Raw genomic sequence first — 228713 nt, 5'->3', positions numbered from 1 at the left:
GGGTGTAAGCAACATAACGTATCGGTAATTTTTCTCTTGGTATAATAGTATCGGCGACCATATTTACTAAAGATACTTCTGCGGTTGGAATTAGTCTGTAGCCATTGGTTGTTGCAAAAGACTCTTCGGCAAATTTAGGTAGTTGTCCTGCATTATACATAGCATTATCTCGAACTAATACCGGAGGTGATATCTCAAAGAAATCCCACTCTTTAGTATGAACATCAATCATAAAATTAATTAAAGCACGTTCTAGCTTTGCTAAATCACCTTTTAACGTTACAAATCTAGTTCCAGAAATTTTAGCAGTTTGTTCAAAATCCATTAAATTTAATTTTATACCTAGTTCAAAATGCTGTTTATTCAAAGCATTTGGATTTGTCTCTCCGTAAGTACGAACTAATTTATTCATACTTTTATCCATTCCGTAAGGTACTTCTTCGTCCGGAATATTAGGAAACATATTTAATAGTTCATTTAATTCGTTATTATTATTTAGATCATGTTCAAGTGCTTCCAACTTCTCATTTATATGTTTGACATCTCTTTGTAACCCTTCAAATTCTTCGCCGCTTTTAGAGGCCATATTACCTAAAATCTTTGATTTTACCTTACGTGCATGCTGCAATTCTTGAATTAAACTCGTAATTTTTCTTTTCTCTCCGTCGAGCATAGCAATTTTACTAGACATAGGTTCAATAAATCTTTGGCTAAGCTTTTCATCGAACAATTCTTTATTTTCTCTAATCCATTTGATATTTAACATTTAGTGTCCTCAGTTTTTCTATAAAATTACATATAATTATTGAAGTTTCATATAATAAAAGTAGCGGTATTGCAAGAGCAAACTGGCTTAAAATGTCAGGAGGCGTTAATATTCCTGCAATAATAAAGTTAATTACCACGGCAATGCATCTTTTTTGCTTAAGTGTTTGTACCTTAACTATTTTTAGTATATTTAATATCATTATCACAACTGGCAGTTGAAAGGCGACTCCAAAAGCAATAATTAAATGAATAACTAAATTTAGATACTCGCTAATTCTTGCTTCCAAAACTATCGGTAGGATCATATCACGTTTTTCAAAACTAAGAAAAAAATTCCAAGCTTTCGGCATTACAAAGTAAAAAACAAAAATACTACCGCACCAAAATAAAATAGGCGACATAAAAAGAATAAAAGCGATAATTTTTTTTTCATGGCGGTGTAACCCGGGACTGATAAATAAATAACACTCCAAAGCAATTATAGGTATAATAATAGTAAAAGCAGTAAAAGCTGCAAGTTTAATATAGGTAAAAAATGCTTCTGTAAGCCCTGTATAAATTATATTTCGTACCGTATCACCGCTTAGCTTAGCAAGCGGTTTTAATAAAACACTATAAATATTGTCGCTAAAATAATAGCAAATAGCAAATATAATTATAAAAGCAGTAAATATTCTAAGAAGCCTTATTTTTAATTCTAATAAATGTTCTTGAAAACTATATAGTTTCATAAAAATTCTGACTCTTCATTTCGCAGAAATATATATATCAATATTATAAACTTTTTTTAATAATTGTCATATGTTTTTAGAAATATTCACAAAGCCTAGTTTCTTTCTATATATTTTATAAAATATCGGGATAAATAACATGCTAAACAGAGTATTACCTAAAAAGAATACAGGCCAAGTAAGATATTTTGCACAAATACCGCCAAGGCTAGCTAGAATAATACGGCTAAGCGAGCTAAAAGATGCAATAATAGAATATTGTGTGGCAACAAATTCACTATTGCAAAGGCTAGCAAAATAGATAGAGATAATAGTTCCTGCAAAGCCTGCACAAAAATTTTGTACTGTAACAGTTATTATAAATGTCTGTATATCATAGCCGATAGTAGCAAGAATCATAAACATAAGAGGTGACAATAATTGAATCACTCCACCAATTAAGACACTATGAAATATACCCATTTTTGCAGCTAAAACGCCGCTTAAAGCTCCTCCGACGATCATGATTAGTAACCCGTACGCTTTGTAAATAACGGCAATTTCATGAGTAGTAAAACTTAAATCGAGCAATAAAGGCGAACTCATAGCCATAGGTATAGAATCCGCAGCCTTATATAAAAAGATAAACAATATAATTAGCAGTAAATATTGCTGTTCATTTTTTAAGGAGATAATACTTTTTTTAATAACTTCAAAATATTGTTGTAATCCTATTAAATGAGTAGTTGTATGGTGTATTGCTTGTGATTGTGGTTCTTTGATACATAAAATTACTATAGGTCCAATTAGAGTAATGAATAGAGCCGATTTATATACTGTATTCCAGCCGAAAATAATTGATGAATATAAAGTACCGACGCTGCCAAGTAACATACCTAAACGAAACCCTATGCTACTAAAGGTAAAAGCCATTGAAAGCTCTTCTTTAGATGTAGGTCTCTCAATTCTATATGCATCAAGTACAATATCTTGTGTAGAACTGCAGGATGAAATAATAAATAAGATAATTGCAGTAATATATAAGTTATTACAAGGGCTTATGTTTAAGAACCCCGTCATCGCTAGGATTAAAAATATTTGTGATACCAATGCCCAGCCACGCCTGTGACCGAATTTAGAACATAAAAAAGGTATAGAGTATTTATCTATAAAAGGTGACCATATGACCTTTAAGCAATACGGAAAGGCAGCTAGTGATATCGAACCTATTATATCAGTGGTGTATTTTGCTTCGGATAATTGATATGGAACTGTAAAAAAAATTAAATTGAACGTAAGACCGGAAATTAAGCCTAAAAGTAAAATACCGATTAAATATGTATGGTTATTTATGTCATTCTTGCATGAATTGATCTTCAACGTCATTGTGAGGAAAAACTGTAAGTTGCGACGAAGCAATCCAGTAAAAAATTCTGATTTACAGAATATTCTATTATTATTTCTGGATTGCCACCACGCTCCTTGCAGTTGTGGCTTTGTTGCATGGCTTGCTTCCACTTCTGTCATCCCGCAAGTTTGTAGCAGGCCCCAGTTAAAAATACTAATATTGTTAGTATTTTTAGTTGTTTTCTGGATACCGTGGTCAAGCCATGGTATGACACCGAACACGTTTTTTGAGCCATGCAACAACGCTTTCAGTCGCTCGCAATGACGATTAGGTACACACGCAATAATGCCTCGCAGGAATGACATAAAGGAATGATTAAAAATTTTGTACATGAAATCTAATAGCTTTAAATAGTTACTTAATATTTCATTTTTAGGTAGTAAGGAGCGACTTTGGAAAAGATTTTACCGACTACCGGTATTTTAGTTACAATAGTGCTGATTAAGAAAAAGGAAGGAATAACATTTCCTTTAACCATAATTAATTGCTGCTTGGTATCAATATTACCTGTCATAGTAAAATCAAAGAACGGTCCATGTGCTTCCGTATCAAAAATTGTAATTATATTTCCTCTATAATTAAATTTACCGATCATATCTTCAAATAAAATATTTTTATTATTAGTTATTGAACTAAGAAAACCCGGCAACGAAACAAAGGAAACAAGCCGTGTTAAAAAAGGAGTATCGACTACTGTAAAATGTTTTATAGAAAATTTGCCGTCTAATATTGGCACTATTTCACCTTTTTTTACTTCATATCTTTTTGTATTTAAGTTGATGTTAATTTGACCGTTTTGCATAGTGGTATACATTCCAAGTCCCTTAAGTAATGCTCCGGCATTATCGGATTCAATGAACCATTGTTCAAAAGTTTCCTTAGCAGTAAGCGACATCTTAACTTTTTTATTATCAATATTAGCATTTAGAAAGCCGGAGAAACACCGCACTTTATCACATTTAATTGCTAAATCAAGATTACCTAGAATTATATTATTCTTTAAAAGTATTTTTGATATATTAGTTTTTAAATTAATATTACGTGTAGAATCTCCCGCTTTTTCTAAAAACTGCATCATATTAGCATTTGATAAATCTAATCTGTTGCCATAAAGTGTCGTATTAAGATTATGGTTATCTATAATTATGTTTCCTTTTAAATCCGTATGATTATGTTTAACAGAGGCTAGATTAATATTATAAATATTTTTCTTAATTAAGGCATTACCGTTAATTTTTAGATTATCCTGCCCTGAAAGGTTAAATACAATATTTCTATCGAAATTTTTATCATTTAATTTAGTATATAAATATAAATTGGCTTTTTTATATAATTTTTTATGAATAGATACTTTATCTATATAAAATTCTAAATTATTAAGATTAGAATTCACGGTAATAAAACTCTCCTTATTATGCTGTTTTTTATACTCAAAATTTAAAACGGTGCTGCCTGAAATTAATTTAAATACTCCAAATCTTTGATTATTTGCCGCAATATTGCTTTTTATTTTAAGTAAACACTCATTATTTTTATCCGATATATCATGATCATAAGTAAAGCTGCTTGCATAATTATTAATGTTACCTTTACCGCTAATATTTAGTTTATTATCTTTAAAAATACCTTTGGCTTCACCGTTTTGTAATAGGATATTATTGTCTAAGGTGTTAAAAGAGATATTTGTTAATGTTGACAAAACATTATAGCTATTAGGGATATTGGGGCTAATAGGAATTATTAGCTCTATTATTGAATTTGCCGTTCCTTTGATTTTTTTAAGATCAATATTTTGAGCTTTAATATTTTGATATGCATCATTTGGAACAAAGGCAATTAAGTCATTAATTTCACCTTTAGCAGTAGCATTAAAAACAAATTGTGATTTATCCAGTCCTTCCCATTTGAAAGTCATAATACCGTCTGAAACGACACTTTGACCGCTATATGCTTCATTAATTAGAAATTTTATTTCCGGTCCTGAAATGATTATATTAGTATCAACTTTAGTCAAAGGTGGTAAATCTGTATGATATTTATATTCAAAATTCGAGATATGTAAATTTGCTTTTAAATTATCTTCTACTAAAATATTTTTTTTTAAAAATTTTTTATCTAATTTAATATTTAATTCTCCGTTTTGGATGTAACCTTGTTTTATATGTTCTCGTAAATATGAGATTATAGGATTATTAGGAATGATTTTTTCGACTGTTTGATAAATTATTAAAGGCATATTTGCGGCAGCTGCACTTGCATCGATATTTTTATTGGTTATTATACCGCTTAGTGATAAAAAAGCTTTGTTCCCAAAGGTGAGTTTGCAATTAACAGTCTTTGGATTATCTTTAGAATAGGTGGTTTTATATGAGCATAAAGCATTTCCTAGAGGTAAGTCTGCTCCTTGCTCATCAGTTAGGATATCACTTTTTATTGAAGTTAGTCGTATGTCGGTTAGGGAATTTTTTTTAATTATATTTAACGAATAATCACCGGTCGTTGAAGTATTTATAATCTCTTCATCGTTATTTGAAATTACGGAAATTTTATCGATATTAAAATTAGCCTCTATTAACGAATTAGAGAAGAAATTTTTGAAATTAAAGAAAAGATTAAAATCGTTAATTTCTCCTCTAGCATTATCTATAAGACTTAAGGAAATTTTATCTATGGATAATCGGTTTTCTTTAAATTCTAAATTATGTAGTACAGCTTTTATATCATTTTTACTTAAATAAAATTCAATTATTTTTTTCAAAGGTTTATTTAAGTGTCCTTTATTTGCACTATAAACAGTTAGAGTTATAGCCAAAGATAATGAAATCAGAATTATAAAAATACTAATAAAGGTTTTTTTAATAAAATTCATTTGAGCTTGTAAATCTATTGAAATATGATAAAAGCTTTATATACTCGGGTAGAACTGCAAAAATTGGCTACATCATCCTACAAGTACTCCGGTCTCACGTATTAAGTATACGCTCTGTTCCTCGTCTTGTGGACTCCTTGTACTTTTTGAAATTGAGCTTCGTCTATACTACTCTTCATTTATTTGAGGTATACACTTGGAATATAACGTATAATTTTAAAATTTAATATAAAAATCACAAAAAATTATGAATATTACATTTATCGGTAGCGGATATGTGGGATTAGTCTCAGGTATTATTATGGGCTATTTAGGTCATAATGTTACTTGTCTTGATAATGATGAGGTTAAAATATCCAAATTAAATAAGCAAATATTACCGATTTATGAAGCTAAACTTGATGAGTATCTTAAGCAAGCTTTAGAATCTGATAGGTTAAAATTTACAAATATTTATAATAATGAACTTCAAAATGCTGATGCAATATTTATTACGGTCGGTACACCTTCAAAAGGGTTGGGAGGAGCGGATTTACAATATGTTTATGATGCTATTGATAAAGTTTTCGAGCATATAAATAAAGATTGTTTAATAGTCATAAAATCTACTGTTCCGCCGGGTAGTTGCAGTAATATTATAGCTTATTTAAAATCAAGAGGCTTTTCATTTAATGTTGCTTCTAATCCTGAGTTTTTAAGAGAGGGTAGTGCGGTAGAAGATTTTTTATATCCTGATCGTATAGTTATCGGTGTAAATAATAAAGAATCAGAGGAAATATTGCGAAAAATTTATGCACCTTTACAAGGTGCAAAGTTTGTGGTTACCGATTTAGTGACGAGCGAACTTATTAAATATGCTTCAAATAGTTTCTTAGCTACCAAAATTGCTTTTATTAATGAGATGGCTGATTTATGTGAAAAAATCGGCGGTAATATTAAAGATTTATCTAAAGGTGTAGGACTTGACCAAAGAATCGGTCAAAATTTTTTAAATGCAGGACCTGGTTTTGGCGGTTCGTGCTTTCCAAAAGATATTCTAGCATTAAATAATCTTGTAGAAAATCATCATATAGATTGTAGGATTCTTAAGGCAGTAATTAAAAGTAATAAGCAGCGTCCAAGTAATATGGTAGATAAAATAGCTACTTTGTTAGATGGAGATTTAAAAGGTAAAAATATAGCAATTTTAGGCTTAACATATAAAGCAGGAACAGATGATGTAAGAGCAAGCCCTGCCATCGCAATTGTAAAGATCTTATTAAATAAAGATGTATATGTTAAAGCATTTGATCCTATCGGTCTTGAAAATGCTAAAAAGAATTTGGAACATAAAAATTTGCTATATTTAGATTCAGCAGTTGACGCTTGTAAATCAGTAGATATTATAGTTATTGCAACTGAATGGTCAGAATTTAAAGAACTTAATTGGCAAGAAATTTATGATTTAGTAAAATCGCCGATAATCATTGATCTTAGAAATATACTAGATAATGAAGCAATGAAAAAAATCGGTTTTAGATATTATGCAGTCGGAAGTAAAATTTAGTCTTGTCGTTAAGGTTTTCGATGTTATTCCCGCGTAGGCGGGAATATTTATCTCGCTTTACCCTGGATTCCCGCCTACGCGGGAATGACATAAGGAGTCATACAGTAAGACAATAAACTTTAACATTAATTTAAAATGCGACCTGAATTTATTCATTTAAGAACTCAAAGCTCTTATTCTTTTCTAGAAAGTGCATTAACTATTGAGAAGGTAGTAGAACTTGCTTCATCGAATAAAATGCCTGCTATTTGTTTGGCAGATAAGGGAAATTTATTCGGCTCATTAGAGTTTGCATTATGTGCAGTAAAAAAAGGACTGCAGCCGATACACGGAGTTATTCTAAATATAAAATACGATATAGATATTTTTGCTCAAATTTTGCTTATAGCTAAAGATGAAACTGGTTATAAAAATTTACTCAAACTATCAAGCCTTACTTTTACTAAAAATGATCGTAAGATATGCGATCATATTGATTTTGAAGATTTAATCGAATATCAAGAAGGATTAATAGGATTATGCTGTTATACCGACGGTATTGTCGGAAAATGCTTGCTAGCTCGCAACGAGGAGCAAGCGATGCTGTTTGCACGTAAATTACAGGAAATTTTAGGAGATCGTTTTTACTTTGAGATTATGAGACATGAGCTACCGGAAGAACAGTTTATTGAGGATAGTTATATTAGAATTGCTGCCGAGCTTGCTATTCCGCTTGTTGCTACTAATAAAGTTTTGTTTAGTGAGAAAAGCATGCATGATGCACATGATGTATTGTTATGTATATCAGCCGGTGTTACTAAAGAATATCTGGATCGAAAAACAGTTAGCGAAAATTGTTATTTTAGATCACCGCATGAGATGATAGAGCTTTTTTCCGATTTACCTAGTGCCATCCAAAATACCGTGAATTTAAGAGAGCGTTGTTATTTTGCCGCACATGCAAACCCGCCGATGCTGCCTAATTTTGCCACCAAAGATATTAGTGAAACGGATTTAATTAAAAAAGATGCAAAAGAAGGGTTGCTTGCAAGGCTTGCTGCAAAGTTTAAATCTGAAAATATTGCGTTAGAGAATCAAGAAGCATTGAAAACCGAATATTTTGCTCGTCTTAATTATGAGCTGGATATTATCTGTAATATGAATTTTGCCGGTTATTTTTTGATTGTATCGGATTTTATTAAATGGAGTAAAAAAGAGGGTATTTTAGTCGGACCGGGTAGAGGATCGGGAGCAGGCTCGGTTGTTGCTTGGAGCTTGCTTATTACTGATCTCGATCCGATTAAATTTGGCTTATTATTTGAAAGATTTTTAAATCCTGAACGTATTTCAATGCCTGATTTTGATATTGATTTTTGTCAGGAAAGGCGTGAGGAAGTAATTAATTATGTACGTTCCAAATACGGTAATAATAGAGTAGGACAGATTATAACTTTCGGTAAGATGCAGGCAAAGGCTGTAATTAAGGATGTCGCTCGTGTGCTTAGCTTACCTTATAAATTCGCTGATTATCTAACGGAGCTTGTCCCTTTTAGTGCAGTTAATCCAGTTAGCTTAGAACAGGCAATGCGTGAAGTTCCGGAGCTTGCAAATGCCGCTAAAGGTAATGGGCTGTATAATTTAGACGGTGAAGCGGAGTTAATTAAGTTAGTGATTGATACTTCGTTAATTCTTGAGGGGCTGCATAGGCATTCCTCAACTCATGCTGCAGGAATCGTAATAGCAGGTACTGATTTAGTCGATATAGTACCGGTATATAAAGATTCTAACTCCGATATGCTGGTAGTCGGTTATTCTATGAAATATTCCGAGATTGCCGGTTTAATTAAATTTGATTTTTTAGGGCTACAAACCCTAACGGTTATTACCGATTGTAAGAAACTGCTTAAAGAGCAAGGGATAGAAGTAGATTTTAACAATATGACGTTTGATGATAATAAGACTTATCAAATGTTGTGTAAAGGTAAAGGAGTCGGCGTTTTCCAATTTGAAAGTATCGGGATGAAAGATGCACTTAGACGCCTTAAACCTGATTCTATACATGATTTGATAGCTCTTGGTGCGTTATACCGTCCTGGTCCTATGGAAAATATTCCTACCTATATAGCTTGTAAGCATAAATTACAACAGCCTGATTATTTACATGAGCTATTGAAACCAATCTTAGAAGAAACTTACGGAGTGGTGATATATCAGGAGCAGGTACAAAGAATTGCTCAGGTTCTTGCAGGTTATACGCTAGGAGCTGCCGATTTACTTCGGAGAGCAATGGGTAAGAAGATAAAAAAAGAAATGGAGGAGCAGGAAGAAATTTTTGTTAAAGGAGCAATTGCTAATAATATTTCGGAATCTCAAGCTAAATCCATTTTTGCGACCGTGGCTAAATTTGCCGGATACGGTTTTAATAAGGCACATGCTGCGTCTTACGGTGTTATTTCATACCAAACTGCATATCTTAAAGCTAATTATCCTGCTGAATTTTTAGTAGCATGCTTAAATCTTGAATTGAATAATCACGATAAAATTAATTTATTTTTACAAGAAGCAAAAGATAACGGCATAAAAATTATTGCACCTAATATTAATATTTCTGAAGGGTATTTTAGTGTACAGTTTTCGGACACTGTCATCCCGCATAGCGTAAAGCCTGTCATACCGCCACTTGATCGTGGTATCCAGGAAATTTCAAAAGATACCGTGGTCAAGCCACGGTATGACATCACGGGTGCAATAATCTTCGCCTTAGGTGCTATTAAGGGAGTTACGCCGAATTTCGGTAAGTTAGTAACGGATGAGCGAAAAGCAAGAGGGGCGTTTAAATCAATTACTGATTTTATTGAAAGATTACCCCCAAAATCTATTAACAGTAAATTATTGGAAAATTTAATCAAGTCAGGCTGTTTTGATGAGCTGCATGATAATCGATTGCAATTATTGTCAAGCATTCCAAAATTGCTTTCTTATTCAACTGCATATCACGAAGAGCAGAAATCTAATCAATTTAGCTTAATTAAAGTTTCTAGTTTAAGTCCAACTATTTTAGTATCAAGCGATTATGCCGATAAAAATACTTTAGCCTTTTATGAATTTGAGGCTATGGGTTTATTTATCTCTAATCATCCTCTTACGGAATATCAAGAAATATTTAGTCGTTTAAATATTTTAAATACTGCGGATTTGCATAATAACTTACCTGATGGTACTAACCGAGTAAATCTTGCCGGTGTAATACAAAAAAAGGATTCTCGTATGTCGGCAAGAGGTAGGTTTGTGACGCTCGTGCTTTCCGATCCTGAGAATATCTTTGAACTTAGTATTTTTAGTGAGGAAGTTTTAAAAGATTATGTACATTTACTTGATGTTAAAAGTTTGGTAGTTGTTAATTGTGACATAGTTAAAGATGAGGGAGGAATAAAACTAACGGCAAAAAGCTTTTCATCAATTGAGGATGCAATTAATAATAAACAATTTGAACTACAGTTTTATCCACAAAATCATGAAGAATTACGGCAGATAGTAACCTTGCTTGCAGCTCGTATAAATAATGAAGATCAGAGTAATGCTAAAGCTACAATCTATTTACAAAGCGCAGATGTAAAGAATTTTGTAGCAAAAATTACATTACCTGAAAAATTCTTGCTCCAAGGGCAAGATTTTGAGATTTTAAAAGGATATAGTAAATAGCGTATTTGTTGAGTGGTTCGGTTTTCCACTGTCATTCCCGCAAGGCATTGTTGTGTGGATATCGGGTCATCATTGTGAGCAGCCATAGGCTGCGTGGCAATCTCATGAAATAATAACAAACTTGAGATTGCGGACGTACAATTACTTCGTAATTTTCCTCGCAATGACGAAAAAACCGAGCCATGCAACAAAGCCAATGTCTCGCAGGAATGACATCGAAACCTTGAGTCAACTTTTTATAGGCAATACCTGAATTGACAGTAAAATGAATCTATAATTGAGTAATATTCTTTGATGTTTTTTTACCGCTAAATACTGCATTATTATTTTTATTATCGCTAAGTTCCATATATTTTGTTAGTCGATGTTTGTCTGGTATTAACTTTGCTTCTTTTTCTAAATGGATATTTTGCTCAAGATTTGGGTCTTTAATTAATTCTTTAAAATAATTACTTATGGATTTTAATCCCAATTTTCTCGTTAATTTACTTAAATACTTATAAAATTTATTTTTGATAGTGTGTTTTTTAGGTTCTGAATTTTTATTGAATGTATTATCGGTTTTAACTTCTTATTTTTTATCTTCTAATACTCCTGTATTAATTGATCTTTTGGTGTTTGATTTAGTTTTGAATTATCTGCTCTTACCCCAGCACCGGCATTATATATATACGATAATTTTTTCCGTTGTCTTTAGAGAATATTTTATAACATTTGTATGTAATCCTGTATTAGTAGGAGCATTAGAATATGATAAATATGCTTCTCCAGTTTTTTGCAGTTTATCATATATTTCATCTGTAGTTTTTTCTAAAAATTTTTTTAACTGTTCTGCTGGTGGTAATTCAGTTGAGCTAGTTAATTTACGTAAAAAGGATTGCTTATAAATCTCATCTAAGCCATCCATAAAATGGTCTAATTTTTTACCTGTATTTTCGTCAGGATTTAAAGCTTTATACGCTTAGCCGTTATAAAATGAACTGAGCCTAAATTATAATCTTTTGTGGATTTATCATAGGTACGGGCATCGTCAAGCATTTCGCAGTACTGAGTTGCTTTTGCTTCATACTCTATTTAAGGCTTGAGTGATATTGTCATAATGTTCTTTCAGCTTATTTTGGTTATTCTTGTTTAGAGCAGTATTTGTAAGTTGATTATCATAATTTTCTAAGTTACCGAACTTTCTATCATTATTTACATTCTCAACCATATTTTCAACTAATGTCAATAATTACTCACCTCAATATATCTACTTTATCTAATTGTTCCCATGTAAAATTTGCGTCTTCTCGGCCGAAATGACCGTAAGAAGCCGTTTTTTGATAACATGGAGTGCGAAGCTTAAGATGTTTAATAATTCTTCCTGGACGCATATCAAAATGCTGTGTTATGAGCTTAGTAATTTGTTCGTTGCTTAATGTGCTAGTACCGCAAGTTTCAGCATAAACAGATACGGGAGCAGCTACGCCTATTGTAGGATATTTGTATTTCACAGCGATCGGTAAGTCCTGCTCCTACTATATTCTTAGCAATATAGCGTGCCATGTAAGCAGCCGATCTATCTATTTTTGTTGGATCTTTTCCAGAAAAGCAACCGCCGCCGTGTCTTGCCATTCCTCCACAGCTGTCCACGATAAATTCCCTACAGGTTAAACCGCAATCTGCAACGGGACCGCCTATAAAAACCGACCCGTCGGATTAATTAGGTATTTAGTGTCTTTATGCAGTAAATTTCTTGGTAATGCCTGTTTAATAATTTCTTCCATTACTGCTTCAATAAGGTCTTTTTGTTGTATTTCCGGATGATGCTGAGTTGATAAAACTACTGTATCAATGGCAATTGGTTTGTTATTTTCATATCGTAACGTGACTTGAGATTGTGCATCGGGTCTAAGCCAAGACAAGATATTTTGTTTACGTAAATATACTTGCCTTGTCATTAATAAATGAGCGTAGTAAATCGGTGCGGGCATGAAACTATCCCTTTCATTACAGGCATAACCGAAAACCATACCTTGGTCTCCTGCACCTATGTCATCGTCATGTGCATTGTCAACACCCATAGCTATATCGGGTGATTGTTAATGATAGCTGAAATTACGACACAACAGCTACCGTCAAATCCATAATTTGGATTATTATAGCCGATTTCTTGTATCTTGCTACGTACTATTTGCTCAATATCCACATAGGTACTAGGCCGCTCACTAGAACTAGACCGGTGGTTACAAATGTTTCACAGGCCACACGACCGTCAGGGTCTTGTTTTAGAATCTCATCAAGTACCGTATCTGAAATTTGATCGGCAATTTTGTCCGGATGCCCTTCAGAAACTGACTCAGACGTAAATATAAAATTTTTCATACATTACGCTCCTTTTAAAATTCTTCAACTGTTATATTAATATATTTTTATATGCTTATTTTATCAAATATGTATTCTGTATTATATGTTGAAGTTATTTTTCTGGATTCCTGCTTTTGCAGGAATGACAGCAAGTCATGCAATAACGCCGCCTTTAGCTAGGAATGATACACCTTCAATGAATTTCCATCCAGTTATTACCTGCTCTAATTTCGGTTATAATCGGTACATCCATATTAGTAGAATTTTCCATGATTTTTTTAATAATAGGTGTTATAATTTCTACTTCATCAATCGGTGCTTCAAATAGTAATTCATCATGAATTTGCAGTACTAATCTTGTGTTAAGTTTACGTTTTTCTATTTCTTGATCTAAATTGATCATAGCAATTTTAATTATATCGGCATTAGTTCCTTGAATCGGAGCATTAATAGCCGCACGTTCTGCGAATTGTTTAAGCTTTTTATCATGAATTAGAGGTACAAAACATTTTCTGCCAAAGCAATTTGTGACATAGCCGTTGCTACTTGCAAAAGCTTTTGTTTGCTCCATATATTCTTGTACTCCTTTATATTCAGCAAAATATTTCTTGATATATGCGGATGCTTCGCCGTTAGTAACGTTTAATTGCTTAGCAAGCCCAAAAGCACTTATACCGTAAATGATACCAAAATTTATAGCTTTTGCTTTACGCCTATGTTCGCTAGTTAGTTCGTGTTTTTGTAAGTTAAAGATCTGACAAGCAGTTTGAGTATGGATATCGTCTTTATTGATAAATGCTTGTTTTAGTGCATCTATATTTGCGATATGGCTTAATATTCTAAGCTCAATTTGAGAATAATCGGCAGATATTAATTTATAACCTTCTTCAGCAATAAAAGCTTGTCTGATTTGATTCCCCTCACTAGAGCGAATAGGTACATTTTGTAGATTAGGTTCCTGTGAGCTAAGTCTTCCTGTAGTGGTAGAAGTTTGTAAAAATGTCGTATGTACTCTATGTGTTATATTATCTATCTGTTTCGGCAAACTATCGGTGTAGGTATTCTTTAATTTTGTTAGTTGCCTCCATCTTAATAACAAATCTGCAATATTATATCCATGCTCACTAAGTTTTTCTAGTATTTCCGCTCCCGTTGAGTAAGAGCTTGCTTTAGCTGAAGCTTTACCGAAAGGTAATTGCATTTTTTCGAATAAGATTTCGCCTAATTGTTTTGGCGAACCAATATTAAATTTAGTTCCGCTAAGAGCAAAAATTTCTTCTTCAAGTTTTAGAATTTCTGTTCCAAATTCAGCGGATAATTGTTTGAGGTAATTAGCATCTACTGTAATACCCACTTTCTCCATTTTATCTAAAATAAAACAAATAGGTAAATCAATGTTGCTATAAAGTCTAAAGGTTTTGTTGTCTTTAAGTTCCCATATAGTTTGCTTATAAAGTGTGATAAAGTTTATTACTATTTTTGCTGATTCGATAATTATATTTTCTATACAAGTTTCTTTCAAAACTTCTTTAAATAAATTTTTCTGTGATAAACCGGCAGATAACGCATACTGCATTAATTCTAAATCTTCTATAGCCGTAATGTCATGAGATTGGTTTGCATAAAATTTAAGTAGAGGTTTAAGAGAGTAAGTAATTTTTTTTATGGATTTATCGGTTAGTAAATTGAAGATTATATCCGAAAACCAGTTGTTATTAGTTTTAGTATTATAAGAAAATAGATCATGAGAAGTGTTTGAAATTTTAATAATATAGCTTTGGTTTTGCAGTGATAAAATAAAAGCAAGATTAGCTCCTTTATGCTGTAATAAATATATCCCGAATATTCCTATTTTCGTGGCTTCTTTAGCAAAGTCTGCTAACTCATTAGCATTATTAATTTCTTTTATTTCCGTTACTTTATTATCTGCTATCTCTTTGTAGTCGTTAATTTTAATATCCAATAAATTTTCTACTCTTTTATATAAAGATCTAAAACCGTATTCCTGTAAAAATCCTGTTAATTTATCGCTATTTGGAGGTGACCATTCTAAATTATTTAGCTGAAAATCTAAATCAACATTAGAATTAAGCCCTATTAACTGCCATGAAATTAACGCCGTTTCTCTTGAATTTTGTAAAGTTTCACGTTGTTTTACGCTTGAGACTTGGTCTAAAGAGTTAAATATATTTTCTACAGAACCAAATTGTGTTATAAGACTACTTGCAGTTTTTGGTCCAATAGATGGTACACCCGGAATATTATCCGATCTATCGCCGATTAAAGCCATTACTTCACGTAATTTATCAGAAGTAGTGCCAAATTTTTTAACCACATCATCCTCCGTAATATATTTCCCTTTTAACGGATCATATATCTTGATGTTTTCAGTCATTAGCTGTAATAAATCTTTATCGGAAGAGATAATGACTACATGTTCGCCAAGTGCAGCAGTTTTAGTAGCAAAGGTTGCGATAATGTCATCGGCTTCATAACCGTTCTTCTCTAGAATAGGCAAATTTAAGTTACTTGCAACATCACGAACTAAAGGTAATTGTACAATTAAATCTTCAGGGGGTGGAGGGCGGTTAGCTTTATAGTCGGGATAAATCTGATGGCGAAAATTTTGCCCGCCGCTGTCAAATACTACAGCGACATGTTTAGGCTTAAAGTCGCTCAGTAATTTTAGCAGCATTGAAGTAAAACCGTAAAGAGCACCGACAGGTTCGCCTTTTGGTGAAGTTAAAGGCTGTTGTGCATAATAGGCTCTAAAAACAAATCCGTATCCGTCTATGAGCAATAAGGTATTTTTTTGAGTCATTTTATGATTTTATTTTTAATTAGATCGTAATTGCAAGGAAATTACGTAAGTAATTGACGAAGCAATCTCAGGAGTTTATTATTACTTCATGAGATTACCGTGCAGCCTACGGCGACTCGCAATGACGACTCAATATTCGTGCGGGCAATGACGTAGCAAAACCTCACAACCCCACTATACTTCTAGCAAAATCATGTTGGTTGAATATTTTTAAGTCCTCTATCTTCTCACCTATACCGATAAAGTATAAGGGTAAATTAAATTTTTGTACTACTCCGACAATTACGCCCGCTTTAGCACTGCCGTCTAGTTTAGTCACGATAAGCCCCGTCAAATTAGTAGCATCATTAAAATGCTCTACTTGGTTATAGGTATTTTGTCCGGTAATAGCATCAATGACTAAAACGCTATGAGTGGGGGCATTCTCGTCTAGTTTTTTTATAACTTTTACAATCTTAGACAGTTCATCCATCAAATTTTTCTTATTATGAAGCCTACCTGCTGTATCGATAAAAAGTATATCGATATTTTGTTTTATCGATTCTTCCATCCCGCGATAAGCAACACTTGCGGGGTCAGCCGATTCTGCACCGGTAATAAGTAGTGCATTTGCTCTATCTGCCCAAGTACTTAGCTGATTTACGGCAGCTGCTCTAAAAGTATCGCAGGCTGCAACTGCTACTTTTTTACCTTGTGCCGAGTACATTGCAGCAAGCTTACCTATAGTCGTGGTTTTACCTGCTCCGTTAACACCGCAAACTAAAATTACGTTTAATTTATTTTCGCTTAAAGTAAAAGGAATTTCTGATTTTGATAGCTGCTGCTCTATTAATTTAGCAAGGGCTTCTTTTACTGTATCACTATCTATTTCTTTGTCAAATTTTACCTTTTTAAATTCTTCAATAATATTAGTTACTACCAAAACACTCATATCACTTGAGATAAGTAGCTCTTCTAGCGCTTCTAGAGTTTCTGCATCTAATTTTTTCTTGTAAAATATTTTGTCGATACCTTCCGATATTTTATTAGAAGTTTTAGATAAACTTTGTTTTAATTTACTAAATATCGAAATCATATTAGATAGTTTTTTGTTTTATGGATGTTGGTGTTACGCCTGCATGAGTATCAAATCGTCATTGCGAGGAAATTACGTAAGTAATTGACGAAGCAATCTCAGGAGTTTGTTGTTATTTCATGAGATTGCCACGCAGCCTATGGCTCGCAATGACGATTAGGTATCTACACAGATAAGCCATCTTGCAATGATGATTAAGGTACTTATCTCTTTTTCTTATTTTTGCTTTTGTTTTTATTTCCGTCAATGGTTTTATTGAATCTACCTAAATTTTTAACAAATTTTTGTAGTCCGTTAAGTTCTGTTCCATATGTCCTAGTATATTCATGGACTATTTCTATATCTTGTCTATGAGAATCATCTATTACTACTACTTCCTGCATAAAATTATTAGCATCAAACGTAATTTTTACTATCTTCTGCTTTGCAATTTTTGGATTGAGCCAAGCTCTTTGAGACATAACTCTTTCAACATAATACCAGGTATTTTGGGAATATTCCGGTACTATAGTAGGCGTACCTATTAACTCTACGACTTCTGTTTTATTTAGTTTTTTAGACTCTAATTTTACAAGTGCCGAATCATCTATAGATTGCCCTCTATTTTCGATAGTTTTGCAGCCGCTTAAGGAAAAAAAGGCTAATATACTAAAAATGTATGTTATAAAAATTTTCATAAGTTTAATTTTATCTAGATTTTATTACAAGATTATAATATACTGCTTCACTAATTTGACAAATACTTTTTAATTTATATTTAGAGAGGCTAATAATGGCAGTTCCAAAGAAAAAAACATCAAAATCAAGACGTAATATGAGACGTTCGCACTTAGCACTTGGCAAAGTTAACGTAATAGTTGATTCGCAAACCGGTGAATATAAGCTTCCGCATCACGTTTCTTTAGTCGACGGTACTTATAATAATCGTCTAGTAGTAACAAAGAAAATTAAAACTGAAGAAGAAGTAGCCTAAAAGATTTATGACCTGTAAAATTATTGGTTGCGGCGGGTATCTTCCTTCAAAAATAGTTAGTAATGATGAGCTTGCAAAATTCGTAGATACTAACGATGAATGGATTAGAACAAGAACAGGTATTACGCAGCGTCATATAGCAGGTGATACAGAATATACTTCCCATCTTGCTTTAAAATCAGCTGAAAAAGCTATAGCAGATGCAGGGATATCGGTAAATGATATTGATTTAATTATTACATGTACTACTACTCCCGATAATAGCTTCCCTTCGGTTGCCTCTAAGCTTCAAGGTTATCTTGGTTTAACTAATATACCGTCTTTTGATTTACAAGCAGTATGTGCCGGCTTTGTTTATGGTTTACAAGTAGCAAATTCTCTTATCTCATCAGATAAATATAAAACTATTTTGCTTATAGGAGCCGAGAAAATGACGTCGTTATTAGATTGGAATGATAGGACTACTTGCGTTTTATTCGGTGATGGGGCCGGTAGCGTAATATTACAGCGTAGTAGTGATGATTCCGGTTTAATAGATAGTAATATCTTCTCAAGCGGTGCTGATTATGATGAAATATTATACACAAACGGTGGTGTAAGTATGAACGGTATTAGTGGCAAAATAGTTATGCAGGGGCAAAAATTATTTCGTCATGCAATAGAAAAAATGCAACAATCTATAAAAGATTTACTGCATGCTAATCAATTCAGTGTAAGCGATATTGATTATTTTATACCTCATCAAGCAAATATCCGTATTATAAATAAACTCGCTGAACTATTAAATATAGAAGAGCATAAAGTAGTGAAAACCGTAGACAAACATGCTAACTGCTCTGCTGCTTCTATTCCGCTTGCTTTGAGTACTCTCAAAGCATCAGGCAAAATAAAAAAAGGTGATATTCTACTATTTTCAGCTATCGGTGCAGGTCTTACTTGGGGCAGTGCATTCATTAGATGGTGAATATACTCGTTTTATTAGACATCTTCGGAAACTCTCCTACTAGAGGTAATTTGTACGTTGATCCTGTACTCGAATCCTCACGTACCTCTATGTACGCTGCAGTTCTGCGTGCCGTGTCTCCTTCAAATTCCTCTCTATAAGCGAGTTTCTGAAGATGTCTATTTGAAAAATTGGCAACACTACTTATTTGCTTATAATTCTCACATATTATATATACGCTGCGGTTATAAGCTTCAAAATCGATTCCTCTTTTCCTCATTAAACTGCATCTATCTATTTATCCAAAGTATATACTTGTATTAAATGATATTTTTACCACATTTATACATGAGTAATTGCATTTTATAATATTTTAGCCTTTAAACTAATAAAATAATGATATATACTAACTCACATAGCTTTTGGTTAGTTTAGTTTTATGACTAGCTAAAATGAATTCAATATTAATAAATTATAATCTCAAGGAGTTTAATTATGAAAACAAAAATTACATTAGCTTTTCTTGCATTATGTGTGCTTGCAGGGTGTAATACAACAAAAAGAGCACCGCAATTTGACGGTAATATGAACCAAAGTGAAGAAACTTCATTAATGAAAGATTTCGAGAAGCATGCAGGAAATGCAGTATGGTTTGCTTTTGATAGCTCTGATTTATCACCAAAGGCTAAAGAAGAACTAGAGAGACAAGCTTGCTGGTTATCAAAGCATCCTGAAGTAAAAGTTACTGTTGAAGGACATTGCGATGAAAGAGGTACCAAAGAATATAACTTAGGTTTAGGTGAAAGAAGAGCAGCAGCAGCGAAAAAATTCTTAGCTCATAAAGGAATCGATCATAACAGATTAAATACAATCTCTTATGGTAAAGATAGACCTGCTATGATGGGTAATACTGAAGAAGCTTTTGCCTATAATCGTAGAGCTGTAACAGTTGTACACCACTAAAATTATGTACTAATTATAGTATCCTAAAAGGTCGAGTTTACTACTCGCCCTTTTTTTTATTTATAACTTGATGTTATTATTGCGAAAGCGTTGATGCGTGGATACCAAACCGTCATTGCAAGCCATAGGCTGTGTGGCAATCTCATGAAATAAAAACAAACTCCTGAGATTGCTTTGTCAATTACTTTGTAATTCCTTACAATGATGAAAACACTGAATCATATTGCCTTGTTTTTTAGGCGATACCTCAAAAATATAAAAATTTTACTAGACTTAACTGCATAATAATTATATAAATTTCAAATGAAAAGGGGCTGTAGCTCAGTTGGTTAGAGCACGCCGCTCATAACGGTGTGGTCGTAGGTTCAAGTCCTACCAGCCCCACCACACAAATTCTTATTTAAATTCGCATTAGCACTGAATTTATAATGATCAATCTAAAAACACTTTCTTGGTATCTTACTAAATTATATTCTAAGTGTTTCTTTATTATATTATTTCTTTTAATCGGGCTATTAATTATCTCAAATGTTTTTGATCTTTTACAAAAATTCAAAAATATTTATGTTCCTTTTAGTTTTTTTTGGAGACTTATCTTATATAAGATTCCTTATTTACTAGGTCAAGTATCTTCATTAATTAGTTTTACCGCTATGTTATTTTTTCTTAGAAATCTAACAAAAAATAATGAATTAACGGCTATGTTATCTAGCGGTATTCATATTTGGCAAGTGCTTGTTATTCCATGTATTGTAACTTTAATGTTAGGTATAGTTTTTACGACTATATTGAATCCTATCAGTACTATAGGCTTACAAAAATATGAGTTATTAGAAGCAAAACTAACTAAAAAAGCCTTGAGTGAGGGTATAATATCTAAATCAGGCTTATTATTTTTTGAATCTTTAAATGATGAAACTCAAATTATCCAAACACAATTTATTAATGTTGCCGAGAAAAAATTAAATAATATTACAATTTTATTTGTTGATCATAATAATTCTTTTTTAAAGAGAATTGATGCATTATACGGTATTATTGAAAATAAAATGTTACATTTAAATAGAGTTAAGGTTTTCACAAAAGAAGAAACTAAGGCTTACAATAATTTCACTATGCAGACAAATTTATCAATTAATAGTTTAGTAAATAAATTTATTCGTCCTGAAATGGTTTCTATTTGGGCTTTACCTAAATTAATTAATGAATTATTAAATTCAGGTTTACCGGCTATTAATTATCAAATTTATTATTACAAGCAATTATTTAAGCCTATAATGATGATGGCAACCGTAATTTTAGCAAGTTGTTTTATTAGTCTTAAACAGCGTGATAATTCCCAAGAAAAAATATTGCTATTAGGTTTATTTTCAGGTTTTATAGCATATTCGTTATCAGAAATATTATTAAAAATACTTACTTATAATAATTTGTCTTTAATTGCTGCTATTTTATTACCTAGTATGCTAATATTTTTTATTAGTAACTTTATTATGTTACATTATAAAGAAATTTAATATAGACGAAGTTTAATTTGAAAAATTGGCATTGTCGCTTCTCATTGTTGATCCTCACTTAGTATTCTACGCTGCGGTCAAAAATTCCGAGGCTTCTTGCTCTTTTCCAAATTAAACTTCGTCTATATTAAATTTTTATTTACTTACTATGGGACTGTTTATTTTGTTAGTTCTATAGAAGTGTTTTTAGAATTTAGAGAGAAAAAATAAAATGATAATGAAATTTTTGGAAGGGTTTTCTTCCGGTATGGCTATAGATCTTGGTACGGCAAATACTATTGTCTATCAAAAAAATTGTGGAATTGTTCTAAGGGAACCTTCTGTTATTGCGTTAATAAAAAAAGACGGTGCTTTTGTGCCTTATGCTTATGGTCATGAAGCAAAAATGATGCTTGGGCGTACTCCTACGGATATTGAAGCAAAAAGACCTTTAAAAGATGGTGTTATTGCCGATTTTAAGGGTGCAGAGGAAATGATAAAGTATTTTATTAGAATGGTACATAATCGTCGCTCTTTTTTTGGGCCGACAATTGTTATTTGTGTGCCTTCCGGTTCTACGCCGGTTGAGCGTCGTGCTATCCAAGAAGCAGCAGAAAGTGCAGGGGGTAGGGATGTCTATTTAATTGAAGAACCTATGGCGGCAGCGATCGGGGCAGGGCTACCCGTAACGGAAGCAACCGGTTCGATGATTGTTGATATTGGAGGAGGCACTACCGAAGTTGCAGTTTTGTCACTAGGGGGTATAGTATATGCAAGGTCGGTAAGAGTCGGCGGTGATAAGATGGATGAAGCTATTATCTCATATATAAGAAGGCACTATAACCTATTGATAGGTGAGGCTACTGCCGAAAAGATAAAGCAAGCAATAGGTACGGCTTATGTAGATGAAAACGCTGAGCCGAGAAAGATGGAAATTAAAGGACGTGATTTAATTTACGGTATTCCTAAAGAAATGATATTGAACGAAAGACAAATTGCTGATAGTCTAATTGAACCGGTAAGTCAAATTGTTGAAGCGGTAAAAGTAGCACTAGAAGCAACACCTCCTGAATTATCTTCAGATATAGTTGATAAGGGAATTGTTTTAACAGGCGGCGGCTCATTATTACGAAATCTTGATTTTGTTCTTAGTGAAGCCACTAAATTGCCAGTAATAGTTGCAGATGATGCCCTCTCTTGTGTGGCACTTGGAACAGGAAAAGTACTTGAAGATTTTACAAAGCTAAAACATGTACTATTTAAACAGGATTAAAAATGGCAATACTTGCAAATAGAGTAAAAAATTCTTCAAATTCATTAGAATTAATAAGAATAATATCAAATACTCTTAAGCGTTTTTTTGTTATATTTGGGCTTGGAGTGTCTGTATATTTATTTTTTGCTACACCTAAAAAAATATCTAGTATATCACTTGAAGTAACCGGTAGTATAGTATCAATCGGTTTAGCAGTGTATGAAGATATATTTGAATATATAAATTCAATAACACAAAAATTTGTTTATTTTCAAGATTTAGAACGAAAAAATATAGAACTTAAACTTGAGATAGCAAGATTACAACATTTACAAAGTGAAGTAGAATTGGTAAGAGCCGAAAACATTGCATTAAAAGATTTGTTAACGATTGCTGAGGAAGAAGAATTTGAATATATTACTACGAAATTACTGAGTGTTTCCTTTAATCCCTTTTCTAGAACTGCTTTGATTTCTGCAGGTAAAAAGCAAGGCATTGAACCTGATCAAATCGTTGTTAATGCAGGAAAATTAGTAGGAAAAGTAATAGAAGTGAGTAATAATTATGCGAAAGTAATGTTAATTAGCGATGTTAATTCTAGAATACCTATTAAAGCTAATTCTTCAAGAGAACAAGGTATTTTAGCAGGTAATAATAATAATAGTAAAATTTTATACTTGCCTAACAATCATTTAGTACAGCAAGATGAGGAGATAGTAACCTCTGGACACGGTAATATTTATCCTGCAGGTATTTTAGTGGGCTATGTGTCTAAAGTGACAGAACATGATGTTATGGTAAACGTAGCAGCTGATCTATCTAAAACGGAATTTGTACAAGTATTATTGCCTAAGGAGTAATTTCTGTTTTTTTTGTATTCTATGTCATTACCGCGTAGGCATTGTTGCATGGATCGGTACAATCCCCTATGTGTCACCCCGTGGCTTGACCACGGGGGGCCAAACAACAATAAAAAATACTAGCAACAAAGCTTTCCCGTGTAGGTGGGGATTCAGCAAAATAACTTCAATATTGCTACGAAGTTATATATTTGATAAAATAACCATATAAAAACTTGTTTTTATATGGTTTTACTAGATTTTTGCCTCCGTGGGCATGACATTGAGTAGGCTTTTCGATCCATGTAACAAGGCTGGTAATACTCGACACACTTTGTATATATCTATCCTTTATTTATTCAGAGGTTATTAATATGGCACTTGCTACTAAAGTAAAAGAATTTTTAGAAGAAAAATTAAAACAAGAAAAGATAGATCGTAAATATCTTGCCGAAGTCACTAATATCCCTTATACTACTGTTAGCAGAATTATGAGAGCGGAAGCTAGTCGTGAATTCAACCCTGAAATAGATACTATTTTAAAAATAGCAAAATATTTTAATTGTACTATGGATGAGGTAATAAAAAGAAAAGTACAGAATAATTCATAAAGCTTGATACAAGCGAATTTTGCATGACTCGCCTGTACTCACGCACGTAGTTTACCTACTGCTTTCGCAGGCTTGCATTTAAATTCATCTTGTCTAAATCTTTCTGAAATATGCTGTACCTACGAAATAAAACATAAAATATGACAACAAAAAATAAAAGAGTTCTTCAGAAATGCGCTTATAGAGAGGGATTTAAAGGAGACATGGAACGTAGCACCGCAGCGATGTCTAAATTACCTCTAGAAGTAGAACTTTCGAGGAACTCTAAAGGACTGATTATAATTTTATCTTCCCCTTCAGGTACAGGTAAGTCGAGTTTAGCTAAAGCATTATTGAAAATAGATAATAATTTGCGTTTATCTATTTCGGCAACTACAAGAAAACCACGTTTAGGAGAAGTAGAGGGCATAAACTATTACTTTAAGACCGGTCTAGAGTTTGAAGAATTAGTTAAGCAGAATAAATTCCTTGAATATGCTAAAATATACGATAATTATTACGGTACGCCTAAAGAATATGTCGAAATGTTATTAAATCAAGGCTTGGATGTTTTGTTTGATATTGATTGGCAAGGAGCACGGAGTATTAAGAAAAATGCTACTAATGTTGTTGCTATATTTGTATTGCCTCCTAATATTGAAGTATTGGAACAACGCTTAAGAAATAGAGCGACCGATAATGAAGAAGCAATAAAATTACGTATGCAGTCGGCACAAAACGAAATATCACATGCTAATGAGTATGATTATGTAGTTACTAACGATGACTTTGACCGGACGCTTAAAAAAATACATGCGATTATAGTTGCAGCACGAGACAAAGCGTTTTGACTTTGTCGTTTTTTCTTTCTATACTGAGCATTAGACGTTATGTTTCTAATTTTCATAGTACTAATTTAAATGCTTAGAAAACAATTCCTTTCATCAATAGTAAAACATTTTAAAACTCATAAAGTTTGTGCCTTGTTAGGACCAAGGCAGTGCGGAAAAACTACACTTTCTAAACAATTCGTAGAAGCTTATAATATTCCTAAAATCAATATTTTTGATCTTGAAAATCCTTTAGATTTAGCAAGATTAAATGAACCGATGCTTGCTTTGTCTGATCTAAAAGGATTTGTTATTATTGATGAAATTCAGTATAAACCGAATCTATTCCCTATTTTAAGAGTTCTTGTTGATACAACTGATATTAAATTTTTAGTACTAGGCAGTGCATCAAGAGACTTAATTAAACAAGGTTCTGAAACACTAGCAGGTAGAATAGGTTATATTGAAATGACACCGTTTAGCTTATCTGAAGTGTCAGGTACTCAGCAATTATGGATACGCGGCGGATTTCCTTTATCATATCTTGCAGATGATGAAGAGTTAAGTGCTTTATGGCGTCAGAATTACATTAAAACATTTTTAGAAAGAGATATACCAAATTTAGGTTTTACAATTCCGTCTATGCAGGTACGTAGGTTTTGGTTAATGCTTTGCCATTATCACGCTAATATATTGAATGCTTCAGAACTTGGAAATTCTTTATCTATCTCATATCATACCGCAAAGCATTATTTAGATATTTTAGAGGGCACTTTTATGATCCGTATTTTGCAGCCTTGGTATGAAAACCTTAAAAAAAGACAAGTTAAGACTCCAAAAATCTTTTTTAGAGATAGTGGAATATATCACGCTTTATTAGGCTTAAATAATTATGAAGCTTTAAGCACTCATCCTAAAATAGGTGCATCATGGGAAGGATTTGCCTTAGAACAAATTGTTAGATATTATAAAGCCGAACCCGAAGAATGTTATTTTTGGTCATCTCATAATGGAGCGGAAATAGATCTTTTAATTTTTAAAAATGGAAAACGTTTGGGGTTTGAAATTAAATATACAAATACACCGAGCATTACAAAATCAATGCAAATATCTTTAGAAGATTTAAAACTTGATCAAATTAATGTAATATTTCCAGGTGAGATTAGCTTTAAATTGTCAGAAAAAATACAGGCAATAGGTCTTTCGAGCTTAATTCAAAATGATACAAAAGCTGCAACTATATAGTTACAGCTTTTAGAATGTTATATTATTTCACATACGCCTTTAGAAGCTTTACCGGCAAGTTTGATATCTTTGGAAGCATTATCCACACAATTACCTAAATCTTGATTATATTGATGGACTTGACTACTCGCTTGCATAGCTTCTTTAAATATTGCGTTATGTTTTTGCTGTTGTTCTTCAAATTGTACTTTTGCAGCTTCTAAAGCTGCTTTTCTTTGTTCAGGAGTTAAATTTTTAAATTTAGACATAATAATTACTAATTTAGTTAAATTCCTCTCGTTTTATTATTTGTAACTTTAATATTAGGAGTACGAGTAGGAGATAAACTCCCAGTATTAGTATCTTTTACTTGTGTTTGTTCTCTGATTTTATTAGCTAAAGATTTAGTTTTATCCACGTTAATTTTATTTAGTACTTTATTATGATACTCTATATCTTTTACAACGCCGTCTGTCTTAATTGCTTTATGCTGATGTTTTAGAACTAAATATTTTTCATATGCATCTAAATATTTTTCTGGTTCTTTTTTATAACGCTCTTTAATATCACTTCCTAATTTCTTTATTTTATCTTTATTTATGTTGTGTTCTTTTTCATGTTTAATAATTTCTTGATCTAATATTTTTTTACTATTTTCAATCTTCTCTACATATGCCTTATGTATTTTTAACATTTCTTGGTGAAATTCTAATTCTCCTTTTAATTCGTTAACTTTTTTTGGTGCTAAGCCTTTTTCTTGTAATTGTTGTGATAAATTCGTTATTGTTTTATTTAATTCATTTAATTCTGTATGTGCTTGTTTGTGTTCTGCAGTTATTTTTTTATGGTTTTTATGTAATACTTTATACGCTTGATTTAGTTTAAAAATATTTCTTCATGAGTTAATATTTCACGATTTAACTCTTCATGATCAATAATGTTTTCCTTTTCTAGTTTATTTATTATCTTATCTAAACGCTTATTACTTTCTTCAATTCTTTTAGTATCTTTAGTAATATTTTTTATAAATTCATTATGCAAATTATTAAGTGCAGCAACTCTTTGTGCGATGTCTTTTTCTTCTTCGGCAAGTTTTATTGCTCTTTGTGATTTTAGAAATTCTTCTTCTTGAACCCTAGCTTTCTCAATAGATTGTTCTACTTCATAGTGCTTGAGCTTAGTTTCAGCAGTCTCTTTTAGATTGGATATGTCAAAATTCAAGCCATATGAAGCTGCTTCGCTTTGTAAACTACTCAATTCTCCTAGAATTATTTCTATTTGAGAGCGAGAATAAGAATTGTTAAGATGCTCTTTTAAATTATCGAATTTATATTTTAATGTAGCTGTTATATCAGACATGCTCATCATCTTTAATATTAACGCTAAGAAACGTTAACAAAAGTTAATAATTAAGTCAAGAAAATTTTAATAAAAATTAATCTTGTATTTCTAGCCATTGATTTAATAACTCGTCTAGTTTGTTTTGATCATTAATTAATTGGCTAGTAATGCGGTTATATTTTTGAGGATTATCTAAATATAGATTAACGTCTTCAAGTTCTTTTTCTAAGTGTTTGATGGATATTTCTAGCTTTGCAATATAGTTGGGCAATGTTTCAAGCAAACGCTGATATTTATAAGATAGCTTTTTATTTAGAGGTTCTTTTTGAGCAGTTAGTGGTAGTGGTTTTAAAGCTTTTTTGGCTATAGGAGAGGTAGTAAAATACTGCTTATAATCTTCATAACCTCCTGTTAAATCATGAATTTTACCTTGAGCGAAAACTAAAGTTCTAGTAACTAACCTATCTAAAAAGTCACGATCATGGCTCACGACTATTAAAGTACCTGAATAATCTGTAAGTATATCTAGTAAAATTTCCAGACTATCCATATCGAGGTCATTAGTCGGTTCATCTAAAATTAACAGATTGCCAGGGTTAATTAGAATTTTTGCAAGTAATAATCTATTAGCTTCACCGCCTGATAAAATAGCGGTTTTTGCATTAAGTAGTTTAGGATTAAACATGAATTGTTTTAAATAACCGGCAACATGCATGGTTTTACCGTGTGGCAAAAATACTTGATCACCGCCTGTAGGACATAAAGTTTGTTGTAATGTATGATTAGGCTCTAGTTTTTCTCTATGTTGATCAAAATATGAAATATCTAAATTACCGCCATATATAATTTTGCCGCTTTCAGGGGTAAGCTGTTTTGTTAGTAGTTTGATAAAGGTAGATTTGCCTGAGCCATTTGCACCGATTATACCAATTTTCTCGCCGTTTTTTACACGAAAGCTAAAATTATCAATAATTTTAGTATTTTTATAACTAAAAGTAATATTATCTGCTTCAATAATGAATTTACTTTTAGCTATATTTTCGGCAAGCTCTGCCCTAACTCTTTGTGTTGAACTAGCTAGTTTTGCAGTCTGTTCTTGTGTTATTGCTCTTAAAGCTTTCAAATCCGCAAGTCTCTTTTGATTTCGTTTACGTCTAGCAGTAACACCGGCATTTAACCATTCATTTTCTTGAGATAATTTTTTATTTAATTTCCGAAGAGCGGCTTCTTCTTGGTCTATGATAATTGTTTGCCATTCATCAAAAAATTTAAATCCTTTATCGGATTTACGTAAAATTCCTCTATCAAGCCACCAAATTTTATTAGTAACATTTGAGAGGAATGTTCTATCATGACTAACGCAAATAATAGCACCGTTATAAGATTTAACAAATGCTTCTAACCATTCGATTGTTGCAATATCTAGATGGTTAGTTGGTTCATCAAGTAGTAATATTTCCGGCTCTAATATTAAAGCTTTAGCAAGGCTTGCTCTTCTCAGTTGACCGCCTGAATAGGTGGATAAATTATCTGTTCCGTTGATTTGTAATTTTTCTAGAATTATATCGATTTGGTATTTATCTATTTCTTTTGTACTATCTGTTTGTTGTAAGACAAAATCATAAACAGTTAGATGAGTTTTTATAGAAATATCTTGTCTTAAATAACCGGTTGTAACTAAAGGATCTTGAAATAATGCACCGTTATCTAACTCATAATCACCTGATATGACTTTCATTAAGCTTGATTTCCCGCAGCCGTTACGTCCTATAAGACAAATCTTATCGCCTGTGTACAAATAAAGCTCTAAATCAGATAAAATTACTTTATCCGCAAAACTTAAGTTACCGTCTTTAATGTAATAAATTGGGGTCATAGTTGATTATTGGCTAGTTTTTATGTCATTCCTGCAAAAGCAGGAATCTAGAAAAATAACCTTAATATTGGTACAAAATTACATATTTGATAGAATAAACATATAAAAATAAGTTTTTATATGTTTTACTGGATTCCTGCTTTCGCAGGAATGACATTAAGTTAAAGGTTGGTAAACAAAGTTTAATTTGGAAAAGCACAAGGAGTCCATAAGACGAGGAGCGGAACGTATACTTAATACGTGAGTACAGTGCTTATAGGACTTTGTGCCAAATTAAACGAGTATACTCTTAATCACTAAACTAGCATTAGTACCACCGAATCCGAACGAGTTGGAAAGCACGTAATCTATCTTAGTTTTCTTAGCTTTCAGTGCAACTAAATCTATATTCACCTCATCCATAGGGGTATCTAAGTTTAAGGTTGGCGGTGCAATCTGGTCTCTAATTGCAAGAGCTGAAAAGATAAACTCAACACTTCCTGCCGCACCAAGCAAATGTCCTATTGATGATTTAGTAGAAGACATTAAAACTTTGGGATTCGCTTCTAAAAATAATTTTTGTACGGCTGCTAATTCTATTCCATCACCAAGTGTAGTAGAAGTACCGTGTGCATTAATATAATCAATCATATCGGGCGTGATAGTTGCATCTAGCATTGCGTCTCTCATCGCTCTATAAGCTCCTCTACCTTCAGGATGTGGAGCTGTCATATGATAGGCGTCACCTGTAGAGCCGTATCCTATAACTTCACCGTAAACTTTAGCCCCTCGATTTAAGGCATGCTCATATTCTTCTAAGACTACAACGCCTGCTCCTTCACCCATAACAAAGCCGCTGCGGTCTTTATCCCAAGGTCTTGAGGCTTTTTTAGGATTATCGTTATATTTAGTACATAATGCTCTAGCAGCAACGAAACCTGCAACTCCGACAGGTGTAACTGGAGCTTCCGCACCGCCTGCGATCATAACATCGGCATAGCCGTGCTTTATCATACGCATAGCATCGCCTATAGCATGTGCCCCTGTAGCGCAAGCTGTTACTGCCGTTTGGGTTGGACCGCTAAAACCGTATTTTATAGAAACAAGACCGGATAAAAGATTAATTAATGAAGCGGGGATAAAGAAAGGACTAACTTTGCCGTTATTTTCTTGATAGAGTTTGATAGAGGTATCTTCGATCATTTTAAGCCCGCCGATTCCTGAACCTAATATCAAGCCGGTTCTATCACGAGATTTTTCATCGTCGGGTAACCAGCCGCTATCTTCAACTGCTTCGGTTGCGGCTGCTACTCCGTAATGGATAAATTTATCCATTTTACTTAGTCTATTAATGTCATCTGCTTGTGTGAAATTTTCAAGTTTAAATCCATCTTTCTCAGAGTTATCTATAAGTCCGGCAATTTTACACGCAAGTTTAGAAGTGTCAAATTCTGTAATAGTTTTTATACCGCTTACTCCATCTACAATATTTTTCCAAGATGAGTTAACATTAAGCCCAACAGGAGTAACAAGTCCAAGTCCGGTAATAACTACTCTTTTATTTACTCTTTGATTCGACATTTTTAATTATCTATTAGGGATTTTTATGCGGATTAAGATTGGCGTTCTTTGATATATTGTATAACATCGGATACGGTTTTAATTTTAGTGGCTTCATCATCAGGGATATCAATACCGTATTCAACTTCTATTGCCATCATTAACTCTACGGTATCAAGGCTATCAGCTTTCAAATCTTCTACAAATCTTGAATCCGTAGTTATTATCGATTTATCTTTATTTAGCTTTTCAGCAACCATTTCAATAACTTTCTGTTCGATCTTATCCGTTGTACTCATAATTTTGAACTCCATAAATCATTTAATTTTATATGCTGTATAATAGGGGTTATTCAGCTATTAGACTTTATTTTAACTGTATGAATATTTATTTAAAATATTCATCGCATTTTATCTTTAAAAGAACTTCTAGCACAAAAAATTATTTTATGCTAGCACAAAATAATCTTATTAATTTTTATACCATTAACATACCGCCGTTTACATGTATAGTTTGACCGGTAATATATGATGCCTGATCGCTTGCTAAAAATGCAACTGCGTTTGCCACGTCTTCCGGCATACCGTAAGTGCCTAGCGGAATTTTTTGTACTATAGCTTCTCTTTGTTTTTCACTTAGTTTATCGGTCATATCTGATTTAATAAATCCTGGAGCTACTGTGTTAACCGTAATGCCTCTGGTTGCAACTTCGTAAGAGAGTGATTTGGTCATACCTATTAAACCTGCTTTAGAAGCACAATAATTAGCCTGCCCGGGGTTACCTGAAATTCCTACTATTGAAGAGATGTTAATAATACGTCCATACCTGTTTTGTATCATTTTTTTTATTGCTTCACGATTTAAAATAAAATTTGCTTTTAAATTAATATCAATAACTTTGTCAAAATCTTCATCTTTCATTCTAATTGCTAGCGTATCGCTAGTAATACCGGCATTACATACTAAAATATCTAACTTTGATGCTTTAGATATTAAATTGCTACATTCTTCCTTATCGGCAAGATTACATACTTCTATCGTATAATTATCTTTTACAACCTTTCCAAGGGATTTTAATTTGTCCTCATTACTACCGCTAATAATTACATGGCTTCCGAGTTTGTGCAGTAACCTCGCTATAGCTCCGCCTATGCCTCCTGAAGCTCCCGTAATTAAGGAAGTTTTACCTGTTAAATCAATCATTTTCTTCCTCCGTTTGATCAAGATTTATATTAGTAATTTTTGACGATTTTTCACGTATTATTTTCTCAATTTCGTTGGCAATTTGTGGATGTTCTTTTAAATATTGTTTGACGTTTTCACGCCCTTGACCTATGCGTACGTTCTTGTAGGAAAACCAAGAGCCGGATTTCTCAACAATATCAAGCTTAACTCCAAGGTCGATTATCTCGCCTTCTTTTGAAATACCTGAACCGTACATTATATCAAAATCTGCAGTTTTAAATGGAGGAGATACTTTGTTTTTGACTACTTTTACTTTGGTTTGGCTGCCTATTACTTCTTCTTTGTCTTTAATGGAGCCGATTCTTCTTATATCGATCCTAACAGAAGCATAGAATTTTAAGGCATTACCGCCTGTCGTAGTTTCAGGACTACCGAACATCACACCTATTTTCATTCTGATTTGATTGATGAAAACAGTAATACAATTGGTGCGATTAATTGATGCAGTAAGTTTACGCAAAGCCTGGCTCATTAACCTTGCTTGAGAAGCCATTTGAGCATCACCCATTTCGCCCTCAATCTCTGATTTCGGTACTAAAGCCGCAACACTATCTATTATTATCATATCAATACCGCTGGAGCGAATTAACGTATCGGCAATTTCTAGGGCTTGTTCACCTGTATCGGGCTGTGAAATAATAAGCTCATCAATATTTACGCCTAATTTTTTAGCATAAGCAGGGTCTAATGCATGCTCGGCATCAATAAAAGCACATGTACCACCCTTTTTTTGAGCTTCTGCAATTAAATGCAATGTTAGAGTGGTTTTACCTGAGCTTTCAGGACCAAAAATTTCGATGATTCTACCTTTGGGAACACCGCCGATTCCAAGAGCTATATCTAGCCCAAGTGAGCCGGTCGATACGGCCTCTATATCAACATGCGGACGCTGACCTAGTTTCATTACCGAACCTTTACCGTAGCTTTTTTCAATTTGTGCGAGTGCTGCGGCAATGGCTCTTTCCTTATCTGTATTTGACATAAATTTCCATATTATAAACTTACCAATTAAAATATAAGCTTGAGAAAGAAAAATCAAATTTTATTTATGTTATTGTGCTTGTAAGATTAAATCTTGACTTCCATACTAGGTGATGCTTAGATGTTAAATTTACTTGTGTTATGGTTAATTGATTTGGACTTGCTTACTATGTTACCAACTGAATTAACCTAGGACTATTAACAAAAGAAATTTTAAAGCTAATTAAATTACTTGTTAACAGTCCCATAGTTCTCGAAAAAGATAGATTTAGTAAAACCCTTATTAAATAACTTATCACATATGGTACCACAATTTCTGCAAACTGAATATATCGCTAAAGATAATTCATCATCTATATCTTATAAATTTAGATGGCATATTTTAATTATTTTAAGCATTTGCTTACTTTTGGTATCGATGGATTCTACAGTCTTGTATGCTGTTATGCCTACTATAATCCTTGATTTAAAACCATCAATTATGGATAATCAATGCATATGCATTAGTATTATCAGGTCTTCTCATTACCGCAGGTGCATTAGGAGATAGATTTGGTCTAAAAGATTATTACTTTGGGGGCTTTTAGTTTTTTCCATCGCTTCAATGTTAGTTTATGTATTTGATAGCTCATGGGGATTAGTATTATGTCGTGCTTTACTTGGGTTAGGAGGATCAGTGATGATGCCTTCCACTTTATAATACACATGAACGTATGATCGCAATATCCGTGTGGGGAATAATGGCAACCGTAGGAGCAGCTATAGGACCAGTACTAGGAAGGAGTATTGGTTGAGCTTTTAAGTTGGCAATTTGCATTTTTTAATAAAAATGCACCTATTGCATTAGTAATTATTGCTTTTGGTATAGTTTGGATTCCTAAATCATCTAATCCTAGTAATGAACCCATGGGATTGGATAGGAGTATTTCAATCGTTTTTTGGGATGGCAGCTTTAGTTCAAGGCATTAAGATGTTGGCTAAATACGGTATTATGAATCTAGCATCCGGCTGAATGCTATTAATTGGCATTGTGTTACTAATAATATTTACCTTACGTTATGCCAACTTAAAAGTGATGATCCGTTAGTGGATATGCATTTATTCTTAATTAGCAATTTTAGTATAGGAGTAATAGTTTATTTGCTGATTACGTGTGTCTTAGGATCCATAATGTATCTTATGTCCTTATGGTTACAGTTTATCAAAGGGTTAAGTCCTTTGTATGCAGGTCTTTATATGTTGCCTGCAGCAGTTTTTGCTTTAATTGCATCTTTAGTTATGCTATATTTATTTACACAATTTATCGCACGTGTAATAATGTTTAGTAGGCTTATCTTTACTACTATATCATTGATTTTACCTAGTATATTAGACTATAGAGATTTATTATAGAATACTATATTATATATCTTGGATTGCTTGGTATAGGAAGTAGTCTATGCCTCTCTACACCGTAACAGTTATGATGAATGCAGTACAGGCAGAGAGATCTGGAGGTGCAGCAGCATTACAAGAAACAGCATATGAATTAGGTCTAGCTGTTATTGTGAGTATTACGTCTTTATATATATAGTAACAATCTAGTAATGCCTCACGGTGTTTCTGTATCAATTGCAGAAATAGCTCATGACTCAATCGGTGAAGGAATAATTATTGCTCAACAACTACCACCTTCATTTGCTCACGAATTAATTAAGGAGGTTAATATTACTTTTATAAATGCATTTAATATAGTAGGTATTATTCTAGGAATAATCATACTAATATTGGCGGGTGTGATTATGTATGTTCTTCCTCCTTTTAAAGCATCTACCTCTCTACATTAATATGATGAAACTGGTATAGAAACCTTACCGTCTTTTGCTATTTTTGCACTATTTACCATAATGGTTAATAATGATCTTAGTGCTTATTTTTATAGTAGGTAGTTAATAAAATGAGATGATGATATTTTCAAGGTTATAAATCATTACTAAATATTTTTCTCATTCTGTTAAGCGTTGTTCTATTCTTTCGATATCACTTTTTGTTATAGGTCTTTCTAGTAAATCTGCTATCTCGGCTCTTAGATTTTTTTATTTTCATTTAAAATAAATTCTATGATGAGTCTTGAGATGGTTTTAATATTGTGGTCAGACATATTTGTTCCCAATTAATTAAACTTAAACTGCTTAAGTTTCAACCACCGAAGAGCAATAAACTCTTGGTGGTCGGGGGAGTAAGAAAACCATCAACGATAGCCATAATAACCTTTAGGTTCTAAGCTTAAGCTTTAAACCTTGGACATAACTATTATAACCCCGACCGTGAAGTCGAGGAGTGCATCAGTTTTGTAAGAAATGTTCTCACTTTTGGCAGAGGGTTCGACACCCCGAAATAGCACTTTGCTACTCTCAGCATCATTTTATATATAACTTTCAAAAAGTCAATGATGGTTTGTTATGGTACTAACAACGTTCTATGCTTCTATACCTAAGGAGTTATATGGTGATGATACATCGGCTAATAACGGCATTTCGCACTTTTGATCGTCAATCTCTGCGTAACAAGGATTAAATATCTCAAATATTTCTATAATGCTTTCTTTATATTCTTCAGACTTGGGATTTGCTGTTCGTATAATTGTTATTAAGCGTGCAAAGTTGCTGATAGTCTGAAAACTATCATCACCGCCAAGACTCTTACATATTTCATGCAATATTCCGCTTGAAAAATCTAAGTTTATTGCTATAGCGGATGGGGAATTTAATTTTACAATTTCATTATTTAAATTAGTTAGTGGTAGTATTGAGAATTCATATTCCTTAATAGATTTTGCTATTTTTATAATATCATGTAAATTATTTATTTTTATAACTTCATCGAATATAACTGCATTCTTCTTAAAATTTTCATATAGTAGTTCTACAAATGCTAATTCTTTATTCTTCATTACTAAATCTAAATTTTCATTTTTTATATTTCTTCCCTTATACCAATCCCATCCATATTTAATGCAATACCCTAAGATCGTACCTACAGCTAATGTTCCTAATGCTATTCCAGCTATATAAGCACCGCTGCTATATCCACCGTCATTTGTATCATTGTTAGGTCTTTCTGTAGTAGTAGGGTCAGTGTAAGCTTTACCGAGTTGATCTAAAATATTTTTACCTATTTCTGTAGGAGAGACATTATCTAAAGAGAGACCTAAGTGATTTAGAGTATTTTCAAGAGTATTTATAAACGATTCACGAGGGATTAAAGTTTCTTTATAAGCGTTATAGTTTTGTAAAGCACTCATAGCTTCTTCTTTAGTGCATTCATTTAAACCTAAGAAATCAGCTCCGCTAGTTTCGGTAATATTGCCTTGAGAGAATATATAATCATTTATTACTTTATAAAGTTGACTAAGAATACTAGCCGTACCGTTTTGATGAGGTGTTACGGCTTGTTGTAAAAGTATATGAGGATTATTTTCAGCATCGATAAAAATATTATTTATTGGAATATTTAAACCATTGTTGCACTCTTGGTGTAGTATTGAAAAATCATTTGGGGACTCATTGAAAGATTGTGCAATGTTTTTCCAATTACACTGTGTATTATCCACTATATAACCTTTTTTAAAAGCTCCTTCAATAGTACTATATACTGATGAAAATATAGTACTGCTTAATTTATGAATTATGTGGTTTACATTACCCGGTAAACGGCTTACTATTTCATTGCTAAATATAGGCATAACGCATTTAAAATTTATATTTAATATAGATGCCATAATGTTACTCCTTTAATTAATGAAACGTGGTTTCTAAAGTATGTTAATGTTTTTGTCAAGATAAAGTTAAAATAAATTAATATATGGAAAGATTTGAGAAAGATGATTGTTATGCTGTAATGTTTCGTTTTTTCGTCATTTCGAGGAGAGACAAAGCCTCGACGTGGCAATCATTTTGTACTAGACTTCTTGCATAACCTATCTTATAAAGAGGAATTTACAGGAAACGGATGTGTGAGTACCGGATTGAAGTACACATTATCTTTAGAAGGAGGTTATGCAAGAAATCTACTGTTTCATAAGGTTGCCACGCTCCTTACAGTCGCTCGCAATGATGATTTGGTGTCCATGCAATAATACCTTGCGGGGATGACATAGAACGAGCTATACAATATTACTTACCTATGCAGAAATTTTTAAAGATCTCGCCTAGTATTTCTTCTACGTTGATAACACCCGTAATTGCACCGATGCAGCGTGCTGTCATTCTAATATCTTCAGTTGCTAGAACTAAATCATTATCTAAGCTAAAAGCCGTTAAATGTGAGAGAGCTTGTTGTAAATAGTTACGATGACGCTGATTTGTTATATAAGGAGTTTCGGTAAATCCTGCAATATTTTCGGCAATATTTTCAATATTTTTTAATATACTTGAAAGAGCAATATTATTTTTTACTGAAACTCTTAAGCATTTATATTTATTTTCAATAGAAAAGATTTTACTAGCTTCGATTAAATCGATTTTATTAATTATTGTGATAGTATTTTCATCAATTAAATTAATAATATCTTCATTTATAGAGGAGTCTAATTTTTCGGCATCAAACATTATAATTTTAATATCTGCTGTTTTAGCTGAATTTATAGCTCGTTTTATACCTTCCTGCTCGATAATGTCACTACTTTCTTCTCTTATACCTGCTGTATCCTGTAAAATAATAGGATAGCCGCCAATGTCTAAATGTCCCTCAATTATATCTCTAGTAGTTCCTGCAATATTTGAGACAATCGCTATATCTCTCTGCATTAAGAAGTTGAGTAAGCTAGACTTACCAACGTTTGGCGGACCGATAATTGCAAGCTTAAGACCACTTCGTAGTAATTCTCCTTTTCTGTTATCATTAAGATATTCCGATATTGTATTTACAAGAATTGTATGAGTATTAGTAACTTCATTAAGGACGGTATCAGGTATATCTTCATCCGGGAAATCTATATAAGCTTCAAGTAGAGAGAGAATTTGTAAAAGCTGACTACGCCAATTATTATATAATGCTTCAAGTTTGCCGCTTGCTTGTCTAATTGCTTGCTTATGCTGCATTATAGTTTCGGCATTAATTAAATCGGCTATCCCCTCTGCTGCTGTTAAATCAAGTTTGTTATTTAAAAAAGCTCTTTTGGTAAACTCTCCTGCTTCTGCCAAACGAATACCAGCTATATTTAATAATGCATTTGTCAGCATTATAGATATAGCTTTACTGCCATGCGTGTGAATTTCGACTACGTCTTCCCCGGTAAAGCTACCAGGTGACTTAAAATAAACAACCATAACATTATCGATTAGCTCCTTAGTTTCAGGGACTGTAATTTGTTGATAATACATTAATCTCGATTTAAAGTCCTTTCTACCGGTAAGTAGCTGTAAAACTTCTAAACTTTTAGGACCAGAAATCCTAAAAACTGCTACGCCTGCTTTACCGAATGCAGAGCTTTGTGCAAATATCGTTTCCACTTATTTTCTATGCCTCTTGCTTAAGTTATTTTATATAATATAATAACAACAGAAATAATCATATTATTATTTAAGAAAATCATGACCCCAAAAACAACCTCTTTAAACTTTAGCCGTTTAAATTGTCAAATCCCGAATTATAAAACTAAAATTCTAGAACTTAGCAAGGAACGTGAGTCAAGTTCCATATATATAGATTTTGTTCAAAAGTTTTTAAATTATATTCCGATAGATTATGATTTTGAGAATAGAGCAAAATTATTCCAAAATTTTGCAGATGAAGCTTTTAAGTTTTTTAAGCAAAGGATAGCAAGAGCAAGAAAAATAGCAATAACAAAGGCAGTTATCGAAAATGATCCGGCAATAAATGTCTTGATATTACTTGATAATAAGCCGCATATTGTTGATTTTATCATATGTCTGCTTAAAAACATGAATTTACAAACTAAGTTTTTACTCCATCCGGTAATAAACTGTGTCCGAAATAGTAAAGGAGAATTAGAAACAATATTAGAAAATTCTGTGTCGGATGAAAAATCAGAATCAATACTACATTTAACCATTTTAGGAAATTTTGACGATAAAACTACTACATTTTTAACCGAGGCTATAAATGAAAGATTAGAAAAGTTAGAGCAAAGCTATAGCCATTTACCGCAATTACGCACAAAATTACAAGATTTATCTAAAAATATAATTGATAATTATAAATTAAATTTTAAAGAGGCTAAAGAATTCTTAAATTGGTTACAAAACGATAATTTGGTTTTATTAGGGACTCTTGATTTTGAAGTAAAATCTTTAAAATTAAGCAATGAAATAGGAGCAGCAAAAATATGGCAAGAAGTAAAAGACGAGATTGATGATATTATAAAATGTTCTGCTAATCCTTTATATCAAAATCAATTAATAATACTCGGTAAAATAAATAGTGCATCGCTTATCCATTCAGATAATTTAATCGACTATATCTTAGTGAAAAATTTTGACTCTTCGGGTGAATATATTTCGGGAAGTATAATTTTCGGTATATATAATTCAAATATGTATTACCATTCAATAAGTAATATTCCAATCCTACGACAAAAATTTAATTTTGTAATTGAGAAAGCCGGTTTTGCATTATCTGGTTATAATGCCGATAAGTTAAGAATTTTAATGGAGTCGTTACCGAGAGAAGCTTTAATACAAATTGATCAAGGCGATTTATATTGTATGTGTTTACATATGCTCTCAAGTATGATGAGTAAGAAGCTTAAATTATTTATTCAATATGATTGGTCTAGTTCTTTTCTTAATATCATAATTTTTCTGCCACGAGAACGTTTAACGGCTGAAATCCATAATATGATAGATTGTTATTTAGCAGAAAAATTCGGTAGTAAAATTTTATCCAACTATATCACCGAAGTAGCCGGTAATTTTTCTTATCTTTTTGTAACGCTTGAAGCACAAGGGGAACATAAAATAAATTTTGAAGCAGAAATAATACAGCAAGATTTAGATCGTATCTCTACATGTTGGAGTGAAGATTTTTATTTTAAGTTTTCTAAAAAATTCGGCGAGTATCAAGCAGGTATTAATTTAAAGCTTTTTGATAATGTTTTTTCGGCAGATTATCGGCAAAAATTTTCTCCGGAAATAGCTTTAGTAGATATTGAATATCTAACGGAAGCAAGTAAGTCACAAAAATGTATGTTTAATCTAGTTTCTGTAAATGAAACGGAATTTTACTTAAAAATATATAGTCCAAAAGTAAAACTTGCACTTTCTAACATATTGCCGCCAATAGAAAATTTAGGTTTTAAAGCAATTGATGAACAAACTTTTGCAATTAAGGAGGCTCTCGAAATCAAAGAAAGCTGGATATATAATTTTATCTTAACTTCTATTGTACCTGTAAAGGATAATATTACCGAATTAAAAATAAATGTTGAAGAAGCTTTAGACAAAATGGCACTTGGGATACTTGCTAATGATTCTTTAAGTAAATTAATAGTGCTTGCCGGTTTTAATTGGAAGCAAGTTAAACTCGTCAAAGCTTTAACAAGATATTTACATCAAACGGGATTTAGTTACGGTAAAGGCTATGTACAGTTAACGTTACTTAAACATCCCGAATATACAAAAATGTTGGTAAATCTATTTGATATAAAATTTAATCCTAAACATTCGGATAATAATTGTGACGTAATTAAAGATAAACTAAATAATTACTTAGTAACCGTTGAGATGAGTAGTGAAGATAAAGTACTACGTAATATGCTTGGTATAGTTAATGCTATTACTAGAACAAATTACTATCAACCACATAAACATATTTTTTCATTTAAGTTTGATTCTGCAAAAGTACCGGATTTACCTAAACCTGTTCCGTTTGCCGAAGTATTTGTTTATTCTAGAAATTTTGAAGCTGTTCATTTAAGAGGCGGTCCCGTATCACGCGGAGGGCTTAGATGGTCGGATAGAGCAGAAGATTATAGGCTTGAGGTCCTTGGGCTTATGAAAGCACAAATGACTAAGAATTCTGTTATTGTCCCTGTCGGTTCTAAAGGCGGATTTTATGTTAATTTTACTGAGGAAGGGCTTACTCGTGATGAATATATGGAAAAAGTAGTAGAATGCTATAAGAATTTCCTTAGAGGTTTATTAGACATAACTGATAATATCATTGACGGTAAAGTAGTACATCCAAAAGATGTTATTATTTATGATAAAGAAGATCCTTATTTAGTGGTTGCTGCCGATAAAGGTACAGCCTCATTTTCGGATTATGCTAATAGTGTGGCAAGAGAATATAATTACTGGCTTGATGATGCTTTTGCTTCCGGTGGTTCTGCAGGTTACGATCATAAAAAAATTGCTATTACTTCCAAAGGAGCTTGGATTTCCGTAACTAACCACTTTAAAACTTTAGGGTTAGATGTCCAAAAAGACCCTATTACCGTCGTAGGTATAGGAGATATGTCGGGAGATGTGTTCGGTAACGGTATGCTCAGATCAGAGACTATTAAGTTAGTTGCTGCCTTTAATCATAAACATATATTTATTGATCCTACTCCTGATCCTGTATCAAGTTTTAATGAGCGTTTGCGTTTATTTAATTTAAAGGGGTCTAATTGGTCTGATTATGATTCTCAGCTTATTTCTAAAGGAGGCAAAGTATTTGAACGCAGTAGTAAATTAATAAAATTATCGCCGGAAATTAAAAAATTACTTGATATAAATGATAATGAATTATCACCGGAAGAATTAATTAAAGCTATTTTAAAAGCAGATGTTGATTTATTGTGGAATGGTGGAATAGGCACTTATATCAAAGCTAAAACAGAAAATAATTTAGAAATCGGTGATAAAGCAAATGATAACCTTAGATGTAACGGTGAAGAAATTAGAGCAAAAGTTATAGCAGAAGGCGGTAATGTTGGGGTATCACAGAGAGGTAGAGTTGAATATGCTAAAAAAGGTGGGCGCATAAATGCTGACTTTATTGATAATTCAGCAGGTGTTGATTGCTCCGATCATGAGGTAAATATCAAGATTGCTTTAAGTAGTGCGATAACCTCAGGAAAAATTACTTTAGAAGAACGTAATAAACTTCTAAACGATATGACAAAGCAAGTTGAAGAGTTAGTATTACTTGATAATTATAAGCAAACCGAAGCAATAACAATTATGCAACTATCTCCTACTTTAACTGTTAATATACTTAGTCAATTTATAGATATTTTAGAAGAAGAAAAAGTATTAGAGCGGGAAAATGAATTCTTGCCTAGTGCAGAAGAATTGAATAGCAGAGCTATTAGCGGTGAAGTATTAACTCGTCCTGAGCTTTGCATATTGCTATCATATAGTAAGAGATCTGCTTATCATGAGTTAATTAATTCTACTTTTTCCCATGATAAATATTTTGATGCATATCTTATAGATTATTTTCCTGAAATGATGCAAAAAAAGTTTCGTAATGAAATTTTATCTCATCCACTTAAACATGAGATTATTAAAACTGTTACTATAAATAAAATAATGAATCAGCTTGGAGGACCGCTTATTAGTATTGTAAAGCGTGAGATTGGGGCTCCTCTTTGTGATATAATAAGGTCATATACCATTATTTGTGAAATTTTTGATCTTGATGATATATGGGAAACGATAAGTAAGCTACCTACTAATATTGATTACAATGTAAAAATCGACATGTTTACCGAAATAACGAAATTAATGCGTCGAGGTATTTCGTGGTTTATTAAAAATTTAAAACATCCTATTAATATTAGTGAAACTATAGAAGAGTTTAGAGTTCCTGCACAAAACTTAAGAAAAACGGTAGATACTTTATTAGTCGGAGAAACTAAAATAAGATTTGAAGAAAAATTAAATTATTATACCACTAGCGGGGTAGAGGAATCATTGGCTGCTACTATCGCTACATTTGACAATTTAATTTCAGTATTTGACATTATATATGTAACAAAACAGACTTCAGGGAATAATAAAGAGATAGCAAAAGCTTATTTTGTTATAAGTGATATGTTTAGTCTTGATTGGTTACGTAAAGCTTGTGATAGGCAATTGAACGATTCATTTTGGCGTCGCTTAGGTATTCAATCGCTAAAAGATGATTTATATGACAAACAACGTAGATTATTAATAAAAATAATTAATAAATCTAAAACAACTATTGATTTAGATTTATGGATTGATAATTATAATAATAACTTAGTTAGAAATTTGCTTGATTTTATTAAAGAAATTAAAGCTCAAGAAACTATAGACTTAAATATAATTATTTTAGCAAACAAGAAATTTGAAATATTCTTACAAAAACTTGAGTAAATTATGTCGTCAATGCTTAAGCAAATTAGGTTAGATTCAGGTAAAACTTTAAATCAGGTATCTAGTGATTTAAAAATTAGAAAAAAATATTTAGTAGCTTTAGAAGAGGGTGATTTTGATGTTTTACCGGGAGAAGTATACGTAAGAGGTTACTTAAAATTATACTTGGATTATCTTAATGTAAAAGATAGAAATGCAGAGCAGATAGAAGCTACTAAACAGAACGAAACCGAAAAATTATTAAATAATAAAAGAGCTACGGTGATAAATTATAAACGTAAAAAACAATTAGTACTTATATCTATTATAATGTTATCAATTATTATTGTAAGTCATCCATTCATAATTAACGCTTAAACGAAAATGGATAATGAAATATTAGACTGCTTACAGAATGAAGCTAATAAAGAGGCATTTGAAGGAGACACGGAACGCGGCACCGCAGCGTACATAGACGTACGTGAGGATGCAAGTACAGGATCGACGTACAAATTACCTTTAGAAGCAAGTTATGTAAGCAGTCTAAAGAAATTAATGGAAGAAGTAGAACATAAACTCGATGATTTGTTGAGTATGCTTGTAAATAATCAAAATGAAGTTCAAAAATTACAAAACGAAAATAAAGCATTAAAAGATAATTATATAATAATGCTAGATCAAATTAACATTTATATTAATGAACTTGAAGAAATAAAAAAACAGCAAAAATAACTATGTCAATTGTTACGGTAACATTAAATAACAAGAGTTTTCAATTATATTGTAATAATGGAGATGAGGAAGAATTACTATCTTTAGCGAATAAATTGAATGATAAAATAGCGGAAATTAAACTTGGTAGTCCCACAGCCTCTTTTGAGCTATTATTAGTTATGGCATCACTTAATGCACAAGCTGAAATAGCTAGTCTAACAGAAAAACTTAATAAAAATGGTCTTCAAAACAATCATCCCGACGAAGAAAAATTCGCAGAAACCTTAACTACTATAGCAGGTTACCTAGAAAACCTTGCACGTAAAATGGGAAAGTGATATATTAGCTCTTAGCTGCTTGGTTCGTGAGCTTAATATTAACCTAGGACTACCACTAACTTTTAGGACATCGTCCCTGTCTAATACTAATTCAGTTTAGATATATGAAGTCCACCTTTACATAAAGGTCTTTGAAGGATTTTAAGTAACGGCCAAAGCGGTCATGTATACTCGTTTAATTTGAAAAATTGGCTACGTTGTCTTTTGCTGATAATCCTCACGTACTAGTTGTACACTGCGGTTATCAGCTTCAAGACGCCTTGTTCTTTTCCAAATTAAACTTCGTCGTCTACCTACTTTTCGTTTACTCACAGTATACCTTTAAAATGAAACAAACAAAATCACGCAATAAAGTTCTCGGTGCTTTTTTAGGCACTATTATTGAATATTACGACTATAGTTTATATGGTTTTTCAGCGGCAATTATCGCTGATAAATTCTTTTCAGCCAGTACTGATCTATTAACAAAGCTTGTAAATGTTTTTGCCGTTTATGCAGCAGCATATTTATCAAAGCCTATGGGTGCTTATATTTTTGGACGTATAGGGGATATATACGGTCGAAAAAAAGCCTTAAGTTTTACGATTATCGGTATTGTACTCCCTACCTTAATAATAGGTTTATTGCCCGATTATTCCTCGATAGGAGTTTGGAGTACAATAATTTTAATTTTATGTCGCTTCATGCAAGGTATTTTTATTGGAGGGGAATATGACGGTGCAGCGATTTATGTTATTGAACATTTAGGAGCAAAATACCGATTCACTGCCTCGGCAATCACTAGATGTACAGGAGTAATGGGTTTATTATGCGGAATCGGTGCAACTAATTTCTTTAATTCTCATATTTTTCCGGAGTGGAGTTGGCGTATTCCGTTTTTACTAAGTTTACCACTTGCATTAATAACTCTTTATTATCGCCGGAAATTTGATGAAACACCGGAGTTTAAAAAAGCACACTATAGCCAAGATTCTATTGAAAAACTTAGCTCTATAATTAAAAAGCAATGGAAAAATATTGCACGGTTAATATTTTTAGCCGGAGGTTTTGGAGCAACATATCAAATTGCGATCATCTTTATGAAGCAATATTTACCGATCGTATTACCTTCAGTCGGTATTATTATGAGTGCTTTTTCAGTCTTAATAGTAATATGTTTTGCTGTTTGCATGCCGATTGCCGGTTTTATTGCCGATCGCTTAGGAGCTAATTCAGTATTAAAAATCGCATTTATATGTACTATTACAGCAAGTGTATTTTTTGTGATAGCAGTAAAATATCAAATGACTAATTTAGGGCTTGCAGCTAGTTTAATGTTAGCTGCATCAGTTGCACCTTTTAATTCTCTTGCTCATAGTATAGTTATTAAGTCTTTTGTAGTTAAAGAACGCTATCGTGTTATAAGTTTAGGACATAATATCGGCTCAATGTTAATGTCCGGTACTGCTAATTATATTTGTGCAAAGGTAATAAAATCATTTGATTTTAACCTATTCCCGATTTTATATCTTTGCATGTTTGCCGTACTTGCTTATTCTATGACCATATTATTTAACCGTAATAGGTAAAAAATAAATCTTGACGATAACTTTAAATGTTATGCATAAAATTTTTCATAAATCTATAATTTTTATTATCTTATGTATACAAGGAAATATTAGTTTTACCGATGCAAACGGAAGTATATACGTTAGATATTGGTCATTGCAAAGAACGTAAATATAACTATGAAGATCATTTGGAAGAATTGTTGAAGCAAGAAATTTCTTTAGCAATGCAGAAGAATAGTTTAAGAGTTAAGCTATTGTACAACAAAGATATTAGAACACAAAAGCTTGATATGATTTAGTATCTCGTTTCCGTAGCTCCTATAATAATACTTATACGCCTTTATTATGGCCTGAAGGAAAAGCTTTCTCAATGACTCAAAATATAGGTGAACCTGTTATAATGTTAGGAGAAAAAACAGGAGCTGATATATTTGTATTACTTCATTATGTGCAAATGATAAAGACTAATGGAGCTCGTACATGTGATTTTTTAATGAGTGCTTTAGGTTGTTCAGTAAGTAATGTAGATAATATATTTATGTCTATAGGAATAGTAGAAGCAAAAAGTGGTAGAATATTATGGACTAATGCAATGCCCCAAGCACAACCATTTAGTAAGCTCTATTTTCTCTTCTCGTGATAAATCAGAAATTGGCAATTTTTATTCAGTAATAAATATGCTTTTATCTCCATTATAAACTGAATTTTGTGTCGTTCAGGGGTGGTTGGTGTGGCTTATTATTCCTCTCTGTCATTCCGTGATTTATTCACGGGATCCAGTAAAACATATAGTATGGGTAGACAAAACACATCTAATTTAAGTGCATAAACTATAAATCATTTTTATCAAATAGGAAAAATTCACCTATTTCAGGGGTAATCAACTTATTTTCATCAATATTATGTTTTTTCATAGTTTGTCGGAGTTCCAAAGGAGCGACATTAAATGCTTCATCAGCTAATTATAGAAAATATTTAGCGCCTAAGTCCAAATGAGTAAATACGGCTTCTGCAGGATGCATATGCACCGGTTTCATAAACCATCTTGGTTCATAAGCCCCTATCGGAATAAGGCTTATTAAAATATTATGTTTTGTCCCGATCTCTTTAAAAAGATTATCGTTATAACCCGCATCACCTATAAAACAAATATTTCCTATCTTAGTTTTAATGATCAAAGTTCCCTATAATGCTTTATTTTTATCAAATATTCCTCTAGCCGACAATGCTGTGTCGGTTCTAAATAAAATTCTACATCGCCTTTAATTTCATCTTCTTAGAAACTTTTTGAATTTAGCTGTATTTCTTGTTCTTTATATGACTCTCCCCACCCTAAGATAACAATTTCTGCATCGGTAATATGTTTTGTGATTATTACGTCATTCATTAGCGGTGTAATAATCTTAGGCTTATCTTGTACCCATAAATCTTTAATTGTTCTGATGTCTAAATGGTCAGAGTGATTATGGCTTATTAATATAACATCTATTTTAGGTAAATCGGTAAAATTAATACCGGGTTTTACCACTCTCGTTGGTACTGTAAAAGTAAAAGGACTAACCCGCTCTGACCATACCGGATCGGTTAAGATATTGAAACCGTCTATTTGAATTCAAAAGGTTACATGTCCTACGTAGGCTACTCGTACAGCGTCATCTCGATCGCTTGATACTAATGAATTTCGTGGAACTCGTCTGTAGTCACGTACTAATGTACACTGTGCAGACTCTCCTTAAATTCATCTTGTCTGAAGTGATCGAGATTTAGCTGTGTATTTTTACTGCTAGTTATTTTTGTGGTGGGATATCAGTGGAAGTAAACGGCAGTGTTGTCGGCCATTTTGGTCGTTTTGAAGTTATTTTCCATTTTAGAATATCAAGTAAGGTTTTAAGTTTTATATTAGGCTCAATATTGAAAAACATATTTTTATTTAGATAGACCTTCCTTTCGGTTTATTAGAGCTTTTAACTTGTGCAGCAAAAGATTTTGTCTTTTTATTTGTTGGTTTATGAATAACCTCTCTAGTTTTTTCTCCTATCAACATGGCTTCTTGCAGTATATCTTTTGGTAGTTTAGCTATAGATGCCGATATTTCCGGAGTTTGTTTTATTTCTACCGTTATCTTTTTTTCTTTATTTATATCTCTGCCTATTACTTCATCTAGTGGAACATTTTTATAATCTGCAAGAGCAACAATTGCTCCCATATCAGGCATTTTTGTACGACCATCTAGAAAATTTTTCCACGCTGTTTCATGAGTACCTGTTTTTTCACTTAACTTATACGGGGTTATATTGTCTGTGTCTAATATATTCAGTACAAATTTTTTAAAATTATTTCTAATTTCTTCTGGATCATCTTTATTTGTTTCTGATATATCGTTAATCCGATTAAATCGTTCTTTTGACCTTATATCTTCGCTCATTATTTTTTCCTGTAAAATTTACTCCTAAAAATTGAGAGTTCAAATAACTTCATAGATAGTCTTTTGGACTTATTTATTAATATATAACTAATAAATAGTAAATAGAAGATAATTATAATGAAAATAATAAATTTAAGCTATTGAATTAAGTATTTAGGTCTTATATATGAAATTTAAATTAATCTATTTTAACTTTTTTTGTCACAAATTATAAAATTTTTCTGTAGTATGAGCCATGTCTGTTCCACTTCTTTTTCTATAAATTAAATTTCAGATGCAGAATCTAAGATATTTTAAAAAGATTATATAAATTAAAAATTGTTTTTTCTGCATCTTGATCATTTATGAATAAGGTAATTTTAACTGCTGATAATTGTATCATGTGAACATTTATATTATCGTTCGTTAACTTTGATAATATCGTTTCAAGTAATTTACAATCATTTTTAATCCCATAACCAATAAGAGAGATTGTAGCAATGTCGGTATCAAAAGTAAAATCTTGTATCTGCTTATCATCTTTTAAATTAGTCAGTAAAGCTTGTAAATTATTTTTATCGGTTAAATTTGTAATAAAACTATATTCTTCATTATTTTTTATCTCTTGCATAAACTCAATATGATTATTATTTTGTGTAATCATATTTGCAACTTGCAAAAAACTTAAAGACATGCTCTTTACAGATATTTTTAATAAATTTTTATTAGAAGTAATGCTGTTAATAATCCCATTCTCCATATTTTTATCCTTTGAAGTGATTAACGTACCTTCTGTATCCTGTGAAAATGTTGACAGAACACGCATATCTATTTTATACCGCATTACTAACTCTCCGGCTCTAGGGTGTAGTACTTTTGCTCCACTTGATGCTAGTTCTAACATTTCTAAAAAATCTATTTCTTTTATCTTCTTGGCATTTGGAATAATTCTTGGATCAGCAGTAAATATTCCCTCTACATCGGTATAAATATCACATCTATCGGCTTTCATAGCTGCAGCGATTAAGGCGGCCGTAGTATCAGATCCTCCTCTGCCCAAAGTAGTTAACCTATTGGATTTGTTAATTCCTTGAAAACCAGCTATTATAGGGATGGTATTTAACTGTAAATATTTTTCTAGTAAATCTGTAGTAATTGATTCTACTAAAGCTTTACTATGATTATTATCGGTGAGCATCGGTAATTGCCAAGCTAGAAATGATCGCGCCTTTATGTCTTCTTCTTGAAGAGCGAGCGCTAGTAATGAAGCAGTGACTATTTCACCGCTAGAAAGTGCTACATCATATTCTGCAAATTGAGAAATGTTATTAAGGCTTGATACTTCATTACACAATGTGACAAGTTGATTAGTAACACCTGCCATAGCCGAAACTACTACAATTACTTGGTTATTTTTAGCTATTTCGGTTTTTATGATAGGAACAATTTTTTTTATTCTATCAATATTTGCAACGGAAGTGCCACCGAACTTTTGAATTATTAAGGCCATAAGTAAAGAAAGCCTAATAGAATATTATGTTATATAATTAATTTCCACCTGTCGTCATCTAGCGCACTTACAGACATTATTGTGTGGAACGGTTTTCAATTGTCATCTCGCGACTTGATCGCGGGATCCAGCTTAAAATACTAATAATATTAGTACTTTAAATTATGTTTATGGACCCTTTAGTCAAGCCACAGGGTGACACAGTGGATTTTACCAATCAACGTAACAATGCCATAAAAAGCATTTTTCGTTCCACGTAACACTAGTAGATCAAACCGCAATACTTAAGTACTGGCAATTTCTTTAACATTCACGATTTTATGATTTCGCTTAGTTAAAAATTCTACTCTACCTTCTATCAAAGCAAATATTGTATGATCTTTGCCAAGCCCTACATTCATTCCAGGATGAATTTTTGTACCGCGTTGTCTAACTATAATATTACCGGGTATTACATATTGTCCATCGGCTTTTTTAACTCCCAGCCTTCGACCGGCCGAGTCTCTTCCGTTTCTAGAACTACCACCGGCTTTTTTGGTTGCCATTTTATAATTCCTTTTAAGTTATTATTATTGTTTGGTAATATCTAATATTTTTAATTCCGTCAATTCTTGACGATGACCGGCTTTACGACGATAATTTTTTCTACGCTTTTTCTTAAAGACTATAATTTTATTATCTTTAAGTTGGTTAGTAATTTCAGCCGTAACGACAGCCCCTTTAACTATTGGAGTCCCAATAAAAGAAGGCTTTGAGTATTCGCCAATCATTAAAATTTGATCAAACTGAATTTTAGAGCCAAGTTCTCCATCAATTTTTTCGACTTTAATAATACTATTTCTGTCTACTTTATATTGTTTTCCACCTGCTTTTATAACTGCGAACATGAAAACTATCTCTTTAAAAATTTATAAATATTTATCGTATCATATTATTATATTAGAAATTAGTCAATGATCTTTTTTTATAGCAAATCTATTGTCGAATATCTATTAACACAAATATAATTGCGTATTGAGTTACCGCAGCAAATATTGCGGCTAGCAAATCATCCAGCATAACGCCGATACTGCCCTTAATATTTTTGTCCAACCAATTAATAGGCCAGGGCTTTACTATATCAAAAAATCGGAATAGACAAAAAGGTAATACGAAAAGTAATATAATATTTATTGTTAGCGGACTAAAATATTTAATTAAATACGATTCATTAGCAAATAAAGCAGAAAAAAATACTAAAACAATAGTTAGTATTTGCCCTACTACTTCATCAATGACCACTTCTTTAGGGTCTTCTGAATTTGTATAATTTAAATATATTTTAGTAAAATAAGTGCCGAGTATTAAGAGTATCAAACATAGGCTAAAGCTTATAATAAATATACTGACAAGTTGAGCTTCACCGAGAGTAAGACTTAAGAAAGGAATGATTATTTTGTTATTAACAATAAAATATATTAAGAAATAAGTTAGAGGGAAAGCGGCAATCGATCCAAAAGTGCCTGGGCAGTATTTTATTTTCCCGATATAAAAAAAAGTAGCAAAAAATTCTGAAAATTGTTTTTTAGTAAACATTTCTTTAATTATTTTATCCTAGATTAGAGCTATAATATCTTATATAATTAAATTTTAACTTATACAGCAAAAAAAATATCATGGGAATGAGCTTTAGCCATTTATTAATAGTTTTATTAATTATTTTTGTATTATTCGGTGCCGGCAAATTACCGCAAGTCATGTCCGATCTTGCTAAAGGTCTTAAAGCGTTTAAAGACGGCATGAAAGACGACGGTAGTGATAATGATAAAAATAAATAATTAATCTTTAGTGTCCCTTTGTCATCCTGTGGCTTGACCCGCCTTGTTGCATGGCTTGAAAAACCTACTCAATGTTCATTCCCGCTTCCACGGGAATGATATCCTGAACATGCGTACAACACATAGTCAGGTCACTGAGTGACCAAGATACAACAACGCCCTAATTTTCTGAAACAGTAGAATATATCCCATTCTTTTTCCTAATAATATCATATCGTCTCTGAGCTACTCCATCGATGAAATAAATATTACCGGATAAACCTATATAAGGTTGTCTACTGTTCATTCTATTTAAAAACCTTTCAGATGCAAATTCATTGCCTATATAGTTTGCAGTCATACGGCCTAAATCATAAGATAGAAGATGCATGAAGCCTATATGGTTAATACCTAAGTCTTTTGCCCTATCCGGAACGTTGCTATTGAGTAAATTTAAAGAGCCGGTAAAGCTAATATCGATATTTTCAGGGTAATCGATATCAATACGATGATCACCGATTAAAATAGCCTTTTTATCTAAATTATATTTACGAATACTATCAGCGAGTAGGTTTAAATTTTTTGGATCGTCTGATAGATAAATAACCGGTTTTGTCGTGTCGCTACGTTCATTTATAATATCGGTATTGTCTGAAATATTTCTTGCGGCTTTTGCTATAGATTCAGGATTATCCTCATAAAATTCAGTGCTTGATAATGATGCATTGTTCTGAATCAATATATTTTGTATTACTTGACTAATAGTTTGCGAATGCTTCCCTTTAGGTAATAATGCCATAAAATCTTTATGGTTGTTACTTGCGTAATAATTAATGATACGTATCAGTTGTTTTAAAGGTGCATGACCGAATACAAATAATTTATCTTCTGCAAGAGCCGGATTATTTGACATAGTTATTATAATAATATCATTTGCCTTTGCTTTTTCGGCTATTAGAGAGGTAAAGTTAGAATATAGAGGACCTAAAATAATTTTAGTTTTACGTGCTACTATTTTATCCATAGCGGCTAAAACGTTTTTTTCGTCTGAACCATCGTAAGAAGTAACATGTATGTAAGATTTGATTCCGTCGTTAAGTCCCATTTTAATTAAATCTTTATATTGTTTCCCGACAATACTATCAGGACCCTGATTTGGCATTAAAATTGCAATCTCAATTTCTGTTTGTTCTTTTTTAGGAAAACTTATAGGTTCTTCTTTAGGAGTTTGACAGGACGTTAAATATATCAAGCAAAAAAATGATAGAACGATTCGTAGTTTATGTTTTATACTAGCCATAATGTTACTTAAAATTAAAAAACTATGATTAGATATCTTTCCAAACCAGGATTATATATTGTTTCAACACCGATCGGTAATTTTGAAGATATAACGCTTCGTGCTATATCGACTTTAAAAAATTCGGATGTTATCTTATGCGAGGATACTAGAATATCACAAAAATTGCTAGCAAAACATAATATTCATACAAAATTACAAATTTATAATGATCATAGTGACGAGAAAGATAGAGAAAATATCATAAGTTTAATAAAATCAGGCAATATAATAAGCTTAATTTCTGATGCAGGGACTCCTTTAATTTCCGATCCCGGCTATAAGTTAGTTAGAGGTATACGCAATCTTAATTGTCATATAGACGTAGTACCGGGAGTATCTGCACCGGTTACTGCTCTAACTTTATCGGCTCTTCCTACTGATCGATTTTTATTTCACGGGTTTTTACCTAAAACTATAGAAAGTAAGAAAAAGATTTTTTCTGAACTAGTAAATCTTAAGGCTACTTTGATTTTTTTTGAAACGGCTCCTCGTTTGATAAATACTTTATCGGTAGCTAAGGAAATACTAGGAAACCGAGAAATATGTGTAGCTCGTGAGTTAACTAAACTGTATCAAGAAATAAAAACAGGGGATATAGATGAAATAATAGAGTTCTATCAAAATAATATTTTAAAAGGTGAGATAGTATTGTTGATTTCAGGCAATATACAGGAACAAAACCAACACAAAAATTTAGAAAAATTTATAGAACTTTGCTTAAGTAAAAACTTAAGTAGCAAAACTACTACCGAACTTGTTTATGACAAATTCAAAGATGTTTATAGTAAAAAAGAGATATATAGATTGGTGAATAAGCACAAGATTTAATATAAATTTATAGTAGAATATTTACCTCAGAATATGCTAAAATAAAGAGAAAATCACATTCAGTAACATTAATATGTCAAAAGTTAATCCGAGAGTAGATTTAGCATTTAAAAAAATCTTCGGAGTAGAAGAGAATAAAGATTTATTGATATCCCTTATTTATTCGATAGTAAGTGAGAAAGATCAGATTGTAGAAGTAACATTACTTAATCCGTATAATCCAAAGAATTGTAAAGCCGATAAACTATCTATACTTGATATAAAAGCCAAAAGTAAAAGCAGTAAAAGGTATAAATCGCAATCCAAGTAACCGATGAAGTGGATTACGATAAAAGAGCTTTGTATTACTGGGCGAAAATGTATACGGAGCAACTGAAAGAGGGATCAGATTATGTGGCATTAAATAAAACAATAGGGATACACATACTTAACTTTACCAGTATTACAGATACAGATAAATATCATAATTCCTTTCAGTTAAAGGAAATAAAAAGTGGTTTAGTATATTTTAAAGATATAGAGTTACATACTATAGAGATTAATAAATTTGCTAAGCATCCTAAGGAAGAGTTATCTGATGTCGTCAAGAAAGTTAAAAAGTTAAAAATGCTTTAGATATATGGCTAGCATTTTAACACGTAATGATTTATTAAATAAAGATAATTTACCGAAAGAATTGGATAATGATGTATTGAAAAAAGCATTAACCGTGTTTGAGGTAATAAATTTAAATGATGCAGAAAGAGAGGAATATGAAAATCGTTTAGAGTTGCTTAGAATTGAAACTAGTGCTTTTAAAAAGATGAAAGAAGAAGGAAGAGCTGAAGGCGAAGCTAGAAGAAATATTGAAATAGCAAAAGAAATGCTAATTGATAAAGAGTCTCTAGAAATAATAGTTAAATATACTAAACTTTCAAAAGAAGAAATAGAAAAGCTCAAAGCAGGAATCGATAAGGCAGAAAAATAAAAAGTCGTCTGCGATATATACTCCGAGTAAATGAAGAATCGGCAGGCGACCCATTATAAAAAACAGTATATCTAGTTAGCTGAGCTGTGAGGACAGCCGCAACCTTTTTGAGGCTTATTGCTTTCTGCCGAATCTTTAAGTTTTTTACCGGCTGCCTGCATATCTTGACCTGCACCTTGCATTGTATTACAAGCACTTGTTAAGAAAGCTACAGCTACTAATATAGAAGTTATAAGTGCTGAACGCATAAATGTTACCTTTATCAAATTGAGCCTAGATATTATGAAGTAAGCAAAAAATTGTCAACTTGAAAATATATTAAAATTTAAAGTATTTGTACACATCACTTAGCCGTATCTTTATAATCACATAAGATATTTTGTTGATAAAATATTAATTTTTAGTATTGCTTTAAGAATTAATATTTAAAAGATTTATAAAATGAAAGAAAAATCAATGATAAATTGAAAGAAGCACTATCTTTTATGAAAGACGGTGTCTTAGATTGTACAAATTTAGAGAGAATAAGCTTACAAGAGATTTTTAATTTTCTTCAAAATTCTTATATAGTAAAGGGTAAAATTATCGCTCTTGATATATCAACTGATGAACATTGGAAAGAAGTAAATGATTTTATTTTGCAATTAAATGATAATTCATCTGTTAAGCCCCAAACTATAGAAATTTATACCTTCTATAGATATATGGAAGATATTTTGAATTTAAGATTAAAAACAGGCATAAATATTACTAATCATATTGATGTTAATATGACAGATCGTAGAAAAGAGGATTTATTAAAAAAATTCTTAGAGAGATTTAAAAAAATAATTTTACTAAAGATGAAAAACAGTTAAGTCAATTTATAAAAGCTGTATGTAAAGAAGATAAAACCCCGGATGGAATCGAAATGCAATATGGGTGAGCTTTACGGCTTGGTTCTAAGTATAATTTCAGTAAAATAGATAAAATATTCTGATTTACAGGGTATTTTTAAAAAGTTACAAGAGACACAAATACAAAAAGTAAATTCAGAAATTCATCATTATAAACAGGAAGATGATTTACATTTTTATATGGTAAAAGTCAACGGAGCGAATATGTCTGCTTGGCAAGATTTTTTGGGTAAGCAGAGTAGCTTGCAAAGTTCTTATCAAGGTAATGATCTGGTGATAAAAAGTTTTAAGGGGCAGTATGCCTTTTCCGCTAGCTTAGATTATCATGATCAAGGCTTAACCTATGTATTATGTAGCCTTTGTTTCCAATAAAATATGATTCGCGTGATATTTCATCTATAGAGATGTTTATAACCATGCTGACTTCTCAAAATGCAAGCTTTATTTCGCATTCTGGTATAGCAAGACTTCCAATATATCAAGAAAAACCTTTTATTATAAAACATAAAAATCTTGTAGTTAAACTTCATAGTTTTATTGTCGCCTGTGCCAAAGATATTTATTCTAATAAAAAAGAATATATGATTACTGTACCGGTAAAAGAAATGACACAAATAATTCTTAAAGAATATGAGAAAAAAGGAGTTTTAGATAAAATATATATAGGACATCAGCAAGAAAATTTAGATAATAAACAAACCCCTATAAAACTTATTGAGGATAATGACTAAACTTTATTTAGTCTTTATGATAAAAACGGTAATATATTACATGAATTAACTAGTGCACAAATGGAAGGAGAATGCGCTTGGTTTTGCAAACATCCGTATCTATGCAGGGGGCAAGGTAAAAGGTGCACCGTTCGTTACTTGTCATTTAGAAACATTAGCAACACTTGATCCTAAACCTAATTCTATAGAACATAAATATTATTCAGAAATAATTGGTAATTTATAAGATTTACTATAACTCATTATTTAAGGTTAAAATAATAATCGCAATACTCTTTAATAGGGCAGATGTCGCAATCGGGTTTGCTAGCTTTGCATATATATCTGCCGTGCAGAATTAGCCAGTGATGGGCATGCTTTAGCCATTTTTTATCGATAATCTGCAGTAGCTCTTTTTCTACTATTTCAGGAGTACCGCCTTTAGCAAGCCCGATTCTGTTGGCTACTCTAAAGACATGCGTATCAACTGCCATGGTAGGCATGCCGAATAAGCAATTTAGTACAACATTAGCAGTTTTTCTGCCAACGCCCGGTAGTTTAATTAATGCCTTAAAATCATTCGGTACTGCAGCTTGATAATTGCTTATCAATATTTTACATAATGCGATAATATTTTTTGCTTTGCTGTTAAATAGTCCTATAGATTTTATATATTTTTTAAGTCCTTCTTCGCCGAGTGCTAAAATTTTTTCTGGTGTATCATAAGTTTTAAATAAAGATTTAGTTGCTAAATTTACTGATATATCGGTGGCTTGAGCAGATAATATTACCGCTACTAATAAGGTAAAATCATTCTTATATATTAATTCGGTTTTCGGATTTGGATTATTCTTGCTAAAAATCTCAAAAATTTTATTCACTATTTGTGCTTGCATATATTGCTATAGAAAGTGTATTTTAGAAGATAAATTATTGAGTCTTAAAATGCTAGAAAATAAAAATTTTAAATTTATAGAAAATGAGATAAAAAATAATAAAGTAGTATTGTTCATGAAAGGTATTAAAAAGTCGCCTGCATGCGGGTTTTCAGGAACCGTAGTAGCTATTTTGAATAAATTAGGTGTAGAATTTCGTGATATTAATGTACTTTTTGATGCTGAATTACGTGAAGATTTAAAAAAATTTAGCGACTGGCCGACATTCCCACAATTATACATTAACGGAGAATTAGTCGGCGGGTGTGATATTGCTAGAGAGTTATATCAAAGTGGAGAACTTGAGAAGATGTTGAAAGCATATACTCGGTGAATTTCAAAAATTGGCGTATTCGTCTAGTAAGTGCTGCGGTGTTCACGTATTCAGTATACGTTCCGCTCCTCGCCTTGCAGACTCCTTGCTCTTTTTGAAATTGACCTTCACTACTACTCAACCTTAATATTTTAAGTACATAAACATATAAAAACATGAGCAAATATTTAGAATACCCCGAAGTAGAAAGTAAAGAGCAGCCGCCGAAGAAGCTAGTAGTATTACTGCACGGTGTCGGCTCGGACGGACATGATTTAATAGGACTTGTGCCTTATATCAAAAATTATTTACCCAATTGTCATTTTATTTCCCCGCATGGTATTGAGGCTTATGATATGATGCCTTATGGTAGACAATGGTTTAGTTTGCAAGACCGCAGCCCGCATATTATGGCAAAGCTAATTGCAAATAATATTTCTAAGGTTGAAGATATAATAAAGCAAAAGCAGGACGAGTTAAATCTAACCAATAAAGATACTATCATTATTGGCTTTTCTCAAGGTACGATGATAGGATTATATTTAACGCTAGTTCAAAAAGAGCCGTTTTGCTGTACTATAGGTTTTTCGGGTGCATTAATTCCACCTATGGAAGTTAATAATAAGCTTACTCCTATATGCTTGATTCATGGGGAATTAGATGAGGTGGTCGGTGTTAGCGAGATGTATAATGCTTCAAACTATTTATCTAAGCTGCATATAGAGCATAGCGGACATAAATTAACGTCTCTTGCTCATTCAATAGATGGACGGGGGCTTGAGATTGCGATTAATTTTATAAATAACCGTCATTGCGAGCAGCCGTAGGCTGCGTGGCAATCTCAGGATTTTGGTATGAGATTGCTTCGTCAAAATTTTCAATTTTTCCTTGCAATGATGATTAGATATCCACACAACAAAACCAAAAAAATATGAGGATGAATGAATATTTTTAATAATAATTTACACGAAACGGATAAAGAGATTAATGAAATAATAAAGCATGAAAAGCTACGTCAAAGTAGAGTAATCGAGCTTATTGCATCAGAAAATTTCGTAAGTCCTGCTGTGCTTGAAGCTCAAGGGGCGCTTCTGACTAACAAATATGCCGAAGGATACCCAAGTAAGCGATTCTATAACGGTTGCGAGGAAGTAGATAAAGCTGAAAATTTAGCTATAGAACGAGTAAAAAAACTCTTTAACTGCAAATATGCAAATGTCCAACCTCATTCAGGATCACAAGCAAATCAGGCTGTATATCTTGCTTTATTACAGCCGGGTGATACGGTTCTTGGTATGTCCTTAGATAGCGGCGGGCATCTAACTCACGGTGCAGCTCCTAATATGTCTGGTAAATGGTTTAACGCCGTTTCTTATAGCGTAAATAAAGAGACTTATTTAATCGATTATGATGAGATTGAACGCTTAGCGGATTTGCATAAACCAAAATTACTTATAGCCGGTTTTTCTGCTTATCCTCGTAATATTGATTTTGCAAAATTTAGAGAAATCGTGGATAAAGTAGGAGCTTACTTTATGGCAGATATTGCTCATATTGCAGGACTTGTTGCCACAGGTGAGCATCAAAGCCCTATTCCTTATGCTCACGCTGTTACCTCTACTACTCATAAAACACTTAGAGGTCCAAGAGGCGGTTTAATTTTATCTAACGATGAAGAGATAGGTCACAAAATAAATTCTGCATTATTTCCAGGACTACAAGGTGGTCCGTTAATGCATATAATAGCTGCAAAAGCCGTAGCTTTTTTAGAAAATTTGCAGCCTGAATATAAAAGTTATATTCAGCAGGTAATAAGTAACGCTAAAGCTTTAGCAAGTAGCTTGCAAGAAAGAGGATATGATATATTAACAGGTGGTACCGATAATCATATTGTTTTAGTGGATTTGCGTAAAGACGGAATCACTGGTAAGCTTGCCGCAAATTCTTTGGATAGAGCAGGGATTACGTGTAATAAGAATGCTATCCCGTTTGATGAAACTTCGCCTTTTATCACTTCAGGTATTCGCCTTGGTACTCCCGCATGTACTACTAGAGGCTTTAAAGAAAAGGATTTTGTATTAGTCGGTCATATGGTAGCAGATATTTTAGACGGCTTAAAAAATAATGAAGATAATAGCGCTCTTGAGCAGAAAGTATTAAATGAAGTGACAAAATTAATTGAGTTATTTCCGTTTTATGGCTAATTTAAATAAACGACCTGATTGGATAAAAGTAAAAGCTCCTAATTCTACAGAGTACTATAATACAAAAGATTTAATCAAGAATCTGAGATTAAATACTGTGTGCGAGGAAGCTGCTTGTCCTAATATTGGTGAGTGCTGGTCAAAAAAACATACAACTGTGATGATTTTAGGTTCGGTTTGTACTAGAGCTTGTAGGTTTTGTAACGTTAAAACGGGTAGACCGGATTTACTTGATCCGTATGAACCGCAAAGGTTAGCGGAGGCTGTACAAAAGCTAAATCTTAAGCATGTAGTAATTACTTCCGTCGATCGTGATGATCTTGAGGATGGCGGAGCATCACATTTTGCGGAGTGTATTAGCGAAATCCGAAAATCATCGCCAAATACTACTATTGAGATTCTAACACCCGATTTTTTAAGAAAAGAAGGAGCAGCTGAAATAATAGCAAACGCAAAACCTGACGTTTTTAACCATAATGTCGAAACAGTACCGTCTTTATACAAAACGATTAGACCGGGGGCTAGATATTATAATTCTTTAAGCTTACTTCATAATATTAAAAAATTATCTCCTGAAATTTTTACAAAATCCGGTATGATGGTAGGACTTGGGGAAGAAATAAATGAAGTAGTACAGGTTATAGATGATTTAAGAGAAGCAAAGGTTGATTTCCTAACTATCGGGCAGTATCTGCAGCCTACCAAAAATCATGCTGAGGTCGCAAAATATGTTACGCCGGAAGAGTTTAAATATCTAGAGCGCCTAGCAAAAACAAAAGGATTCTTGATGGTTTCGGCAAGCCCGCTAACCCGTTCTTCATACCATGCCGATGAGGATTTTCAAAAATTAAAAGAGAATTACCAACAAAAACTGGTGTCTTAAAATATCATGCTTATTGCCTGTGTGGTCAGTTTTCATAGCTATTATCTTTGTTTACTAAAGTAAATAATCCTTATGTTGATTAATTTATATATATGATATCATACGTGTAACACACGTGTATACGAGTATTTTATGCAGAAGAAATTGACAATTACTATAGATGAAGCGGTTTATTATAGGCTTTATTCTGTAATAGGTGAAAATTAGCAAATTTATTGAGCAACTTGTGTAAAACCTTATGTAATTAATGGGAAGCTTGGAGCCGCTTACAAAGCCATGGCTCAAGATACAAAAGCTGAGGAGAAGGCCAATGAGTGGGTAGAAGGGTTAATAGAACGCGATTTTTATGAAAAGAGCTGAGGTATGGTGGTCGACTTTAATCCTTTGTTAGGTGGGAAGTCGCTAAGGTAAGACTGGCAATAATGACTCAAATGCTTCATTAAATCGTGTGCAAGTAATACCTTTAACTAATAACATCGATCAATGCTATCCTTGTGAAGCCTACGTAATGATAGGTAGCAAAAAAAGGTAAAGCCATGACTGATCGAATAATGACAGTAAGCAAATTAAGATTAAAATCTAAAATTAACGTTATCTCTAATGAAGATATACAGCTTTTAAAATATGCTCTTAAGTTACAGCTAAGTCTATAACGACTATTTATTCAATATTTGGTACAATGATAAACGTAGAAATTGTAAGACACTACAACAAATGGCGTGAGCATAAGCAGATAAATAAGAGTTTAATCAAAAAAATAACTCAAAATATTTTATTGCGGTTTGATAATTTTAGTAAAATAAAACAATTTGAATTATCAATTTTACTAACAAATGCTGCAGAAATATTGATCTTAAACAAACAATTTCGTAATATAGAAAAAGCTACTAACGTTCTTTCTTTTCCAAGCAACGAATTAAATTGGCAGGATTTATATTCTAAACTTGAATTTTTAGGTGACTCTGATTATATGCATTTAGGTGATATAGCATTTTGTTATGAGGTAATATATAATGAATCGTGCGAGCAGCACAAAACTTTTGAGAATCATTTTATTCATCTTTTAATACATAGTATTTTACACTTAATTGGTTTTGATCATCAAAATGACACAGAAGCAAATATTATGGAAAATCTAGAAATTGAAATATTATCATATTTCGGTATTTTCCCCCCTTATTAACTAAATAAAAAAATTTATGTTAAAATCTTCAAAAAAAGAAGATTCTAGTAAAAAAAATCAAAATAATAAGTTAATTTTTACTGTACGAAAATTATTCTCTCCGATAAAAAATTTTTTTAGAAAAACAAAAACGCCCGATAATTTTTTTGGTGTCATAAAACGCCTTAAAATTAATAGCCAAAAAATGACTTTAGACGAGCGTAATATTTTAGCTAATTTATTGGAGCTAGAAGATAAAACTATTGAAGATATAATGGTACCGCGTTCCGATATTGCGGCAATAAAATTAACTACGAATCTAGAAGAATTAAGTGAGTCTATTAAGTTAGAAGTCCCACATACACGAACTCTTATATATGACGGTACTTTGGATAATGTAGTAGGGTTCATGCATATCAAGGATTTATTTAAAGCATTGGCTACAAAGCAAAACGGTCGTTTAAAAAAGCTTATACGTAAGCATATAATTGCAGCTCCTTCTATGAAATTATTAGATTTGCTAGCAAAAATGCGTCGTGAGAGAACACATATTGCAATAGTTGTTGATGAGTATGGCGGTACTGACGGTTTAGTTACTATTGAAGATCTTATAGAAGAAATAGTAGGACGAATAGATGATGAGCATGATCAGCAATTAGATAGCGATAATTTCAAGGTTATTAATAACTCAACAATTATTTCAAATGCACGTGTTGAAGTAGAAGTGCTAGAAGACATAATAGGAGAAAAGCTACACAATGATTATGATGAGTTTGATACGATAGGTGGATTAGTATTGACTAGAGTCAGTAGTGTTCCGGCTATCGGTACTAGAATAGATATTTCAGAAAATATTGAAATTGAAGTTACGGACGCAACTCCTCGTTCTTTAAAACAAGTCAAAATTAGACTAAAAAACGGTTTGAATGGTCAATGAATACGAATTTAGAGTCGGTGTGTCCTCTAAATTCGTTAAAAATATTTTATTATTATATTGCAGCTTGTGCTTCATTTCCTATCATCGGACTTTCTTGCGAAGTTGCGTCTGTATAATGCTCATATGCTAGCATTGCTCCCATTGTTGCTACTATATCGGCACCACATTTGAGAAGAAAAGCCGGAGATTTAAGTAAATCACCTGCTATCACATAAATTCCAACAGCACATGCTCTTACTACTGCAAGCTTACCATACCAAGGGGGTGGTATCATCACTTCTAAATAATTCGACTATTTTGTTAAGCATAAAAATAAACCTAATGAGTTAATATTAAATTTTAGTTATGCGATATATAACTAAACATTAACTAATTGTCAATGATAATTACCATGAAACATGGACAATATAATTTCATTTGACTTAGCAGAGAAATTGGAGTTAAATATCAAAGCCCTATACATAAAAAATTATCATTATGAATGAATTACATATTAAACTACAAAATTACAGTAGTACATATCCTGAAGAAATTGTTACAAAAACAAAAATGCTTGAATTTTTAAATGAATATGAAAACCCTTTTAGCTGAGATTTACAAATAGGACATTTCACTGCTGCGGCTTTTTTACTTAATAATGATAAAACTAAATTTTTATTGATGCACCATACAAAGCTTGATAAGTGGCTTCAACCAGGCGTTCATTGTGATGGAGATAGTAATATATTAAATGTAGCGGTTAAAGAAGCTATAGAAGAATCCGGAATTAATGAAATCAAAACGATCAATAAGGAGATTTTTGATATAGACACCCATTATATTCCGCGAACTCATAAGGAGCCTGCTCATTATCACTATGATGTACGATTTTTACTAAAAACAGTAAATAATGATAATTTTATAAAACATAACGAATCAAATGAACTTAAATGGTTTAACTTTTCTGATGATTCAAAATTAGATATTGAGCTAGAACGTTCCGTTACTAGAATGATAGAAAAGTTTATGACAATTAACCATCCTGCTTGTTAAATATAAATTATTGCCCTATAAATAAATATCCAGATTCAATTAATAAGAACAGATATCCGAACTCTCTAGCAGGTGAAGTTGTTACTATTAAACTTAAGGATTAACCTCAGCCTCATAATTTTATAAAGAGTGAAAAAATTACCCTAACTTCATTTAAACCGCCTTCTTCTCAAAGTAAAGACGATATCTTAAAGGATTTTGAGATTTTCTTAGATAATATAGAGACTAAAGCTTTAGGAGAGATTGATTCATAGTAACATCGATAGTTTTATGCTGTAAGGTTCCTAGCTAAAAAGGGCATTACCCGCGTGGATCACAAAACGCTTTCGGTGTCATACCGTGGCTTGACGACGGTATCTTGGTCACAGACTTGTATTCTTAGATCCCTTGGTCAAGTCGTGGGATGACAATAATTTATTTTATGCTATTTTTTGATATTCAAAATATATTTTTCTTACTGCATAAATCCACGCTAAGCATACGAAAGTAAATACCACCATTAGAATTGGTGAGATTAAGGTAAAAGTAGCGGTTGGAACTAAAGTAAAAATAATAGATTGCACAAGACCGCTAGAGGATTTGCCGACTTTTGCACTTATCACGTCAACCGCAGCTTTGCCTTTAGTTTTAAGCTCCTCATCAAGAGGGATATATAACATTTCTCTTGAAGTATCCCATATAGAATATTTAGTACCTTTAGCTAAAATATTTTGAATACCACCGATTGAAACGGCAAGAGCAAGAGGTGACATTAAAATTGCTCCATCAAATAATGATAAAATTTGTTGGTCAAATACGATAAGTACAAAGAACAAAATGCCGGTCACCATTATTATAACCGGTGAAATAACTGCTGCTACAAACCAGTTGTGCATACGCATAATGTTATTACCGATGATGGTCATAACCATTATTGCCACGCCTGTCCAAAGTATATACAGACTGTTAAATTCAGCATAGGTATTTACAGTCGGATATAATTCCTTAATTTTTGCTTTCCATACGGCTTCGACTAAGTTAATAGCAAATCCGAAAGCTGCCGAACAAATTAAAAGTAGCCATAAATATTTTGATTTCGCAATATATTTAAAGCTTTTAATTAGCCCCATACGTTCTGAAGTTGAGCGACCGCTTTTTGCTTTAGCATAAAATAACGGATTAGTAAAAACGTTCTTGCTAATAAATCTAACTAACCAACAACAAATAATAGCAACAATTGCCACAATTGTCGTGGATACTTGAACTAAAGTGATTTTACTATCCGAAATACTCATAAACTTCTTAATAATAGTATCTTCCGATGATAGATTCATCATTAAAAAGCCGACTAATATTAAAGAAGAGTTGCCGAATAGCGAAAAGAGCGTATAAAATCTTTTTGCTTCTTCGGTAGTAGTAAGTTCATTAGCAAACTGCCAAAATAATAATACGTAAAAAATATTAGGCCAAAGCTCGGCAAGACTATAATATACTATATAACCCCAATTACCTACTAATGAGATGTACCACTTAAAATGAGGATAACGTTCCATCCAGTCAGCTAGATTATCGGGATGTACATGAAAAATATGAATATTAGGATAGATTACAAAAGTGAATAGAACAAAAAAGCTGATAAAAAATGCACTTAAATAATAAAAGATCTTTTCAAAAGTAAGATAATTAATCATTTTAGCATAAATAATCACGAATAAAGCAGCGGCAGGCGTAACGCAATAAACTTTAGCAAAACCTGCTATTTCTGCACTAATCTCGGATATTAAAATACTATCTTTTAAGATGCGTAAAACATTTTGATTAAATAAAATACAAAACATTAAGGTACTCATCGGAATAAACTTTCCGAGTTCGTAATTATGCACAGGCCAAAATGCCGCTCTGAATTTGTTTTTAAACGATCGTGATGAGGTACTTAGCATTATAAAGCCCTAAGGACAAAAAAAAAACTTAAGCACTTCAAGATTTTATGAAAAGATATTTCCCCTAAAACTTTAGAGCCTATATACTTGTTATTACCTTCTGAAGGTGCTGAACTTATACAATATATTTAGCCTTTTGTCAAGAATTACTAGATACTCTCAATGCTAGATAGTAATAAACTACAGGAATATTGTGACCTTTATAATAATTATACAAAGACACATAATTTAGGTAATTAATATTTAAAATCAGGTAAAATAGTAATGCAAACAGAGCATTATAGGGTGTTGTATTACTCGGCGTTATCCCGTGGTTTGTCCAGAGGTTTCAGTAAAAATAAATTAAAAATGGATGCCTGCTTTCGTGAGAATGACAAAGGGGAAGTCAGGATGACATCAAAACTTTCCTAATCATCCTCTCTATCTTCAACTCACTGGAAATATTTTTTTTAGCTCGTGACAAAAGTTTTATTGAAAATTTGAGAAGCTACGGTGAAGTTTATTTAATAGATTGGCTAGAGATTGAGGAACCTAAATATTGACTAGACGACTATGTGCATAAAATAATCGAAGTAATAGAGAATTTGAAAATTAAAGACATTAATTTAATAGGTCATTGTATCGGCGGTAACCTTGCGACAAACGTACTTATGCCTAAATTTATCAAAACTCTGACTTTACTTACCTGCTCGTGGGATTTTTCTCATTTTTTCTATATAAGAATGTTGCATCGATATTTAAAACTAGATAGTGGCATAGACAATTTACCGATAATTCCTAAAATTCATATTCAAATTTTATTTTTTCTTTTATTCCCTGATTATTTCAATGCTAAATTAAAAAAATTTTTCTCTATAACTTCCGATAAGGAGCAAGAATTAGCATTGAGAATAGAGAATTGGCTTATGTCAGGTAATAGTATATCTCAGGAGGTTTATAATCAAATTATACAAAATATATTAGATGAAAATATGTTTATAAATCTTAAATGGAAAATCGAATAATTTTATTATTGATCCGAGTTTAATTCATTGTCCTGTATATATATAGTAGCAGCAGAAGATGATCAAATAGTACCTAAATTTTCCATTTTACCTTTGCAAAAATTATTAAACAACTCTAAGCTTATAGATGTAGCAGGCGGACATATTAGTTATTTAATAAATGATAAACTAGATAAATTGTTTAAGGAGTACACATTATGACAAAACCGGTTTATATAACTTATGCGAAAAGGACTGCTTTCGGCTCGTTTATAGGTAGCCTTAGTACAACGGCTGCACCTTATGCTTGCTGCTCATTTAATAAAGGATATACTGCAAAACAGCAAAATCGATCCAGCTTTAGTAGGTGAGGTAATCCTTGGACAGGTAATAACCGGCGGTAGCGGGCAGAATCCGGTGAGGCAAACTCTGATTTATGCGGGAATACCGAAAGAAGTGCCGGGCTATACGATTAATAAAGTATGCGGCTCAGGTCTTAAAAGCGTAGTACTTGCAGCAAATTCAATTATGACGGGTGATAATGAAATAGTGATAGCAGGTGGGCAGGAGAATATGTCGCTCGGTATGCACGGTAGCTATATCAGAGCAGGAGCTAAATTCAGCGATATTAAAATGGTTGATCTAATGCAGTATGACGGATTAACCGATGTATTTTCAGGAGTATTTATGGGTATTACAGCCGAAAATATCTCAAAACAGTTTAATATTAGCAGACAACAGCAGGACGAGTTTGCCTTAAGCTCTAACAAGAAAGCAGCTAAAGCACAGCTAGCAAGAGTTTTTAAAGATGAAATCTTACCTATCGAAGTAACGATTAAAAAAACTACTAGTTTGTTTGATCATGATGAAACAGTAAGACCTGATATCAGCCTTGAAATTCTGAGTAAATTACGTCCTGCTTTTGATAAAAACGGTGTAGTTACAGCGGGTAATGCTTCCTCTATTAATGACGGTGCAGCATGTCTTATGGTAGTTTCCGAAGAAGCTTTGAAAAAGCATAATTTAACGCCGCTAGCTCGTATTGTTTCTTATGCTTCAGCCGGTGTTGATCGCAGTATTATGGGTACTGCCCCTGTTCCTGCATCCAAAAAAGCTTTAAGTAAAGCAGGTTGGAGCGTTAATGATTTGGAAGTTATCGAGGTTAATGAGGCGTTTGCCGCTCAAAGTATTTATGTAAACCGTGAAATGAAATGGGATATGGAGAAGGTTAATGTTAACGGTGGAGCCATAGCCATCGGTAATCCGATCGGGGCAAGCGGCGGACGTGTACTTATTACTCTGATACACAGCTTACGCAGAGCTAAAGCTAAAAAAGGCTTAGTTACTTTATGTATCGGTGGCGGTATGGGTATGGCTATGTGCGTTGAAGCGGTTTAAATGTGCATTTGACTATATAGGCATTCATTGCTTTATTTGCTAAAGAAGAAAGTTGTATTTATCTGCATTAATTATAGTTCATTGTAATATATATCTGATCTAATATCTCTACAACCTAATAATGCATCATTACAATGTGTTATTGTATTTATAAACTCATGAAAGGTAGAAAAATTAGAGAATGCCTCCGGTTCATAACTCTCCCAATCATTTTCTGCTTCTTCTATATTATTACAAACACGCTTTAGCTTGTGACCAAAATATTTAGGAATATTCCCTAAATTTTTTGCCTAACTCCATACCATAAAATAGTTAGGATTAAAATCAGTAGAATCTATAAGAGGAGTTAGTTTAAAATGCTTCAATAAATTAGAAAAGTTATTTATGAGCTTATGAGAGGCTAACGCTTGGGTATATAATTCTCATCATCAAATTGATGAAATATTTTTAATCTTTTTAGGCATATAGGTATCTCTTTTGCAAGTTCCATATAACGGAGAAGATAGAAATTGGGTATTATAAAAGGTATAAGTTTGATTGCTTTTAAGCCATTCCTGGTCATTATTTATTATTTGTGCATCTTCATGGATATGCATCATTCCCATCAATTAAACAAGACAATATATAACTTAAGGTAGCTAATTGTATGCTTGGTGACCAGTTTATAGGATTCCAATAAGACCAAATGCTAGACACTATATATTTAATAATTTCCTTATTATTTTTTATTATATCCTATTTGGGTTAAGGAAATATATTAAATGAATTTATAAAATACTAAATTTTATTAAATCATTAATAAGTTGGTGATAATTGTGTTAATTATACACATCTTTATATGCTATAAATAGTAACATTAAAAAGTTGTTTACTTCTTCTAGTTTCATACTTAGGATATTTCTATTTTAAGTGTACACTTCTGTTGATGTACAATCAATCTGATGAACAAATCAAATCTATCCTCGGTGTATGGAAGATTATTGAAGTACTAACTCCTAATAAAAACGAAAATTTAAATAGATATTTTGACATTATTAGAGAACATACCGATAAAAAAGGCAGTTTTAGTTGCAAACTGGATAAGAAAGAAACACTTTGTTCTTAAAAGATGCTTAGTTTATGGATAAAACAAAAATCGGTATTGATCTTGAGAAAAACGAAGTAGCAGTTCATTGGCATATTTATCTCGGTTATTTAAAATGGTCGGAAGCTGCACTTGATCTTTTAAAGAAAAGCCAAACTATAACTAAATTAGATCAAGAGTTCTTAAATGATTATAATAACCATCAAGATAAGCAAGAGCAACCGACAACACCTATTGCTGGTTTAACTATAGATGAAAACGGTAAATATATTGAAGGATTGATGGTTATCTCTACTGCTGCTTATGCTCTCGGTAGAATCATGAGAGATGAGTTCCAAGAAAAAGAATTAAAAGATTTACCAAATTTTGTAGATAATAATAACAGCCTAATAGAGGAAGTATTTTCAGAAAGTGAGAGATATATTTTAAGGATAAAAAGCCAGATTCTTGAGTTAAAACTCTAGATTTAAAAATGATTAATCTTATGATTGATCTTGTAGTGCAGAAGTTAGAAATTGACAAAAAATATTTATTTAGCCGCTCTGAAATATGCTTAAGAAGAGTTACCTCGCATAAAAAGAAAAAAGATAAACCGGTAATTTATAATTTTGCCGCTCCTTCCTTAGAAATGTTTAATAGTTTTTTTCTAAGACCATTAGATTTTGTACGAAGTAATATAGAAAAATTTGACTTGGAATCAGCAATTGCCAAATGTCTCGGTAAAGAAGATAAGCCGGATTCCATAGATGTTTTAAAGCATAAAGAAAGTCTACAAGAACTGTTATCTCGATTTATGATGCAACCGACGCGTTGGTGTTCATCGCCGAGTCACTCTCTTGCGGTACTGCAAGCTGTTGCGATTAATTTGGTATTACCCTCTTTTCAGGAAAGCTTTTTGCTGTTAATGGTCCACCTGGTACAGGAAAACCACTATACTTTTTGATCTTATAGCAAATATCTATGTAGATCGTGCTTCATATTTAACAACTTTAGAAGATCCTAAGGAGGGGTTTCAAAATAAAAAATCTTCCTTACATATACCAAATTTTGATTATCATGTTAATTCTTTAAAATCGGAATTACAAACTTACGGTATGGTTGTTGCATCATCTAATAACAATGCCGTTGAAAATATATCTAAAGAAATATCGTTATATAGTAAAATAGATAAGCTATATCATAAAGATTTAAGTTATTTTAAATAACTTTTATTGAAAGAGGACAAAGAGAAAGATAGGGGTATATTTGCTGCGGTGCTCGTTAATCATGGAAATAAAAAGAGATTTTCAAATAAGTTTTGGAAATATAAAGATGAAGAAGAAAACGATGATAAGAATGATGAAAAACATACAATGCTGTAATATCTTAATCTGCTAGTTAATAATATAAATGTACAGATAAAGCCCCTGCACATTTTAAACCTGAATATTGTAATTCTATAGATGAAATTAATAATGAATGGAAAGAAGCGTGTGCTGGTTTTAACAATTTATACAGTGAAATTCATGAAATTTATGAAAATATTGCATCAGTTATTGAATTTAATAAAAAGAAAAGAGAGTTAATTAAGGAAGAGGATTTAGGAGTGATATATGTAGCAAAAAAGAAGAGTAAAATGAGTTAGAATTAGAGCTTGATTATAAAAGCTCTAAAATACTTGAAATTGATTGTGAAATAAAATTATTAAATTTGGTTTTTTTTGAAAAAATTCATGCATTGTTTAAAACCGCAAAATACAATTCTTGCTATGAGCAAAAACGGGATTTAATTAAGCTAAAAAATAAATCTTCAGAAGAAATTGACCGGATAAAAACTGATATTAAGAATATTAAAGCTGCAATTAAGCAAATTGAAGCTTCTGTAGAAGAAATAAAACAGCTTAACGACGATATAAGCTTGGCTATCGTAAGTTTCAAAGATAAATATTGCAATATTAAGGATTTTGAAGAAGATTTATTTTGGAAAAATTGGCAAGAAAATTTTTAACTTACAAAATTACTTGGCAAAATTTCTGTATGGTCATACCTGTTGTGTCTACAACTTTTTACTCATTCGATAAAATGTTGGCAACATCCGAACATAATGAAATTCCTTGGTTATTTATTGATGAAGCAGGGCAGATACCGCCACAATACGCAGCTAGTGCTATTTACAAAATCGAAAAAAGTCGTAGTAGTCGGTGATCCGCTGCAAACAGATCCTATTTCTATATTAAAGCAAGATTTAATGAACAAATTATGTGAACATTTTAAGGTTTCATATCCTGAGTGGTCACCTTCGGAAGTTTCATTGCAAAACCTAGCTGACCATAATTCTTTATATCAAACAAAAATAGATGATGTTACGGTTAGTTTCCTTTTATGAGTGCATAGAAGATGCCAAAATCTGATGTTTAAAATATGTAACAAAATAGCTTACGGTGACAAAATGATTTTTGCTACCTCTGACTGTAACTCTGATATTAGAACGATTTTAGGTACTTCAAAATGGATAGATATAAAAGATAATAAGGTTCAACGTTATAAATATGAATCGGAAGCCGAATTTCAAAAATGACTAGAGTTATTAAAACCAAGTATTAAAAGAGAAAAATGGGGATGATGTGCTCAAACAAATTTACATTATTACAATGTATAAAGATTACAGCGAATCTATTCGTAGAAAAGTGAATGAAATATATGACGATTCAAGGATATGAGAAAACAATTCAAGCATTTGGATATAAAAATATCGCCACTATTCATGCATTTCAAGGCACAGAAAACGATACGGTAATAATACTACTAGAAGCTCAGCATCCTCTTGATAAAGGTGCACTAATATAATGACGCAAAAGCCAAACGTTTTAAACGTCGATATTAGCAGAGCTAAAAATAACCTTTATATTATCGGTAGCCTTAAGATTTGGCTGAAACATAAATATATGCCGGAAATCTTATACTTAGATAGCACTACAAGAATTAAGTAAAAAATGAAAGAACAAAAATTATTTATAAATGATATGAATTATATAAATCAACACTTGGAAATACAGAAGGAGTACAAGGTTGGTGTTGGGGTTTGTGTCACAAATACGATAGTAGTTTACCTTATGTTTCTTGGCGTACTAATGAAGATATAAATGATATAAGAAGGATAGTTTCGTAAGGCGTAAATAATATATTTAATGAAGTAATAGATGGTAAGTGATATAAAATTGGCTACCTTAGAGGAAGTAACACAATTAAAAGATTTAGTAGCAAATGATAAAGTAAAATTAGGATGTACCATGTGTAATAATGGTAGCACAGACTGTAGTCATAAAGAAGAAACGTTGAAATTTTTAAATCTTTATATTTCCGACCCAACCCTTGAGCTTTATTTAAGTCCTCACTCAATTCTGGTAATAGGTGCAATTTTTATACACAAAAACTGAAAAATTTTGGTATAAACAATTAATTCTATTAAAAAAAATTTTTACAAAAAGTCCTCCAATCCCTTATTTTACGAGGAATAGCCCCTAGTTTGTATAGTGTACATATTTTTAGAAAAAAAATGACTAAAATTGGTGAAATTTGTAGAAAATAACGTATAAGTAACAGAAAATATTAGAGAAAAGTCTAGCATAAACTAACATATGAATAGCATAGAACATATGAGTAGGTTTGTATTAAGAGCTAAAATCTTTGTTAAATCAAGGCAATAAGGCGATAATGTGTACTTACGAACCTAAATTTGAAATGCGAAAATCTTGATTACTCCTTGGCTTTTCCATTCGATCAACTACAAGAATTGGCTAACTGTCCAGACTGGCGGAGAGAGAGGGATTCGAACCCTCGATACGGTATGACCCATATAACGGTTTAGCAAACCGCCGCCTTCGGCCACTCGGCCATCTCTCCGGTTATGGCTTTACTTTATATCATCTAATAAGCAAAATTTCTAGAATTATTTTATAATTTTGCTAACTAAATATATTTTCCGGCTTTACGGAATTGCCCATAATCAAAGCTTCCTTATCACATCCGGATAGCCCTTTAAAGTCCATATACCAATAACTAGGTAAATCATCCCAACTACGGAAATATTCAATATATTTGTAAAACTGTTTAGCCTTGGCTTCAAGAGTTTTAATCTCCGTGTTATCATCACAAATATCAAAAAGTTGTTGGGTTATGTAATAAATAGCTTTAGTATCATTGTTATATTTATCTATTAAGTACTCTATAATTTCGATTCGCTTGTTTAAGCTAAGATTATAAGAGTCTGAAATTAACAATGTTACAAAATTCTCACTATCACTACAGATGCTAAATAATATGTTCTGAATGTTCTCAAATAATTTCTGATATTTAACTAAAAATCTATTCCAAGTTATTGCTTTAAGATTGACAAAACTCTTATAGTCTTTTGGTTGGTATTCGGGAATATATTTTTGTAACGGAAAAATTGAGGTTATCTAAATTTTGATGCAAATTGTTTAATTCTTCAAAATATGCAGCCATAAAAATGATTGTACACTGAGTAATAAGAAAATCTACAAAATAAAATTGATGATATTGGAATATCTGCTACTAACTTGCTGTCTAGTTTTCTAATATCATTTACCATATCACCTATATATTTTAACTCTTCATCCGTGTGATCTACATATTTAATATTTAAATCTGCAAAGGTAATAACTTTACCTTCGGCTATTTTATCTATTATTGTATAGTTTTTAATTATAGGTTCTTCATAATTAGCAATAATATAAATTTTCGGATTATATATATCTTTGAAGTTATTTCGCAGCATATTTTTTACTGCTTTTACCGTATTTTGATTAAGCTCTAATATATGAGAATATTGGTAAGTAATAAACTTGCATGATCTATTTTATTAAAAGGAGCAACATACCATGTATATTCACCTTCTTTAATGTCTTTTTGGATAAGAGCAATATAACATTCTTCTTTTAAAAATGTATCATTAGTATCTGTTAAGGCTAAATTTTAAAATCCTCTATTACCTTGTCTAAATAGCTCTGCCAATCACTAGTGAATAATTCTAGCAATTGCTTAAAAAAACTAAAACTAATTTGTATATAATTAATATTAAGTTAATTTAAAAACTTTATGAATCAGAAGTTATTAGAGACAGTTATTGACTAATGTTATCTAAACAATGCTGTAGTTCTTCTAAATTACTTATATTACTTAACTTATATGGATAATTAATTTTCCGGAGCATATTTGTTAGTACGCTTCCTGCCCCTATTTCTACTATATGAGCGATTTCTAATTTGTGAAATAGTTCTAAAGTTTCACGCCATCTAACTCGTCCGCATATCTGAAGCATTAAATTTTGTTTGATTTCTGTAGGATCTAGAGTAGGTTTTGCGGTATAATTTTGGATTATCGGTATCAGAGGTTTATTAATTACAGCTTTATCAAGAGCTACTCGCATTTTTTCTTCTGCCGGCTTCATTAAGCTACAATGAAATGGAGCACTGACTTTCAGCTTTATCGCTTTATAACCTAAATCTTTAATTATACTAATAGCATGATCTATAGCTGTGGTCTTGCCGCTAATAACTATTTGTCCTTCGATGTTATCGTTGGCAATTTGGCATAAATTTATTTTGTTGATCTCGTCTAATATTTCTTCAAGTTTTTGAAGCGGAATATTGATACAGGCCGCCATGCTTCCCTCACCTTCAGGACATGCTTCCTGCATAGATGTACTACGTATATGAAGTAGTTTTGCTGCTGTCTCAAGGTTAATACTTTCGGTGCTACATAAAGCACTATATTCACCTAGGGAATGACCGGCAGCATAATCGCAAAGACTATCCAAACTTTTACCGGTTTCAGCTTTGATAATATTTATTATTGCCATAGATACTGCCATTAATGCCGGTTGTGCGTTAGTGGTTAAGGTAAGTTCTTCAGAAGGTCCATTAAAAATTATATCAGTGAGTTTTCGGTTTAGTACTTCATCAACGATTTGAAAAGTTTCTTTGGCGGGTTTAAAATTATCATAAAAATCTTTTCCCATGCCGATCAATTGCAACCCTTGACCGGGGAAGATAAAAGCTGTTTTCATATTTTGTATTATAGTTTGAGTTTATTAATAGATTTTATTAAAATTTTCTAAAATAGTCAAATTATTTTAAGTATTTTAACACTGTTTTTCAATTTTTACGCTATATATAATTTTTACAAAAGTATTAATTTTTCTTAGCTCTATAACTTGATTACTTCCAACTAGTACTATCAATTAAACTAAGAAAATATAAACAAGGAAATTAGTTGTGAAGTTAAAAGAATATTTTAAAAAGTTAGAAAGTACAGCTGTTGGTCCGTGGCTTGCTGCATTTAAAAAATTATTTAGTAAAGAAGCATTAGAAGAGGCAATACTGAATATAAAACTAAAGGCATCTGAAAAGCAAGAGGTTAGTAAAAAAGCTTTAGTTATTTTATCTAATAATGTTATTGAAATTGGACAAAAAGATACAATAGCGCATGAAGTTTCAAGAGTTAACCAAGATAAAGAAAATATAGGTTTGGTATTTACTCTAATTACCAATATTCAATTAGAAAAATTTGCAGAATTTATCTCTAATTTACCGAAAAAACATAGTGAATTTAAGGATTACTTTCGTAGTGAAGAACAAAAAGATGGGTTTTTTAAAGAAGATGCTTATAAAAAAGTTGTTAATAAAGGTAAATTAGTTGAAAAATTCCAAAACTCATATAAATATAATTATGAAAAAATAGAACAAAATGTTCATGAATTACAAGCTTATTTAGATTCATATGAATATAATTGTGGTATTCTTAAATCTGATTTATTAAGGCATGATTATTATCATAATGCATAAATTATTATGCTATCTATTTTAGAAGTAGCGGTTTCAATAAAAATCTTATTAATTTTCTTATGACAATATCTATAAATGATTTAAATTTAAGATATAGGAGTTAAATTGAAATAAAAAATATTAAGTTGAAATTCAAATAAATGTTACTACTATTATGTAGTATCTAACTAAATTCTGTGAACTTAATGATGTTTGATCAGTTAAATATCTTATATCCTCTGTTAATAAGTATTTTTATTTTTCTTGTTGTAGTTGTTATTTCTAAAATAACAAAGTATAAACAAGCCTTAAAAGAAAAAAATTTAAGTATTATTCCTTATGACCTTTTTCATAAGCATAATGCAGGGATGGTAATTGTTTAACCTTTCTATTTTAATTCTTGCTTTATTTTTAAAGAAACTTTCTAAAATTTTTAACATAAGACGCTATTTAAATATATGTGCGTCTTAATAGTCTATTATATTTAATATAGCAGCTACTAATTGAGAGATTGATCGCAAGTTTGTTTGGCTATTTCATACCAGCAATTTTCAGGAGTGGTAGATTTATTACTAAAACCGCATATAATCAGCTTGTCTTTAGCTCTTGTCATTGCAACGTAGAGTAGTCTTATATATTCTTGCAAATCTTTTAATTTTTCAGCTTCTTTCAGCTCTTGCAAAAACTCAGGAGTATCGGCAGCATTAACAGAGAAAAACATTTCTCCTTTATCATCCCAAATAAATTTATTGCTGCTTATCGGTAAAGTAGTAGAATCGCATAATATAACAATAGGAGTTTCAAGCCCTTTAGAGCCGTGGACGGTCATTACTCTTATTTTGTCTGAATGCTCTATATCACGTTTAATATAGATATCGTTATTCTCAAACCAAGCAACGAATCCTTGCAGTGAATTATCTATATCATTTGCATAGTTTTTGCTTAATGTTAATAGTTCATTTATCATATCATCACTATCATCATCGTAAAGCTCTCGTAAATTTAGATTATGTACCACTAAATCAAAGAAGTTCTCAACAATCGATATTTTATAAATTTCAATTAGAGAATCTAACTTATTATATATCTCCTCATGTGAAGAGAGTATATCCCATAAGCTATTCTCACTTTTATTTACAAGAAGTTCGTATAATTGCTGCTCGCTTATTCCAATAATCGGTGATTTTAGTAAACCGGCAAGATTTAAATCATCATCAGGTAGTAACACAAATTTAGCTAATGAAATTAAATCCATTATAGTTAGATTTTCCTTAAGGTTCATTCTATCGCTTACCTCCACTTTAAGCTTAGCTTTGCTAAGTTCTTTGATCAGATTATTACTAAATTCATCTCGCTTTCTGACTAATATCATGAAATCCTTTTCAGATATTCTGTTTGCAGTAGACGGTAAAATTTCTTCGCTTTCTATTTGTTCTTTTATAAAATTTACGATTTTTTCTATGAGTAAATCGGCAGCAGATTTAGAATTTTCATAATCTTCAGGTAGTGCCCAAAAAAGCTCTTCTTGTTTTTCACTCGTCACTAATGGCCAAACCGTTACAGAGCCTTGATGTGTACGAAATGAGGATATTAAAGGATTATTCGCAAGGAATAAACTCGGGTAATTGGATTTTATATTTTTTAAAACATTATAAGTAAATTGTAAAATCTCTGTACATGATCTATAAGAATATTCAAGGGTGATATTTTTGAATTTCTTATTAGCATTTGTAAGATTTGCTTTTAGTCGCTCATTTACTAAGTTGAAATTACGAAGATCAGCCCCTTGAAAACTGAAGATCGATTGTTTATCATCGCCGACTATGAAAACACTATTATTTGGCCTCTCTACAGCATTAAACTCTGTTATTAAAGTAGTAATAATATTCCACTGCGAGAGGCTTGTGTCTTGTGCTTCATCGACAAGAATATGATTTATCTCGCTTTCAAGCTTATGCAGCAACCACTTATGAGTAGTTTTATTATTTAGTAATTTCTCGGTGTAGTAAATTAAATCGTCGTAATCGAGTAAATTATTTTCTTCCTTATATGAATCGTATTTTTTTAAAATAATATGCGCAAGTTTAGTAAGTAAGTTCGTATGATATTCTAGCTCTTCTATGCGACGCAGCTCATCTAATCGGTAAATTTCAGAGGTAATTTTTTCTAGCTCTAGTAATAATTTAGGATATTTCCTTATTAATTCTTTCGATAAAAGGCTTTTTCGTTTTTTCCCATCTTTAGTAAAAAAAATTTCTTTCGGTGCTATCTCCACATCATACTCGGCAAATAAGTTTTTTACCTTATCGTAAATATTATTTAATTCCCCTAACGCTAATCTTTTATTAGATATTTCTTTGGGAATTTGCTTATTTATAAATAACTTTCTGAATTTAATTTGCTGCTCGATTATCTCGGTAAAAATATCTTGCAGAGTTATTTCATGAAATCGGTTAAGTAAAATTTTCATTAAGTCATTATGTTCATCGCTTAAGTAAATTTCGTTTCTGATATTTAGGAAGATATCTTGTAATTTAGTTTCTTCAAGGATTGTAAATTCTGGTGTTATGCCGGCTTCTAAGGGAAAAGTGTTAAGGATTTTTTGACAAAAAGCATGTATTGTATAGATATTTAAAAGCTTATTGCTATTTAGTATTTTATCATATAAAGTTTTTGCGTTTTCTGTGTCTTGCGGCGATGGCTTATTGCCGCTCATTAAGAAAAGTGCTTCTTCTAGTTTCTCGGTGTTGCAAAGAGAAAGATATTTAAGTCTGCTATTAATCCTTACTTGCATCTCTATAGCTGCAGCATTAGTAAAAGTAAGGCATAAAATATTGGAAGGCTCTACGCCCGTTATTAACAGACGTAAAAATCGATCGGTTAGGATTTTGGTTTTACCGGTACCGGCAGATGCCGATACCCAAACGGAGTAATTAGGATCGGATGCTTCTCTTTGTAAGTCACTCATTTATGTATCGATTTTCTACTGTTACCCCGTGGCTTGACCACGGGGTCCAGTCTTTTTAATTATTTTTCTGGATCCCGCTACAAGCTCGCGGGATGACATCCACAGCCATATAACGACGCCGATAAATTACATATATTACGATTAAAGAAATAGCAAGTCCAAACCAAGTTAGGGCGTATTCTAAATGGTCATTTCTGATTGCTGCTAAATGATTTATTGCAAGAGGTAATAAAATATCTAGATTGCTAATATCTTTTCCTTCCGCAATAATATAAAAATTCTCAAGATCTAAGCCTAACACTTTGGATATTTCTTTTAAATTTAGCGTTAGCCACACATTATTTTTTATATCATTAGCAGGTAAGTAGATACGAGTTTTTTCTGATGGCATGGTAACACCGATAATCTCGTGCTTCCGGTCGTTTGTAGCTTGCGTGATAATATTTTTATTGCGATTACTGAACCAACCTCGTGCTACTAAAATAACTTTATCTTCTATGGTTTTAAAAGGAGTAACTAAATAATATCCGTCTTTTTCACTCGACATTGACCTTCTACCGTATAAATATATGTCTTTATTAGGCAAAAATTGACCGGTAATTTTTACTTTGTGATAAGGTAAACCGTCTTGAATTTCTGCTAAATTAATTGCAGGTGAGGTTAGGTTAGCTTGCATTGAAGCTAAAAATAATTTCTTTTCTTTTAAACGACTAAGCTGCCAAAAGCCTAAAGAGATAAGTATTGTAAAGGTTATAAATACAAGAAAATTTGTTTTCATAGATAAGGGGATTATTGATAATCGTTATTGCGAGCGACTAAAAGGAGCGTGGCAATCTCATGAAATAATATAAAATTCCTGAGATTGCCACGTCGAGGCTTTGCCTCTCCTCGCAATGACGTTTTACTAAGCAGTTTTTAAAATCCTACTAAGAAACTCTTTATGTTTTTGCAGCTCTTCTTTTGTAGGTTTAATAACAATAGTAGTTTGCTCTGTTTTGTTATTTACTTGATTAGTTGCTAAATTATTTATTACGGCAGATTTATCAACCATTTTAAAAGCGGATTGTCTACCGCCCATTAACTCTACATATACTTCTGCAAGTAATGCGGCATCTTTCAAAGCTCCGTGAAACTGCCTACCTGCATTATCAACTTTAAATCTTTTACATAATGCATCAAGATTATATTTTGAGCCTGGAAATATGCTTCTAGCCATTACTAAAGTATCAATAGTATTTGCTAGTTCCAAGAGTTTAATGTCGGTTCTTTTTAATAATGATAATTCATGATTTAGAAATTTAATATCGAAAGGAGCATTATGAATAATCAGTTTGCTATCTGAAATAAACTCTAAAAAATCATCGGCTATTGTATGAAATAGAGGCTTGTCTTTTAAAAATTCGCCGGATATGCCATGAATTCTATAAGCCTCAAACGGCATATCTCGCTCAGGATTAATATAAAAATGAAAATTCCTGCCTGTTAATACCTTATTTACCATCTCAATAGCACCGATCTCAACGATTCGATGACCTTGTCGTGGTTCAAGTCCCGTAGTCTCGGTATCTAAAATTATTTCTCTTAAACTCGACATTCCAAATCCTTTATTAGTTTCGCTATTTGTTTTTCCAAGTCTAACATATCAACGCCGCTATTTATAGCAAAATCTGCTTTTGCTATTTTGCTCTCTTGTGATAGTTGAATTTCTTTGATTTTATTATAAATTTCTATATCAAACGAAGATCTCGTTATTGCTCTTTGCATTCTTATTTCTTCAGAGCAGTATATTGTTACGACAAAATCAAAATATTTCTCAAATTTAGCTTCATAAAGCAGCGGTATTTCGGCAAAGCCAAATTTGGAATTAGCATTTTCTTTTTTAAATAAAATGAGTTTATCTATTAGTAAAGGGTAAATAAAATTTTGTAGTTTTTCTCTAGCTAGGTCGTTATTGTAAATTAAATTACTGATTTTTCTAATATTGAACGACTCAAGTTCAGGTAGTAATTTTAAAATCTGAGTTTGCAAAACTACATCTTGATATAATTCTTTTATGCATCTATCGGCACAAAAAGTTTTATATCCTTTTTCTGCTAAATAATCCAACATAAAAGTTTTACCCGATGCATAGCTACCGGTAATACCTATTGCTAACATTTTGTTATAAAAATTTTATGTTCATTAGCAAGTTTTATAGTTAATTCCTCTTCGACTATAATTACGTTATTTTTTTGAATCGCTACCCCTTTGTAATTATATTTAGCAAGATTCTTTATAGTATTAGGGCCGATCGTCGGCATATCTAGTCTATTATCTTGACCTAATTTCGCTATTTTTACTAATACTCCTCCATGAGGATTTTTACGTAAATCTGCACATCTCGTTATTAAATTATCCGTTCCTTCGGCAGCCTCTATACCAAGTATATAGCCACTTTCAACTATAACCGATTGTGCGATATCGAATGCACTTAGATGATTCAATAATTTTATTCCAAGCTCAATATCATTTTTATCTGAACTTATAGGGTTAGTATCGGTGATAATATTGGAGTTACCTTGTTGATTTTTATATATTTCATTACTTGAAATTACCTTGAAACCGTAACTTTCAAAAAAATCCGCTACTATTTTTAGCAAACTATCATCTCCTCGAATTTTTTGCCCAACTATTTTGAAAAGCAATAAACCGCCTATTTTATCTACAGCTAAATTTTTAAAATTTGGTCTATTAACTCCACCGATAAAAATAATATTTTTTACCTTATGCTCCTTAAAATATTTTATAGCTTCCCCGACCATACCGATTTTTAAAATCTTATATTCAAAATCTTTAATTTGCTCTATATCAGCTTCGTCTTTAATTGCTGCGATATAGCAATTACCGCCTTGCTTTGTATAATTACCTGCTATTAAGTAAGGTAATGAACCTCTGCCGGCGATAATTCCAAGATTTGGTAGCATAATTAAGTTTTTAATTTAGAATTCTAACCATTTATTATAAGTCCATTTTTAATATAAATCTAGAATTCTTATTTGACCTTTACATTTTAATCAAATTAAGGCATAATATTTGGTGCTAATATAGCTATAGTAATAAACGTAATTTAGAATAGAGGTTGCGGACTCGGGGGCAGTACCCGACGCCTCCACCAAAACGTTCTAAATAACTTGCTCCTAAAGGTAATTTGTACGTCGACCCGGTATTTGAATCCTCAGGTTACTTGCGTGTACCCTGCGGTTCTGCGTTCCGTGTCGCCTTCAAATTTCTCTTTATTCGCTAGGTCATTTAGAAAAGTTTAAATATGTAATAACTCTTAAAGAGTAGACAATACGAAGTTCATCGAGTATTTTTTGGGGGCGAAATAGGATCGACGTGCCTAATAAAAAGATTGCTTTTACTCGGGATGATTCCGCCGATGGCTTGTGCCATATGGGTCAAAACAAAGAAACGCAAACGATAATAATCGTTCTGTAGGTCGTTTAGCTTTAGCAGCTTAATCCTACGCGGCTGGAGGGTGTGCCGGGCAACAGAAAAACCCTCACTTATACTTGTTTAATTTGAAAAATTGGCATTGCCTAAAAACGGTTGATCTTGTCATTGCAGGCGAACGTAGAGAATGTGGCAATTTCATAAAGTAGGACTTCTGAGATTGTTTCGTCAAAACTTACAGTTTTTCCTTGCAATGACTTAAACTGTTCAAATTAAACTTCGTCGACCTATTTTTATTTATTTTTCTCGTATGAATATTGAATATAAAAAATTTGTGCATGAATATATGCTAGAATTTGTGAAAAAAATTCTAACAAAAATTCAGCATGAAAATTTATATTGGGATCAGTTAATATACATATCGTACAGAACCGATAATCCTGAGGTAATTTTACCTTCAAAAGTTAAACAGGCATATCCGAAACAGATAACAATAGTACTGCAATATCAGTTTGAAAATTTAATAGTAAATGATACGGGCTTTTCTTTAACGGTAAGTTTTGACGGTGTTAAAGAAATAATTTACGTACCTTTTAATGCACTTATTAGCTTTGTTGATTCCAATAATAATTACAGTCTCACTTTTAGTCAGTCGTTAAATATACATGAAAATCCTCAACATGAAGAGGCAATAAGTAATAATAAAAGTTATCAGACTTCATCATCTTCAAGTCCAAATGTTATAATGTTAGATAAGTTTCGTAATTCTTCTAAACCTAGTTAATGCATATTATGGATTCAAAAGTAGTGATATATACTGATGGTGCATGTGCGGGTAATCCAGGTCCCGGAGGGTGGGGAGCTTTGCTTCAATTTAATGATACTAGCAAAGAAGTATTTGGGTATGAGTTAGATACGACTAATAATCGTATGGAAATTATGGCAGCACTTGAAGCCTTGAGGATTTTAAAAAAATCTTGTAATGTTGAGATTTATACCGATAGTAAATATTTGCAACAAGGAATTACCGCTTGGATTCATAATTGGATAAAAAATAATTGGTGTAAAAGCAACAATGAACCTGTTAAAAATGCCGATTTATGGCAAAAATTATACGCAGAATTGAGTAAACATACTATTATTTGGAAATGGGTAAAAGGTCATGCAAATAATAGCGGTAATATTGCTGCCGATAAACTTGCAGTGCAAGGAAGAGAAACTGCTATAGAAATTTTAAAATGTCGTGGATAGATAAGTGTTTTATTACTTTTTTTCACAAAAAAGTAGGAGAAGATGAGTTTTTGAATCAATATTATGAAAGCTGTAATATTGATTATTTAGGGCGTCCAAGGAGGTTTGTTATTTATAAAAATGTAAATGAACCTACAAAAATTCCGCCAAGTTGGCACGCTTGGTTACATCATTTAGTAAATGAGATACCAAAAAATATTCAGCTTTTTCCATGGCAAAAGAATAATAAAATAGTTAAAAAGCTGCCTAAAACATCAAATCTTAAATATAATAGATGGCAACCGTAATTAATTAATAAAATATAAAAAACAATGCAACAGAACATTATTGAAACAATTATAGGCTTTGTAGTATTAATTATTGCTTTACTATTTTTGATTTTTGCTTACAAAACAGGTAGTTCTATAACTAGCTCAAAAGGATATCAGGTAACTGCTCATTTCCAAAGTGCGGAAGGGATAGCAGTTGGAAGCGACGTAATGATTTCAGGTATAAAAATCGGTAGTGTAAAGCAAATTACTTTAGATCCAAATAGTTTTGATGCAAGTGTATATCTAAATATTAATGATGATGTTAAAATACCTAAAGATTCTAAAGCCCAAGTAGTCACCAGCGGGTTACTTGGAGGTAAATATATTTCAATTGTACCAGGTAATGACGATGAAAATTTAGCGGCTAATGAAGAGATAAAATATACTCAATCAGCAATTAATATTGAATCATTAATTAACAAAATTGTTTTTTCATTCGGTAGTAAGTAGAAGTAATACAAAATAAAAAATCATTAAATTTAGCCGAATCTAGTTTAGATTCGGTTTTTTTATTGTTTAAGCTATTGTAAAGTTCTTATAAGAGGAGCATTGTATAAGGTTTGTAGGCAAAATAATTTGCTTAACAAAATGTAAACTAATAAAGGAGTAAATTATGAAAGAATCAAATTCAAACTCTGCTAAAGCAGATGTCGAAGGTATCAAAAAAGATATTGAAAGCTTAGTGTCAAGATTACGTAATTTAAAAGGTAATCCGGAGATATTCTAGATGAGCAGTTAGGTAATTTATCATCCCGTTATGGAACATTATAAAGATAAAGGAATGGATAAAGGTAAAGCTAATGTAGCGGATTTATGTGAGTCGACACGTGACCACCCTTTGCGGAATCTCGCTTACGCTTTTGGTGTAGGTGTATTGCTCGCTATTCTTATGAAATAGGTAATTCCATGTTAAAATCTCTAATATATGAATTATTAAAAAGTAGCATTAAGCAAGAAGAGAAAGCTTATGGCAAACCATTCGTCTATTTTTTTAATATTCTAGGTTTAGTTTTAATAGTTATTGCTAATTATTGTTATTGTTCGGATAGTCTGGAATTTTATTTTCTTATGCAAAGCGGAATAAATTATATCTTCTATGGTTATTGAAGCTGTGAGATGTTATTTAAAATACAAAAATAGATATCGTACTTTAGATTGTTTAAGATCAAAAAGTAGAGAGTTAGTAGAGAGCATCAGTACGTCGTTTACTGACTGAGTCTCAACTAAGACCTTAATAAGATATTTACCTACGATAATTCGCTATGTTCCAAGTACCGTACTGACATTTTTAGTATGTACTTATATTAAAAGAAAATTCTTAAAAAATGTTACATATCGACTTTTAGGTAAGTAGTAATTTATCTCTCGGTTTAGGTAACTCTAAACCGAGCTTTAAATAACTCTGTCTTACTTAAAAATATAGTTTCAATATTAAGCTCTTGATACTGCATTTGGTAAGGTTCGCTTATACGACTTCGTTAAGCTCACTCTTAAATTTGTTATTTGAGTGTCTGATTTTGTTTTTGGGAAATCTAAATTATCTTAGCCAAGTGTATGAAAGTGTTTAAGCTTTCTTCATCGTCTTTGGTCATTATATAATGCACTTTGAAATATATAAGCATTTGATGTGTTTTGTCCGATATTTTATTTTTCTCTAAAAACGCATATGATTTATGAGTATTGTTATGTTCATCTTGTATACTAAACACTTTATTTACTGTAACTGATGTATCGGATTTTGATATAAAATCATCAATAAAATAGTTTAAAGAATCTCTAAATAATTCGCTTAATTGCTTATCATTTTCAAGTTCTGCATATGATAACGATCTTGCAGTTTTCAACTTAAAATATGATTTAATCATTTCAAGAGCAGAATATCTATCGCAGTTATTATTAAGAATTTTATATAACATTTTTTTATCAAAATATGCAGGTATTATTTTTAAATCCTTATTAATAATTTGCTGTTTGTAATAAGATAATTGACGCATAAACACGATAAAAGTAGCTGTAAGACCTACAACTAAGATAGAGTATAAATTTAGTGATTGAAAAAGCATATTTTAAATATATTTAATTATAACTACCAATGATAGTATAGTATTTTTGCTTTTCAATCTAAAAATGAACCATTATTACTGTATATTATTTATTTTTTCTCTCAATTAGTTTATTTATCACATATCTATCCATGCTAATAAAATAAAGTAAATTTAAAGTACTAATTGTTAGCTTGTTTCTTGCTTTTAACGTTACTATTTGCTGGGGAATACAGTTAAATCTATATAATTACAACTATAAAAAACATCGCAATATATTATAGCTTCTTTCTATCAATTCACGGAATATATTAAGTTGTACTTCCTTTGCTTATTTATCGTGTAAAGTGAAATTTTCTATTGACTTTTATATAAAACAGTATAAATTTCTGTACAATTTAATTTTTTGTAAAGAATTTATTCTAGGCTATGAAAAAGAACAGAGAAGTTTAACAAGCGACCAAAAAGCAGCCACGGGAATTTTATCTACAGCTACTTTTCTTGAGTATTGTGATTTAATGTTGTATGTCCATTTAGCAGTATCAATGAATTGTTCTTTTCTACATATGATGCGAGTGCAGCTGCTCTTCTCTCTGCCTTTACCTTTTGTGCTACCTTTATATTTAGACCACTAGGAGCATATGTTTTTGGTTGAATAGGTGATAGATATACATTAGGGCGAAAATCTACTGTTATTATCTACCTTAATGGCTTTATCCTGTATAATTATGGCAAATGCTCCTACTTATGAACAAGTAGGTTATTTTGCTGCTGTATTAATCACAATTTGCTGTGCAATTCAAGGTATAGCTTCTGTAGGTGAAATAGTAGTAGCAGAACTTTATTTAACTGAAATTACAAAACCACCTATACAATATCCCGTAGTTTCTTTTATTGCCGTAGCATCAGTAATTGGGACAACTGTAGCTTTAGCTATAGTATCTTTAGTTACTACTCAAGGATTTAATGGGCGTCTTGCCGTTGGGATAGATGCAATTATTGTAGTTGTGAGAGGTTACGCTAAAGCTCATCTTAGAGAAACGCCTGATTTTGTAGATGCAAGTGCTAGACTTTTACGAAAATATGAAAAAGCAAATATTGACAAAAAAGAATTAAAAAACGATGAGATTTTTTACCAAAAACCTAATAAGAAGACAACTATATATTTTTTCATAATGGTTGTGCTTGGCCCATATTTTCTACTATACTTATATTACTTGTGGTGAAGTTTTAAAGAATGCATTTGGATATAGTGCAGCTCAGGTTGTTCATCATAATTTTATTATTTCAATGTTCCACCTAGCTAGTATGTCTTTAAATATGTTTTCTAAGTTATAAAATATATCCTTTAAAAATTCTTAGAGTAAAATTAGCTTTACTCTTATATTTATTCTATTTGCACCATACCTTTTAAAAAGTACAACTACACCTTTCCAGCTTCTTTTAATTCAAATAGGTTTGATAATATGTTCATTTGATACTGTTCCTGCTGTTTCAATCTTTTTTAGGCTCCGGTTTTTAAACGCTTTACAGTAGTATTATATATGCTGTGTCTAGAGCCTTAATGTGTATAATCACTTCGTTTGGAATTATATATTTAACAAAATATTTGGGTCAATATGGTTTGTTTGTTGTGATGGTTCCATTACTTATAATTTGTATGTTTGGTCTAAATCATTTTCAAAAGTTGGAAAAAGAAGCAGGTTATTCATAGTGAATAATGATATTTATCTTTGTATAAAAACCTATAGCAAATTTCATTAAACTTTTCTTCAATTTCATAACACTCTAAATGTATAGCAACAACTAGACACTTCTTAAATGTTTCCACAATGATCTGCTTCGCTTTTTCAGGTGATTTAGCTCCTAATGTTTGTACATTATGAATACGATCAAATAATTTTATAAGTGCGGTATCCTATCTTTTTTGCTTAATTAATAGGTTTAAGCTTTCTTCGACACTGATTTGTCCGTGAGGTTTAATTCTAGTTAAACCTTCTACATGTTTTGCTATTTCTTTACCAAAAATTTCGATGATCAGCTTTTCAGTAAGTTCTGTATCCTCAATAGTATAGTGGAAGTAGAGCAGCATTTATCATATTAGAAGTAAAAAGCTTAGGCGCTTCGTCTGCTACAAACTTTGCAAGCATAATCGCTACTTCGATCGGGTGCGAATAATACGGATCACCTGACTGACGCATTTGTGAACCATGATATTTACGAGCGTAGTAGATACCTGTTTTAACTTCCTCTATATCAACAGGATTTTTTACTTTAGTGTTTAAATATTCGAGTTTATCAACTAGCTTTTTAGCGTAAACACAAATTTCAAACTTTTCTTTCCAAGAGTTTATATCTTCCATAAAAGTTATTTTATTTATATTAATAATAGTTGATTACAATTAAAGCAAAAGTGTAAAAATTGTAATAACAAATAATTTTTTAACTTTAAATAGATTAATAGTTTTTGGTTACATTGTATTTAAACAATTTCATTTTGTGTTATTATTTATTTTTGCTTCTTGTTCTTGCTGTAATTTATACCCTGCTGCTTTTTCTTCTATATATTTAAAAAAGAAATAACAAAAAGTTAAAAAACTAGTGAGAATAATAGCAAATGTTATTAATATTAACTTAAGCTCTTTCCTTGCATTGTGAGCTTTTAAACGCTTTTCCTCCTCTTCATCTATTATTCACTCAAAGGTTAAAGTTTCTTCTTCTTTATTTTCCATATTTTAACTCTTATAAATTAAATTATATTATGAATGACAGAGTTTAATTATCATTTTTAAGAAAAGTAATCTATAAAGTAATTAAAATAAGTCAATGACTATAATTATTTAGAGTTGAAAAGATTATCATTACACGGGAATGACATCGGAAGGCTAAATTACAGCATAAAACAACTGCTTTTAGGTGATATCTGCTTTTAATCTTAATTTTTATATTCCAGGATAAACTATAGTATGCTAAGATATTGCTTTTAAAAATAAGTGATGATCAGTGTCAAAATTTTCTTTTAATATTCATCATCAGCATAAAAAAGCTAGAAGCGGTATTATCGTAACCGCACACGGTGAGATGCGTACACCCGCTTTTATGCCAGTTGGAACTAGAGGAACGGTTAAGGCAATGCTACCTGAATCGGTAGCAGAAACGGGGGCGGATATATTGCTTGGCAATACTTACCACTTAATGCTTCAGCCGACTGCCGAACGTATAGTACAGCTTGGTGGCTTACATAAATTCATGAATTGGGATAAGCCGATATTAACCGATTCTGGCGGTTTTCAGGTAATGTCGCTATCGAAGTTATGCAAGATCACCGAAGAGGGAGTAAGTTTCAGCTCTCATATTAACGGCGATAAATATATGTTAACTCCTGAGCGTTCTACCGAAATACAATATCTGCTCGGTAGCACAATCACTATGGCTTTTGATGAATGTACGCCTTACCCTGCAACCTTTGAAGAAGCTAAAACTTCTATGCAGCTTACGACTAGATGGGCGAATAGATCACGTAATACTTTTGTTAAGCGGGAAGGCTATGCACAATTCGGTATTATTCAAGGTAGCGTTTACGAAGAATTACGTGAGCAATCGGCTAAGGATCTAGTAGAACTTGATTTTGAGGGTTATGCTATAGGTGGACTTGCAGTAGGTGAGGGGCAGGAGCTTATGTTTAAAGTACTTGATTATGCTCCTGATTTTCTGCCGCAAAATAAGCCACGTTATTTAATGGGAGTCGGTAAGCCTGCTGATATTATAGGTGCGGTTAGCAGGGGTATAGATATGTTTGACTGCGTAATCCCGACACGCTCAGGTCGCAATGGTCAGGCTTTTACGAAATACGGTACGGTAAATATCCGCAATAGCAAATATGCCGATGATAACAAGCCGCTAGAACATGATTGCCTATGTCCTGCTTGTAGAAACTATAGTAAAGCTTATCTACATCATTTAGTTAGAATCGGTGAAATACTTGGCTCTATGCTAATGACATGGCATAATTTAACATATTTCCAAAATCTCATGAGCCGTATTAGAGCATATATTAAACTAGGTAAAGATTTTGATTTTGATTCTTAAAGTGACTAGTTATAAAACATGCCTTATTACATGTAAACGTACTTAAGTAGGTTATGTTATGAAAAAAGTTTGTGCAGATCACAATTCAGTGATTGTAACTAGACAAAAACAAAAACCGGTGGTTATTATGTCGCTTGAAGATCATAATGCTATGGAGGAAACTATACTTGTTAAAAAGTCCTAAAAATGCTGAAAGACTAAAACGAGCAATTAGCGATTTTGAAGAAAATAAAAATTTTAGGAATTGGATTTGATTGTAAAAGTATGAACTACTAATGCCAAATATTGATTTAATATCTGAAGAGGAAGCACAAAAATTACTAGAAGAACTCGCTGATAAAATTGCAGCGTATAACCATGCTTATTATATAGAAGATAATCCTTTAGTTTCTGATAGCGAGTATGATCAGCTATTTAATACCAATCTCAAGTTAGAACAAAAATTTCCTCATTTAATTTTAGAAAATAGTCCTAGCAAAAAAGTAGGGGCTAAAATAGCAAATAAATTTGCTAAAGTTACGCATCAAGTGCCCATGCTATCTCTCAGTAATGCTTTTGATGAGCAAGATGTGAGAGATTTTGTAGACCGCATAAAAATTTTCTTACGCCTTAATGAGTTTGCTCCTATCTTTTGTGAACCTAAAATAGACGGTTTGTCTTTTTCTGCTGTTTATAAACACGGGGTGCTTACAACGGGAGCTACAAGAGGTGACGGATATGTCGGTGAAGATATAACAGCAAATATTAAAACAATCAAAAATTTTCCTCATAAAATAGATAATGTTCCGGAGTTTTTAGAAGTACGAGGGGAAATTTATATTGAAAAACAAGATTTTTTAAATCTAAATAAAGAACAAGAAGAGCAGGGCAAGGATAAATTTGCCAATCCTCGTAATGCTGCTGCCGGATCACTTCGTCAGCTTGATTCTTCTATTACGGCTAAAAGACCGCTCAAATATTTTGTATATTCAGGAGGGGTAACTGAACAGAATCTCGCTTCTTCACAAGATCAATTACTTACAAAATTAAAAGAATGCGGCTTTAACATTAATGAAATATCTAAACTTGCGAGTTCTGAAGAAGAAATTTTTGCCTTTTACGAATATCTCAAAATAAATAGAGAAAATTTACCTTATGAAATTGATGGAGTAGTATATAAGCTAAATGATTTTGCACTGCAAAATAGAATGGGCTTTATTGCACGAAATCCACGCTTTGCTACCGCTCATAAATTTCCTGCAATAATAGGACAAACAAAGTTACTTTCTATTACTGTACAGGTCGGTAGAACTGGTACGTTAACGCCAGTAGCCGAACTTGAACCCATAGAAATAGGCGGGGTCACTGTTAGCAGAGCAACATTACATAATTTCCAAGAAATTGCACGAAAAGATTTGCGAATTAAGGATTATGTATTCCTGCAACGTGCTGGTGACGTTATTCCTAAAATCATGGGAGTTGATTTTGATAAACGTCCTAATGATACAGAAACGTTTGATACTCCTTTATTTTGTCTGTCATGCAATTCTAAATTGCATTATACGCCTGAAGATATTATTATACGCTGTGATAATGGCCTTAACTGCCCTGCTCAGAATTATGAGCGTATCCGTCATTTTGTATCGAAAAATGCTATGGATATTGAGGGGCTTGGGCGTAAGCAAGTTGAGTTTTTAATAGATAAGGGATTGATTAGTAATCCTTTAGATATTTTCTTTTTAAAAGAAAAAAATGACTCTAGCTTAGCAAAACTTGAAAATATGGATGGATGGGGTAAAAAATCAGTAGAAAATCTTTTTAAAAATATAGAAAAATCAAAAAACGTTAGTTTGCCAAGATTTATATATGCATTAGGCATAAGGCATATCGGTGAACACAATGCTAAATTACTTGCTAGAGAATTTGGCAGCTATAATAATTTTATAGCTCAAATGGAATTGCTTAGAACAAATGAGCCTGATATTTATCAAAAACTAAACAATTTAGAAGGAATTGGTGATAAGATTTTAGTAGATATTATTGATTTTTTTAATGTTAAAGAAAATATTGAGCTTATCAAAAAACTTGGTGAAATATTAAATATTGAAGATTATAAAGAGACTAGAGAACAGAGTAGTTTAATAGACAAGATAGTCGTATTTACCGGTAGTTTACCGACGATATCTAGAGCAGAAGCTAAAGCAACGGCTGAGAAGCTTGGGGCTAAAGTTGCAGTTGGCGTATCATCGAACACGGATTTAGTTGTAGCCGGCGTTGATGCAGGCAGTAAACTTAAAAAAGCTAAAGAGCTTAATATTAAAATTATTGATGAAGAAGAATGGCTTACGCTTATAAAAAATGTTTAAAGCAAGGCATTGCTAACTAAATGATAGTAAATAAAAAACTCGATGTCATTCCCGCTTTCGCGGGAATGACATCGGAAAGCTAAACTACACTATAAAACAACTTTTTCTAGGCAATGCTAAACTTTTTGACAAAGATAGAACAGTTATTACAAAACATATTAATAAAATTCTAAAAGAAAGAAAACTATATAGTATGTGCAAATTTTGTACATACTGCCGCTGATGGTAAAACATACCAAGTAGAATACTATAATTTAGATATGATAATATCAGTAGGATATAGGGTAAATTCTAAGAGAGGGATCGCTTTCAGAAAATGGGCTACTAACTTACTTAAAGAATGTCTAATTAAAGGCTATAGTATTAATCTACACTGCTTTTACGAAAGATTGCACAGTAAATTATACTATGATATAATATATAATTACTGTAGCTAAATTAGACGAGATGCCTAAATCTACTAATACGAGAAGCCATTAAAAATTATTTACGTGCACTAAAAGAAGATAGAGAAGATGCAGAAACTGCTTTAGCAAGAAGCAATAATAAAAGTGATAAATTACTTACTTCAGCAGAAGCAACGGAATTCTTAAACAAGACATATGGTTTATAAAGTATATGCTCTATGTCATTCCCGCGAAAGCGGGAATGACATAGAGCCATGCGTGCGAGTTGGTCATAGAAGTGAAATTTATGATTAATTTAAAATGAACTATCGTCATATTTATCATGCAGGCAATTTTGCCGATATAGTCAAACATTTAGTCCTAATTAATATTTTAGAACAGCTCAAAAAACCTTTTGCGGTTTTAGATGCTTTTACTGGGCTAGGTCTTTACGATTTAAACTCGGAGGCGGCTTCTAAAACTCTAGAAAGCGATACGGGAATTAATAAATTACTGCAAGCTACCGATCCTATTTCTCAGCTCTTACAAACTTTTTTAAATATAATAAATATAGCAGGCAAAAGTCACTACCCAGGTTCACCTTTTATAATTAAGCAATTATTAAGACCAAATGATCGCTTAATTGCCTGCGAACTTCATCCAAGCGATTATTTAAGTTTAAAAAAATTATTACCAAATGATACGCATAATATAGATGCTTATAATGCTATCAAAGCTTTGCTACCATTTAAAGAGAATAGAGGATTAATTTTTCTTGATCCGCCTTTTGAAGTAAAAAATGAGTTTCAAAAATTACTTGAAGCACTTAAAAAAATTAAGCTACGAGTTCTTAATAATACTGTCTTAATTTGGTATCCTATAAAAGATTTATCTTTAGTCCGTGATTTTTACCATAATTACAAAAATATCGGATTTAAAGAAACTATGATTATTGAATATGAGCTTTTAAATAGTGATAAAAATATGGTAAAGTGTGGGTTAATGTTAATTAACCCTCCAAATATTAGAGGAGAATTAGAGCAATTAACAGAATATTTAAGTGGCACTCTTAATTTGAAATTTACATACATTTATCTTTAATGTCTTTTAAAAAATATATCTTTTTACTGTTTATAGTTTTTCTTGTTCAAGGTTGTAGCAGTATTAAAAAATCTAGTGATACTACGTTACTTGCTACTACTTCATCTCAATTAAAACAAAAATATAAAATCAGCCATGCGGATTTAGTAGTACAGTATGATTTAACAAACAAAAATAGCAAATGTATATATGCAAAAAACTTAGGTCTAATAATTAATAACCCTAAACAAAATAAGATTTTTTTACACAAATTACATAATAAAAACCCAGCAGAATTTAATAAAGCAGCCGAAATAAAAATAGCTAATATAAAAGCAGTTGTAACAAAACTACATTCAAAATATAAGTTTCTCTCTAAACCGGAAGCTAGCTATTTTGCAAAAAAACAAACTCATAGGAATAATATCTCAGAATTAACCAAGCTTGATAAAATAATTAGTACAATACCACTTATGATGCCGGAATATGAGCCGAAAATTACTAGCCATTACGGAACTAGGACAAGTCCTCATAAAAAGAAAAGAAAAAAGAAATGTTTCCATAGCGGTATTGATTTACAAGCTAAAAAAGCAGCACCGATATATGCGGCAGCAAGCGGAATTGTTATAAAAGCCGCTAGAGCACCTGATTACGGGAATTTTGTTGAGATTAAACATGGACGCAAATTTGTTACGAAATATGCTCATTTAAAAGAAATGTCAGTCAAGGAAGGAAATAAAATTAAGCGTGGTCAATTTATCGGTATACAAGGAAGCACTGGTAATGCAACGGGTGAACATTTGCATTTTGAAATTCTGTTAGATAATAAAGCAATCAATCCGTTTGACTTTATTTGTAACTACCATAAATGTTAAACTATGATCAAACTTTTATATCCTGAATTTTGGCAGAAGCGAAATATTATAGCTTATTTGCTTTTGCCTATAAGCTTGATATATCAATTTTTAGGCTATTTACGAGCTAGTTTAGCACGTCCTATTATGTTGCCTGCTAAAGTTATTTGTGTCGGTAATTGTAGCGTAGGAGGTACGGGTAAGACGCAGATAGTAATGTATCTAGCCAAATTACTAAAAGCTAGAAATGTAAGTTTTGTAATAGTAACTAAGGCTTATGGTAGTAACCTGAAAAGTGCAACTACCATACATCAAGGACATACAGCATTAGAGGTAGGAGATGAGGGGGTAATACTTGCAAAGTACGGAGCAGTTATTGCTACTAAAAATATTAAAGAGATTCTGCCGTTAATTAACGAGCTTAAACCTGATATAATAATAGTTGATGATTTCCTACAAAATCCTTATTTTCATAAAGACTTTACTATAGTCTCAGTAGATAGCCAAAGGCTTTTCGGCAACGGTTTTCTCATTCCTGCCGGTCCTTTAAGACAATATCCAAATAAAGCCCTTGATGCAGCTGATTTAATTTTTTTAGTCAGTAGCCACCAAGATAAAATACCGAAGATTTTAACTCCTTATGTCAATAAGTTAATAAATGCTCAAATAGTTCCTTCAAATAATATAGATAAAACTAAAAATTATTTTGCTTTTAGCGGTATCGGTAATCCTGAGCGTTTCTTTGCGACTTTAAAACATTACGGATTAAATATAACCGGTTACAAAATTTTTCCTGATCATTATAATTATTTACAAGCAGATTTAGAAAATTTATATTCATTAGCTAAAGAGCATAATGCTACCTTAGTTACTACAAGAAAAGATCATGTTAAGTTTAATGATTTAAATAATAATATTGTCTGTCTAGATGTAGAATTATCTATAAACCATCCTGATTTATTAAATGAAAAAATTTTTAAAAAAGCTTAGATATTTAATTGAGTATTTTATCGTTGTTATATTCCTGAAAGTAATAGGAATATTCGGTGTAGATAAAGCGGCGGATATTTGTAGTTTTATAGCAAGAAAAGTCGGTATATTATTGGCTGTTAATAAAATTGCTAGACGAAATATTAAAGTAGTATTCGGTTATATGTGTGATGTTGACAAAATCATAGATCAAACTTGGGATAATTTTGGTAGGTTTATCGGTGAATTTACATATGTTAGCAAGATGGATGAAGCCGAGTTAGAGCGTAGAATCGCAATAATCGGCATAGAAAATATTAAAAAACTTGAAGGACAACCTTTTTTATTATTTAGCGGTCACTTTGCCAATTGGGATATTAGTATTAAGATTCTTCATAAATTTTATCCGAAAGTTGCCGTAATTTATCGTAAAGCAAATAACCCATATATTAACAAGTTGGTTAATGCAAGTCGTGCCGGTGATAAATTAAGACTTATACCGAAAGGTCCTGAAGGTAGCAGAGCTTTAGTCAGGGCTATCAAGGAGAGTGAATCTATTGTTATGCTTGTTGATCAAAAAATGAACGATGGAATTGAAGTGCCTTTTTTAGGGCATCCTGCTATGACTGCAAGCGCCATCGCTAAAATTGCTTTGCAGTATAAATATCCAATTATACCTTGCCAAATCATTAGAACTAAAGGCAGTTATTTTAAAGTAATAGTTCATCCGCAATTAAAGTTGGAGCAAACCGGTGATAATAAAGCCGATTGCTATAATATTATGCTTAATATTAATCAAATGCTAGGAGAATGGGTTAAGCAAAATCCTGCTCAATGGTTTTGGTTTCACAATAGATGGAAGCAATGAAACGTCATTGCGAGCAGCCGTAGGCTGCGTGGCAATCTCGTCAAATATCCTGAGATTGCTTCGTCAATTGCTATGCAATTTCCTCGCAATGACAAAAAAATGAGCCACGGTATGACATTTTAAGAAAGCATAGTCCGTAATTTCTCAAGTACTTCTTGAGCGTGATTTTTAGCATTTACCGACCGCCAAATATGCTTAACTATGCCTTCCTTATCAAGTAAAAACGTAGCTCTATCAATACCCATATATTTTTTACCGAACATTGATTTTTCTATCCATACCCCTAATTGTTCGCATAAATTTGAATTTGCATCAGAGGCTAAATCAAATCCTAAACTATATTTTTCTTTAAATTTATCATGAGAGTCAAGCTTATCTTTGGATACTCCGATAATTACCGTATTAAGTTTATCGAATTCCGGTTTTAGCTTGTTAAAATCTTGTGCTTCAATAGTACATCCAGGTGTATCGTCTTTCGGGTAAAAATATAATATTACGAATTTTCCTTTTAAATCCGATAGTTTAATTACGTTATCTTGACCTATGTGTAAAGATAAATCGGGAAGTTTTTTTTCTAGTTCTAATGTCATAACACCCTCAAATTTTTGATACAATAACTATATATTCAATATGTACTTTTTAAAATTGCTTTTTATAATTATATTATTTATGATACCGGTATATAATACTTAAGTTTAATTTTTATTAACTATTTCAATAAAGAAAGAGGTTTTATAAGAACTATAAGTGAAGCACTTGAAGCATTACATTAAAATCTTAAGGACTCTGCTAAAATTATTACTGTCGATTTTAATAAAAAATGTCATGAAGTAGCAGATAAATTATCCATCAAAATTAATGATTTAGAGGCATATGCTAAGGATAGTAAAGACCATTCTTTAGAAACTATAAAAGCGCAATATAAAAATTTAACGAAAGAGTTACAGGATTATCAGAAAATTAAAGATGATAAAGTGGAAGAATATAGATAGACGCTTGTGAAAAAACTTGATGATTTAAGTAAGAAAGTTGAACAATATAATAATAAACATAAATAATTGGAGAATATAATGAAAAAATTTTTAATAACCTTAGGTGCTACCGCTACTTTATTATTAACACCTAGTATTTTTGCAGATTTGCCTACCAAGGATGAAACAAAAGCAAATGAAGTACAAACTGCAGAAGTAGCTACAAGCAGTACAAAAACAATTACCGAAAACTTACAGGAATTAAAAGACCATTTAACAAACCTAGCACAAACAGGAGCCGATAAATTTAATCAGACCTTAAGCAATACTTATGATCAGATAGCCCAAAGCGTTACAGAGATAAAAAAGAATGTGAAAGATCAGAAAGATAAACAAGGTGAAGAACTGCAAAAATCTATAGATGCTGTAAAAGCAAAAATGGAAGCTTATAAAAAAGCAGGAAGCAAGAAGCAAGAAAAAATACGTCAGCACCTAGTGGATAAATTAGAAGAGCTAAATAAAAATATTAACGCATATAATAACGATGCAGAAAAAGCAAATTCGTAATTTTTTAACGTCATTGCGAGGCGATGCGTAGCATCGACGCGGCAATCTCATAAAGTGGATCAACTTCTGAGATTGCTTCGTCGCAACTTATAGTTTTTCCTCGCAATGACTGCAGACAATACACCCTTAAAAACCGGTATTATTTATGACTATTACCAAAGCAAAAATTGCAGCTATGTTAAGCTCTAAATTGGGTTTTTCAAATCATTTATGCGAGGAAATAGTTCATACGGTTTTTTCTAATATTTTAGAAATAGCAAAAGCGCAAAAATTAACTTTAAAGAATTTTGGTAGCTTTGAGGTGAAACAAAAAAATCCACGTCCCGGAATAAATTTTCATACCAAAGCACTGGTAATTATAGAATCAAAAAAGCATTTACGTTTTGTCCCTTCTTCTAAATTAAAAGCTTTAATTAATGAATCTACTCGATGAACTTCGTTATAATTTGTTGGTTTGTTGTATGTCTCGGAAAATGCTTTTTATGTCATTCCCGCGAAAGCAGGAATCCAGTAAAACCTATAAAAAACTTGTTTTTTTAGGTTTATTGTGTCAATAATGTGTATCAATATTAAGGTTATTTTGGGGACTCCCGCCTACGCGGGAATGACATAAAACGAGCCATGCAACAAAATCTGTATTCGGAGTATATGACAAACAATAAGCTAACAAAAAAATATTATTCTGCTAGTGAAGTGATTAAGCATTTAAATATTGCTTTACATCAATTAAGATATCTAGAGACAAAAAGCCCTGATTTATCTAATTATAAAATAAATAATAGAAAATATTATACTGCTAATGATATTGATCTACTCCAAAAATCTTTAAATAAAGATATTACATCTCTTTCTACCGCTAGAATCGATATATTACTTACCAATTTCCATAATTTGTCTCTTCAAATAAAAAAAATTCTTGCCGATTCCTCAATGACGTGCGTATAGTACTTGTCATATCACGTTTTAAAGCAAAGAACATATTATGACAATAAGACAAATGGTAAAGCCAGTAATTATAGGTATATCTGGTCCTGAATTAACCGATGCCGAAAGAGAATTATTTGAAGAGCATAATCCTTTAGGTGTAGTTTTATTCCGTCGTAATATTAGAAAGAATGATAACGGTGCGCAGGCTAAAGAAGCCCTTATTAAGCTTATTGCAGATATAAAAGAAGTATTAGGGGAAAATACTATCATCTCTATAGATCAAGAAGGCGGTAGGGTACAAAGGCTTATAGCACCGACTTTTTATGACGCTCCGGCTGCTCAAACTTTTACTGATCCCCAAGCATGTAAACAAAATTATAGTGATATTGCGAAAGAGCTGAGAGAAGTAGGCATTAATCTAGATTTTGCACCGGTAGCGGATTTGCTCCACGAAGGAGCAGACAAGATAGTCGGCGATAGAAGTTTCGGTGGGGAGCCGGAAGTAGTCGTGCCTTTATGTTTAGCTGCTATAGACGGATTACAAGAAGAGAAAGTCGGGGCTTGTATAAAACATATTCCGGGCCATGGTAGAGCTACGGTGGATAGCCATAAAAAATTACCGATTGTCGATGTTGATATAGAAGAGTTAGCAAAAACAGACTTTAAAGTATTTAAGGAGCTCGCGAAGCACGATAATATTAAACTTGCTATGACGGCACATATAATTTATAAAGCTCTTGATCCTGAGAATCCTGCCACCCTATCAAAAAAAGTGATAGACTATATTAAAAATAATATCGGCTTTAAAGGGCTTATTATTTCCGATGCAATAGATATGAAAGCTTTAAGCGGTAGTATGGCAGATATGACCAAAGACGTTTTAGATGCAGGCGTAGATATAGTACTTGAATGTACCGGAGAATTTAACAAAATGTCTGAAGTTCTATGTAGTGTTTCGGAAAGTTCTATAGATAAATTTTCTGACTTGTTTATTGCGTAATGCTATTATTCATTTAATGTCATACCGCGGCTCGACCGCGGTATCTTAGGACACAGTCTGTGATGTAAGATCCCATGGTCATAAAGCCACGGGATGACAACGGAACTGCACAACGGCAGGTATTTAGCCGTACAATGGCTATTAAGGAACTTATCCAATTAATCTAAGTTAAAATTAATTAAACAATTATATTGAAAAAATTTATTTTTACTATTAATCTGTTTTTTAATTTTTAGTTAAAGAATTAATTTTATAAATAAGCTATAGGTAATCTTTACTAAGAATAGAGATATAGAGAATTTTAGGTAGCAGGAGGGGATTTGATTTGTGATATTATTAATCTGCTTAAAGAAGATTTAAATAAAGCAGATATAGAAAATGAGATATATATGCGTCTTATTTAAAAAAGATGAAAAGGAAAGAAGTGCCGATTGATGCATTGAAAGACTTAATTGCATGTAGGATTATAGTTAAATCTAAAGCTCTATGCTATAATGCTTTGGACATAGTTAAGAGTTCTCCGCATTTAGATTGGTTATACACCAAAGATTATATCAATAGACCAAAAAGTAACGGCTATCAGTCTCTTCATAATATAATGCAGCTTTTACACTCTAAACGTAATTTTGAAATACAGATAAGAAGTGAAAATATGCATAAAGATGCCGAGCTTGGTAGAGCAGCTCATTTAAATTATAAAGAAGAACAAGACCGTCATTTGCAAAAAGTTTTTGACATTACTAATGACACGATACTTTCTAAAGCACGTCAAATGGTGAAACAATTTGAAGGATTCGAAGAGCAAATTGTAGAATATGAAAAAGAAATTATGCGTATTTGGCATACTAAATACGACGAAATGCTAAAATGGGCAAATACTGCTGAAGTGCTAATATTTAACAAAGATTAGGGGGATAATTAGTTCGTCATCCCGTGACTTGACCATGGGAGCCAGTGCTTGGTGTCATACTGCGAGCTTGTAGCGGTATCCATCTAAAAAAATCAAAAATGTGTACTGATTAAGTTATTTTTTTGGATCCCGCGGTCAAGCCACGGGATGACACTGATAAGGCATAACACCAATGTGGTAAAAATATAACATTTATTAAAACTTTATAAAAAAACTATAGCGATGCTTGTAATTATATACAATATATAGTATGCTCAGCTCGTAGTTTAGAAATTATTGAAACAAAATATTAGGTTATTTCCTTATCAAATGTGGGATATCTTGACTCACGTTTGATAAGCTTGTTTTAATACTAGGTACTAAATTTTAACTTAAATATAGGACAAAAATTATGGCTCAAAAACCAAATTTTCTAAAAAAATTAATTTCCGCAGGGTTGGTAACTGCTTCTACAGCTACCATAGTAGCCAGTGTTGCAGGTTCAGCTATGGGTGCTGCTATACAGCAGAATAGAACAACAAACGGTGCTGCTACAACTGTTGATGGTGCGGGATTTGACCAAACTGCCGCTCCTGCAAATGTTGGAGTTGCTCTAAATGCAGTTATTACTGCTAATGCTAATAATGGTATTAATTTAAATACTCCAGCCGGTAGTTTTAACGGTTTGTTTTTAAATACTGCAAACAATTTAGCAGTGACAGTGAGTGAAGATACTACCTTAGGGTTCATCACTAATGCTGTTAATAACGCTAACTCCTTTAACCTTACGCTTAATGCCGATAAAACTCTTACTATAACAGGTCAAGGTATTACTAATGCACAAGCTGCTGCTACAAAAAATGCTCAAAATGTTGTTGTACAATTTAATAATGGTGCTGCTATTGACAATAATGATCTTAAAGGTGTAGGAAGAATAGACTTCGGTGCTCCGGCTTCTACATTAGTATTTAATTTAGCAAATCCTACAACTCAAAAAGCTCCTCTTATACTTGGAGATAATGCTGTAATAGGTAATGGTGTTAACGGTACATTAAATGTTACTAATGGGTTTATTCAAGTTTCAAATAAAAGTTTTGCTACTGTTAAGGCAATTAATATCGGTGACGGTCAAGGTATCATATTCAATACTGATGCTAATAATGCTAATACTTTAAATTTACAAGCAGGTGGTACTACTATTAATTTTAATGGAACAGACGGTACGGGTAGATTAGTATTATTAAGTAAGAATGCTGCTGCTACCAACTTTAACGTTACAGGAAGTTTAGGCGGTAATCTAAAAGGTATTATCGAATTTAACACTGTTGCAGTAGACGGTCAACTTATAGCTAATGCAGGCCCTGCTAATGCAGTAATAGGTACTAATAATGGCGCAGGTAGAGCTGCAGGATTTGTTGTTAGCGTAGATAATGGTAAGGCAGCAACAATCGATGGACAAGTTTATGCTAAAGACATGGTTATACAAAGTGCTAATGCAGCTGGGCAAGTAAATTTTAGACACATAGTTGACGTTGGTACAGACGGTACTACTGCCTTTAAAACAGCAGCTTCTAAAGTTACAATAACCCAAGACTCAAACTTTGGTAATACTGATTTCGGTAATCTTGCAGCACAGATTAAAGTTCCTAATGCTATAACCCTTACCGGTAATTTTACAGGTGATGCTAGCAATCCCGGTAACACTGCAGGTGTGATAACCTTTGATGCTAACGGTACTTTAGAAAGTGCTAGTGCAGATGCAAATGTTGCGGTGACAAATAATATTACAGCAATTGAAGCATCAGGTGCCGGAGTTGTCCAATTATCAGGAACACATGCTGCCGAGTTACGTTTAGGAAATGCCGGTTCTATCTTTAAACTTGCTGACGGTACAGTTATAAACGGTAAAGTTAACCAAACTGCTCTTATCGGCGGTGCTCTTGCAGCCGGTACTATTACCTTAGACGGTAGTGCTACAATTACCGGCGATATAGGGAACGCTGGCGGTGCTGCTGCGTTACAACGCATTACTTTAGCTAACGATGCTAAAAAAACATTAACACTTGGTGGAGCAAATATTATCGGTGCTAATGGTGGAACGATTGATTTGCAAGCTAACGGTGGTACTATTAAATTAACAAGCACTGAAAATAATATTGTAGTTGATTTTGATTTAGCTATAGCTACTGATCAAACAGGCGTTGTTGATGCGAGTAGCCTAACAAATGCTCAAACTTTAACTATTAACGGTAAAATCGGTACTATTGGAGCTAATAATAAAACTCTTGGACAATTTGATATTGGCTCAAGTAAAACAGCTTTAAGTAACGGTAATGTTGCTATTAACGAGTTAGTTATTGGAAATGACGGTGCAGTACAATTCGCTCATGATACTTATTTAATAACAAGAACTACAAATGCTGCCGGTCAAGGTAAAATAATATTTAATCCTGTTGTAAATAATAATACAACTCTTGCAGCCGGTACAAATTTAGGTAGTCCTACAAATCCACTTGCAGAAATTAATTTTGGATCTAAAGGGGTTAATGTTGATACTGTATTAAATGTTGGTAAAGGTGTAAATTTATATGCTACTAATATTACTACTACCGATGCTAACGTAGGTTCTTTCGTCTTTAATGCCGGTGGAACAAATATAGTAAGCGGTACAGTCGGTGGACAGCAAGGTAATAAGTTTAATACTGTAGCATTAGATAACGGTACTACTGTTAAGTTCTTAGGTAATGCAACATTTAACGGTAACACTACAATTGCAGCTAATTCTACCTTACAAATCGGTGGTAACTATACTGCAGACTGTGTTGCATCTGCCGATGGTACCGGTATAGTAGAATTCGTTAACACCGGTCCTATTACCGTAACATTAAACAAACAAGCTGCACCTGTTAATGCTTTAAAACAAATAACGGTTTCTGGTCCCGGTAACGTAGTGATTAATGAGATAGGTAATGCAGGTAATTATCATGGTGCCGTGACTGATACGATTGCTTTTGAAAATTCAAGTTTAGGTGCAGTTGTATTCTTACCTAGAGGCATTCCATTCAATGATGCAGGCAACATAATTCCTTTAACAATTAAAAGTACCGTAGGTAATAAAACAGCTAAAGGTTTTGATGTTCCTAGCGTGGTTGTTTTAGGTGTTGATAGTGTCATCGCTGACGGTCAAGTAATCGGTGATCAAAATAATATCGTAGATCTAGGTCTTGGAAGCGATAACGGCATAATCGTTAATGCTACTACATTATATGCAGGTATCAGTACTCTAAACAATAATCAAGGTACTGTCACACTTAGCGGTGGTGTTCCTAATACCCCTGGTACAGTTTATGGCTTAGGCAGAGGTATTGGCGCTTTAAAGTTCAAGCAAGTAACGTTTACTACAGACTATAACAACTTAGGTAATATTATTGCAACTAACGCAACAATTAATGACGGTGTAACTGTTACTACAGGCGGTATAGCCGGAATAGGTTTTGACGGTAAAATTACTCTGGGAAGTGTTAACGGTAACGGTAATGTAAGATTTGCTGACGGTATATTGTCTAATTTTACAAGTATGATTGGTACTACTAAAGCTAATAATGGTACTGTAACTTATTTAGGTAATGCATTCGTCGGTAATATAGGTGATTCAGATACTCCTGTAGCTTCTGTTAGATTTACAGGTAGTGATAGTGGTGCAGGATTACAAGGAAATATTTATTCACAAGTCATAGACTTTGGTACTTATAACTTAGGTATTTTAAATTCTAATATCATTTTAGGCGGCGGTACTACTGCTATTAACGGTAAAATCGATCTTGTTACAAATACTTTAACATTTGCAAGTGGTACTTCAACATGGGGAAACAATACTTCTATTGAAACTACTTTAACATTAGCAAACGGTAATATAGGTCACATCGTTATCTTGGAAGGTGCGCAAGTTAATACAACAACAACCACAGGAACTACAACCATTAAAGTACAAGATAATGCCAATGCAAATTTCAGTGGTACACAAACTTATACTTTAATCCAAGGTGGTGCTAGATTTAACGGTACTTTAGGAGGTCCCAACTTTGCTGTAACCGGAAGTAATCGTTTCGTAAATTACGGTTTAATACGTGCTGCTAACCAAGATTATGTAATAACACGTACTAACAATGCAGAAAACGTAGTTACTAATGATATCGCAAATAGTCCGTTTGGAGGTGCACCGGGTGTAGGTCAGAACGTTACAACATTTGTAAATGCAACTAATACTGCAGCATATAATAATCTTCTTTTAGCTAAAAATAGTGCTAATTCTGCTAACTTTGTTGGAGCTATCGTTACCGATACAAGTGCGGCCATAACTAATGTACAATTAGATTTAGCTAAAGATATCCAAGCTCAACTTGGTAACAGATTAGGTGTTCTTAGATATTTAGGTACTCCTGAAACTGCTGAAATGGCTGGACCTGAAGCTGGAGCAATACCGGCTGCGGTTGCTGCAGGTGATGAGGCTGTTGATAATGTAGCTTACGGTATATGGGCAAAACCTTTCTATACTGATGCACATCAAAGTAAGAAAGGTGGTTTAGCTGGTTATAAAGCTAAAACCACCGGTGTCGTAATCGGTTTAGATACACTAGCTAACGATAACTTAATGATCGGTGCTGCTATCGGTATCACTAAAACTGATATAAAACATCAAGATTATAAGAAAGGTGATAAAACCGACGTTAACGGTTTCTCATTCTCTCTATATGGTGCCCAGCAGCTTGTTAAGAACTTCTTTGCTCAAGGTAGTGCAATATTTAGCTTAAACCAAGTGAAGAACAAAAGTCAGCGTTACGTCTTCGATACTAACGGTAATATGAGCAAGCAAATTGCTGCCGGTCATTACGATAACATGACATTCGGTGGTAACTTAACAGTCGGTTATGATTACAATGCAATGCAAGGTGTATTAGTAACTCCAATGGCAGGACTTAGCTACTTAAAGTCTTCTGACGAAAACTACAAAGAAACCGGTACAACAGTTGCAAACAAGCAAGTTAACAGCAAATTTAGCGATAGAACCGATTTAATAGTAGGTGCTAAAGTAGCCGGTAGTACTATGAACATAACTGATCTTGCGGTATATCCAGAAGTTCACGCTTTTGTGGTTCACAAAGTAACCGGTAGATTATCTAAAACTCAGTCTGTATTAGACGGACAAGTTACTCCGTGTATCAGCCAGCCTGACAGAACCACTAAAACATCTTATAATTTAGGTTTAAGTGCAAGCATAAGATCTGATGCTAAGATGGAGTACGGAATCGGTTACGATGCTCAGATTGCAAGTAAATATACTGCACATCAAGGTACTCTAAAAGTCCGTGTAAACTTCTAATCACTCCCGATTAGCAAGTTTATAAGTTCCTCAAGAAAAAAGCCCTCTTTGAACAAAGGGGGCTTTGTTTGTTCTTTCTTCCCGCCTACATGCCTTGTTGCATGGCTCAAAACCTATTACATCCCCGCGTAGAGGCAGGGATCCAGAAAAAAGCGAGATAAATCGAGCTTTTAATTTTACAAACTTATTGTGTATAATCTTTAAATTACTGGAGTCCCGCTTTCGTGGGAAGGACATAAACGAGCCATACAACAACCCTCCGCCTATTCGAGAATGACATCACCTACTTTTCCCCCGTGCAATACCTTCACTAACCTTAAATTTTATTGACTTCTAGTCGAAAAGATATAAAGTTTTACAGCTAAGAATTTAAAATTAATAAATATTATGAAAAAAATATATATTAGTGATTATTATACTTCTAATAAGCGGAAGTATATTTGCTCACAGTCAAATATCCAATTTAGTTGTACCGGTTAGCTATTTTATAAATCATGTATCCCAATTGGAAAAACTAAAGGAAAATCTTAATAAATATAAGCAATCTAGTGTAGTAGGGGTAAGCAGTATGGGTAAAACTCAGCTTGCTAGAATGTACGCTTATGCAAATCAAGATAACTATAACATAATTTGGTTGATTGATTGTAATCTAAATATAGAGCCGCAATTACTCAAATTATCTAAAACTATTAATACCGAGGTAAAATCACCGGTGATTTCAGAAGATATGGCAGTGATGAAGAAAGATTTAATGGTTTATTTAGTAAGTAAAGATAAATGGTTATTGGTGTTTGAGAATTTAAAAATAGGCGAGAATAAGAAAATAGAGGATTTTATTAATTGGGAGTATAAAGGTAATATTATATTTTGTACCCAAGACGATGAATTATTATCTAACATAGTCAAAGCAAACGCTTTCACTAAGCCGGAAGCTGCATTACTTGCAAAAAATATATTGGAAAATAAAAATCTGGAATTAATAAATTGTGTGACTCAAGCATTTGGAGGTTATCCGATTCTCATAGTTCAAGGAGCACAAATATTAAATCAAATACAAGGTTTAAACTTAGAGAAATACAAGAAAAAGATAAAAGCCTCTAAGGATAAAATTGAGCTAAATATAAAACTTGTTAGCGATGAATTAAAGCCTAGTGCCAAGAGATTACTAGATGGGATAGCATTGCTTAATAATCAAAGTGTTTCAAAAGAATTATTAAATTCTATTACTGAAGATAAGCATAGTCTAGATGATGATATTTATCAGTTTTCTCAATTTGCTTTGATCTCTAATATTGAACCTAATGAAGTTAATCCGATATTTGAAATGCATGATGGAAAAAATATTACAAATAAATAGAGATAAAGGAAATAAAGAATATCTTAAACGTAGTGTTACTAATCTTTTAAATTCTATACCTAAAAGTTTAGTAAAGGGGCATATTTTTAGAAATGCTAAAACTATACCGGATTAATGACAAAAAATGCAGAAAAATACGATATATCAATATATAAAATTTTAGAGTTATAAATTTATTAATACAATATGCTAATTCTTCCGATTTATATAACTCAAAAAATTAGTAAATTGGTGTGATAAAAACGATCAAAAAGGTAAATTTAAATTATGGACAATGAATAATGAAGAAAAATTTGCTTATGTTGCATATTTAGGATGCATAAGGGTGGTATTATAGAACTTGGTCAAATCCTAAAAAAGCAATTGAATAGATACGACAGCTAAGCAGGTATTTGATGAAGTGAAAGTATATGATTCCATAAAATGTAATGTAGTTTTCGTTTCGGCTATATCCAATATTCAGCTAGGAAATCTAGAAGAAGCAGAAAAAAATATCTAAATGATGGAAGATATGTTCAATCAAAATCTAGTAGATCAAACTGACATAGCAACTATATATTATGCAAAAGCTAAATTTTTAATATCTAAGGTAAAAATTATGAAGCATGAAGAAGAATTGACGATACTATAAATGCTTGTATCGAAAACGGGATGAAACCTCAAGATTTATTTCTTACCGGTTCATATCTCATTAAATTAGATGTATTAAATAATCTTAAGAAACATCAGGCAGCTCTTTCTTTATTAGAATAAGTATATGATATGAATAAGTCGAGTAAAAAAGAGGCAAATCAAGTATTGGGACGAATTTTTACCCAAAAATCAAGAGCAAAACTAGATTGAGGTGATGTTACCGAAGCTCTAGAATAAAAAAGCTAAAGCAATTTTTCTTAATGATCCAACTAGACCTAACAAAGAGATTAGTATATCACCGGATATAGATTTGGCAAAAACGTTTGTTGCTGAAGGGGATGCACTAGTGTTACTTAATCACAATGAGGAGGCGGTAGATGCTTATGCTACTGCTGAAAATATATATTGGAATAATTATAAAGAAAATATGAAAAATGTGTATGAAATAAGTAATATGTATTTTGCAGAGTTGTACTTTACCTAAGAAATTGTGGTATGAAAAATTCCGTAATAATCAGATAGAACAATTCGGTGCTGATCATCCGAATAGTATTAAAATTTTAAACCTTAAATGTGATGGTGCAAATTAGCTAGAATTTTTTCTGATTAGTGCAATAAAAAAACCGGACGTGGTAAGAATAATTCCAAGCCAAATAAAGCTTATCATTGGCTTGTAATATATTTTAGCATGGATTATATCGTCGTCTATATTACTTAAAACTGCGTAAAGATCATATAATAAGTAAGAGTATATATCACTTTCTTGCGATAAACTCTTTTCAACTATATAAAGTCTATTTTCCGGCTTTAATATAGTTATATTACGGCTATTATCCTCAAGCCAAAATTCAGCGATTTGTCTATAATAATTTTTACCTTGAGCAAACTTAATATTTTGCAATGTTACTTTAAATTCGTTAAATGTTTTACTTGTTCCTACTCTGCCGGTAAAATCCATTTCACTTTGTAATAATGTATTCATAGTAATACTAAAACTAATTAGTGCAAAACCAAAATGCCCAAGGATCATACTAGCGTTACTTGCTTTAAGTCTATTTCTACAATAATTAGTTTTAACCAAAAGATAATGAATATTATGAAGCATAAGAAATATAGATGCGATTATAGTTAAAATCGATATAACACTAAATGTTACTTTTAATGATATTAAATAAGTAATTATTAGAGATAATATGAGAATTATAATATGTTTTTTAATAGAGCTTCTGGTAGTAAATAATCCTATGGTACCAAGAATAGGGATAACGAATATAATAAAATTATTAACAAAAAATGTTTCACTAATAATAATAGATTTATCGTCGAATAAAGAGTAAATTGGCGGATAAAGTGTGGCAGCTATTAGCACAATAAGGCTAAGAAGGAGGAATATATTACCAAGGAGTATGGGGTTTTCACAATTCGTCATTGCCAAGCCACGAAAGTGGCTGTGGCAATCTCGGTTAGTTTCCTGAGATTGCTTCGTCAATGCTAATGCATTTCCTCGCAATGATGTGGTAGTATACCACCCAATACTACCAATCCCCATAATCAAAAATATCCCAAGCAAGTATATTCGTCTCTCAGGTGAGAATACAAAAGAGTGAATTGAGGTAATAAAACCGGAACGTACTAAAAAAGCACTAAATATTACTAATAAAAAAGTAATGATGGATAAAATTACTGTCCAGTTTTGCATACGTCTGGTTTTTGTTGTTACAATTATAGAATGATGGAGCATAATTCCGGATAACCAAGGAAATAGTGAAATATTTTCTACCGGATCAAAAAACCAAAATCCGCCCCAGCCGAGTTCTCTATATGCCCACCAAGAACCAAGGCTAATTCCTATGGTAGTAAATAAGATACCGATATTGGAAAATGTTTTGAGAAGTCTTATGTCATTAATGGATTCCCGCTTTCGCGGGAATGACATAAGTGGGTATGAGAATGACATAGAGGCACAAACAATAGTAAACGGTACTACATAGCTAACATAGCCTAAATAAAGCAGAGGAGGATGGATGCTCAAAGCAATATCTTGTAGCATTGGGTTTAAGCCTAACCCTTCTTTAGGAACGAAAGAAAACACGTTAAAAGGATTGGAGGTAAAGTAAATAAAGCTGCTAAAAAATAATTGTATGGCTGATAGAATAATAATAGATAAAAATTTAAGACGGTTATCTTCAAGTAAAAATATATAACAGCAACTAACGATTTGTAATAAACAAAACCATAATAACATTGAGCCTTCGTGGCTTGACCAACTACCGGCTATTTTATATATTAAAGGTTTTAAAGTACTGGAATTTAAGAAAACATTTTGTAGTGAAAAGTCAGAGATAATAAAAGCATAGACTAGGGTAAAAAAGGCAAGTATAGTACATGAGGCAGCTATGTAGAAGGGGCAAGTAATGAGGTAGTTGTCATTCCCACGAAAGCGGCAATCCAGTCTATAAAATAGAGATTTTTTATGGATTCCCGCTTTCGCAGGAATGACATAAAAGACAAAAGACAAACCGATAACCGACAAGTACATCGTTGTTAGTAGTAAAAAATTACCGATTTCACTCACTGCTTATTGTTGCCTCGGTAGTAGGTAATACGGTAATTTTTACGCTATCAATCTTATTGGCAATTTTCTTTAAAATAATTACCTTTAAATTAAATATTTCAATTACTTCCCCTTGATTTGGAATTCTAGCAATTTTATGGATTATTAATCCTGCTATAGTGTTTGCATCTTCATCCGATAAATTCCAATCAAGTTCTCGGTTAATATCTCTAATAGTCGTAGTGCCTTTTATAATGAACTCGGTATTAGACTTCTTAATAATTTCATTATTAAGTCTATCATGTTCATCAGTAATGGGTCCTACGATTTCTTCTATAACATCTTCAAGAGTAATAATACCTAGTAGAGTACCATACTCATCTACAACACAAGCAAAATGATTATTACGTTCTCTAAATGCATGTAGCTGGTCTACTACAAGTGCATTCTCAGGGATAAACCAAGGTGGAGTTAGAAGTTTATTAATATCAACTTTTTTTGCATCATTATTATTTTCGTATAATGCTTTAAGCAAATCTTTTAGATTGAGAATCCCTATTATATTATCTCTATTATCTTGCCACAAAGGTATACGTGTATGAGCACCCGATAATAAAGTTTTAATTATCACTTCATGAGGTAGGTCGATATTAAGGGCTATAATACTACTTCTGTGAGTCATAATTTCCGATACCGTCATATTACGTATATCTAATATCCCGCCGAGCATATTACGATCAGATTTATAAACTCCGCCTTCTTGATGGTAATGCTCAATCACGCCTCTTACTTCTTCCGTTCCTGATATTTGAAGATTTAAATTAATACGAAATATGAAGCAAAATATTTTTGTAATGTAATCAAGAGCAATATTAATAGGTTTGAAAAGCTTTAAAAATATTACGATAGTTGAAGCCATTTTTAATGCTAATTGTTCAGGTTTAGCAACGGCTATTGCTTTCGGTACTACTTCGGCAAAAACAATAATTATAAAAGCCATAACGCCGGAAGCCACAATGGGTCCATTATCTCCAAGAAAGCTAATAAAGAGAGTAGTAGCAATAGTGGTACAAACAGTATTGATTAAACTATTACCTATTAATAAAGTTCCTATGACCTTTTCTTTTTTCTTAAGAACCTCTAAAATTGTTTTAGCACGCTTATTACCGGCGATTTTAAGCTTATGAATCTTCCCTGGGGAAGAAGCGGTAATAGCAGTTTCGGTAGCGGCAAATAAAGCAGATAAGGCGATCATTATTATAATAACGATCACAAGTATGGTAGTCATTCTTTGTTAAAATATAAATTAACTATAAATAATTATATTAGTAATTATAGATTTTGCCTAATGTTTTTTTGTTATCAACGACTCCTTTCAGTATCTTTTGTTTTTCGGCTGTTAATAAGATTGTGAAATTTGTTATTTGTCGATGATGTCTTGCGTGATTCTTGTCCAATCGCTATTGCTTGTTGCTGTATTAATAATGTATTAGCTTGAGCTTGCCTTAAATTTATACCTTGGTCTTTAGATTCTTCAGTAGTTAGAATTTTTTGCCCTTTAGAGAGTTTGATCGCACTATCGCATACGAACACTCCGCAATCATATACATTTGCTTGTTGCTTGGTATTTAGGTCTGTTATTTTTGCATCGGGATAAATTTCGGTAATATATTCTGTTACTTTTGGTTGAGATTCCAATGGCTCACCATAGGGATCATTATACATAAAGTTTATATTACCTTTATCATCTTTACTAGCCATTAAGAGTAACCAATGTTGATGTCCTGTATTTAGTGGTATAATTGCAGGCTTATTATCTAGTATTAAATCCTCTACTGTAACACGAAGAGTATCTTTTAGTATTTCCGGCTCTTCTAAAGAGGCATGATGAAATATAGAGAACATATTCTTATCTATATTTGCTTCCAATATATTTTTTATATCATCTTCAGTGTATAAATAAGTAGGTTGTTTTATATTTCCTGTATTATAAACACCAACTTGATCTTCAGTATTTATAACCAGTGATGATTTTTTTTCAGGTATCTGCTGTTTTGGTTCTATTACTGGTTTGGCTAATTGTTGTTCTGCTTTTAGAGATTCCTTATACATTTCCTGTGGAATTCCTAATTTTTCCCATGGTTTTTGATTATTAGCGGGAGCTTGCTGTTGCGGTGGATTTATAGAAGATGCAACAGTGGTTAGTGGTTCTTCTGTTATTGTCGGCTTTGCTTCCGTAGTTGGAGTTATTGATTCGTGAGTTTTAGGTTCTTCTTTTTTGCCGAATATTGCTTCTTTAAAACTAGTTATTATATCTTTAAAATAGTTAAAAATTCTTTTAAAAAAACCTTGCGGTTGTGGTTGGTTTGCTTTTGGAGGTTCATATGATATTGTTTGTTCTACTTGTATATCCTTAGGTCTATCATTCATAACTTTCTTTGTATTAATAAAATTAAAGTCAATAGGATTTACATCAGTTTTACCTAAATCTTTTTGAAATTGCTTAGATATTTGTGATACATATTTTTTTAAGTTTTCAGCAGCATTATTTGCATCTTTTAAGATTTCATTAATTTCGAGTTTCAATCCGTAAATTTGATCTTCAGAGGTAATACCGAATTTAGCAGTGATAAGATTTGTTGCTTCGTCTGCAGAAAGAGGCCAAGTTTCTATAATCACTCTACCGCCTTGATTTTTAGCGTTTTTTATTATTTTATCTAGCTTTTCTTTATCAGGTATTGTACCGGAAAGTAATTGATCAATGTTACGATCAGATACAAGATTGTTAAAAACAGATGTTACTAAACTTATATCCGTAATTGTAGTGGCTTTATCTTTTGGTACTATACCATCGGCTATAGATAAATTTTGATCTGCTTCATTTGTAAAAAAAACATGATCAACTTTTTTCATAATTTGCTTCCAATAAGCTTCTAGTTCAGAATTTTGGGGTAATGAATTATATTGATCAAAAGTAATAGTAGTTTTTATATTTAAATTTTGTAAATTAATTAAATCTTGTACCTTAAAAATGGGTTGTATATTATTGTTATTAAGTTGAATATTAAAAATCGGTGTTTTGCCCTTTTTGTGGGATTCTTGTAAGATCTCCGAAAAAATACGTTCTTTATCGGGTATATGTGATGCTTTATTAACTTCTAGCCGGATAATAGGCAGTTTATTTTGAGTTTCCTGCTTGTTTATTTTCTCTAATATCCGATCTTCATCTCCAAGTAACAGAGTAAATATAATAGGCCCAGCCATTACTAACCTTTATTAAAAGAATATTGGGTTCTGTGAAAATTTCTAATTGATTTGCTATTTTAAGATATTTTTGAGCAAAAATTATAAGGTTTTTGAAGGAATAGTTATTCATATTTCAAAAAAATCTTATAATTTGCAGCACAAAAGAGCCAAAATTAAATCTTTTTAGAAATCTTCACAGAATCTACATATAATTATTAGAATTTTTGAGCTTTAAATCAAGCTATATTTAATAATCTGTGTTTTAGCTTATATAATTTATCCATTTTATGTGCTAATTCATGGTTATGTGTTACCATAATAATTGCGGTATTTTGTTCTTTTGCTACTTTTAAAAATAAATTAAATACTTCATTTGTAGTTTTGGGATCTAAATTACCTGTCGGTTCATCTGCTAAAATAATTTTCGGCTTATTAATTAAGCTCCGAGCTATAGCGACCCGTTGTTGTTCTCCTCCCGATAATTCTCCAGGCATATTATAGAGTTTTTTCCCAAGCCCTAAATCATCTAATATCTTTGTTGCATCTTCTATTGCTTCTTTTTGATTAAGACCACTAATAAGCCTTGGCATAATAACATTTTCAAGAGCGGTAAAATCTTTAAGTAAGTGATGTTGTTGATAGATAAAACCTAAATAATGAAGACGAATTAGATGATATTTTTGATACTTGCTATTTGGTATGATGACTTGACCTTTTGTAGGTTTATCAAGCAAGCCGGCAATATGTAGTAAAGTTGATTTGCCGCTACCTGAAGAACCTATTATAGCGATTAATTCACCTTCATTAACCGTTAGATTAAGATCATCTAGTACTCTAACAATAGTTTTGCCTTGGCTGTAATGTTTTGAGATATTTTTTAAAATGAGGACTGTATTATTCATATCTTAGGGCATCCACGGGATTTAATTTTGAGGCTCTATAAGAAGGATAAATTGTCGCAAGAAAACACAATATTATAGATAAAGAGGTAATTAAAATAATATCCTCAGCTCTTACTTTTGAAGGTAAACTATAAAGAAAATAAATAGCTGCCTCGAAAATTTTAGTACCGGTTATACGCTCCAAATAATTCTTGATAGTTTGAATATTATAAGAAAAGGTAACACCAAGGATTACACCTAGTGTTGTGCCAAGTAATCCTATAAACATTCCGTTATAGATAAAAATAAGCATTATTTGCTTAGTGCTTGCTCCCATAGTTCTAAGAATTGCAATATCTGAAGTTTTATCTTTAACAAGCATAAATAAGCTTGAAATAATATTAAATGCGGCAACCGTAATAATTAAAGATAGAATAGTAAACATAGCCGTACGCTCAACAGCAAGAGCACTTAAAAATTGTGAATTTAAGGTTTGCCAATTAAATACATATAGGGTTGGACCTAAGAGTGATTGTATTTTATGTGAATATGTGAGAGCTTTATCGGGATCTAGACTATTAATTTCGATTAAATTAATATCGTTGCCGAGAGATAAGAAATTTTGTGCTGCGGTAAGCGGCATTAATATCGTTGTCAAATCATAATCATACATACCGCTATTGAAAATTGCTATAACTTTAAATTCTTTTGATCTTGGCATACTGCCAAAGGTGGTAGAAACTGAATTCGGTGAAATTAATCTAATCTTATCCCCAACGGTTACGCCTAAATTGCTTGCTAATTGTTCTCCGAGTGCTATTACGTTTTTGCCGTGAAAATTATCAAAACTACCAAAATTTACATTTTTAAAAATTTCATTTCTTACACTTAGATCCTTTAATTTCATACCTTTAACAAGCACACCGCTATTATTACTTTTACCAAGAGCCAAAGCTTGACCGTGAGCAATGCATGTTACATGTTTTATATAATCTTGTTTTAGGAGTTTGGCTTTAATCTCTTCATAGTTATCAATACTACCACCTTGCCGATTTATCACTATATCCCCATTTAAGCCGATAATATTTTTAGTAAGCTCTATATGAAAACCGTTCATAACGGACATGACTACTATCAATGCTGCAACGCCGATCATGACGCCCACTAAAGAAAAGGCAGAAATAATAGAAACAAACTTTTCGTTTTTCTTAGCTCTAAAATATCTGAAAGCTATCTTGAAGATAAAATTGTTATTGATCATTTGTTTATTTTTTCTTACATCCGTTTCTAGGTTATTCCTGTGTGAATTAGCTTTTTTGTCATTGTGAACAGCCGTAGGCTGCGTAGCAATCTTATGAAATAATAACAAATTCCTGAGATTGTTTCGTCAACACTTAAAGTGTTGCCTCGCAATGACGACACAATTGATGACATAAAGACATCTATACGTTACTAGAAATCTCAAAGACTTTAGCATACTTAAATAATTTAGGTAATGTTACTAACCCAAATAGTGTAACACTGGATATAGTCATGCCAAGAGGAGTAAAAGTACCGTTATATAAAAATCCTACTAATTGCAGCCCAAATGCCGTTAAAATCAATCTAGCCACAGTGAAAATAGCCGTCATACGAGCTTTACCGTCCGGAATAGCTTCTAAAAGCAATGGCCATAATATGTTAATCGGATATATCACGCCAAGAGATAATAATAAAGTAACTATTGTTATGGTTAAAGGATTATTAATATTATATACAACTAATATGCTATTGCCTAGTAGGAATAGTATTATAAATATAACTCCAAAATAGAAGCAATTTTTAATACCGAATTTTTTAAAGCAATAACCGCTTGAAAAGCTCATAATTGAGAATAGAGCTGCCATTGCTCCTTGATAAAATCCGAAATATTCTAAAGTTACACCTAAATCTTGCATATATAAAATAGGAGCAATCCCAATAAATATCCAATATCCTTGTGCAAGAAATATCATTGTAAGTATATAATATATAGCTTGTGGCGATTTGAAGATAGGTATATATTCTTTTAAAGAAGTACGTATTTTTTTATTAACTTCTCTTTTTGGAATAAATAATATACCAAGAATTAGGCTGATCAAACCTACTATAAGCAACAAAACAAAATTGCCACGCCCAGCCCCCAAAATAAATTGACATAGCTACCTATAACTGGTGCTATTGCCATAGAAAGGGCAATAGTGCCGTTTAAAATGCCCATGAATCTTTGCTGTTCTTGTACCGAATAAATATCGGCAAGAACAATATATACTAGTACTGCAACCGATGATATCCCGCATCCTTGCAAAAATCTTCCAAATAATATCGCTGCATAATTATTTGCAAATACACAAAATAAAATACCAAGATTAAAAATCAGTAAACCGAGTATAATAATCGGTCTGCGTCCGTACCTATCTCCTAAATTACCGACTATAAGCGAAGTAATACAATAAGCAGTTAGATTAACACCAAGTAGTAACTCTGTCATAAAAGTTGAAAGGTTGAATGTATCTTGTATTTCAGGAAGACTTGGAATGAATAAATCTATTTCCGCTCCAGCGAGTATTTCCATGATGATTACGGTAATAATTAATTTCATAATTAATTGTTAGTTTGAGGTTATTTTAGCAAAGTATTATTGAAGCCGCAAGCCTTGCGCGATGTCATCCCTGCGAGGCATTGTTGCATAGATACCAAGTCGTCATTGCGAGCGAACGTTAGTGAGCATGGCAATCTCAGGAATTCTTCCCAAGATTGCTTCATCAATTTACTATTGTACATTTTCTCGCAATGATGGAAAAACCGATCCACGCAACAACATTTTTGCAGGAATGACATAAATAAGGACGCAGGAATGGCAGCAAAGCCACACAACAAATTAGCTTTCTATATTCTTATAGCTTACAATAATTAGTGTATGTTTTACTAAAGAAAGAATAAATGAATACTTATGCTCGTCTAGCAATTTTTATTTATCAGGAGTATATACATGACACGATAACAGGAAGACTGAAAGGAAGTGTAAGCAGAAACTTTTAGTAATATATGTTAATAATAATGATTTCTAACATATGGGACTATTAACAAAATAAATTTTAAAGCTAATTAAATTTATTTTTACTGCAAATTATAAGGCTTTTTTAAAATAAGATTAACTATTCCTTCAAAACTCTTATTAATTTTCGCTAAAAATTCTTTTTAATTGTCAATTAAAATTATTTTGTTCCCAGTCCCTTATCAATTTTAAAAATTAATTAAAATATTACTGATTAATTCCTAAAGCTTGTTTTTGAGTATCGGTAGTATTCTCCATTACCCACTTTTGAACATCAGGACTTAACATATTATACTGATCTGCTGTTAAACTAGCAACCCAAGCTTGTTGATCGTCAGTACTCATAGCTTGTATTTGGGTTGTTGTAACTGAAGTTGGGGCAGGCATTTGCATTGATGAAGCAAATACTGAGCTCGCGAAAGTTAGAATTAATAAAATCTTTAATAAATTTTTCATTTTGTAAACCTTTTTTGTTTTGTAATTACGATTATAACAAAGCTACGGCAGCTTTCAAGCTAAATTATATTAAACATTTAAATTTTTTATACTAAGGAACTTTTATTGTAATAAATATATCAATTATATACTTTATTGTCATTCCCGCGAAAGCGGGAATCTAGTAAAAAGCGTTCAGTCTCATACCGTGGCTTGACCACGGGAGCTTGTGTCACAGATTATGCCCTAAGATACCACGCTCAAGTCGTGGTATGACATTAAGGTTGACTGGATTCCTGCTTTCGCAGGAATGACATACCCCTTTATATTGTTAACTGCTCTCTGCAAATATTTCGATAAATTTCTGAGTTTTGAGATAAATCATTATGTGATCCTTCAGCGACTACTCCTCCTTTATCTATGACTAAAATATAATCAGCTGATTCTATACTACTAATGCGATGGGCAATTGATATAATAATGTTCCCTCTCATTATTTTTTTTATAGACTCTAGTAATTTCTGTTCGCTCATCGTATCTAAAGCACTCATTGCCTCATCAAGAAGCAAAATTTGCGGCATGCGTAGTAATGCTCTAGCAATAGCTATTCTTTGTTTCTGTCCTCCTGATAATCTAACCCCTCTTTCACCGATTTTAGCATTTATACCGTCATGAAGTTTAGCAGCAAATTCTTCTATTCCTGTAATTTTTATTATCTCATTTATTTCGTCGTCGCTTGCTTCATTATTACCAAATATAATATTTGATTTTATAGTGCCGGAAAAAATGCTAGCCTCTTGAGGAACATAGGCAATTAATTTACGAATTTCAGCAGGATTTAAAAGAGTTATATCTTGATTGTTAATAAGGATAGTGCCGTTTTCTTGCCGGTAAAAACGCAGCAGTAACTGCATCACAGTACTTTTTCCTGCACCTGATCTACCTACAATACCAAGAAACTTATTGGCATTTATCTTCAAAGACATATTATTAATAATCCTTAAATTAGGTCTTGAATGATAGGTAAAATCAACATTTTTGAATTCTATCGAGATTGGATCGGAATTATTTAATTCTAAATAATTATTATGTGCTATAGGTGTCTTATCTATAATTGTAATTATTCTCTCAAGGGCTGTAACAGGTAAATGCATTTCGCTTAGTAGTTCAAAAATACCGCCACAGCTAACTCCGGCGATAATCGCATAATAAATAAACGAGATAATTTGTCCCGCAGATAAATGACCTTTCACTATATCTGAAGCTCCGATCCAAACGACTAAAGTAATCGCAAGAAATATAACGGCTATTGAAATCGCAAAGAATAAAGCACGAATTTTTAAACGGGTTTTGCAGTATATTAAATAGTTTTGTAATTTAGTGTCAAAATCGGCAATTTTGTTTATTTGATGGTTAAAAGCATAAATAGCTCTAATATTATTAAAAGTTTCATCAATATCCGATGCTAAAAGTGACTTAGATTCTAGAGCTTTTTTAGATAAAACCTTAACATGCTTGCCGAATTTAATTAAAGGAATTAATAAGATAGGAATGGTAATAATTACTATAGAAGCGAGTTTAAAGCTTTCAAAAAACATTAATGTAATGCTGCCAATTAGCATCACCGAATTGCGAATAAAAAAAGATAAGAAATTAACGATGAGAGTAGATATTTGATCTATATCATTTGTTAGGCGTGAAATTATATCGCCGATTTTTAGTTCTTCAAACTCCTCAATTTCATAATTAATTAAATTACTATAAGCTTCTTTTCTTATTTGATTAACTGTCTTTTCAGCAACATTATTGATAAAATATGAACGAAAAAAACTAGCAATACTTAAGATGATAATTAATAAACAAATATATAATATAGATTTATCAACCGATAAAATATGGTCTTTGCTCAAGCCTTTATCAACTAAATTTCTAAAAACACTACCGATTAGTAATAATGAAGCTGATACGCTAAGTAAAGAGATCATAACGATGATCAAATCTTTTTTATAGAACCTTAGATATTTAGCTAGTCTATATAAAAGTTTGATATCCATAAGAAAAAAATGTCATTGCGAGCGACTGTAGGCGTTGTTGCATGGATGTCAAATCGTCATTGCAAGGAGCGAAGCGACGTGGCAATCCAGAAAAATAACAAAAAAGTACTAACTTTAGCATTTTTTACTGGATTGCTTCGTCAATTACTTTGTAATTTTCTTCGCAATGATGATTTGGTAACCACACAACAATTCCAAAATATGGGGCGAGTGACGGGATTCGAACCCGTGACCCTCAGAACCACAACCTGATGCTCTAACCAACTGAGCTACACCCGCCATAAATTAACAACATAAATTTAGATTATCAGAAGGAGTTAGTCAAGAATATTTATTGTATTAACATATATTATTTGACTTATATATTATAACTATATATAGTTACAACATGAATCAGTATATAAAACTTATAAAGAAAGCTAAACAAAATCCTAAAGGATTCAGTTTCTCTGATTCATACTTTAATGACTAAGTGCGGTTGGGTTAAAGATAGGCAAAAAGGTAGCCATCAGATTTGGTACTTGCCCAAAGGAAATAGGTTATCTATTCACACTTTTGGAAATATGGAAAAAGAATATCAAGTTCGACCATTTTTAAACTTTGCAAAAGGAAATGAAGATGAAAACAAATGATACATTTGATGGGTTTACTATAGAACTTTTTAAAGATACGGATGGAGATTGGCTAGCAAGGTTTGAAGAGCTACCGAATGTATCAGCTTTTGGTAATTCGCCTGAAAAAGCATTGCAAGAATTACAACAAGCTTGGACTTTAATGAAAGAAAGTTATATAAGTCATAATCAATCTATCCCCTTAGCTCCGTCTAGGAAAGAGTATAGCGGACAGTTTAATGTTAGAGTAGATAAACGTGTGCATCGAGCTTTAGTACTTGAAGCACTTAGAGCAAAAATTAGTTTAAATGCTTTAGTATCTCAAAAATTAACTTTATCGGTAAAACAATGAAAAAAAAAGCAGTGATTTTATTAAGCGGTGGACCTGATTCTACTACGGTTCTTGAGATAGTTAGCAAAACGGATTATGAAATTTATGCTCTAAGTTTTAATTATCATAGACGCAATAGTCTGGAAGTCCAAAAAATCCAAGGATTAATTAAAGATTATAATGTAAAACAACATAGGGTTATTAATATTGATTTGCAGTCATTTATCGGTTCTGCATTGACTGATGATAATATAGATGTACCAAAATTTAAAAACACAGATCAATTACCAAGTGACATACCGGTTACTTATGTACCGGCACGTAATACAATATTTTTAAGCTACGCACTAGGAGTTGCTGAGGTTATAGGAGCTAGAGATATTTTTATTGGGGTACACACTAATGATTATACTAACTATCCTGATTGTCGTCCTGAATATATAAAATCTTTTGAAACAATGGCAAATTTAGCAACTAGGGTAGGAGTAAATGGAGAAAAAATTACTATCCATGCTCCTTTAATAAATATGACCAAAGAGCAAATAATTAAAAAAGGGCTTGAGCTTGGAGTAGATTATAGTAAAACAATATCATGTTATGATCCAACAGAAGACGGTTTATCTTGTGGTCAATGTCTATCATGCATTGTACGACTTGATGCTTTTAAAAAGAATAATGTACAAGACCCGATTCAGTATGTATAATTATAGATATATACTCATAAATAAAATTAATAATAAAATAATATGAAGTAAATTTGTATACAAGGTGGAAACCGTTGTTCACCTTGTATACTCATTATTTACAAATCTTCTGTATAATATGAATATGCAATATTTATATTATACAGAAAAATAGTTAGTATATATGATAAATAGAGGACATTTATATGCCCCTTTTCCTGTGCTTGATTTAAACGATATAGTTTTACGAGAGTTAGTCGCGGAGGATGCACAAGATTATTTTAATTATATGAGTAAGCCGGAAATGGCTATTTATATAACTGATAGCAATAGGCCTAAAGACGTAGAAGAAGCCGGAGAGGAAATACGTTATTGGTCTAGTTTATATAAAAATCATAGAAGTTTTTATTGGGGAATTGCCATTAAAGACGATAATAAATTAATAGGTACTGCCGGTTTTAATATAATAAATCTAGAGCATCATAGAGCAGAAATAAGTTATGATCTAGATCCTAATTTTTGGGGTCAAGGTATGATGTTAAAATCTATAAAGAATATTTTAAAATTTGCTGATTATATTGGTATTATAAGAGTACAAGCAACAGTAATTACTGATAATTTTCGTTCAATTAATCTTCTTGAGAGATGCGGTTTTGCTAGGGAAGGAATTCTTAAAAAATACGAAATAGTTGCAAATGAGCATAAAGATTATTATATATACGCAAGAGTACTATAGTAAGAATTGTTAAAATAAACATAAAAAAGAAAGTTAATGGTAGTAGAAGCTGATAAAAAAGCATTGATTTGTTCGTTTTGTAGTAAAAAACAACATGAAGTAAAAAAACTGATAGCAGGTCCTGCAGTATTTATTTGTGATGAATGTATAGATTTATGTACAGATATTATGAAAGAAGAAAATAAAGTTGCTTTAAAGCAAATTACTTCTTCAATTCCAACGCCGCAAAAAATATGTGGCATTCTAAATGATTATGTAGTTGGGCAAGATCAAGCGAAAAAGATTTTAGCAGTAGCGGTTTATAACCATTATAAGAGGCTTGAATATGTACAATCCGGCAATAATGACGTTGAGCTTAATAAGTCGAATATCTTACTGATCGGTCCTACCGGTTCAGGCAAAACTGTACTTGCTCAAACGCTTGCTAAAATTTTAGACGTACCTTTTACTATGGCGGATGCTACTTCTTTAACGGAAGCCGGGTATGTCGGTGAAGATGTTGAGAATATATTACTACGTTTATTGATAGCATCTGAGTTTAATATAGCAAAAGCACAAAAAGGTATAATTTATATTGACGAGGTTGATAAAATTGCCCGTAAATCGGAGAATCCTTCTATTACACGGGATGTATCGGGTGAAGGAGTACAGCAGGCATTACTTAAAATTATGGAAGGAACAGTTGCTTCCGTGCCTCCTCAAGGCGGTAGGAAACACCCACAACAAGATTTCGTACAGTTAGATACTTCAAATATCTTATTTATTTGTGGTGGTGCTTTTATGGGGATTGATAGCATTATAACCTCAAGAACTAATCATAGTTCTATAGGCTTTGCAGCTAACGTAAATATAGATAAAGAGAAAAATAATAGTGAGATTCTTAAATCCCTAGAGATTGAGGATTTAACTAAATTCGGTTTAATTCCTGAATTTATCGGTAGATTACCTATTGTTACTACTTTAGATGAGTTAGACAAAGAAGCTTTAATTACAATTTTAACTAAGCCTAAGAACGCCATAGTAAAGCAATATCAGAAACAATTTGAGCTTGATGATGCTGAGCTTGTAATTGATGATTCAGCCTTAGAAACTATTGCCGAAAAAGCTCTAGCTAAAAAGACGGGAGCAAGAGGACTTCGTTCAATACTTGAGCATCTTTTGCTTGATAGTATGTATAAAGTTGCCGAGCTAAAAAAACAGCGTGTTACTATTACAAAAGAGGTAGTTAACGGCTTAGTCGAACCGATAATGACCTCTCTCATTTCTACAAAATCAAACAAAAAACAACCGATTATTGCAGATATACCGGCGTAAATATTATTTCTTCTCTATGTCATTCCCGCGTAGGCGGGAATCCAGAAAAATAACTTCAATATTGATGTAAGAAGTGATACATGTGATAAAGTAAACCTATACAACATCAGTTTTTTATATGTTTTACTGGATTCCCGCCTACGCGGGAATGACATAAACAAGCCTGCAACAAGACCTACGACTGCTCACAATGATGGGTGGGTATCCACACAACAACGCTGGCTTGACCACAGGACAATACTAATTTAGTATAAAATTTATCCTAAACTAGTATTATAGCGGTTTAAATACCATTAAGAAAAAAATAATACTCAAACTGATAAATACCGGCCAGCCTAGGTAGAATCATAATTTAAATAATTTATAATATTTTTCCGGTAGGGGAATTCACGGTTTTAATGCTTCAAGTGCCATATTTCGTAGTGGAATTTGAATCCATACCACCAGAAGCCAACAACTACCGGCGATGATGTATCCGCTATAAGTTAAGGTAAGCCATAAATCAAAATAATTATAGCCAAGCATATTTACTAATATTATGCCGCTAACCGGTTGAATTATCACAGTTGGAGTAGTAAAAAGAAGATCAGCTATTGTAGTGCGAGTTGCATATGCCGTTGCATTCAAATCACCGGTTTTATTTGCCACCACATAAAAACAGCAGTACCAATTCCAGTACCAAATCAAGTGGTAGAGCTAATAATATGCATAGTTTTTATAAAAAGATAATCCATTATTTATCTCGTTCTATTGCCATGAATACTAAAGTAAGTAATATTACTGGCATATTTTTAAATATCGGCCAAGCGGATCTAGCCACAATATTGGCTTAAGATATGTTAATAGTAGAGTATACTAGTATTAATAAAATTTGTAAACTACATATCCTATTTATTGTATTTTTGATAATTAATAGAATGCTAAGAATAATATCTGTAAAGCAGCTTCCATATAATATGTAAGGTGCTATTTGTTTATCAAATCCTAGTGATATTATAATTTGCATACTAGCATCATAAACAAAAATGCTTGAAATAATTCCTGTCATTATCCAAAATAGTCCTAAGACAATTTTTATTATAGGTTTTAAAAAATAAAGCCTAGCTGCCATATGGATTGTACGGTTAAAGGTTCGGTTGCAAAACCTTGTTGCAAGTTTCTAGGGATTATAGAAGTAAAATCAATAAAATCTTTTTTATCAGCAATATTAGGTTGAAGTAACATATATTATACGCAGTAGAATTAATGGGTCCTATTTTTAGACAATCCCCTAATTTAGCTGCTATTTTAATGAATATTAAAGAAATTTTTATTAGTCTTCCATGACTCCAAGCCATTTTCTGAATCCAAGCAAGATATCCTTCATGTTCACTATGTCTGGTCCAACTATTTTTAATAATGTGTGGATTTTTCCTTCCCTTTCTATACAGTGAATAATTACTTTCGTTAAATCATCAATATGAATAGGTTGAAATTGTTGTAAACCATCACCTATTAAAGGAATAAAATACGGTAATGTTGCAAGAGCCCTAAATAGCGAGGTACCACCATAACAACCGCTTGCGTAAACAAGAGACGGTTGTAAAATTATCCAGTCTATATTTCTAATTTTTGTACATATGCTTCAGCTGCTTTTTTAGTTAAAGCATAAGCAGTGTTTTTTTCATCATCTATTCCAAGAGCTGAAATATGAATAATTCTTTGTACGTTAGTAAGGGTGCAAGCCTTAAATAGAGCCTTTGGATCATTGACATGAACATTGCCAATATTATTGCATGACTAGACTTTAACACACCTGATACATTAATAACTATATCTATGTTATTTAATCTATTTATCCAGCTTTGTGGTGTTAGGTCTATATTAAAATCACAGTATATCACTTCTGCAGTAGGGAATTTTTCCTGGTCGATTCAACATCTCTAACACAGCATATTACTTTATAATTATTCTTTAATAATTCAGTTGTAATATATGATCCAATCAAGCCGTTAGCTCCTGTTACTAGTATTCTCATTATAATATAAACGATTCAGGTACTGTTTTTATATCATTAATCAGATCCTGTTGCCAATAGAAGATAAAAAAGGATATGTTATGTCTACAACTATTGTTTTTTTGGTGAAAAACTTTTATAACCCAATCCTCTTCTCTCTTATCATAAACTGGGGTTGCTCGTGTGTGACTTTAATGTTAAAATAATTAAAGATTATAAATGATTATATATAAAAGATTTGAATAAATATTATGAGATGTTTATATTTTTAATATTTATTTAATTGAAATTATGAGTAATACACTAGAAGTAATAATACAATATTATAATGATATATCAAATTTAGGCGTAAGATTATGGAAAACTACTACAGCACTTGCTAGTTTTAATTTAGGTGAGTAGAAAACAAGAATATCATTGATGCTATGCTAGATGATATAGGGGATATAAATTTATTAGGTTTTAGTACCCTAGTTACTAAAGTCCAAGTGTTTTTAAAAAATAATTTAGATCAATCTGAACACTTGATTAAAGCAGCCAAAGAAATCGATGCTATGGCATATCCTCTGACGAGAGAATATTTTTCGCTATATAGCTAAAGCAATATTACTTACAAATACTTTAAATGCGCCTTCCTCGTATGAAAACGAGTTTAATATAGTAAAAAAAGCTCATTTAAATTTTGCAAATTATCTTAATGCATTAGAGCCAAGTCTTACTAGAATAGAAAAAGCTAGTGATAAGTATAATGAAGATCACAAAATTGCTTCTTGGTTAACCGAAAAATCAGCTTTAGTTAGTAATCATTCAGGCAAAATAGCAATTACTTATGTTTCTCTTATAGTGGGTGTAATTGCTTTACGTTCATATGTAATTGACGAAAAGGATCCTTGGTATGAATTATGTGCTTTACCGACCACTAACCTTGCGATGCTACAAATTTTATTATCTTTCCCGGTACGGTCTTATCAAATAGACAAACTAAAGAGATGAATAATAATATGTTTCAAGCATTAGAAAATAACAATGACAATGCTGAAGATGTTAAATTTTTATTTGATCATACTCCAAGCTTTGCTAATGATGCCGTAAATACAACTGCGATTTGTTTTAGATATGCTGCTAATTTAGGGTTGCAGCCTATTGATTTATTAAATAATTATACTATTAATCGTATAATTGTATATACGGGCTTTACGATGGTATACAGTTGCAGGAGTAGTAGAAGAACAAAGTAAAGTTACAAATTTTATGCAAAATAAATGAATTAAATTTTTGCATGATAAAATTGTACCGGCTTTAATTGAGCATAAGCAATTTACAGCTGAAGAAATTAAACCATATTTTCAGTTACTATATAAACATTCCAAAACAGATAAGAATACGCAAATAAAACTTCAGGCAATATATAATAAACTTACCAATCAAGATATAGATTTTAACAATATTGAATCAGACATTAGTATCTATCATGGATGGAAGAGTACTGCTATATGTTCGGCAATAGCCACACTGATTTTGGATTATATCTGTTTTTATTTTCGTAATCCAGTATTAGGATTTTATGAAGATCCAATGTTTTATGCATCAACTTCTGTTAAATTCATGCGTCTTGCTTCTTTATATTAGTATCAACATATTACGGCAATAAAGTTATAGAAAATATCACCAACAAAACATTAACTAATGATGTGTTTTTTCAAAAGTTTTACTATAATGATGCGGCAAGATTGACCGTAGCGATAGTACCTTTAATAATGTTTGAGTCTATTAAAGATTTAAAATTCTTAAGTCTTGCAACTTTAATAGATGTTTTAACAACTGTTATATAGGATTTCAATGTCGGCAAGGCAATTAGTAGTGCAGGCAAGAATATTGCCGAGAAAACCGCTACTACCCTTACTTGGCTTAATAAGGTTACCTCAGGCACAAACGATGCTACAGTTATTGATATTGATCCTACAGGAAGAAGTACCATGCTTAGAGGTTTTGTGGACACTGCTAATTGATTTGCTATTTTGCAGCAAAAAATAGCCAAAATTAAATCTTTTTAGAAATGTCTACAAAACCTCGATTAAGGTTGTAAAATTTACGTTATTTAATGTGCTCTTCCCATTTCAAATATAATTGAATCTTCAGAATTAAGTGTTGCATATATTCAAAAAGGCGAGGTGACATAGGACTGCACTGCGCTATGCATAAAAGCTTGGTACATTATCAATCTCTAAAGTAAAGTTTTTGCTATATTCAAGAAGTTTTTGAGCAGCTTTTAAGTGTATCAAATAACCTGTAGTTGTATTAAAGTAACCACCATGACCTATCTTCTTTAAATACGGCTTATTGTAAATATTATAAAATATTTTGTTTTTAGAATGTGACAAGGACAAATAAATTAAATCCCAGTCGGTAGGTAAATGTTTAAGCATTGTTAAAAATTTATTACGGAAATCGTCATTTAGTATAGCATCATCTTCTATTATTAGGGCATAAGGTATATTGTCTTTAACCATTTTAAGTCAAATTTCTCTATGGTTACAATAACAACCGAGTTCACCTGCAGTTAAAGTATGATTTAATATTTTGCTATCGGAATAATAATTTATATTTTCCGAAGGACAAAGTACAGTATAACCATTATTAAGGGATAAAAGAGTAGGGTTATTTTGTACATCTAATCCGGTAAATCTTTTTCCCCCTGAATCTGTTATAGATAAATTATAACCGTCTACTGCACTAAACCTTTCATAGAATAAATTATTATTGTCGAATTGTTTACTAATATTGTTATATCTATCAGTGCTGCGTAGGTTTACTATAAAAATTTTAATATCTTTTTCTTCAAGTGGAGCAAGAACCTATTTGATAAGTTTTTAATAAAAAGTAATGATAAACAAATAATTATAATTGATATTATAAAAATAGTTTTTAATTTGTATTTAATAAAGGTAATTTTTTCTTAATTATTAAATACAAATTAAAAACTTTTCTTTTACTGCGATGTAATTATTTTCTGAAGCCGGTATATATATCTTATAATATTTTTCATCATCTTTATCAACAGAAATAATATAATTATATAAATCTTCTTCTGAATAATCTTTAGCAAATATTACTGAATTAGGGTTTACATCCCGCTTACTACTTTTTTATACAGCGACAATTTATGAAAAAATCGATTTTTCTTGCTATGCAGCCGTCGTTCTCAGGATCTTCTATACCGTTAGAGACTAAGAAACAAGCAAAATACGTTTTGTTCGGATTGTATTTTGAGCGTTTATATTCAAGTACTGATGTCATTAGTACAATACATATAATATAAAGGTATTCTTATATAATTTGGATGCTCTATATAATCAAAACCTATAGATATATCATAATTTTCTAGCTTTGGTCTCACCGATTCACCGGTAAAAAATATCTTTATACTATCTTTATACTATCTTTATTACTAATAGTTCTTTGACCAAAAACACTATCAATAATAAGGTCATAATTGTTATGATCTATAACAATTGTTCGTCCGTTTTCTTCAATGATTTCTTTTATCATCGGTAGCTTGTCTATTGTAAAGCCCGGCCACATATTAATAAAACGCACCCTTATAGCATGTTTGTTTTCTTTTTTAGGAGCTTTAATCTTATATGCTTACACATAGTAACAATATGGCTATACACATTATGGAAAGTTTTTTTAACATTTAAATTACCTATTACGAGAAAAATTTATTTATAATTTTTCTGCTATTTTTGGTGGATTTTCTGCTTCCACTTCAATAATCTCAGATTTAGAGGAAACAATTTGATAACGCTCTAAGGTAGCCGGCATGGCTTTATTCCCTGAATCAATACCGAGTTTTTGAATATTCTTTACTCTTGACATAAAATTACGATTAAACGAGGCAGCAAATTTATCGTAATTAGTAACCATATTATGCAGGTTATTACCGATCTTTTGAGAATAATCTGCCATAGTACCGATGGAGCTTAATAGCTTTCTCACTTCTTCAATGATTACCTTATAATTTTCTGAGCGGCGATGATCGGTAATTTGAAATTTTGCAAATGATAGCATATTCATAAGTCCGCTAGGTCCTACCGGAAAGATATTACAGCCCCAAGCTTTTTGTAAAAATTCAGGGTCGGCTGCAATAACTTTCTCAACCGCTTGTTCAGTCGGCAAAAACATTAAAGTAATAACATTGTTAAAGCTCTGATCCTTTTTGTTGAGATTAGTTAAAATATTTGCGGCATATTCTTTATTCGCCAAAGATTTTAAATGGTAATTCATAGTTTTATTAAGACTCATGTTATTATCTTGCTCGTCTACAAGAAACTTTGAAGCTTTAGAATCAATAACCATTAAATTACCGGAAGGAAGAAAAATGAGCGCATCAGGTCTTAGCTTTCCGCTATCTAATGTAGTTAGACCGTATTGCATAATGAAATCTAAATTAGGACGTAAGCCCGAAGATTTTAAGATATTCTCAAGGGTAATCTCAGCAAGTAGCCCCGCCCCGATCGGAGAAAGTAGAGACTGTTTTATCAAATCAACTGTACCTTTTGATTGCTCTATATCTTTATTTAATGCTCCCACCATCGTAATTAACCGTTCAAACTCACTATTAAATTTTCCTGAAGCAGTAGCGATATTTTTCTCGGCTAGCTCTCTTGCCGCCGTGTTTTCCATTTTATGTATCGCTATTAATTGTTTAGACAAATCTTGACCTAAATCAAATAACGCAGCTTTAGCCGATGAAAATGACTCTTCTCTTATTTTTTCTGAATCCTTAATAGTCTGTGCTTGATATTCTATTTTACACTGCAATTGCTCAATTTTCTGTAAATATCCTATCTTTTCTTGATTTAATAATTGGTTGTTATTGCTAATTTCTAGATTCTGCTCTGATAAAAATTGTAGCTGTGTCCTTAAGGTTTGAGTTTTTACATAAAACCAAATTATTAGCGCTAATAAAATAAGTAGCGTAGTTATAATAGTGGGTAATAAATAAGGCATAGAATGAAGCAAAGTTTAATGTTAAATAATACTAAAGTACCGCATAATTTGCACTAATGATTTTGGCATTGCCTAGCAAAGGTTGATATAGTCATTGTGAGTTACTGCAGGTGTTGTTGCATGGCTAGTTTTATGTCATGTCTGCGCAGGTCTTGTTGTGTGGACCGAAAAACCCGTTCGGTGTTATGCCGTGGCTTGACCACGATATCCAAAAACACAACTTAAAATACTAAAATTTTAATGTTTTAAACTGGATCCCGTGATCAAGTCGCAGGATGACAATTAGGAAACTGGTCCACGCAACAAAGCATTCCCGCTTTCGTGGGAATGACATCGGAAGGCTAAACTATAAAACAACTTTTTCTAGGCAATGCTCAATTTCAATACTACAAGTAAGACTATTTCGATATTAGCCTATAATATTTTTATAAACTTATAGAGATATTATAATGGATAGGTTATATAAAAAGCAAGTTGAAGAATATCTAACAAATTATGGTAAGCTTGTATTTATAAGCGGAGCAAGGCACGTAGGAAAAACTACAATATTAAAACAAGTGATTAAGCCTAATCCTAATTCAATTTACCTAAATTGGGATTATCTAGAAGATAGAAATAAAATCTTAAACAAACACACCGAACTTTTTAAAAATCTACTTTCTACTATATCCGATAAGAAACCGTGCTTAATATTAGATGAAATTCATAAATATAAAGATTGGAAAAATCTTGTAAAAGGATTTTATGATAAATTCAGAGAAAATATTGAATTTATTATAACAGGTAGTGCCAAATTAAATATATATAAAAAAGGCGGTGATAGCCTAATGGGACGTTATATAAGTTTAACCGTGTATCCGTTATCGGTATCTGAAATAGCTAAAAATTTTGATAATGAAATTGATTATATAAAAAGCCCCAAAAATATCACTATAGATGAATTTGAAGCTTTAATAAATTTTGGAGGATTTGCAGAAAGTTATTTAAAAGCAACTGCTAAATTTCATAGAATATGGAGTAATCAAAGATTCGAACAATTATTTAGAGAAGATGTAAGAAATACTGAAGATATCAACAATATTTGTGCGTTAGAATTACTTGCTAGCATTATAAATGAGCAAGCCGGCTCATTAATAAGCTATACACAAACCTTGCTAACAAAGTTAGAGGTTCAGACCAAACAATAAGAAGATGGCTCTCTTTGCTAGAAAAGCATTATTATTGTTTTGCTATCAAACCTTGGTCTAAAAATGTTGTAAAAAGTTTGATAAAAGAGCCCCAAATTTACCTTTGGGATTGATCGCAAATAAAAGATATAGGAACAAGATTTGAAAATCTTGTAGCTTCTCACCTTTTAAAAGCCGTATATTCTTGGAACGAAACAGGGCTTGGTGATGTTGGTTTATACTATCTGCGTGATAAACAAAAACGTGCAGTCGATTTAGTAATAACAAAAGATAACCAACCGTGGATTTTAGTGGAAGCAAAAGTAAGTGACTCAACCGTTTCTTCAAGCTTAAAATATTTTCATGCATTACTTAACCCTGAGTTTAGTTTTCAAGTAATTCAAAATAAACAAGCTATTTCAGACTCTTGCTTTGATACACCGGGTTTATGGATAGTACCGGCTATTACTTTCTTATCTCAACTTGTTTGATATGAATTTTTGCAAAAAAAGTAAGCTAGGCAAATGTAAATCATATGACTATTTCGTTGCTTATATCGAAATAGTCATTACCAATTCGACATTTAATGATAAGCTGTATCCTCGCACATACCACTAAATGTAGCTGAATTGACTATATTCACTTTATCTTCTAGCGGTCCGAGTGGCTGAGCCGGTTTTAACAATTCCGGTGTTAATATAAATTTAGTTTTTTTCTCGATATTCGATAAAAAAGGTAAATGTAAGCTATGAGGGCTGTATATTATTGCATATTTATCCCATTCTAGATATTGTCTATTCAAATTCTCTTTATATTCAGATGGCCCATATACTTCTATACTACCAAATTTATATTTTTTTAAAGGATATAGCTCATAATCATAAAAAAAATCATTTGGATATTTATTACGCATACTTTGATTAAAATGAACAAATTTATCATTTTCTTTATGAAATACGAAAATATCTAAGCATTTTTCTCCACAAATTACATAAATTTTATTATGTTTAACACGATATCCTAATTGTGCAAATTGTGGTAATATTTGTTGCAAACGTATTTCGTCTTCATGCATAATGCCGATATCTAAATCATCGTCAAAAGGAATTATGCCTTGATGTCTAACGGCTCCAAGCAGAGTGCCGCCGTCTATCCAATAATTAATATTATTCTTACCAAGTAGCTCATGAGTGTCTTTCATTAACTGATAAAGGGCAATAGCTTTTTTCTCGCTAATCCTGTATTTTTTTACTTGTTCATCACTTAAGGTTACATATCGCCAATTATGTTCTAGTAGATAAGCATAACACAATATACCGACGAAAATAGTAAGGATTGAGCGTAAAATATTTTTAAAGGATAATATTGACTTTAATTTTATCATCTTTCATCTCAAATTGTATTTCTTCTGCCGATGTGACGTTTTTTAAATCTTCTGCTAATTCTGCAGATAATACTATGCCGCTAACTTCAAGCAATTTTATTGGAGCTTTTATAGATAGATTCTTCTCAGCTTTGAATTTTCTGACGATATCTAGTATTTCAAGCAGCCCTTCTGCTCCTTTGGCATTGATTTCATAATTTAAGTCACTGTAATTAACCCAGCTACCTTTAACATGAATAGAATTTTCACTATATAATATTTGGTATAATTCTTCGGTAATATGCGGCATGAAAGGTGCAAATAGTTTCAGTAACGTTTGCATAACATGATATAAAGTTAATATGCTACTATATTGTCCTTGTGGATTTTTGTGTTCCTCATCATAGCTTCTTGTTTTGCTTATTTCTAAATAATTATCACAAAATACCACCCAAAAGAATTTTTCCGTCAGATGCATAGCATTTGCATATTCGTAGTTTTGTAACTCATTTGTAGCTAGCTTAACTAATTCCACTAGCTTATTAACCATCCATTGATCAAACTCGTTAGTGATTTTTTCTTTAATATCGAGTAAACTCGCTTTTTTATCTTCACCTTTCAGTTTATCAAAATGTATAAAAACAAATTTAGCGGCATTCCATAGCTTGTTAACAAGCCTTTTGCCGTTTTTCATAACGTCTTCAGAATAGGCGGTATCAGCACCTAGCTTTGAATTTGCCGACCAATAACGTATCACGTCGGAACCATATTGTTCTAACAGTTTTTCAGGAACTAAAACATTGCCCTTAGATTTTGACATTTTACTTCGATCTTCAGCTAAACACCAACCGCTTATCATGATGTTTTTCCACGGCAAAGTATTTTGGTGTAAATGAGCTTTTAAAATAGTATAGAACGCCCAAGTTCTGATAATTTCATGTGCTTGAGGTCTTAAATCCATCGGAAATAATTTATCGTGCCTATCTTTATTAACAGCGAAATCGTCAGAAATCCCATGAGTAGAAAGTTGAGGCGAAACGGAACTTGTTGCCCAAGTATCCATTACGTCATAATCAGGTTCCACTTCTTCTTTACTATAACCCATAGGTAAATCTTTTAACGGATCGATAGGTAGTTGCGTAACATCGGCATATAAGATTTTTCCTTCCTCACCTACTCTTTTAGAGTACCAAACAGGGAAAGGCACACCAAAATAACGCTGCCTACTTATACACCAATCCCAACTAATGGCATTAATCCAATTCTCTAAACGAATCTTCATATTTTTAGGATGCCAATTTAACTCATTCGCTCTTTTAAGCAATTCTTCTTTATGTGATATAGTTTTAACGAACCATTGCGGTACAGTTAATATCTCAAGAGGAGCACCTGACCTCTCGGCACATTTAACGGTATGAGTGATGTCTTCTTGTTTAATAAGCAACTCTTGTTCTTTTAAAATATCTATTATTTTTGTTCGAGCTTCTTTAATTTTCAACCCATCTATAGAAGTTTCATGTTGGAAGTCTATTGTACCTTTTTTAGTGATAATAGTTTTTAAAGGTAGATTATGCGTCTTCCACCAAGTAATATCCGTTTGATCACCAAACGTACAGCACATTACCAGTCCCGTACCTTTATCTTGTCGTACTAAAGGGTCAGCAAGCAGTGGAACTTGCTCATTAAAAAGTGGGGTTATAGCTGATTTACCGGCTAGATGCTTATAACGTCCATCGTCAGGGTGATAAAATACGGCTACGCAAGCCGGTAATAACTCAGGTCTGGTGGTGGCTATAGTAAGCGGGTCTCCTTGCTCGGTTTTAAACGTAATATAATTCATGAAAGAGGTTTTTTCCTTATCCTCAATATCAGCTTGGGCAAGAGCTGTACCATCTACTGGATCCCATAAAATCGGTTGATTAGTACGATAAATTGCTTCTTTTTGTACTAAATCAAGAAAAGACATTTGTGATATTTTTCGTGATAACGGACTAATAGTTTGGTACTCTAAACTCCAATCAACCGATAAAGCTATTTGGTTAAATAGACTTCTAAACTTTTCTTCTTCACTTTCTACTACCTCTTCGCAAATTTTTATAAATTCAGATCGATCCATATTATAAGCTTTGATCTGTTTCTGCTTTTCAACAAGTCTCTCGGTCGGTAACCCGTTATCGTCAAAACCCATAGGATAAAAGGTATTTTTACCCATCATACGCTGAAAACGTACAATAAAGTCGGTTTGCGTATAGCTATAAACATGACCGATATGTAACTGCCCTGAAACTGTCGGAGGCGGAGTATCGATTACATAGGTTTCTTCTTTTGCAACGTTTGGATTATAAGCATAAATTTGTTTCTCTTGCCAAATTTGCTGCCACTTTTTTTCATTTTCGGTAAAATTATAATTTTTTGGAAATTCTTTCATAGATTTTGTAGTTGATTCAAGAATATTATTATAAAGGTTATATGTGATTATGACAATAGATGCTTTTCTTTGGGAGGATATGGATATTTAGGATTTGTGCAAGTGGTGCTTGCATGATTAATTACTTATTTACAATTGAGTGAACGAAAGTTTCTTGAAGACCTGTAATTTTGGCAATAACAGGAATTTTACAGCCCTGACTGAACATTTCCTTCGCTATAATTACTGCCTTATTATGTTCGCCCTCAGCTTTGCCTATCTCAATACCCTGCACCTTTCCTTCATCTCTATATGTATCAGAGATAGTTTTCATAATAGTATCCTTATCTTGCGGTAATAGATGTATATCTAATACTTCTACTAATCCCGGTTGTTTTTGTTTTGATAATTTTGCGTTAGTATATCATAAGAACGATCTTAGGTAAATATAACCTTTTTCTTTATCCAATATTATAATATGCTTAAACTCTGTTAAAAACTTCTCCCATAGTTTTATCATATCCTGCATATTGGATATGCTGCATCATATATTCTAGCATACCTAAATGTTTTTGCTTGACGATTTCATCATCTGTCATAGCTTGCAAATCTACTAATTGATAATCTTCCTCCATTAATTTCTTTGCCATCACACTATCAGTAAATAAACTCCACAGATGTCTTGGAGCATTATAAATTTCTTTACCGTTGTAAATAACTAAATTATAGACTAGCGGTAATTGGTAATTTATCCCTGCCTTGCTTATGTCTTTCACATAATAATAGTGTATATTGCCATAACCGCAAAGCCGTCCAATAATCAATTGTTGATTGGGCCTCTACTAATACATAAACAAATGCTTCTTCTTTATTATTGGTGCTAATTTTATATGTTATATTACTATATGTCTTATTTAAAGATTCCTCAATGTAGCTTTCTTGTTCTACCGTTATTTTTGATAAATCTACTATTAAAATCATCGGGTAAATAATATTCCAAAAATTCTTGTGCTGCTACTGGGTCGTTCATTATTATTTTTACTCATGAATCATGTTTTAATTTTTTAGCCATAAAAATCTAGTAGCTTTATTTCGTGGCGTATTTTATCTTAAATTATCTATAAATATTTATTTAAATTTAAAGTTTAATATGCTAATTCTAGACAAACTTTTGCTTACCTTAAAATTAATGCGTGCAGATAAGCTGGTAGCTTATTTGCTGGTTTTTTTTCCTGCTTTATTTGGGTTACTGCTTGCAAACCCCTCAAGAACGGAGTTAATACATTTATTACCGTTATTTATTTTAGGTAGTATAACAGCTAGAAGTAGCGGGTGTATTATTAACGATATATTTGATAGAAAATTTGATAAGCATGTCGCAAGGACTAAAGAGCGACCTTTAGCTAGCAAGGCTTTATCTGTTTCTTATGCTATTTTGATACTCTTTATTCTTAGCATTATCTCACTTTGTATTTTGCTACTTTTAAACAAAACAGCTATATATATAGGTTTTTTTGCGGTAATAATGATTAGCCTATACCCGTTAATGAAACGTATTACTTATTTCCCGCAAATCTTTTTGGGATTTACATTTAAGCTAGGGGCCTTAATAGCTTATGCGGCAGTTCAGGATACACTTGATATAGCAGCGATTATTATGTATTTAGCATGTTGTTTTTGGGCCATCGGTTATGATACGATTTACGGATATATGGATATAAAAGATGATAAGAAAATAGGAGTGAAATCGTTAAGTATATATTTAGAGAACAAGCATTCTAAGCTTTGGCTTTATATATGTTATATAGGTTTTATATTGTTATTTATTCTAGCAACAAAAATGGCTAACCATAATATCGACTATTTACCTATTTTAGCTGCTTTAATTTTACTGATATTACAAGTAGCAACTCTTGATATTGAAAATCCTGCCAATTGTATGACAAGATTCAGAGCTAATCATTATATCGGATTAGTTTTGAGTATGGTGTTTTATTAAATTCTTTTCCTAATAACAGTCTTGTTAGGGATGAGATAATGTTCTTGATGTCATTCCTGCGAAAGCAGGAATCCATAAAAATAACATTAATATTGCTGTAAGTATTACATTTCTAGTAAAAAACATATAAGAATTTAATTTTTATATGTTTTACTGGATTCCTGCTTTCGCAGGAATGACATTGACCCGTGCAACAACTCCTCTAACAGCCCATAAAGTGATAATCGATATTGCGGTTATATAAACCGCAATTGATAAAGAGTTGCCGGTTACATACCATAGCATTAGGCAGATTGACGGAGTAAGACGTCCGATTAATGAAGCACCTATACTACTGCCAATACCGACTAACATATATTTATCGGCAGTTTTAAATAAATCATTTAGCCAGCAGTTCAAAGGTACCAAGAACCCGACACCGAGTATTATAATCCAAATACGTACAAAATTAACATACCATATAGATGCATTATTCAAGCAGAGCCATAAAGGAATTATGCTTAAACTCATTAAAATAAGAGTGCCGTTTAGTATTTTAAGGTAATGTAGCTTTTTTGTTAGATGCCCTATTATCGGAATCATAATCATATCAAAAATCAGAAACTCAGTATTAAATTTCATCATTATTTCGAGTGATATATCAGTGATAAGCGGAATAAAACTATTCAAAAAGACGAAAGGTACTATATAAGTCATATATGAGAAACCTGTGGCAAAACTAATGCGTAAGATACTTAGTTTACAGTTCCAAATTGTAGTTAAGTCTTGTAATAGTGATGATACTACGTCATTGCGAGGAGAGGACCCAGGTGTCATCCCGTGGCTTGACCACAGTATCCAAAAATTACGTAAAGTAATTTTATCTTTTTTATTGGATCCCGTGGTCAAGCCGCGGGATGAAAATGAGGGCTTGACTACAATATCCTCGCGCTTTCTTAAGAAATAACCTACCAGTGCTGTAAGTCCGCCAAATATGAAACATAAACGCCAATATGTATTATACTCTACATTTAAAACTATAGTACTGATAAATGAAGCAAGAATAATACCGACCATAGTAGATGTTTGATAAAGGTAAGAAGCTTTAAACGCTTTTTTTTCTTCTTTATTCTCTAAAATAAATAATTTGGCAATGGCACATTCACCCTCGGAATATATTCCTTGCAACGTTCTAAGCAACACTAATAATAGCGGTGCAAGCCAGCCTATTTGAGCATGTGAAGGTATTAAACCGATTAGGCTAGTTGTTAAAGCAACGCCGATTAAAGAGTAAGATAAAGCAAAAACACTGCCGTATTTTTTAGCAATTACGCCAAAAAAATAGGAGCCTATGGGACGTGTAAATAAAGACGTAGCAAGAACACTATAGGTAAGTATTAAAGCAACGACTTTATCATGATTCGGAAAAAAAATACCAGCAAGTAGCGGAGCAAGAAACCCATAAAGTGCAGTATCGAAATGATCCATCGCATTACCGATTAGGATCGAAAAATCCCTTTTACTTAATGCATTATTCATATATTAATAATTTAAAATTTATAATGGATTATACTCGATGAATTTGGAACATTGGTGACAATGTCTTTGTAAGTCCTAGGATGCTGAACGTTTAATATACGCTCTGCTCCTCGGCTTACAGAACGATTACTCTTTTCCAAGTTGATCTTCGTATAACAGCGCTTCGTTTTGTAGGAGTATATAAGTATGTAATCTTCCTTGTAAATATTTTTTTAAGAGATATGATTATAAAGTTATAGCTTAAAGTAATTGTAATGAATGAATAATTTGAAACAAGGAAAGTTTATTACATTTGAGGGAGGGGAAGGGATAGGCAAATCTACTCAATCTCAAATGCTCTATGAATATTTACAATCTCAAAATACTCCCGTTATTTTAACTCGTGAAGTCGGTGGTACTATTGTAGCCGAAAAAATGCGTGAAATTCTAGTACATGAAGAATTACTACCCATGTCCGAGCTATTACAAGCTATGGCAGCACGTTATGATCATATGGTACGGAAAATTATACCAGCTCTACAAGAGGGACATATTGTAATATGTGATAGGTTTATTGACTCAACTGTATGTTATCAAGGATTAGAGCTAGAAAACGGCATAGATTTAGTTTATAATCTGCACAAAACTTTAATGCCTTCTCTTATGCCGGATATTACGTTTTTTATTGACGTAGAGCCGGATACTGCTATTAAGAGAGTCAATTCACGAAATATGAACAATAAATTTGACATAAGAGGTATAGATTTTTATAAAAAAATCTATTCTTGTTTTAAAGAATTAAGTAATAGATTTCCTGAGAGAATAAAAACAATTAAAGCTTCAGATTTAAGTCCACTTGAAGTACATGAGTTAATAAAAAAGCATTTATGAACAATACTTACTACATTACTACCCCTATATATTACGTTAATGATATTCCCCATATCGGTCATGCTTATACTAGCGTTGCAAGTGACGTAATCGCTCGTTTCATGCGACTTCGAGGTTTCGATGTAATGTTTTTAACAGGTACTGACGAACATGGGCAGAAAGTAGAAAAAGCAGCTATTAATAAAAATATTGACCCACAAAAATTTACCGATCAAACATCCGAGAGTTTTCGTCATCTGATGACTGCTATGCATATTTCTAATGATGATTTTATCAGAACAACGGAACACAGACATAAAGAAGCTGTAGCTGTTTTTTGGCAGAAATTACTAGATAACGGCACTATTTATGAAGGTTTTTATGAAGGGTGGTATGCAGTGCGAGATGAGGCTTTTTTTGATGAGTCGGAACTTACGAGGGACGGTTTAGCACCGACGGGTGCTCCAGTTGAATGGGTTAAAGAGCCTAGCTATTTCTTTAATCTTTCAAAGTGGCAGGATAAATTGCTGGAGTTTTATGAAGCAAACCCTGATTTTATCAGACCTATATCAAGGCGTAACGAAGTCATTAGCTTTGTTAAATCGGGTTTAAAAGATTTATCGGTATCGCGTACTACTTTTAACTGGGGAATAAAAGTGCCAAATAATGAAAAACATGTAATTTATGTTTGGCTTGATGCACTGGTTAATTATATTTCAGCACTCGGTTATCTTGACAAACAAAGTAATTACGGTAAGTTTTGGCCGGCTGATTTACATGTAGTCGGTAAAGATATCTTGCGTTTTCATGCCGTCTATTGGCCTGCTTTCTTAATGGCTGCAGAAGTTCCGCTGCCGAAAACAATTATGGCTCATGGCTGGTGGACGAATGATGGGCAGAAAATCTCTAAATCTCTTGGTAATACCATTGATCCGATTAAGTTAATTGATGAATTCGGTGTTGATCAAGTTAGGTATTTTCTGATGCGTGAAGTAACTTTTGGTGCGGACGGCAATTTTGCTCGTAGTAATTTAATTACCCGTATTAATAGCGAGTTGTCAAACAAAATAGGTAATTTATTACAGCGTACTACATCTTTTGTTTATAAGAATAATGACGCCAAAGTGCCTTTGCTTACGCAAGGTGTTATAGATAAAATATATGAGCTACCGATTTTAAAAACCGCAAGTAAATTTGTCGAGCAGAATATTTTATTGATGGACAAAACAGAGATTAATAAAATTCTTGAAAATATTATTAATTTGGCCGAAGAGGCAAATATCTATATTGATAGCGAAGCACCCTGGAAGTTGAAAAAAACCGATCCAGATAAAACGTTAGAAGTGTTATATGCTTTACTAGAAGTTTTACGCTATATTGCGATAATGCTTCTGCCTTTTATACCGAGTTCAGCAAATAAAATGCTTGATCAGTTAGGGGTAAATAAAGAAGAACGTCTATTTAAGCATTTAATACGTGATTATACTTTAACAGCGGGTAGCAATATTTTAGAACCTACCATAATATTTCCAAAATTTGAATAGTGTGTCATACCGTGGCGAGACCGCAGTATGACACACCTACTAAGAGTATTATATGTTAATAGATTCACATTGTCATCTTAATTTACGTAGTAACGTTTCATCCCGCGACGCGATCGCGGGAGCTAGTGAGGGGATTAAAACAACTAATATTAGTTGTGTTCTAGATACCGTAGTCAACCCATGGTATGACGTAGTGCTTTTAGATTCTGTCATTCAAAGAGCATTAGAAAATAATGTGCAGTATATGCAAACTATCTGCACTAAAATTGAAGATTTACCTATTATTTTAGAGATAGCTGAAAAATATGCAAATGTTTTTGCGAGTGTTGGGGTGCATCCGTGTGAAGTGAATTCTTTTATTAGTCATTGCGAAGCACTGCAAGTGCTGTGGCAATCTCAGGAAGCGTGGACAAGATTGCTACGTCAAGACTACGTCTTCCCGAACTCAGATGCTGAGGTAATTATTATGCTAACCCAGCATCCGAAAATTATCGGAATCGGTGAAACGGGGCTTGATTATTATCATCAGCCTTACGATCAAAAATTACAAAAAGATTTGTTTGTAGCACATATACATGCGGCGTCTAGTACACGCCTGCCTGTTATTGTGCATACAAGAGAAGCAGACGAAGATACTATTGACATTTTAACCTCAGAAATGCGTAACAGCACATTTCCAGGTTTAATACATTGCTTTACCTCTTCAAAAAATCTAGCGGCAAAAATGCTAGATATCGGTTTATATATTTCAATGTCAGGGATTATAACTTTCAAGAATGCTACTGATTTACAAGAAATAGTCAAATATATACCGCTTGATAGGTTATTAATAGAAACCGACACTCCTTACTTAGCTCCTACGCCTATGCGAGGCAAACAAAACGAACCGGCATTTGTTAAGTATGTCGCTGAAAAAGTTGCCGAGCTCAAAAATATAACATCACAAGAAGTAGCAAATGTTACTACTCATAACTTCAAAACATTATTTTCTAAATTTGAAAAATATATAAATAATACTTTATAAAAACAGCAAGTTTGATAATTTAAAGTTGCAATTTTTAAAATAACATGTATATTTTATAGTATTTCAATTATTAGTATATGTGATATGGAATTTAATCGCAAAAATACCATCATTGGTTTTTTAAAAGCACATGAAGATCAGAAATTTACCTCTTATTGTATAGCTGAATGGTTTGTAGAAAATCGCATTGACGAAGCAAGACTCAAGAAGAAAAAGATAAGGAGATTATAGGAATTGATGCAGGTGAAATTAGCCGTAGTAAGCTTTCTGCTGAACGAAGACAAGAACCTAATATTAGAATAGAGCTAAAACCTAAGCTAAAGTTTTATTATTCGCAAAACCCTGATTACTATGTCAATAATGAACAAGCCACAGAACCTAAAATAAATGCAAATAAAGAAGATAAAATAACCGCAGTGCAAGTATGTGATGCACTGGCATTATATCTTCAAAACAAATTGAAGATTCATAATATGCCTATTAAGCATAATTTTTCTTCAAATAAACAAGGCACTAAAGGTAATAATAAATGGTTACCCCAGATTGGGTAAGTATGGAAGTTCTTAATGAAAAGTGGAGTTTACTAATTAAAGATTGTGCTAAATATTATGCATGAAAACAAGCAAGGCTTTGGTCTTTTGAAGCAAAAAAAAATTATCAATCGTAGTAATTTACGAGAATCGTTTTTTCAGGCTTTATCAAATTCCTCATGTGCACATTATGGTTATGTAGTTGCTGCTGATTTAATTGCAAGTAGATAAAATGATACTAGGCATGGTATAGGATTTATTTTAGTAGATATAGAAAATCCTGAAGATAGTAACATATCAATTCCTGCTAGAGAAAGACCAGAAATAGATTGGAATATGGCTAATAGGTTAGCAGAAGAGCATAAAGATTTTGAAAATTATATAAATAATATTGATACAGTCTATAAAAAACAGAAAGTAAATGATAGTACTTGGTTTAATATTAATGATCACGTAAATAAAATTCCTAAGCAAAATAAGAAGAAAAAATAAACATATTTATATATAGGCCATTATTATCATGCATTTATAAACATTTAAGCAGTGAGTCCTCAAATGAATGTACTGAGAATTTTTAGTGTTAAACTAAATTTATATTCATTATTTTTAAATTTGTGAATTAATTATGATTAACTGTGATTTAAGTACTAATTATACATATTATATGTTAGAGGGGCTTAGAGCACAAATTGCTCCAATGCATTTAGGTATAAAAATTCTAAAAGAAGCATATTAACATGAGATAACGGTTTTGCAAGAATTATGCATGCTTATTTAACCCTTTGTGAACGCATGACTAGACAATATGAAAAACCCGAATTTAATAATCCTTGAAACAATTATTGATGATAAAACCTATAACATTAATGAAAAAGTGATACTAAACAAGTCTTTTTGTGAACTAAGGCATTTTCAGGAAATAGGTTTTAAAAAAGAATTACCTCAATTATTAATAGTAGCACCCATGACCATGGCGGGACATCACGCTACTTTACTTAGAACAACAGTACAAGAATTATTACTGTATACCGGTATTTATATTACAGATTGGACGGAAGCCAGTTATGTGCCGCTTGAAGCAGGGCATTTTGATATGGATGATTATATTGATTACGTAATGGAGTTTATCAATTTTATAGGACCGAATGTTCATACTATGGCAGTTTGCCAACCTACTGTTCCATTGCTTGCCGCCATTAGCTTAATGTCGGAGAGTAATAGTCCAAATGTGCCAAGTTCGATGATTTTGATGGGCGGCCCTATAGATGCTAGAAAAAATCCCACGGCAGTTAATGAATTCGCTCAAAGTAAAAGTTTAGAATGGTTCTGCCAAATGGTTACAATGCAGGTGCCGCCAAACTATCCCGGACATGGTAGAAAAGTATATCCCGGTTTCCTCCAACTTGCAGTCTTTATGGGTTTAAACTTATTTCGTCATATAGATTCACATTTAGAATTATGGCAAAGTTTATTAAATTCTGACTATAAAAAAGCCGATCATACTATTAAATTTTATGATGAGTATTTAGCAGGTATGGATATGCCGGCAGAGTGTTACTTACAAACTATAGATGAAGTATTCTAACAATTTTCGTTAGCAACAGGTAAATTAGTTTCTGAGAAGCGTCCGATCGATTTAAAACATATTACTAAATGTGCTTTATTCGGTATTGAAGGGGAATTGGATGATATTGCAGCGGTAGGGCAAAACAAAAGGTGCTTTAAAACTTTGTTCAAATATACCTGAATCAATGCAAAGATACCATTGACAAAAAGGGGCAGGGCATTACGGGGTATTTAGCGGAAGTAAATTTAAACAGTTTATAGTGCCTATGATCAAAGATTTTATCTATGATTTTGATAAAACTAATTTCAAGCAATCTAAACTTAAAGCAGCATAAAAATAGTCATTACGAGCGGGCATTGCCTACGTGGATTGTTTTTTCCGTCATTGCAAGGAAATTACGTAAGTAATTGACGTAGCAATTCAGTAAAAAATGCTGATTTACAGCATTTTTTTGTTATTTTTTCTGGATTGCCACGCTTCTTTCAGTCGCTCGCAATGATGGGGTGGTATCCACGCAACAATACCTTGCTGGAGTTATAGCGCAGCCATACAACAAGATCATAATTAAAGGAGAAGGGTGGTAATCTAATATTCAACTCTTATTAGTCTTTTGAATTTCTTGTTGTTGCTGTTGTCTGTATTCTTCCGCTTTTTCTTCGATGTAATTAAAAAAGAAATAAGTAAAAGTTAAAAAACCGGTCAAAATAATACCAAATGTTATTAGTATTGCTTTAAGTTGCTTTCGTGAATCTTCTGCTTTTAACCTTGTCTCTTCTTCATCTATGTCTGCATCATTTTTGACTTCAGATATTATTGTTTGTTCTTCTGTAGTATTTGCCATGTTGTAACTCAACTAAAATGAACCGCTTTATTACTCAGTTGTTCCTATAACTTACAGATTTTTGAAGTTTATAAGATTAGCTATATTTGAATGATGAGGTTTAAACTCATAAAAATAGGATATATAAGCAATAACGCTATGTCAATAGCCTTGAATATTAGCGGTGTTCAACCAAGGTTATACATATTATGATAATTTGAGTCTCCTAACATTGAAGTATTTAAAGTATCGGAGTAAGCAGCTGATAATATAGCATTATCAAAAGTGATATTAAGCTGTCCTATATAGTCTTGAATAAAATTGTTAACAGTAGATTCAAAGTTTGTATATTTTTAGGATATGAATAAACAAACTGTGTACATTCTGTATTTCCTAATTTACTTCCAATCCATGTTAATAACATAGAGTTATATTCATCTTGGGGGTGTTACGATTAATTATTTCGTAAGTTTTAGCAAGAATATAACAAGCTTCGTTATTTCCCTTCATAGTTTCTAATTTTATTTCTTCAGAAGATAAAATATTATTTAGAAAAGCTTTTTCATATATTTCATAATTCGGTGATGAATCAGATTTTCCGTTAAAAAGAGCAGTAAATAGGATTTTAGCTTTCTCTAGATCATTCATTTTTGATTTATCGGCAACCAAAAGACCGTTTTCATAGTATCGATAATTATGAAATTGTCAAGACCTTAATTTATTATTAGAACTAATGAAAGAGTTTGTAGTATTGCTTGTTACTACATTTCCCTCGCAATAATTATCGTTTATATTCCGGTGTTTTACCTGTAATAAGGAATGCCAAGTACCAAGATCGTTCCAAGCAAAATCGGCTTTTATCATGACCATTCCCGAAATATATTCCATTATGGTATTGTCTATAGAAATTGCTGCGATTTCATTATAAGCCTCATTGTCTAGGGCCAAACTATTCTCATTTTTTACGGCAGTATTAAATGCTTTTTCTGCAATACAGAATAAATCAGGTTGAAGGTTCATTGCTAAGTTTAAGAAGAAGTTAACATCGTATACACAAATTCCTGAATTCCAAAAATATTCATTACTTTGAAAATGTTTGCTTGCTCTAATACAGGTTGTTCAATTAAATGATCAACTAGATACACATTGTCTGCAATTGATAATCCTGTGTTTATATAGCCATACTTGGTACTTATAACATTTATAGGAATATAGTGCAAATGCCGCATTCATTAACATAATGTAAAGCTTTATTTATAGTATTAAGATAATTTATATAATCTGCTATATGATGGTTTGAAGGTAGTAACACTACAATATCAAATCCTAGTGCTGTAGCCGATAATGTCGTAATCATGGCACAAACGGCAGTATTTTTTTGTAAAGGCTCGGTAATTAATGCTATTTCTACATCTATTTCTGCTGCTTGTTCTTTGGTGATTGATTCATATTTTTTGAAAGTAATAATAGTAGGTTGTCCTAAAAATTTATTTCGGTTTCATGTTTGCTGAAGTAAAGTTAGATCACTCAATATTTTTTTCCGTTACCTCCTGCCATAATCACCGGTTTTATTAGACTCCTTGCATAACCTCCTGCTAAAGGTAATTTGTATACCTTTGATATTTCAAGATTTGGTACGTTAAATTGCAGGATTTGTCTGTGCTCAGGTATTTTTATACGCTGTACAGGCTCACCACTTATTTGACTCCCAACTTCTGAAGTATCTGCGATATACGTCGATCCAATACTTGCATCCTCACTTACCTTTTTGTACGCTGCGGTGCTGCGTTTCATGTCTCCTTCAAATTCCTCTTTATAAGATAGGTTATGTAAGGAGTCTACTTCCATATACAACTATTAATTGAATTAAATAATACAGCGCTTTATAAATAGTTTTAAAAAATATGTCAAGTGCATTAACTAGTATTGGCAAGTTTTACAATAAAAAGTACTTCTGCCTGAATGCTTTATCTTGATAATAGTGCTAGAGCAGCTTAAACAACTTTGTCCCTCTCTACCGTAAACCTTAAGTTGCTTAGTAAAATAACCAGGTTTGTTATCGCCGTTTACAAAATCTTTAAGAGTAGTACCGCCGGCAGTTATAGCTTTAGTTAACACATCTCTAATCGCTTTAATTAAATTTTCTATTTCATCATCCCTTAAATCGTTACCTGATTTATCCGGATGAATTCTAGCTAAATGCAGACTTTCGGAAGCATAGATATTACCGACTCCGACTATAACTCTATTATCCATAATCAAGTTTTTTATTGGTATTTTTTTAGTTTGTAGCTTATCTTTTAGATATTCTAACGTCAATAAATCAGAAAAAGGCTCTATGCCTAAATCATTAAAAAATTCTTTTTCTAAGAGATCAGTCTTAAAACTATAAATCATACCGAATCGTCTAGTATCGTTGAAAATTAACTTTTCGCCGTTACTTAAATCAAAAATCACATGATCGTGTTTTTGAGTTTTATAATTAGCAGATTGCAGAGTAAATCTGCCGCTCATGCCTAGATGAACTATTAAAGAATAATCATTATTAAAATCTATAATTAAGTATTTTGCACGACGCCTAACATCCAGTATATTAGTATTTAAGATTTCTGTAGCTAAAAGCGGGGATAGCTTATAACGTAAATTATCTCTTTTTAACTCTACATTTTCTATAATAAGCCCGATTAGCTTATCTTTTAGAGAGTTTTTAAGAGTTTCTACTTCAGGAAGTTCCGGCATTTGATACTAATATTTATAATAAAAAACTATGAACCAAACAAATTTTGGCTTTAAAAAAGTAGACTACACTAAAAAACAAGGTTTAGTAAATAACGTTTTTTCTAATGTCGCTGATAAGTATGATTTAATGAATGACTTAATGAGTTTGGGATTACATCGCTTATGGAAAGATGAATTTATTAGGCAAATTCCAAATCTTAACTCTCATATATTAGATGTTGCTAGCGGTAGCGGTGATATTGCTTTAAAACTTGCTAAAAAAGCAAGGGATAGAGTTAATAATATCTCTTTAACTTTAAGTGATATTAATGAAGAAATGTTAAAGCAAGCTAAGAAAAAAGCAATAGATCTGAATTTATTTCAAAAGCTTAAATTTACTGTAGCAAGTGCTGAAGAACTACCGTTTCCGGATGATAGTTTTGATTATTATACTATAGCATTCGGTATTAGAAACGTACCTGATATAAATAAGGCTTTAAAGGAAGCATGTAGGGTTTTAAAGCCAATGGGTAAGTTTATATGTCTTGAGTTTTCAAAAGTAAAGGAAGGGTACATAAAAGATTTCTATAAATTCTACTCATTTAATATTATACCGAGTATTGGTCAAATGATAGCGGGTAATAAAGAGGCATATGAATATTTGGTTGAAAGTATAGATTTATTCCCCTCACAAGACGAGTTTAGAATAATGATTAAAGACGCCGGTTTTGAGGAGGTCGGTTATAAAAATCTAAGTGGCGGAATAGTTGCTATCCACAGTGCGTATACTCGATGAACTTCAAAAATTGGCTACGTCGTTCTACAAGATCTGCGGTACTTACGTATTAAGTATACGCGCCGCTCCTCGACTTGTGAACTCTTTACTCTTTTTGAAGTTGATCTTCGTATACTATTCTTTATTTTACTTCGGAGTATATAATAGATGATAAGTAATTTTTTTAATTTAATACGTATTTTTCGTATCATCAGTAAAAAGCAAATCTTAATTGATTCAAGAAGCCCTAAATATTGCAGGTTTATCGGTTATATATTAGCCTTATTTTTTGCTCCGGTCTCGTTAATAAAAAAATCACGGGAAGATTACGGCAAACGCTTAATAGATTGTTTAAGTGATCTTGGACCTATTTATATAAAATTTGGACAAACTCTTTCGACAAGAGCCGATTTAGTAGGAGCAGAGATAGCAGGTTATTTAAGGTTACTGCAAGATAAGCTACCTCCGTTTGATGGTGGGGTGGCGAGAAGGTTGATAACGTCATTGCGAGGAGATATGTATGTCGACGAAGCAATTTCAGCAAGCAAACAAAAGATTGCCACGCAGTCTATGACTGTGAGCCATAACGCCCTCCCTTTCTTACACCTCGACGATATCCCCATCGCTGCCGCATCCATTTCGCAGGTACATAAAGCACAACTTATAACCGGTGAATATGTTGCGGTAAAAATTTTGCGTCCGGGTATTCATAAAAAATATAACAGAGATATTAAGCTGCTATATTTTCTTGCAAAAATTATCTCAAAATTTTCTAAAGCAAAAAGGCTCAAACCGATTAAAGTAGTCGATAAATTTCATGAAACTATGAAATTTGAGCTTGATTTACGTTTAGAGGCAGCAGCAGCTTCTGAGCTTACGGATAATATGCGAAATGATATTAACGTGATAATTCCTAAAATATATTGGGATTTAACATCAGAAAATATACTAACCACCGAGTGGTTAGACGGCACTTCTATATATGATACTTTGCTACTAAAGGAAATGGGGTTAGAGCCTTCAAAAATATCTCAGGATTTTGCCGTAATGTTTTTCAATCAAGCCTATAGAGACGGATTTTTTCATGCTGATTTACATGCAGGGAATATTTTAGTGAATAAGCAAGGTAAAATAATTTTACTTGATTTCGGTATTATGGGCAGACTTAAAGAAAAAGATCGTTTAGCCGTTGCCGAAAGTCTATTTGGCTTTTTAAGGCGTGATTATAAATTAGTTGCTAAAGTACATTTAAGAGCCGGCTATATCCCATCAAATACCGATTTAGCTTTATTCGCTCAAAGTTGTAGAGCAGTTACCGAGCCTATAGTAGGGACGCCCATAAAAAATATTTCCATAGGTAAGCTGCTTGCACATTTATTTAAAATCACGGAAGATTTCGGCATGGAAGTACAACCGGAGTTGTTGCTATTGCAAAAGACTTTAATAATGGTGGAAGGGATAGGCAGACAGTTAGACGGTAATGTTAATATGTGGCAGCTCGCCGAACCTTGGATTAAAAAATGGGCCGTGAAAAATCTAAGCCCTGAAGCGAAGTTGTTACGATTGGTAAAGCATGACCTAGATAGTCTAGGGGATATTATTTGACATATAAAAAATTAGCCTTATATATTAAGAAATTTTTTATTATGAAACTAAAAGATTTATTTATTAAATATCCTATTACTACTCCTTTTTTGATTGATTGTAAAAATGATAAATTAGTATTTCCTTCAGATAAAGAACAAAAATATATAAAAGAGACCTAAAAGAAAAAATAGGAGAGGAAGAGTTTGAAAAATTAACGGCTTTAGATAAAATTGTTTAATACCCCGAAAACTTAGAAAATATAGCTTTAGTAAGTATAGAAAGACATCTCGATAAATCATTTATAGTAGCGAAATTGCTTAATGATGTACAACGTGAATATTATAAATCCATATAGATCCCGATAATAATATTAAATCGATTTTGCATTTCTCAGAAATATATTTTATCGGTGATGTAGGGTGAATGCCGGCTGAAGTTTTAAAACGCGAGTATAATGTTGGTACTATACAGCAAAAATCTTTACCGAAAATCATGGAATTATGGCCTGACCCTTACTATTACAACTGGATTCAGAAAAATAAAGAGTATAACAACCCGGATATAGATCCTCAGGTAATGGAGAATATTGTTTTATTGTGTGGAGAGGTTAGTATGGATTTACCGGTAAATGAAAAATTATAGTAAAAAACCATTGCAAGATAACCATGACTTTTAAAATGAACAAAAATTAAATTTTATAAATCTTTAAATTATATAAAGGTATTTAAATGTCTAAAAGCCAAGAGCAAGAGCAGGAATCCATTGATAATATAAGGCAACAGTTTGATAAAGAATATAAAAATCTTTCGTGGGTTCAAGTTGGATATTTAGCTCTTGGAGCTGACACAGGTAACAAAAAATATGATGAGTTAAATAAACGATATCTAGATCTTAATAAGGATAATTTAGATATAATACAAAGTGTTATCCAAGCAGTCGGGAATGTTTCTAGTGCATTGCAGTTTACCTGGGAGGCTTCTCAAGTTTTACCTGATCTTGCATTGGAGCTTAATAACGTCAGAAAAGCGAGCAGTGCTACCACTAGTGCAGGTTCTATTGACGCTGGTTGCAAGATGATAGCAGATGCAGCATATAAAAAAATATGCTTCTGTTTTACATTCCGAAACTATATCTAATAGTTCAAAAGAAACTCTTTTACAGTCTAAAGTTATCTCATATCTTCTCACGCCTATTTTAAATAAGAGGCTTAGCAAAATAACAAAAAACTTTCAAATTTCCGAAATAGAAAAAATAAATGTATTAGACAAAATAAGTCCTAAATTTATCAGAGAATTATCTACACTAGGAGTAGATTAATATCTAAAGCACTAGAAAGCGATTTAAAACCAAAAGTACAAGAAATATATAAGAATATTAAACAAAAAAACGCGTCATCTCAAGGTGCTATATTAAAAATATACATGACATTTAAAGCACAAAAAATCGCTAAACCTGAATTAATTGCAAATACAGTAGCACTACTTGTAAATTCTAGCGAAAAATTCATTGCAAGTACTCCTTCAGCTATAAAAGCTTATAGTCAGCTTAAAGCAAATCAGCGTTGGACTAAAATTAACCTAAATATGGAAGGGTGAGATACTGAAACTAAAAAAGAGTTATTAAAAGGCAAAAAACCTCAAATAGTAGAGTTAGTTGAAAATGCCAAAAAAATTATTGATAATTTATCTCCTGTTTTAGAAAAAAATTACCGCGATATTTAGATAGTAATAAACAGGATATATTAGATGTTTTAAAATATCCTAAAGTAACGGAAAGAATAGAATCACAAGGGAAAGATCCGGAGTTTATACATAAGGCATTAGATGCATCTACGTCTTTTTTAAAAGATGCTCTGCCGTCAATTACTAAACTTGCAAGTCTCGCTCTTCCCGATAGCGATAAAGTTGCTGATATAATACAAAAATTTCAGTTAATTAAGCCACTTCCAAAGGAAGAGAAATCAAAAGAAGAAAAGGTAAAAGAGGTAAAGGAATTGATTAGTCCTGTGATACAAATTAAAAACCATAATCCGGAAATAAGAAAAATAATTGAAAAAGACCTTCCTGAACTATTAACAAAACATGCAAGTAGTTTAGGACCGGTTGTAGATGAGTTTTGAAATAAAACCCCTAAGGGTCAAAAATTAAAATTAGACGGTGAAAAATTAGTAAAGATAGCCGGTAAGTACATGCACCTGAATTAATGCAAATTGCCGATAAATTTAGCAAACATGAATACGGTAAAATTATTATTGCTGGCGTTAAAATTATTATCAGATCCACAAGTGCTAGGAGTAGTAGCAGAAACTATAGTTAATTTAGGAAAAAGTAAATTTAGTAAAGCTAAAGAAGCGGTAGGACCGCATACAAGTAAGGTATTAGAAGAAAGACAAAGAGAGATAGGAAAATCCGGTAGAGGAGCCTAACTCCTATGCACTTTTAATAGAATAATCATAATTATGGCTCTTTTTAGTTGGAAATGATCTGAAATATGCATAACTATTCCTTCAAAAATCTTATTAATTTTCGCTTAAAAAGATCTAATAATTATAATCATTAATCAAAAGTGCACAGGACCTAGAAACATCTTGCTATTATTTGATTAAAATTATATTGTAAATTCAAAGTGTCATTATGAAATTACAAGGATGATAGACAGAAATTATTAGTTAACACATATCACAGATGCCCTTGAGATATTCCCTATTTGTGTCATGCTTGGTCCAAGGCAATGTGGTAAAACTACTTTAGCTCACGCTTATATTAAACAGCTTAAAGAAGATGAAAAGAGCTACTTTTTTGACCTTGAGGATCAATCTCACTTAGATCAATTTAAGAATCTTAAAACAACTCTTGAGCCTTTAAACGGTTTAATAGTAATTGATGAAATTCAAAGACAACCTGAAATTTTTCCTTATTTAAGAGTTCTTGCTGACTATTCAAACAAAAAATTTTTAATATTAGGTAGTGCTTCTGGAGCATTATTGCGACAATCTTCAGAATCATTAGCCGGCCGTATTGAATTGAATATACGGAGCTTACTCCGTTCAATTTAATAGAGATAAATGATTTTAGCGAGTTATGGTTAAGAGGTGGTTTTCCTAAATCATATTTAGCAAAAAATTATGTCCAAAGTCTTAGATGGCGTAATAGCTACATCACTAGTTTTATCGAGCGTGATTTGCCTAGTTTAGGAATATCTCTTAATGCACATGTAATGAGGCAGTTATGGATGATGCTTACTCATAATCATGGGCAATTATTAAATTATAGCAAGCTTGGAAGGTCGCTCGGTTTAACGGATATGACTATAAAACGTTATACTAAAATATTAGAGCAAACTTTTATGATTCGGCTATTAAAACCTTGGTATGAAAATATCTCAAAACGTCAAGTGAAAGCACCAAAAGTCTATATACGAGATAGCGGAATACTACATGCATTATTAGGGATTCACGAACATGATTGGTATGTTCATCCAAAACGCGGTCTTTTATTTTAAGGGTTTGTAATAGAGGAGTTAATACGTAAATTTAAAACGGATGCAGAGTATTTTTTTTGGCGAACGCAAACAGGAATTAGATTTATTAATTATTAAGAATGGTAAGCAATACGGCTTTGAAGTAAAAAATGCTGATGCTCCTAGTATTACTAAATCAATGCATACCATTCTTGCCGATTTGCAGTTAGAACATTTATATATTGTTACTGCCGGGAATAATACATATAAAAAAACAGAAAAATAAGTGTAGTTGGAATAGCGAACTTATCTAATTTACAGTTTGGTTAAAGTATATAAGTTACCATATTTCATTACCTTTAGTCTTATCATTACTTAATAAATTCATGATGACAATTAGAATCAGTAATATTATCTAGTAATATATCTAATTCAGATTTTTCGGTGCTAATAACTAAACTGTTATTAATTAATTTTAAACTACACATACGGGTTTTTAGTTTTTACGTAAGTGAATCTAATAGGAACGCCCGGCATGTCAAAAGCCTCACGCATATTATTTACTAAATACCTAGTATAGCTATCGGTAATTTTTTCCGGATTATTGGAGAATAGCTTGAAAGTAGGGGGGCGGGTTTTTGTTTGAGTCATATATTTTACACGCACTCTTCTGCCTCCTTTTTGTAAAGGCAGCAGATGTGCTTCCGTAGTAAAATTAAGCCATTCATTTAATTTGCTAGTAGTTATTTTCTTATTCCAAATTTTATAAATTTTAAGACAAGCATCTAGCACTTGTTCAATATTTTGTTTATTTATTGCTGAAATGAATAGAACGGGGATACCTTTAACTTGAGGCAGATGAGTATTTATTTGATAATAAAATTCTTCCTGAAATGCTTCTTTTTCGGATTCTTTAACTAAATCCCATTTATTCACTACTATAACTATACTTCTTCCTTCATTTACCACATGGCTTGCAATATTTAAATCTTGCTGTTTTAAAGGAGCTAAAGCATCAATCATTAAGATTACGGTATTAGCCAATTTAATACTGTTAATAGTATCCGATGCCGATAATTTTTCTAAAGACTCTGTAATAGTAGATTTCTTGCGGAGTCCTGCCGTATCAATCAATTTAATATGATTATTTTTATATTGCCAATCAATTTCAATTGATTCACGAGTAATGCCGGCTTCAGGACCGGTTAATAATCTTTCATCATTAATAAGAGCGTTTATAAAAGTAGATTTTCCTGCGTTAGGTCTGCCACTAACTACTATCTGCAAACAATCTCCTTTAATTGGATCGGCTATATTTGTCTCGATTGATTCTTCTTCAGGTAACTTGGCAATAATTTCGTCATATAAATCAATTAAGCCTGTGCCATGTTCGGCAGAGATAGCTATCATACTATCAAACCCTAATTTATAGTACTCTTTATCAAAATCAAAAGCTTTCTCGCATTTATTAACTACCAATATAGTAGGCTTATTATATTTTCTAACAAAACTACTAAGTAGCTTATCATCAGGTAATATTCCGCTTCTAGCGTCAACCATAAAGCAAATTAAATCTGCCTCTAAAATTGCTTTAGTAGTTTGCTCAATTAACCGCTCTCCCATACTATTAGGATTCTCGTCAAGTCCTGGGGTATCAATTAACAAAAATTCAAAAGAGCCGATTTTGCCGTCTGTATATTTGCGATCTCTAGTGACGCCTGGCAAATCGTGAACGATAGCTTTTTTACGTATGCTTAATCTATTGAAAAGGGTTGATTTGCCTACATTCGGACGGCCAACTAAAGTAATGATTTGCTTAGTCATTATTTAATATATTATTATGGTTAAGAGAACTAATAATGCCCCGATAAAACCTACTATATTTGCTATTATAATAGGTGTATTTTTTATTAATATGCCGTATATAAGCCAACTACAAAGAGCAATAGCACTTATAGTAAAGGCGGGCATAGACACAGAAGCCGAAGATTGGCAGGTGAAAATCTTATGAGCCTGTACATAGAACATAAAATTGCCGATTGTACCGACAATCGTCATATATTTTTCATAAAATGTCATGAATTTTGGAGACATATATTTATTTTTAAAAAGTGGTCTATGTCATTCCTGCGTAGGCGGGAATCCATTAAAATCATATAAAAACTTGTTTTTATATGGTTATTTTATCAAATTATGTAACTCCTATATCAATATTAAAGCTATTTTTTTGGACTCCCGCCTACGCGGGAATGACATACGGCACCCTAAGATAGCAACATTCCACATTGACTATCCCTTAAAACTAGCAATTACCGGTATATGATCTGAAGGTTTTTCTTGAGTCCTTAAATTATAATCCATATAGCAATTTTCTAAATAGTCAATAGTATTATTACAACCAAGAATCATATCAATCCTCATACCTTTATTTTGTTCAAAACATCTGGCTCTATAATCCCACCATGAAAATTCTTGTTTACTCGGATGCATTAATCTGTATAAATCCTCAAATCCGGAATTTAGAATAGTGCGTAATTTTTTTTGTTCAACCTCAGTAAAACAAGTAGTGTCAGCCAGTAGCTTAGGTGAATATACGTCTATATCGAACGGTGCAATATTGAAATCACCGCCTATGATAGTTTTTTCGTCAAAAGATTTTTTAGTTGATAGATAATTGATAAAATTATCATAAAATGCTAGTTTTGCTACAAATTTATCGCTACCGACAAATGAACCGTTAGGAGCATAGAGCGAGATTATATTACAAAACCCTATAGGTAATGATAATTTTATTTCTAAGAATCTTGCTTGATCACTACAGTAATTATTCGGAAAATCCTTAATTATTTCATCGACAGGAAATTTTGAAATTATAGCAACGCCGTTATATGATTTTTGTCCGTGAACATAAGAATTATAAGGTAGATCGGATAATGCATCAAAAGGAAATTTTGCGGTTTCGCATTTTATTTCTTGCAATAATAAAATATCCGGATTTTCTTTAGATAAAAAATTACGCAATAAATTAAGTCTTGTTTTTATGGAATTAACATTCCAAGTAGCTATTTTCATGTTTGTTTTGCTATATCTTCTAATTTTGTATTACGGAATCGCCACTCAAGAAAACCAAAATGATAAACTAAGAGACTAGTAATAAAGGCTCTGGCAATTACTATACTCATTGAATAATTTTATTGTATGATAACTTGGATTACTACTGTACATATCTAATAATATGCTCAAAGCTATAGCCCATAAATACAGTGATTGCAATACTCACTCCTCTTGGTGTCCTCTTAATTGAATTTTCTTTCATAATAAAATCTCGTAATATTGTATCGCAATTAGCTGTAATGAAAGCAAAAAACGGTCTCCAAAAACTTAGAGGCTCAATTTTGTGAATAATAACAATTGCAACTCTTCTCAGTAGTATAAGTAGCTCCTGCTGTCATGTCGGCATTGCCGCTTTGAATATCTAACTTGATACCAGCTATCTTGATTGTACTCAATATTGATACCTATTTTTGCAGCAATAGCGTTCATTAATTCTATATCCATACCGGAAACGGTAGTATTACCGTTTGAAGCAGCAATTAAGTATTGATAAGGCTCATTTACATACCATGCATTTATCAAAGTTTTTTTATCAGCTATCCCTTCGCATTCTAAAATTGCTTGTTGTTCGTTCGTGCCTATGCTTAAAGCATACAAATTTTTAGAAATGAGAAATATAAAACCAAAGCCTTTAAGCACGAACTACTTTAATTTCACCGTCAGAAAATTTAATATTAAAAATTTTTTCATTCGCAGCAGTAATTTTAGAAGATAAAAAATTACCCGTTTCTCCTTTAACTATAGCAAAACCTCGTTTTAATACGTTGTGATAATCAAGGCTTGCAAGTAACGTACTATTTAATTCTAATTTATACTCAAAGTTTTTCAAAGTATTATTTGCCGATTTTGATAGATAAGCTGTTTGATGTGTTAATTCTAATGTTTTGTAATTGATTATTTTAGCAGGGTTAACTCTTTCTTTAGAAAAAGATTTTATCTTTGTTTCTTGTAGTTCAATAAAGCACGGTAAAGCATCTAGTAAATTAAAACTGGTTTCGTCCAGTAATTGCTGCCTATTATTTATATAGTGAGAGAGATATCTGTGTATTTTATTGTAATTTACTATATTTTGTTCGTGATATTTAATTAACCGGCTAGTATTATTCAATAATATTTTTTCATAAGATTGTAGCGTATTATTTAAAATAGAGCGTACCGGTACAGCAAATTCTGCGGCAGCAGTCGGTGTTGGAGCTCTTTTATCGGCTGCTAAATCTATTAAAGTATAATCCACTTCATGACCTACTGCGGAAATAATAGGAATTTTTGAGTTATAGGCAGCACGTACTAATATCTCATCGTTAAATGACCAAAGATCTTCTATAGAACCGCCACCTCTAGCAACGATTATAACACGTGGTTTATTTACCTCTTCTAAATTGTTAAATCCTTCAATTGCTTCAGCAATTTCATTGCCAGAATTTTCGCCTTGTACGCTAACCGGCCATATTATTATCCGAGTCGGAAAACGTTCGCGAATACGATGAATAATATCTTTAATAACAGCACCGGTTATTGAAGTGATAACGCCTATTTTATCAGGTAAAAAGGGTATAGGAATACGTATTTTATTAAATAAGCCTTCTTTCTCGAGCCTTGCTTTACGCTCATTTAGAATTTGCAGCATAGCTCCAAGTCCTGTGGGTTGCAAATTATCTACCGATAATTGATAACGTGAATTACCTGCATAACTTGAGAGTTTACCGCTAATTACTACTTCCATGCCGTCATTTAAAGGAAATTTGATTTTAGCAAGAATAGGACGCCAGCAAGTACAGGCTAAAATGGCGGTATTTTCTTTTAAGTTAAAATAAGCATGACCTGAGGTTGCTATTTTTAAGCCTGAAATTTCGCCTTTTACCTTAATATGGCCAAAATTATTTTCTAATAGCTCTTTGATTTTATTAGAAATCTCACTAACTGAAAACTCTTTGGTTGCTTGATGTGCAATGAAACTGTCTAGCATTTTATTAGTATTTGGTGTTTTGCGCTGAGGGTAACACATTATTCGTCATTACGAGGAGAAACTATAAGTTTTGACGAAGCAATCTCAGGAGTTTATCCTACTTTATGAGATGGCCACGTCGATGCTATGCATCTCCTCGCAATGATGATTATCCTCTCCATAGAATAACCTTGTACTACAAAAGAGCAAGCAAAATTTTTTATTATTTGATATATTGCTAATAGCTTGCTATTATTTTTTACTATTAAAATATATTTATTACATATAAATGCTACTGCGAATAATATGTTTGCTTATTATCATAATATTTTCTTTGGTAAGTTTTGCCGCTCTTTCTAAGAATGGTCAAAATATTAAAATAAGCAATATTATAGCTGACTTCGTAGAGTATAATGAACATCAGGATTTGATATATGCTAAAGGTAATATAAGAATTATCACGGATGAGTATTTATTAACGGCAGATAATTTACTTTATGATATAGAAAATGATATTTTATGGGCAGAAGGTAATATCCGAATTAAGGATAAACAAAATCGGATAATAGAGGGAGACAAAGCGGTTTTAAAAGATGAATTTAAGAAAGGTATCATATCGGAATTCATTGTGCTTTCCGGTGATAATAATCTTTTAATTGCTAAACTTGCCGAAAGAATAGATGAAAATAATCTTAAGCTGCACCATGCCGAGTTTACCCCTTGTGATGTTACTTGTAATAGAAACCCTATTTGGCAAATTGCTGCTAAGGATACTTATATTCATTCCGCAGAGCATAGAGTAGTTTATAAAAACGTGTTTTTTGAAGTATACGGTGTACCGATTTGTTACTTACCGTATTTTTTCCATCCGACTCATACGGCCCCTGCAACTTCTGGATTATTGGTACCTGACGTCAAAAATAAAGGGTTTGGCATCCCCCTATATCTAAGTGCAAAACCTAATATCGATTTTACTCTCACTCCAAGAATTTTTAGTAAATATCAAACTTATGAGCTAGAAGCACGTTATCGCCTGAATGATACCGATAATATGAATTTTCAAGTTAGTTATGGTAAATTACCGTATTTTCTAGAAAAAGATGGAAGTGTAGTGAAAAATAAAAAAGTTTCTTCTTATCATTATATAGCAAGCGGTAATTTTATTAGTACCGATAAAGTTTATGATTACGGTTTCAGGGTGGAGCGTACATCGGATAAAGCTTATTTAAAAAATTATTATAATAACTACGCTTCATATTTAACTTCTAAAATATTATTAAATAAAATTCATGAGGTTGATTATTTTTCGGCGGAAGGATTAAGTTTTCAAGGCTTAGGTAGTAATGATCCTAAATATACCGATCCTCTAGTATTACCAAAAATCAATACAAAAAACGTGATAAATTTGAATGGTAATGACAACAGCCATATAGTTGTTGAAAATCATACGTTAATGTACAAAGAAAGAATAGGAAAACAAGTTGCTAGAACCTCTTTGCAACTATCCTTTATGCATAATGTGCTGACTGCTTCAGGACAAATTTTGGATTTTGCTGCTAAAGATAGAGGCGATTTTTATCTTGCTAGGCGGGCTTATGTAGATAAGCCGAGAGAAAGTAAATCATTTCAAAGGCATATACCGGAATTGCAAACTGTATGGCGTTATCCGTTAGTAGGCAATATAACAAAAACGATAAATTTACTTATTGAGCCGGTAGTTTCTTTTACTATGGGACGTAAACTCTCTAAGAAAGATAAAAATTGTGTTATAATTGATCCTGCTAAATATGAATTATCCGAAAAAAATATCTTTTTATCCAACCGTTATAGCGGTATTGATTGCCATGATTTCGGTAATAGATTAAGTTACGGCTTAAATACTAGTATTGCTAAAGAAGAAAATTATTTAAAATTATTTTTAGGACACTCCCGTAATACAAGATATAGTATAAATTTGCCAGCTGATGATAAGGAAAATGTAGGGCAGATACTAGGTAATCTTTCTAATCATTTAGAAGTGTTTTATAGCTTTCGGAAAGATAGATATTTCAGACCTATTAGGGATGAAGTGGGAGGAAATGTTAACTATGATAAGATTAACTGTCTAGGTAGTTTTATTCAGCTTACCAATCTTAACAAATATTATTCCGTAGAAAGTATAAAGGTTTCAAATAATAGAGTACGACAATTTTATGGAGACATAAATTATCAGCTAGCGGAAAATTGGACTATAGGCTTTGGTGCACGCATTGATCTCTCTAGACGATCTCCAAATTTACTTACGCGAACTATTAGGATGACATATGCTAAAGATTGTGTTAGAATTACTGCAAAGATTTATTCCGATTATCTAGCCGATGGAAGTAGAGGAATCAAAAAGACTACCTCTTCGCCGACTATTTCTATCGGTTTAAAAGTTTTAAACATGTGAGTATACTCGTTTTATTTGAAAAATTGGCTATGTCGTCTTATAAGTTCTGCGGTGCTCACGTACTAAATGTACGCTCCGCTCCTTGACTTATAGACTCCTTGCTCTTTGCCAAATAAAACTTCGTCTACTTACTGGTCACTTATTCAGAGTATCACATGAGAAAATTATTATTAATCATTACCGTTTTTTTTACTTTTAATGTAGCACAAGCATCATTACCGAATATAGTAGCATCCGTAAATGATGAACCTATTACTCTTAATGAGTTCCGTGCTAGAAAAAAAATGATTATGGCACTAAATAATGTTGCAAGTCTAACGCCTGCTCAAGATAAGCAGCTAAGTGACTTAGCACTTAAGAGCTTAATTGACGAATCTTTGCTTTTTCAATATGCAGGAGATAGAGAAATTCCGCAAGAAGAGATAGAGAACGCTATTAAGTCTATTGAAGATCGTAATAAAATGCCTCACGGTTCTCTTCTTCAGTATCTAAAAAGCAGATCGGTTAATCCTGATAGTTTTATTTCCCAAATTAAATCCGAGTTGATTAAAATGAATATTTTATCAAGTCTATCAAGATCGGTACAAGTAAGTAATAAAGAAATAGATGTTGCAATTTTATCTAGCGATCAAAAAGACGTAGAAATTTCAATGCAAGTATTTACATCTAAAGATGGTGGCAATAAAGCGTTTACGCAGATGAATAATTTGAAAAATCGACTAAAAAAATGTGCGGATGTTAAAAAATCGCTTTATGATAATTTTGCTACTATGCAAATTATTACCGATAAGCTTAGCAAGATAGAAGGCGTAAAACAAACTATTGTACAGGACTTAACTCCTGATAAAGCAAGTAATGTTTTTGAAGTAAATAACAAATTTGAAATAACATTAGTGTGCAGCAAAAAAATCTTAAATGTTAATGAAGATGAAAATCATTATGTAGTAAATTTCCTAACCAATAAAAAGATTTCGCAAAAAGCACAAAAAATGTTTGAAAATATGCGTAAGAAAGCAGCTATAAAAATAATGCTGCCGTCTTAGTATGTGTTATTCTATGTCATTCCCGCGTAGGCAGGAATCCAGAAAATAACCTTGATTATTAATACAGAATTATATTTGATAAAAACAAACATATAAAAACAAGTTTTTATATGTTTTACTGGATTCCCGTTTTCACGGGAATGACATACCCTATGCTCCCTTCAATTGCAAAACACGCAGCTTTACATCAAGTTAATCCTCTTAAAAAGCATGGACAAAATTTTATTTTTGACAGTAGTCTATGTGATAAAATCGTACGTGCAAGTAACCTGGCAGAAAATAGCCGAGTATTAGAAATAGGGCCCGGCACAGGAGGGTTAACTAGGTCAATATTGCAGAAAAATCCTGAATCCTTAACTGTTATAGAAACAGATGAGAGATGCCTCCCGCTCCTTAATGAGATTAAAGAATATTATCCTAATCTAAATATTATTAAACAAGATGCTCTTAAAATAAATTTAACCGATTTAAGCGGTGATATAGTCAATTCAGTTGGATTTGCATACAAGAAGCGAGAAGCGAAGCCTATAACTAATAGGAGAGCGAACGATATAGGCGAGTCTAAATTAATTGACTATAAAGTAACTATAATCTCTAATTTACCGTACCATATAGGTACTGAGTTAGTGATTAGATGGCTGAAAGAAGCACGGCTAATTACTAGTATGACGCTAATGTTGCAAAAGGAAGTAGTAGAACGTATGTGTGCTATACCCTCAACTAAAGCATATGGCAGGTTATCGGTAATATGTCAGTTAATAGCTAAAGTGGAAAAGTGCTTTGACGTAGCGCCAACTGCTTTCTATCCACCTCCTAAAGTATATTCTGCGATAGTTAAACTAATACCTTTAGAAAATCCGCTGTCTATTGCTCTGATAAATAAAGTTGAGCAAATAACAAAGCTTGCTTTTGCAGGACGACGGAAAATGATCAAATCATCACTGAAAAATCTTGTACCTAATATACATGAAGTATTAACTCAGTTGAAAATCAATGATAATTATCGCGCTGAAAATCTTGCCCCTCAAGATTATTTGAGAATTGCTGAAATATTATAGCTTGCATCATTCAGCTTTATCTAACTTTTTTGCTTCTGCTTCTTGCTGTAGTTTCTATTCTGCTGCTTTTTCATCTATATAGTTAAAAAAGAAAGAACAGAAAGTTAAAAAACTAGTCACAACTATGCATTTTGAGCTTTGAATTTCTTTTCTTCCTCTTCATCAATATAAGACTCAGAGGTTAAAATTTCTTCTTTATATTTTAACTCTCTAAAATTAGCTTATATATTAATGATAGAGTTTAATTATCATGTGAGAGAAGTAATTTATAAGGGGGGAATAAGTCAATAATTATATATTTAATAAACCTAGCTTACTCAAAAATAGGGCTTTTTCTATTTACTAGGTAAATACAATTTAGTTCTTGAGTCTTATAATAAAGCAATTGAACTTGATCCTACAAATTCTAAAGCACAATATAATAAACAACATTTATTAAAGCGTATGTATTATTAAGTAAAAAACGCTGCAAAGCTTTTACTTATTGCCTTTTCAATCTATTCTGTTTGCTAGATTTCTTTAGTCTAAAATAAGCAAAGCAGCGATGCTATTCGTCTATTGTAATTTGCTTGATTTCGACAATTGTCTTATATACAAATGTTCAGCCAAAGTCAACATATTAAATAGCATTGGTTTGGTGGTTAGTTTTTTGTGGCAATCTCTAAATCAGTTTCACTCATTAATATCTAGTTGCGATGTGAATTAATACATTAGGGTCACAGCTACGCATTAATTTCGGTTATCACTACAGGTTTCCTTGATATCAACAGTCTCAAGTGCCTATAAGATATTTAAAAGTTCCAGCGTGAGTGAAAAAAGACGTTTAGTAAATTTAATATTTGGGAACTTAATATTGAAACCTGAAAAGCTTGATTTTATGCTGTGTTCGCTGTTTGATACATTAGTGAATTTGTCTAAAAATGGCGAATGGTACCCGCGGCCGGACTTGAACCGGCAAGAGCTTACGCTCCACGGATTTTAAGTCCGTTATGTCTACCATTCCATCACGCGGGCAGCTGTGGATATTAAGGTTGCATTTGCTAAGTGGACAGATTAATAAAAAAAATACGAAAAAGCAAGTACTTTTATCGTTAATATATTAGTCTGATATGAAAAAGTTATTAAACACATTTAAAATCGTTAGTTTACTCATTAATTTATTAGATAATTAACTTAAATAGTGACAAAATAGTAATAATATGATAGATTAGTTTCAGGAAGTCATACTTTCTCTTGCATGTTATTGACATGTTTATTGACAAATGCCGCAAGGTAAGGTAGTTTTACATAATGAATTTTACCGGCTCTTATATTTAAGTAAGGCTTAAAGTAAAATTTAAGTTTTAGTTATTATAAGCGTGTGTTAAGTTCAAATAAGTAATTTCTATCTAATAAAGGTTTTTATGGCTACAAATATAGTAGGTAAAGTTAAGTGGTATAATTCTACAAAGAATTTTGGATTTATTGAACAGGACAATGGCGGCAAAGATGTGTTTGTACACAAATCAGCTGTAGACGCAGCAGGTTTACATAGCCTTGAAGAAGGACAAGATGTAGTTTTTGATCTTGAAGAAAAGCAAGGAAAAGCCTATGCTGTTAACCTCAGAATGAAATAAATTTATAATACCAAAAGCAGCTATCCACAATTGTTTATAATTTAGGGTAGCCTAGTCATCTTTATCAAAATAGTAAATATTTTGTTTTGTCTTATAATAACCTATATAATTTTAAGTATAATAAATTATTTTTACTAAAGGGCATGAAAATGCCCTAAATCTAATAATATTATTCTGGCTTGAATAAGATTCTAAAATAGTTTCATTATTCATTATCGTTTTATATATTTAGTGGGTGTTTTGTAATCTAGCTTAAGCATATTTTTTGATTCAGGATAATTATATAAGTCGTTATTTTAATTTACTATAACTTATTTTTTATACAATAGACCTATTGCATAACTTATCTTATAAAGGGAATAAGAACTGCTACTCTACGCAGCGTACATAGTTAAGTATGTAAGGATGAGAGAGCAGCGTCGATGTCTCATATATCTTTAAGAAATGAGTTATGTTAAGAGGTCTAATCAATAATGTGCATATTTTGATTTAAAACTATATTGGATTATATAATGAAAAATTTTAATTTATCTGAAGAATTAATTATTGCTCTCGAGACAATGAATATAACTGAGCCAACTGAAATACAAAAGCAATCGATTCCGGTTGCAATGGCGGGATCGGACATACTCGCTTCTAGCCAAACAGGTTCAGGCAAAACTCTTGCTTATTTATTGCCGTTAATTGATTCATTTATTAAAAATAAAACTACTGCTTTAATTCTTGTGCCGACTAGAGAATTAGCAACGCAAATACACAGTACTTTAAATAAAGTAACTACATCCTATAAAATTAATAGTGCAGTTTTGATAGGCGGTGAACCGATGCCTAAACAATTTATGCAATTAAAAAAGAATCCAAAAGTGATTATCGGTACGCCGGGGCGTATTATCGATCACTTAAATAGGGGAAGTCTAAAAATTGATCGTATAGGCATAACCGTACTTGACGAAATGGATAGAATGCTTGATATGGGGATGAAAGAACAATTAGAAGAAATCAATAAATTTTTACCGGAAAAAAGACAAGTTTTAATGTTTTCCGCTACTATGCCAAAACATATTATTGCTGTTTCTCAAAAATATCTAAACAATCCGGTACGTATTACGGTAGGTGCTACTAATAAAGCAGCTGCAGAAATAAAACAGGAATCAATGCATGTTTCTGATAAAGAAAAATTTAGTGCATTAACTAAACAACTTGGTAATAGGGAAGGATCGGTCATTATTTTTGTGAAGACTAAACGCTCTGCCGATCAATTAGCTAAAATGTTAAAATATGAAAATCATACAGCAGAAGCGATACACGGTGATTTAAGTCAGCGTCAACGTGAAAGAGTAATTTTATCATTTCGTAAGTCAAACCATAGAATAATGGTAGCAACTGATGTAGCAGCTCGTGGGCTTGATATTCCTCATACACAGCATGTTATTAATTATGATTTACCTATGTGTCCTGAAGATTATTTACATAGGATAGGTAGAACGGGTAGAGCAGGGGCTACCGGACATGCGTTGTCTTTTATTTCTCCTGATGATGTTATTAGATGGCGTGCAATCGATCGTTTAGTAAATAAAGGAGAATCTACGCCACGTAGTGAGTTTAGAAGTGATAAAAATAATCGTAAAAGATCATTCGGTAAAAGAGCTGGCGGTGACGGTAAAAAGTTTAATGCTTTTGATAGTAGCCGTAAAAGAACCTTTGATGGTAACAGCTACGGTAATAAAAGAAAGAAAGTATCGTAGTTTAGGTTTACGTTATTTATATCATTGCGAGGAAATTACATAAGTAATGGACGCAGCAATCTCAAGAGTTTATTATTATTTCATGAGATTGTCACGTAGCCTTATGGCTGCTCATGACGATTAGATATCCATGCGGGCGATGCCTTTGCAGGAATGACAACCGTATATTTTAAAGGAGGATAAATTCATAAGTTTAAATTTTTCACGATTTCAATATATATCTAATATTTTCTTTATATTAATAATTTCTTTTCCTGGAGGTTTAATTTATTTACTTACCGGTTCAACTCTTTCTTTTTGGCTTCGAGAATCCGGTTTTGATAAAATCACTATCGGGCTTTTTAGTTTAGTGAATTTTATTCATATATTTAAATTTTTATGGGGTCCTTTGCTTGAAAAAGTAAGTTTTGCTCCTTTAAGTAAGCGGGGATATAAATATTGTTTAATTATTGCTTTGGTTAGTTGTATTTTTTGTGTATATATTCTAACAAATTTTAACCCTAACACTCATTTTATACCATTTGCTTTATGCTTAGTAGCTGTGGCATTTTTTTCGTCCATTTATGATATGTTACTTCAATCATCACAGATGTTACTGATTACAAATAAAAATTGGGGCATAAGTGAGGCAGCTTGTACTACAGGCTTTAGAATAGGTATACTTATAGCAGGTTCAGGAGCGTTATATTTATCTACTATCATATCCTGGCAAGATGTGTATCGTGCTATGGCAATTTTATGTATACCATCATTACTATTAATTATAATCTATCCGCTTAAATTTAAAGATAAGATAATTATTAATGATTTTGATAGATTTTGGCATGCTTTTTATGATTTTGTCAAGAAACCTAAATGGCTAATAATTGTTAGTTTTATGCTTCTATATCGTCTTCAAGATAATTTTCTGTCAATTATGCCGAATATGTTTTATCTTGATATTGGGTATACGAAGAAAGATTTAGCTCTTGGATATAAAGCTTTCGGTATGTGTGCTACAATCCTTGGAGGTTTTATAGGTGGGTTTTTGTCCCGAAAATATGAATATTCTTATTTGCTTAAAAGAGCATTAATATATCATGCTTTATCTAGCCTATCTTTTTTATTTCTCTATTTTTATAATCGAGATATTACAAGTTTGTATATAGCGGTCTTCTTTCAAGAATTTACCAAGGGCTTCACTATGTCGCCGTTTTTTTCTTACCAATTAAGATGCTGTAGTTCTAAATATTGTATAACCCAAATTGCTTTAATTACTTCTATTGCTTATATTAGTACCATATTGTTTGGTAGTATTTCAGGCTATGCAGCTACTTATTTAGGCTGGACTTATTTCTTTATTGTAGCAGGATTTTGTTTTATACCGGCTTGTATATTAATTAGATATTTGCCGCCTTATGTTATTTCTAGCTAAAGCGGGAATCTAGCAAAATATTTATAATTGTCATTGCGAAGAGGCGTTGTTGTGTGGATCAATTTCACCTCTGTCATCCCGTGGCTTGACACCGAGTGCTTTACCGGTCCCTGCAACAATGCCTTGCGAGGAGCGTAGCGACGTGGCAATCTCTCTTAAATTGCATGAGATTGCTTAGTCGGCATAAATGCCTTCTCGCAATGACGTGGATAGGTAGTATTGGATTCCCCTGCTGCCGCAGGAATGACATACTGTTGAGCGCCATGTAAAAATGCCTAAATACAAATATATTGTAAAAGTAGTACTATCAATTTATAATAATCAACAAATTTATTAGTGTGCTTTAATTATGTTTATTCAAACTGAAGATACTCCAAATCCGGATGCAATAACATTTTTCCCAGGGCAGGAAATAAGTAGTGATCAGCCGGTATTTTTTAGTGAGCTTGCTGAAGTAAAAGGAAGAAGCAAACTTGCAGAATCATTATTTTATATTAATAATGTAAAATCAGTATTTTTCGGTAGTGATTTTATAACAGTAACTAAACAAGCTGAAGGTAATTGGCAAGTTATAAAGCCTGAGATTTTAATGGTTATTATGGATCATTTTGTTTTAGGCTTGCCTGTATTTGAAGAAAACACCAAAGCAGATAATGTAAATCATAACCTTGATGGGCTTTCGGAAATAGAGAAACAAATCGTAGAGATTATTGAAACTAGGGTGCGTTCATCTGTTGCACAAGACGGTGGCGACATAATATATAAAGGCTTTGAAAACGGTGTAGTTAAATTAGCACTTCGTGGTGCATGCCTTGGATGTCCTAGTTCCACCATCACCTTAAAAAACGGCATTGAGTCCATGCTTAAACATTTTGTACCGGAAGTGCAAGAAGTTGAAGCTGTAGAGGAAGATTTTGAGTAATTTAGTATGCTAACTGTGTTAGGCTTCGTCATTGCAAGAAGAAACTGCAAGTTTCGACGAAGCAATCTAGTAAAAGTTTCTGATTTACAGAATTTTTGATTATTTTTTTTGCCACGCAGTCTACGACTGCTCGCGATGACGTTAAATATCATATAGTATATTAAATTTTTGTGAAGAATAGTATGTCCTATTCTTCCTTTGCGGAATTGATTGTATCATTTTGATGCCAAATAACGTAGTGTAGTTCAACATCTTTTGGAGCACTACGATAGGTAGTTTGCTATTATAGCTTAAAAATGTTTCATCGCCTAAGAAATACACTAACCGGTTGTATGGTTGCTTTTACGTTTGGGCATGCCATCATTGTACTAGCAGGGTGATCGCTAACTTGATCGATTATATAATAATTATATCCCCATCCTTCTAAAGTTTTTGTTTCCAGCTTACCACCAAACCCAACACGATTACAATCTTGCATTGCATTTTTTGTTGCTTGCAATTCTACTTTTAGCTTTTCTTCATTGGACTCTGTAGGTAAATGAATTACATAACACTTTTGATTTTCAAGTGGTGTAGGATAGGGTGCAATATCTTTTAACCGCTTATCGGTAATAAATCAGTATTTAAAAAACATGATGTAAGAAATAGTATAATTTTATTTGGCATATGATTATTTTTTAATTAGAATCCATTATCTCGCCTAGAGGAATTATATAAGAAGCATTTATTGTACCATTGGCTTATAATATCAGTACTAAAGCCTTCACTATAGTCAACATCACCATTTTCGTTTATTTTTGTACTTAAAAATAATATAGAATTTTCAAATTTATTTTCTTTTAATATAGGCTGATTATTTAAACTAAAAACTTTCATGGCAAGCCTTTCATTATTAGGTAATTTAAAATATATTTCTGATCCGTTATTGGATTCAAAAAAATTACATTTATTATAAGCACCTAATAATAAATTATTTAATATATCTATTGTAACTTGTTCTTCAAGGTTTATAATCTTAGGAAATAATATGTAATTATTGTGATTATTTTATATTTGAAATAAGAATACTTTGAGAGTTATATTGTTGTTTTTCCAAATATATTTTTGCAAAATTATTTTGTTTTAATTCTGTAAAGGTTAGTTCAGCCTTATATTTTTGTTTGTCACTAGAAAAGTTAGGTAGCATTGCTATTAAATGAAAATCAAGGGAGGTTACGCTAAATCTTGTATTCAGCAGATTATTTTGATTTAATTCGGTAAAATCTAATTCGGCATAGTATGTTGCTTAGTCAATGTCTAAACTATATACAGGCTTATCTTCCAATATCTCTTTAAATAAATCTTCCCATAGCTCGTGTAACTCTTGTAAAAAATTTTGAACATGTTCTTTAGTTTTACAAACATCCATTTGATTTGCAAAGCTTTTTGCTATAAAAAACTTTAAATCTTTTTGATCCGATAAAGATAAATCATGAATGTGACATTTAAATGTTTTATCTACATAATTTATTAGTGATGCAGTATCTGCAGGAAAATTTTTAGTTATTTCTAATAATTCTTTTTTTATGCTGTTCTGAAATTATATTCATTTTCTAATCTAATCCCGTTGCTTTCTTAAAAAAGCCGGTATGTCATGAATATCAGACTCTTTATTATCTTGATCTAGAGTACTAACAACAACGTTTTTGCGTTCTAAAGTTTGATTATTTGAAGCACGCAGAGAACCCCATATTTTTCCTAAAAATGATGGTTTGGGTGAGTCATCTTCAGATTTGTTGAAAGTATTGGCATGTAGCCCTAGCTCTTTTTCATTTCCGATAAAATTTTGATTTATTGGAGAGTCGGTAATTTCAATATTTTTGGTACTGTAGCTGTTAAAATCAGGCATTTCTTCTATTTGTGTAGGTTGTGCTATAGTTTTATTATAAGTTTCCTCAGGAACTATATTGGTAGTTTCAGCTATTGCGGGTTTATATGTCGGTACTTTATCGGCATCAATACCGGTAGCAACCACTGATACTCTGATCATTCCTTTTAATTCCGGATTAAATGTTGAACCGAAAATAATATTAGCATCAAGGTTGTCTACTTCTTCTCTAATTCTATTAGCAGCGTTGTCAACTTCAAATAAGGTCATGTCGGAACCGCCGGTAATATTGATTAATACACCTCTTGCACCGCACATTGAGCTATGATCTAGCAGTGGATTTGAAATGGCAGATTCTGCCGCTTTAATAGCTCTATCTTCGCCATTAGCTTCACCTGTACCCATCATTGCTTTACCCATTTCACTCATTACTGCTTTAATATCGGCAAAATCAAGATTAATAAGTCCCGGCATAATCATTAAATCCGTTACTCCTCTAACGCCTGCATGTAATACGTCATCTGCCATTTTGAAAGCATCGGCAAACGTCGTTTGTTCATTAGCAATACGGAATAGATTTTGGTTCGGTATTACAATTAAAGTATCAACGAATTGCTGTAATTCAATAAGTCCTTTATCGGCAGTTTTCATACGATGACCGCCTTCAAAATGGAAAGGTTTAGTTACTACCCCAACCGTAAGGATGCCTAGTTCTTTAGCAATGCGTGCAATAACTGGTGCAGAACCGGTACCTGTACCACCGCCCATACCTGCCGTAATAAATACCATATTGCTATTTTCTAGGTAATTACGAATTTCGCTTTCTGATTCTTGAGCAGCAAGTGCTCCAACCTCAGGAGAAGCTCCTGCCCCAAGACCTCTAGTCGTAGAAACACCGAGTTGTATTTTGTTAGTGCATAAAGAATGTTCAAGCGATTGTGCATCAGTATTAGCTACTACAAAATTAGCACCTTGCAGATTAGCACTAATCATATTATTTACTGCATTACTACCTGCACCCCCAACGCCAAAAACTGTAATGGTCGGTTTTAATACTATATTTTCAGGAGCTTTGATATTTAAAACCATGATACTCTTTTATTTTATATAATTAATGTTTAAGTATAATAAAAGATTTAGAAATTTCCATAAACTTTTTATGAAAAATATGGATTATTGTATTTTATAGTGAATTAGCTTGAATTAGGGATGATTTATAAGAAATATTTTATTTTTTTAAGAACATATCTCATACCGTAAATGGATTAGTATTAACGGTATTCGCTATGCCCTTAAAAAAATAAAATATTTCTTATAAATCATCCCTAATTCAAGCTAATTCACTATAAAATAGTGGCATGCCGTTATTATGACATGCTTTGATTAATGCTTTATCGTTAGTGGCCATAGGAAGTACTTCATGCATGGCAGTTAATAAATAAGTTGTATCATATGTAGTAAGATTGTTGGCTCTTGCAGTTTAATTTCATGTATGGAAAAATTTAAATTTGATATATTAAGGGGGAGAGAGTTTAAAAAATCTATTATTTTAATAACCTCTACTGATTTTATTCTAGCACGTTTTTCTGCTATTAATATTACATTAGTTACTTCAAGTCTCCAAAGAGGCGGTACTATCACTCTAAACTTATAACAATAATCTAATGTAAAATCTGAAGATTTATCACGTTCATCATAAAAGAACCATGAGACAGTTATGGAGCAATCGGCTATAAACGGTTTAGAATTCACCATTTTCTACCTTCATCTCTGAACTCTTTTATAGTATAAGGAGCTCTAATGTTTTGCCTTTGTGGAATTCTCTTATTTGCTTTACTATATTATCCATTTTAGGTTTTTGAGTTATAATTTTTGCAACCGGCGTATTATGCTTACAAATGGTAATTTGTTCTCCGTCTTGTACACGCTGTATTAGATCAGAAAAATGAGTTTTTGCTTCGAGTAGGTTAATTTGATTAGATAAATTTTGTTTCACATAGGTAATATAATAATAGACGAATTTAATATTATCCTATTTATAAGATTTTATACAGTAACATTAATAGTTTAAATTAATATCTTTATATCAAACCTAAGATTGACTAACCATTTTTTCAGGGACTACTATTTTATCAAATTTTGCTTCCGATAGAAGATTGAGTTTTTTAGCTGCTTCTTTTAAAGTGATCCCGTGCTTATGTGCTTCTTTAGCAATTTTTGCAGCATTATCATAGCCTATATGCGGATTAAGAGCTGTAACAAGCATTAGAGATTTATCACGTAAATCATTAATGCGTGCTATATTGGGTTCTAATCCTTTAACACAGTGAGTAACAAAGCTATTTACGCTATCGGATAACAGCTCTATAGATTGTAGGATATTGTATATTATTACGGGTTTAAATACGTTAAGTTCAAGATGTCCGTTTGAGCCGGCAATAGTAACCGTAACATGATTTCCCATCACCTGACTGCACACCATTGTTAAAGCTTCGACTTGTGTAGGGTTTACTTTACCAGGCATAATAGAAGAACCAGGTTCATTTTCAGGTAAATGTAGCTCACCAAGACCGCATCTTGGACCGGAGCCGAGCAGTCTTATATCATTTGCTATTTTCATTAAGCTAACTGCTATAGTATTAAGAGTTCCTGAAAATTCTACTAGTGCGTCGTGAGCAGCTAGACTTTCAAATTTATTAGGAGCCGTCTTAAAGGGTTGTTTAGTAAACTCTGCCACTTTCTCGGCAAATTTTATATCAAAGCCTATTTTTGAGTTAATACCTGTACCGACTGCTGTGCCTCCTTGGGCAAGTAGATAAACTTTTTGTAGTGCATTTTCTATGCGTTCTAAAGCATACTCTATTTGTGTAATATATCCGGAGAATTCCTGTTTAAGAGTTAAAGGAGTTGCATCCTGCAAGTGGGTACGTCCTATTTTTATGATTTTGTCCCAATCTTTTGACTTATCCTGCAAAGAGGTCAGTATATTATTCAAAGCTGGTATCAGTTGCTGTTTAGTTGCAAGTACGGTTGCTATATGCATAGCGGTTGGAAAAGAGTCGTTGGATGATTGTCCTTTATTAACATGATCGTTAGGATGTACCGGAGATTTGCCACCTTTCTTGCCTGTTAATTCTTCGTTGGCAATAGAGGCAATAACCTCGTTCATATTCATGTTTGTTTGCGTTCCTGAACCTGTTTGCCAAACTACTAAAGGAAAATTATCCTCAAATTCGCCTGCTAAGATTCTATCCGTGGCTTTATCTATACTTATAGCGATTTTAGCTTCTAAAGCACCAAACTCATGATTAACCTGTGCTGCACATTTTTTTAAAATAGCAAGAGCACGAATTAAAATTTCAGGCATTTTTTGCTTGCCTATTTTAAAATTTTCTAAAGATCTTTGAGTTTGAGCCCCCCAATAAAATTTTTCTTCTATTTGAATTTCTCCAAAAGAATCACTTTCGGTTCTGTAATTTTTCATAAATTGTTAAATGTTATATAATTATCTATTTTTTTTATAAAATGATCACTTACTGCATTCAAATCTAACTGCTGGGCTAATTTAGCAAAGCTATAATATAATTTGTCTGTTAAAGAAGCTTTTTTTAGATTCTTAGCAATAAATATTAATGTGCTTTCTATCATAAGATTACGATTAAAACTATAAAATTTTTGCCAATGTTCGTTATATTTAGGGTCAGAGGATGCTATATAATCGGAATATATAGGTTTAGTAATTACTGTTTTACCTTGATATATATCAAATATAATATCATTAATTAATCTTTCATTCTTGAGGTTATTGATCACTTTATCAAAAAAATTGTTTAATATAGCTGTTGTTATCTCTTTTTCTGTAAGTGCATTTATAAATATGTCTAATTGTTTTTCAAAACTCTCGATAATTTGTTCATTTGGTTCCCTTTTCATGACTTGTCTCTCAAGTTAATTGATATAATCAAAGTTTATGACTTTAATTTTAGTAGACTAAATATTTATATCGAAGTAAATAAAAAACAATATGTGATTTATTAAAAATATTATTTATGTAATGAATGAAAAAGTATAGAAGCGGCATTTGATACATTAAGACTTTCTACTCTCTGAGAAATAGGGATTTTGGCTAAATAATCACATGTTTCTGCAACTAATCTTCGTATGCCTTTATCTTCTGAGCCAAATACCAATACTATTTTGTCGGAAATTAATTTATCGGTAAAGTAGTCATTTGCAGAACCTGTTAGACCTATAATCCAAAAGCCGTGTTTTTTAAGATAATTCATACATGAGCGTAAGTTAGTAACTTTAATTATAGGTATTAATTCTAAAGTACCGCAAGCCGCTTTAGCAATGCTGCCGTTTTCATTTGGAGAATTATCTTGAGGTAATATTATAGCATTTATATCAAAAGCAGCGGCACTACGAATAATTGCGCCAATATTTTGTGTGTCTGTTATTTGATCAAGAATCGCAATTTTACATTTTGGATTTGTTATATCTATGTCCTCTAAATTGTAAGAAAAAATTGGTCTAATTTTTGCAGCTATTCCTTGATGTGTTTGGTTTTCCAGTAATTTAGATAAAATATCGTTATTAACAATTTCATAAGCTCTAGTACCTATTAATTTTTTATGTGTCTCAAAAATTTCCCTAGTGCATAAAATATTGTCAATTTGACGTTTTGGATTATTTAGAGCAGAAAAGACAGGATGTTTCCCATACATATAATAACAATGTTTAGAATCAAGTTTTTTATTTTGCATCTTATTGAAAACCGTCAGTAATTTGTGCTTGACAGAAACTACTATTTATTATAGAAAGTTACAACTAAATAAATGTGCAAGCTGCTATTTGTTTATTTGATGATTCGGCAAGAAGTTTTATTAAGTCCTAATGCTAATTATATATTGTATTTTACAGTGAATTAGTCTATTTAATACAGTAAAGTTCTTTAGGAGGGGTGGCCGAGTGGTCAATGGCAGCAGACTGTAAATCTGCCCGCGTAAGCGTTCGAAGGTTCAAATCCTTCTCCCTCCACCACTTAAATGGTTCAGGGAAGCATATCATTTTATTTAAAAATAAAACATAATTGTGTATATTTATAAATCTGAATAAAATTGATATAGCACTGTTAACAAAATAACTTTGAAATTATTTTATTAATAGTGCCACAATGCGGGTGTAGCTCAATGGTAGAGTTCCAGCCTTCCAAGCTGGCTGTGTGGGTTCGATTCCCATCACCCGCTCCAGAGATAGTGGTAACAAATAAATTTAGCAAGAAAATGCACTTATAAAAAAACTTGTATTAAACCTAAAAAATTGTAGAGAGTAATAATATGGCAAAAGCAAAATTTGAACGAACTAAACCGCACGTTAATATAGGTACGATCGGTCACGTAGATCACGGTAAAACTTCCTTAACGGCAGCAATAACTATAGTACTTGCTAAGACAGGTGGAGCACAAGCTACAGCGTATGATCAAATTGATGCTGCTCCTGAAGAAAAAGAAAGAGGTATAACTATTTCTACTGCACACGTAGAATATGAGACTAAAAATAGACACTATGCACACGTAGATTGTCCGGGACACGCTGACTATGTAAAGAACATGATAACCGGTGCCGCTCAGATGGACGGTGCAATATTAGTAGTTTCTGCTGCTGATGGTCCTATGCCGCAAACTAGAGAGCATATATTACTAGCAAAACAGGTAGGTGTGCCTGCTATGGTAGTATTTTTAAATAAAATAGATATGGTGGATGATCCTGATCTATTAGAACTAGTAGAGATGGAAGTAAGGGAATTATTATCAAAATATGGTTTCCCGGGTGATGAAATACCTATTATTAAAGGTTCGGCACTTCAAGCTTTAGAAGGAAAGCCTGAAGGTGAAAAAGCTATTAATGAGCTAATGGATGCAGTAGATAGCTATATACCGCAGCCTGTAAGAGCTACGGATAAACCTTTCTTAATGCCAATAGAAGATGTATTCTCTATTTCAGGAAGAGGTACTGTTGTAACGGGTAGAGTAGAGTCAGGAATAATTAAGGTAGGTGAGGAAATTGAAATAGTCGGTCTAAAAGATACGCAAAAAACTACCTGTACCGGTGTAGAAATGTTCAGAAAATTACTTGATGAAGGACAAGCCGGAGATAATGTTGGCATATTACTACGCGGTACAAAAAGAGAAGAAGTTGAAAGAGGACAAGTTCTCGCAAAACCTGGTAGCATAAAACCGCATGATAAGTTTGAAGCTGAAGTATATGTGCTTAGTAAAGAAGAGGGTGGACGTCATACCCCATTTACTAATGATTATCGTCCGCAGTTCTATTTTAGAACAACAGATGTTACCGGTACAATAAAATTGCCTGCTGATAAGCAGATGGTTATGCCTGGAGATAATGCTACTTTTACAGTGGAATTAATTAAACCGATTGCGATGCAGGAAGGGTTGAAATTCTCTATACGTGAAGGTGGTAGAACAGTGGGTGCCGGCGTAGTAACTAAAATAAATAATTAATTGATTTTATAAATACCTATTATTTTTTAATAATAGGTATTTATATTTTAAGGTGTAATAGACATTTTTCCGAACCGGCTTATAGAGAAGAATTTGAAGGAGGTACGGAATGCAGAACCACAGCGTATATAACGGACGTGAGGATTCGAGTGCCGGGTCGACGTACAAATTACCTCTAGAAGTACAGTTTAGAAAGATGTCTAAAAAAAACATCTTGCTGTTTAAATATTAGGTTTACTGAATGAAAAATAAAATCAAAATTCGTTTAAAATCATTTGATCACCGTAGTCTTGATCAAGCTACAAAAGAGATAGTTAGTGCTGTTAAAAGAACGTTTGCTAACATTAATGGTCCTATTCCTTTACCTAAAAAAATTGGAAGATTTACCGTAAATAGGTCTCCTCATGTACATAAGAAGTCAAGAGAGCAATTTGAAATTAGAAAGCATAAAAGATTATTAGTTATAGGTGATCCAAATCCGGCGGTTGTCGATGCTTTAAGTAAAGTTGATTTAGCAGCAGGTGTTGATGTAGTGATTGAATTAGAGAGTGGGGAATAAGTGAGAACTGGTATAATTGCTCAAAAAATTGGGATGACTAGTGTTTTTAATGATAAAGGCGAAAGAATTCCTTTAACATTGGTCAAAGTTGATGATTGTCAAGTAGTAGGGCATAAAACTCTAGAAAAACATGGATATAATGCTTTGGTTATAGGTGTAAAAGATAAAAAAATATCTAGAGTAACCAAACCTATGAGACAAGTTTTTGCTAATGCTAAAATATCTCCTAAAACTAAATTAAAAGAATTTAGAATTTCTGAAGAGAATTTTATTGATATAGCAGCAAGTTTAGAAGTAGACCATTTTACGGCAGGACAATTTGTGGATATAACGGCAACTACTATAGGTAAAGGATTTGCCGGTAGTATGAAAAGACATAATTTTAGAGGTCTTGAAGCTTCTCACGGTGTTTCGATATCCCATCGTTCGCATGGTTCTACAGGACAAAGACAAGATCCAGGAAAGGTTTTCAAAGGCAAAAAAATGGCCGGTCATATGGGATGTAACCAAGTTACTATTCAAAATTTGAAAATATTTGCAGTTGATAAAGAGCGTAAGCTTATTATGATTCAGGGTAGTATACCCGGTCACAAAAATTCGTATCTTTCAGTAAAAGATGCAATAAAAAAGATTTCAATAACTGTATAATAGATATTTAGACATGTTTGTTGAGGTTAAAGATTATCACATTAACAAAACGCCATGCAATATTATTTATATAAAAGTTTTATATAAGACTGTATAAGGTTAAAATAAAGATGAAAACTAAAATATTAAGTCTTGCTAATGAAGAAGTTGGTGAGATTAGCTTAAATGAAGATATATTTGCTGTTGAATTTATCAGAGATGATATAATAAAGCAGGTTATTGATTGGCAGAGAGCTAAGGCAATGTCCGGTAACCACAAAACTAAAACAGTATCAGAAGTATTAGGAACCACAAAAAAACCGTTTAAGCAAAAAGGTACAGGTAATGCAAGACAAGGCTCTCTTAGATCGGTACAGATGCGTGGTGGTGGTGTAGCTCATGGACCTAGAGTACGTAGTCATGCAACGAAATTACCTAAAAAAGTACGAAAACTGGGTTTAATTCATGCTTTATCTGAGAAATGCGCTGAAGGAAAATTATTAGTAATAGATTCTTTAAAGCTAGATAAGCCTAAAACTTCTGCTCTTGTAAATATATTAAACAAATTTCAAGGGAAAAGTTTCTTTGTAATAGACGGAAATGAAGTAGATATTAATTTTTCTTTAGCTGCAAAAAATATTTATAATACTGTGATTGTTCCACAAATAGGAGCCAATGTTTATGATATAATACGACATGAATATGTCCTATTATCACAAGAAGCAGTGAGTGTTTTAGAAGAGAGGTTAAGATGAGTGCTTATAAATACTACGATTTAATTAGAAAACCTATTATTACAGAAAAAACTACAACCCTTTCGGAACAAAATAAATACGCTTTTTATGTAGATAAATTTGCTGCAAAACTTACCCTTAAAAAGGCTATAGAAGAAATATTTAAAGTAAAAGTAAAAAAAGTGAATATTTTAAACGTTAAAGGTAAGAAGAAAAGATTTAAAGGCATTATAGGGACTCAAATCAATAGAAAGAAAGCTATTGTTACATTAGAAAAAGACCATAATATCGATTTTGCCGGAGGAATTAAATAAATGGCTTTAAAAAACTTTAATCCAATTACTCCTTCTCTTAGAGAGTTAGTTCAAGTTGATAAAACTAGTTTATGGAAAGGCAGACCTTTAAAATCTTTGACCAAAGGTATATCTAAAACCGGTGGACGAAATAATCAAGGTAGAATTACTTCTTGGCACAGAGGTGGAGGACACAAAAAATTATATCGTATTATTGATTTTAAAAGAAATAAAATTGATGTTTCTGCTATTGTTGAAAGAATAGAGTATGACCCTAATAGAACTGCTTTTATTGCTTTAATAAAATATGAAGATGGGGAATATTCTTATATTCTAGCACCACAAAAATTATCTGTAGGTGATAGAGTAATATCAAGTCAAGATGCTGATATAAAAATAGGAAATTGTTTACCTTTAAAATGCATTCCTATCGGTACTACTTTACATAATGTTGAAATGAAAGTCGGTAAGGGCGGTCAAATTGCAAGGTCTGCAGGTACTTCAGTAGATCTAGTGGGTAAAGATTCAGGATATGCTCAGATTAAATTAAGATCAGGTGAATTTAGGTTAGTACCTTTAGATTGTAAAGCTACTATAGGTAGTATATCTAATCCGGATCAAAAAAATATTAATTTAGGCAAAGCCGGTAGAAATAGATGGTTAGGTTGGAGACCGCATGTTAGAGGTGTAGCAATGAATCCTGTAGATCACCCTCATGGCGGTGGTGAAGGTAAAACTTCAGGAGGTCGCCATCCTGTTACTCCTTGGGGATTCCCAACAAAGGGTAAGAAGACACGTAAAAATAAACGTACTTCAAAATTTATCGTAAAGAAAAGAAAATAGATTTTAAATTAATTAGGTATTAGTATGGCACGTTCAATATGGAAAGGGCCTTTTGTAGACGGTTATTTAATAAAGAAAGTTCAAAAATTGATGGAATCAGGTAAATCTGAAATGATTAAAACTTGGTCTAGAAGGTCAACGATTTTACCTATTTTTGTAGGGTTTACCTTTTCTGTGCATAATGGAAATAAATTTATTCCGGTTTCTGTAAATGAAGAAATGGTTGGAAGAAAATTAGGTGAGTTTGCTCCTACTAGAACATTTCACGGTCATGGAGCAGATAAAAAAATCAAAAGAAAATAAAGATTTATATGGTACAGGAAAATAAAAATTTTGCTACGGCACAAGCTAAATCTATTAGAGTAAGTTCAAGGAAGCTCAATTTAGTTGCAGCCTTTATTAGAAATATGAAAGTATCTGAAGCATTGGTACAATTAACTTTTTCTCCTAAAAGAATTGCAAAAGTTGTAAAAGATTGTTTACAATCTGCTGTTGCAAATGCTGAAAATAATTTAGGTCTAGATATAGATAGATTGGTTATTACTAAAGCGACTGTAGGTAAGGCTTTAGTAATGAAAAGAGTTATGCCAAGAGCAAAAGGAAGAGCAACTAGAATAAATAAGTTTTTTAGTAATCTTTATATAACTGTTACAGAAAAAGAGGATAATTAAAATGGGGCAGAAAGTTTGTGCACATGGTTTTAGAGTTGGACCGACTTTAATTAAAGGTTGGGATTCCATATTATATGCAGAAAAACATTATAAAACTCTTTTTATACAAGATTTAAAAATTAGGGATTTTATAAATAAGGGTTTTAATCAAGCCCAAATTAGTAGAGTTTTAATTGAACGCCCGTCTAATAAAAGTATTATAATTAATATTAATGCCAAAAAACCAAATATCATTATCGGTAGAAACGGTAGTGAAATTGATAAGCTAAAAAAAGCTATCGAGAAAATGACTTCTTTAAAAGAAGTTTATATAAATATTCACGAAGTTCGAAAATTTAATATAGATGCTGCTATAGTAGCTCAAACTATAGCACTACAGCTGGAAAAAAGAGTTTCTTTTAGAAAAGCCATGAAAACAGCAATTCAGGCGTCATTTAAACAAGGTGGACAAGGTATCAGGGTTAGTTGCTCAGGACGACTTGGAGGTGCTGAAATTGCTAGAACCGAATGGTATATAGAAGGAAGAATGCCGTTACATACTTTAAGAGCTGATATTGATTATTCAACAGCTGAGGCTATAACTACTTATGGAGTGATAGGGGTTAAAGTGTGGATTTATAAAGGTGAATATACAGAAAATAAAAGATATAATTAATTTTAAGTATTAAAATGTTAGCTCCGAAAAAACAAAAATTTAGAAAAGCTCATAAGGGTAGGGTTGCTTCAACAGCAAAAGCAGGTACGACGCTTGCTTTTGGATCATTTGGTCTAAAATCTATAGATGGTTGGCGTGTTACTGCAAGACAAATAGAAGCAGGAAGAAAAGCTGCTACTAGATGTATGAAAAGGCAAGGAAGATTATGGATTCGCATTTTTCCGGATGTTCCCGTTTCTAAAAAGCCTGCCGAAGTAAGAATGGGTAAAGGTAAAGGTTCTCCTGAATTTTTTGCAGTTAGAGTTTCGCCTGGAAGAATTATGTTTGAAATTGAAGGGGTAGAAGAAAATGTTGCACTTAGAGCTTTGGAGCTTGCAAGTGCAAAATTACCTGTTAGAACAAGGATAGTGAGACGTTATGAATGATTTAAAATTATTAAGAAGTAAGTTATCTACTGAAACAATAGAAGAGCTTTATAAAAACCTTAATCTTTTAAAAAAAGAATTGTTTAATTTAAGATTTCAACAAGCTTTAGGTGATTTAAAAAATACTAGTAGGTTTTCGTTAGTCAAAAAGTCTATAGCACGTATTAAAACTGAATTAACCAAAAGAGCTAATAGTGAGGAATATTAAAATGCCGAAAAGAGTGTTACAAGGCGTAGTTATAAGTTCAAAAGCTGATAAGACGGTTACAGTAAAAGTAGAAAGAAAGTTTAAGCATCCTATTTATAAAAAATTTGTGAAAGTATCTAAAAAATATGCTGCTCATGATTCAGAAAATAAATATCAAGAAGGAGATAAAGTTAGTATAATTGAAAGTCGGCCTATCTCAAAAACCAAAACATGGGTAGTGGTAAATGGGGAATAAAGTTTTTTAATCTTTGACTTTATAAGGTAGATTGTTTATTTTATTTCTCGTGTATAAAAAATTGGAAGTAGTTTATGATTCAAATGCAGAGCATCTTGGAAGTTGCAGATAATTCCGGTGCTAAAAAAGTTATGTGTATTAAAGTTTTAGGTGGCTCTCACCATATGGTGGCAAAGCTGGGTGATGTTATAGTTGTATCTGTTAAAGACGCTATACCCGGCGGTAAGGTTAAAAAGGGTGATGTTTATAAAGGCGTGATTGTTCGTACAAAGACTGGAGTAGTAAGACCTGACGGTAGTACAATAAAATTTGATCAAAACGCATTAGTGCTTTTGAATAAACAAGATGAACCTATCGGTACTAGAGTTTTTGGTCCTGTTACAAGAGAACTTAGAGCGAAAAAATATGTTAGAATAATGTCGCTTGCAGAGGAAGTGTTATAAATGATTAAATTAAAAGTAAAAAAAGGTGATGAAGTTGTTGTTATTACCGGAAAGCACAAAGGAAAAAAAGGTAAAATATTAAAAGTTTTCCCAGAGGACAGTAAAGTAATTGTTTCTGGAGTAAATGTAGTAAAAAAGCATACTAAATCTAATCAAATGAGTGAAGGCGGGATAATAACTAAAGAATTACCTATACATATCTCAAATATTGCACACATCGATCCAAAAACCGGTAACCCTACCAAGGTAGCTTTTAAATTCTTAGAAGACGGTTCTAAGGTTAGAGTAGCAAAGAAATCAGGGGAAATTATTGGTAAGGAAGGTAAATAATGTTAAGATTTAAAGAATTATATCAGCAAAAAATTATTGAAAACTTACAAAAAAAATTTTCTTATAAAAATAAACACGAAATACCGCAAATTAAGAAAATTGTGATAAATATGGGAGTAGGGGAAGCAACAGCCAATTCCAAAGTAATTAATAATGCAGTAAATGATCTTACTTTGATTTCCGGTCAGAAGCCGGTTGTAACGTTAGCAAGAAAATCTATTGCAACTTTTAAGTTACGCGAAAATATGAAAATAGGTTGCAAGGTTACATTACGTAAAGATAGAATGTATGATTTTTTAGAGAGGTTAGTAATTGTTGCATTACCCCGTGTTAAGGAATTTCGCGGTTTTTCTTATAAAAGTTTTGATGGTAAAGGGAATTTTACTTTTGGGTTAAAAGAGCAGATCGTTTTTCCTGAAATTAATTACGATAAAATCGATACAATAAGAGGTATGGATATTACAATCGTTACATCTGCTAAAACAGATCAAGAAAGTAAATTTTTGTTATCAGGGTTTAATTTACCTTTTTATAATTAATTTTTAGGATATATATAATGGCAAAAGTAAGTTCTATAAAAAAGAACGAAAGTAGGAAAAAAAAATCACAAAGTTTACATCATAAACGTTTAGCACTAAAAAGTAAAATTTATGATAAAAATATTTCATTAGAAGAGCGTTTTTCTTTGGTAATGTCACTTGCACAATTACCTAGAAATTCATCATCTACTAGAATAAGAAATAGATGTGAGCTTACAGGTAGACCAAGAGGTGTTACAAGAAAGTTTGGTATATCGAGGAATAAGCTTAGAGAATTAATAGGCAGAGGCTTAGTTCCCGGTGTAGTTAAGTCAAGTTGGTAAAAGTCGATAGGTAAATCATATGTCAATGACGGATAATGTAGCAGATATGTTAACTAGAATTAGAAATGCTTATAAAAGCAAATTGATAAATATTTCTTTTCCTAGTTCTAAAATTAAAACTTCAATTTTAGATGTTTTGCAAAAAGAAGGTTATATAAAAGATTATATAACTACTCAAAAAAATAATATTAGTTATACTGAGGTAGCTTTAAAATACTCTGTTAATGGCGATGCTTCTATATGCGAAATTCATAGAGTATCAAAGCCTGGAAAAAGAGTATATTCTGCTATTAAAGATTTGAAAGGATATTATAATAATATGGGTATATATATTCTTTCTACTCCTTACGGTGTTATGTCTGATAGAGAAGCTCATATTAAAAATGTCGGCGGCGAAGTAATTTGTAAAGTATTTTAAGGTAAAAAATGTCACGTGTTGGAAAATTGCCAATTACTATACCTGAAGGTGTAAAAATTGGTTTAAATGATTTAGAAGTAAAAATATCCGGACCTAAAGGCGAATTATCAAAAACTTTTAAAGGTAATATAGCAATTTTATTGGCAGAAAATAAGCTTTTAGTAAAACCTTTAGCCGCAAAGAAAAATGCACGTGCTATGTGGGGTACTGCAAGAAGCATAATATCAAATATGGTTACCGGCGTTAAAGAAGGTTTTAAGCTTAAACTCGAAATTAACGGAGTCGGTTACAGGGCGATGGTAAAAGGTAAATATTTAAATTTAATGCTTGCTAAAAGCCATAATACAAAAATTGAAATACCTTCAGATATTAAAATAGAGATGCCTAAGCAAAATATTATTATTCTTGAGGGAACAGATAAAGAAAAATTAGGACAATTTGCTTCAATTATTATAAAACAGAGACCACCTGAGCCTTATAAAGGAAAAGGAATTAAATTTGAAAATCAATTTATACCGCGTAAAGAAGGTAAGAAAAATTAAATTTAAGAGTTAAATATGCGTAGTGCTAAGCTAAAATTTGAAAAAAGAAGAAGTAGAATAAGACATAAAATATCTAAAAAATCTAATAGAGTTAGATTATCAATATTTAAGTCAGGTAGACATATATATGCACAAATTATTGATGATTCTAAGTCTATAACGATTGCTGCTGCTTCAACTTTAGATGAGAAAATAAAAAAATCTCATTGTAATATTGAAAATGCTATCAAAGTAGGCAAAGAAATAGCAAAAAAAGCTGATTCTGCAGGGATAAAAGACGTAGTGTTTGATAGAGGCGGATATAAGTATCACGGTGTTGTAAAAGCGCTAGCTGATGCAGCTAGAGAGAAAATAAAATTTTAGGTTATAAGGTTGTAGTAATGTCTAAAGTTAAAAAAAATGACGAGGCTTTAAGTGAAGTTTTAGTTGATGTAAATAGAGTTACAAAAGTAGTAAAAGGCGGTAGAAGCTTTGCTTTTTCTGCTTATGTAGTGGTCGGTGATAAAGCCGGCAGAGTCGGAGCGGGACACGGAAAAGCTAAAGAAGTCAATGAAGCTCGAGGAAAGGCAAAACAAGCCGCTAAAAAGAGAATGATGAAAGTACCGTTATATCAAAATAGGACTATTCACCATGACGTTGTCGGTAAAAGTGGAGCTGCTAAAGTGATTTTAAGAAGAGCTAAAGCAGGTACAGGCGTTATAGCCGGAGGATCTATGAGAGCAATTTTTGACTCTTTAGGCATTCATGATATTGTTGCTAAATCAATAGGTTCAACGAATGTTTACGCAATGATTTCTGCAACATTTGATGCATTAAATAAACTTGCGTCACCAAAATCTATTGCTATGAGAAGAGATAAAAAAGTAAATGAAATATCTGTAAAATCTGCTGACATTCAAGTTAATTAATAATGTTGCATAAGTAAGGTGAAGTTATGAATAATAAGATCAATAATATAAAAATTACTCAAGTTCACAGTGCTATAGGTCGTAAGTATGATCAAAGGTTGATATTAGTTGGGCTTGGTTTAAACAAAATTAATAAGAGCGTTATTCTTGCAAATACTAATTCAATCAAAGGGATGGTTAAAAAAGTAAAGCATTTGTTAAAAATAGAAAATATGTAATGAGAGTTTTTAAATGAAATTAAATGAATTATATAATAATATAGGTGCTAAAAAAAATAAGAAAAGAATAGCACGCGGTATTGGTAGTGGTAAAGGAAAAACCGGTGGTAGAGGAATTAAAGGTCAAAAATCTAGATCCGGCGTTGCAATAAAAGGTTTTGAAGGTGGTCAAACACCTATGATCAAAAGACTACCTAAAAGAGGGTTTAATTGTATTTCAACTAAAAAATACAATATAATAAATATTTATAATATTGAAGAAGCATTAGCCGATGGGCGTTTAAGTGCTGATGATAATATTACGAAAGAAAAATTGGTAGAAGCCAGAGTAGTTAATAATAAACATAATAAGAAATTAGTGAAATTATTATCTATTTGTAGTGATGATTTCGCTGCTCCTCTATCATTAAAATTAGATGCTTATTCTTCTAAAGCTAAGGATTTAATCAAGAAAGCAGGTGGAAAATTATTATAGTATATGGGGCAGAATTTTTCTAAAAAATCCGGTAATGATTTAGTTAGTCGCATTGTTTTTACTATTCTCATTCTTATAGTATGTAGATTTGGGTCTTTTATACCTATACCTGGTATAGATTCAATTGCTTTAAGTAGTGTGGCTGCAAAGAATCAATCTGGAATACTCGGAATGTTTAATATGCTATCCGGAGGATCGCTAGGTAGAATGTCCATTTTTGCTTTAGCAATTATGCCGTATATTACTGCCTCAATTATTATCCAATTAATGTCAGTTGCATATAAACCTTTGGAAAATTTAAAAAAAGAAGGGGAAGTCGGCAAAAGAAAAGTAAATCAGCTATCGAGATATTTAACGGTTCTACTTGCTTCTTTTCAGGCTTATGGAGTTGCTATAAGTTTAGAGTCGATTGTAACAAATACTGGTCCTGTAGTAATCTTAGCAGGTTTTTTCTTTAGAGTTACAACCGTAATTACTTTAGTTGTAGGCACGATGCTATTAATGTGGTTAGGCGAACAAATTACACAGCGCGGAATAGGTAATGGTACGTCTTTAATTATATTTATAGGTATAATTTCAGGAGTACCTAGTGCTATTATTAGTATGTTTGAATTATCAAGAAAAGGAGCATTATCGCCTTTAATAGCGATAGCTGTTTGTATTGGAGTAGTTGTATTAATAGCTATAATTATATTTTTTGAAAGAGCCCAAAGAAAATTATTGGTGCAGTATCCTAAACGACAAGTAGGAAATAAAATTTATGGAGGCGAAGCAACCCATATGCCTCTCAAGTTAAATACTTCTGGTGTAATACCTCCAATATTTGCTAGTTCAATTTTACTATTTCCTGCTACGCTTGCTAATTTTTCTAATAGTAATTCAGAAACTATGGGCATGCTTACTTATTACTTAGGGCATGGAAAACCTGTATATATTTTATTATATGTAGCATTAATTATGTTTTTTAGTTTTTTTTATACTGCAATAGTATTTAATTCTGAAGAAACTGCTAATAATTTAAGAAAATACGGTGCTTATATTCCAGGTAAAAGACCAGGAAAAAATACGTCTGATTATTTTGATTATATACTTACAAGGCTTACGGTTATAGGTGGGATATATTTAAGTGTAATATGTGTAATTCCGGAGCTATTAATGAATAAATATGTAATCTCTCTTTCTTTAGGAGGTACGAGTTTTTTAATTGTAGTGAACGTGGTACTTGATACTATGACTCAGATTCAAACTTACTTATTTAGTAGTAAGTATGAAGGTTTAATGAAGAAAATAAAATTAAAAAATTAAAAATGAGCTTAAATAGTGATAGTAATTTTTTTAGGTCCTCCAGGAGCAGGAAAGGGCACACAAGGAAAAAAGATAGCTAAAAAAATTGATTTACCACATATAGCAATTGGTGATATATTTAGAACAATTATTAAAACATCAACTAGTGAAGCAGAGTTAATTAATAATTATGTTAGGCAAGGGGAGCTTATCCCTAATGAAATAGTTAATCAAGTAATCAAAAATTTTTTATTATCCTTTGAATATAAAAACGGCTACATATTAGATGGATATCCGCGTAATTTAGAGCAAGCGAAATTTTTTGAATCATTTATTAAAGAAAAAATTAAAATAATATATTTTGATGTTTCAGGTGAATTATTAATTAGAAGAATTTTAGGAAGATATAGTTGTAAAAATTGCGGTAAAATATATAATAGGTACTTCTTGCAGCCTAAAACTGATAATGTGTGTGATGTTTGCGGTTCAAGTACATTTGATTATAGAAAAGACGATAATGAAGAAGTAATAAAAAAAAGAATTGAAGTATATAAAACAGAAACATATCCGTTAATAGATTATTATAAAAATAGTGGTAATTTTTATATAGTTAATGGAAGTAAAAATGAACAAGAAATAGAAATTGATATACAGAAAATACTAAAAATAAATTGACTTTATCAAAGATTTTTATATTATTTTTTAGTTACCAGTAAAATGTTGGAGATTATTTGTGGCAAGAATTGCAAGTGTTAATATTCCTGATAATAAACGTTTAGTTGTGAGTTTAACTTACATTTACGGTCTCGGGCCTACTATGGCAGCAGAGATCTGTAATAAAGCAAAAATATCGCAAGATAAAAAAGTGAAAGAACTGACAGACCAAGAGTTAATAGGCTTACGTAATATTATTGAAAGTGAGTATAAAGTTGAGGGTGATTTAAGACGAGAAGTTACGCTTAATATTAAGAAAAAGAAAGATATAAGATGTTATCAAGGACTGAGACATATACGTAAGTTGCCGGTGAGAGGACAGAACACGCATTCTAATGCTCGAACTAGAAAAGGTAAAGCTATTGCGATAGCCGGAAAGAAAAAAGCTGTAAAATAATAGTTTAAGTATAGAGTATAAATAATGAATCAGACGGTTAAAGTTAAGAAAAAGAAAAAAACTATCACTCTTGGTGTTGTGCATATCCGAGCATCATTTAATAATACTATAGTAACATTTACTGATATCCAAGGTAATACTATTTCTTCTGCATCGGCAGGAGGTAATGGGTTTAAAGGGGCAAGAAAAGCAACACCTTATGCAGCTCAAGTAACAATTGATAGAGCATCGGAAAAAGCAAAAGAATATGGTCTAAAAACTATTTCTATTAGGATTGGAGGACCGGGGGCTCAGCGTGAATCAGCAATGAGAGCTTTATTCGGACAAAATTTTGTGGTTACATCAATTTTAGATGTATCGTCAATTGCTCATAATGGAGTAAGACCGCCAAAAAGAAGAAGAGTATAAGAGAATCATAGGTATTAAATGTTATCGTTAAGTAAAAATTGGAATACTTTAATAAAGCCGAATAAAGTTGCTTATGAAAATTTTCCAGAAACCAATAATAAAGCTAAAATTGTAGTTGAACCTTTAGAAAGAGGTTTTGGTTTAACACTCGGTAATGCTATGAGAAGAGTATTACTTTCTTCTTTACAAGGAGCAGCTATCACGTCTATAAAGATCCCTGCTATAGAACATGAATTTTCTTCTATACCCGGTGTAAAAGAAGATGTATCAGAAGTGATTTTAAACATTAAAGGTATTGAAGTAAAAATGCATGTTGCAGAAAAACGTATCATGAAATTAAAAGCAACAGGACCTTGTGTTGTAACGGCCGGTATGATTGAGACAGGTCATGATGTAGAAATACTGAATCCGGATCATGTAATTTGTGATCTAGCTAAGGACAAGCAGCTTGAAATGGAATTAACTTGCAAGGTTGGTAAAGGATATGTACTTAGCACAAATAGTTATGAGGATAATTTACCTATTGGTGAAATAGCTATAGATGCTTTATTTAATCCGGTAAAGAGTGTTACTTATAAGGTAGAAAATACTAGGGTAGGTCAGGTTACCGATTATGATAAATTAATTATGTTTGTAGAAACTAACGGTGATGTATTACCTGAAATGGCTGTAGGTTTAGCTGCACGTATTTTACAGGAGCAATTACAATTATTTATTTCTTTTGAAGAACAGGAAGAAGATAAGCAAGTTAAAACTGATGCTTTACCATTTTCACCTTATTTACTTAAGAGAGTTGATGAATTGGAATTATCGGTTAGATCGGCAAATTGTTTGAAAAATGATAATATAATATATATAGGGGATCTAGTAAAAAGAACGGAATCCGATATGCTAAGAACTCCAAATTTCGGTAGAAAATCTTTAAATGAGATTAAAGAAATATTGGCAAAATTTAATTTAAGATTCGGTATGGATGTACCGGATTGGCCACCGGAAAATATGCAGGAATTATCTAAACGTTATGAAGATTCTTATAATTAAGGACTAAAAAATGCGACATAAAATTAAAGGCAGAAAGTTAAATGTAACAAGTAGTCATCGGCAAGCAATGCTCGCTAATATGGCTGTAGCACTTGTAACCCATGAACAAATTAAAACTACTTTACCAAAAGCTAAGGAATTAAGACCTTATATTGAAACTTTAATTACTAAAGCTAAAAAAGCTGATTTAATGGTAAGAAGAAGCGTTTTATCAAAAATAAAAGATAAAACAGCAGTAGAAAAGCTTATAAATATTTTAGGTACCAGATATAAAGATAGACCTGGCGGTTATACTAGAATAATAAAAGCCGGATTCCGTTATGGTGATTTAGCACCGATAGCATATATTGAATTTGTAGATAGAGATATTAATGCTAAAGGAAATATACAGCAAGATGCTAATAAAGAAATTAAAAATTAAAATATAAGGGACTCGGTGATGGCTAATCATTCTTCAGCAAAAAAAGCTGCTAGACAAACAGTAAAAAGAACTCTAATCAATAAAAAACGATCTAGTGCAATAAAAACTTTTATAAAGAAAGTTGTACATGAAATCAGTCTTGGTAATAAAGAAAATGCTAACATAGCTTTATCTGTTGCTCAGTCTAAGATAATGCACGGTGTGAAAAAAAATATAATTAAATTAAATACCGCCTCAAGAAAAATCAGCAGATTATCAAGGCAAATAAAAAGTTTGAAAGTAAATAACACTTTATAGTAATTTAAAAGCAAAAACTAATAAAATTTTGCTAAATTATTTATATACTTCTTATGGATTATAAATGATGTTATTTTACTAATTAATAAAAAATATGGGCGATTAGCTCAGCTGGTAGAGTATCTCGTTTACACCGAGAGTGTCGGCGGTTCGAGTCCGTCATCGCCCACCAATCAAAAGTTTTTAGTATTTCAACGATCAAACAATGAATGAAGCTTAAACTCAAGTTTTTCAGTTTTAAATGTTACAATAGTTAAACCTATCAAGAAAAACAATATCTTTGTGAAATGGCATTTCTAACTAAGTATATATTAGTTAATAATTTAATGCCATTGATAGAAAATTACAAAGTAATTGACCAAATAATCCAGTATAAAAATACTAAATTTAGCATTTTTTAGTACTTTTTCTAAATATAGTTATAGTTTTTTATTGTGTAAATCAGGAAATACGTTCAGTTTCATACAATAGACCTCTTCAGAAATTCTACTTCTAGAGGTAATTTGTACGTCGATCCTTACCACTCATCCTCACATACTAGTATGTATGCTTCGGTTCAAAGTGAAGTGTCTCTTTCAAATTCCTCTCTAAATCCTTATTTCTGAAGAAGTCTAATAAAGTTTACGTTAATTCGTTGACAAGAAGAAAACGAGAAGAGATTGATATAGCTAGGGTTAAATAAAAATGGTATGCTATTAATTTGTCATCCCGTGGCTTGACCACGGCATCCAAAACTTTTTAAGGTTTTCTGGATACCGGGAATAAGTCCCGGTATGACAATTTATATCTTTTTTATCTTGCTTTAGCCATAGTTACGTATTAATATTATACATTACTTGGCTGATTGTTTTTGGAACCTGCGGTCAAGCAAACTAGAATGATATGGGTGGAATCGATCTGCGTAATAATGCTATATCGTGGTCAACAAGCTATGGTATGACACTGAATAAATTTCCTGATCCATACGAGTTTTTAGAATCTTTCATATACAGCATAATTCATAAAGCTTGATACAAGCGAATTTTGTACTATCGCCTTTACTCACATATTAATATACGCCTAGCTCGCTCGCCTTGAAATTTATCTTGTCGGAACCTTTCTGAATTCTACTGTAATTCTTTGCTGCATTATTTATTACTTTTGTCGTTATTTTTACTAGATTTTCAAAAAAAATAGCACAGTATAAATTGTACGGAAGTTAAAGCAGCTAATAAAGTAAAATGATAGTTGTTTAAATACAATGTAACCAAAAGCTATTAATCTATTTAAAGTTAAAAAATTATTTATTATTACAATTTTAACTTAATAAAAAATAACTTTTATGGAAGATATAGGCTCTGGGAAAAAAGTTTGAAATATACGTTTACGCTAAAAAATTACTTGATAAACTCGAAAATTTACACACTAAAGTAAAAAATCCTATTGATATAGAGGAGGTTAAAAAAGGCATTTACTACGCTCGTAAATATCACGGTTCTCAAATATGTCAATCAGGTGATCCTTATTACTCCCATCCGATTGAGGTGACGATTATGATTGCAGCGTTTGTAGCTGAAGAAGTTCCTAAGCTTTTTACGACCATAATGCTACAAGCTGCGTTACTTCATGATACTATTGAGGATACAGAATTAACTGAAGAAATGATTAACGGCATTTTTGGAGCAGGAGGTAGCAAAACATGTAGAAGACCTAACTCGAATTAAACCTTACGGGAAAATTACTGCTGAAGAAAGCTTAAATCTATTAATTAAACAGCAAAGATATAATACGGCACTTATAAAATTTTTTGATAGAGTCCATAATATACAGACTTTAGGAGCTAAATCACCTGAGAAAATATGCATTAAGGATTGTGATAAAGCAAATAACCAAAATATTAATAACTTAAATTTTATAAGAATTAATGGATATATTTTATAGCATAGATAAGTTAATATTATATATGAACCTAAATTTACTATTGAGACAATAAAATTATTATGTATGATCTGTTCACTGGTATAACCAAAGGTATTTTTTAATATATTACTACAATGTGAGTAGGTAAAATAAAATGATACCAGGCCATGCAACATTCAATTAAAAAATAAGCCAAACAGGTTTTTTTATTGACCTTTTCTTGTAGCCGAAAATGGTTTTTTAATTTTTTAATATTTATATCTCCTTTTTCAATAGCATCAGCTAAGCTTTCTTGAAGTTGGTGTTTTGCATCTGCAAATACAGGAGTTTCCTATAAAGTAGTTCGTGCAGTTAGTCCAATCACGGCAATAACTGCTCCCATCCAAAAGGCTATACGCCAACTAAAACTATAGCTGGTAACTATAGATACTATACCGAGTGCTGCAACGCCTCCTACAGTAGATGCTGTGACAATCATAGCCACGCTTGAATATTGAGTAGGAGGTTTTGTGATTTCGGTTAAGTAAATTTGAGCCCCCATAATCTCGCCCATTGATTAGATCCCTTGAGCAACTCTACATAATGTTATAACTATAGGTAGCAGCTATACCTATTTCTGAGTAAGGAGCAAGAGTCGCTGTAATAGTAATTGCCATAATAGCTGTGGTGATAATAACAGTTACTTTTCTGCCTATATTGTCACTAATCCAACCAAATATTAATAGCCCCCTACCGGTCTAAAAACGCAAGTAGAACAAAACGCAAAAGCATTAAGAAGTGAATTAACAAAAGGATCATACTTAGGAAAAAATAAATCATTTAAAAGTATTACCATATGCACGTAAAGCATTAGGTTACAATACTCAAGAAATATACCAATAGAAAATAGTCCTATTGCTTCTTTTTGCTTATGTGTTAAGCTTCTTTGTTCTTTCTCATAGCCGAGTATAATTTCTTTACAAAAGTTCAATTGTAAAGAAAAATTATACTGTTTTATATAAAAGTCAATAGGAAATTTTGCTAAGAAGTCTATTGATGATTTCCTATTTTACCTTATTAACCCTAAATCTTTTTTTCAATTCTTTTTATATAATTATTTGGCGTACCTGTATTTTTATTAGAAATAGTATTATTAATTAATTGTTTCCAAATTCTATTTACTATATTTTCTGTGCCGCTTAGTTCTAATTTCTTTTTTTACTGTATCGTTTTGTATTCCTTATGATCGTTAGTATTTGTATTTTCAACTGTTTTTGTTAACACGCTTTTATGAGTAGTTATTTGTTTCGGTTGTTTATAAAAAGGACTATGTGCCCTATCTATATCTTTTAGTATATCTACTATTATATTTTGTGATGTTATTGCTGCACTAAGCTGATTAAATCGCTGTTGTTTTTCTTGATCGGTAAATCTAAAGTAATTCTTATCTTGTAGTAATGCGTTTAATGCTACAGTTTGAATAGTGTGTTTATATCCTATCTCTGCTAATGCTTGTATATTTTTATAATTACCTATATCTGCTTTTTGTGTTTCTTGATTAATATTATGGTTTAGCTCCTTAATTAACTTTATCCTATCTTGGATCTGATTGACGAATCTTTAGAACCGTTTAATGATTGTAATCCTATATTTATTGATGAAATTATTTGTGCTACATTATTACCGACTATAGAGGCTGATATCCCCGCCACGTTTACTATATTATTTATTACATTTGTTATAACCGATGCTATAAATAATGATTTAGTACCTTTATTACTTTTGTCTTTCGTTTGTTGCTGCTCATTATGTATATATAAATCATCTTTTAAAATATCTTTTAACTTTGGATCAATTTTTAGAAGAGCTTGTTGTTTACTCAAATCATCACGATGTTTTTCTAATAATTTATTTTCTTGTGTAAGAAGACGTATCTTGCGAGTATGTACTACTCTATTATGGCTTTACCTACTATAGATGTTACCATGGCAGCAGCTGATACAAACATAAATGGAGCTGTGGCAGGTGCTATAGTTGCCAGCATAATACTACTTGCTATTAATCCAAGTACGCTAGCTGTGGTTTTATTAAAAAGAATCTTTCCTGTTACGTTGCTTCTTTTCTTTATATTACCCCATTTTGAGGTCTTAATACTATTTATAATACTGGATGTTCTTGAGTGATTTTGTGTTTTATACTCACTTTTATAAATTAGTATTGGGGTGTTGTTCATGGGTTGTTAAGGTGTGTGTGCCTCTACTCATTAATTGCTGTATCCGTTCTTGCTCTATTATATATAAATCATCTTTACTTTTTACTGTTTCTTGAGAAATTATACGTTCCAAGTTACGCCTTTGTATAACTTCTATATCATCCATACTTCTAAATATTGGAGGCTGCTTTTTAGGTACTGTGTCTATATTATTGGATGATGCCTTTACAATATCTAAATCCTTTTCTAGTGAGTGTGGCATATTTCTTTTCTTTTTTATAGATCTTGCCATTCTATTCGCTCCATTTGTATGCCTTTAATCTGTTTTAGGGTAGATTATAGATAATTATTAAAATTTGTTAATAGTTATCTATAATTAAATTACTTAAAATGCAAATTTAAGGTAAATCTTTATCATGAATGAGTGTTAATAGAGGAAAGAGAGATAAATAATAACATAAACTAACTAAAAGTGATTGTATTATTAAAAAATTCATATATTAATTAAAATACAAAGTTATTTATTAATCATTATGTCAAATACACCTAAGTTAGAAAATCACTATAATAAATTGTTACAAGATATTATGCTTAAAACATTAGAGCAGAATCAAATTGTAGAATAATAGGAATTACTATAATCAACAATCCTAAATTATTAAAACGTTCTGTTAAATAAACAAGCCCAAAAGAACTAATTACATACATAGCTCTTGAATAAGCATATATAAAGCTAGCATAGGTAAATTGTTTTACAACCGGAAAACTTTTGTAAAATATTGGCATTGCCGGGGATTCATTTGGAGAAAAAGTCACTACAATTAGTGGAATTAAGAGAATTTGCTAACCTTGCGTTATATTATCTAATATTAATGGACTAGATAGAAGAAAAGTTAAAAATATTACTAATTGCATTTATAGCATAAACACGTAAGTGCTAGTGCTACAAAAAATTCTACTATAGAAATTTGTATTAAAAAATAATAAATTGCAGTCTTCTTATTAACTTTTTCCTGCCATACAGGATTATTTGTTATCTTTGCTACATCAATTATATTACTATCTTTTATCGTTTCGTGTATTCTACACTTAGCATCAACAAAATCCGGTGTTTCTCGCAAAGTAGTCCTAGCAGCACTACCTATTAATGCAATTCCTGTACCTACCCAAAATGCGATACGCTAATTAAAGTCATAGGATGTAACTCAGGTTTCTACGCCAAGGGCCACAGTTAATCCTAAGCTAGCCCACACCCCTACAAATGCTATGGCAGGAAAGCGTTCAAGAACTCCAACAGATTCCGTTAAATATAATGCTGCTCCTACTCTTGCTCCCATGGATGACATACCTTGCACTATACGGCATATTGTTACTATGCAGGCGGCACTAGCACCTACTTAGGCATAAGTAGGAAGATTAACCACAACGATGCAAGAAAATGACATTAAAATAGTGGTAATAATGACTGTGGATTTCCGACCTATATTATCAGCCAAATAATAAAGCTCCTAAGGGTCTAAAAATAAAAGTAGAACAAAAAGAAAAAACTGCAAGAAGTCGATTAACGTGAGTATCATATTGCGGAAAGAAAAGCTCATCAATTAGTGCCATATGAACATATAGCATAAGATCAAAATATTCTCAAAAAGTACCTATAGATAGTAAGCCTATGCCTATAGCCCCTTTTTGTTCTCTGTTTAAACTTTTTTGTTTTTTTTCGTATCCCAACACAATTTTTTCTAAAAAGTTAATTTATAGAAAGGTTATATTGAGAAGATTTCAAGTCTATAAATTCAAGGCAAAAGTTACAATGTTTTATGATGATACTTATTTAAAACTTCTTTGACTAATGAAGTTGTTATTTTTCTTTTGGAAATTAAAGCAAAATAGTTAATATTGTCTAATATTTCTATAATTTTCGAATATTCCCTAGGCAAATTTACTAAAAGAAAATCTATTATTTGTCGGGATATTGTTACCGAAGCAATAGCAAAATGCTTAAATATTAGAATTTTGATTAATTCATCGTCAGGTGAGTTTAATAGAATACTAAGTACTGATTTAATACGTGAAGATAAATCGGGTAAAGTAAAATTTCTGCTTTTATCAGATGCGGTAAGTAAAAGATATTTTTGTTTTTCGTTAATAATATTAAATATATGAAGTAATGCTGGCTCTTGCCAGTTTTCAATATCTTCAATGATGAAAGCATTATATTTTTCTGAAATTTCTTCATTAAAAAAAATATCTTTAATAATATAGGCATTGCTTAAATGTTGCCATATTTTGGTTAAATAAGTTTTGCCTGACGAAGAAGGGCCTTTAATTAATAAAGTAAATTTATAAGGGTTAACGCCAAAGCCGCACTGCCAATTTTTTATAATATTATAAGCTTGATCGTTAGAACTAGAAACAATAAATTCATCAGGATGATATTTACTAGAAGTAGTAAAACGAAATATATATTGCTGCACTGTTATAAAAATTTTTTAGTCATCTACTCGATAGAATTTGCTAGATTTATAAAATTTAATTAGATTCAAAAGTAAAATTTTTGTAATCCCTGCAATCGGTATAGCAAAAAATATTCCAATAATTCCAAATAAACTGCCGCAGGCAAAAATTGAGAATATAATCCAAAGAGGATGTAACCCTATTTTATCACCGATAATTTTAGGGGTGAAAATATAAGACTCGCAAATATTTCCAACTAGATAAATTATCATTATATATAGTAATTTAGTAGTTACACCAAAAGTTAAATAGCCGATAATTAGAGTTAAAAGAAATGATATAAAAGTACCAAGGAAAGGAATAATAACTAAAAATCCTGTTAAAATGCCAAGTAAAAGAGCGAGATCAATACCTATTACGGTAAATGCAATACTATAATAAGTAGATAATAATAAGCAAATATTTAGCTGTCCTCTTATGTAAGCAGATAACAGATTATTAATTGCCGATAATATTTCAAGGATTTTCGGTCGGGTTTTTATAGGTAATAATGATTTCATGTTTGCAATAATTTTAGCCCAATCACGTAGGAAATAGAATAATATTATAGGTATCAGTAACAATAAAACAAATATGTTAATAGTTATAATAGTATAACGCCAAAAATTATTAGCAATACTGCCAAGTATAGTAAATATACTATTTATAAAATTGCTTAAAGAATTCTTGATTTTATCAGCAATATCAGGTTCTATCGAATAAATTTTTACCATTATAGGCGGTAATATTTCTGTCTGTAAATAATTGTTATATTTTGGAATATTATTTATAAAAGTAAAAATTTGTCCATAAATTATCGGCACTAAAATAGTTAAGCTTAAGAAAAATATGCTCAAAAATATCAGATAAATTATGCTTGATGCAAATTTATTTGATATTTTAAATTTTGATGCGATAAAACCTATAGCAGGTTGTAGTAAGTAAGATATTATAAATGCGATAAAAAATGGTTTTATTGCGTCTGAAATTAGCATAAAACCGCTGATAAAAAGCCCTAAAAAAACTAGCCAAAATATAACGGTTCTATTCATTATTATTTTCCTCATTTTCTATACGAAGATCAACTGCAAAAAGAGCTAGGAGTTCACAAGGCGAAGATCACAGCGTATACACTTAATACGTGTCTTGTAAAACGACGACGCCAATTTTTGAAAAGTTGATCGAGCATTAAGGTTTTTTAACTACTTGTACGGTAGCAGGACGAAGTAGTCTATCTCTAATTTTATATCCTGATTGCATTAAAGTAATAATACTATTCGGTGCATGATCAGGATGTTCTATCTGTGCAATTGCATTATGTAAATTATAGTCGAACATTGATCCTATTTCCGGCTTTATTTCTTCAATATGATGTTTATGAAAGACTTTGTCTAGCTCGTCTTTAGTCATCTGAACGCCTGCAATAATATTTGTGACTTCTACATCAGAATTTGCCGGTTTATGTGCTAATGCTCTTGAAAGATTATCACTAATATTTAGTAGTTCTTTAGCAAATGTAGCAATTGCATAATCTTTTGCTTCGTCACGTGCTTTTTCTAAACGCTTTCTTGTATTGTCTATTTCAGCAGTAGTTCTTATTAGCTTATCTTTTAGTTCTTCAATCTCGGCTTTTAACGCTGTTACCTCCGGATTTGCTGTTTCAACTATCTCTTCAGCAATATCATTTATTGTTTGTTCATTATTTTCTATATTATCGTCTATCATATTATTTACTTTATATTTATTTCTTTTTTGAGGTATATATAGATATAATAAAAATTTTTTCAATGGTATACTCGTTTAATTTGAAAAATTGGTGTCGTTGTTGCGTATTTTTTTATCCTCACGTACTAGTATGTATGCTGCGGTCAAAAAATATGAAACTCCTTACTCTTTTCCAAATTAAACTTTACTATTTATTTTTACTTATGGAGTACAAATTGTATTATGAGACAGTCAGGAAGAAAAAGTAACCAATTACGTCCTATTTCATTAGAATTATCCCCGCTTATTAATGCGGAAGGTTCATGTCTTATTAAAATCGGTAATACACATGTCATGTGTAGTGCTACTTGTGAAACTACCGTACCGCCATTCTTGAGGGGACAAAATCAAGGCTGGATTACTGCCGAGTACGGTATGCTTCCCGGTTCTACATCACAGCGTATGAAAAGAGAAGCGGCACTTGGGCAACAAGGCGGAAGAACGCAAGAGATACAGCGTTTAATAGGTAGGGCAATGCGATGTGTAATTGATGTGAGGAAACTCGGCGAGAGGCAAATTATCATAGATTGTGATGTTATTAATGCTGACGGCGGTACTAGAACTGCAGCAATAACAGGGAGCTACGTAGCATTGCACCTAGCTATTAGGTCCTTGATGAAAAAGAGAGTTTTAAAGGTGAACCCGTTAATTAGTCAAATTGCAGCTATTTCTTGCGGTATATATAAAGGTGAGGTGATACTAGATTTGGATTATTTAGAAGATAGTGATGCGGACGTGGATAGTAATTTTGTGTTTGCAGGTAACGGTAATTTAATCGAAGTACAAGGCACAGCAGAGAAAAATCCTTTTTCCGAAGAGCAGTTTTTAGCAATGTTAAAACTTGCTAAAGGCGGAGCTGCGGAATTATTTAAACTACAAAATCAGGTACTGTTTGGGTCTTAGAAAGTTGCTAAGTGGATAAGTGTTCCCGTCATTGCAAAAAATGCTAATTTATAGCATTTTTTTATTATTGCTCTGGATTGCCGCATCGCTTTGCTCCTAGCAATGACGGTGCATGTATCCACGCAACCAATCTTCCACGAGAAGAATGTATTTATTACGCGTATGGATTATCATGAAAAGCAATATGTTCACCTGATAATATAATTATCTTATCTCGATTGGTATTATTTATAAATACCTTATGATTAAGATCTGTTACTTTAACACTACTATGTGGTCCTAAGATTAATTCCGCAACATTGCCTAGGCTTTCAAACGTAACACGCTGATTAGCGCCAATTGTTATTTTATTGGGGGATATGTTAATATTTGCTGTTCTACTTTCTTCGGTAAAAGTAATAGTTCTATATTTTGGATCTTGCATATTTTCCTCTTTGAATGAATTTTAAGTTATAAAATCATTACTACAATATGCCATATACTACTTCAATTAAAAATTTTTTAACCTAGCTCTTTACTCAATTTATAATTGTTATTATAGTGTATTTTTTAAATTTAAGCGGCTATGGTATTAAGATTATATTATTGTCTATTATGCCTTATTAGTAGAATTATCCTCTGATCAATATGAGCAATTTATAAGTAGTACTGTAGAATACGGTATTACCGATAATCAAAATATTGGAGTACATTTTTTGTACAAAGAAGATAAATTTTTGAATGAAAAAAACATAAGCACGGATGCTTCTATGTACTATAAATTGAAGCTATTTGAAGATAAAGATTTTGTTATTGCGGCTCAGCCTAAAATTTTAATGAGTAAGAGTAAAAAACTTAAAGAAGATTTTTTAGGCGAGATATCTTTACTAATGGGAATGTCTAAAAATATCTGCCCTGTTATTATTTTTAATCAAAATATATTTAGCTTTGGACATTCAATTAATATTGGTTCTAAGAAGATGTATTATAATTTTTCTATTTGTGAAGGCATTAAATTTAAAAACGGCATAATGCTTACAAGTTTTACAAAATACCATACTCGGCAAAATTACGGCTATGTATATGATAGTTCAGTTTATGAGCATTTAGGAATTGTAAAAATAATTAATTTTGGTAAAGAGAATAGAAACTTGTTAACTGCTCAAATCGGTCATTTTTGGGATCACAGTCTTTCAAATTAAGAAATATAAAATATCAGGTATAAATTTTTCAGCATGGTTAGATGTATAAATGAAGATATAATATTACAGATAATCAGAGATAAAAATTTATTAGGTAAAAAACAAGCTAAGTTTAAAAGCTATGATCGAAGAAGCAATTATCGATAATGAGATAATGATTGATATATTATATGAAAATAGAATATTGCTGCTAATAAGCAATATTTCTTATATTAAAATTTATAATTATTCTTATATACAAGTCTATGTAGTGAATGGTTATTGTATATATGACGATGTTCATAGTAATACAATAACTGCTATAAATAGATCTAAAAATATTGTTTAGTAATAATAATATTTTTAGATCTATAATGCTGATCAAGAAATATTATTTTTATAAATTATTAGAAAAAAATTTTGCCTATTTAACTAGTATCAAAGCAAAATATGCTCTTGAATTTAAAGTCGGGCCGATTATTGCTAAGAATATTAATTATACCAATAAAATAATAATATTTTTCGTCGTGTTTATAGCCACATTGATTTATCTGCCGGTTTTATTGCATGTTGTTAATAATATAAGCTATTGTTTGCAAAATATTTTAAAATCTCTGTTATGTATAAGGGCAGTAAGAGAATCGCCTTCGGTAAGGGTTGCATGGATTGAAAAGCGTATTCGGTGTCATACCGTGGTTTGACCACGGTATCCAGAAAATAATTAAAAATACTAATATTAGTATTTTTAACTGGATCCTGCGATCAAGTCGCGGGATGATAGAGGTGGAATCGCTTCACAAAACAAGTAGTACTAAAAATTATTCGGTGGAATCACAAATTTTTCAAAATGAGGAGAAAGCTTTACCGGTTTATACAGTTTTAGTACCGTTATAGAATTAAGTAAGTTAAGGTCAAGAATTAAAAATATTTCATTAATTAATTATCCAAAAGATAAGCTAGGCGTTAAAATGTATTATCGAAGATGACGATTATCTAATGATTAAAGAAATAGTGTTATATAATTTACCGTCTTATTTTCATGTTATATCTGTTCTGAAAAGTCTACCAAGAACTAAAAGCCGAAAGCCCTTAATTATGCTCTAGAATATTTACATGGTGAGTATCTAGTAGTATATGATGCTGAAGATAAACCTGAACAGCTACTTAAAGCTCTAGCAATGTTTAAAAACTTACCTCTAGAATATGCTTGTCTTCAAGTTAAGCTTAATTTTTATAATAAAAATGAGAATATTTTAACCTATGCTCAAAAATGTTTAATATAGAATATAGTTTATGGTTTGAATATATCTTGAAAGGATTAAGTTTGCTAAAACTTCCTACACCTCTTGGGGGTACTAGTAATCATTTTAAAACGGATATATTAAATAAGCTTGGCGGATGGGATTCTTATAATGTAACAGAAGATGCCGAGCTTGGTATAAGAATTTACTCACAGAACTATAAAGTAGCTATTCTTGATTCCTATACTCTAGAAGAGGTTCCGAATAGTTTAGGTAATTGGCTAAATCAAAGATCACATTGGATTCAAGGTTTTTTGCAAACATTTTTGGTATTTAAAGCACAAAAAGATAAATGCCAAAAGTTTACTTTATTGCAAGTAATAACAATTTATGTGTTCCTTATCTACTTATAATTTTTGGAGTTTACCCTTTATAATATTTTCTATTGTTATAAATAAAAATTCTATAATTAATTATTTATGGCTTATTAATAGTATTTTTTCACTTTTATATCTATATGGTACAGCTCTGTATATATTAAAAAATTCTTTAAAAAGCGGAAAAGTAAAATTTCAGGATATAGTAGCTTTGAGCTTATGGGCTAGTTATTTTATATTACATACTGTAGCTTCATATAAAGCAGTATTTGAAATAATTTTCTGTCCTTTGAATTTGAAATGGAGTAAAACTAAACACGGCACTAGTTTAGAGGATTTTGAGAAAGAATAGACCTCTAATAAAAAAATTTTTATTCTTGCCCCTTGAACTAACAAAAATAAAATATATATAGTATGTACATATTAAAGATTTAATAATTGGAGGTTAAAATGTCTTTTAAACCATTACATGATAGAATTGCAATAAAGCCTATCGAACAAGAAGAAAAAACTAAAGGTGGAATTATTATTCCGGATACTGTAAAAGAAAAGCCGATGCAAGGTGAAATAGTAGCCGTAGGTAATGGTATTCGTAATAAAAAAGGCGAAATTCATCCTTTAGAGCTAAAAGTAGGCGATAAAGTTTTATACGGTAAATGGGCAGGTACCGAAATTGAAATTGAAGGCACAAAACTGATCGTGATGAAAGAAAGCGACGTATTTGGTATTATTAATTAATTATTTGTTTTTAAGGAGAAATTAAATATGGCAACAAAACTTATTAAACACGGCTCAAAAGCTCGTGAGCAAATGTTAGAAGGTATTGATATACTTGCAGATGCAGTAAAAGTTACTTTAGGTCCAAAAGGTAGAAATGTACTTATAGAGCAATCATTTGGTTCACCGAAAATTACAAAAGATGGTGTGACGGTTGCAAAATCGATCGAGTTAAAAGATAAAATTAGAAATGCGGGAGCTCAGCTATTAAAATCAGCTGCTACAAAAGCTGCAGAAGTAGCCGGTGATGGTACTACTACAGCTACGGTACTTGCTAGAGCTTTGGCTCGTGAGGGTAATAAGTTAGTAGCTGCCGGTTATAATCCTATGGATTTAAAGCGTGGTATGGATTTAGCAGTAAACACAGTAGTAGAAGAAATTAAAAAATCCAGTAAAAAAATCAATAGCCAAGAGGAAATCGCACAAGTCGGTACTATCTCTTCAAACGGTGATAAGGAAATCGGTGAGAAAATTGCTAAGGCAATGGAGGAAGTCGGTAAAGAAGGCGTGATAACCGTTGAAGAAGCAAAGAATTTTAGCTTCGATGTTGAAGTAGTTAAAGGTATGATGTTTGATAGAGGTTATCTATCACCGTATTTTGTAACGAATTCCGAGAAAATGGTTGCTGAGCTTGAAAATCCTTTCATCTTACTATTTGAGAAAAAATTATCAAATTTACAACCGATGTTACCTATACTTGAGGCTGTAGTACAATCACAACGTCCGCTATTAATTATTGCTGAGGATGTTGAGGGCGAAGCTCTTGCAACGCTTGTAGTCAATAGATTACGTGGTGGTTTAAAAGTTGCGGCAGTAAAAGCTCCCGGTTTTGGTGATAGAAGAAAAGCAATGATGGAAGATATTGCTATCCTAACTAAAGGTGAGCTTATTACTGAAGATTTAGGTATGAAGCTTGAAAATGTGAGTATTAAGAGTCTAGGGACAGCAAAAAGAGTAACAATTTCTAAAGAAAATACCGTAATTGTTGACGGTAACGGTGATAAGAAAAATATTGAAGATAGAGTATTACAAATTAAATCTCAAATAGCTGAAACTACTTCTGATTATGATAAAGAAAAACTGCAAGAGCGTTTAGCTAAACTTTCCGGCGGTGTTGCCGTATTAAAGGTTGGCGGTGCTACGGAAGTTGAAGTGAAAGAGCGTAAAGATCGTGTTGAAGATGCACTTGCTGCTACAAGAGCGGCAGTTGAGGAAGGTGTTGTTGCCGGTGGCGGTGTAACATTACTTCATGCATCACAACCTTTAACAAAGCTTAAAGTAGAGAATAAGGATCAACAAGCTGGTATTGAAATAGTAATAGAAGCTTTAAAGGATCCGTTAAAACAGATTGTTGAAAATGCCGGTGAAAACGGTGGCGTAGTAGTTGGTAAATTACTAGAACATAAGGATAAAAATTATGGCTTTAATGCTCAAGATATGCAATATGTCGATATGATTAAAGCAGGAATTATTGATCCGGCTAAAGTAGTGCGTACTGCACTTCAAGATGCTGCTTCCGTTGCTTCGTTAATTATTACCACGGAAACTTTAATTGTTGACGAACCTTCTGATAAGGCAGAGCCAATGCCAATGCGTGGTGGTATGGGAGGCATGGGCGGTATGGATTTCTAAGTCTATATCTCTATAAGATAGGTTATGCAATAGATCTAATAAACCCGTTTTGTTGTATTGCGCGTTCCCCTCATTGTAAGGAGGCATTGTTGCGTGGACCGCAAAACCTGTTCAATGTCATATCATGGCTTAACCATGGTATCCAGAAAAAATACTAATATAGTATTTTAAACTGGATTCTGCTACAAGCTCGCAGGATGACAATTGAGCAGCTAGTCCACGCAGGCAATGCCCTGCTCCGCAATGACGATTTTAACAACGTGCTGTAACACATTATTAAAAGTCGCAGTAGGACACAACTGATTTATGCAACAAATGGGTTTTAAAGCGATTCTTTGCTTAATGTGAAAATAAACTCTTTAATAAAACTCTTCCTAAAAAAATAAAATATAGAATTTCTTGTAATTATTTCAATAAATGACTGCAAATATTTTTTAATTAATTATAATAGCTCAACCTTTGGTATTTATCCTATGAGACTGTTAACAAAATAATTTTAAAGCTCATTAAATTCTTTTTCACTACAAATTATAAGATTTTTTTGAAATAGGGATATTTATTACTGTAAAAATCTCTTTAATTATCAATTAAAGTTATTTTGTTAACAGCCTTATATAGGATGATCAAAAGGTTTTAAACGGTTTTACGCTTTAATTATTAAGAATAGATTTCTTGTTGCAGTTATAGGCAAGGTTAATCTATATTCGTTTAATTTAAAAAATTAGTAATAACAATTTCTAGCTTTTGGTTGGTTAAACTATGCTAACTAAAATTAGTAAGGTTTTAGAAAATTACTATTCTTATTTTAAAAAAATCTTATAATTTATACAGTTAAGAAAGACTAAAATAAGATAATTTAAATTTTATATATAAAACTTAAAAAATTAGGTTCTAAAAGCAATCTAAAGGATAAAAGATAAAATAATAGGGTAGGGTAGTGCGAAGCTCGCCACAAGCTTAATTTTTCCTATTAATATCAACTAAAGCTGGGTTTTATTAATATTTACTAAAAATAGTAAATTAATTAGAAATATTAATAGAACTTCATTAAGTTTATTGCTTTAATTGGTGTTTAGTTATTCGTAAGTATAACTATTAGCTGAATTAGTATAAATTTAAAGAGGGACATCTTCTTAGCGTTGGAAAAGAAGATGAGAGAGATTCTGTTAATTATACTAATGCAGAAATGTGACAATTTTCATCTGACAAAACATTTGATTGGAGAGATAGAAGCAAGTACCATCATGTTCATAAAGTAAAAGTCGGTGACAAGTTTGATATACATTGGGATTTATACCATGGCACATAAAACACGTGGTTATTATACATATGCGATCACTGATTATCCTAATGGATTTTTCTCAAAGACTAACTTTTAATGAGCTTAAGACATTTTTTGAAAATATAAGCCAAGAAAAACCATTTTGGAGCCATCCATTACCTGCTTCTACTGATCACTCAATAATTCTTCTGGAAAGAGAAGCGCGATTTCGCGTTCTTTTAGAGAGATGGATAGTCGCTGACCGGCATGGCATTTCATCAATCATGGGTGTTCTTGAATATGAAGCAAGTTTAGGCGGTGAAGGGGGCCCCTGGACATGGACACCATCATCACGATGCTTTAATTAAGCTTTAAAGCAACTTAGTAGCGAGTGGTGATGCGCTAAGCGACTCAAAGCTTTGTTGTGCGGATACCCAAGTCGTCATTGCAAGGAAAAATTAAAAATTTTGACAAAGCAATCTCGGACCAAAATCTTGAGATTGCCACGCTCCTTTCAGTTGCTCGCAGCAACAATGCTTAAATTCTTGCGTTACTATCTACTTAAAGCTTTTAGGCCTTCCTTTAAGCCGTCTTTTATAAATGCAATTTTAGCTTGTTTGCCGTCTGCGGTAATTAGTTCTATATAATTATCGTTTGATAAAATCATGTCTAGATCGTCTTTTGTAATAATAGCTAAAGCCTGACAGCCGTTTACTGTACAATTTACGTATTTTCCGGCTGCTATTCGTTTGTCACCGCTATTAATAACTGTACCTGCCGGAATTTGAACATTTGACGGGACTATTTCTATTATTTTTAATTCCTGTTTTTCTTGTTCCCCATTGAAATAACCTATGTGATAAATGGCTAATATTTCCTTTTCTTTATCTTTCTCTAGATTATTAATTTGTTGTGATAAGAAGCAAAGTTGTTTTTTCTCATTATTAAGAGTACAACTTAAAGTCCAAGCTCCGTACTTTTTTGGTGCTGTTGATGCGTTGACGTTTTCTATGCTATACAAAACAAAAGTGCCGGTTATTATAAATAATCCACTAAAAATAAAAGCAATTTTTTTTATACAATCTTTCATATAATTTTTAACCTTTTTAAAATATTTTCTTTTCCTAAAATTTCTGCAATCTCAAATACGCTAGGTGATGCAGTCATACCTGTTATTAAAGCTCTTACCGGTTTCATAATGTCATTCAGCTTTAAATTGTTTGCTGCTGCTATTTCTTTAAATTTATTCTGTACGGATTCCTTATCAAACTGCTCAAGTTCGCTTAAGTTTTCTATAATTTGTTTGATTAAATTCTTATCGCAATTTTCTATAATTTCTTTTGAATCTTGGCTGTAGATGATAGGCGAATCTACTAGATAAATTTGAGCAAGGCGTGTTAGTTCTAGTAATGTTTCACTTCTAACTAACAAGCTTGGCATTGCTTGTTTGATATAGCCTATTTCCTGCTCACTAACCTTAAACTTTTTCGGCAACTCTACTGCTAGGGGTAATTTGTATGTCAATCCGGTACTTGCATCCTCACGTATGTCTATATACGCTGCGGTGCTGTGTTCCGTGTTTCCTCCAAATTCCTCCCTATAAGCGAGCTTCCGAAGAAGTTTATTATAATTTTGTTCCAATATCTCTACAGTCTTTGAAGTTAAGCTATCATTGTCAAGCATTCTTAAGTAATGAGAGTTAAGGCTATTCATCTTAGCAAAATCAAGCTTAGCAGGTGATTTACCGAGTGAATCAAGATTAAACCAGTCTATAGCCTGAGTCATTGAGATAATTTCATCATCGCCGTGACTCCATCCAAGACGCAGTAAATAATTGCACAAACTTTCCGGTAAATACCCCATATCCTTATAAGCTTCAATGCCTAATGCTCCATGCCTTTTGGATAATTTTGCTCCGTCTGCTCCATGAATTAACGGTATATGAGTCATGCTCGGTACTGCATATCCGAAAGCCTGATAAATAGCGAGTTGCCTTGCTGCATTGGTTAAATGATCGTTACCTCTAATAATATGAGTTATACCCATATCATGATCGTCTACTACAACGGCTAGCATGTAAGTAGCAGTGCCGTCTGCTCTTAATAGTACCATATCGTCTATATGAGAGTTTTCAATTACTACCTCACCTTGTAAAGTGTCATGAATTGTTATGCTACCCTCTCTTGGAGTTTTTAGACGTATTACCGGCTTAATATCAGTAGGATAGATAGATGGATCTTTGTCACGCCACTCGCTATTAAAAATAAAATGCTGTTTATTTTCTAAAGCTTGTTGTCGCTGTCTTTCTATTTCTTCTTGGCGAGTAAAACAATAATATGCTTTACCGTTTTGCAGTAATTTTAGTGCAGCTTCTTTGTAAAGATTATTACGTTTAGACTGGAATATAACCTCACCGTTCCAATCAAGCCCTAGCCATTTTAGACCTGAGAATATAGCTTCTACCGCTTCTTTAGTTGACCTTTCTTTATCAGTGTCTTCAATGCGAAGCAAGAACTTACCGTTATGATGCCTTGCGAACAAATAATTAAAAAGGGCGGTTCTTGCCGAACCTATATGTAAAAACCCCGTCGGTGACGGAGCAAATCTAGTAATTACGTTATTATTCATTTATTATCTTTTTTAAATATATACTAAGAACTGTGTCATACCGTGGCTTGCCAAGGTATCCAGAAAACAACTAAACATACTAATATTATTAGTATGTTTAACTGGATCCCGCGATCAAGTTGGCTGTGTTGTATGGATCAGTTTTTGCGTCATTGCGAGGAAAGTGCATAGCCATTGACGAAGCAATCTAGTAAAAAATGCTAAAAGTTAGCATTTTTTTATTATTTTTCTGGATTGTCACGCTCCTTACAGTCGCTCGCAATGACGATTCGGTATTCATGTCACAAGGCTGATCAAGTTAGCTAGGATAACACATACTCTTTCTCCCCAAACACATAAAATAATTTACATCTATATCATCGCTTAATTTCCACTCATTTTTAGCCAGATCATATACCAAGCCTTTCAGCTCTTTAATTTCAATTTTGGTATCCGTAAGCATTTCGTAAATTTCCAACGGTTTTAGGAATTTGCTATAATCATGAGTGTTTTTTGGTACCCAACCTAAAATATATTCGGCAACTATTATTCCAAGTATATAAGCTTTTTGAGTACGGTTAATCGTAGAAATTATTGCCATACCGTTTGGCTTAATATGCTTCACCAAATTTAGTATAAATTGCTGTACGTTTTCTACGTGTTCAATAACCTCAAGACAAATTACCACATCATATAGCTTGTCACTTTCTAATTCTTCTATAGTAGATTGTAAATAATTTATCTTTACGCCGTTTTCCTTAGCATAAGCAGTTGCCGTTTCAATATTACTTTGCAGTGCATCAATGGCTGTAACGTTAAAACCTTGAGCCGCTAAAGGCGTTGCAATTAACCCTCCACCGCAACCGACGTCTAATATTTCTAATTTAAAAATATCGTTAGACATCTTTTCAAACTCTACTTCTAGAGGTAATTTGTGTATCAATCTGCTGCTTGCATCCTCACTTACCAAAGCGTACGCTGCGGTGCTGTGCTGCATGTTTCCTACAAATTCCTCTCTATAGGCGAGTTTGGAAAGGTGTCTATTGTAATGCGTAGTTATTTTCTCTATTATATATTCAAGGCGAATAGGGTTGATTCGGTGTAAGATAGCGAATTCTCCGTCCTTATTCCACCAATTATGAGAAATTTTCTCAAATTTTTCTAATTCTTTTTTATTGATTGAAGACATAGTCTATGATTCTTTCCAATGTTATCCCGTGGCTTGACCACGGGCTCCATAAGTACAGCCTAAGAACTTTAGTGGATCCCGTGGTCAAGCCACGGGATAACAAGAGGCCATACAACAAACATATATAATATACTCAGATGACTTTAATAATACTAGCCTTAATTTTAATTAGCTGCATATTTGCCCCGCTTGGCTGCATTGCCCTATGGAAGAGATATATTTATTTCGGTGACGGGCTTGCTCATAGTAGTTTTTTAGTGGCTAGTATAAGTATTATAGCACATGTTCCATTAATATATTCAGGCATAATAGTTGCAATTCTTTTTTCGTTTTTTGTGTTTATTTTTAAAAATAATTCTGAAAAAAACGCAGTTATTAATTTGATTTCTAGCTTTATGCTAGCTGTTGCTTTAGTTATTAATTATTTTACTTCTTTGCAGAATAATATAGTGAATTTGTTGTTTGGGGATATTTTATCCGTATCTTTTAATGATTTGATGATACTTGCAATAGTGCTCATAACTATTATAGGCTTTATAGTATATTTTTATAATCAAATTCTTCTTATCATTATCAATAGAGATATTGCCGTCATAAAAGGCTTAAAGGTTAATATTATTGAGCTAATATTTTTACTTCTTCTCTCATTATCGGTATTTTCTGCTATAAAGATTGTCGGAGTACTTATGGTAACTGCTATTTTACTTATTCCTGCAATGATTGCACGGTTTGTAGCATATAGCCCCTCCCAGATGATTATAATATCAATTCTTATATCTTTATTTATTAATTTTTGTGCTGCATTTAGCTCTTTCTACTTTGATTTACCTTTAACTCCATTGTTTATTATATTAGGTACGTTTATTTATGGTTTGTTGTATTTAAAGCGATTATTATGAACCCAAATGCATTTACTGAATATGTCAAAGAATTGTTAGAACCAATATGGTTCAGTAGTCGTTCGTGTAATGTTTGGTGGATATGGTATATATAAGGGTGGTGTTATGATAGGAATTATTAAGAGCAATGAATTATATTTTAAGTCAGACCTAAGCACTTATGAATATTTTCAATCTTTCGGTTCTGAGTCATTTGTATATCAAAGTAAAGGTAAACTTGTAACTCTATAATATTGGAAGGTGTTACCTGAAATTATGGAGGATCAAGAGTTATTAGGTAAGTGGTTTAAATTAGTTTTGAATGTTGCTATTAAATAGTCAAAAGAAAAAATAAATGTCGTCCTGTGGTTTGACCAGCGTTGTTGTGTGTGGCATTTTTTTTCTGTCATTGCGAGAAGACGCCATAGGCGTCGACAAAGAAATCTCAGGCACGATTCCTGAGATTGTCACGCTCCTTGCAGTCGCTCGTAATGACGTTAAAATCTATCCACGTTTTTCATAATCTCAAGATAATCAATTTTGCCGTTTGTAAGTAGAGGTATTTCTGAATCGGTAATAATTACTTTCGGTAAATGTAGTAAAGGCATTTGAGCTTTAGATACAGCATCTGCAAAGTTCTCTCTATTTATATTGGAACCGGTAGTAAGTAAAATAATCTTGTCTTCGTGCGTTTTATCGGGAATAGAAATAGCAGCGTGCAAGGAATCAGGATCAATTTTGCTTGCAAGTTCTTCAATTTTTGTAAGAGATATCATTTCCCCTGCTATTTTAGCAAAGTGTTTTAAACGTCCTAGAGTTGTTATATATCCTTCAGAATCAATTTTTACTATATCGCCTGTGTCGTACCATTCTTTATAAGTATGGTGACCTTCTAAGTCCAAGTAACCAAGCATTATGTTAGGACCCTTAATGAATAAACGTCCCCCTTCATTTATTCCCTCTACTTTCTCAAGCTTATAATCAATTTTCGGTAATAATCTTCCTACCGTGCCTGCTTTATTATGCATAGGGGTATTGCAAGCTATAATAGGTGAGGCTTCTGTAATCCCATATCCTTCAAAAATACGTATGCCATACTTATTAAGCCAAAATTGTCGTGTAGATTCTTTTAATTTCTCGCTACCGGCAAATATATAGCGTAATGAGTAAAAATCATATGGGTGAGCGTAATTAGCATAACCGTTTAAAAAAGTATCGGTAGAAATTAATATAGTTGCTCCAATATCGTATATAACTTCAGGAATGCTACGATAATTTAGTGGAGAAGGATATAGAAACAGCTTAATACCGTTTAAAGTTGTAATAATTGCACCACTAAGACCAAAACAATGAAATAGCGGTAGCGCATTAAATACTATATCTTCAGGGCTAAAAGGTACTTTAGCAGTTATTTGATATCTATTAGTTTGTAAATTTCTGTGAGATAATAATACGGCTTTAGGTTTACCTTCAGTACCCGAAGTAAAAATTATCACTGCCGGTTTTCCGTCATCACGATTACGACAAAAATAATTGTAATAAGTTTGGGCACAATAACTTCCTATTTTTGCTTTTAGTTTTAGGGCTGTACCAATCTGCTTTTTAAAATCTTCTAAATATATTATTTTAATACCGAAATCTAATAAGTTAGTTATTAATTCATGTAAATTTGCTTTCTCAATAAATTGTTTTGAAGTGTAAACTACTTTAATTTGTGCAAGTTTACAGGAGTTAATAACAGTACTTATGCCGCTGCTCCAGTTAATTATAGCAGGAACATAACCGCTAGATTGCATAGCGTAAAAAGTAATTAACGTATTCGTGGTATTAGGCAACATTAAGCCTAAATTTCTGCCAAAGATATTATTCTTTTTGATTAAATCACCTAGGATAAAAGATTTTAATATTAAATCTCGATAAGTAACCGCATTATTTTCAAAATCATCAACTATTTTTTTCTTAAATCCATGAATTTTAGCAGCTTCTATAAGAGATGAGAATACAGTATTTTGATAGTCTGAACTTTCAAACATCATGTCAGCCATGATATCATAAAGAGTCCTAGATATATAACTGCGTCGTTCTTGATTGCTTGTAGCATCCATATTAGCGAATTTGACCGGCGGTAAAATGGTTATAGTAATTTTAGGAAATATTTTTCTTTTTAATATGTTTTTTAATTTTGATAAATGAGTAAATTGAGTACCGTCTATTCTAACCGGTAAGACGGTAGCACCGGCTTTATCGGCAATCATTCCCGGTCCTTCGTATATTTTCATTAAAGAGCCGGTAACACTTATTCTACCTTCAGGGAAAATTGCTACTTTCTGATCCTTTTGTACTTCTTTTACTAAAGTCTTTATTGCCATTGGGTTACTTGGATCAACCGGCAAAGTTCTTGCCATACGTAAAAACGGTTTAATCCACCATATTTTTTGTATATCGGGACTAATTGCAAAAGTCATTTCTTCTCGTAAGTAAGTAGCAATTAGCGGCGGATCTAGATATGAAATATGGTTAGCGACCACTACTACTTTTTTACCTGCTTTTTGAAAATTTTCAAATCCTTTAACTTCAACCTTATACATAAGATCAAAACAGATTTGGAATATTCTTCGCAATAGCTTAAATGGAATAATTTTAACTTCAGGTATTAAACGGTAAATATGTATAGTAACGATTATATTAGCTAGGCTAATAAATAATATAATCCAGGGTATAGTGAAATTTAGGTAAAATAATAAAGATAGAATTATTGTGGATCCCACCATGAAAATGGAATTGATAAGATTGTTAACGGCAATAATTCGACTACGATGAGTAGGGTTTGCGTAATGCTGTAATATCGCAAAAAGCGGAACGATATATAATCCGCCTATTGCCGCTAAGAACAATAAATCTATAACTATGCGCCAATTATGTCTTTTCGATAAAAATACTAAAATACTTTTTAGCTGAGTAGGTTCGTAGTTAACTGAGCTAATTCTACTTGCAAAGAATAAATCAATACCGAAAATACTAATGCCTAGGGCTGAAATAAATAGATATTTAACGGTAATCTCATCTTCAAATATTTTGCTACATAAAAACGAACCGACCCCAACACCAAGAGAGAAAACCGCTAAAAATAAATTAGCAACATTCTCATCAGCTTTAAAAGTTATCTTAGCAAGTAAAGGTATTTGAGAAATTATAGCAGCTCCGATAAACCAAAACCATGAAATACCAAGTATAGCTAAATATATCTGTTTTTTTGCTTTGGCATATTTAATCATATTTATGCTTTCATCTATAATATTAAAATTTATTTTAATATCACGATTTACGTTTTTAGATTTTGGGGAAAAAAGGCTTGTAATAAAGCCAAGCAAAGCGATGGTAATTAAGGAATAAATTATAAAATTATTGCTGATTGTATAATAGCTGCCGATTATAGTACCGATAAAAATACCGATAAAAGTTCCGGCTTCAACAAAGCCGTTAGCTCCAAGTAGTTCATCTTTATTTAGGTGATCAGGTAATACGCTATATTTGATTGGACCGAAAAAAGTAGAATGTATACCCATTAAGCAAATAGAACAAAACAGGATTAACAGATTATTATGATGCAATCCGTAAATTGCAAAGGCAATTATACCGATTTCACAAATCTTAATAATTTTAATAAGATTTGCACGCTCGTATTTATCGGCAATTTGTCCTGCTATGCTTGCGAATATTATAAAAGGTAATACAAAAGTAGCATTAGCAATTAAAACAAGTAGATTATTATATTGACTTAAAGCTCCTGAAATACCATAAGTGATAAGGATTACCAGAGCATTTTTTAATATATTATCATTAAGACAACCGCATAACTGCACTATAAAATTCGGTAAAAATCGTCTATCTTTGAAAAGATATAATTTGTTTGTGTCCATGATATAAAATGATTTTAAATGCCAATTTTATTGGGTGACTCTTATGTCATTCCCGTGAAAGCAGGAATCCAGTAAAAAATATAAATACAGTAAGTTTTTAAAACTAAAAACTCGATTTATCTCGCTTTACCCTGGATTCCCGCTTATGCGGGAATGACATAAGCGAGCTATGCAACAAAACCTAAACTCCCCAAATATTAGCAATTTATATTAATATGTCAAATGTGGTGCTTATTTACTTTCTGTGTCTAAGCATCTTGATTTTATTAATTCATCTACAAGAGAAATGTTTTCGTCCGTAGAATCAGTGTAATTTTTGACTATTGTTTGTAATGCAGATAAAGCTTGGCTTGTAGTATCTTTCGTTTTAACTTTCTTTCTTCTTTGTAAATTCTTTTTTAAGGCAGTTGATAAATTATCAAATTTAGCCGGTGATTTGGCTTTTTTCGGTACTTCTTTGATATAGTTGGTAGATGACATAAATAATTATCTTTTCACATTAGCATTATTATATTATATTATAGATATTTTGGAAAATAAAACTATAAATAATCTATGAATCAAAGTAATATAATCTCTCCTGAGTTACTGGATGAGAGAAGAAATATTGCAAGGCAAGGGGGCGGTGAAGCTAGGGTCAACGCACAACATCAAAAAGGTAAGTTAACTGCACGAGAGCGCATAGAAGTATTATTAGATCCGAATAGCTTTACCGAAACAGGTATGTTTGTATCCCATAGATGCGATAATTTTGGGATGCAGGATAAAAAGTTTTTAGGTGACGGCGTTGTAACAGGACACGGTACGATAAACGGTAGGTTGGTATTTATTTATAGCCAAGATTTTACCGTACTCGGCGGTTCTCTCGGCGAATATCATGCTAAGAAAATCTGTGATATTATCGATCAAGCTATAGAAACCGGTGCTCCCGTAATCGGTATTAACGACTCGGGGGGAGCAAGAATTCAAGAAGGGGTTGATGCTCTGGCCGGATACGGTGAATTATTTCAGCGTAATGTTTTAGCGTCGGGTGTCATCCCTCAAATTACCCTAATTATGGGCCCTTGTGCAGGTGGTGCGGTATATTCTCCTGCCTTAACCGATTTTATATTTATGGTTAAGAATAGTTCTTATATGTTCGTAACTGGTCCCGATGTAGTAAAAACCGTTACGGGTGAAGAAGTAAGCCAAGAAAAGCTCGGCGGTGCTAGGATGCATACCACTAAAAGCGGCGTTGCCGATCTTGCATTTAACAATGATATAGAAGCATTGCTTGAAATTCGTAAATTCTTTAATTTCCTTCCGTCATCCAATCGTAGTCCTCTTCCTGTTCGTTCGACTGTTGATCCTGCCGATAGAGTTGATATGTCTCTTAGCACGTTAATACCTAACACTCCTAATAAACCTTATGATATGAAAGAGCTTGTTGAGCGTATCGTTGATGAGGGAGAATTTTTTGAACTACAACCTGATTTTGCTAAGAATATCATTATTGGCTTTGGTTATATGGAAGGTTATCCGGTAGGATTTGTGGCTAATCAGCCTTTGCATTTAGCAGGATGTTTAGATATAAACGCCTCAAGAAAAGCAGCAAGATTTGTTAGATTTTGTGATGCTTTCAATATTCCTATAGTAAGTCTTGTTGATGTGCCTGGATTTCTGCCTGGTACATCCCAAGAGCATGACGGTATTATTAAACACGGGGCTAAACTGTTATACGCTTATGCGGAAGCTACAGTGCCGAAGATTACTGTAATTACCCGTAAGGCTTATGGAGGTGCTTATATAGTTATGAACTCCAAGCATCTTAGAGGCGATATAAACTATGCTTGGTTTAATTCGGAAATCGCTGTTATGGGGGCAGAGGGAGCAGCCGAGATAATATTTAAGGAAGAATGTAAAAATCCTGAAGCTAAAAAACAAAAAATCGATGAATATAGAAAAGTAGTAACTTCGCCTTTTGTTGCGGCATCTAGGGGATATTTGGATGATATTATAAGACCGCAAAATACCAGATGGCGAATATGTAAGGCGTTAAATTTCCTGCGTACTAAAAAAGTAGAACTGCCTTGGAAGAAGCATGATAATTTGCCGCTTTAGCTGTCATCCCGTGGCGTGACCACGGGATCTCAGAATACAGTCTGTGACACAAGACCCCGTGGTCAAGCCACGGGGTGACATGAGGATATAAAAAACTATGAATAAACCGTTATTTGATAAAATTTTAATTGCTAATCGTAGCGAGATCGCCGTTAGGATAATACGTACCTTAAAAAAGATGGGGATAAAGTCGGTTGCAGTATATTCTGAAGCAGATACAAACTCAATGTATGTGCAGCATGCAGATGAGGCTTATTATATAGGTGATTCCCCTGCAACGGAAAGTTATTTATCTATTAAAAATATTATTTCGGCGATTCGTGAAAGTGGCGCAAGTGCAGTACATCCAGGTTACGGTTTTTTATCAGAAAATCCAAATTTTGCCAATATTCTTAAAAGAGAAGGTGTTGTTTTAATAGGACCGAGTGCTGGAACTATTAAAAAAATGGGCGATAAAATCGAAGCAAAAAAGATAGCGATAGAAGCCGGAGTTAGCACCGTGCCAGGTTATATGGGAACTATAAACGATGTTAAACAAGCTATAGATTTTGCTAAAGAGATTGGTTTTCCGGTAATAGTAAAAGCGGCTGCCGGCGGCGGTGGGCGTGGTATGAGAGTAGTGAATAATCCCGCTGAAATGGCCAATGCTTTTGAGTCGGCAAAGCTTGAAGCAGCCAATAGTTTTAGTGACGATAGATTATTTATTGAGAAGTTAATTCAAACTCCCCGTCATATCGAAATTCAGCTGATTGCCGATCAATACGGTAATAGTGTATGTCTCGGAGAGCGGGAATGTTCAATACAGCGTCACCATCAAAAAGTAATCGAAGAAGCACCAAGTTCTTTTATTACTGAAGATATAAGGCAAGAAATGTATCGGCAGGTAATATCCTTATCTCAAAAAGTAGGATATTATTCGGCCGGTACCGTTGAGTTTATAGTAGATAGCAATAAAAATTTCTATTTTTTAGAGATGAATACTAGGTTGCAAGTCGAGCATCCTGTTACTGAGCTAATTACCGGTATAGATATAGTTGAAGAGATGATACAAATCGCAGCCGGCGAGAAATTATCATTTACACAAGATGACGTAAAATTAAAAGGTTGGGCATTTGAATCACGAATTTGTGCCGAAAACCCAAGCCGAGGTTTCTTACCTTCTAGCGGTAGAATTATAGCTTATTCCGAACCTGCAAAGAGTCCTAATATCCGTATAGATACAGGGATTGGGCTTGGCGGCGAAGTAAGTATGTTTTATGACTCAATGATTGCAAAATTATGTACTTACGGTGAAACAAGAGAGCAGGCAATTGAGCTAATGCATTCTGCTTTGAGTTCTTATATAATTAACGGTATTGCTCATAATATCAGTTTCTTAGAAGCGGTAATGCTACATCCACGCTTTGTGAGCGGCGATATTTCTACTGCCTTTATTCAAGAAGAATATCCTGACGGTTTTTCCGGAGCTAGTCTAACTTCAGAAGTAACTACCGTATTTTTAGCAACGGCTATTTTTATTTATATATCGGAGCAAAGACGTGCTTCTTTAATTTCCGGCAATATTAACAATCAGGCTAACAAAATAGGTACAAGGTGGGTAGTAACTATCGATGATAAACTATTTCCCGTATTAATTACACCTGTTGAAAACGGCTATAATATACGTCACGAAAGCGATAGAATATATATTCGTAGTAACTGGAATTTAGGTAATGAACTTTTTACGGCTATAATTAACGGTAAAAAAACAAATGTGAAAATTGAGAATATCAGAACCGGTTATTTATTATCGCATGCCGGTATTAGCGTAAAAGCCTTTGTACGCTCTCCTCGTATCTCAGAACTTGAAGCGTTGATGGTTTCAAAAGTAGTGGTAGAAGAAAGCTCCGAACTACAAGCTCCTCTAAGCGGTCAGATTGCTGCGATAAAGGTGAAAGAAGGGCAGGAAGTGACGGCAGGACAAGAAATTATGATTTTAACTGCTATGAAAATGGAAAACCTGATTCTTGCCGAAAGAGATGGAAAAATAGCTAAAATTTTTGTTAATGAAAAGGATAATGTTATAAGAGGGCAGGTATTATTAGAATTTGCTTGATATATTAGATTCTGTGTAGAAATCTCAGTGATTTGAGTGAGTTGACACGATACATCGCTATGTAAGTTATCTTTTTCCCATCCTTTAACATTATAGTTACCGTGTTTAAGTAAATATTTTACTATTGTGACCTGCGCCCATACTCTGATGCAAGCATTAAAGGTGATACATCTGTATTGCTGTTAATCGTTACCCCTGCATCTAATAATGTTTTTACCGCATTTAAATTACCGTATATTATTGCTACTTCTAGAGCTACATCTAGATTAGCATTTTTAGATAAAAGATACTTTGCAATTGCTTTTCTATTTCTAATGCTTTGTATTTATTTTACACCTTGCGATATAATGTCTTCCATGAGATTTATTGTATTTAAATTCGGATCACCTAAGCTAGCTATAATATTTAATGCTGTCCCGTCTTTATGATGAAACGCATCAAAATATTGTTTTAAATACCCTAGAGTTATTACATTTTCTGTTTTAGTAGTTCCCCGGCTTAGTAGTTCTTTTAATTTGAGAACCCCCTGGAGCTGTGGAGGAGTTGTGCATGATAATTTACCTTAAATTAATTTATAGCGTGCGTACTATAGATTAATCTAAGTAAATTATCAACATCTTAATTGATAGTAAAATAATTTACGATTTCTTAACTTTAAGTTGTATTTGATGGTTCTCTAATGCTACTTTACTTACATAATCAGGCGTGAAATTTTTAGCAAACTCGCCTAAAGTTTGTTCTTTAATAAAGTCTCCATAATTATCAATTATCTTAGATAAATTAAACTCGCTTATTATCTCAATTAAAATCCTGTCAGTGATAGAGAAATCGGCATCTTTTCGAGCCTGTTGTATAAAGCGTACAATGTCTCTTGCGTATCCTTCTTCTATTAACTCAGGTGTTAGCTCTAAATCAAGTATTAACAAGCTACTATTATTCTCAAAACTTGCTGCTCCTTTGATATGTGAATACGGCTCTAAAACTAGCTTATATTCGTCACTATTTAAGGTTTCACCGCATATAGCTAAACCGCCTGTGATAGCTTCCCACTCACCTTTTTTAGAAGCGGCTATAATCTCTTTCATTTTATGCGGCAAACGTTTACCAAGCATTGGGAAATTAATCGATAGTTTTTTGCTTGCGTAATTCTCTAGATCGTCACGATAAATTACCGCCTTAACATTAATTTCATCTTTAATTAAATCTTCAAAATCTTTGAGGTTGTTATTATGTTTACTGATAATAGCTATGCTAGCAAGTGGCTGCCTTACCCTGATATTTTCAGTGCTTCGAATAAATAGGCTATTACTGCAAATATCAAGCACGTTATCCATAGTAGCAACCAGCTCGTGATTTATTTCAAAGTCTGAGAGAGTAGGGTAGTTGCAGAGATGTACGCTAATCGCGTCATTGCGAGGCACTGAAAGTGCCATGGCAATCTTATGAGATACTCCTGAAATTGCTTTGTCAAGACTTATGTCTTTCCTCGCAATGACGTTTGATTTGCCTGAGAGTGCCGTGTCGTTACGCTCCTCACAATGACGTAATCCCTTATATATCGCTTCCGAAATCATAGGCACTAGTGCTGACATCGCAATAGCCATGGTGTCTAAACATGAATATAGAGTATTATAAGCATTTTGCTTATCTGTATCTTTTTCGCTTTTCCAAAATCTAGCTCGGCTTCGTCTTATATACCAGTTATTCAAAACTTCAAAAAATTCTGAAACTGCATGATAAGCTGTTTGCGTATCGAAATTATCTAAGCTCTCTTCAATTTTTTGTACGGCTATTTTAAGCTTAGATAATATATAAACATCAAGTACGTTTTTAGAGCTAAAATTAAGCTTGCCTTTAAGCGAATCGGCATTAGCATACATCGTAAAGAAATGGTAAGCATTCCATATAGGTTTGATAAATAGACGAAGCGTATCAAATACCATTTTGCCGTCTTTATCAATTAATAGTTCCTGACCTTTAACAACGTTTGAAGATAACATTGTAACTCTTAAAGCGTCAGAGCCGTATTTATCAAATAGCTCCAGCGGATCGGCATAGTTATTAAGACGCTTTGAAAGTTTTTGACCTGTAGAGTCTAAAATTACGCCGTGGCATATACAATTTAAAAATGGTGGGCGATCAAATAAAGCGGTAGATAGCACCATTAAAGTATAAAACCATCCGCGTGTTTGAGCTGAATACTCAACTATAAAATCAGCCGGAAAATGATCCTCAAACCACTCTTTATTTTCAAAAGGGTAATGGGCTTGCCCATATGGCATTGAACCGCTTTCAAACCAGCAATCAAACACGTCTTCTATTCTACGCATTGTTGATTTACCGGTTGGATCGTCGGGATTTGGTCTTGTCAGTTCATCGATAAACGGACGATGTAAATCAGTAACTTTAACACCAAAATCTTTCTCTAATTCCTCTATAGAGCCGTAAACGTCTATGCGTGGATATTTTGGATCATCGGACTTCCATACAGGCAGCGGCGTTCCCCAGAATCTCTTACGGCTTATCGACCAATCACGGGCATTTTCAAGCCACTTACCAAATAAATTATCTTTAACATGGAAAGGTATCCAGTTAATTTGCTGATTTAACTCTACCATTCTATCTTTAAATTGCGTAACCTTTACGTACCATGATGGCACAGCCTTATATATAAGAGGCGTATCTGTTCGCCAGCAATGAGGATAATTATGAATATACTGCTCGGTTTTTAGCCAATTTCCTTGCTCTTTCAGTTTGATTATTATTTTGTCATTTGCATCAAATACTTGTAAGCCCTCTAAATCAGGAATTTCTTTAGTGAATTTACCGCTATTATCAACAGGACAAACAAGCTCAATACCTTTCGATTCACAAAGTATTTGGTCATCTTCACCAAAGCCTGGAGCCATATGTACGACTCCCGTGCCATCACCCTCAACCACGAAATCGCCTGCAAATATCTTGAAGCTGTTTGGATGATTCTCGAAATAGTCGAATAAAGATTTATAGTTCAATCCTTGAAGTTCTGAGCCTTTAATTATCTCAAAATTTTCTTCACCGCTAAGTCCTAATTCTTTAGCATATTTAGAGACGGCATAGGCAGCTATTATATAACAAACATCATTTTTAGGGACTAATGCATAATCTATATCACTACCGACTGCTAAGGCTAAATTTGATGGCAATGTCCAAGGTGTTGTCGTCCAAGCGAGTATACGGTATTCTTTAAAAGATCCTTTGGTCGTAGCCACGGGATGAGATAGTACAAAACTCACCGTTACAGCTTTATCGGCTCGCTCACGATAAGAATTATCAAGTCTTGTTTCAAAATTAGAAAGCGGTGTTTCGCATGCCCAAGAATAAGGCATTACCCGCATAGATTCATACAATAACCCCTTATTATATAACTCCTTAAATGCCCAAAGTACGGATTCCATAAAATTCTTATCCATCGTTTTATAAGAATTTTTAAAATCCACCCATCTTGCTTGACGAGTTACATATTCTTCCCAATCATTAGCATATTTCATTACCGAAGCTCTGCAATGTGCATTAAACTTCTCTATACCAAAATTAGCTATTGCAAGACGTCCTGAAATGCCAAGTTCTGTCTCTGATTGCATTTCAGCAGGAAGACCGTGACAGTCCCAACCAAAGCGACGCTCGACTTTCTTACCTTTTACGGTTTGGTATCTAGCATATACGTCTTTAATAAAGCCGGTAAGCAAATGACCGTAATGCGGCAAACCGTTTGCAAAAGGCGGGCCGTCATAAAAAATAAATTCTGACTCTCCGTTCCTATCATCAATAGATTTTTGGAATATATTATTGTCTTGCCAAAATTTTAGTATCTCTCGCTCTAAGTCTGCAAAATCAGCATTCGAGCTAACTTCAGGATAATATTTAATATTTGTCATTATTTTAGAAATTATTTTTAAAAATATCTTCATTATATGCAAGAGAGGTCATAATACAAGAATTTTTAAGGTATTTAAGAAAGTAATAAGGTGTATTACAGATTAAAAGATGATATAGAAATTTTGTCTAACTCAATTCATTTCACTATTAGTTACTACCTATCGTTTCAGCTTCATAAGCCGGATAATATTTGTGCTTCGTATCCTAAATACTGCCACTCTTCATTTAAATATTTAAACATTACTTCAACTCTAGTATATTTTGTTAAATTGCTAAGGCACTGTGCTTTAGCATCACTTTTCTACTTTATTACTTAAATTTAGTAGGAGCTTTTGTTTTTGCTCTAAATTAATAGTTTTTATAAAAGCTAGCAAATCACAGATTTTAAATATTAAATTCTTTATTGTTATCTTTATACTATTAATATCTTCATTATATTTCACTTCGTTAAATTTTTTCACTTGAATCTCTTTCTCTATCCATGCTTTTTTATAAATTGGCTCATAGCCCTTAATTTGCCTTATACATACGTTATAATTTAATAGTTGGATATGTAAATTGGTTTTGCTAAAGAAATATCATCATAAGTTTTTAATTTTTTCCTAGGTGGATAAGTATATATTGGCTTCGGCTCGATTTGTTTAGTTTCTTCCATAAGCTCTTTTTCTAAATATTGTTGTTCTTTGTGGTATAGGCGATTTCTTTTAAACCTACATATTTCTTTTCTGTTTTATAAGAATAATATTTGTCATCATTTATCTTCTCTTGAATCTCTACATTATTCAGAGAACAGTATTTTAGTGTTTTTGAATTTTCACCGAAATAACTTATAGGGATAACTTGATTATTAACTAATGTTCTATCATGTTCTTTATTAGAACATTCTTTTTTAAATTGAGTTTTCATATTATGTGAATTAGCGAATCAAAACAATATTGCAACTTAATTGTAAGCTAGCCCAAGCTTTGTCTGCTGTATATATCGGATAATTTTTTCTTGTCCTTTTTCTTCCGCAAGTAAAGCCATCAAGGAAGAAGAATCAAGAATTATTGTTATGAGAAGACATTATTGGGTTACAAGTTAAAATTTAGAATTTTCTTTATTCGCTTCTTGATATTTTTGTTTTAAAAATGCATCAACAAATGATTCTGATTTAGAACCATGTTGTTTAAACAATGCTTGAGCTTCTTTTACAGTCTTATGACAAGTGATTAAATGTAATTCATTATTAACTTTATTTATAAGTTTCAATAGCATTTTTATATTTGATATGGAGTTAATATTACCCATTAAGCATATCTACGTAAACATTCTAACTATGGGGATCTTTGAAGGAGCGAGTAATTTTTTCATCTGTGAGAAAGTTTTTACTATATTTTCTACGGCAGTCTCAATCAATTTATCGGTTTCAATATAATTTTCCGATTCGTCTTGGATATAAACAAGAATAGATGAAACATAAACCGAGAGCAATAAGCTTCTTTTGGTATAATAGTTAAAATCAAAAGATTTATCACCGGCATAACGCCAAATAGCATCACAACTACGGAATGCAACTTCAGTTCCTTGTATTGGGTTTAATGCAAAATAAGCGGCATTCTTACTATGAATAATAGGAAGTACGGTTTTGACTCTAGTCTTTACGGCCAAAGATATTTTTTCTCTTATTTTTGATGGTTCTGCTATTATCTTTAAGCTTTCTAGCATAATTTTATCTAAATACTCTTCCACGAATCCTACTATTTCGGATAAACCTTCTGGAAAAACTATTAAGCTATAGCCTTTTGCAAAACCGCATTTTTCTTCTGCTTCTTCGAGTAGTTTATTATTCCATTCATGAAACGGTAATAATTCTAATAAAGATTGCACGAAGCTTATTTTTTTGATATGGTGTTCTTCTTGAATGCTCATATTTTTAACCTTGACATATAACTGAATTATAGGGTATAGTTCAATAAACCACAATATCTTTTAAGGAGAGTAATTTTAGTGATACTAGTAAATGTTCACGCCGGTAATTGTGATAATACGCTTAAGAATCTTAAGAAAAAGCTACAAAGAGAGCTTTATTTTCGTAAGATGAAAGAACAGCGTTATTATGAAACACCTTCAGCGAAGCGTGTGCGTAAAGCACAAGAAGCAGCAAGAAGACAGAGAAAATGTGCTCGTAAAAAAATGTTTGATGAATAAAATTTCAAACAATTTTCATACTAAATATAAAGCTAGAAATATTAATTATTTCTAGCTTTTTTTATTGTCATCTAGTTGTTTGACCATGTGTGAACGTTCAAGATGTCATTCCTGGGAAAGCAGGAATCCAAAAAATAGCCATACAAAATTTTATGTATTTGATGAAATAAATATAATAAAAAAACAAGTTTTTATATGTTTGACTGGATTCCCGCTTCCGCGGGAATGACATAAAAACAATCAATGCAACAACACCCCGCTTTTGCAGAAATGACAATAAGGCACTTAAAACTTGAAATATTTTCAATTAGCTTTTTTTTTATGTTATAAAGAACTGTTATAGTCATATAAACAGTATCTATGCTTAGTTATCTTAAACAAAATTTACATTCTTATTTTTCTAGTAGAGTACTAATTTTTATTTTAGCAACAGCAGCTATTATTTTTGCTTGTGCTACTTTTTATGTGATATCTTTAGAATCAAAGAATTTTAGTACGATTATTGGATTTTTATTAGTTGATTTAGCAATTTTGTTAATTTTAGGTGTTTTACTAACTCAAAAATTTTTTACTAAAAATAATAATAACGATAGTTCTAAATTACAAAATCGTATTGTAATTGCCTTTAGTTTAGTTGCAGCTATTCCAACTATAATTGTTTCGGTATTTTCTGTTTATTTTTTTAATCTTAGTGTTCAAGCTTGGTTTGATAAGAAGATTTCTACGGTTCTTGATCAATCCGTGATAGTTGCAGAATCTTATATTGCCGAGCATAAATTACAGCTAAAAGAAACGGCTTTAGCCGTTGCTGAAGATTTAAGCGATATGTATTACGATTTAATTCACAATCCCGCTTTATTTACTAAAACACTTAATACTGAAGCAGAGATGCGTTCGCTTGATGAGGCTATAGTTTTAAACAAATCTACTAATACTATAGTAGCTAATAGTTATTTAAGTTTTTCATTATCATTTGCAACTATCCCTGCACATTTAATAAAAAAAGCGGATTTAGGTGAACTGGTGGAAGTAAAATCCGATCCAACCAAAATAAGAATGCTGATTAAATTAAAAGAGTATAATGATGTGTATTTATTAGTTGGTAGATTAGTAGATAATAAAATTATCGACCATGTAGATGCAACTAACGGAGCAGCTGCCGAGTATAATAGCCTTAAAAATGAAATAGATAATATACAGATTAAGTTCTCTATAATGTTTATCTTTATTGCCTTATTACTTCTTTTTGTAGCTATAAGTTTCGGGGTTATATTTACTGCTAAAATAGTAAAACCTATTAAAAAATTAGTTACTGCAACCGATAACGTTAAAGACGGCGATTTAACAGTACAAGTGCCTGAAAATGAAGTAGATAAAGACGAAATAGGCACGCTTTATGTGGCATTTAATAGAATGATTAAGCAGCTTTCTCGCCAGCAGCGTGATTTAGTTATAGCACAGAGGGCTATGGCTTGGTCGGATGTTGCAAAAAAAGTAGCCCA

General features: G+C 32.2%; 252 protein-coding genes, 7 tRNA genes, 2 other RNA genes and 23 pseudogenes (2 of these 284 running past the window's edge). 167 read left to right on the top strand and 117 right to left on the bottom strand.

Annotated features, from left to right (window positions below; all coding sequences use genetic code 11):
- From serS to ACHBLB_RS01555, 4 genes are all read right to left on the bottom strand, one after another.
- On the bottom strand, positions 1–766 hold the 5' portion of the coding sequence (serS, locus tag ACHBLB_RS01570) for a serine--tRNA ligase (protein ID WP_475842143.1). The gene continues 512 nt to the left of window position 1, outside the view; the window shows 766 of its 1278 coding nt (coding positions 1–766); its start codon is at positions 764–766; its stop codon lies off the left edge, out of view.
- Positions 744–1499 (bottom strand): twin-arginine translocase subunit TatC, encoded by a 756-nt coding sequence (gene tatC / locus ACHBLB_RS01565; protein WP_014365027.1) that lies wholly within the window; start codon positions 1497–1499, stop codon positions 744–746. Before tatC ends, serS begins: the two co-directional genes overlap by 23 nt.
- Before the next feature lie 66 nt (positions 1500–1565).
- Complete coding sequence (locus tag ACHBLB_RS01560; RefSeq protein WP_475842141.1) at positions 1566–3218, bottom strand: MFS transporter; 1653 nt, start codon at positions 3216–3218, stop codon at positions 1566–1568.
- A 26-nt stretch (positions 3219–3244) separates the two neighbouring features.
- Positions 3245–5755 (bottom strand): transporter AmpG 3, encoded by a 2511-nt coding sequence (locus tag ACHBLB_RS01555; RefSeq protein WP_475842138.1) that lies wholly within the window; start codon positions 5753–5755, stop codon positions 3245–3247.
- Between the two features lie 247 nt (positions 5756–6002).
- On the opposite strand from ACHBLB_RS01555, the gene ACHBLB_RS01550 reads away from it, so the two are divergent.
- A complete protein-coding gene (locus tag ACHBLB_RS01550; protein WP_475842136.1) occupies positions 6003–7301 on the top strand; it encodes a UDP-glucose dehydrogenase family protein in 1299 nt (432 codons plus the stop codon).
- 135 nt (positions 7302–7436) lie between these two features.
- The gene (gene dnaE / locus ACHBLB_RS01545; RefSeq protein ID WP_475842134.1) at positions 7437–10982 is read left to right on the top strand and encodes a DNA polymerase III subunit alpha; all 3546 of its coding nucleotides are present in this window, start codon (positions 7437–7439) and stop codon (positions 10980–10982) included.
- A 271-nt stretch (positions 10983–11253) separates the two neighbouring features.
- Here dnaE and ACHBLB_RS01540 read toward each other — a convergent pair whose 3' ends face one another.
- The 7 genes and pseudogenes from ACHBLB_RS01540 to ACHBLB_RS01510 form a co-directional block, all read right to left on the bottom strand.
- Complete coding sequence (locus ACHBLB_RS01540; RefSeq protein ID WP_475842132.1) at positions 11254–11454, bottom strand: hypothetical protein; 201 nt, start codon at positions 11452–11454, stop codon at positions 11254–11256.
- 172 nt (positions 11455–11626) lie between these two features.
- Positions 11627–11889 (bottom strand): annotated as a pseudogene (locus ACHBLB_RS01535) (hypothetical protein).
- Between the two features lie 38 nt (positions 11890–11927).
- Positions 11928–12192: pseudogene (locus tag ACHBLB_RS01530) on the bottom strand (hypothetical protein).
- Positions 12193–12217: 25 nt separating this feature from the next.
- A pseudogene (metK, locus tag ACHBLB_RS01525) lies at positions 12218–13346 on the bottom strand (methionine adenosyltransferase).
- A 175-nt stretch (positions 13347–13521) separates the two neighbouring features.
- Positions 13522–16149 carry a DNA polymerase I gene (gene polA, locus ACHBLB_RS01520; RefSeq protein WP_475842130.1) on the bottom strand — a complete coding sequence of 876 codons (2628 nt, stop codon included), beginning with the start codon at positions 16147–16149 and terminating at the stop codon, positions 13522–13524.
- A gap of 163 nt (positions 16150–16312) precedes the next feature.
- Positions 16313–17224, bottom strand: a complete 912-nt coding sequence (ftsY, locus tag ACHBLB_RS01515) for a signal recognition particle-docking protein FtsY (RefSeq protein WP_475842128.1) — start codon at positions 17222–17224, stop codon at positions 16313–16315.
- Positions 17225–17427: 203 nt separating this feature from the next.
- Complete coding sequence (locus tag ACHBLB_RS01510) at positions 17428–17901, bottom strand: outer membrane protein assembly factor BamE (protein ID WP_475842126.1); 474 nt, start codon at positions 17899–17901, stop codon at positions 17428–17430.
- 95 nt (positions 17902–17996) lie between these two features.
- Here ACHBLB_RS01510 and rpmF point away from each other — a divergent pair, with 95 nt between their 5' ends.
- A complete protein-coding gene (gene rpmF, locus ACHBLB_RS01505) occupies positions 17997–18197 on the top strand; it encodes a 50S ribosomal protein L32 (protein ID WP_004997395.1) in 201 nt (66 codons plus the stop codon).
- A gap of 7 nt (positions 18198–18204) precedes the next feature.
- Entirely contained in the window at positions 18205–19161 is a 957-nt protein-coding gene (locus ACHBLB_RS01500) for a beta-ketoacyl-ACP synthase III (RefSeq protein WP_010977768.1), read from the top strand.
- Here the strand turns inward: ACHBLB_RS01500 and ACHBLB_RS01495 are convergent.
- Positions 19151–19420 carry a palindromic element RPE1 domain-containing protein gene (locus tag ACHBLB_RS01495; protein WP_475842124.1) on the bottom strand — a complete coding sequence of 90 codons (270 nt, stop codon included), beginning with the start codon at positions 19418–19420 and terminating at the stop codon, positions 19151–19153. The genes ACHBLB_RS01500 and ACHBLB_RS01495 overlap by 11 nt on opposite strands.
- Positions 19421–19635: 215 nt before the next feature.
- Between ACHBLB_RS01495 and pal the strand changes: the two genes are divergently transcribed.
- From pal to ACHBLB_RS01455, 8 genes are all read left to right on the top strand, one after another.
- Positions 19636–20103, top strand: coding sequence for a peptidoglycan-associated lipoprotein Pal (gene pal / locus ACHBLB_RS01490; protein ID WP_014365014.1), 468 nt, complete (start codon positions 19636–19638; stop codon positions 20101–20103).
- A gap of 310 nt (positions 20104–20413) precedes the next feature.
- Positions 20414–20490: transfer RNA gene (locus ACHBLB_RS01485), tRNA-Ile, on the top strand.
- A gap of 41 nt (positions 20491–20531) precedes the next feature.
- Complete coding sequence (locus tag ACHBLB_RS01480; protein ID WP_475842123.1) at positions 20532–21620, top strand: LptF/LptG family permease; 1089 nt, start codon at positions 20532–20534, stop codon at positions 21618–21620.
- Between the two features lie 211 nt (positions 21621–21831).
- Positions 21832–22872 (top strand): rod shape-determining protein, encoded by a 1041-nt coding sequence (locus tag ACHBLB_RS01475; RefSeq protein ID WP_014365410.1) that lies wholly within the window; start codon positions 21832–21834, stop codon positions 22870–22872.
- A gap of 2 nt (positions 22873–22874) precedes the next feature.
- Complete coding sequence (mreC, locus tag ACHBLB_RS01470) at positions 22875–23714, top strand: rod shape-determining protein MreC (RefSeq protein ID WP_475842121.1); 840 nt, start codon at positions 22875–22877, stop codon at positions 23712–23714.
- Between the two features lie 353 nt (positions 23715–24067).
- Complete coding sequence (locus ACHBLB_RS01465) at positions 24068–24304, top strand: helix-turn-helix domain-containing protein (protein ID WP_475842119.1); 237 nt, start codon at positions 24068–24070, stop codon at positions 24302–24304.
- A gap of 140 nt (positions 24305–24444) precedes the next feature.
- A complete protein-coding gene (gene gmk / locus ACHBLB_RS01460) occupies positions 24445–25134 on the top strand; it encodes a guanylate kinase (protein WP_475842117.1) in 690 nt (229 codons plus the stop codon).
- A gap of 69 nt (positions 25135–25203) precedes the next feature.
- Complete coding sequence (locus ACHBLB_RS01455) at positions 25204–26358, top strand: ATP-binding protein (protein ID WP_475842115.1); 1155 nt, start codon at positions 25204–25206, stop codon at positions 26356–26358.
- A gap of 17 nt (positions 26359–26375) precedes the next feature.
- Here ACHBLB_RS01455 and ACHBLB_RS01450 read toward each other — a convergent pair whose 3' ends face one another.
- The 7 genes and pseudogenes from ACHBLB_RS01450 to recA form a co-directional block, all read right to left on the bottom strand.
- On the bottom strand, positions 26376–26606 hold the full coding sequence (locus ACHBLB_RS01450; protein ID WP_085065647.1) for a hypothetical protein: 231 nt from the start codon (positions 26604–26606) through the stop codon (positions 26376–26378).
- Between the two features lie 17 nt (positions 26607–26623).
- A pseudogene (roaM, locus tag ACHBLB_RS01445) lies at positions 26624–27696 on the bottom strand (actin-based motility regulator RoaM).
- Between the two features lie 76 nt (positions 27697–27772).
- Positions 27773–29554 carry an ABC-F family ATP-binding cassette domain-containing protein gene (locus tag ACHBLB_RS01440; RefSeq protein WP_475842113.1) on the bottom strand — a complete coding sequence of 594 codons (1782 nt, stop codon included), beginning with the start codon at positions 29552–29554 and terminating at the stop codon, positions 27773–27775.
- A 273-nt stretch (positions 29555–29827) separates the two neighbouring features.
- Positions 29828–31114, bottom strand: coding sequence for a beta-ketoacyl-ACP synthase II (fabF, locus tag ACHBLB_RS01435; RefSeq protein ID WP_475842111.1), 1287 nt, complete (start codon positions 31112–31114; stop codon positions 29828–29830).
- Between the two features lie 32 nt (positions 31115–31146).
- Positions 31147–31407 (bottom strand): acyl carrier protein, encoded by a 261-nt coding sequence (acpP, locus tag ACHBLB_RS01430; protein ID WP_475842109.1) that lies wholly within the window; start codon positions 31405–31407, stop codon positions 31147–31149.
- 163 nt (positions 31408–31570) lie between these two features.
- On the bottom strand, positions 31571–32296 hold the full coding sequence (gene fabG, locus ACHBLB_RS01425; protein WP_475842107.1) for a 3-oxoacyl-ACP reductase FabG: 726 nt from the start codon (positions 32294–32296) through the stop codon (positions 31571–31573).
- On the bottom strand, positions 32289–33320 hold the full coding sequence (gene recA / locus ACHBLB_RS01420) for a recombinase RecA (protein ID WP_475842106.1): 1032 nt from the start codon (positions 33318–33320) through the stop codon (positions 32289–32291). The genes fabG and recA overlap by 8 nt, the downstream gene beginning before the upstream one ends.
- 1178 nt (positions 33321–34498) lie before the next feature.
- Between recA and ACHBLB_RS01415 the strand changes: the two genes are divergently transcribed.
- The 3 genes from ACHBLB_RS01415 to ACHBLB_RS01405 are packed head-to-tail and all read left to right on the top strand — an operon-like array spanning position 34499 to position 35145.
- Entirely contained in the window at positions 34499–34711 is a 213-nt protein-coding gene (locus ACHBLB_RS01415; RefSeq protein WP_475842104.1) for a hypothetical protein, read from the top strand.
- A 46-nt stretch (positions 34712–34757) separates the two neighbouring features.
- On the top strand, positions 34758–34892 hold the full coding sequence (locus tag ACHBLB_RS01410) for a hypothetical protein (RefSeq protein WP_475842102.1): 135 nt from the start codon (positions 34758–34760) through the stop codon (positions 34890–34892).
- Between the two features lie 13 nt (positions 34893–34905).
- The gene (locus tag ACHBLB_RS01405; protein WP_475842100.1) at positions 34906–35145 is read left to right on the top strand and encodes a hypothetical protein; all 240 of its coding nucleotides are present in this window, start codon (positions 34906–34908) and stop codon (positions 35143–35145) included.
- A gap of 632 nt (positions 35146–35777) precedes the next feature.
- Here ACHBLB_RS01405 and ACHBLB_RS01400 read toward each other — a convergent pair.
- A complete protein-coding gene (locus tag ACHBLB_RS01400; RefSeq protein WP_475842098.1) occupies positions 35778–37079 on the bottom strand; it encodes a DUF5460 family protein in 1302 nt (433 codons plus the stop codon).
- A 394-nt stretch (positions 37080–37473) separates the two neighbouring features.
- Positions 37474–38811 (bottom strand): tRNA uridine-5-carboxymethylaminomethyl(34) synthesis GTPase MnmE, encoded by a 1338-nt coding sequence (gene mnmE / locus ACHBLB_RS01395; protein ID WP_475842096.1) that lies wholly within the window; start codon positions 38809–38811, stop codon positions 37474–37476.
- Positions 38812–38892: 81 nt separating this feature from the next.
- Between mnmE and ACHBLB_RS01390 the strand changes: the two genes are divergently transcribed.
- From ACHBLB_RS01390 to ACHBLB_RS01355, 8 genes are all read left to right on the top strand, one after another.
- The gene (locus tag ACHBLB_RS01390; protein WP_475842094.1) at positions 38893–43647 is read left to right on the top strand and encodes an NAD-glutamate dehydrogenase; all 4755 of its coding nucleotides are present in this window, start codon (positions 38893–38895) and stop codon (positions 43645–43647) included.
- Between the two features lie 3 nt (positions 43648–43650).
- On the top strand, positions 43651–44004 hold the full coding sequence (locus ACHBLB_RS01385; protein ID WP_012720012.1) for a helix-turn-helix domain-containing protein: 354 nt from the start codon (positions 43651–43653) through the stop codon (positions 44002–44004).
- A gap of 6 nt (positions 44005–44010) precedes the next feature.
- Positions 44011–44358, top strand: a complete 348-nt coding sequence (locus ACHBLB_RS01380; protein ID WP_014273781.1) for a palindromic element RPE1 domain-containing protein — start codon at positions 44011–44013, stop codon at positions 44356–44358.
- 2 nt (positions 44359–44360) lie between these two features.
- Complete coding sequence (locus ACHBLB_RS01375; RefSeq protein ID WP_475842092.1) at positions 44361–44678, top strand: cell division protein ZapA; 318 nt, start codon at positions 44361–44363, stop codon at positions 44676–44678.
- Positions 44679–44687: 9 nt separating this feature from the next.
- Positions 44688–44846: non-coding RNA, 6S RNA (ssrS, locus tag ACHBLB_RS01370), on the top strand.
- A 158-nt stretch (positions 44847–45004) separates the two neighbouring features.
- Positions 45005–46246, top strand: coding sequence for an MFS transporter (locus ACHBLB_RS01365; RefSeq protein ID WP_475842090.1), 1242 nt, complete (start codon positions 45005–45007; stop codon positions 46244–46246).
- Between the two features lie 101 nt (positions 46247–46347).
- Positions 46348–46527, top strand: coding sequence for a hypothetical protein (locus ACHBLB_RS01360; RefSeq protein WP_475842088.1), 180 nt, complete (start codon positions 46348–46350; stop codon positions 46525–46527).
- A 71-nt stretch (positions 46528–46598) separates the two neighbouring features.
- On the top strand, positions 46599–46868 hold the full coding sequence (locus tag ACHBLB_RS01355) for a hypothetical protein (RefSeq protein WP_475842086.1): 270 nt from the start codon (positions 46599–46601) through the stop codon (positions 46866–46868).
- A gap of 322 nt (positions 46869–47190) precedes the next feature.
- On the opposite strand, the gene ACHBLB_RS01350 is transcribed toward ACHBLB_RS01355, so the two are convergent.
- From ACHBLB_RS01350 to ACHBLB_RS01315, 8 genes are all read right to left on the bottom strand, one after another.
- A complete protein-coding gene (locus tag ACHBLB_RS01350) occupies positions 47191–47406 on the bottom strand; it encodes an MBL fold metallo-hydrolase (protein WP_475842084.1) in 216 nt (71 codons plus the stop codon).
- A gap of 98 nt (positions 47407–47504) precedes the next feature.
- On the bottom strand, positions 47505–47819 hold the full coding sequence (locus ACHBLB_RS01345) for an MBL fold metallo-hydrolase (protein WP_475842702.1): 315 nt from the start codon (positions 47817–47819) through the stop codon (positions 47505–47507).
- 196 nt (positions 47820–48015) lie between these two features.
- Positions 48016–48150 carry a hypothetical protein gene (locus ACHBLB_RS01340; RefSeq protein ID WP_475842082.1) on the bottom strand — a complete coding sequence of 45 codons (135 nt, stop codon included), beginning with the start codon at positions 48148–48150 and terminating at the stop codon, positions 48016–48018.
- A gap of 8 nt (positions 48151–48158) precedes the next feature.
- On the bottom strand, positions 48159–48653 hold the full coding sequence (locus tag ACHBLB_RS01335) for a helix-turn-helix domain-containing protein (protein WP_475842080.1): 495 nt from the start codon (positions 48651–48653) through the stop codon (positions 48159–48161).
- Positions 48654–48936: 283 nt separating this feature from the next.
- On the bottom strand, positions 48937–50142 hold the full coding sequence (locus ACHBLB_RS01330) for an aspartate kinase (RefSeq protein ID WP_475842078.1): 1206 nt from the start codon (positions 50140–50142) through the stop codon (positions 48937–48939).
- A 284-nt stretch (positions 50143–50426) separates the two neighbouring features.
- Positions 50427–50687: a 50S ribosomal protein L27 gene (gene rpmA / locus ACHBLB_RS01325; protein WP_012151280.1), complete on the bottom strand. Its 261-nt coding sequence runs from the start codon at positions 50685–50687 to the stop codon at positions 50427–50429.
- 24 nt (positions 50688–50711) lie between these two features.
- A complete protein-coding gene (rplU, locus tag ACHBLB_RS01320; RefSeq protein WP_004997480.1) occupies positions 50712–51029 on the bottom strand; it encodes a 50S ribosomal protein L21 in 318 nt (105 codons plus the stop codon).
- Positions 51030–51117: 88 nt separating this feature from the next.
- On the bottom strand, positions 51118–51717 hold the full coding sequence (locus tag ACHBLB_RS01315; RefSeq protein ID WP_419087250.1) for a phosphatidylglycerophosphatase A family protein: 600 nt from the start codon (positions 51715–51717) through the stop codon (positions 51118–51120).
- A gap of 80 nt (positions 51718–51797) precedes the next feature.
- On the opposite strand from ACHBLB_RS01315, the gene tatA reads away from it, so the two are divergent.
- The gene (tatA, locus tag ACHBLB_RS01310; protein ID WP_004997483.1) at positions 51798–51959 is read left to right on the top strand and encodes a twin-arginine translocase TatA; all 162 of its coding nucleotides are present in this window, start codon (positions 51798–51800) and stop codon (positions 51957–51959) included.
- Positions 51960–52119: 160 nt separating this feature from the next.
- On the opposite strand, the gene ACHBLB_RS01305 is transcribed toward tatA, so the two are convergent.
- A complete protein-coding gene (locus ACHBLB_RS01305; RefSeq protein ID WP_475842076.1) occupies positions 52120–53238 on the bottom strand; it encodes a penicillin-binding protein activator in 1119 nt (372 codons plus the stop codon).
- Between the two features lie 24 nt (positions 53239–53262).
- Between ACHBLB_RS01305 and rsmI the strand changes: the two genes are divergently transcribed.
- From rsmI to ACHBLB_RS01285, 4 genes are all read left to right on the top strand, one after another.
- Positions 53263–54108, top strand: a complete 846-nt coding sequence (gene rsmI, locus ACHBLB_RS01300) for a 16S rRNA (cytidine(1402)-2'-O)-methyltransferase (RefSeq protein ID WP_475842074.1) — start codon at positions 53263–53265, stop codon at positions 54106–54108.
- Between the two features lie 73 nt (positions 54109–54181).
- Complete coding sequence (locus tag ACHBLB_RS01295) at positions 54182–54418, top strand: PD-(D/E)XK nuclease family transposase (RefSeq protein ID WP_475842072.1); 237 nt, start codon at positions 54182–54184, stop codon at positions 54416–54418.
- An 8-nt stretch (positions 54419–54426) separates the two neighbouring features.
- The gene (locus tag ACHBLB_RS01290) at positions 54427–54723 is read left to right on the top strand and encodes an Rpn family recombination-promoting nuclease/putative transposase (RefSeq protein ID WP_475842070.1); all 297 of its coding nucleotides are present in this window, start codon (positions 54427–54429) and stop codon (positions 54721–54723) included.
- Between the two features lie 4 nt (positions 54724–54727).
- Entirely contained in the window at positions 54728–55075 is a 348-nt protein-coding gene (locus ACHBLB_RS01285) for a hypothetical protein (protein WP_475842068.1), read from the top strand.
- 71 nt (positions 55076–55146) lie between these two features.
- Here ACHBLB_RS01285 and ACHBLB_RS01280 read toward each other — a convergent pair whose 3' ends face one another.
- A complete protein-coding gene (locus ACHBLB_RS01280) occupies positions 55147–55323 on the bottom strand; it encodes an entericidin A/B family lipoprotein (protein ID WP_012151273.1) in 177 nt (58 codons plus the stop codon).
- 237 nt (positions 55324–55560) lie between these two features.
- Here ACHBLB_RS01280 and ACHBLB_RS01275 point away from each other — a divergent pair, with 237 nt between their 5' ends.
- From ACHBLB_RS01275 to ACHBLB_RS01265, 3 genes are all read left to right on the top strand, one after another.
- Positions 55561–55932: a hypothetical protein gene (locus tag ACHBLB_RS01275; protein WP_475842066.1), complete on the top strand. Its 372-nt coding sequence runs from the start codon at positions 55561–55563 to the stop codon at positions 55930–55932.
- A 398-nt stretch (positions 55933–56330) separates the two neighbouring features.
- Positions 56331–56702 carry a hypothetical protein gene (locus ACHBLB_RS01270; RefSeq protein WP_475842064.1) on the top strand — a complete coding sequence of 124 codons (372 nt, stop codon included), beginning with the start codon at positions 56331–56333 and terminating at the stop codon, positions 56700–56702.
- Positions 56703–56754: 52 nt separating this feature from the next.
- Complete coding sequence (locus tag ACHBLB_RS01265; protein WP_475842062.1) at positions 56755–56928, top strand: hypothetical protein; 174 nt, start codon at positions 56755–56757, stop codon at positions 56926–56928.
- A gap of 16 nt (positions 56929–56944) precedes the next feature.
- Here the strand turns inward: ACHBLB_RS01265 and nth are convergent, their stop codons facing one another.
- Entirely contained in the window at positions 56945–57577 is a 633-nt protein-coding gene (gene nth, locus ACHBLB_RS01260; RefSeq protein WP_475842060.1) for an endonuclease III, read from the bottom strand.
- A gap of 49 nt (positions 57578–57626) precedes the next feature.
- On the opposite strand from nth, the gene grxD reads away from it, so the two are divergent.
- The 7 genes from grxD (at position 57627) to tlyC (ending at position 63115) form a co-directional block, all read left to right on the top strand.
- Positions 57627–57950, top strand: coding sequence for a Grx4 family monothiol glutaredoxin (grxD, locus tag ACHBLB_RS01255; RefSeq protein WP_012151266.1), 324 nt, complete (start codon positions 57627–57629; stop codon positions 57948–57950).
- Between the two features lie 155 nt (positions 57951–58105).
- Positions 58106–58756, top strand: coding sequence for an alpha/beta hydrolase family protein (locus ACHBLB_RS01250; protein WP_004997508.1), 651 nt, complete (start codon positions 58106–58108; stop codon positions 58754–58756).
- A gap of 114 nt (positions 58757–58870) precedes the next feature.
- Positions 58871–60133 (top strand): serine hydroxymethyltransferase, encoded by a 1263-nt coding sequence (gene glyA, locus ACHBLB_RS01245; protein ID WP_475842057.1) that lies wholly within the window; start codon positions 58871–58873, stop codon positions 60131–60133.
- A complete protein-coding gene (gene lipA / locus ACHBLB_RS01240) occupies positions 60126–61016 on the top strand; it encodes a lipoyl synthase (RefSeq protein ID WP_012151263.1) in 891 nt (296 codons plus the stop codon). Before glyA ends, lipA begins: the two co-directional genes overlap by 8 nt.
- 536 nt (positions 61017–61552) lie before the next feature.
- Positions 61553–61669 carry an mRNA interferase PemK gene (locus ACHBLB_RS01235; RefSeq protein ID WP_012262577.1) on the top strand — a complete coding sequence of 39 codons (117 nt, stop codon included), beginning with the start codon at positions 61553–61555 and terminating at the stop codon, positions 61667–61669.
- Between the two features lie 26 nt (positions 61670–61695).
- A complete protein-coding gene (gene ybeY / locus ACHBLB_RS01230; RefSeq protein ID WP_012262576.1) occupies positions 61696–62199 on the top strand; it encodes an rRNA maturation RNase YbeY in 504 nt (167 codons plus the stop codon).
- Between the two features lie 16 nt (positions 62200–62215).
- Positions 62216–63115 carry a hemolysin C gene (tlyC, locus tag ACHBLB_RS01225; protein WP_475842055.1) on the top strand — a complete coding sequence of 300 codons (900 nt, stop codon included), beginning with the start codon at positions 62216–62218 and terminating at the stop codon, positions 63113–63115.
- Positions 63116–63167: 52 nt separating this feature from the next.
- Here tlyC and ACHBLB_RS01220 read toward each other — a convergent pair whose 3' ends face one another.
- The gene (locus ACHBLB_RS01220) at positions 63168–63389 is read right to left on the bottom strand and encodes a hypothetical protein (RefSeq protein WP_475842053.1); all 222 of its coding nucleotides are present in this window, start codon (positions 63387–63389) and stop codon (positions 63168–63170) included.
- Positions 63390–63592: 203 nt separating this feature from the next.
- Between ACHBLB_RS01220 and ACHBLB_RS01215 the strand changes: the two genes are divergently transcribed.
- Positions 63593–63706 (top strand): hypothetical protein, encoded by a 114-nt coding sequence (locus tag ACHBLB_RS01215; RefSeq protein ID WP_014014742.1) that lies wholly within the window; start codon positions 63593–63595, stop codon positions 63704–63706.
- 9 nt (positions 63707–63715) lie between these two features.
- A complete protein-coding gene (locus ACHBLB_RS01210) occupies positions 63716–64147 on the top strand; it encodes an NUDIX hydrolase (RefSeq protein WP_475842700.1) in 432 nt (143 codons plus the stop codon).
- A 419-nt stretch (positions 64148–64566) separates the two neighbouring features.
- Here the strand turns inward: ACHBLB_RS01210 and tlc5 are convergent, their stop codons facing one another.
- A complete protein-coding gene (tlc5, locus tag ACHBLB_RS01205) occupies positions 64567–66066 on the bottom strand; it encodes a GTP/GDP exchange transporter Tlc5 (protein ID WP_475842051.1) in 1500 nt (499 codons plus the stop codon).
- Positions 66067–66228: 162 nt separating this feature from the next.
- Here tlc5 and ACHBLB_RS01200 point away from each other — a divergent pair.
- The 12 genes and pseudogenes from ACHBLB_RS01200 (at position 66229) to ACHBLB_RS01145 (ending at position 72946) form a co-directional block, all read left to right on the top strand.
- Positions 66229–67271, top strand: a pseudogene (locus ACHBLB_RS01200) (alpha/beta fold hydrolase).
- A pseudogene (locus ACHBLB_RS01195) lies at positions 67268–68447 on the top strand (acetyl-CoA C-acetyltransferase). The pseudogenes ACHBLB_RS01200 and ACHBLB_RS01195 overlap by 4 nt, the downstream one beginning before the upstream one ends.
- 925 nt (positions 68448–69372) lie before the next feature.
- The gene (locus ACHBLB_RS01190; protein WP_014411028.1) at positions 69373–69552 is read left to right on the top strand and encodes a hypothetical protein; all 180 of its coding nucleotides are present in this window, start codon (positions 69373–69375) and stop codon (positions 69550–69552) included.
- A 14-nt stretch (positions 69553–69566) separates the two neighbouring features.
- Positions 69567–69787, top strand: a pseudogene (locus tag ACHBLB_RS01185) (hypothetical protein).
- 25 nt (positions 69788–69812) lie between these two features.
- Complete coding sequence (locus tag ACHBLB_RS01180) at positions 69813–69995, top strand: hypothetical protein (protein WP_475842049.1); 183 nt, start codon at positions 69813–69815, stop codon at positions 69993–69995.
- An 8-nt stretch (positions 69996–70003) separates the two neighbouring features.
- Complete coding sequence (locus ACHBLB_RS01175; protein WP_475842047.1) at positions 70004–70474, top strand: hypothetical protein; 471 nt, start codon at positions 70004–70006, stop codon at positions 70472–70474.
- Between the two features lie 268 nt (positions 70475–70742).
- Positions 70743–70892, top strand: a complete 150-nt coding sequence (locus ACHBLB_RS01170; RefSeq protein ID WP_475842044.1) for a hypothetical protein — start codon at positions 70743–70745, stop codon at positions 70890–70892.
- A gap of 328 nt (positions 70893–71220) precedes the next feature.
- A complete protein-coding gene (locus ACHBLB_RS01165) occupies positions 71221–71517 on the top strand; it encodes a hypothetical protein (protein ID WP_475842042.1) in 297 nt (98 codons plus the stop codon).
- A 96-nt stretch (positions 71518–71613) separates the two neighbouring features.
- Positions 71614–71895: a hypothetical protein gene (locus ACHBLB_RS01160; protein ID WP_475842040.1), complete on the top strand. Its 282-nt coding sequence runs from the start codon at positions 71614–71616 to the stop codon at positions 71893–71895.
- A gap of 24 nt (positions 71896–71919) precedes the next feature.
- A complete protein-coding gene (locus ACHBLB_RS01155) occupies positions 71920–72087 on the top strand; it encodes a hypothetical protein (protein WP_475842038.1) in 168 nt (55 codons plus the stop codon).
- A 122-nt stretch (positions 72088–72209) separates the two neighbouring features.
- A complete protein-coding gene (locus tag ACHBLB_RS01150) occupies positions 72210–72356 on the top strand; it encodes a hypothetical protein (protein WP_475842035.1) in 147 nt (48 codons plus the stop codon).
- A gap of 353 nt (positions 72357–72709) precedes the next feature.
- Positions 72710–72946 (top strand): hypothetical protein, encoded by a 237-nt coding sequence (locus ACHBLB_RS01145; RefSeq protein WP_475842033.1) that lies wholly within the window; start codon positions 72710–72712, stop codon positions 72944–72946.
- 374 nt (positions 72947–73320) lie between these two features.
- On the opposite strand, the gene ACHBLB_RS01140 is transcribed toward ACHBLB_RS01145, so the two are convergent.
- The 4 genes from ACHBLB_RS01140 to fabD form a co-directional block, all read right to left on the bottom strand.
- A tRNA-Ser gene (locus tag ACHBLB_RS01140) sits at positions 73321–73412 on the bottom strand.
- A gap of 62 nt (positions 73413–73474) precedes the next feature.
- A complete protein-coding gene (locus ACHBLB_RS01135) occupies positions 73475–73789 on the bottom strand; it encodes a hypothetical protein (protein ID WP_475842031.1) in 315 nt (104 codons plus the stop codon).
- A gap of 209 nt (positions 73790–73998) precedes the next feature.
- Positions 73999–74307, bottom strand: a complete 309-nt coding sequence (locus ACHBLB_RS01130) for a hypothetical protein (RefSeq protein ID WP_475842029.1) — start codon at positions 74305–74307, stop codon at positions 73999–74001.
- Positions 74308–74652: 345 nt separating this feature from the next.
- Complete coding sequence (gene fabD, locus ACHBLB_RS01125) at positions 74653–75597, bottom strand: ACP S-malonyltransferase (RefSeq protein ID WP_475842027.1); 945 nt, start codon at positions 75595–75597, stop codon at positions 74653–74655.
- Between the two features lie 208 nt (positions 75598–75805).
- On the opposite strand from fabD, the gene ACHBLB_RS01120 reads away from it, so the two are divergent.
- Complete coding sequence (locus tag ACHBLB_RS01120; RefSeq protein ID WP_475842025.1) at positions 75806–76375, top strand: hypothetical protein; 570 nt, start codon at positions 75806–75808, stop codon at positions 76373–76375.
- Positions 76376–76853: 478 nt separating this feature from the next.
- Here ACHBLB_RS01120 and ACHBLB_RS01115 read toward each other — a convergent pair whose 3' ends face one another.
- The 5 genes from ACHBLB_RS01115 to ACHBLB_RS01095 all read right to left on the bottom strand — a co-directional run bounded on the left by ACHBLB_RS01115 (position 76854) and on the right by ACHBLB_RS01095 (position 82285).
- On the bottom strand, positions 76854–79322 hold the full coding sequence (locus tag ACHBLB_RS01115) for a UvrD-helicase domain-containing protein (RefSeq protein WP_475842023.1): 2469 nt from the start codon (positions 79320–79322) through the stop codon (positions 76854–76856).
- A 55-nt stretch (positions 79323–79377) separates the two neighbouring features.
- Positions 79378–80100 (bottom strand): SURF1 family protein, encoded by a 723-nt coding sequence (locus ACHBLB_RS01110; protein WP_475842020.1) that lies wholly within the window; start codon positions 80098–80100, stop codon positions 79378–79380.
- 126 nt (positions 80101–80226) lie between these two features.
- Positions 80227–80916, bottom strand: coding sequence for a DNA polymerase III subunit epsilon (gene dnaQ / locus ACHBLB_RS01105; protein ID WP_475842018.1), 690 nt, complete (start codon positions 80914–80916; stop codon positions 80227–80229).
- Positions 80904–81479, bottom strand: coding sequence for a dephospho-CoA kinase (gene coaE, locus ACHBLB_RS01100; RefSeq protein WP_012736477.1), 576 nt, complete (start codon positions 81477–81479; stop codon positions 80904–80906). Before coaE ends, dnaQ begins: the two co-directional genes overlap by 13 nt.
- Positions 81473–82285, bottom strand: coding sequence for an LpxI family protein (locus ACHBLB_RS01095; protein WP_012151239.1), 813 nt, complete (start codon positions 82283–82285; stop codon positions 81473–81475). The genes coaE and ACHBLB_RS01095 overlap by 7 nt, the downstream gene beginning before the upstream one ends.
- A 74-nt stretch (positions 82286–82359) precedes the next feature.
- Between ACHBLB_RS01095 and ssrA the strand changes: the two genes are divergently transcribed.
- From ssrA to ACHBLB_RS01060, 7 genes and pseudogenes are all read left to right on the top strand, one after another.
- Positions 82360–82868, top strand: a transfer-messenger RNA (tmRNA) gene (gene ssrA / locus ACHBLB_RS01090).
- A 196-nt stretch (positions 82869–83064) separates the two neighbouring features.
- Positions 83065–83538, top strand: a complete 474-nt coding sequence (locus ACHBLB_RS01085; RefSeq protein WP_475842015.1) for a ClpXP protease specificity-enhancing factor SspB — start codon at positions 83065–83067, stop codon at positions 83536–83538.
- Complete coding sequence (gene rnhA / locus ACHBLB_RS01080) at positions 83538–84005, top strand: ribonuclease HI (protein ID WP_475842013.1); 468 nt, start codon at positions 83538–83540, stop codon at positions 84003–84005. The genes ACHBLB_RS01085 and rnhA overlap by 1 nt, the downstream gene beginning before the upstream one ends.
- The gene (locus ACHBLB_RS01075) at positions 83993–84292 is read left to right on the top strand and encodes an NADH-ubiquinone oxidoreductase subunit NDUFA12 family protein (protein WP_475842010.1); all 300 of its coding nucleotides are present in this window, start codon (positions 83993–83995) and stop codon (positions 84290–84292) included. The genes rnhA and ACHBLB_RS01075 overlap by 13 nt, the downstream gene beginning before the upstream one ends.
- A 24-nt stretch (positions 84293–84316) precedes the next feature.
- Positions 84317–84766, top strand: coding sequence for an outer membrane lipid asymmetry maintenance protein MlaD (gene mlaD, locus ACHBLB_RS01070; RefSeq protein WP_475842008.1), 450 nt, complete (start codon positions 84317–84319; stop codon positions 84764–84766).
- Between the two features lie 163 nt (positions 84767–84929).
- Positions 84930–85214: pseudogene (locus ACHBLB_RS01065) on the top strand (hypothetical protein).
- Positions 85215–85222: 8 nt separating this feature from the next.
- Positions 85223–85670, top strand: a pseudogene (locus ACHBLB_RS01060) (hypothetical protein).
- A gap of 178 nt (positions 85671–85848) precedes the next feature.
- On the opposite strand, the gene ACHBLB_RS01055 reads toward ACHBLB_RS01060, so the two are convergent.
- Positions 85849–86379, bottom strand: coding sequence for a hypothetical protein (locus ACHBLB_RS01055; protein ID WP_475842006.1), 531 nt, complete (start codon positions 86377–86379; stop codon positions 85849–85851).
- Positions 86380–87086: 707 nt separating this feature from the next.
- Between ACHBLB_RS01055 and ACHBLB_RS01050 the strand changes: the two genes are divergently transcribed.
- On the top strand, positions 87087–87584 hold the full coding sequence (locus ACHBLB_RS01050) for an MFS transporter (RefSeq protein ID WP_475842003.1): 498 nt from the start codon (positions 87087–87089) through the stop codon (positions 87582–87584).
- Positions 87585–88421: 837 nt separating this feature from the next.
- Here the strand turns inward: ACHBLB_RS01050 and ACHBLB_RS01045 are convergent.
- Positions 88422–88721 (bottom strand): bifunctional (p)ppGpp synthetase/guanosine-3',5'-bis(diphosphate) 3'-pyrophosphohydrolase, encoded by a 300-nt coding sequence (locus tag ACHBLB_RS01045; protein ID WP_085065604.1) that lies wholly within the window; start codon positions 88719–88721, stop codon positions 88422–88424.
- Between the two features lie 129 nt (positions 88722–88850).
- On the bottom strand, positions 88851–89051 hold the full coding sequence (locus ACHBLB_RS01040) for an RP671a family tick cell line-upregulated protein (protein WP_252903746.1): 201 nt from the start codon (positions 89049–89051) through the stop codon (positions 88851–88853).
- Positions 89052–89361: 310 nt separating this feature from the next.
- Here ACHBLB_RS01040 and tgt point away from each other — a divergent pair, with 310 nt between their 5' ends.
- From tgt to rhuM, 4 genes are all read left to right on the top strand, one after another.
- Positions 89362–90447: a tRNA guanosine(34) transglycosylase Tgt gene (tgt, locus tag ACHBLB_RS01035; RefSeq protein ID WP_475842000.1), complete on the top strand. Its 1086-nt coding sequence runs from the start codon at positions 89362–89364 to the stop codon at positions 90445–90447.
- Positions 90448–90505: 58 nt separating this feature from the next.
- Positions 90506–90631 carry a type II toxin-antitoxin system Phd/YefM family antitoxin gene (locus ACHBLB_RS01030; protein WP_475841998.1) on the top strand — a complete coding sequence of 42 codons (126 nt, stop codon included), beginning with the start codon at positions 90506–90508 and terminating at the stop codon, positions 90629–90631.
- A 91-nt stretch (positions 90632–90722) separates the two neighbouring features.
- Entirely contained in the window at positions 90723–92792 is a 2070-nt protein-coding gene (gene ligA, locus ACHBLB_RS01025; protein WP_475841996.1) for an NAD-dependent DNA ligase LigA, read from the top strand.
- A 188-nt stretch (positions 92793–92980) separates the two neighbouring features.
- Positions 92981–93229: a RhuM family protein gene (rhuM, locus tag ACHBLB_RS01020; protein ID WP_081498230.1), complete on the top strand. Its 249-nt coding sequence runs from the start codon at positions 92981–92983 to the stop codon at positions 93227–93229.
- Positions 93230–93275: 46 nt separating this feature from the next.
- On the opposite strand, the gene ACHBLB_RS01015 is transcribed toward rhuM, so the two are convergent.
- A complete protein-coding gene (locus ACHBLB_RS01015; protein ID WP_475841994.1) occupies positions 93276–93455 on the bottom strand; it encodes a hypothetical protein in 180 nt (59 codons plus the stop codon).
- Positions 93456–93499: 44 nt separating this feature from the next.
- Between ACHBLB_RS01015 and rlmJ the strand changes: the two genes are divergently transcribed.
- The 4 genes from rlmJ to ACHBLB_RS00995 are packed head-to-tail and all read left to right on the top strand — an operon-like array spanning position 93500 to position 96949.
- Positions 93500–94279, top strand: a complete 780-nt coding sequence (gene rlmJ, locus ACHBLB_RS01010) for a 23S rRNA (adenine(2030)-N(6))-methyltransferase RlmJ (protein WP_475841992.1) — start codon at positions 93500–93502, stop codon at positions 94277–94279.
- On the top strand, positions 94279–95133 hold the full coding sequence (locus ACHBLB_RS01005) for a M23 family metallopeptidase (RefSeq protein WP_475841989.1): 855 nt from the start codon (positions 94279–94281) through the stop codon (positions 95131–95133). The genes rlmJ and ACHBLB_RS01005 overlap by 1 nt, the downstream gene beginning before the upstream one ends.
- A 3-nt stretch (positions 95134–95136) precedes the next feature.
- The gene (gene lpxK / locus ACHBLB_RS01000; RefSeq protein ID WP_475841987.1) at positions 95137–96102 is read left to right on the top strand and encodes a tetraacyldisaccharide 4'-kinase; all 966 of its coding nucleotides are present in this window, start codon (positions 95137–95139) and stop codon (positions 96100–96102) included.
- The gene (locus tag ACHBLB_RS00995; RefSeq protein ID WP_475841985.1) at positions 96077–96949 is read left to right on the top strand and encodes a lipid A biosynthesis lauroyl acyltransferase; all 873 of its coding nucleotides are present in this window, start codon (positions 96077–96079) and stop codon (positions 96947–96949) included. The genes lpxK and ACHBLB_RS00995 overlap by 26 nt, the downstream gene beginning before the upstream one ends.
- Positions 96950–97068: 119 nt before the next feature.
- On the opposite strand, the gene bcp is transcribed toward ACHBLB_RS00995, so the two are convergent.
- Entirely contained in the window at positions 97069–97539 is a 471-nt protein-coding gene (bcp, locus tag ACHBLB_RS00990; protein WP_475841983.1) for a thioredoxin-dependent thiol peroxidase, read from the bottom strand.
- Positions 97540–98019: 480 nt separating this feature from the next.
- On the opposite strand from bcp, the gene ACHBLB_RS00985 reads away from it, so the two are divergent.
- From ACHBLB_RS00985 to ACHBLB_RS00940, 10 genes and pseudogenes are all read left to right on the top strand, one after another.
- Complete coding sequence (locus ACHBLB_RS00985) at positions 98020–98487, top strand: hypothetical protein (RefSeq protein ID WP_475841981.1); 468 nt, start codon at positions 98020–98022, stop codon at positions 98485–98487.
- A 145-nt stretch (positions 98488–98632) separates the two neighbouring features.
- Positions 98633–98920, top strand: coding sequence for an HU family DNA-binding protein (locus tag ACHBLB_RS00980; RefSeq protein ID WP_012151223.1), 288 nt, complete (start codon positions 98633–98635; stop codon positions 98918–98920).
- Positions 98921–99135: 215 nt separating this feature from the next.
- Positions 99136–99432, top strand: a complete 297-nt coding sequence (locus ACHBLB_RS00975) for a MerR family transcriptional regulator (RefSeq protein WP_014364966.1) — start codon at positions 99136–99138, stop codon at positions 99430–99432.
- A gap of 37 nt (positions 99433–99469) precedes the next feature.
- Positions 99470–100414: a beta-N-acetylhexosaminidase gene (gene nagZ, locus ACHBLB_RS00970; RefSeq protein WP_475841978.1), complete on the top strand. Its 945-nt coding sequence runs from the start codon at positions 99470–99472 to the stop codon at positions 100412–100414.
- A gap of 320 nt (positions 100415–100734) precedes the next feature.
- Positions 100735–101324 (top strand): annotated as a pseudogene (locus tag ACHBLB_RS00965) (bifunctional (p)ppGpp synthetase/guanosine-3',5'-bis(diphosphate) 3'-pyrophosphohydrolase).
- Positions 101325–101715: 391 nt separating this feature from the next.
- Positions 101716–106683: an outer membrane protein OmpB gene (gene ompB / locus ACHBLB_RS00960; protein ID WP_475841976.1), complete on the top strand. Its 4968-nt coding sequence runs from the start codon at positions 101716–101718 to the stop codon at positions 106681–106683.
- Positions 106684–107188: 505 nt separating this feature from the next.
- The gene (locus tag ACHBLB_RS00955; protein ID WP_475841974.1) at positions 107189–108040 is read left to right on the top strand and encodes a hypothetical protein; all 852 of its coding nucleotides are present in this window, start codon (positions 107189–107191) and stop codon (positions 108038–108040) included.
- Complete coding sequence (locus tag ACHBLB_RS00950) at positions 108012–108155, top strand: hypothetical protein (protein ID WP_475841971.1); 144 nt, start codon at positions 108012–108014, stop codon at positions 108153–108155. Before ACHBLB_RS00955 ends, ACHBLB_RS00950 begins: the two co-directional genes overlap by 29 nt.
- Positions 108156–108539: 384 nt before the next feature.
- Positions 108540–108671, top strand: coding sequence for a hypothetical protein (locus ACHBLB_RS00945; RefSeq protein WP_475841969.1), 132 nt, complete (start codon positions 108540–108542; stop codon positions 108669–108671).
- A 312-nt stretch (positions 108672–108983) separates the two neighbouring features.
- Entirely contained in the window at positions 108984–109157 is a 174-nt protein-coding gene (locus ACHBLB_RS00940; protein WP_475841966.1) for a hypothetical protein, read from the top strand.
- A 102-nt stretch (positions 109158–109259) separates the two neighbouring features.
- On the opposite strand, the gene ACHBLB_RS00935 is transcribed toward ACHBLB_RS00940, so the two are convergent.
- The 9 genes and pseudogenes from ACHBLB_RS00935 to ACHBLB_RS00895 form a co-directional block, all read right to left on the bottom strand.
- The gene (locus ACHBLB_RS00935) at positions 109260–111248 is read right to left on the bottom strand and encodes a heme lyase CcmF/NrfE family subunit (protein ID WP_475841964.1); all 1989 of its coding nucleotides are present in this window, start codon (positions 111246–111248) and stop codon (positions 109260–109262) included.
- Positions 111241–112515, bottom strand: a complete 1275-nt coding sequence (locus ACHBLB_RS00930) for an HlyC/CorC family transporter (protein WP_475841961.1) — start codon at positions 112513–112515, stop codon at positions 111241–111243. The genes ACHBLB_RS00935 and ACHBLB_RS00930 overlap by 8 nt, the downstream gene beginning before the upstream one ends.
- Positions 112516–112589: 74 nt before the next feature.
- Positions 112590–114491 (bottom strand): Ulp1 family isopeptidase, encoded by a 1902-nt coding sequence (locus ACHBLB_RS00925; protein WP_475841959.1) that lies wholly within the window; start codon positions 114489–114491, stop codon positions 112590–112592.
- A gap of 218 nt (positions 114492–114709) precedes the next feature.
- Positions 114710–115375, bottom strand: coding sequence for an ABC transporter ATP-binding protein (locus ACHBLB_RS00920; protein ID WP_475841957.1), 666 nt, complete (start codon positions 115373–115375; stop codon positions 114710–114712).
- Complete coding sequence (locus ACHBLB_RS00915) at positions 115368–116615, bottom strand: lipoprotein-releasing ABC transporter permease subunit (protein WP_475842698.1); 1248 nt, start codon at positions 116613–116615, stop codon at positions 115368–115370. Before ACHBLB_RS00915 ends, ACHBLB_RS00920 begins: the two co-directional genes overlap by 8 nt.
- A 181-nt stretch (positions 116616–116796) precedes the next feature.
- Positions 116797–117974: pseudogene (locus tag ACHBLB_RS00910) on the bottom strand (multidrug effflux MFS transporter).
- 663 nt (positions 117975–118637) lie between these two features.
- Entirely contained in the window at positions 118638–118886 is a 249-nt protein-coding gene (locus tag ACHBLB_RS00905; RefSeq protein ID WP_012151209.1) for a DUF2673 domain-containing protein, read from the bottom strand.
- Positions 118887–119188: 302 nt separating this feature from the next.
- The gene (locus ACHBLB_RS00900) at positions 119189–120919 is read right to left on the bottom strand and encodes an ABC transporter ATP-binding protein (protein ID WP_475841955.1); all 1731 of its coding nucleotides are present in this window, start codon (positions 120917–120919) and stop codon (positions 119189–119191) included.
- Positions 120920–121121: 202 nt separating this feature from the next.
- Positions 121122–121198 (bottom strand) — tRNA-His (locus ACHBLB_RS00895).
- Between the two features lie 185 nt (positions 121199–121383).
- Between ACHBLB_RS00895 and ACHBLB_RS00890 the strand changes: the two genes are divergently transcribed.
- The 5 genes from ACHBLB_RS00890 to clpX all read left to right on the top strand — a co-directional run bounded on the left by ACHBLB_RS00890 (position 121384) and on the right by clpX (position 124594).
- Positions 121384–121551 carry a type II toxin-antitoxin system HicA family toxin gene (locus ACHBLB_RS00890; protein WP_004997648.1) on the top strand — a complete coding sequence of 56 codons (168 nt, stop codon included), beginning with the start codon at positions 121384–121386 and terminating at the stop codon, positions 121549–121551.
- On the top strand, positions 121538–121882 hold the full coding sequence (locus tag ACHBLB_RS00885; protein ID WP_012151206.1) for a type II toxin-antitoxin system HicB family antitoxin: 345 nt from the start codon (positions 121538–121540) through the stop codon (positions 121880–121882). Before ACHBLB_RS00890 ends, ACHBLB_RS00885 begins: the two co-directional genes overlap by 14 nt.
- Positions 121879–122565 (top strand): 7-cyano-7-deazaguanine synthase QueC, encoded by a 687-nt coding sequence (queC, locus tag ACHBLB_RS00880; RefSeq protein WP_475841952.1) that lies wholly within the window; start codon positions 121879–121881, stop codon positions 122563–122565. The genes ACHBLB_RS00885 and queC overlap by 4 nt, the downstream gene beginning before the upstream one ends.
- A gap of 163 nt (positions 122566–122728) precedes the next feature.
- Positions 122729–123280, top strand: a complete 552-nt coding sequence (locus ACHBLB_RS00875) for a GNAT family N-acetyltransferase (protein WP_014363222.1) — start codon at positions 122729–122731, stop codon at positions 123278–123280.
- A 36-nt stretch (positions 123281–123316) separates the two neighbouring features.
- Entirely contained in the window at positions 123317–124594 is a 1278-nt protein-coding gene (clpX, locus tag ACHBLB_RS00870; RefSeq protein ID WP_475841950.1) for an ATP-dependent Clp protease ATP-binding subunit ClpX, read from the top strand.
- 387 nt (positions 124595–124981) lie between these two features.
- Here clpX and ACHBLB_RS00865 read toward each other — a convergent pair whose 3' ends face one another.
- From ACHBLB_RS00865 to ACHBLB_RS00850, 4 genes are all read right to left on the bottom strand, one after another.
- Positions 124982–125242: a DUF2269 family protein gene (locus ACHBLB_RS00865; protein WP_475841948.1), complete on the bottom strand. Its 261-nt coding sequence runs from the start codon at positions 125240–125242 to the stop codon at positions 124982–124984.
- A 181-nt stretch (positions 125243–125423) separates the two neighbouring features.
- On the bottom strand, positions 125424–125600 hold the full coding sequence (locus ACHBLB_RS00860) for a DoxX-like family protein (protein ID WP_475842695.1): 177 nt from the start codon (positions 125598–125600) through the stop codon (positions 125424–125426).
- An 80-nt stretch (positions 125601–125680) separates the two neighbouring features.
- Complete coding sequence (locus ACHBLB_RS00855) at positions 125681–125818, bottom strand: hypothetical protein (protein ID WP_475841946.1); 138 nt, start codon at positions 125816–125818, stop codon at positions 125681–125683.
- 655 nt (positions 125819–126473) lie between these two features.
- On the bottom strand, positions 126474–126611 hold the full coding sequence (locus ACHBLB_RS00850; RefSeq protein WP_475841944.1) for an NAD-dependent epimerase/dehydratase family protein: 138 nt from the start codon (positions 126609–126611) through the stop codon (positions 126474–126476).
- A gap of 404 nt (positions 126612–127015) precedes the next feature.
- On the opposite strand from ACHBLB_RS00850, the gene ACHBLB_RS00845 reads away from it, so the two are divergent.
- The 4 genes and pseudogenes from ACHBLB_RS00845 to ACHBLB_RS00830 all read left to right on the top strand — a co-directional run bounded on the left by ACHBLB_RS00845 (position 127016) and on the right by ACHBLB_RS00830 (position 128624).
- Positions 127016–127189 (top strand): hypothetical protein, encoded by a 174-nt coding sequence (locus ACHBLB_RS00845; RefSeq protein WP_475841942.1) that lies wholly within the window; start codon positions 127016–127018, stop codon positions 127187–127189.
- A 390-nt stretch (positions 127190–127579) separates the two neighbouring features.
- Positions 127580–127828, top strand: a complete 249-nt coding sequence (locus tag ACHBLB_RS00840) for a hypothetical protein (protein WP_475841940.1) — start codon at positions 127580–127582, stop codon at positions 127826–127828.
- A gap of 37 nt (positions 127829–127865) precedes the next feature.
- Complete coding sequence (locus tag ACHBLB_RS00835) at positions 127866–128219, top strand: hypothetical protein (protein ID WP_475841938.1); 354 nt, start codon at positions 127866–127868, stop codon at positions 128217–128219.
- 128 nt (positions 128220–128347) lie between these two features.
- Positions 128348–128624 (top strand): annotated as a pseudogene (locus tag ACHBLB_RS00830) (hypothetical protein).
- Positions 128625–128782: 158 nt separating this feature from the next.
- Here ACHBLB_RS00830 and ACHBLB_RS00825 read toward each other — a convergent pair.
- From ACHBLB_RS00825 to ACHBLB_RS00810, 4 genes and pseudogenes are all read right to left on the bottom strand, one after another.
- Positions 128783–129370, bottom strand: a pseudogene (locus tag ACHBLB_RS00825) (glycosyltransferase family 25 protein).
- Positions 129371–129870: 500 nt separating this feature from the next.
- Entirely contained in the window at positions 129871–129987 is a 117-nt protein-coding gene (locus tag ACHBLB_RS00820) for a hypothetical protein (protein WP_475841936.1), read from the bottom strand.
- A gap of 23 nt (positions 129988–130010) precedes the next feature.
- A complete protein-coding gene (locus ACHBLB_RS00815) occupies positions 130011–130172 on the bottom strand; it encodes a hypothetical protein (RefSeq protein WP_475841934.1) in 162 nt (53 codons plus the stop codon).
- Positions 130173–130316: 144 nt separating this feature from the next.
- Complete coding sequence (locus ACHBLB_RS00810) at positions 130317–131603, bottom strand: DNA recombination protein RmuC (RefSeq protein ID WP_012151197.1); 1287 nt, start codon at positions 131601–131603, stop codon at positions 130317–130319.
- Between the two features lie 449 nt (positions 131604–132052).
- On the opposite strand from ACHBLB_RS00810, the gene ACHBLB_RS00805 reads away from it, so the two are divergent.
- The 4 genes and pseudogenes from ACHBLB_RS00805 to ACHBLB_RS00790 all read left to right on the top strand — a co-directional run bounded on the left by ACHBLB_RS00805 (position 132053) and on the right by ACHBLB_RS00790 (position 133260).
- Positions 132053–132790 (top strand): ATP-binding protein, encoded by a 738-nt coding sequence (locus ACHBLB_RS00805; protein ID WP_475841932.1) that lies wholly within the window; start codon positions 132053–132055, stop codon positions 132788–132790.
- Between the two features lie 14 nt (positions 132791–132804).
- The gene (locus ACHBLB_RS00800; protein WP_475841930.1) at positions 132805–132903 is read left to right on the top strand and encodes a hypothetical protein; all 99 of its coding nucleotides are present in this window, start codon (positions 132805–132807) and stop codon (positions 132901–132903) included.
- 6 nt (positions 132904–132909) lie between these two features.
- Positions 132910–133035, top strand: a pseudogene (locus tag ACHBLB_RS00795) (ATP-binding protein); the annotation flags it as partial.
- Positions 133036–133080: 45 nt separating this feature from the next.
- Positions 133081–133260, top strand: a complete 180-nt coding sequence (locus tag ACHBLB_RS00790; RefSeq protein WP_041472358.1) for a hypothetical protein — start codon at positions 133081–133083, stop codon at positions 133258–133260.
- A gap of 92 nt (positions 133261–133352) precedes the next feature.
- Here the strand turns inward: ACHBLB_RS00790 and ACHBLB_RS00785 are convergent, their stop codons facing one another.
- From ACHBLB_RS00785 to ACHBLB_RS00765, 5 genes are all read right to left on the bottom strand, one after another.
- A complete protein-coding gene (locus ACHBLB_RS00785; protein ID WP_475841927.1) occupies positions 133353–134153 on the bottom strand; it encodes a LicD family protein in 801 nt (266 codons plus the stop codon).
- A complete protein-coding gene (locus ACHBLB_RS00780) occupies positions 134122–136560 on the bottom strand; it encodes a valine--tRNA ligase (protein ID WP_475841925.1) in 2439 nt (812 codons plus the stop codon). Before ACHBLB_RS00780 ends, ACHBLB_RS00785 begins: the two co-directional genes overlap by 32 nt.
- A gap of 121 nt (positions 136561–136681) precedes the next feature.
- Positions 136682–136873, bottom strand: coding sequence for a hypothetical protein (locus ACHBLB_RS00775; RefSeq protein WP_475841923.1), 192 nt, complete (start codon positions 136871–136873; stop codon positions 136682–136684).
- A gap of 148 nt (positions 136874–137021) precedes the next feature.
- The gene (locus tag ACHBLB_RS00770; RefSeq protein ID WP_475841921.1) at positions 137022–137315 is read right to left on the bottom strand and encodes an Rpn family recombination-promoting nuclease/putative transposase; all 294 of its coding nucleotides are present in this window, start codon (positions 137313–137315) and stop codon (positions 137022–137024) included.
- The gene (locus ACHBLB_RS00765) at positions 137263–137469 is read right to left on the bottom strand and encodes an Rpn family recombination-promoting nuclease/putative transposase (RefSeq protein WP_475842693.1); all 207 of its coding nucleotides are present in this window, start codon (positions 137467–137469) and stop codon (positions 137263–137265) included. The genes ACHBLB_RS00770 and ACHBLB_RS00765 overlap by 53 nt, the downstream gene beginning before the upstream one ends.
- Before the next feature lie 220 nt (positions 137470–137689).
- Between ACHBLB_RS00765 and ubiA the strand changes: the two genes are divergently transcribed.
- The gene (gene ubiA, locus ACHBLB_RS00760) at positions 137690–138538 is read left to right on the top strand and encodes a 4-hydroxybenzoate octaprenyltransferase (RefSeq protein WP_475841919.1); all 849 of its coding nucleotides are present in this window, start codon (positions 137690–137692) and stop codon (positions 138536–138538) included.
- A 150-nt stretch (positions 138539–138688) separates the two neighbouring features.
- On the opposite strand, the gene ACHBLB_RS00755 is transcribed toward ubiA, so the two are convergent.
- Positions 138689–140056 (bottom strand): MFS transporter, encoded by a 1368-nt coding sequence (locus tag ACHBLB_RS00755; RefSeq protein ID WP_475841917.1) that lies wholly within the window; start codon positions 140054–140056, stop codon positions 138689–138691.
- A gap of 258 nt (positions 140057–140314) precedes the next feature.
- Here ACHBLB_RS00755 and tmk point away from each other — a divergent pair, with 258 nt between their 5' ends.
- The 6 genes and pseudogenes from tmk (at position 140315) to phaZ (ending at position 145904) form a co-directional block, all read left to right on the top strand.
- Positions 140315–140926 (top strand): dTMP kinase, encoded by a 612-nt coding sequence (tmk, locus tag ACHBLB_RS00750; protein WP_475841915.1) that lies wholly within the window; start codon positions 140315–140317, stop codon positions 140924–140926.
- Positions 140923–142449, top strand: coding sequence for a methionine--tRNA ligase (gene metG, locus ACHBLB_RS00745; RefSeq protein WP_475841913.1), 1527 nt, complete (start codon positions 140923–140925; stop codon positions 142447–142449). Before tmk ends, metG begins: the two co-directional genes overlap by 4 nt.
- Positions 142450–142501: 52 nt before the next feature.
- Positions 142502–143473, top strand: coding sequence for a TatD family hydrolase (locus tag ACHBLB_RS00740; RefSeq protein WP_475841911.1), 972 nt, complete (start codon positions 142502–142504; stop codon positions 143471–143473).
- Between the two features lie 608 nt (positions 143474–144081).
- The gene (locus tag ACHBLB_RS00735; protein WP_475841909.1) at positions 144082–144234 is read left to right on the top strand and encodes a hypothetical protein; all 153 of its coding nucleotides are present in this window, start codon (positions 144082–144084) and stop codon (positions 144232–144234) included.
- Between the two features lie 105 nt (positions 144235–144339).
- Entirely contained in the window at positions 144340–144495 is a 156-nt protein-coding gene (locus ACHBLB_RS00730; protein WP_475841907.1) for a hypothetical protein, read from the top strand.
- Between the two features lie 133 nt (positions 144496–144628).
- Positions 144629–145904: pseudogene (phaZ, locus tag ACHBLB_RS00725) on the top strand (polyhydroxyalkanoate depolymerase).
- Between the two features lie 258 nt (positions 145905–146162).
- On the opposite strand, the gene ACHBLB_RS00720 reads toward phaZ, so the two are convergent.
- The 5 genes and pseudogenes from ACHBLB_RS00720 to mutM all read right to left on the bottom strand — a co-directional run bounded on the left by ACHBLB_RS00720 (position 146163) and on the right by mutM (position 149129).
- Positions 146163–146411 carry an RP671a family tick cell line-upregulated protein gene (locus tag ACHBLB_RS00720; protein ID WP_475841905.1) on the bottom strand — a complete coding sequence of 83 codons (249 nt, stop codon included), beginning with the start codon at positions 146409–146411 and terminating at the stop codon, positions 146163–146165.
- A 393-nt stretch (positions 146412–146804) separates the two neighbouring features.
- A complete protein-coding gene (locus tag ACHBLB_RS00715) occupies positions 146805–147038 on the bottom strand; it encodes a hypothetical protein (protein ID WP_014273711.1) in 234 nt (77 codons plus the stop codon).
- A gap of 57 nt (positions 147039–147095) precedes the next feature.
- Complete coding sequence (locus ACHBLB_RS00710) at positions 147096–147410, bottom strand: mannose-1-phosphate guanylyltransferase (RefSeq protein WP_475841903.1); 315 nt, start codon at positions 147408–147410, stop codon at positions 147096–147098.
- Between the two features lie 181 nt (positions 147411–147591).
- Positions 147592–148238, bottom strand: a pseudogene (locus tag ACHBLB_RS00705) (palindromic element RPE1 domain-containing protein).
- A 72-nt stretch (positions 148239–148310) separates the two neighbouring features.
- Positions 148311–149129, bottom strand: a complete 819-nt coding sequence (gene mutM / locus ACHBLB_RS00700; protein WP_475841901.1) for a bifunctional DNA-formamidopyrimidine glycosylase/DNA-(apurinic or apyrimidinic site) lyase — start codon at positions 149127–149129, stop codon at positions 148311–148313.
- A 28-nt stretch (positions 149130–149157) separates the two neighbouring features.
- On the opposite strand from mutM, the gene ubiE reads away from it, so the two are divergent.
- The 10 genes from ubiE (at position 149158) to ACHBLB_RS00650 (ending at position 155215) form a co-directional block, all read left to right on the top strand.
- Positions 149158–149904, top strand: a complete 747-nt coding sequence (ubiE, locus tag ACHBLB_RS00695; RefSeq protein WP_475841899.1) for a bifunctional demethylmenaquinone methyltransferase/2-methoxy-6-polyprenyl-1,4-benzoquinol methylase UbiE — start codon at positions 149158–149160, stop codon at positions 149902–149904.
- A gap of 147 nt (positions 149905–150051) precedes the next feature.
- Positions 150052–151488, top strand: coding sequence for a 2-polyprenylphenol 6-hydroxylase (gene ubiB / locus ACHBLB_RS00690; RefSeq protein ID WP_475841897.1), 1437 nt, complete (start codon positions 150052–150054; stop codon positions 151486–151488).
- Positions 151485–151649: a hypothetical protein gene (locus ACHBLB_RS00685; protein WP_475841895.1), complete on the top strand. Its 165-nt coding sequence runs from the start codon at positions 151485–151487 to the stop codon at positions 151647–151649. The genes ubiB and ACHBLB_RS00685 overlap by 4 nt, the downstream gene beginning before the upstream one ends.
- Positions 151650–151893: 244 nt before the next feature.
- Positions 151894–152112, top strand: a complete 219-nt coding sequence (locus tag ACHBLB_RS00680; RefSeq protein WP_016926481.1) for a hypothetical protein — start codon at positions 151894–151896, stop codon at positions 152110–152112.
- Between the two features lie 86 nt (positions 152113–152198).
- Positions 152199–152606 (top strand): hypothetical protein, encoded by a 408-nt coding sequence (locus ACHBLB_RS00675; RefSeq protein ID WP_475841893.1) that lies wholly within the window; start codon positions 152199–152201, stop codon positions 152604–152606.
- A 285-nt stretch (positions 152607–152891) separates the two neighbouring features.
- Positions 152892–153065 (top strand): hypothetical protein, encoded by a 174-nt coding sequence (locus ACHBLB_RS00670; protein WP_475841891.1) that lies wholly within the window; start codon positions 152892–152894, stop codon positions 153063–153065.
- A gap of 635 nt (positions 153066–153700) precedes the next feature.
- On the top strand, positions 153701–153895 hold the full coding sequence (locus tag ACHBLB_RS00665) for a hypothetical protein (protein WP_475841888.1): 195 nt from the start codon (positions 153701–153703) through the stop codon (positions 153893–153895).
- Between the two features lie 288 nt (positions 153896–154183).
- Positions 154184–154525 carry an ATP-binding protein gene (locus ACHBLB_RS00660; RefSeq protein WP_475841886.1) on the top strand — a complete coding sequence of 114 codons (342 nt, stop codon included), beginning with the start codon at positions 154184–154186 and terminating at the stop codon, positions 154523–154525.
- A 125-nt stretch (positions 154526–154650) separates the two neighbouring features.
- Positions 154651–154971 carry a DUF4143 domain-containing protein gene (locus ACHBLB_RS00655; protein WP_475841883.1) on the top strand — a complete coding sequence of 107 codons (321 nt, stop codon included), beginning with the start codon at positions 154651–154653 and terminating at the stop codon, positions 154969–154971.
- A 40-nt stretch (positions 154972–155011) separates the two neighbouring features.
- Entirely contained in the window at positions 155012–155215 is a 204-nt protein-coding gene (locus ACHBLB_RS00650) for a hypothetical protein (protein WP_475841881.1), read from the top strand.
- Positions 155216–155409: 194 nt separating this feature from the next.
- On the opposite strand, the gene der is transcribed toward ACHBLB_RS00650, so the two are convergent.
- The 6 genes and pseudogenes from der to ACHBLB_RS00620 all read right to left on the bottom strand — a co-directional run bounded on the left by der (position 155410) and on the right by ACHBLB_RS00620 (position 160312).
- On the bottom strand, positions 155410–156753 hold the full coding sequence (gene der, locus ACHBLB_RS00645; protein ID WP_475841879.1) for a ribosome biogenesis GTPase Der: 1344 nt from the start codon (positions 156751–156753) through the stop codon (positions 155410–155412).
- Positions 156754–156756: 3 nt separating this feature from the next.
- The gene (locus ACHBLB_RS00640) at positions 156757–157023 is read right to left on the bottom strand and encodes a SemiSWEET family sugar transporter (protein ID WP_010977607.1); all 267 of its coding nucleotides are present in this window, start codon (positions 157021–157023) and stop codon (positions 156757–156759) included.
- 195 nt (positions 157024–157218) lie between these two features.
- Positions 157219–158001, bottom strand: coding sequence for an exodeoxyribonuclease III (gene xth, locus ACHBLB_RS00635; protein ID WP_475841877.1), 783 nt, complete (start codon positions 157999–158001; stop codon positions 157219–157221).
- A gap of 351 nt (positions 158002–158352) precedes the next feature.
- Positions 158353–158682: a hypothetical protein gene (locus ACHBLB_RS00630; protein WP_475841875.1), complete on the bottom strand. Its 330-nt coding sequence runs from the start codon at positions 158680–158682 to the stop codon at positions 158353–158355.
- Entirely contained in the window at positions 158675–160009 is a 1335-nt protein-coding gene (gene xseA / locus ACHBLB_RS00625) for an exodeoxyribonuclease VII large subunit (protein WP_475841873.1), read from the bottom strand. The genes ACHBLB_RS00630 and xseA overlap by 8 nt, the downstream gene beginning before the upstream one ends.
- A 92-nt stretch (positions 160010–160101) precedes the next feature.
- Positions 160102–160312 (bottom strand): annotated as a pseudogene (locus ACHBLB_RS00620) (hypothetical protein).
- On the opposite strand from ACHBLB_RS00620, the gene ACHBLB_RS00615 reads away from it, so the two are divergent.
- The 4 genes and pseudogenes from ACHBLB_RS00615 to ACHBLB_RS00600 all read left to right on the top strand — a co-directional run.
- Positions 160278–162419 carry an LPS-assembly protein LptD gene (locus ACHBLB_RS00615; protein WP_475841871.1) on the top strand — a complete coding sequence of 714 codons (2142 nt, stop codon included), beginning with the start codon at positions 160278–160280 and terminating at the stop codon, positions 162417–162419. The pseudogene ACHBLB_RS00620 and the gene ACHBLB_RS00615 sit on opposite strands and share 35 nt — an antisense overlap.
- A gap of 155 nt (positions 162420–162574) precedes the next feature.
- The gene (locus ACHBLB_RS00610; protein WP_475841869.1) at positions 162575–163462 is read left to right on the top strand and encodes a SurA N-terminal domain-containing protein; all 888 of its coding nucleotides are present in this window, start codon (positions 162575–162577) and stop codon (positions 163460–163462) included.
- Between the two features lie 152 nt (positions 163463–163614).
- Positions 163615–164520: a 16S rRNA (adenine(1518)-N(6)/adenine(1519)-N(6))-dimethyltransferase RsmA gene (rsmA, locus tag ACHBLB_RS00605; protein WP_475841866.1), complete on the top strand. Its 906-nt coding sequence runs from the start codon at positions 163615–163617 to the stop codon at positions 164518–164520.
- A gap of 345 nt (positions 164521–164865) precedes the next feature.
- Positions 164866–164976 (top strand): annotated as a pseudogene (locus ACHBLB_RS00600) (tetratricopeptide repeat protein); the annotation flags it as partial.
- 472 nt (positions 164977–165448) lie between these two features.
- On the opposite strand, the gene ACHBLB_RS00595 reads toward ACHBLB_RS00600, so the two are convergent.
- Positions 165449–165534: transfer RNA gene (locus ACHBLB_RS00595), tRNA-Leu, on the bottom strand.
- A 389-nt stretch (positions 165535–165923) separates the two neighbouring features.
- Here ACHBLB_RS00595 and ACHBLB_RS00590 point away from each other — a divergent pair.
- The 4 genes from ACHBLB_RS00590 (at position 165924) to ACHBLB_RS00575 (ending at position 170217) form a co-directional block, all read left to right on the top strand.
- A complete protein-coding gene (locus tag ACHBLB_RS00590; protein ID WP_475841864.1) occupies positions 165924–166136 on the top strand; it encodes a cold-shock protein in 213 nt (70 codons plus the stop codon).
- 512 nt (positions 166137–166648) lie between these two features.
- Entirely contained in the window at positions 166649–167881 is a 1233-nt protein-coding gene (locus ACHBLB_RS00585; protein ID WP_004997760.1) for a DEAD/DEAH box helicase, read from the top strand.
- Between the two features lie 187 nt (positions 167882–168068).
- Positions 168069–169295 (top strand): MFS transporter, encoded by a 1227-nt coding sequence (locus tag ACHBLB_RS00580; protein ID WP_475842691.1) that lies wholly within the window; start codon positions 168069–168071, stop codon positions 169293–169295.
- 349 nt (positions 169296–169644) lie between these two features.
- Positions 169645–170217, top strand: coding sequence for a NifU family protein (locus ACHBLB_RS00575; RefSeq protein WP_475841862.1), 573 nt, complete (start codon positions 169645–169647; stop codon positions 170215–170217).
- A gap of 301 nt (positions 170218–170518) precedes the next feature.
- On the opposite strand, the gene ACHBLB_RS00570 is transcribed toward ACHBLB_RS00575, so the two are convergent.
- The 11 genes and pseudogenes from ACHBLB_RS00570 to rlmB all read right to left on the bottom strand — a co-directional run bounded on the left by ACHBLB_RS00570 (position 170519) and on the right by rlmB (position 176850).
- Positions 170519–170761, bottom strand: coding sequence for an ecotin family protein (locus ACHBLB_RS00570; RefSeq protein WP_475842689.1), 243 nt, complete (start codon positions 170759–170761; stop codon positions 170519–170521).
- Between the two features lie 137 nt (positions 170762–170898).
- On the bottom strand, positions 170899–171093 hold the full coding sequence (locus ACHBLB_RS00565) for a hypothetical protein (protein WP_475841860.1): 195 nt from the start codon (positions 171091–171093) through the stop codon (positions 170899–170901).
- A gap of 166 nt (positions 171094–171259) precedes the next feature.
- Positions 171260–171403 (bottom strand): hypothetical protein, encoded by a 144-nt coding sequence (locus tag ACHBLB_RS00560; protein ID WP_475841858.1) that lies wholly within the window; start codon positions 171401–171403, stop codon positions 171260–171262.
- A 99-nt stretch (positions 171404–171502) separates the two neighbouring features.
- Positions 171503–171625, bottom strand: coding sequence for a hypothetical protein (locus ACHBLB_RS00555; protein WP_475841856.1), 123 nt, complete (start codon positions 171623–171625; stop codon positions 171503–171505).
- Between the two features lie 189 nt (positions 171626–171814).
- On the bottom strand, positions 171815–173173 hold the full coding sequence (gene ftsZ / locus ACHBLB_RS00550; protein WP_475841854.1) for a cell division protein FtsZ: 1359 nt from the start codon (positions 173171–173173) through the stop codon (positions 171815–171817).
- 241 nt (positions 173174–173414) lie between these two features.
- Positions 173415–173510, bottom strand: a complete 96-nt coding sequence (locus ACHBLB_RS00545; protein ID WP_475841852.1) for a toxin of toxin-antitoxin system — start codon at positions 173508–173510, stop codon at positions 173415–173417.
- Between the two features lie 5 nt (positions 173511–173515).
- A complete protein-coding gene (locus ACHBLB_RS00540) occupies positions 173516–173839 on the bottom strand; it encodes a type II toxin-antitoxin system VapC family toxin (RefSeq protein WP_475841850.1) in 324 nt (107 codons plus the stop codon).
- A pseudogene (locus ACHBLB_RS00535) lies at positions 173833–174080 on the bottom strand (type II toxin-antitoxin system Phd/YefM family antitoxin). Before ACHBLB_RS00535 ends, ACHBLB_RS00540 begins: the two are co-directional and overlap by 7 nt.
- A 96-nt stretch (positions 174081–174176) precedes the next feature.
- Positions 174177–175568, bottom strand: coding sequence for a class II fumarate hydratase (gene fumC / locus ACHBLB_RS00530; protein WP_475841848.1), 1392 nt, complete (start codon positions 175566–175568; stop codon positions 174177–174179).
- Positions 175565–176017 (bottom strand): hypothetical protein, encoded by a 453-nt coding sequence (locus tag ACHBLB_RS00525; RefSeq protein ID WP_475841846.1) that lies wholly within the window; start codon positions 176015–176017, stop codon positions 175565–175567. Before ACHBLB_RS00525 ends, fumC begins: the two co-directional genes overlap by 4 nt.
- A gap of 110 nt (positions 176018–176127) precedes the next feature.
- A complete protein-coding gene (rlmB, locus tag ACHBLB_RS00520) occupies positions 176128–176850 on the bottom strand; it encodes a 23S rRNA (guanosine(2251)-2'-O)-methyltransferase RlmB (protein ID WP_012262532.1) in 723 nt (240 codons plus the stop codon).
- 191 nt (positions 176851–177041) lie between these two features.
- Here rlmB and ACHBLB_RS00515 point away from each other — a divergent pair.
- The 34 genes and pseudogenes from ACHBLB_RS00515 (at position 177042) to ACHBLB_RS00350 (ending at position 194536) form a co-directional block, all read left to right on the top strand.
- A tRNA-Tyr gene (locus ACHBLB_RS00515) sits at positions 177042–177127 on the top strand.
- Positions 177128–177262: 135 nt separating this feature from the next.
- Positions 177263–177336 (top strand) — tRNA-Gly (locus ACHBLB_RS00510).
- An 87-nt stretch (positions 177337–177423) separates the two neighbouring features.
- Positions 177424–178608 (top strand): elongation factor Tu, encoded by a 1185-nt coding sequence (tuf, locus tag ACHBLB_RS00505; protein WP_004997779.1) that lies wholly within the window; start codon positions 177424–177426, stop codon positions 178606–178608.
- A 109-nt stretch (positions 178609–178717) separates the two neighbouring features.
- A complete protein-coding gene (locus tag ACHBLB_RS00500) occupies positions 178718–178840 on the top strand; it encodes a palindromic element RPE1 domain-containing protein (protein WP_475841844.1) in 123 nt (40 codons plus the stop codon).
- Positions 178841–178849: 9 nt separating this feature from the next.
- Positions 178850–179167, top strand: a complete 318-nt coding sequence (gene rpsJ, locus ACHBLB_RS00495) for a 30S ribosomal protein S10 (RefSeq protein ID WP_010977588.1) — start codon at positions 178850–178852, stop codon at positions 179165–179167.
- The gene (rplC, locus tag ACHBLB_RS00490) at positions 179168–179815 is read left to right on the top strand and encodes a 50S ribosomal protein L3 (RefSeq protein ID WP_475841842.1); all 648 of its coding nucleotides are present in this window, start codon (positions 179168–179170) and stop codon (positions 179813–179815) included.
- A gap of 110 nt (positions 179816–179925) precedes the next feature.
- Positions 179926–180549, top strand: coding sequence for a 50S ribosomal protein L4 (gene rplD, locus ACHBLB_RS00485; protein ID WP_004997785.1), 624 nt, complete (start codon positions 179926–179928; stop codon positions 180547–180549).
- Complete coding sequence (gene rplW / locus ACHBLB_RS00480; RefSeq protein WP_475841839.1) at positions 180546–180842, top strand: 50S ribosomal protein L23; 297 nt, start codon at positions 180546–180548, stop codon at positions 180840–180842. The genes rplD and rplW overlap by 4 nt, the downstream gene beginning before the upstream one ends.
- Positions 180843–181664, top strand: coding sequence for a 50S ribosomal protein L2 (gene rplB, locus ACHBLB_RS00475; protein WP_012151149.1), 822 nt, complete (start codon positions 180843–180845; stop codon positions 181662–181664).
- Positions 181665–181688: 24 nt separating this feature from the next.
- Positions 181689–181967 carry a 30S ribosomal protein S19 gene (rpsS, locus tag ACHBLB_RS00470; RefSeq protein ID WP_004997794.1) on the top strand — a complete coding sequence of 93 codons (279 nt, stop codon included), beginning with the start codon at positions 181689–181691 and terminating at the stop codon, positions 181965–181967.
- Positions 181968–181975: 8 nt separating this feature from the next.
- Entirely contained in the window at positions 181976–182335 is a 360-nt protein-coding gene (rplV, locus tag ACHBLB_RS00465) for a 50S ribosomal protein L22 (RefSeq protein ID WP_004997796.1), read from the top strand.
- A 1-nt stretch (position 182336) separates the two neighbouring features.
- Positions 182337–182990 carry a 30S ribosomal protein S3 gene (gene rpsC / locus ACHBLB_RS00460; RefSeq protein ID WP_475841837.1) on the top strand — a complete coding sequence of 218 codons (654 nt, stop codon included), beginning with the start codon at positions 182337–182339 and terminating at the stop codon, positions 182988–182990.
- A 14-nt stretch (positions 182991–183004) separates the two neighbouring features.
- Positions 183005–183415 (top strand): 50S ribosomal protein L16, encoded by a 411-nt coding sequence (gene rplP / locus ACHBLB_RS00455; protein ID WP_004997806.1) that lies wholly within the window; start codon positions 183005–183007, stop codon positions 183413–183415.
- Positions 183408–183623 carry a 50S ribosomal protein L29 gene (rpmC, locus tag ACHBLB_RS00450; RefSeq protein ID WP_004997809.1) on the top strand — a complete coding sequence of 72 codons (216 nt, stop codon included), beginning with the start codon at positions 183408–183410 and terminating at the stop codon, positions 183621–183623. The genes rplP and rpmC overlap by 8 nt, the downstream gene beginning before the upstream one ends.
- Position 183624: 1 nt before the next feature.
- On the top strand, positions 183625–183858 hold the full coding sequence (gene rpsQ / locus ACHBLB_RS00445) for a 30S ribosomal protein S17 (RefSeq protein WP_004997812.1): 234 nt from the start codon (positions 183625–183627) through the stop codon (positions 183856–183858).
- 74 nt (positions 183859–183932) lie between these two features.
- Positions 183933–184301, top strand: coding sequence for a 50S ribosomal protein L14 (gene rplN, locus ACHBLB_RS00440; RefSeq protein ID WP_004997813.1), 369 nt, complete (start codon positions 183933–183935; stop codon positions 184299–184301).
- The gene (rplX, locus tag ACHBLB_RS00435; protein WP_004997814.1) at positions 184302–184631 is read left to right on the top strand and encodes a 50S ribosomal protein L24; all 330 of its coding nucleotides are present in this window, start codon (positions 184302–184304) and stop codon (positions 184629–184631) included.
- Entirely contained in the window at positions 184631–185170 is a 540-nt protein-coding gene (gene rplE, locus ACHBLB_RS00430) for a 50S ribosomal protein L5 (RefSeq protein ID WP_012151144.1), read from the top strand. Before rplX ends, rplE begins: the two co-directional genes overlap by 1 nt.
- 17 nt (positions 185171–185187) lie before the next feature.
- Positions 185188–185493, top strand: a complete 306-nt coding sequence (rpsN, locus tag ACHBLB_RS00425) for a 30S ribosomal protein S14 (RefSeq protein ID WP_475841835.1) — start codon at positions 185188–185190, stop codon at positions 185491–185493.
- Between the two features lie 19 nt (positions 185494–185512).
- A complete protein-coding gene (gene rpsH, locus ACHBLB_RS00420; RefSeq protein ID WP_475841833.1) occupies positions 185513–185911 on the top strand; it encodes a 30S ribosomal protein S8 in 399 nt (132 codons plus the stop codon).
- Positions 185912–185919: 8 nt separating this feature from the next.
- The gene (rplF, locus tag ACHBLB_RS00415; protein ID WP_475841831.1) at positions 185920–186453 is read left to right on the top strand and encodes a 50S ribosomal protein L6; all 534 of its coding nucleotides are present in this window, start codon (positions 185920–185922) and stop codon (positions 186451–186453) included.
- 15 nt (positions 186454–186468) lie between these two features.
- On the top strand, positions 186469–186816 hold the full coding sequence (gene rplR / locus ACHBLB_RS00410; RefSeq protein ID WP_475841829.1) for a 50S ribosomal protein L18: 348 nt from the start codon (positions 186469–186471) through the stop codon (positions 186814–186816).
- A gap of 17 nt (positions 186817–186833) precedes the next feature.
- Entirely contained in the window at positions 186834–187361 is a 528-nt protein-coding gene (gene rpsE, locus ACHBLB_RS00405; RefSeq protein WP_475841827.1) for a 30S ribosomal protein S5, read from the top strand.
- 26 nt (positions 187362–187387) lie between these two features.
- Complete coding sequence (rpmD, locus tag ACHBLB_RS00400) at positions 187388–187579, top strand: 50S ribosomal protein L30 (RefSeq protein WP_012151139.1); 192 nt, start codon at positions 187388–187390, stop codon at positions 187577–187579.
- 13 nt (positions 187580–187592) lie between these two features.
- Positions 187593–188054, top strand: coding sequence for a 50S ribosomal protein L15 (rplO, locus tag ACHBLB_RS00395; RefSeq protein ID WP_475841825.1), 462 nt, complete (start codon positions 187593–187595; stop codon positions 188052–188054).
- Between the two features lie 3 nt (positions 188055–188057).
- A complete protein-coding gene (gene secY, locus ACHBLB_RS00390) occupies positions 188058–189359 on the top strand; it encodes a preprotein translocase subunit SecY (RefSeq protein ID WP_475841823.1) in 1302 nt (433 codons plus the stop codon).
- Between the two features lie 15 nt (positions 189360–189374).
- A complete protein-coding gene (locus tag ACHBLB_RS00385) occupies positions 189375–190013 on the top strand; it encodes an adenylate kinase (protein WP_475841821.1) in 639 nt (212 codons plus the stop codon).
- 58 nt (positions 190014–190071) lie between these two features.
- A complete protein-coding gene (rpsM, locus tag ACHBLB_RS00380) occupies positions 190072–190449 on the top strand; it encodes a 30S ribosomal protein S13 (RefSeq protein WP_475841819.1) in 378 nt (125 codons plus the stop codon).
- Positions 190450–190473: 24 nt separating this feature from the next.
- Positions 190474–190857: a 30S ribosomal protein S11 gene (rpsK, locus tag ACHBLB_RS00375; protein WP_008580920.1), complete on the top strand. Its 384-nt coding sequence runs from the start codon at positions 190474–190476 to the stop codon at positions 190855–190857.
- Positions 190858–190875: 18 nt separating this feature from the next.
- Positions 190876–191898: a DNA-directed RNA polymerase subunit alpha gene (locus ACHBLB_RS00370; RefSeq protein ID WP_475841817.1), complete on the top strand. Its 1023-nt coding sequence runs from the start codon at positions 190876–190878 to the stop codon at positions 191896–191898.
- A gap of 10 nt (positions 191899–191908) precedes the next feature.
- Entirely contained in the window at positions 191909–192319 is a 411-nt protein-coding gene (gene rplQ, locus ACHBLB_RS00365; RefSeq protein WP_475841815.1) for a 50S ribosomal protein L17, read from the top strand.
- An 18-nt stretch (positions 192320–192337) separates the two neighbouring features.
- Positions 192338–192616, top strand: a complete 279-nt coding sequence (gene rpsT / locus ACHBLB_RS00360; protein ID WP_475841813.1) for a 30S ribosomal protein S20 — start codon at positions 192338–192340, stop codon at positions 192614–192616.
- A 96-nt stretch (positions 192617–192712) separates the two neighbouring features.
- Positions 192713–192788, top strand: a tRNA-Val gene (locus ACHBLB_RS00355).
- 1149 nt (positions 192789–193937) lie between these two features.
- Positions 193938–194536 (top strand): annotated as a pseudogene (locus ACHBLB_RS00350) (HD domain-containing protein).
- Between the two features lie 310 nt (positions 194537–194846).
- Here the strand turns inward: ACHBLB_RS00350 and ACHBLB_RS00345 are convergent.
- The 3 genes from ACHBLB_RS00345 to ACHBLB_RS00335 all read right to left on the bottom strand — a co-directional run bounded on the left by ACHBLB_RS00345 (position 194847) and on the right by ACHBLB_RS00335 (position 196377).
- Entirely contained in the window at positions 194847–195068 is a 222-nt protein-coding gene (locus ACHBLB_RS00345) for an MFS transporter (RefSeq protein WP_475841811.1), read from the bottom strand.
- A 165-nt stretch (positions 195069–195233) separates the two neighbouring features.
- Entirely contained in the window at positions 195234–195485 is a 252-nt protein-coding gene (locus ACHBLB_RS00340) for a hypothetical protein (RefSeq protein ID WP_475841809.1), read from the bottom strand.
- Positions 195486–196083: 598 nt separating this feature from the next.
- Entirely contained in the window at positions 196084–196377 is a 294-nt protein-coding gene (locus ACHBLB_RS00335; RefSeq protein ID WP_475841807.1) for a hypothetical protein, read from the bottom strand.
- 75 nt (positions 196378–196452) lie between these two features.
- On the opposite strand from ACHBLB_RS00335, the gene ACHBLB_RS00330 reads away from it, so the two are divergent.
- A complete protein-coding gene (locus tag ACHBLB_RS00330) occupies positions 196453–196677 on the top strand; it encodes a hypothetical protein (protein ID WP_475841804.1) in 225 nt (74 codons plus the stop codon).
- A 21-nt stretch (positions 196678–196698) separates the two neighbouring features.
- On the opposite strand, the gene ACHBLB_RS00325 is transcribed toward ACHBLB_RS00330, so the two are convergent.
- The 7 genes from ACHBLB_RS00325 to grpE form a co-directional block, all read right to left on the bottom strand.
- Entirely contained in the window at positions 196699–196998 is a 300-nt protein-coding gene (locus ACHBLB_RS00325; RefSeq protein WP_475841802.1) for a hypothetical protein, read from the bottom strand.
- A gap of 299 nt (positions 196999–197297) precedes the next feature.
- Positions 197298–197522: a hypothetical protein gene (locus ACHBLB_RS00320; protein WP_475842818.1), complete on the bottom strand. Its 225-nt coding sequence runs from the start codon at positions 197520–197522 to the stop codon at positions 197298–197300.
- 89 nt (positions 197523–197611) lie between these two features.
- On the bottom strand, positions 197612–197827 hold the full coding sequence (locus ACHBLB_RS00315) for an MFS sugar transporter (protein ID WP_475841800.1): 216 nt from the start codon (positions 197825–197827) through the stop codon (positions 197612–197614).
- A gap of 84 nt (positions 197828–197911) precedes the next feature.
- Positions 197912–198061 carry a proline/betaine transporter gene (locus ACHBLB_RS00310; protein WP_475841798.1) on the bottom strand — a complete coding sequence of 50 codons (150 nt, stop codon included), beginning with the start codon at positions 198059–198061 and terminating at the stop codon, positions 197912–197914.
- A 450-nt stretch (positions 198062–198511) separates the two neighbouring features.
- Positions 198512–199180 (bottom strand): HdaA/DnaA family protein, encoded by a 669-nt coding sequence (locus ACHBLB_RS00305; RefSeq protein WP_475841796.1) that lies wholly within the window; start codon positions 199178–199180, stop codon positions 198512–198514.
- Positions 199181–199195: 15 nt separating this feature from the next.
- Positions 199196–200251: an AI-2E family transporter gene (locus ACHBLB_RS00300; RefSeq protein WP_475841794.1), complete on the bottom strand. Its 1056-nt coding sequence runs from the start codon at positions 200249–200251 to the stop codon at positions 199196–199198.
- A 136-nt stretch (positions 200252–200387) separates the two neighbouring features.
- Positions 200388–200924: a nucleotide exchange factor GrpE gene (gene grpE, locus ACHBLB_RS00295; protein WP_475841792.1), complete on the bottom strand. Its 537-nt coding sequence runs from the start codon at positions 200922–200924 to the stop codon at positions 200388–200390.
- A gap of 222 nt (positions 200925–201146) precedes the next feature.
- On the opposite strand from grpE, the gene rph reads away from it, so the two are divergent.
- Positions 201147–201866 carry a ribonuclease PH gene (rph, locus tag ACHBLB_RS00290; protein WP_475841790.1) on the top strand — a complete coding sequence of 240 codons (720 nt, stop codon included), beginning with the start codon at positions 201147–201149 and terminating at the stop codon, positions 201864–201866.
- 154 nt (positions 201867–202020) lie between these two features.
- Here the strand turns inward: rph and ACHBLB_RS00285 are convergent, their stop codons facing one another.
- Positions 202021–202290 (bottom strand): hypothetical protein, encoded by a 270-nt coding sequence (locus ACHBLB_RS00285; protein WP_475841788.1) that lies wholly within the window; start codon positions 202288–202290, stop codon positions 202021–202023.
- Positions 202291–202561: 271 nt separating this feature from the next.
- Between ACHBLB_RS00285 and ACHBLB_RS00280 the strand changes: the two genes are divergently transcribed.
- The 8 genes from ACHBLB_RS00280 to groL all read left to right on the top strand — a co-directional run bounded on the left by ACHBLB_RS00280 (position 202562) and on the right by groL (position 207053).
- Positions 202562–203047: a hypothetical protein gene (locus tag ACHBLB_RS00280; protein ID WP_475841786.1), complete on the top strand. Its 486-nt coding sequence runs from the start codon at positions 202562–202564 to the stop codon at positions 203045–203047.
- Between the two features lie 121 nt (positions 203048–203168).
- Positions 203169–203375 carry a hypothetical protein gene (locus ACHBLB_RS00275; protein WP_475841784.1) on the top strand — a complete coding sequence of 69 codons (207 nt, stop codon included), beginning with the start codon at positions 203169–203171 and terminating at the stop codon, positions 203373–203375.
- Positions 203368–203727 carry a hypothetical protein gene (locus ACHBLB_RS00270; protein WP_475841782.1) on the top strand — a complete coding sequence of 120 codons (360 nt, stop codon included), beginning with the start codon at positions 203368–203370 and terminating at the stop codon, positions 203725–203727. Before ACHBLB_RS00275 ends, ACHBLB_RS00270 begins: the two co-directional genes overlap by 8 nt.
- Entirely contained in the window at positions 203693–203920 is a 228-nt protein-coding gene (locus ACHBLB_RS00265) for a hypothetical protein (RefSeq protein WP_475842816.1), read from the top strand. Before ACHBLB_RS00270 ends, ACHBLB_RS00265 begins: the two co-directional genes overlap by 35 nt.
- Positions 203921–204350: 430 nt before the next feature.
- Positions 204351–204680, top strand: coding sequence for a glycosyltransferase family 2 protein (locus ACHBLB_RS00260; protein ID WP_475841780.1), 330 nt, complete (start codon positions 204351–204353; stop codon positions 204678–204680).
- On the top strand, positions 204658–204996 hold the full coding sequence (locus tag ACHBLB_RS00255) for a hypothetical protein (protein WP_475841778.1): 339 nt from the start codon (positions 204658–204660) through the stop codon (positions 204994–204996). Before ACHBLB_RS00260 ends, ACHBLB_RS00255 begins: the two co-directional genes overlap by 23 nt.
- A 98-nt stretch (positions 204997–205094) precedes the next feature.
- Complete coding sequence (locus ACHBLB_RS00250) at positions 205095–205382, top strand: co-chaperone GroES (RefSeq protein ID WP_475841776.1); 288 nt, start codon at positions 205095–205097, stop codon at positions 205380–205382.
- A 27-nt stretch (positions 205383–205409) separates the two neighbouring features.
- Complete coding sequence (groL, locus tag ACHBLB_RS00245; protein ID WP_475841774.1) at positions 205410–207053, top strand: chaperonin GroEL; 1644 nt, start codon at positions 205410–205412, stop codon at positions 207051–207053.
- 1814 nt (positions 207054–208867) lie between these two features.
- Here the strand turns inward: groL and ACHBLB_RS00240 are convergent.
- The 3 genes from ACHBLB_RS00240 to ubiG all read right to left on the bottom strand — a co-directional run bounded on the left by ACHBLB_RS00240 (position 208868) and on the right by ubiG (position 212110).
- A complete protein-coding gene (locus ACHBLB_RS00240) occupies positions 208868–209404 on the bottom strand; it encodes an invasion associated locus B family protein (RefSeq protein ID WP_475841772.1) in 537 nt (178 codons plus the stop codon).
- Positions 209401–210942, bottom strand: a complete 1542-nt coding sequence (gene gltX, locus ACHBLB_RS00235; RefSeq protein WP_475841770.1) for a glutamate--tRNA ligase — start codon at positions 210940–210942, stop codon at positions 209401–209403. Before gltX ends, ACHBLB_RS00240 begins: the two co-directional genes overlap by 4 nt.
- 298 nt (positions 210943–211240) lie before the next feature.
- Positions 211241–212110, bottom strand: coding sequence for a bifunctional 2-polyprenyl-6-hydroxyphenol methylase/3-demethylubiquinol 3-O-methyltransferase UbiG (gene ubiG, locus ACHBLB_RS00230; protein ID WP_475841768.1), 870 nt, complete (start codon positions 212108–212110; stop codon positions 211241–211243).
- Positions 212111–212247: 137 nt separating this feature from the next.
- On the opposite strand from ubiG, the gene ACHBLB_RS00225 reads away from it, so the two are divergent.
- Complete coding sequence (locus ACHBLB_RS00225; RefSeq protein WP_004997884.1) at positions 212248–213009, top strand: metal ABC transporter permease; 762 nt, start codon at positions 212248–212250, stop codon at positions 213007–213009.
- Positions 213006–213343, top strand: a pseudogene (locus ACHBLB_RS00220) (TfoX/Sxy family protein). Before ACHBLB_RS00225 ends, ACHBLB_RS00220 begins: the two are co-directional and overlap by 4 nt.
- A gap of 142 nt (positions 213344–213485) precedes the next feature.
- On the opposite strand, the gene ACHBLB_RS00215 reads toward ACHBLB_RS00220, so the two are convergent.
- Together ACHBLB_RS00215 and ACHBLB_RS00210 are read right to left on the bottom strand one after the other, a co-directional pair.
- Complete coding sequence (locus ACHBLB_RS00215) at positions 213486–216908, bottom strand: acyl-[ACP]--phospholipid O-acyltransferase (RefSeq protein ID WP_475841766.1); 3423 nt, start codon at positions 216906–216908, stop codon at positions 213486–213488.
- A 231-nt stretch (positions 216909–217139) separates the two neighbouring features.
- Positions 217140–217388: a hypothetical protein gene (locus ACHBLB_RS00210; protein WP_475841764.1), complete on the bottom strand. Its 249-nt coding sequence runs from the start codon at positions 217386–217388 to the stop codon at positions 217140–217142.
- 75 nt (positions 217389–217463) lie between these two features.
- On the opposite strand from ACHBLB_RS00210, the gene ACHBLB_RS00205 reads away from it, so the two are divergent.
- Both ACHBLB_RS00205 and ACHBLB_RS00200 read left to right on the top strand, forming a co-directional pair.
- Positions 217464–219008: an acyl-CoA carboxylase subunit beta gene (locus ACHBLB_RS00205; protein ID WP_475841762.1), complete on the top strand. Its 1545-nt coding sequence runs from the start codon at positions 217464–217466 to the stop codon at positions 219006–219008.
- 97 nt (positions 219009–219105) lie between these two features.
- Positions 219106–221103, top strand: a complete 1998-nt coding sequence (locus tag ACHBLB_RS00200; RefSeq protein ID WP_016926442.1) for an acetyl-CoA carboxylase biotin carboxylase subunit — start codon at positions 219106–219108, stop codon at positions 221101–221103.
- A 193-nt stretch (positions 221104–221296) separates the two neighbouring features.
- Here ACHBLB_RS00200 and ACHBLB_RS00195 read toward each other — a convergent pair.
- The 7 genes and pseudogenes from ACHBLB_RS00195 to ACHBLB_RS00165 form a co-directional block, all read right to left on the bottom strand.
- Positions 221297–221401, bottom strand: a pseudogene (locus ACHBLB_RS00195) (ankyrin repeat domain-containing protein); the annotation flags it as partial.
- Positions 221402–221428: 27 nt separating this feature from the next.
- Positions 221429–221654, bottom strand: a pseudogene (locus tag ACHBLB_RS00190) (hypothetical protein).
- Between the two features lie 87 nt (positions 221655–221741).
- Positions 221742–225020, bottom strand: coding sequence for an isoleucine--tRNA ligase (ileS, locus tag ACHBLB_RS00185; protein WP_475841760.1), 3279 nt, complete (start codon positions 225018–225020; stop codon positions 221742–221744).
- Between the two features lie 294 nt (positions 225021–225314).
- Positions 225315–225482: a hypothetical protein gene (locus tag ACHBLB_RS00180; RefSeq protein ID WP_475841758.1), complete on the bottom strand. Its 168-nt coding sequence runs from the start codon at positions 225480–225482 to the stop codon at positions 225315–225317.
- 205 nt (positions 225483–225687) lie between these two features.
- Positions 225688–225927, bottom strand: coding sequence for a hypothetical protein (locus ACHBLB_RS00175; protein WP_475841756.1), 240 nt, complete (start codon positions 225925–225927; stop codon positions 225688–225690).
- 174 nt (positions 225928–226101) lie between these two features.
- Positions 226102–226311, bottom strand: a complete 210-nt coding sequence (locus ACHBLB_RS00170; RefSeq protein ID WP_475841754.1) for a hypothetical protein — start codon at positions 226309–226311, stop codon at positions 226102–226104.
- Positions 226312–226320: 9 nt separating this feature from the next.
- Positions 226321–226932, bottom strand: a complete 612-nt coding sequence (locus tag ACHBLB_RS00165; protein WP_475841752.1) for a COQ9 family protein — start codon at positions 226930–226932, stop codon at positions 226321–226323.
- Positions 226933–227010: 78 nt separating this feature from the next.
- Here ACHBLB_RS00165 and rpsU point away from each other — a divergent pair, with 78 nt between their 5' ends.
- Both rpsU and ACHBLB_RS00155 read left to right on the top strand, forming a co-directional pair.
- Positions 227011–227211, top strand: coding sequence for a 30S ribosomal protein S21 (gene rpsU / locus ACHBLB_RS00160; protein ID WP_475841750.1), 201 nt, complete (start codon positions 227011–227013; stop codon positions 227209–227211).
- A 360-nt stretch (positions 227212–227571) separates the two neighbouring features.
- Positions 227572–228713 carry the 5' portion of a sensor histidine kinase NtrY-like gene (locus ACHBLB_RS00155; RefSeq protein ID WP_475841748.1) on the top strand. It continues 658 nt past the right edge of the window, so the window shows 1142 of its 1800 coding nt (coding positions 1–1142); it begins with the start codon at positions 227572–227574; its stop codon lies beyond the right edge, outside the window.

The sequence above is a fragment of the Rickettsia lanei genome (genome assembly GCF_056242675.1).
This window is presented reverse-complemented; position numbering and strand designations above follow the sequence as displayed.

What these genes read in the sequence shown, in the direction of transcription:
- rpsJ (WP_010977588.1), top strand. Translation starts at nt 178,850, where the DNA reads ATGAAAAATAAAATCAAAATTCGTTTAAAATCATTTGATCACCGTAGT.
- bcp (WP_475841983.1), bottom strand. Translation starts at nt 97,539, where the DNA reads ATGACATTAGAACTAGAAAAAAAACTTCCCGATTTATCTTTACACATA.
- tatA (WP_004997483.1), top strand. Translation starts at nt 51,798, where the DNA reads ATGGGAATGAGCTTTAGCCATTTATTAATAGTTTTATTAATTATTTTT.
- grpE (WP_475841792.1), bottom strand. Translation starts at nt 200,924, where the DNA reads ATGATAGACGATAATATAGAAAATAATGAACAAACAATAAATGATATT.
- ACHBLB_RS01475 (WP_014365410.1), top strand. Translation starts at nt 21,832, where the DNA reads ATGATAATGAAATTTTTGGAAGGGTTTTCTTCCGGTATGGCTATAGAT.
- ACHBLB_RS01330 (WP_475842078.1), bottom strand. Translation starts at nt 50,142, where the DNA reads ATGGCCTTAATAATTCAAAAGTTCGGTGGCACTTCCGTTGCAAATATT.
- rnhA (WP_475842013.1), top strand. Translation starts at nt 83,538, where the DNA reads ATGCATATTATGGATTCAAAAGTAGTGATATATACTGATGGTGCATGT.
- ACHBLB_RS00805 (WP_475841932.1), top strand. Translation starts at nt 132,053, where the DNA reads ATGGATAGGTTATATAAAAAGCAAGTTGAAGAATATCTAACAAATTAT.
- pal (WP_014365014.1), top strand. Translation starts at nt 19,636, where the DNA reads ATGAAAACAAAAATTACATTAGCTTTTCTTGCATTATGTGTGCTTGCA.
- ACHBLB_RS00850 (WP_475841944.1), bottom strand. Translation starts at nt 126,611, where the DNA reads ATGAGAATACTAGTAACAGGAGCTAACGGCTTGATTGGATCATATATT.
- ACHBLB_RS00200 (WP_016926442.1), top strand. Translation starts at nt 219,106, where the DNA reads ATGAATAAACCGTTATTTGATAAAATTTTAATTGCTAATCGTAGCGAG.
- ACHBLB_RS00860 (WP_475842695.1), bottom strand. Translation starts at nt 125,600, where the DNA reads ATGCAAATTATAATATCACTAGGATTTGATAAACAAATAGCACCTTAC.
- ACHBLB_RS01335 (WP_475842080.1), bottom strand. Translation starts at nt 48,653, where the DNA reads ATGAGCGAAGATATAAGGTCAAAAGAACGATTTAATCGGATTAACGAT.
- rplP (WP_004997806.1), top strand. Translation starts at nt 183,005, where the DNA reads ATGTTAGCTCCGAAAAAACAAAAATTTAGAAAAGCTCATAAGGGTAGG.
- ACHBLB_RS01555 (WP_475842138.1), bottom strand. Translation starts at nt 5,755, where the DNA reads ATGAATTTTATTAAAAAAACCTTTATTAGTATTTTTATAATTCTGATT.
- ACHBLB_RS01015 (WP_475841994.1), bottom strand. Translation starts at nt 93,455, where the DNA reads ATGGCTCTATGTCATTCCCGCTTTCGCGGGAATGACATAGAGCATATA.
- tlyC (WP_475842055.1), top strand. Translation starts at nt 62,216, where the DNA reads ATGTTAAAATCTTCAAAAAAAGAAGATTCTAGTAAAAAAAATCAAAAT.
- xth (WP_475841877.1), bottom strand. Translation starts at nt 158,001, where the DNA reads ATGAAAATAGCTACTTGGAATGTTAATTCCATAAAAACAAGACTTAAT.
- fabD (WP_475842027.1), bottom strand. Translation starts at nt 75,597, where the DNA reads ATGAAAACAGCTTTTATCTTCCCCGGTCAAGGGTTGCAATTGATCGGC.
- ACHBLB_RS00210 (WP_475841764.1), bottom strand. Translation starts at nt 217,388, where the DNA reads ATGTCATCTACCAACTATATCAAAGAAGTACCGAAAAAAGCCAAATCA.
- ACHBLB_RS01500 (WP_010977768.1), top strand. Translation starts at nt 18,205, where the DNA reads ATGACCTGTAAAATTATTGGTTGCGGCGGGTATCTTCCTTCAAAAATA.
- groL (WP_475841774.1), top strand. Translation starts at nt 205,410, where the DNA reads ATGGCAACAAAACTTATTAAACACGGCTCAAAAGCTCGTGAGCAAATG.
- acpP (WP_475842109.1), bottom strand. Translation starts at nt 31,407, where the DNA reads ATGGAGTTCAAAATTATGAGTACAACGGATAAGATCGAACAGAAAGTT.
- fabG (WP_475842107.1), bottom strand. Translation starts at nt 32,296, where the DNA reads ATGATTGATTTAACAGGTAAAACTTCCTTAATTACGGGAGCTTCAGGA.
- ACHBLB_RS00810 (WP_012151197.1), bottom strand. Translation starts at nt 131,603, where the DNA reads ATGCCTTATTTATTACCCACTATTATAACTACGCTACTTATTTTATTA.
- ACHBLB_RS00925 (WP_475841959.1), bottom strand. Translation starts at nt 114,491, where the DNA reads ATGGCTGGGCCTATTATATTTACTCTGTTACTTGGAGATGAAGATCGG.
- ACHBLB_RS00560 (WP_475841858.1), bottom strand. Translation starts at nt 171,403, where the DNA reads ATGCTACCTAACTTTTCTAGTGACAAACAAAAATATAAGGCTGAACTA.
- ACHBLB_RS01390 (WP_475842094.1), top strand. Translation starts at nt 38,893, where the DNA reads ATGACCCCAAAAACAACCTCTTTAAACTTTAGCCGTTTAAATTGTCAA.
- ACHBLB_RS00905 (WP_012151209.1), bottom strand. Translation starts at nt 118,886, where the DNA reads ATGAAAAATTTATTAAAGATTTTATTAATTCTAACTTTCGCGAGCTCA.
- clpX (WP_475841950.1), top strand. Translation starts at nt 123,317, where the DNA reads ATGGTAGTAGAAGCTGATAAAAAAGCATTGATTTGTTCGTTTTGTAGT.
- ACHBLB_RS00590 (WP_475841864.1), top strand. Translation starts at nt 165,924, where the DNA reads ATGGCTACAAATATAGTAGGTAAAGTTAAGTGGTATAATTCTACAAAG.
- gltX (WP_475841770.1), bottom strand. Translation starts at nt 210,942, where the DNA reads ATGAATAATAACGTAATTACTAGATTTGCTCCGTCACCGACGGGGTTT.
- ACHBLB_RS01155 (WP_475842038.1), top strand. Translation starts at nt 71,920, where the DNA reads ATGTTTAAAATATGTAACAAAATAGCTTACGGTGACAAAATGATTTTT.
- ACHBLB_RS00585 (WP_004997760.1), top strand. Translation starts at nt 166,649, where the DNA reads ATGAAAAATTTTAATTTATCTGAAGAATTAATTATTGCTCTCGAGACA.
- ACHBLB_RS00710 (WP_475841903.1), bottom strand. Translation starts at nt 147,410, where the DNA reads ATGAACCTTCAACCTGATTTATTCTGTATTGCAGAAAAAGCATTTAAT.
- lipA (WP_012151263.1), top strand. Translation starts at nt 60,126, where the DNA reads ATGGCTAATTTAAATAAACGACCTGATTGGATAAAAGTAAAAGCTCCT.
- ACHBLB_RS00740 (WP_475841911.1), top strand. Translation starts at nt 142,502, where the DNA reads ATGTTAATAGATTCACATTGTCATCTTAATTTACGTAGTAACGTTTCA.
- rplD (WP_004997785.1), top strand. Translation starts at nt 179,926, where the DNA reads ATGAAAACTAAAATATTAAGTCTTGCTAATGAAGAAGTTGGTGAGATT.
- ACHBLB_RS01380 (WP_014273781.1), top strand. Translation starts at nt 44,011, where the DNA reads ATGGATAATGAAATATTAGACTGCTTACAGAATGAAGCTAATAAAGAG.
- ACHBLB_RS01115 (WP_475842023.1), bottom strand. Translation starts at nt 79,322, where the DNA reads ATGAGTGACTTACAAAGAGAAGCATCCGATCCTAATTACTCCGTTTGG.
- ACHBLB_RS01550 (WP_475842136.1), top strand. Translation starts at nt 6,003, where the DNA reads ATGAATATTACATTTATCGGTAGCGGATATGTGGGATTAGTCTCAGGT.
- ACHBLB_RS01050 (WP_475842003.1), top strand. Translation starts at nt 87,087, where the DNA reads ATGGCAAATGCTCCTACTTATGAACAAGTAGGTTATTTTGCTGCTGTA.
- ACHBLB_RS00500 (WP_475841844.1), top strand. Translation starts at nt 178,718, where the DNA reads ATGCAGAACCACAGCGTATATAACGGACGTGAGGATTCGAGTGCCGGG.
- ACHBLB_RS01510 (WP_475842126.1), bottom strand. Translation starts at nt 17,901, where the DNA reads ATGAAAATTTTTATAACATACATTTTTAGTATATTAGCCTTTTTTTCC.
- mlaD (WP_475842008.1), top strand. Translation starts at nt 84,317, where the DNA reads ATGCAACAGAACATTATTGAAACAATTATAGGCTTTGTAGTATTAATT.
- rpsS (WP_004997794.1), top strand. Translation starts at nt 181,689, where the DNA reads ATGGCACGTTCAATATGGAAAGGGCCTTTTGTAGACGGTTATTTAATA.
- xseA (WP_475841873.1), bottom strand. Translation starts at nt 160,009, where the DNA reads ATGCTAGACAGTTTCATTGCACATCAAGCAACCAAAGAGTTTTCAGTT.
- ACHBLB_RS01340 (WP_475842082.1), bottom strand. Translation starts at nt 48,150, where the DNA reads ATGTTTTTCAATATTGAGCCTAATATAAAACTTAAAACCTTACTTGAT.
- ACHBLB_RS01160 (WP_475842040.1), top strand. Translation starts at nt 71,614, where the DNA reads ATGAAATTCCTTGGTTATTTATTGATGAAGCAGGGCAGATACCGCCAC.
- ACHBLB_RS01400 (WP_475842098.1), bottom strand. Translation starts at nt 37,079, where the DNA reads ATGGCATCTATATTAAATATAAATTTTAAATGCGTTATGCCTATATTT.
- ACHBLB_RS00345 (WP_475841811.1), bottom strand. Translation starts at nt 195,068, where the DNA reads ATGGGCGAGATTATGGGGGCTCAAATTTACTTAACCGAAATCACAAAA.
- ACHBLB_RS00995 (WP_475841985.1), top strand. Translation starts at nt 96,077, where the DNA reads ATGAAAAAATTTTTAAAAAAGCTTAGATATTTAATTGAGTATTTTATC.
- lpxK (WP_475841987.1), top strand. Translation starts at nt 95,137, where the DNA reads ATGATCAAACTTTTATATCCTGAATTTTGGCAGAAGCGAAATATTATA.
- ACHBLB_RS00175 (WP_475841756.1), bottom strand. Translation starts at nt 225,927, where the DNA reads ATGAAAACTCAATTTAAAAAAGAATGTTCTAATAAAGAACATGATAGA.
- ACHBLB_RS00775 (WP_475841923.1), bottom strand. Translation starts at nt 136,873, where the DNA reads ATGAAAACTATCTCTGATACATATAGAGATGAAGGAAAGGTGCAGGGT.
- dnaE (WP_475842134.1), top strand. Translation starts at nt 7,437, where the DNA reads ATGCGACCTGAATTTATTCATTTAAGAACTCAAAGCTCTTATTCTTTT.
- ACHBLB_RS01440 (WP_475842113.1), bottom strand. Translation starts at nt 29,554, where the DNA reads ATGACCCCAATTTATTACATTAAAGACGGTAACTTAAGTTTTGCGGAT.
- ACHBLB_RS01365 (WP_475842090.1), top strand. Translation starts at nt 45,005, where the DNA reads ATGAAACAAACAAAATCACGCAATAAAGTTCTCGGTGCTTTTTTAGGC.
- ACHBLB_RS00325 (WP_475841802.1), bottom strand. Translation starts at nt 196,998, where the DNA reads ATGGCAAGATCTATAAAAAAGAAAAGAAATATGCCACACTCACTAGAA.
- rlmB (WP_012262532.1), bottom strand. Translation starts at nt 176,850, where the DNA reads ATGCAAAATAAAAAACTTGATTCTAAACATTGTTATTATATGTATGGG.
- ligA (WP_475841996.1), top strand. Translation starts at nt 90,723, where the DNA reads ATGCCAAATATTGATTTAATATCTGAAGAGGAAGCACAAAAATTACTA.
- ACHBLB_RS01220 (WP_475842053.1), bottom strand. Translation starts at nt 63,389, where the DNA reads ATGATACCACCCCCTTGGTATGGTAAGCTTGCAGTAGTAAGAGCATGT.
- ACHBLB_RS01375 (WP_475842092.1), top strand. Translation starts at nt 44,361, where the DNA reads ATGTCAATTGTTACGGTAACATTAAATAACAAGAGTTTTCAATTATAT.
- ACHBLB_RS00330 (WP_475841804.1), top strand. Translation starts at nt 196,453, where the DNA reads ATGGCTTTACCTACTATAGATGTTACCATGGCAGCAGCTGATACAAAC.
- metG (WP_475841913.1), top strand. Translation starts at nt 140,923, where the DNA reads ATGAACAATACTTACTACATTACTACCCCTATATATTACGTTAATGAT.
- ACHBLB_RS00855 (WP_475841946.1), bottom strand. Translation starts at nt 125,818, where the DNA reads ATGTTACTTCAACCTAATATTGCTGATAAAAAAGATTTTATTGATTTT.
- ftsY (WP_475842128.1), bottom strand. Translation starts at nt 17,224, where the DNA reads ATGATTTCGATATTTAGTAAATTAAAACAAAGTTTATCTAAAACTTCT.
- ACHBLB_RS00565 (WP_475841860.1), bottom strand. Translation starts at nt 171,093, where the DNA reads ATGAAAGTTTTTAGTTTAAATAATCAGCCTATATTAAAAGAAAATAAA.
- rsmA (WP_475841866.1), top strand. Translation starts at nt 163,615, where the DNA reads ATGCTCCCTTCAATTGCAAAACACGCAGCTTTACATCAAGTTAATCCT.
- ACHBLB_RS00650 (WP_475841881.1), top strand. Translation starts at nt 155,012, where the DNA reads ATGCAGAGTATTTTTTTTGGCGAACGCAAACAGGAATTAGATTTATTA.
- ACHBLB_RS01410 (WP_475842102.1), top strand. Translation starts at nt 34,758, where the DNA reads ATGCCTCTCTACACCGTAACAGTTATGATGAATGCAGTACAGGCAGAG.
- rplF (WP_475841831.1), top strand. Translation starts at nt 185,920, where the DNA reads ATGTCACGTGTTGGAAAATTGCCAATTACTATACCTGAAGGTGTAAAA.
- ACHBLB_RS01250 (WP_004997508.1), top strand. Translation starts at nt 58,106, where the DNA reads ATGAGCAAATATTTAGAATACCCCGAAGTAGAAAGTAAAGAGCAGCCG.
- ACHBLB_RS00555 (WP_475841856.1), bottom strand. Translation starts at nt 171,625, where the DNA reads ATGGATGTTTGTAAAACTAAAGAACATGTTCAAAATTTTTTACAAGAG.
- ACHBLB_RS00240 (WP_475841772.1), bottom strand. Translation starts at nt 209,404, where the DNA reads ATGAAAGATTGTATAAAAAAAATTGCTTTTATTTTTAGTGGATTATTT.
- ACHBLB_RS00755 (WP_475841917.1), bottom strand. Translation starts at nt 140,056, where the DNA reads ATGAATAATGCATTAAGTAAAAGGGATTTTTCGATCCTAATCGGTAAT.
- rplE (WP_012151144.1), top strand. Translation starts at nt 184,631, where the DNA reads ATGTTAAGATTTAAAGAATTATATCAGCAAAAAATTATTGAAAACTTA.
- ybeY (WP_012262576.1), top strand. Translation starts at nt 61,696, where the DNA reads ATGATAAACGTAGAAATTGTAAGACACTACAACAAATGGCGTGAGCAT.
- nth (WP_475842060.1), bottom strand. Translation starts at nt 57,577, where the DNA reads ATGCAAGCACAAATAGTGAATAAAATTTTTGAGATTTTTAGCAAGAAT.
- ACHBLB_RS00815 (WP_475841934.1), bottom strand. Translation starts at nt 130,172, where the DNA reads ATGTGGCCGGGCTTTACAATAGACAAGCTACCGATGATAAAAGAAATC.
- ACHBLB_RS00785 (WP_475841927.1), bottom strand. Translation starts at nt 134,153, where the DNA reads ATGATAAAATTAAAGTCAATATTATCCTTTAAAAATATTTTACGCTCA.
- ACHBLB_RS01215 (WP_014014742.1), top strand. Translation starts at nt 63,593, where the DNA reads ATGAATGAATTACATATTAAACTACAAAATTACAGTAGTACATATCCT.
- rplO (WP_475841825.1), top strand. Translation starts at nt 187,593, where the DNA reads ATGAAATTAAATGAATTATATAATAATATAGGTGCTAAAAAAAATAAG.
- rplW (WP_475841839.1), top strand. Translation starts at nt 180,546, where the DNA reads ATGAGTGCTTATAAATACTACGATTTAATTAGAAAACCTATTATTACA.
- rplN (WP_004997813.1), top strand. Translation starts at nt 183,933, where the DNA reads ATGATTCAAATGCAGAGCATCTTGGAAGTTGCAGATAATTCCGGTGCT.
- rpmF (WP_004997395.1), top strand. Translation starts at nt 17,997, where the DNA reads ATGGCAGTTCCAAAGAAAAAAACATCAAAATCAAGACGTAATATGAGA.
- ACHBLB_RS00920 (WP_475841957.1), bottom strand. Translation starts at nt 115,375, where the DNA reads ATGAATAATACAGTCCTCATTTTAAAAAATATCTCAAAACATTACAGC.
- rplX (WP_004997814.1), top strand. Translation starts at nt 184,302, where the DNA reads ATGATTAAATTAAAAGTAAAAAAAGGTGATGAAGTTGTTGTTATTACC.
- ACHBLB_RS00985 (WP_475841981.1), top strand. Translation starts at nt 98,020, where the DNA reads ATGAAAAAATTTTTAATAACCTTAGGTGCTACCGCTACTTTATTATTA.
- ACHBLB_RS00715 (WP_014273711.1), bottom strand. Translation starts at nt 147,038, where the DNA reads ATGAATGATCTAGAGAAAGCTAAAATCCTATTTACTGCTCTTTTTAAC.
- ACHBLB_RS01275 (WP_475842066.1), top strand. Translation starts at nt 55,561, where the DNA reads ATGAAAGACGGTGTCTTAGATTGTACAAATTTAGAGAGAATAAGCTTA.
- ACHBLB_RS00680 (WP_016926481.1), top strand. Translation starts at nt 151,894, where the DNA reads ATGCCGGCTGAAGTTTTAAAACGCGAGTATAATGTTGGTACTATACAG.
- ACHBLB_RS01280 (WP_012151273.1), bottom strand. Translation starts at nt 55,323, where the DNA reads ATGCGTTCAGCACTTATAACTTCTATATTAGTAGCTGTAGCTTTCTTA.
- rpsT (WP_475841813.1), top strand. Translation starts at nt 192,338, where the DNA reads ATGGCTAATCATTCTTCAGCAAAAAAAGCTGCTAGACAAACAGTAAAA.
- ACHBLB_RS00250 (WP_475841776.1), top strand. Translation starts at nt 205,095, where the DNA reads ATGTCTTTTAAACCATTACATGATAGAATTGCAATAAAGCCTATCGAA.
- tatC (WP_014365027.1), bottom strand. Translation starts at nt 1,499, where the DNA reads ATGAAACTATATAGTTTTCAAGAACATTTATTAGAATTAAAAATAAGG.
- ACHBLB_RS00840 (WP_475841940.1), top strand. Translation starts at nt 127,580, where the DNA reads ATGAATAATAATATGTTTCAAGCATTAGAAAATAACAATGACAATGCT.
- rpmA (WP_012151280.1), bottom strand. Translation starts at nt 50,687, where the DNA reads ATGGCAACCAAAAAAGCCGGTGGTAGTTCTAGAAACGGAAGAGACTCG.
- ACHBLB_RS01385 (WP_012720012.1), top strand. Translation starts at nt 43,651, where the DNA reads ATGTCGTCAATGCTTAAGCAAATTAGGTTAGATTCAGGTAAAACTTTA.
- rplR (WP_475841829.1), top strand. Translation starts at nt 186,469, where the DNA reads ATGCGTAGTGCTAAGCTAAAATTTGAAAAAAGAAGAAGTAGAATAAGA.
- polA (WP_475842130.1), bottom strand. Translation starts at nt 16,149, where the DNA reads ATGACTCAAAAAAATACCTTATTGCTCATAGACGGATACGGATTTGTT.
- ACHBLB_RS00215 (WP_475841766.1), bottom strand. Translation starts at nt 216,908, where the DNA reads ATGGACACAAACAAATTATATCTTTTCAAAGATAGACGATTTTTACCG.
- ACHBLB_RS00640 (WP_010977607.1), bottom strand. Translation starts at nt 157,023, where the DNA reads ATGTCTCCAAAATTCATGACATTTTATGAAAAATATATGACGATTGTC.
- rpmC (WP_004997809.1), top strand. Translation starts at nt 183,408, where the DNA reads ATGAATGATTTAAAATTATTAAGAAGTAAGTTATCTACTGAAACAATA.
- ACHBLB_RS00205 (WP_475841762.1), top strand. Translation starts at nt 217,464, where the DNA reads ATGAATCAAAGTAATATAATCTCTCCTGAGTTACTGGATGAGAGAAGA.
- ACHBLB_RS01055 (WP_475842006.1), bottom strand. Translation starts at nt 86,379, where the DNA reads ATGCTTTTTCAATCACTAAATTTATACTCTATCTTAGTTGTAGGTCTT.
- ACHBLB_RS00720 (WP_475841905.1), bottom strand. Translation starts at nt 146,411, where the DNA reads ATGGCAAATACTACAGAAGAACAAACAATAATATCTGAAGTCAAAAAT.
- fumC (WP_475841848.1), bottom strand. Translation starts at nt 175,568, where the DNA reads ATGAAAAATTACAGAACCGAAAGTGATTCTTTTGGAGAAATTCAAATA.
- ACHBLB_RS00845 (WP_475841942.1), top strand. Translation starts at nt 127,016, where the DNA reads ATGCTAGATGATATAGGGGATATAAATTTATTAGGTTTTAGTACCCTA.
- ACHBLB_RS01130 (WP_475842029.1), bottom strand. Translation starts at nt 74,307, where the DNA reads ATGCTGCGAAATAACTTCAAAGATATATATAATCCGAAAATTTATATT.
- ACHBLB_RS00275 (WP_475841784.1), top strand. Translation starts at nt 203,169, where the DNA reads ATGATCGAAGAAGCAATTATCGATAATGAGATAATGATTGATATATTA.
- ACHBLB_RS01360 (WP_475842088.1), top strand. Translation starts at nt 46,348, where the DNA reads ATGCAAACGGAAGTATATACGTTAGATATTGGTCATTGCAAAGAACGT.
- ACHBLB_RS00675 (WP_475841893.1), top strand. Translation starts at nt 152,199, where the DNA reads ATGTCTAAAAGCCAAGAGCAAGAGCAGGAATCCATTGATAATATAAGG.
- ACHBLB_RS00665 (WP_475841888.1), top strand. Translation starts at nt 153,701, where the DNA reads ATGAATACGGTAAAATTATTATTGCTGGCGTTAAAATTATTATCAGAT.
- ACHBLB_RS00975 (WP_014364966.1), top strand. Translation starts at nt 99,136, where the DNA reads ATGACAAACAATAAGCTAACAAAAAAATATTATTCTGCTAGTGAAGTG.
- rpsC (WP_475841837.1), top strand. Translation starts at nt 182,337, where the DNA reads ATGGGGCAGAAAGTTTGTGCACATGGTTTTAGAGTTGGACCGACTTTA.
- ubiG (WP_475841768.1), bottom strand. Translation starts at nt 212,110, where the DNA reads ATGTCTTCAATCAATAAAAAAGAATTAGAAAAATTTGAGAAAATTTCT.
- grxD (WP_012151266.1), top strand. Translation starts at nt 57,627, where the DNA reads ATGCTAGAAAATAAAAATTTTAAATTTATAGAAAATGAGATAAAAAAT.
- mutM (WP_475841901.1), bottom strand. Translation starts at nt 149,129, where the DNA reads ATGCCGGAACTTCCTGAAGTAGAAACTCTTAAAAACTCTCTAAAAGAT.
- ACHBLB_RS01030 (WP_475841998.1), top strand. Translation starts at nt 90,506, where the DNA reads ATGAAAAAAGTTTGTGCAGATCACAATTCAGTGATTGTAACTAGACAA.
- ubiA (WP_475841919.1), top strand. Translation starts at nt 137,690, where the DNA reads ATGCTAATTCTAGACAAACTTTTGCTTACCTTAAAATTAATGCGTGCA.
- ACHBLB_RS00285 (WP_475841788.1), bottom strand. Translation starts at nt 202,290, where the DNA reads ATGCAAGATCCAAAATATAGAACTATTACTTTTACCGAAGAAAGTAGA.
- ACHBLB_RS01190 (WP_014411028.1), top strand. Translation starts at nt 69,373, where the DNA reads ATGTACAATCAATCTGATGAACAAATCAAATCTATCCTCGGTGTATGG.
- tmk (WP_475841915.1), top strand. Translation starts at nt 140,315, where the DNA reads ATGAATAATTTGAAACAAGGAAAGTTTATTACATTTGAGGGAGGGGAA.
- ACHBLB_RS00225 (WP_004997884.1), top strand. Translation starts at nt 212,248, where the DNA reads ATGACTTTAATAATACTAGCCTTAATTTTAATTAGCTGCATATTTGCC.
- ACHBLB_RS00950 (WP_475841971.1), top strand. Translation starts at nt 108,012, where the DNA reads ATGATGGAAAAAATATTACAAATAAATAGAGATAAAGGAAATAAAGAA.
- ACHBLB_RS00525 (WP_475841846.1), bottom strand. Translation starts at nt 176,017, where the DNA reads ATGAAAAGGGAACCAAATGAACAAATTATCGAGAGTTTTGAAAAACAA.
- dnaQ (WP_475842018.1), bottom strand. Translation starts at nt 80,916, where the DNA reads ATGTCGAGTTTAAGAGAAATAATTTTAGATACCGAGACTACGGGACTT.
- ACHBLB_RS01005 (WP_475841989.1), top strand. Translation starts at nt 94,279, where the DNA reads ATGTCTTTTAAAAAATATATCTTTTTACTGTTTATAGTTTTTCTTGTT.
- ACHBLB_RS01075 (WP_475842010.1), top strand. Translation starts at nt 83,993, where the DNA reads ATGTCGTGGATAGATAAGTGTTTTATTACTTTTTTTCACAAAAAAGTA.
- ompB (WP_475841976.1), top strand. Translation starts at nt 101,716, where the DNA reads ATGGCTCAAAAACCAAATTTTCTAAAAAAATTAATTTCCGCAGGGTTG.
- ACHBLB_RS00610 (WP_475841869.1), top strand. Translation starts at nt 162,575, where the DNA reads ATGAGAAAATTATTATTAATCATTACCGTTTTTTTTACTTTTAATGTA.
- ACHBLB_RS01450 (WP_085065647.1), bottom strand. Translation starts at nt 26,606, where the DNA reads ATGTCTAAATTTAAAAATTTAACTCCTGAACAAAGAAAAGCAGCTTTA.
- ACHBLB_RS00885 (WP_012151206.1), top strand. Translation starts at nt 121,538, where the DNA reads ATGAAAACAAATGATACATTTGATGGGTTTACTATAGAACTTTTTAAA.
- ACHBLB_RS01150 (WP_475842035.1), top strand. Translation starts at nt 72,210, where the DNA reads ATGACGATTCAAGGATATGAGAAAACAATTCAAGCATTTGGATATAAA.
- ACHBLB_RS00890 (WP_004997648.1), top strand. Translation starts at nt 121,384, where the DNA reads ATGACTAAGTGCGGTTGGGTTAAAGATAGGCAAAAAGGTAGCCATCAG.
- recA (WP_475842106.1), bottom strand. Translation starts at nt 33,320, where the DNA reads ATGTCAAATACAGATAAGGAAAGAGCCATTGCCGCAGCACTCGCACAA.
- ACHBLB_RS01415 (WP_475842104.1), top strand. Translation starts at nt 34,499, where the DNA reads ATGTCCTTATGGTTACAGTTTATCAAAGGGTTAAGTCCTTTGTATGCA.
- ACHBLB_RS00900 (WP_475841955.1), bottom strand. Translation starts at nt 120,919, where the DNA reads ATGGATATCAAACTTTTATATAGACTAGCTAAATATCTAAGGTTCTAT.
- ACHBLB_RS00915 (WP_475842698.1), bottom strand. Translation starts at nt 116,615, where the DNA reads ATGATCAATAACAATTTTATCTTCAAGATAGCTTTCAGATATTTTAGA.
- rplU (WP_004997480.1), bottom strand. Translation starts at nt 51,029, where the DNA reads ATGTTCGCAGTTATAAAAGCAGGTGGAAAACAATATAAAGTAGACAGA.
- ACHBLB_RS00545 (WP_475841852.1), bottom strand. Translation starts at nt 173,510, where the DNA reads ATGCATGAAGTACTTCCTATGGCCACTAACGATAAAGCATTAATCAAA.
- gmk (WP_475842117.1), top strand. Translation starts at nt 24,445, where the DNA reads ATGACAACAAAAAATAAAAGAGTTCTTCAGAAATGCGCTTATAGAGAG.
- ACHBLB_RS01295 (WP_475842072.1), top strand. Translation starts at nt 54,182, where the DNA reads ATGTCAAAAGTTAATCCGAGAGTAGATTTAGCATTTAAAAAAATCTTC.
- ACHBLB_RS01465 (WP_475842119.1), top strand. Translation starts at nt 24,068, where the DNA reads ATGGCACTTGCTACTAAAGTAAAAGAATTTTTAGAAGAAAAATTAAAA.
- ACHBLB_RS01405 (WP_475842100.1), top strand. Translation starts at nt 34,906, where the DNA reads ATGCCTCACGGTGTTTCTGTATCAATTGCAGAAATAGCTCATGACTCA.
- ACHBLB_RS00615 (WP_475841871.1), top strand. Translation starts at nt 160,278, where the DNA reads ATGCTACTGCGAATAATATGTTTGCTTATTATCATAATATTTTCTTTG.
- rplB (WP_012151149.1), top strand. Translation starts at nt 180,843, where the DNA reads ATGGCTTTAAAAAACTTTAATCCAATTACTCCTTCTCTTAGAGAGTTA.
- fabF (WP_475842111.1), bottom strand. Translation starts at nt 31,114, where the DNA reads ATGTCGAATCAAAGAGTAAATAAAAGAGTAGTTATTACCGGACTTGGA.
- rpmD (WP_012151139.1), top strand. Translation starts at nt 187,388, where the DNA reads ATGAATAATAAGATCAATAATATAAAAATTACTCAAGTTCACAGTGCT.
- ftsZ (WP_475841854.1), bottom strand. Translation starts at nt 173,173, where the DNA reads ATGGTTTTAAATATCAAAGCTCCTGAAAATATAGTATTAAAACCGACC.
- ACHBLB_RS01145 (WP_475842033.1), top strand. Translation starts at nt 72,710, where the DNA reads ATGGTAAGTGATATAAAATTGGCTACCTTAGAGGAAGTAACACAATTA.
- ubiE (WP_475841899.1), top strand. Translation starts at nt 149,158, where the DNA reads ATGAACCAAACAAATTTTGGCTTTAAAAAAGTAGACTACACTAAAAAA.
- rsmI (WP_475842074.1), top strand. Translation starts at nt 53,263, where the DNA reads ATGATTAGATATCTTTCCAAACCAGGATTATATATTGTTTCAACACCG.
- ACHBLB_RS00945 (WP_475841969.1), top strand. Translation starts at nt 108,540, where the DNA reads ATGATGGAAGATATGTTCAATCAAAATCTAGTAGATCAAACTGACATA.
- ACHBLB_RS00660 (WP_475841886.1), top strand. Translation starts at nt 154,184, where the DNA reads ATGCTTGGTCCAAGGCAATGTGGTAAAACTACTTTAGCTCACGCTTAT.
- ACHBLB_RS01560 (WP_475842141.1), bottom strand. Translation starts at nt 3,218, where the DNA reads ATGTACAAAATTTTTAATCATTCCTTTATGTCATTCCTGCGAGGCATT.
- coaE (WP_012736477.1), bottom strand. Translation starts at nt 81,479, where the DNA reads ATGTTAGCAATAGGTATTACCGGTAGCTATGCATCGGGTAAAACTTTT.
- rph (WP_475841790.1), top strand. Translation starts at nt 201,147, where the DNA reads ATGAGACAGTCAGGAAGAAAAAGTAACCAATTACGTCCTATTTCATTA.
- ACHBLB_RS01095 (WP_012151239.1), bottom strand. Translation starts at nt 82,285, where the DNA reads ATGCTACCAAATCTTGGAATTATCGCCGGCAGAGGTTCATTACCTTAC.
- ACHBLB_RS00670 (WP_475841891.1), top strand. Translation starts at nt 152,892, where the DNA reads ATGACATTTAAAGCACAAAAAATCGCTAAACCTGAATTAATTGCAAAT.
- ACHBLB_RS00730 (WP_475841907.1), top strand. Translation starts at nt 144,340, where the DNA reads ATGGCTAATAGGTTAGCAGAAGAGCATAAAGATTTTGAAAATTATATA.
- rpsQ (WP_004997812.1), top strand. Translation starts at nt 183,625, where the DNA reads ATGCCGAAAAGAGTGTTACAAGGCGTAGTTATAAGTTCAAAAGCTGAT.
- ACHBLB_RS00170 (WP_475841754.1), bottom strand. Translation starts at nt 226,311, where the DNA reads ATGGGTAATATTAACTCCATATCAAATATAAAAATGCTATTGAAACTT.
- ACHBLB_RS00780 (WP_475841925.1), bottom strand. Translation starts at nt 136,560, where the DNA reads ATGAAAGAATTTCCAAAAAATTATAATTTTACCGAAAATGAAAAAAAG.
- nagZ (WP_475841978.1), top strand. Translation starts at nt 99,470, where the DNA reads ATGACAATAAGACAAATGGTAAAGCCAGTAATTATAGGTATATCTGGT.
- tuf (WP_004997779.1), top strand. Translation starts at nt 177,424, where the DNA reads ATGGCAAAAGCAAAATTTGAACGAACTAAACCGCACGTTAATATAGGT.
- ACHBLB_RS01315 (WP_419087250.1), bottom strand. Translation starts at nt 51,717, where the DNA reads ATGTTTACTAAAAAACAATTTTCAGAATTTTTTGCTACTTTTTTTTAT.
- ACHBLB_RS01110 (WP_475842020.1), bottom strand. Translation starts at nt 80,100, where the DNA reads ATGAAAACAAATTTTCTTGTATTTATAACCTTTACAATACTTATCTCT.
- queC (WP_475841952.1), top strand. Translation starts at nt 121,879, where the DNA reads ATGAAAAAAAAAGCAGTGATTTTATTAAGCGGTGGACCTGATTCTACT.
- ACHBLB_RS00540 (WP_475841850.1), bottom strand. Translation starts at nt 173,839, where the DNA reads ATGGTGAATTCTAAACCGTTTATAGCCGATTGCTCCATAACTGTCTCA.
- rplV (WP_004997796.1), top strand. Translation starts at nt 181,976, where the DNA reads ATGGTACAGGAAAATAAAAATTTTGCTACGGCACAAGCTAAATCTATT.
- mreC (WP_475842121.1), top strand. Translation starts at nt 22,875, where the DNA reads ATGGCAATACTTGCAAATAGAGTAAAAAATTCTTCAAATTCATTAGAA.
- ACHBLB_RS00875 (WP_014363222.1), top strand. Translation starts at nt 122,729, where the DNA reads ATGATAAATAGAGGACATTTATATGCCCCTTTTCCTGTGCTTGATTTA.
- glyA (WP_475842057.1), top strand. Translation starts at nt 58,871, where the DNA reads ATGAATATTTTTAATAATAATTTACACGAAACGGATAAAGAGATTAAT.
- rpsH (WP_475841833.1), top strand. Translation starts at nt 185,513, where the DNA reads ATGTCAATGACGGATAATGTAGCAGATATGTTAACTAGAATTAGAAAT.
- ACHBLB_RS00165 (WP_475841752.1), bottom strand. Translation starts at nt 226,932, where the DNA reads ATGAGCATTCAAGAAGAACACCATATCAAAAAAATAAGCTTCGTGCAA.
- ACHBLB_RS00370 (WP_475841817.1), top strand. Translation starts at nt 190,876, where the DNA reads ATGTTATCGTTAAGTAAAAATTGGAATACTTTAATAAAGCCGAATAAA.
- ACHBLB_RS01175 (WP_475842047.1), top strand. Translation starts at nt 70,004, where the DNA reads ATGATTAATCTTATGATTGATCTTGTAGTGCAGAAGTTAGAAATTGAC.
- ACHBLB_RS00300 (WP_475841794.1), bottom strand. Translation starts at nt 200,251, where the DNA reads ATGAATAGAACCGTTATATTTTGGCTAGTTTTTTTAGGGCTTTTTATC.
- ACHBLB_RS01085 (WP_475842015.1), top strand. Translation starts at nt 83,065, where the DNA reads ATGAATATTGAATATAAAAAATTTGTGCATGAATATATGCTAGAATTT.
- ACHBLB_RS01455 (WP_475842115.1), top strand. Translation starts at nt 25,204, where the DNA reads ATGCTTAGAAAACAATTCCTTTCATCAATAGTAAAACATTTTAAAACT.
- der (WP_475841879.1), bottom strand. Translation starts at nt 156,753, where the DNA reads ATGACTAAGCAAATCATTACTTTAGTTGGCCGTCCGAATGTAGGCAAA.
- ACHBLB_RS01305 (WP_475842076.1), bottom strand. Translation starts at nt 53,238, where the DNA reads ATGGCTAGTATAAAACATAAACTACGAATCGTTCTATCATTTTTTTGC.
- ubiB (WP_475841897.1), top strand. Translation starts at nt 150,052, where the DNA reads ATGATAAGTAATTTTTTTAATTTAATACGTATTTTTCGTATCATCAGT.
- ACHBLB_RS00255 (WP_475841778.1), top strand. Translation starts at nt 204,658, where the DNA reads ATGTGTTCCTTATCTACTTATAATTTTTGGAGTTTACCCTTTATAATA.
- ileS (WP_475841760.1), bottom strand. Translation starts at nt 225,020, where the DNA reads ATGACAAATATTAAATATTATCCTGAAGTTAGCTCGAATGCTGATTTT.
- ACHBLB_RS01285 (WP_475842068.1), top strand. Translation starts at nt 54,728, where the DNA reads ATGGCTAGCATTTTAACACGTAATGATTTATTAAATAAAGATAATTTA.
- ACHBLB_RS01355 (WP_475842086.1), top strand. Translation starts at nt 46,599, where the DNA reads ATGACTCAAAATATAGGTGAACCTGTTATAATGTTAGGAGAAAAAACA.
- ACHBLB_RS00735 (WP_475841909.1), top strand. Translation starts at nt 144,082, where the DNA reads ATGCATGAAAACAAGCAAGGCTTTGGTCTTTTGAAGCAAAAAAAAATT.
- ACHBLB_RS01495 (WP_475842124.1), bottom strand. Translation starts at nt 19,420, where the DNA reads ATGAGGAAAAGAGGAATCGATTTTGAAGCTTATAACCGCAGCGTATAT.
- rpsE (WP_475841827.1), top strand. Translation starts at nt 186,834, where the DNA reads ATGTCTAAAGTTAAAAAAAATGACGAGGCTTTAAGTGAAGTTTTAGTT.
- ACHBLB_RS01180 (WP_475842049.1), top strand. Translation starts at nt 69,813, where the DNA reads ATGGTTATCTCTACTGCTGCTTATGCTCTCGGTAGAATCATGAGAGAT.
- tlc5 (WP_475842051.1), bottom strand. Translation starts at nt 66,066, where the DNA reads ATGCTAAGTACCTCATCACGATCGTTTAAAAACAAATTCAGAGCGGCA.
- ACHBLB_RS01480 (WP_475842123.1), top strand. Translation starts at nt 20,532, where the DNA reads ATGATCAATCTAAAAACACTTTCTTGGTATCTTACTAAATTATATTCT.
- ACHBLB_RS00930 (WP_475841961.1), bottom strand. Translation starts at nt 112,515, where the DNA reads ATGACTACCATACTTGTGATCGTTATTATAATAATGATCGCCTTATCT.
- secY (WP_475841823.1), top strand. Translation starts at nt 188,058, where the DNA reads ATGGGGCAGAATTTTTCTAAAAAATCCGGTAATGATTTAGTTAGTCGC.
- rpsK (WP_008580920.1), top strand. Translation starts at nt 190,474, where the DNA reads ATGAATCAGACGGTTAAAGTTAAGAAAAAGAAAAAAACTATCACTCTT.
- ACHBLB_RS01045 (WP_085065604.1), bottom strand. Translation starts at nt 88,721, where the DNA reads ATGGAAGATATAAACTCTTGGAAAGAAAAGTTTGAAATTTGTGTTTAC.
- rpsN (WP_475841835.1), top strand. Translation starts at nt 185,188, where the DNA reads ATGGCAAAAGTAAGTTCTATAAAAAAGAACGAAAGTAGGAAAAAAAAA.
- rlmJ (WP_475841992.1), top strand. Translation starts at nt 93,500, where the DNA reads ATGAACTATCGTCATATTTATCATGCAGGCAATTTTGCCGATATAGTC.
- ACHBLB_RS01235 (WP_012262577.1), top strand. Translation starts at nt 61,553, where the DNA reads ATGACTGATCGAATAATGACAGTAAGCAAATTAAGATTAAAATCTAAA.
- rplQ (WP_475841815.1), top strand. Translation starts at nt 191,909, where the DNA reads ATGCGACATAAAATTAAAGGCAGAAAGTTAAATGTAACAAGTAGTCAT.
- ACHBLB_RS00575 (WP_475841862.1), top strand. Translation starts at nt 169,645, where the DNA reads ATGTTTATTCAAACTGAAGATACTCCAAATCCGGATGCAATAACATTT.
- ACHBLB_RS00980 (WP_012151223.1), top strand. Translation starts at nt 98,633, where the DNA reads ATGACTATTACCAAAGCAAAAATTGCAGCTATGTTAAGCTCTAAATTG.